Annotated in this window: 148 protein-coding genes, 2 pseudogenes and 1 riboswitch (1 of these 151 cut by a window edge); of the genes and pseudogenes, 81 read left to right on the top strand and 69 right to left on the bottom strand. The window is 62.4% G+C overall.

The window, feature by feature from the left end; genetic code table 11:
* From GSQ73_RS03905 to GSQ73_RS03875, 7 genes are all read right to left on the bottom strand, one after another.
* Nucleotides 1–226 (bottom strand): VIT1/CCC1 transporter family protein (locus tag GSQ73_RS03905; RefSeq protein WP_174236050.1); only part of this gene is annotated, 226 nt, incomplete at its 3' end.
* A 69-nt stretch (nucleotides 227–295) separates the two neighbouring features.
* Nucleotides 296–1948: a phosphoglucomutase (alpha-D-glucose-1,6-bisphosphate-dependent) gene (gene pgm, locus GSQ73_RS03900; RefSeq protein ID WP_158881164.1), complete on the bottom strand. Its 1653-nt coding sequence runs from the start codon at nucleotides 1946–1948 to the stop codon at nucleotides 296–298.
* Complete coding sequence (pgi, locus tag GSQ73_RS03895; RefSeq protein ID WP_158881162.1) at nucleotides 1945–3609, bottom strand: glucose-6-phosphate isomerase; 1665 nt, start codon at nucleotides 3607–3609, stop codon at nucleotides 1945–1947. Before pgi ends, pgm begins: the two co-directional genes overlap by 4 nt.
* Nucleotides 3606–4709, bottom strand: coding sequence for a transaldolase (tal, locus tag GSQ73_RS03890; RefSeq protein ID WP_158881160.1), 1104 nt, complete (start codon nucleotides 4707–4709; stop codon nucleotides 3606–3608). Before tal ends, pgi begins: the two co-directional genes overlap by 4 nt.
* Nucleotides 4710–4757: 48 nt before the next feature.
* Nucleotides 4758–5495, bottom strand: a complete 738-nt coding sequence (locus GSQ73_RS03885; RefSeq protein WP_158881158.1) for an HAD family hydrolase — start codon at nucleotides 5493–5495, stop codon at nucleotides 4758–4760.
* Entirely contained in the window at nucleotides 5489–6895 is a 1407-nt protein-coding gene (gene zwf, locus GSQ73_RS03880; protein ID WP_158881156.1) for a glucose-6-phosphate dehydrogenase, read from the bottom strand. Before zwf (GSQ73_RS03880) ends, GSQ73_RS03885 begins: the two co-directional genes overlap by 7 nt.
* Before the next feature lie 183 nt (nucleotides 6896–7078).
* Nucleotides 7079–7768, bottom strand: coding sequence for a hypothetical protein (locus GSQ73_RS03875; RefSeq protein WP_158881154.1), 690 nt, complete (start codon nucleotides 7766–7768; stop codon nucleotides 7079–7081).
* Between the two features lie 117 nt (nucleotides 7769–7885).
* Here GSQ73_RS03875 and GSQ73_RS03870 point away from each other — a divergent pair, with 117 nt between their 5' ends.
* The 7 genes from GSQ73_RS03870 (at nucleotide 7886) to GSQ73_RS03840 (ending at nucleotide 13456) form a co-directional block, all read left to right on the top strand.
* On the top strand, nucleotides 7886–8101 hold the full coding sequence (locus tag GSQ73_RS03870) for a lipoprotein (RefSeq protein WP_158881152.1): 216 nt from the start codon (nucleotides 7886–7888) through the stop codon (nucleotides 8099–8101).
* 13 nt (nucleotides 8102–8114) lie between these two features.
* Nucleotides 8115–9002: a diaminopimelate epimerase gene (dapF, locus tag GSQ73_RS03865; protein ID WP_158881730.1), complete on the top strand. Its 888-nt coding sequence runs from the start codon at nucleotides 8115–8117 to the stop codon at nucleotides 9000–9002.
* A gap of 69 nt (nucleotides 9003–9071) precedes the next feature.
* Entirely contained in the window at nucleotides 9072–9752 is a 681-nt protein-coding gene (locus tag GSQ73_RS03860) for a DUF484 family protein (protein ID WP_158881150.1), read from the top strand.
* Nucleotides 9742–10647, top strand: a complete 906-nt coding sequence (xerC, locus tag GSQ73_RS03855; RefSeq protein WP_174236049.1) for a tyrosine recombinase XerC — start codon at nucleotides 9742–9744, stop codon at nucleotides 10645–10647. Before GSQ73_RS03860 ends, xerC begins: the two co-directional genes overlap by 11 nt.
* A 181-nt stretch (nucleotides 10648–10828) precedes the next feature.
* Nucleotides 10829–11365 (top strand): ATP-dependent protease subunit HslV, encoded by a 537-nt coding sequence (gene hslV, locus GSQ73_RS03850; RefSeq protein WP_158881148.1) that lies wholly within the window; start codon nucleotides 10829–10831, stop codon nucleotides 11363–11365.
* Nucleotides 11366–11479: 114 nt separating this feature from the next.
* Nucleotides 11480–12817, top strand: a complete 1338-nt coding sequence (gene hslU / locus GSQ73_RS03845; RefSeq protein ID WP_158881146.1) for an ATP-dependent protease ATPase subunit HslU — start codon at nucleotides 11480–11482, stop codon at nucleotides 12815–12817.
* An 18-nt stretch (nucleotides 12818–12835) separates the two neighbouring features.
* Nucleotides 12836–13456, top strand: coding sequence for a hypothetical protein (locus GSQ73_RS03840; protein WP_174236048.1), 621 nt, complete (start codon nucleotides 12836–12838; stop codon nucleotides 13454–13456).
* 69 nt (nucleotides 13457–13525) lie between these two features.
* Here GSQ73_RS03840 and GSQ73_RS03835 read toward each other — a convergent pair whose 3' ends face one another.
* From GSQ73_RS03835 to rpmH, 5 genes are all read right to left on the bottom strand, one after another.
* The gene (locus GSQ73_RS03835; protein WP_158881142.1) at nucleotides 13526–14227 is read right to left on the bottom strand and encodes a glutathione binding-like protein; all 702 of its coding nucleotides are present in this window, start codon (nucleotides 14225–14227) and stop codon (nucleotides 13526–13528) included.
* Between the two features lie 130 nt (nucleotides 14228–14357).
* Nucleotides 14358–15710, bottom strand: coding sequence for a tRNA uridine-5-carboxymethylaminomethyl(34) synthesis GTPase MnmE (gene mnmE, locus GSQ73_RS03830; RefSeq protein WP_158881140.1), 1353 nt, complete (start codon nucleotides 15708–15710; stop codon nucleotides 14358–14360).
* A 73-nt stretch (nucleotides 15711–15783) separates the two neighbouring features.
* Nucleotides 15784–17508 carry a membrane protein insertase YidC gene (yidC, locus tag GSQ73_RS03825; RefSeq protein ID WP_158881138.1) on the bottom strand — a complete coding sequence of 575 codons (1725 nt, stop codon included), beginning with the start codon at nucleotides 17506–17508 and terminating at the stop codon, nucleotides 15784–15786.
* Between the two features lie 129 nt (nucleotides 17509–17637).
* Complete coding sequence (rnpA, locus tag GSQ73_RS03820; protein ID WP_158881136.1) at nucleotides 17638–17985, bottom strand: ribonuclease P protein component; 348 nt, start codon at nucleotides 17983–17985, stop codon at nucleotides 17638–17640.
* Between the two features lie 14 nt (nucleotides 17986–17999).
* Nucleotides 18000–18134, bottom strand: coding sequence for a 50S ribosomal protein L34 (gene rpmH, locus GSQ73_RS03815; protein ID WP_008211413.1), 135 nt, complete (start codon nucleotides 18132–18134; stop codon nucleotides 18000–18002).
* A 181-nt stretch (nucleotides 18135–18315) separates the two neighbouring features.
* On the opposite strand from rpmH, the gene dnaA reads away from it, so the two are divergent.
* The 9 genes from dnaA (at nucleotide 18316) to GSQ73_RS03770 (ending at nucleotide 28717) form a co-directional block, all read left to right on the top strand.
* Nucleotides 18316–19650: a chromosomal replication initiator protein DnaA gene (gene dnaA, locus GSQ73_RS03810; RefSeq protein WP_158881134.1), complete on the top strand. Its 1335-nt coding sequence runs from the start codon at nucleotides 18316–18318 to the stop codon at nucleotides 19648–19650.
* Between the two features lie 249 nt (nucleotides 19651–19899).
* Nucleotides 19900–21000, top strand: coding sequence for a DNA polymerase III subunit beta (dnaN, locus tag GSQ73_RS03805; RefSeq protein ID WP_158881132.1), 1101 nt, complete (start codon nucleotides 19900–19902; stop codon nucleotides 20998–21000).
* An 82-nt stretch (nucleotides 21001–21082) separates the two neighbouring features.
* On the top strand, nucleotides 21083–22162 hold the full coding sequence (gene recF / locus GSQ73_RS03800; RefSeq protein WP_158881130.1) for a DNA replication/repair protein RecF: 1080 nt from the start codon (nucleotides 21083–21085) through the stop codon (nucleotides 22160–22162).
* A gap of 93 nt (nucleotides 22163–22255) precedes the next feature.
* Entirely contained in the window at nucleotides 22256–24676 is a 2421-nt protein-coding gene (gene gyrB / locus GSQ73_RS03795; protein ID WP_158881128.1) for a DNA topoisomerase (ATP-hydrolyzing) subunit B, read from the top strand.
* Between the two features lie 140 nt (nucleotides 24677–24816).
* Complete coding sequence (locus GSQ73_RS03790; RefSeq protein ID WP_343160821.1) at nucleotides 24817–26142, top strand: tetratricopeptide repeat protein; 1326 nt, start codon at nucleotides 24817–24819, stop codon at nucleotides 26140–26142.
* Between the two features lie 213 nt (nucleotides 26143–26355).
* Nucleotides 26356–27015 (top strand): energy transducer TonB, encoded by a 660-nt coding sequence (locus tag GSQ73_RS03785; RefSeq protein WP_158881126.1) that lies wholly within the window; start codon nucleotides 26356–26358, stop codon nucleotides 27013–27015.
* Between the two features lie 112 nt (nucleotides 27016–27127).
* Nucleotides 27128–27868: a MotA/TolQ/ExbB proton channel family protein gene (locus tag GSQ73_RS03780; RefSeq protein ID WP_158881724.1), complete on the top strand. Its 741-nt coding sequence runs from the start codon at nucleotides 27128–27130 to the stop codon at nucleotides 27866–27868.
* An 11-nt stretch (nucleotides 27869–27879) separates the two neighbouring features.
* Nucleotides 27880–28302, top strand: coding sequence for a biopolymer transporter ExbD (locus tag GSQ73_RS03775; protein WP_158881124.1), 423 nt, complete (start codon nucleotides 27880–27882; stop codon nucleotides 28300–28302).
* A gap of 4 nt (nucleotides 28303–28306) precedes the next feature.
* Nucleotides 28307–28717 carry a biopolymer transporter ExbD gene (locus GSQ73_RS03770; RefSeq protein ID WP_158881122.1) on the top strand — a complete coding sequence of 137 codons (411 nt, stop codon included), beginning with the start codon at nucleotides 28307–28309 and terminating at the stop codon, nucleotides 28715–28717.
* A gap of 112 nt (nucleotides 28718–28829) precedes the next feature.
* Here GSQ73_RS03770 and GSQ73_RS03765 read toward each other — a convergent pair whose 3' ends face one another.
* From GSQ73_RS03765 to GSQ73_RS03745, 5 genes are all read right to left on the bottom strand, one after another.
* Entirely contained in the window at nucleotides 28830–29573 is a 744-nt protein-coding gene (locus GSQ73_RS03765; RefSeq protein ID WP_158881120.1) for a pyridoxine 5'-phosphate synthase, read from the bottom strand.
* An 81-nt stretch (nucleotides 29574–29654) separates the two neighbouring features.
* Nucleotides 29655–30431, bottom strand: coding sequence for a 4'-phosphopantetheinyl transferase superfamily protein (locus tag GSQ73_RS03760; protein WP_254063256.1), 777 nt, complete (start codon nucleotides 30429–30431; stop codon nucleotides 29655–29657).
* A gap of 19 nt (nucleotides 30432–30450) precedes the next feature.
* Complete coding sequence (acs, locus tag GSQ73_RS03755; RefSeq protein ID WP_158881116.1) at nucleotides 30451–32391, bottom strand: acetate--CoA ligase; 1941 nt, start codon at nucleotides 32389–32391, stop codon at nucleotides 30451–30453.
* 220 nt (nucleotides 32392–32611) lie between these two features.
* Entirely contained in the window at nucleotides 32612–32857 is a 246-nt protein-coding gene (locus tag GSQ73_RS03750; RefSeq protein WP_254063255.1) for a GlsB/YeaQ/YmgE family stress response membrane protein, read from the bottom strand.
* Between the two features lie 109 nt (nucleotides 32858–32966).
* Nucleotides 32967–33182, bottom strand: coding sequence for a hypothetical protein (locus GSQ73_RS03745; RefSeq protein WP_158881112.1), 216 nt, complete (start codon nucleotides 33180–33182; stop codon nucleotides 32967–32969).
* A gap of 127 nt (nucleotides 33183–33309) precedes the next feature.
* Between GSQ73_RS03745 and GSQ73_RS03740 the strand changes: the two genes are divergently transcribed.
* Nucleotides 33310–34419 (top strand): PA0069 family radical SAM protein, encoded by a 1110-nt coding sequence (locus GSQ73_RS03740; protein WP_158881110.1) that lies wholly within the window; start codon nucleotides 33310–33312, stop codon nucleotides 34417–34419.
* A 27-nt stretch (nucleotides 34420–34446) separates the two neighbouring features.
* Here GSQ73_RS03740 and GSQ73_RS03735 read toward each other — a convergent pair whose 3' ends face one another.
* The 6 genes from GSQ73_RS03735 to GSQ73_RS03710 form a co-directional block, all read right to left on the bottom strand.
* The gene (locus GSQ73_RS03735) at nucleotides 34447–34791 is read right to left on the bottom strand and encodes a hypothetical protein (RefSeq protein ID WP_158881108.1); all 345 of its coding nucleotides are present in this window, start codon (nucleotides 34789–34791) and stop codon (nucleotides 34447–34449) included.
* Nucleotides 34788–35156, bottom strand: coding sequence for an ATP-binding cassette domain-containing protein (locus GSQ73_RS03730; protein WP_343160820.1), 369 nt, complete (start codon nucleotides 35154–35156; stop codon nucleotides 34788–34790). Before GSQ73_RS03730 ends, GSQ73_RS03735 begins: the two co-directional genes overlap by 4 nt.
* A 131-nt stretch (nucleotides 35157–35287) precedes the next feature.
* Complete coding sequence (locus GSQ73_RS03725) at nucleotides 35288–35674, bottom strand: GntR family transcriptional regulator (RefSeq protein ID WP_158881106.1); 387 nt, start codon at nucleotides 35672–35674, stop codon at nucleotides 35288–35290.
* 104 nt (nucleotides 35675–35778) lie between these two features.
* Entirely contained in the window at nucleotides 35779–37827 is a 2049-nt protein-coding gene (locus GSQ73_RS03720; RefSeq protein ID WP_158881104.1) for a S9 family peptidase, read from the bottom strand.
* Between the two features lie 91 nt (nucleotides 37828–37918).
* The gene (locus GSQ73_RS03715) at nucleotides 37919–38845 is read right to left on the bottom strand and encodes a patatin-like phospholipase family protein (protein WP_158881102.1); all 927 of its coding nucleotides are present in this window, start codon (nucleotides 38843–38845) and stop codon (nucleotides 37919–37921) included.
* A gap of 137 nt (nucleotides 38846–38982) precedes the next feature.
* The gene (locus GSQ73_RS03710) at nucleotides 38983–40011 is read right to left on the bottom strand and encodes a class 1 fructose-bisphosphatase (RefSeq protein ID WP_158881100.1); all 1029 of its coding nucleotides are present in this window, start codon (nucleotides 40009–40011) and stop codon (nucleotides 38983–38985) included.
* 168 nt (nucleotides 40012–40179) lie between these two features.
* Here GSQ73_RS03710 and GSQ73_RS03705 point away from each other — a divergent pair, with 168 nt between their 5' ends.
* The 10 genes from GSQ73_RS03705 to GSQ73_RS03660 all read left to right on the top strand — a co-directional run bounded on the left by GSQ73_RS03705 (nucleotide 40180) and on the right by GSQ73_RS03660 (nucleotide 48637).
* Nucleotides 40180–40788 carry a DJ-1/PfpI family protein gene (locus GSQ73_RS03705; protein ID WP_158881098.1) on the top strand — a complete coding sequence of 203 codons (609 nt, stop codon included), beginning with the start codon at nucleotides 40180–40182 and terminating at the stop codon, nucleotides 40786–40788.
* A 10-nt stretch (nucleotides 40789–40798) separates the two neighbouring features.
* The gene (locus GSQ73_RS03700) at nucleotides 40799–41008 is read left to right on the top strand and encodes a hypothetical protein (RefSeq protein WP_158881096.1); all 210 of its coding nucleotides are present in this window, start codon (nucleotides 40799–40801) and stop codon (nucleotides 41006–41008) included.
* A 39-nt stretch (nucleotides 41009–41047) separates the two neighbouring features.
* The gene (locus GSQ73_RS03695) at nucleotides 41048–41677 is read left to right on the top strand and encodes a glutathione S-transferase C-terminal domain-containing protein (protein WP_158881094.1); all 630 of its coding nucleotides are present in this window, start codon (nucleotides 41048–41050) and stop codon (nucleotides 41675–41677) included.
* A gap of 74 nt (nucleotides 41678–41751) precedes the next feature.
* Entirely contained in the window at nucleotides 41752–42456 is a 705-nt protein-coding gene (locus GSQ73_RS03690; RefSeq protein ID WP_158881092.1) for a YafY family protein, read from the top strand.
* Nucleotides 42457–42587: 131 nt separating this feature from the next.
* Nucleotides 42588–44339: a DUF885 family protein gene (locus tag GSQ73_RS03685; protein ID WP_254063283.1), complete on the top strand. Its 1752-nt coding sequence runs from the start codon at nucleotides 42588–42590 to the stop codon at nucleotides 44337–44339.
* Nucleotides 44340–44381: 42 nt separating this feature from the next.
* Nucleotides 44382–45617 (top strand): hypothetical protein, encoded by a 1236-nt coding sequence (locus GSQ73_RS03680; RefSeq protein ID WP_158881090.1) that lies wholly within the window; start codon nucleotides 44382–44384, stop codon nucleotides 45615–45617.
* Between the two features lie 125 nt (nucleotides 45618–45742).
* A complete protein-coding gene (locus tag GSQ73_RS03675) occupies nucleotides 45743–46162 on the top strand; it encodes an MbcA/ParS/Xre antitoxin family protein (protein ID WP_158881088.1) in 420 nt (139 codons plus the stop codon).
* 100 nt (nucleotides 46163–46262) lie between these two features.
* Nucleotides 46263–46967 carry an RES family NAD+ phosphorylase gene (locus GSQ73_RS03670; RefSeq protein WP_158881086.1) on the top strand — a complete coding sequence of 235 codons (705 nt, stop codon included), beginning with the start codon at nucleotides 46263–46265 and terminating at the stop codon, nucleotides 46965–46967.
* A 37-nt stretch (nucleotides 46968–47004) separates the two neighbouring features.
* The gene (locus tag GSQ73_RS03665; RefSeq protein WP_158881084.1) at nucleotides 47005–47685 is read left to right on the top strand and encodes an SGNH/GDSL hydrolase family protein; all 681 of its coding nucleotides are present in this window, start codon (nucleotides 47005–47007) and stop codon (nucleotides 47683–47685) included.
* 100 nt (nucleotides 47686–47785) lie between these two features.
* Nucleotides 47786–48637 carry a CPBP family glutamic-type intramembrane protease gene (locus GSQ73_RS03660; protein ID WP_158881082.1) on the top strand — a complete coding sequence of 284 codons (852 nt, stop codon included), beginning with the start codon at nucleotides 47786–47788 and terminating at the stop codon, nucleotides 48635–48637.
* A gap of 12 nt (nucleotides 48638–48649) precedes the next feature.
* On the opposite strand, the gene phhA is transcribed toward GSQ73_RS03660, so the two are convergent.
* The gene (gene phhA / locus GSQ73_RS03655; RefSeq protein WP_158881080.1) at nucleotides 48650–49540 is read right to left on the bottom strand and encodes a phenylalanine 4-monooxygenase; all 891 of its coding nucleotides are present in this window, start codon (nucleotides 49538–49540) and stop codon (nucleotides 48650–48652) included.
* A 133-nt stretch (nucleotides 49541–49673) separates the two neighbouring features.
* Here phhA and GSQ73_RS03650 point away from each other — a divergent pair, with 133 nt between their 5' ends.
* Genes GSQ73_RS03650 through GSQ73_RS03640 form a run of 3 tightly spaced genes read left to right on the top strand, consistent with a single transcriptional unit; the run spans nucleotide 49674 to nucleotide 52021 of the window.
* A complete protein-coding gene (locus GSQ73_RS03650; RefSeq protein ID WP_158881078.1) occupies nucleotides 49674–50165 on the top strand; it encodes an Lrp/AsnC family transcriptional regulator in 492 nt (163 codons plus the stop codon).
* An 18-nt stretch (nucleotides 50166–50183) separates the two neighbouring features.
* Nucleotides 50184–50999 (top strand): lysophospholipid acyltransferase family protein, encoded by an 816-nt coding sequence (locus tag GSQ73_RS03645; protein ID WP_158881076.1) that lies wholly within the window; start codon nucleotides 50184–50186, stop codon nucleotides 50997–50999.
* The gene (locus GSQ73_RS03640) at nucleotides 50996–52021 is read left to right on the top strand and encodes an alpha/beta fold hydrolase (protein WP_158881074.1); all 1026 of its coding nucleotides are present in this window, start codon (nucleotides 50996–50998) and stop codon (nucleotides 52019–52021) included. The genes GSQ73_RS03645 and GSQ73_RS03640 overlap by 4 nt, the downstream gene beginning before the upstream one ends.
* Here the strand turns inward: GSQ73_RS03640 and GSQ73_RS03635 are convergent.
* The 3 genes from GSQ73_RS03635 to GSQ73_RS03625 are packed head-to-tail and all read right to left on the bottom strand — an operon-like array spanning nucleotide 51997 to nucleotide 53307.
* Nucleotides 51997–52608 (bottom strand): 2OG-Fe(II) oxygenase, encoded by a 612-nt coding sequence (locus GSQ73_RS03635; RefSeq protein ID WP_158881072.1) that lies wholly within the window; start codon nucleotides 52606–52608, stop codon nucleotides 51997–51999. The two genes, GSQ73_RS03640 and GSQ73_RS03635, sit on opposite strands and share 25 nt — an antisense overlap.
* A gap of 60 nt (nucleotides 52609–52668) precedes the next feature.
* Nucleotides 52669–52881, bottom strand: coding sequence for a DUF3820 family protein (locus GSQ73_RS03630; RefSeq protein WP_158881070.1), 213 nt, complete (start codon nucleotides 52879–52881; stop codon nucleotides 52669–52671).
* Between the two features lie 3 nt (nucleotides 52882–52884).
* Nucleotides 52885–53307, bottom strand: coding sequence for a VOC family protein (locus GSQ73_RS03625; RefSeq protein ID WP_174236047.1), 423 nt, complete (start codon nucleotides 53305–53307; stop codon nucleotides 52885–52887).
* 111 nt (nucleotides 53308–53418) lie between these two features.
* On the opposite strand from GSQ73_RS03625, the gene GSQ73_RS03620 reads away from it, so the two are divergent.
* Complete coding sequence (locus tag GSQ73_RS03620) at nucleotides 53419–54708, top strand: glycosyltransferase (protein ID WP_158881068.1); 1290 nt, start codon at nucleotides 53419–53421, stop codon at nucleotides 54706–54708.
* A gap of 74 nt (nucleotides 54709–54782) precedes the next feature.
* Here GSQ73_RS03620 and GSQ73_RS03615 read toward each other — a convergent pair whose 3' ends face one another.
* The 7 genes from GSQ73_RS03615 to GSQ73_RS03585 form a co-directional block, all read right to left on the bottom strand.
* Nucleotides 54783–55658: an alpha/beta hydrolase gene (locus tag GSQ73_RS03615; RefSeq protein WP_158881066.1), complete on the bottom strand. Its 876-nt coding sequence runs from the start codon at nucleotides 55656–55658 to the stop codon at nucleotides 54783–54785.
* Between the two features lie 114 nt (nucleotides 55659–55772).
* Nucleotides 55773–56654, bottom strand: coding sequence for a tetratricopeptide repeat protein (locus GSQ73_RS03610; protein ID WP_158881064.1), 882 nt, complete (start codon nucleotides 56652–56654; stop codon nucleotides 55773–55775).
* A gap of 233 nt (nucleotides 56655–56887) precedes the next feature.
* Nucleotides 56888–57268: a VOC family protein gene (locus tag GSQ73_RS03605; RefSeq protein ID WP_158881062.1), complete on the bottom strand. Its 381-nt coding sequence runs from the start codon at nucleotides 57266–57268 to the stop codon at nucleotides 56888–56890.
* A gap of 1049 nt (nucleotides 57269–58317) precedes the next feature.
* Nucleotides 58318–58872 (bottom strand): CPBP family intramembrane glutamic endopeptidase, encoded by a 555-nt coding sequence (locus GSQ73_RS03600; protein WP_158881060.1) that lies wholly within the window; start codon nucleotides 58870–58872, stop codon nucleotides 58318–58320.
* Nucleotides 58873–58985: 113 nt separating this feature from the next.
* Nucleotides 58986–59678, bottom strand: coding sequence for a hypothetical protein (locus GSQ73_RS03595; RefSeq protein WP_158881057.1), 693 nt, complete (start codon nucleotides 59676–59678; stop codon nucleotides 58986–58988).
* A gap of 251 nt (nucleotides 59679–59929) precedes the next feature.
* Nucleotides 59930–60142, bottom strand: coding sequence for a hypothetical protein (locus GSQ73_RS03590; protein WP_158881055.1), 213 nt, complete (start codon nucleotides 60140–60142; stop codon nucleotides 59930–59932).
* Between the two features lie 113 nt (nucleotides 60143–60255).
* Nucleotides 60256–60849, bottom strand: coding sequence for an NAD(P)H-dependent oxidoreductase (locus GSQ73_RS03585; protein ID WP_158881053.1), 594 nt, complete (start codon nucleotides 60847–60849; stop codon nucleotides 60256–60258).
* A 52-nt stretch (nucleotides 60850–60901) separates the two neighbouring features.
* On the opposite strand from GSQ73_RS03585, the gene GSQ73_RS03580 reads away from it, so the two are divergent.
* Complete coding sequence (locus GSQ73_RS03580; protein ID WP_216844711.1) at nucleotides 60902–61294, top strand: helix-turn-helix domain-containing protein; 393 nt, start codon at nucleotides 60902–60904, stop codon at nucleotides 61292–61294.
* A gap of 252 nt (nucleotides 61295–61546) precedes the next feature.
* Here the strand turns inward: GSQ73_RS03580 and GSQ73_RS03575 are convergent, their stop codons facing one another.
* Nucleotides 61547–63019 (bottom strand): AAA family ATPase, encoded by a 1473-nt coding sequence (locus tag GSQ73_RS03575; protein ID WP_158881051.1) that lies wholly within the window; start codon nucleotides 63017–63019, stop codon nucleotides 61547–61549.
* Between the two features lie 133 nt (nucleotides 63020–63152).
* Here GSQ73_RS03575 and GSQ73_RS03570 point away from each other — a divergent pair, with 133 nt between their 5' ends.
* From GSQ73_RS03570 to GSQ73_RS03540, 7 genes are all read left to right on the top strand, one after another.
* A complete protein-coding gene (locus tag GSQ73_RS03570) occupies nucleotides 63153–64724 on the top strand; it encodes a hypothetical protein (protein ID WP_158881049.1) in 1572 nt (523 codons plus the stop codon).
* 403 nt (nucleotides 64725–65127) lie between these two features.
* A complete protein-coding gene (locus GSQ73_RS03565; RefSeq protein WP_158881047.1) occupies nucleotides 65128–65751 on the top strand; it encodes a YbhB/YbcL family Raf kinase inhibitor-like protein in 624 nt (207 codons plus the stop codon).
* A gap of 125 nt (nucleotides 65752–65876) precedes the next feature.
* The gene (locus GSQ73_RS03560; protein ID WP_158881045.1) at nucleotides 65877–66032 is read left to right on the top strand and encodes a DUF1328 domain-containing protein; all 156 of its coding nucleotides are present in this window, start codon (nucleotides 65877–65879) and stop codon (nucleotides 66030–66032) included.
* A 65-nt stretch (nucleotides 66033–66097) separates the two neighbouring features.
* The gene (locus GSQ73_RS03555) at nucleotides 66098–66460 is read left to right on the top strand and encodes a DUF883 family protein (RefSeq protein WP_158881042.1); all 363 of its coding nucleotides are present in this window, start codon (nucleotides 66098–66100) and stop codon (nucleotides 66458–66460) included.
* 23 nt (nucleotides 66461–66483) lie between these two features.
* Nucleotides 66484–66963 (top strand): ABC transporter ATP-binding protein, encoded by a 480-nt coding sequence (locus GSQ73_RS03550; protein WP_254063254.1) that lies wholly within the window; start codon nucleotides 66484–66486, stop codon nucleotides 66961–66963.
* Nucleotides 66960–67319, top strand: coding sequence for a hypothetical protein (locus GSQ73_RS03545; RefSeq protein WP_254063253.1), 360 nt, complete (start codon nucleotides 66960–66962; stop codon nucleotides 67317–67319). Before GSQ73_RS03550 ends, GSQ73_RS03545 begins: the two co-directional genes overlap by 4 nt.
* 143 nt (nucleotides 67320–67462) lie before the next feature.
* Nucleotides 67463–68542, top strand: a complete 1080-nt coding sequence (locus GSQ73_RS03540) for an AI-2E family transporter (RefSeq protein WP_254063282.1) — start codon at nucleotides 67463–67465, stop codon at nucleotides 68540–68542.
* Nucleotides 68543–68644: 102 nt separating this feature from the next.
* Here GSQ73_RS03540 and GSQ73_RS03535 read toward each other — a convergent pair whose 3' ends face one another.
* The 4 genes from GSQ73_RS03535 to GSQ73_RS03520 all read right to left on the bottom strand — a co-directional run bounded on the left by GSQ73_RS03535 (nucleotide 68645) and on the right by GSQ73_RS03520 (nucleotide 75415).
* On the bottom strand, nucleotides 68645–69409 hold the full coding sequence (locus GSQ73_RS03535) for an SDR family NAD(P)-dependent oxidoreductase (RefSeq protein ID WP_158881040.1): 765 nt from the start codon (nucleotides 69407–69409) through the stop codon (nucleotides 68645–68647).
* The gene (locus GSQ73_RS03530; protein ID WP_158881038.1) at nucleotides 69406–70839 is read right to left on the bottom strand and encodes a TolC family protein; all 1434 of its coding nucleotides are present in this window, start codon (nucleotides 70837–70839) and stop codon (nucleotides 69406–69408) included. The genes GSQ73_RS03535 and GSQ73_RS03530 overlap by 4 nt, the downstream gene beginning before the upstream one ends.
* On the bottom strand, nucleotides 70839–74030 hold the full coding sequence (locus GSQ73_RS03525; RefSeq protein WP_158881036.1) for an efflux RND transporter permease subunit: 3192 nt from the start codon (nucleotides 74028–74030) through the stop codon (nucleotides 70839–70841). The genes GSQ73_RS03530 and GSQ73_RS03525 overlap by 1 nt, the downstream gene beginning before the upstream one ends.
* Nucleotides 74031–74170: 140 nt before the next feature.
* The gene (locus GSQ73_RS03520; RefSeq protein WP_158881034.1) at nucleotides 74171–75415 is read right to left on the bottom strand and encodes an efflux RND transporter periplasmic adaptor subunit; all 1245 of its coding nucleotides are present in this window, start codon (nucleotides 75413–75415) and stop codon (nucleotides 74171–74173) included.
* Nucleotides 75416–75557: 142 nt separating this feature from the next.
* Here GSQ73_RS03520 and GSQ73_RS03515 point away from each other — a divergent pair, with 142 nt between their 5' ends.
* Nucleotides 75558–76562 (top strand): LysR family transcriptional regulator, encoded by a 1005-nt coding sequence (locus GSQ73_RS03515; RefSeq protein WP_158881032.1) that lies wholly within the window; start codon nucleotides 75558–75560, stop codon nucleotides 76560–76562.
* Between the two features lie 52 nt (nucleotides 76563–76614).
* Here GSQ73_RS03515 and GSQ73_RS03510 read toward each other — a convergent pair whose 3' ends face one another.
* The gene (locus GSQ73_RS03510) at nucleotides 76615–77412 is read right to left on the bottom strand and encodes an undecaprenyl-diphosphate phosphatase (RefSeq protein WP_158881030.1); all 798 of its coding nucleotides are present in this window, start codon (nucleotides 77410–77412) and stop codon (nucleotides 76615–76617) included.
* Between the two features lie 731 nt (nucleotides 77413–78143).
* Here GSQ73_RS03510 and GSQ73_RS03505 point away from each other — a divergent pair.
* From GSQ73_RS03505 to GSQ73_RS03465, 9 genes and pseudogenes are all read left to right on the top strand, one after another.
* Entirely contained in the window at nucleotides 78144–78899 is a 756-nt protein-coding gene (locus GSQ73_RS03505; protein WP_158881028.1) for a TorF family putative porin, read from the top strand.
* Nucleotides 78900–78954: 55 nt separating this feature from the next.
* Entirely contained in the window at nucleotides 78955–79293 is a 339-nt protein-coding gene (locus GSQ73_RS03500) for a P-II family nitrogen regulator (protein ID WP_158881026.1), read from the top strand.
* 148 nt (nucleotides 79294–79441) lie between these two features.
* A pseudogene (locus GSQ73_RS03495) lies at nucleotides 79442–80677 on the top strand (ammonium transporter); the annotation flags it as partial.
* 202 nt (nucleotides 80678–80879) lie between these two features.
* The gene (gene glnA, locus GSQ73_RS03490) at nucleotides 80880–82289 is read left to right on the top strand and encodes a type I glutamate--ammonia ligase (RefSeq protein ID WP_158881022.1); all 1410 of its coding nucleotides are present in this window, start codon (nucleotides 80880–80882) and stop codon (nucleotides 82287–82289) included.
* Nucleotides 82290–82518: 229 nt separating this feature from the next.
* The gene (gene kaiC, locus GSQ73_RS03485) at nucleotides 82519–84237 is read left to right on the top strand and encodes a circadian clock protein KaiC (protein ID WP_158881020.1); all 1719 of its coding nucleotides are present in this window, start codon (nucleotides 82519–82521) and stop codon (nucleotides 84235–84237) included.
* The gene (locus tag GSQ73_RS03480; RefSeq protein ID WP_158881018.1) at nucleotides 84234–84578 is read left to right on the top strand and encodes a circadian clock KaiB family protein; all 345 of its coding nucleotides are present in this window, start codon (nucleotides 84234–84236) and stop codon (nucleotides 84576–84578) included. The genes kaiC and GSQ73_RS03480 overlap by 4 nt, the downstream gene beginning before the upstream one ends.
* Nucleotides 84575–84916, top strand: a complete 342-nt coding sequence (locus tag GSQ73_RS03475; RefSeq protein WP_158881016.1) for a circadian clock KaiB family protein — start codon at nucleotides 84575–84577, stop codon at nucleotides 84914–84916. The genes GSQ73_RS03480 and GSQ73_RS03475 overlap by 4 nt, the downstream gene beginning before the upstream one ends.
* Nucleotides 84913–86997, top strand: a complete 2085-nt coding sequence (locus GSQ73_RS03470) for a PAS domain-containing sensor histidine kinase (protein ID WP_158881014.1) — start codon at nucleotides 84913–84915, stop codon at nucleotides 86995–86997. The genes GSQ73_RS03475 and GSQ73_RS03470 overlap by 4 nt, the downstream gene beginning before the upstream one ends.
* Before the next feature lie 126 nt (nucleotides 86998–87123).
* Nucleotides 87124–87486, top strand: coding sequence for a response regulator (locus tag GSQ73_RS03465; protein WP_158881012.1), 363 nt, complete (start codon nucleotides 87124–87126; stop codon nucleotides 87484–87486).
* A 48-nt stretch (nucleotides 87487–87534) separates the two neighbouring features.
* Here GSQ73_RS03465 and GSQ73_RS03460 read toward each other — a convergent pair whose 3' ends face one another.
* Complete coding sequence (locus GSQ73_RS03460) at nucleotides 87535–89487, bottom strand: alpha/beta fold hydrolase (RefSeq protein WP_158881010.1); 1953 nt, start codon at nucleotides 89485–89487, stop codon at nucleotides 87535–87537.
* 114 nt (nucleotides 89488–89601) lie between these two features.
* On the opposite strand from GSQ73_RS03460, the gene GSQ73_RS03455 reads away from it, so the two are divergent.
* The 3 genes from GSQ73_RS03455 to GSQ73_RS03445 all read left to right on the top strand — a co-directional run bounded on the left by GSQ73_RS03455 (nucleotide 89602) and on the right by GSQ73_RS03445 (nucleotide 93122).
* Nucleotides 89602–90609: an ATP-binding protein gene (locus GSQ73_RS03455; RefSeq protein ID WP_158881008.1), complete on the top strand. Its 1008-nt coding sequence runs from the start codon at nucleotides 89602–89604 to the stop codon at nucleotides 90607–90609.
* Entirely contained in the window at nucleotides 90602–92008 is a 1407-nt protein-coding gene (gene ntrC, locus GSQ73_RS03450; RefSeq protein WP_158881006.1) for a nitrogen regulation protein NR(I), read from the top strand. The genes GSQ73_RS03455 and ntrC overlap by 8 nt, the downstream gene beginning before the upstream one ends.
* A 196-nt stretch (nucleotides 92009–92204) precedes the next feature.
* Nucleotides 92205–93122: an alpha/beta hydrolase gene (locus tag GSQ73_RS03445; protein WP_158881004.1), complete on the top strand. Its 918-nt coding sequence runs from the start codon at nucleotides 92205–92207 to the stop codon at nucleotides 93120–93122.
* 184 nt (nucleotides 93123–93306) lie between these two features.
* Here the strand turns inward: GSQ73_RS03445 and gnd are convergent.
* From gnd to GSQ73_RS03430, 3 genes and pseudogenes are all read right to left on the bottom strand, one after another.
* Nucleotides 93307–94224 (bottom strand): annotated as a pseudogene (gnd, locus tag GSQ73_RS03440) (phosphogluconate dehydrogenase (NAD(+)-dependent, decarboxylating)); the annotation flags it as partial.
* A 78-nt stretch (nucleotides 94225–94302) separates the two neighbouring features.
* Nucleotides 94303–95826 carry a mercuric reductase gene (locus GSQ73_RS03435; protein ID WP_158881000.1) on the bottom strand — a complete coding sequence of 508 codons (1524 nt, stop codon included), beginning with the start codon at nucleotides 95824–95826 and terminating at the stop codon, nucleotides 94303–94305.
* Nucleotides 95826–97142, bottom strand: coding sequence for a glucoamylase family protein (locus GSQ73_RS03430; protein WP_158880998.1), 1317 nt, complete (start codon nucleotides 97140–97142; stop codon nucleotides 95826–95828). Before GSQ73_RS03430 ends, GSQ73_RS03435 begins: the two co-directional genes overlap by 1 nt.
* Before the next feature lie 322 nt (nucleotides 97143–97464).
* On the opposite strand from GSQ73_RS03430, the gene GSQ73_RS03425 reads away from it, so the two are divergent.
* A complete protein-coding gene (locus GSQ73_RS03425) occupies nucleotides 97465–101340 on the top strand; it encodes a glycosyl transferase family 36 (RefSeq protein WP_158880996.1) in 3876 nt (1291 codons plus the stop codon).
* A 258-nt stretch (nucleotides 101341–101598) separates the two neighbouring features.
* On the opposite strand, the gene GSQ73_RS03420 is transcribed toward GSQ73_RS03425, so the two are convergent.
* The 4 genes from GSQ73_RS03420 to GSQ73_RS03405 form a co-directional block, all read right to left on the bottom strand.
* Nucleotides 101599–102303: a LytTR family DNA-binding domain-containing protein gene (locus GSQ73_RS03420; protein WP_158881711.1), complete on the bottom strand. Its 705-nt coding sequence runs from the start codon at nucleotides 102301–102303 to the stop codon at nucleotides 101599–101601.
* On the bottom strand, nucleotides 102303–103334 hold the full coding sequence (locus GSQ73_RS03415; RefSeq protein WP_158880994.1) for a histidine kinase: 1032 nt from the start codon (nucleotides 103332–103334) through the stop codon (nucleotides 102303–102305). Before GSQ73_RS03415 ends, GSQ73_RS03420 begins: the two co-directional genes overlap by 1 nt.
* A 30-nt stretch (nucleotides 103335–103364) precedes the next feature.
* On the bottom strand, nucleotides 103365–104027 hold the full coding sequence (locus GSQ73_RS03410; protein ID WP_158880992.1) for a dienelactone hydrolase family protein: 663 nt from the start codon (nucleotides 104025–104027) through the stop codon (nucleotides 103365–103367).
* A gap of 77 nt (nucleotides 104028–104104) precedes the next feature.
* Nucleotides 104105–104944 (bottom strand): energy transducer TonB, encoded by an 840-nt coding sequence (locus GSQ73_RS03405; protein WP_158880990.1) that lies wholly within the window; start codon nucleotides 104942–104944, stop codon nucleotides 104105–104107.
* Between the two features lie 180 nt (nucleotides 104945–105124).
* Between GSQ73_RS03405 and GSQ73_RS03400 the strand changes: the two genes are divergently transcribed.
* Together GSQ73_RS03400 and GSQ73_RS03395 are read left to right on the top strand one after the other, a co-directional pair.
* Complete coding sequence (locus tag GSQ73_RS03400) at nucleotides 105125–107551, top strand: prolyl oligopeptidase family serine peptidase (protein WP_158880988.1); 2427 nt, start codon at nucleotides 105125–105127, stop codon at nucleotides 107549–107551.
* 9 nt (nucleotides 107552–107560) lie between these two features.
* Nucleotides 107561–108055 (top strand): shikimate kinase, encoded by a 495-nt coding sequence (locus GSQ73_RS03395; RefSeq protein ID WP_158880986.1) that lies wholly within the window; start codon nucleotides 107561–107563, stop codon nucleotides 108053–108055.
* A 40-nt stretch (nucleotides 108056–108095) separates the two neighbouring features.
* Here the strand turns inward: GSQ73_RS03395 and GSQ73_RS03390 are convergent, their stop codons facing one another.
* Complete coding sequence (locus tag GSQ73_RS03390) at nucleotides 108096–109058, bottom strand: winged helix-turn-helix domain-containing protein (RefSeq protein WP_254063252.1); 963 nt, start codon at nucleotides 109056–109058, stop codon at nucleotides 108096–108098.
* Nucleotides 109059–109309: 251 nt separating this feature from the next.
* Here GSQ73_RS03390 and GSQ73_RS03385 point away from each other — a divergent pair, with 251 nt between their 5' ends.
* Together GSQ73_RS03385 and GSQ73_RS03380 are read left to right on the top strand one after the other, a co-directional pair.
* Complete coding sequence (locus GSQ73_RS03385) at nucleotides 109310–109942, top strand: YceI family protein (RefSeq protein WP_158880984.1); 633 nt, start codon at nucleotides 109310–109312, stop codon at nucleotides 109940–109942.
* A 138-nt stretch (nucleotides 109943–110080) separates the two neighbouring features.
* Nucleotides 110081–110782 carry a hypothetical protein gene (locus GSQ73_RS03380; RefSeq protein WP_158880982.1) on the top strand — a complete coding sequence of 234 codons (702 nt, stop codon included), beginning with the start codon at nucleotides 110081–110083 and terminating at the stop codon, nucleotides 110780–110782.
* 35 nt (nucleotides 110783–110817) lie between these two features.
* On the opposite strand, the gene GSQ73_RS03375 is transcribed toward GSQ73_RS03380, so the two are convergent.
* The 5 genes from GSQ73_RS03375 to zwf (GSQ73_RS03355) all read right to left on the bottom strand — a co-directional run bounded on the left by GSQ73_RS03375 (nucleotide 110818) and on the right by zwf (GSQ73_RS03355) (nucleotide 116544).
* Nucleotides 110818–111372 (bottom strand): NADPH-dependent FMN reductase, encoded by a 555-nt coding sequence (locus GSQ73_RS03375; RefSeq protein ID WP_158880980.1) that lies wholly within the window; start codon nucleotides 111370–111372, stop codon nucleotides 110818–110820.
* A gap of 241 nt (nucleotides 111373–111613) precedes the next feature.
* A complete protein-coding gene (gene eda / locus GSQ73_RS03370; protein ID WP_158880978.1) occupies nucleotides 111614–112267 on the bottom strand; it encodes a bifunctional 4-hydroxy-2-oxoglutarate aldolase/2-dehydro-3-deoxy-phosphogluconate aldolase in 654 nt (217 codons plus the stop codon).
* A gap of 105 nt (nucleotides 112268–112372) precedes the next feature.
* The gene (edd, locus tag GSQ73_RS03365) at nucleotides 112373–114190 is read right to left on the bottom strand and encodes a phosphogluconate dehydratase (RefSeq protein ID WP_158880976.1); all 1818 of its coding nucleotides are present in this window, start codon (nucleotides 114188–114190) and stop codon (nucleotides 112373–112375) included.
* Between the two features lie 64 nt (nucleotides 114191–114254).
* Entirely contained in the window at nucleotides 114255–114968 is a 714-nt protein-coding gene (pgl, locus tag GSQ73_RS03360) for a 6-phosphogluconolactonase (protein ID WP_158880974.1), read from the bottom strand.
* A gap of 112 nt (nucleotides 114969–115080) precedes the next feature.
* The gene (gene zwf, locus GSQ73_RS03355; RefSeq protein WP_158880972.1) at nucleotides 115081–116544 is read right to left on the bottom strand and encodes a glucose-6-phosphate dehydrogenase; all 1464 of its coding nucleotides are present in this window, start codon (nucleotides 116542–116544) and stop codon (nucleotides 115081–115083) included.
* A gap of 224 nt (nucleotides 116545–116768) precedes the next feature.
* Here zwf (GSQ73_RS03355) and GSQ73_RS03350 point away from each other — a divergent pair, with 224 nt between their 5' ends.
* From GSQ73_RS03350 to GSQ73_RS03325, 6 genes are all read left to right on the top strand, one after another.
* Nucleotides 116769–117521, top strand: a complete 753-nt coding sequence (locus GSQ73_RS03350) for a GntR family transcriptional regulator (RefSeq protein ID WP_158880970.1) — start codon at nucleotides 116769–116771, stop codon at nucleotides 117519–117521.
* Nucleotides 117522–117579: 58 nt separating this feature from the next.
* Nucleotides 117580–118590 (top strand): SIS domain-containing protein, encoded by a 1011-nt coding sequence (locus GSQ73_RS03345; RefSeq protein WP_158881707.1) that lies wholly within the window; start codon nucleotides 117580–117582, stop codon nucleotides 118588–118590.
* Nucleotides 118591–118596: 6 nt separating this feature from the next.
* A complete protein-coding gene (gene nagA, locus GSQ73_RS03340) occupies nucleotides 118597–119736 on the top strand; it encodes an N-acetylglucosamine-6-phosphate deacetylase (protein ID WP_158880968.1) in 1140 nt (379 codons plus the stop codon).
* Between the two features lie 39 nt (nucleotides 119737–119775).
* Nucleotides 119776–120007: riboswitch (cobalamin riboswitch) on the top strand.
* A gap of 126 nt (nucleotides 120008–120133) precedes the next feature.
* Complete coding sequence (gene btuB / locus GSQ73_RS03335; RefSeq protein WP_158880966.1) at nucleotides 120134–121984, top strand: TonB-dependent vitamin B12 receptor; 1851 nt, start codon at nucleotides 120134–120136, stop codon at nucleotides 121982–121984.
* 183 nt (nucleotides 121985–122167) lie between these two features.
* On the top strand, nucleotides 122168–125347 hold the full coding sequence (locus GSQ73_RS03330) for an efflux RND transporter permease subunit (RefSeq protein WP_158880964.1): 3180 nt from the start codon (nucleotides 122168–122170) through the stop codon (nucleotides 125345–125347).
* A gap of 232 nt (nucleotides 125348–125579) precedes the next feature.
* Nucleotides 125580–128744, top strand: a complete 3165-nt coding sequence (locus tag GSQ73_RS03325) for an efflux RND transporter permease subunit (protein WP_158880962.1) — start codon at nucleotides 125580–125582, stop codon at nucleotides 128742–128744.
* 44 nt (nucleotides 128745–128788) lie between these two features.
* On the opposite strand, the gene GSQ73_RS03320 is transcribed toward GSQ73_RS03325, so the two are convergent.
* Nucleotides 128789–130258 carry an MATE family efflux transporter gene (locus tag GSQ73_RS03320; protein WP_158880960.1) on the bottom strand — a complete coding sequence of 490 codons (1470 nt, stop codon included), beginning with the start codon at nucleotides 130256–130258 and terminating at the stop codon, nucleotides 128789–128791.
* A 75-nt stretch (nucleotides 130259–130333) separates the two neighbouring features.
* On the bottom strand, nucleotides 130334–130924 hold the full coding sequence (locus GSQ73_RS03315) for a DUF2239 family protein (RefSeq protein ID WP_158880958.1): 591 nt from the start codon (nucleotides 130922–130924) through the stop codon (nucleotides 130334–130336).
* Between the two features lie 221 nt (nucleotides 130925–131145).
* On the opposite strand from GSQ73_RS03315, the gene GSQ73_RS03310 reads away from it, so the two are divergent.
* Nucleotides 131146–131673, top strand: a complete 528-nt coding sequence (locus tag GSQ73_RS03310) for an acyloxyacyl hydrolase (RefSeq protein ID WP_254063251.1) — start codon at nucleotides 131146–131148, stop codon at nucleotides 131671–131673.
* 69 nt (nucleotides 131674–131742) lie between these two features.
* Here the strand turns inward: GSQ73_RS03310 and GSQ73_RS03305 are convergent, their stop codons facing one another.
* The 5 genes from GSQ73_RS03305 to GSQ73_RS03285 all read right to left on the bottom strand — a co-directional run bounded on the left by GSQ73_RS03305 (nucleotide 131743) and on the right by GSQ73_RS03285 (nucleotide 136838).
* A complete protein-coding gene (locus GSQ73_RS03305; protein WP_158880956.1) occupies nucleotides 131743–133266 on the bottom strand; it encodes a DHA2 family efflux MFS transporter permease subunit in 1524 nt (507 codons plus the stop codon).
* A 76-nt stretch (nucleotides 133267–133342) separates the two neighbouring features.
* Nucleotides 133343–134533, bottom strand: a complete 1191-nt coding sequence (locus GSQ73_RS03300) for an efflux RND transporter periplasmic adaptor subunit (RefSeq protein WP_158880954.1) — start codon at nucleotides 134531–134533, stop codon at nucleotides 133343–133345.
* Nucleotides 134534–134542: 9 nt separating this feature from the next.
* Nucleotides 134543–136000, bottom strand: a complete 1458-nt coding sequence (locus tag GSQ73_RS03295) for an efflux transporter outer membrane subunit (protein ID WP_158880952.1) — start codon at nucleotides 135998–136000, stop codon at nucleotides 134543–134545.
* Nucleotides 136001–136020: 20 nt separating this feature from the next.
* On the bottom strand, nucleotides 136021–136497 hold the full coding sequence (locus GSQ73_RS03290) for a MarR family transcriptional regulator (RefSeq protein ID WP_343160819.1): 477 nt from the start codon (nucleotides 136495–136497) through the stop codon (nucleotides 136021–136023).
* 53 nt (nucleotides 136498–136550) lie between these two features.
* Complete coding sequence (locus GSQ73_RS03285) at nucleotides 136551–136838, bottom strand: hypothetical protein (RefSeq protein WP_158880950.1); 288 nt, start codon at nucleotides 136836–136838, stop codon at nucleotides 136551–136553.
* Nucleotides 136839–137057: 219 nt separating this feature from the next.
* Here GSQ73_RS03285 and GSQ73_RS03280 point away from each other — a divergent pair, with 219 nt between their 5' ends.
* The 9 genes from GSQ73_RS03280 (at nucleotide 137058) to GSQ73_RS03240 (ending at nucleotide 144936) form a co-directional block, all read left to right on the top strand.
* Nucleotides 137058–137873 (top strand): helix-turn-helix transcriptional regulator, encoded by an 816-nt coding sequence (locus GSQ73_RS03280; protein WP_158880948.1) that lies wholly within the window; start codon nucleotides 137058–137060, stop codon nucleotides 137871–137873.
* Nucleotides 137874–137996: 123 nt separating this feature from the next.
* Nucleotides 137997–138548, top strand: a complete 552-nt coding sequence (locus GSQ73_RS03275; RefSeq protein WP_158880946.1) for a DsrE family protein — start codon at nucleotides 137997–137999, stop codon at nucleotides 138546–138548.
* Between the two features lie 11 nt (nucleotides 138549–138559).
* The gene (locus tag GSQ73_RS03270; protein ID WP_158880944.1) at nucleotides 138560–139489 is read left to right on the top strand and encodes a substrate-binding domain-containing protein; all 930 of its coding nucleotides are present in this window, start codon (nucleotides 138560–138562) and stop codon (nucleotides 139487–139489) included.
* A gap of 10 nt (nucleotides 139490–139499) precedes the next feature.
* Entirely contained in the window at nucleotides 139500–140159 is a 660-nt protein-coding gene (locus GSQ73_RS03265; protein WP_254063250.1) for a c-type cytochrome, read from the top strand.
* Nucleotides 140156–141100 carry a c-type cytochrome gene (locus tag GSQ73_RS03260; RefSeq protein ID WP_158880942.1) on the top strand — a complete coding sequence of 315 codons (945 nt, stop codon included), beginning with the start codon at nucleotides 140156–140158 and terminating at the stop codon, nucleotides 141098–141100. The genes GSQ73_RS03265 and GSQ73_RS03260 overlap by 4 nt, the downstream gene beginning before the upstream one ends.
* Nucleotides 141101–141116: 16 nt before the next feature.
* Entirely contained in the window at nucleotides 141117–141542 is a 426-nt protein-coding gene (locus tag GSQ73_RS03255) for a TIGR01244 family sulfur transferase (protein WP_158880940.1), read from the top strand.
* A 43-nt stretch (nucleotides 141543–141585) separates the two neighbouring features.
* Nucleotides 141586–142365, top strand: a complete 780-nt coding sequence (locus GSQ73_RS03250) for a sulfite exporter TauE/SafE family protein (protein WP_174236045.1) — start codon at nucleotides 141586–141588, stop codon at nucleotides 142363–142365.
* Nucleotides 142362–143234, top strand: a complete 873-nt coding sequence (locus tag GSQ73_RS03245) for an EamA family transporter (RefSeq protein WP_158880938.1) — start codon at nucleotides 142362–142364, stop codon at nucleotides 143232–143234. The genes GSQ73_RS03250 and GSQ73_RS03245 overlap by 4 nt, the downstream gene beginning before the upstream one ends.
* Nucleotides 143235–143334: 100 nt before the next feature.
* Entirely contained in the window at nucleotides 143335–144936 is a 1602-nt protein-coding gene (locus GSQ73_RS03240) for a peptidase S10 (RefSeq protein ID WP_158880936.1), read from the top strand.
* Nucleotides 144937–144955: 19 nt separating this feature from the next.
* Here the strand turns inward: GSQ73_RS03240 and GSQ73_RS03235 are convergent, their stop codons facing one another.
* Together GSQ73_RS03235 and GSQ73_RS03230 are read right to left on the bottom strand one after the other, a co-directional pair.
* Nucleotides 144956–146008, bottom strand: a complete 1053-nt coding sequence (locus GSQ73_RS03235; RefSeq protein WP_158880934.1) for a LacI family DNA-binding transcriptional regulator — start codon at nucleotides 146006–146008, stop codon at nucleotides 144956–144958.
* 114 nt (nucleotides 146009–146122) lie between these two features.
* A complete protein-coding gene (locus GSQ73_RS03230; RefSeq protein WP_158880932.1) occupies nucleotides 146123–147409 on the bottom strand; it encodes a sugar MFS transporter in 1287 nt (428 codons plus the stop codon).
* A gap of 432 nt (nucleotides 147410–147841) precedes the next feature.
* Here GSQ73_RS03230 and glk point away from each other — a divergent pair, with 432 nt between their 5' ends.
* The 4 genes from glk (at nucleotide 147842) to GSQ73_RS03210 (ending at nucleotide 155603) form a co-directional block, all read left to right on the top strand.
* Nucleotides 147842–148915, top strand: coding sequence for a glucokinase (gene glk, locus GSQ73_RS03225; RefSeq protein ID WP_158880930.1), 1074 nt, complete (start codon nucleotides 147842–147844; stop codon nucleotides 148913–148915).
* Between the two features lie 103 nt (nucleotides 148916–149018).
* Nucleotides 149019–151949 (top strand): TonB-dependent receptor, encoded by a 2931-nt coding sequence (locus tag GSQ73_RS03220; RefSeq protein WP_158880928.1) that lies wholly within the window; start codon nucleotides 149019–149021, stop codon nucleotides 151947–151949.
* A 253-nt stretch (nucleotides 151950–152202) separates the two neighbouring features.
* A complete protein-coding gene (locus GSQ73_RS03215) occupies nucleotides 152203–153234 on the top strand; it encodes a cupin-like domain-containing protein (RefSeq protein WP_158880926.1) in 1032 nt (343 codons plus the stop codon).
* Between the two features lie 71 nt (nucleotides 153235–153305).
* Nucleotides 153306–155603, top strand: a complete 2298-nt coding sequence (locus GSQ73_RS03210; RefSeq protein WP_158880924.1) for a family 20 glycosylhydrolase — start codon at nucleotides 153306–153308, stop codon at nucleotides 155601–155603.
* A 48-nt stretch (nucleotides 155604–155651) separates the two neighbouring features.
* On the opposite strand, the gene GSQ73_RS17840 is transcribed toward GSQ73_RS03210, so the two are convergent.
* Both GSQ73_RS17840 and GSQ73_RS03205 read right to left on the bottom strand, forming a co-directional pair.
* Entirely contained in the window at nucleotides 155652–155810 is a 159-nt protein-coding gene (locus GSQ73_RS17840; protein WP_174236043.1) for a hypothetical protein, read from the bottom strand.
* A 19-nt stretch (nucleotides 155811–155829) separates the two neighbouring features.
* Nucleotides 155830–160389 carry a DEAD/DEAH box helicase gene (locus tag GSQ73_RS03205; protein WP_158880923.1) on the bottom strand — a complete coding sequence of 1520 codons (4560 nt, stop codon included), beginning with the start codon at nucleotides 160387–160389 and terminating at the stop codon, nucleotides 155830–155832.
* Between the two features lie 194 nt (nucleotides 160390–160583).
* Between GSQ73_RS03205 and GSQ73_RS03200 the strand changes: the two genes are divergently transcribed.
* From GSQ73_RS03200 to GSQ73_RS03190, 3 genes are all read left to right on the top strand, one after another.
* Nucleotides 160584–162818, top strand: coding sequence for a glycoside hydrolase family 3 protein (locus GSQ73_RS03200; RefSeq protein ID WP_254063249.1), 2235 nt, complete (start codon nucleotides 160584–160586; stop codon nucleotides 162816–162818).
* Nucleotides 162819–162943: 125 nt separating this feature from the next.
* Entirely contained in the window at nucleotides 162944–164971 is a 2028-nt protein-coding gene (locus tag GSQ73_RS03195; RefSeq protein WP_254063248.1) for a trypsin-like peptidase domain-containing protein, read from the top strand.
* A 61-nt stretch (nucleotides 164972–165032) separates the two neighbouring features.
* Nucleotides 165033–165908 (top strand): lysophospholipase, encoded by an 876-nt coding sequence (locus GSQ73_RS03190; protein ID WP_343160818.1) that lies wholly within the window; start codon nucleotides 165033–165035, stop codon nucleotides 165906–165908.
* Between the two features lie 40 nt (nucleotides 165909–165948).
* Here the strand turns inward: GSQ73_RS03190 and GSQ73_RS03185 are convergent, their stop codons facing one another.
* Nucleotides 165949–166791, bottom strand: a complete 843-nt coding sequence (locus GSQ73_RS03185; protein ID WP_158880921.1) for a hypothetical protein — start codon at nucleotides 166789–166791, stop codon at nucleotides 165949–165951.
* A 268-nt stretch (nucleotides 166792–167059) separates the two neighbouring features.
* Here GSQ73_RS03185 and queD point away from each other — a divergent pair, with 268 nt between their 5' ends.
* Entirely contained in the window at nucleotides 167060–167416 is a 357-nt protein-coding gene (gene queD / locus GSQ73_RS03180; RefSeq protein ID WP_158880919.1) for a 6-carboxytetrahydropterin synthase QueD, read from the top strand.
* A 94-nt stretch (nucleotides 167417–167510) separates the two neighbouring features.
* Here queD and GSQ73_RS03175 read toward each other — a convergent pair whose 3' ends face one another.
* From GSQ73_RS03175 to GSQ73_RS03165, 3 genes are all read right to left on the bottom strand, one after another.
* The gene (locus GSQ73_RS03175; protein WP_158880917.1) at nucleotides 167511–168722 is read right to left on the bottom strand and encodes a CoA transferase; all 1212 of its coding nucleotides are present in this window, start codon (nucleotides 168720–168722) and stop codon (nucleotides 167511–167513) included.
* 125 nt (nucleotides 168723–168847) lie between these two features.
* Entirely contained in the window at nucleotides 168848–170686 is a 1839-nt protein-coding gene (locus GSQ73_RS03170; protein WP_158880915.1) for a beta-L-arabinofuranosidase domain-containing protein, read from the bottom strand.
* A protein-coding gene (locus GSQ73_RS03165) for a ThuA domain-containing protein (RefSeq protein ID WP_158880913.1) crosses the window boundary here: on the bottom strand, nucleotides 170683–171031 show its 3' end. Its footprint extends 2501 nt past the window's final position; only the last 349 of its 2850 coding nucleotides appear in the window; its start codon lies off the right edge, out of view; its stop codon occupies nucleotides 170683–170685. The genes GSQ73_RS03170 and GSQ73_RS03165 overlap by 4 nt, the downstream gene beginning before the upstream one ends.

Here is a 171031-nt window from a genome sequence, read left to right as displayed (position 1 = left end):
CCTGCGAATGCACGGACCCGTATTCGCCCGCGGCCATCGACATCGCCCCCGCCACCAGACCTGCCATGCCGGCGACCAGAATGCTGCCGCGCGTGGCATGCGCGGCAGCAACGCCTAGCACCAGACTCGCGGTGGAAACGATGCCGTCGTTGGCGCCGAGCACCGCCGCGCGCAACCAGGCGATGCGACCAGTGCGGTGGCGTTCCTTGTGGCGACGTGGGCGCATCGCTTTCCTCAGCGGGTGATGGCGACGAGCACCGGACGCTTCGTCACGGACAGCGAGAAGTGCGCGTCATCATGCACCGGAAAGCGCGGCGTCGACGATTTTCTGCGCTTCGGCGAGCAGCTCTTTCAGATGCGCTTCGTCCTTGAAGCTTTCGGCGTAAACCTTGTAGATCGCCTCGGTGCCCGACGGCCGCGCAGCGAACCAACCACTGGCCGATACCGCCTTGATGCCACCGATTGCCGCGCCATTGCCCGGCGCCTTGTCGAGCACCTGCTCGATCTTCTCGCCCGCTAGCTGATCGGTGTGCAACTGGTCCGGTGAAAGCTTCGCGAGCTTCGCCTGTTGCGCCGGTGTGGCCGCCGCATCGACACGACTCGCGAACGGCTTGCCGAGTTCGTCGGTCAACGCCTTGTAGACGTTGCCCGGATCCTTGCCGCTGCGCGCGGTGATTTCGGCGGAGAGCAACGCAGGCACGAGGCCATCCTTGTCGGTGGTCCACACCGAGCCGTCGCGACGCAGCAGCGAGGCACCGGCGCTTTCCTCACAACCGAAGCCGAGCGAACCATCGAACAGGCCATCGGCGAACCACTTGAAACCGACCGGCACTTCGTAGAGCTTGCGACCAAGCTTCTTCGCCACGCGGTCGATCAGTGCGGTGCTCACCACCGTCTTGCCGACCGCCGCCTTGTCACTCCACTGCGGCCGGTGCTGGAACAGGTAATCCACCAGCACCGACAGGTAATTGTTCGGCTCCATCAATCCGCTGCTGCGCGTGACCACGCCGTGGCGATCGTGGTCGGTGTCGCAAGCGAAGGCGACATCGTACGTGTCCTTCAATGCGATCAGCCGCTGCATCGCGTATTTCGACGACGGATCCATGCGGATCTTGCCGTCCCAGTCCACCGTCATGAAGGCGAACTGCGGATCGACAACGTCGCTAACCACCGTCAGGTCGAGCTTGTAGCGCTCGGCGATCGGCGCCCAGTAATGCACGCCCGCGCCGCCCAAAGGATCGACGCCCATGTGCACGCCGGCGCTGCGGATGATGTCGAAGTCGACGATGTTGCCGAGATCGGCCACGTAGGTGTTGAGGTAATCGTGCTCGTGCGTGGTCGCGGCCTTGCGCGCCTGCGCGAACGGCACGCGCTTCACGTCTTTCAGGCCATTCTGGATCAGCGCGTTGGCGCGATCCTGCACCCAGTTGGTGATGTCGGTATCGGCCGGGCCGCCATTGGTCGGGTTGTATTTGAAGCCGCCGTTGTCGGGCGGGTTGTGCGAGGGCGTAATCACGATGCCGTCGGCGAGACCTTTCGTGCGGCCCTTGTTGTACGTGAGGATCGCGTGCGAGATCACCGGCGTCGGCGTGAACTCGCCGCCGCTGGCGATCATCGTCTCCACACCGTTCGCGGCAAGCACTTCCAGCGCGCTTTCGAACGCCGGTTGCGACAGTGCGTGCGTATCGAAACCGATGAACAACGGACCATCGATGCCCTTGCTTTTGCGGTAGTCGCAGATTGCCTGGCTGATCGCCAGGATGTGCGCTTCGTTGAAGCTGCGATCGAACGAACTGCCGCGATGCCCTGAAGTACCGAACGCCACGCGCTGCGCCGCCACCGACGGATCGGGCTTCAGGTCCGCGTACGCGGCCAGCAGTTTCGGCACATCGACGAGGATCGACGCAGGTGCCGGCTTGCCGGCGAGCGGGCTGATTTTCTGACTCATGCTTTTCTCGATGTGGCGCCATCACGCAACTGGCGATAGCGAAGGATCAGCGCATTGGTCGAACTGTCGTGTGAAAGTTTCGGCGCGTCCTTCGCCGTCAGCTCGGCGATGGTGGTTTTCGCCAGCTGCTTGCCCAGCTCGACGCCCCACTGATCGAACGAATCGATGTTCCAGATCACGCCTTGCACGAACACGCTGTGCTCGTATAACGCGATCAGCGAACCGAGTACATGCGGCGTAAGTTTCGCGGCGAGGATCGTGCTGCTCGGGCGATTGCCTTCGAACGTGCGATGCGGAACCAGCGCCTCGGCCGTGCCTTCGGCGCGCACTTCGTCGGCGGTCTTGCCGAACGCGAGTGCTTCGCCCTGCGCGATCAGGTTGGCCATCAGCAGATCGTGCTGATCACCACCGCCTTGTGCGGGCAGCGGGTTGAGCGTCTGCCCGAAGCCGATGAAATCGCACGGCACGATGCGCGTGCCCTGATGGATCAACTGGTAGAACGAGTGCTGGCCGTTGGTGCCCGGCTCGCCCCAGTAGATCGGGCCGGTGTCGTAGTTCACCACCGTGCCATCGAGCGTGACGTGCTTGCCGTTGCTCTCCATCGTCAGCTGTTGCAGATACGCCGGGAAACGCTTGAGGTACTGCTCGTACGGCAGCACTGCGACGGTGGCCGCGCCGAGAAAATTGTTGTTCCACAGCGCGAGCAGGCCCATCAGCGCGGGCAGATTCTGGTCCAGCGGCGCGTGGCGGAAATGCTCATCCATCGCATGGAAGCCGGCGAGCATCTCGCGGAATCCGTCCGGCCCGATCGCCAGCATGGTCGACAGGCCGATCGATGCATCCATCGAGTAGCGCCCGCCGACCCAGTCCCAGAAACCGAACATGTTGGCGGTGTCGATGCCGAACTTTGATACACCCTCGTCATTGGTGGACACCGCGACGAAATGTTTGGCGACCGCGCTTTCGTCACCCAGGGCCTTGACGCTCCATGCGCGTGCTGCGTGCGCATTGGTCAGCGTCTCCAGCGTGGTGAAGGTTTTCGAACAGATGATGAAAAGCGTCTCGGCGGCGTCGAGGTCGCGCACCGCTTCGGCGAAGTCGGTGCCGTCCACATTGGACACGAAGCGAAACGTCATGTCGCGGCGGCTGTCATCGCGCAGTGCTTCATACGCCATCACCGGGCCGAGATCGGAGCCGCCGATGCCGATGCTGATCACGTTGCGAATGGTCTTGCCGGTGTGTCCCTTCCACGCGCCGCTGCGCACCTTGTCGGAGAACGTGGCCATGCGATCGAGCACGTCGTGCACGTCGGGCACCACGTCGTGGCCGTCGACCAGGATCTTCGCGCTGCTGGGTGCACGCAACGCGATGTGCAGCACGGCGCGGTCTTCGGTGGTGTTGATCTTCTCGCCGCTGAACATCGCCTCGATGCGCTTCGGCAGATCGCATGCCTCCGCCAGCTCGCGCAGCAGCTTCAGCGTTTCGGTGTTAACGCGCTGCTTGGAATAATCCAGATACAGGCCGACGTCTTCCAGCACGAGTTGCTCGCCGCGTTGCGGATCGGCAGCGAATAGTTCGCGCAGGTGCGTGTGGCCGACGTTGGCGAAGTGCTGCTGCAGTGCCTGCCACGCGGGCAGTGAGGTGAGATCGGGACGGCTCATGACAGGGCCGGTCCTTCCGATTTGCCGTGCAGTTGTTTCACCTTGTCGTCGAGTCCCTTGAGCAAATGGTTCCAGGATTTGACGAACGACTCGGCGCCATCCTTCTGCAGCTTGGCGGCCAGCGCGTCGATATCGACACCGGCCTTGGTGATCTTCGCCAGCGTGTCGTCGGCATCGCCGCCATCCGTGGCCATCACGCCGTGCAACTGACCGTGATCGGCGAACGCGTGCAAGGTTTTTTCCGGCATCGTGTCCACCGTATCGGGCGCGGCAAACGCCGTGATGTAGAGCGTGTCCGGCGCGGCGGGATCCTTCGTTCCGGTGCTGGCCCACAGCAGCCGTTGCGGCACCGCGCCGGCAGCGGCGAGTTTCTTCCAGCGATCCGATGCGAGCACGTCGCGATACGCACGATAGGTCTGCTGGCCGACCGCGATGCCGAGCTTGTTGTGCAGTTCGGGTGGGAGCTGATCATTGCTGGCGACATCCCAGCGACTGATGAACAACGATGCCACCGAGCCCACTGTCGGATCGAGCCCGGCGGCGATGCGGCGTTCGATGCCGCGCATGTACGCTTCGGCGACCGCCTGATAGTGCGCGCACGAAAACAGCAGCGTCACGTTGATCGGAATGCCCAGGAAAATCGCTTCCTCGATGGCCGGCAGCCCTTCGGGCGTGCCTGGAATCTTGACGAACAAGTTGTCGCGCTTCGCCAGTGCGTGAATCTGCTTCGCCGCATCGATCGAACCTTTGGTATCGGCCGCGAGCAGTGGCGACACTTCCATCGACACCCAGCCATCGATCGTGTGGGTGGACTTGAAGATGGGCTGGAACAGGTCCGCCGCGCGGCGCAGATCTTCCAGCGCCAGTTCGGTGAACAGTGCTTCGCCGGAAAGGCCGGTCAGCGATTTCGCATGGATGCCTGCGTCATACGCATCACCTTCGCCCATCGCCGCATCGAAGATGCTCGGGTTGGAAGTAAGCCCGGTCACCGACAGCTCGGCGATGTAGCGCGCCAGGGTTCCGTCGTCGAGCATGGTGCGGGTGATGTTGTCGAGCCACAGGCTCTGGCCGAGGTCGTGCAATTGCTGGGTCGCTTTCATGCTTGCTCCATGACGCTTCAGGTGAGGGAATTCATTGCATTGATCAGATCAGTGGGACGGCAGGCGAATGGCCAGTACCGTCGGCAGGAAGTCTTCGATTTTGAAGTTGCGCAGCTCGCCGATCGTGGCGATGCGCATGTCGGCCGCATCGCGCACTTCGGCCGGCGCTTGTGCGGCGTAGTGGCCTTGGTCGACAAACACGGTGGTGAGTTTGTCGCCGAGCACCTTCTTCATGTCGACGAGGATGTTCGGTTTGTCGTCGACCATCACGTAATGTGCGGCGGGATAGCGCTGCTGCATGCCGACCAGCATCTGCTGCTTGTGGACATAGATCAGCACGTCGCCGGCGAGTGCGTCCCAGAGGCCGGCGCGTTGCACCTTGCGCGGCTGGAACACCACGTCGCCATCGGAAAGAATGGCCACCGTGCCGAGCGTGCGCAGGTGCGCAATGCTTTCCAGCGCGTGCGGATACAAGCGCTGGGCGAACGGATATTCCAGCAGGTAATTCGACATATGCAGCAGCGCGGGATCGTTGTCGAGCCCACTGCGAAAACGTTGCAGCGCGCCGATGTAATCGGCATAGCCGAGGCTGTCGCGCAACTCGTTGTAGATCGACCAGTAGCGATCGCGCTGCTCGTCGCCGAACGATTGCCCGAGCTTCGCGCCGAGGTCGGCCGCGAAGCGATCGTTGTCCAGCAATGTGTTGTCCACGTCGAGCAGAAACACCACGCGCGCCGCCGCCGACGCATCCAGCGGACTCGTGTCGCGTTGTTCGCTGCTCAGCATGGGTCGGTGGCCTCGGCCACGGGGTCGTGCCAACCCTCGGCGGTTTCCACGATTTTCGCCGCGGCATCCGGGCCCCAGCTGCCGGGCTCGTAGCTGCTGACCGGGCCTTCGTGATTCAGCACCTGATCGACCACGGCCCATGCCGCCTCGACGCATTCATCGCTGGAGAACAGCGAGTTGTCGCCGCGAATCGCGTCGCCGAGCAATCGCTCGTAGGGGGATTTCTCCGGCTCCGGATGATGACGCGCCACCAGTTCCACCGGCTCGCCATGCATTTTTTCGCCGTGCTGTTTCACGCGCGCGCCTTCGGCGATCACCACTTCGGGACTGAGCCGGAAGCGGAAATAATTCGACTCCTTCGGCCCGATGTCGTCGAACACCGGCATCGGCGGCGCTTTCATGTCGACCATCACTTCGGTGGTGGTGAGCGGCAGGTTCTTGCCCGCGCGGATATAGAACGGCACGCCGGCCCAGCGCCACGTATCGATGTGCAAGCGCAGGGCGACGAAAGTTTCCACGTTCGATCCTTTCGCCACGCCGTCGACATCGCGATAGCCGCTGTACTGGCCGCGTACCACGTCGGACGGATCGATCGGCCGCATCGCGCGGAACAACCGCAGCTTTTCCGCGTTGAGCGAACCCGGATCGTTGCCGACCGGCGCGTCCATCGCCAGCAGCGAGGTGACCTGAAGCAGATGGTTTTGCAGCACGTCGCGAATCGCGCCGACGTCATCGTAGAACGCGCCGCGCCCTTCGATGCCGAACTTCTCGGCCATCGTGATCTGCACGCTGTCGACGTAGTTGCGATTCCACACCGGCTCGAACACAGTGTTGGCAAAACGGAAATACAAAAGGTTCTGCACCGGCTCCTTGCCGAGGTAATGATCGATGCGGAAGATCGACGACTCGGGAAACACTTCATGCAGCGTGCGGTTGAGTTCCTGCGCGGAGGCGAGATCGCGCCCGAACGGTTTCTCCACCACGACCCGCGCATCGTCCGCGCAACCGGCCTGCTTCAGGCCTTTCGCCACGGTGCCGAACAGGCTCGGCGGAATCGCCAGGTAATGCAGCGGGCGCTTGGCCGAACCGAGCGCTTTCTTCAACTGATCGAACGTCGCCGAATCCTTGTAATCGCCATCGACGTATTGCAGCAACGCCGACAACTTCGCAAACCCCGCTTCGTCGACGCTGCCGTGCTCATCCTTCGCTGCCTGCGCGATGCTGTCGTGCGCGCGCTTGCGCAGCTGCTCCAGATCCCAGCCGGAATGCGCGATGCAGACGATCGGCAGATCCAGCCCGTCGCGCGTCACCATCGCCAGCAGCGCGGGGAAAATCTTCTTGTAGGCCAGGTCGCCAGTGGCGCCGAAAAACACCAGGGCATCCGAACGAGTTGTCGCCATAGCTGTCGTGCTCTCCATGTGGTCGTGCGGCGACTCAGTGATGCCGCGTTCGAAGTATCGTGTCGGTCCGGTATGGAACAAACCTGACCGCGGCAAGCGTGCACGCAACGAGGTTAATTCCATGCATAAGATCACGTCGCCCGGATGACACACGCAGGAACCTGCGCCGCGCGACGGTCATGATCAACTGCCGAGTGGCTGGCCGATCCGTTGCTGCGTCGCTTCGTCCGGTCGCGCTACCAACGCGCCGGTTCGCATCAGGCTGATGCTGTAGTGACCCTGGTCGACCAGCGGAAGGAATGCGGCGCTGCCGTAGACCGTGTCGACCTCGGGCAGGTATCGCGGATATTGCTTGCGCAGATTGAGCAGGTCGAACGTGCCGTTCTGGCTGAAGCTGACGACGGTGCGCGGGGCGCTCGCCTCTTGCGCCGGATCGTCATAACGACCGGACAGGCGATCGAGTCGGTATAGCGGCGGCAATCCGGCCAGCAACGCCGGAAGTTGCCACTTCAGTACCACCGCTTCGATGCGCCAGTCATCACCGTAGAGTTGCTCCTGCCTGGTCGTGCCGTCGGGCCAGTTGAGCGTGAGCATCCAGCGCTGCGGCGACAGGATGTGCGCATCGATGTCGACCACTGGCGATTCCTCGCTGAGCAGTCGATAACCGCGCAGTGCGTAACCGGTTCCGCCCAGCAGCAGCGCGAGCGCGAAGAACACCAGACACAATAATGCGCGCCAGCTCGCCGCCAGTCGCCGGCCGCTGTGCATGTGATGACGAAGCCTCACCAGATGCACCAGCGAAATCAGCAGGAAGATTGCTGCGAGGACCAGCAACACGGTCATCGGCATGCGCAGCAGAGTGCTCCAATCCATCATCCGTCCTCGTCGCCGTCGATGCGCGATCGTCCACGCATCATAACGGTCCCGCGTCACGGCGCTGCGACCACAACCTCGCCGTCGCTATACTCAGTCGTCACTATGGAACCCGCCATGCGCCGATCGAATCTGTTGCTGTCACTTTGTCTCGTTGCCGCGACGCTCGCCGGCTGCGGCCAGAAAGGTCCGCTGACCATGCCGCCAGCCAGACCCGTTTCGGCCAAGCCTGCTGCGGCTGCATCCGTGGCGCGGCCCGCTGAACCGGTATCTCCCACGACCGCGCCGACGACACCGACGCAGACCAATATTCCGGATGGTCAGCAGTACTGACGATCACGCCGTGATGCGTCTGACCTTTTCCAAGATGCACGGCATCGGCAATGACTTCGTCGTGCTCGATTGCCGTAACGACGCGTTCGCGCTGGATGAAACGCAGATCCGCGCACTCGCCGACCGGCACACCGGCGTGGGCTTCGATCAGTTGCTGAGCGTCGAACCCGCGCGTGATCGCTCCTGCGCTTTTTATTACGGCATCTGGAACGCGGATGGTTCGCCCTCAGGCCAATGCGGCAATGGCGTGCGCTGCGTGGCTGCGTGGCTTCATCGCGCCGGCGCGCTCGCCATCGGCGAAGACGTGCGGCTGGAAAGTCCGTCCGGTCCTGTCACGGTGCGCTTGCTGAGCGCGAACGAAGTGACGGTGGACATGGGCGAACCCGATTTTGAACCTGTCGCATCCGGCATGGCGTTCGTGCCGGCGGCGGATCGGTACATCTTCACCATGACGCCGGGAAGTCCACCGGGCCCGCTGGCGGGATCGGCGCCGGAAGCGGGCGTCGTGTCGATGGGCAATCCGCATGCCGTGGTGCTGATCGATGACCTGGCCGATCCGTCGCTCGCCGTCTTCGGCCCCGCGATGTCAACGCACGAGCATTTCGCGCATGGCGCCAATATCGGTTTCGTGCGGCAACGGGATCGTGCGCATCTGCAACTGCGCGTGCACGAACGCGGCGCAGGCTGGACACAGGCCTGCGGCACCGGCGCCTGCGCGGCGATGGCGGTATTGCATCGACGCGGAGACGTGGACAATCGCGTGCATGTGCAATTGCCCGGCGGCACGTTGCGGATCGACTGGGCCGGCCCCGGCCACACGCTGTGGATGACCGGACCGGCCGCCTTCGCATTCGAGGGCACGTGGCCGGTTCCCGCGTCATCGGATGAAACCGCAGGTTGAAGCGCGCCCACGTCCATCGCACACTCCGTCGATACTCTGCTGCCCTTACCGGTTCGAGGAACCATCCGCATGACCGCAACCCTGCTCGATGACGCCACCCAGGCCCGCGTGGTCGCGGCCTATCTGAAGCGCCATCCGGAGTTCCTCAGCGAATATCCCGAACTCGCGGCCAACCTGACCATGCCGCGAGAACAGGGCCCGGTGTCGTCGCTCGCGGTGTACCAGTTGCAGAGCCTGCGCGACAAGAATGCCGAGCTGGAACGCAAGCTCGCCGAATTGATCAGCATCGCTGCCGACAACGAGAAGCTGATGGAGCGCGTGCATGCGCTTACCGTCGCGCTGTTGCGTGCGAACACGATGGAAGTCACCGCGCGCAGCGTGGTGGCCAAGTTGAGCGCCGACTTCCATACCGAGCAGGTGCGACTCGTGTTGTTCGGCAGCGAAACACTGCCGCGCGCGGACTGGCTGCTGCAATTGCCTAGCCCCGAAGCACTGCCGGAATTCGCCGATTTCCTGCATCAGAACGAACCGGTCTCCGGGCGTCTTTCGGCTGAAAAACTTCAGCGTTTGTTTGGCCATGTCGATACGCCGATCCAGTCGGTCGCGATGATGCGATTGGGCGATTCCGGCATCCTGGCGATCGGCAGCAGCGACCCGGATCGTTTCCAGCCGGGCATGGGCACGCTCTTCCTCAAAATGATTTCCGCCACCATCACCGCTGCGCTGGCGCGTGCGCGGGATGTGGCGTGAGCGCGCATTGACGCCTGAGCAACAGGTCGAACAATGGCTCGAACGGCTTGCCGGCGAGCGACAGGCTTCCATGCATACAGTGTCGGCTTATCGGCGCGACCTGGCCAAGTTGTTGCGTCATATGCAGGCACGGAACTTCGCATCGTTCGACGCGCTTGATTCGAATGCGATGCGCGCGTTTGTCGCGGCCGAACATCGCGCAGGCCTCGCGCCAAAAAGCCTGCAACGATTGCTTTCTTCCTGCCGGAGCCTGTTCCGTCAGTTGAATCGCGAAGGCACGATGGCGGGCGATCCGATGCTCGGCGTGCGCGGACCGAAGGTGCGTCGCAAATTGCCGCAAGTGCTGGACGTGGACGAAGCCAGCGCACTGGTCGAAGCCGATAGCGGCGGCAAGCTGGCGGTGCGCGACCGCGCAATGCTTGAACTTTTCTATTCAAGTGGATTGCGCTTGTCCGAACTGGTGGGGCTGCGCTGGATCGATGTGGATATCGATGGCGGCGAAGTGCGCGTGCTCGGCAAGGGCAGCAAGACGCGCGTCGTGCCGGTCGGCCGACATGCCATCACCGCACTGCGCGCACTCGGTGCGGAAGAAGGCATGCAGGCGGACAGCGCGATTTTTCGCGGCCGCGGTGGCGCGCCGATCAATCCGCGCACCGTGCAATTGCGCATGAAAACGCTGGCCTTGCAGCAGGGTCTTGCCAAGCACATCCATCCCCATCTGCTGCGCCACACATTCGCCAGCCACATGCTGGAATCTTCCGGCGACCTGCGCGCCGTGCAGGAGCTGCTCGGTCACGCCGACATCGCCACCACGCAGATCTACACGCACCTCGATTTCCAGCACTTGGCAAAGGTGTACGACGCGGCGCATCCGCGCGCGCGCCGCAAGCCGTAAAAAGCATTCTCCTTCCGCTGCCTGCAGGGAGGGTCAGTTCCTGATCTGGGAATTCGACCAGCCCAGGCAACCTTCCCGGCCGCGTCCTGCAGTCAGGGGAAGGAGTAAACAGCTCGTACATTGAAGCCAATCCGCCGTGACCCCATCTCACACGCTCAAGCCCAGTCATTGCGGAGCGCTCATGGAATCGTTTCACGCCACCACCATCGTCTGTGTCCGCCGCGAGGGCCGCGTCGTGATCGGCAGCGACGGCCAGGTCACGCTGGGCAACACGGTGATGAAGGGCAACGCGCGCAAGGTGCGGCGTCTCGGCAAGACCGGCGAAGTGGTGGCAGGTTTTGCCGGCGCCACCGCCGACGCATTCACGCTGTTCGAGCTGTTCGAACAGAAACTCGAAAAGCACAACAACAACCTCACCCGCGCCGCGGTGGAGATGGCCAAGGAATGGCGCACCGATCGCCGGTTCGGCCGACTCGAAGCGATGCTCGCGGTAGCCGACAAGGACGCATCGCTACTGATCTCCGGCAACGGCGACGTGGTGGAACCGGAACACGGATTGATCGCCATTGGTTCCGGCGGCCCGTTCGCGCAGTCCGCCGCGATGGCATTGCTCGAGAACACCGATCTCGATGCACGAACCATCGTCGAGAAGGCGCTGAAGATCGCTGGCGACATCTGCATCTACACGAATCACAACGTCAGCGTGGAAGAGCTCTAGAGACGAAGGGTGAGTAACGCGGGCGCAAGTCCGGCGCTTTTCCGCCCCCAATCACTTGATACTCGAAGCACAACGTCGCGTCCTCGCTACTCGCCCCTTATCCCTGGTCCCGCCATGTCCGAACTCACTCCGCGCGAAATCGTCAACGAACTCGACCGCTACATCATCGGCCAGCAGGACGCCAAACGCGCTGTGGCAGTAGCGCTGCGCAGCCGCTGGCGGCGCATGCAGCTGGAACCTGGCATGCGCAATGAAGTCACGCCGAAAAACATCCTGATGATCGGGCCGACGGGCGTCGGCAAGACCGAGATCGCCCGCCGCCTGGCGACGCTGGCGAACGCGCCGTTCGTGAAAGTCGAGGCAACCAAGTTCACCGAGGTCGGTTATGTCGGCAAGGATGTCGAATCGATCATCCGCGACCTGGCCGATGTCGCGTACAAGCTGACGCGCGAGCAGGCGGTGAAGCGCGTGCGCACACAGGCGGAAGATCGCGCGGAAGATCGCATCCTCGACGCGCTGTTGCCGCGTCGTCAGACACCGACCGACTGGAGCCACGACGCGCCGGCGCCCGCGCTCGAAAACGATACGCGACAAAAACTCCGCAAGCAGCTGCGCGAAGGCGCACTGGACGAGCGCGAGATCGAACTGGATTTCGCCATGAACGTGGGTGTGGAAATCATGTCGCCGCCGGGCATGGAGGAGATGGGTGCGCAGCTGCGCCAGATGTTCCAGAACATCGGCGGCGCGAAGACGCAGCAGCGCAAGCTCGCGATCAAGGTCGCGCGTCCGTTGTTGATCGATGAAGAAGCCGGCAAGCTGCTCAATGACGAAGAGATCCGCACGCAGGCGATGGAAGCGGCCGAGCAGAACGGCATCGTGTTCATCGACGAAATCGACAAGGTCGCGCAACGGGGCGACCACGGCCATGCGGGTGTCAGCCGCGAAGGCGTGCAACGCGATCTGCTGCCACTGGTCGAGGGCTCCACCGTGTCGACCAAGTACGGCCCGATCAAGACCGACCACATGCTGTTCATCGCATCGGGCGCGTTCTCGCTGGCGAAGCCTTCGGACCTGATTCCGGAGCTGCAAGGCCGCTTGCCGATTCGCGTGGAATTGAATGCGCTCAGCGTCGATGATTTCAAGCGCATCCTGCGCGAACCGCACAACGCACTGACCAAGCAGTACGTGGCGTTATTGGGCACCGAAGGCGTCGGCCTGGAATTCACCGATAGCGGCATCGACCGTCTCGCCGAGGTTGCGTTTCAGGTCAACGAGCGCACCGAAAACATCGGTGCACGGCGACTGCACACCGTGATGGAACGCCTTCTCGAAAAAATTTCGTACGAGGCTGCGGACAAGTCCGGCGAAACCTATCGTATCGACGCCGAACACGTGGACAACAGCCTGGGCAGCCTGGTGCAAAACGAAGATCTCAGCCGCTACATCCTGTAAACAACCTGGTCTGTTAAAATGCCCGTCGTGAGCAACATCATCGAATTGAAAACCACCGGCCAGCGCGCCCAGTTGCGCGAAGCGCAGCAGAACCGGACGCTGGTGCGGCTGTGGCGCGAAGAACTCGAACACGGCAGTTTCTGCGGTTACGTGGGCGGTGTCGGTCAGGAGTTCTTCCTGATATGGGTGGTTGGCGACGGCATCACCTATGACGGCATGTATGTGATGCGCCATCGCGATGTGTCGGAACTCGAAGCGCCGGACAAGCATCATGTCTTCTTCGAGAAGGCACTCGCACTGAAGCATCTGCTGCCGCGTCCGCCGCAGGGATTTCCGCTCGACAACATCCGCGAAGTGGTCAAAGCGGCCGGCGCGCAGGCGCCAGTGATCGGCGTACATGTCGATAGCGAAGACGAAGCCGAGGTCTGCTACATCGGCCGGCTTGTCAGCACCGACGACGACGGTTTCTACATGCAGGAACTGAGCCCCGACGCGGAATGGATGCGCGAGGCATCATTCTTCGGCTGGGACGAGGTTTCCACCGTGAGCATCGAGGACAGCTACGCACAGTCGCTGATGGCGGTTGCCGGGTCGGCGCCTCCACTTGAGCATGGTGACTCGGGCGTCAGCCGCGGTTGATGTGATAGACGTTTGGAATAGAAAGCCCGCCTCTCGGCGGGCTTTTTTGTTATCGGAAGGATGCTGAAATCAGTGCTTCGGCGCGCCTTGTCCAAACAGCAGCTTGCGCGCTTCTTCGTCCTTGGTGATGTCGACCTGATCCTTGATCGAGTCGCCCACGGCATAGGCGCGCCGAGTCGCTTCGCGGCCATGGATGTGATCGAACCAGCGCTTCAGATTCGAAAATTGTTCGAGCTCCATGCCCTGCGCCTGGTGCGGCACGATCCACGGATAGGCCGCCATGTCGGCAATGGTGTAGTCGTCCCCGGCGATAAAGTGGCGACCTTCGAGGCGATGATCGAGCACGCCATACAGGCGGCGTGTTTCATTGACGTAGCGATCGATCGCATAGGAAATCTTGTCCGGCGCGTAGCGACCGAAATGATGATTCTGTCCGGCCATCGGACCGAGCCCGCCCACTTGCCAGAACAGCCATTCGAGCACTACGAACCGATCCCGCAACGTGGCCGGCAGAAACTTGCCGGTTTTCTCCGCGAGGTATTGCAGGATCGCACCTGATTCGAAAATGCCCAGCGGTTCGCCGCCATCCAGCGGGTCGGTGTCGACGATGGCCGGCATCCGGTTGTTAGGTGAGATCTTCAGGAACTCAGGCTTGAACTGATCGCCTTTGCCGATGTTCACCGGGATGACCTGGTAAGGAATACCCGACTCCTCGAGGAACAGCGTGATCTTGTGCCCGTTCGGCGTGGGCCAGTAATGCAGCTGGATCATCGCGATTTCCTCGACGTTGTGGATCTTAAAGAGGTCGGGGCACTCACTGCGGTTTCAAGCAAGCGCACCGTTATAGCGATGTCGATCGAACCGTGACTCGCGGAGCACGGTTGAATTGTGCAGCTCGCGACTATTTGCCGATGCAGAACGATCCGAAGATGGCGCCCAACAAATCATCACTGCTGTAGGCGCCAGTGATTTCGCCCAGGGTTTGCTGCGCATGGCGCAGTTCTTCAGCGGCCAGCTCGCCTGCATACAGTGTATCGAGCGCGTGTGCTGCGGCGTTGAGATGCTGCTCGACGCGTTGTAATGCGAAGACATGTCGACGACGCGCGCTGAACGCACCTTCGCCGCTGCCTGCGCCCGCCAGGCGTCGGAGTTCCTCGCGCAGCGCATCGAGGCCAGCACCTGTCTTTGCGGATGCCCACAGCCATCGGCAACCGTCACGTTGTTCGCCATGCGCAGCGTCGCCATCCAGATCGATCTTGTTGATCAGCACCAGTCGTTCGACAGGATGATCCAGTCCGTAGAAAAGTATTTGATCGGCGCGTGCATGCAGCGTGTCCGTGACGAGCAACGCGACGTCGGCGCGATGCAACTCCACGTGTGCCCGACGCACGCCTTCGCGTTCGACATCGTCGTCGGTATCGCGAAGGCCGGCGGTATCCGCCAACTCCAACGACACTCCATCGAGCACGAGATTTTCGCGCAGGACGTCGCGCGTGGTCCCGGCAGCCGCATTGACGATGGCGCGATCGCTGCCGGCCAGTGCGTTGAGCAGGCTGGATTTGCCGACGTTCGGTCGACCGATGATCGCCACGCGCAAACCGTCATTGAGGCGAACGCCGCGCTGCGCTTCGTGCAGCAGAGCGGCAAGGTCCGAGCGTACCGATGCGAGTTGTTGCGCGAGCTTCGGGTCGGCAAGGAAATCGATCTCTTCCTCGGGAAAATCGATCGCCGCCTCGATGTGTACACGCAAGGCGATCAACGACTGCAGCAAACCTTCGACCTTGCGAGAAAACACGCCTTCCATCGACTGAAGCGCTGCGCGCGCGCCGGCTTGCGAACGCGCAGCGATGAGATCGGCGACCGCTTCGGCTTGCGCAAGATCGACCTTGCCATTGAGGAATGCGCGCTCGGTGAATTCACCCGGCCGCGCCAGACGCGCACCGAGCTCGCAGACACGTTGCAGTAACGCGTCGAGCAGCATCGCGCTGCCATGACCCTGCAGTTCGAGGACGTGTTCGCCGGTGTAGGAGGCAGGCGATGGAAAGTGCAACAGCAGTCCGCGATCGATGAGCTCGCTGTTTGCACCACGAAATGCAGCGAAGTGTGCGTGGCGGATTTTCGGCGGCTTGCCCAGAAGCGCGCTCGCGATGCGCGGCACGTCGGGGCCGGAAACGCGTACCACACCTATGCCCGCCGCGCCGGGTGCGCTGGCAATCGCGGCGATGGTGTCGGTCGTGTAATCGTCATCGGTCATGAAGCGACTCTAAAACGAATCAGCCGCGACGGTTAACCGATCGCGGCTGATGTGGCGGCGTGATGATGCTCGATCAGGCAGCTTTCGGCGCTGCCTCGCGTTCGATGTGATGCGTGACCCACCATTGCTGGCCCAGGCCGACCAGACCGTTGACGGCGTAATAGAGACACAGGCCCGCGGGGAAGAACGCAAACATCACGGTGAAAAGCAGCGGCATGATTTTCATCATGCGCGCCTGCGCCGGATCCATGCCGGCAGCTGCAGGGTTGAGCCACTGCGTGCCGAGCATCACCAACGCATAGATGATCGGCAGGATGTAGAGCGGATCGGGCGCGCTCAGATCCGGAATCCACAGGAACGGCGCGTGCCGCAACTCAAGGCTGTAGGTCAGCACGTAATACAGGCCGTAAAACACCGGCATCGTGATGAGCACCGGAAGGCAACCGCCCATCGGGTTGACCTTCTCCTTCTTGTACAGCTCCATGGTCGCCTGCTGCATCTTGACCTTGTCGTCGCCGTAACGCTCCTTGAGCTGCGCGATGCGCGGCTGCAATTTGCGCATCTTGGCGCTGGAGCGGTACTGCACGGCCGTCAGCTTCCACGTCACGCCCTTGATCAGCAACACGAGCAGGATGATCGCCAGACCCCAGTTGAGGGTGATCGCATGCAACTGCGACAACACCCAGTGCATCGGCACGGCGATGAGCTTGAGCATGCCGTAGTCGATGGTGAGGTCCAGACCCGGCGCGATCGAATCGAGCGTGCCTTGCACGTTGGGGCCGAGATAGAGACGCGCCTGACTGGTCGCGCTCTGCCCGACAGCCACGTTCAACGTCGGGCCGAAAGCGCGGATCAGATAGTGCGGTTGCGCGCTGTCGGGGTTGAGCGTTTCGGTGGCGTAATGAACGGTCTGGTCGCCGGGCGGAATCCAGGCGGCGAAGAAATACAGCCGCAACATGGCGGCCCAACCGCCTTTGAGATCGGCGTCGAGGCGATCCTTCTTCTCGGTGAAATCCTTGAACTGCAGCTTCTCGAATTTCTCGCCGGTGTACCAGGCGGCGCCCTGGAAGCTGCGGGATTCCGGATCGGTGTAATGACTGAACCAGCTGGCAGGCTTGGGTGGCGCGATGCGCTGCAGTTGTTGGTAGGCATTGCCGGTCCAGGTCTTGCTGCCGCTGTTGTCGATGCGCTGGCTCACGTTGATGACATAGCTGCCGCGCTTGAAGCTGTAGGTCTTGGTGACCTTGATACCCGCAGCGTCCTGCCAGGTGAAGTCGACATTCAGTTCGTTCTGACCGTTGGCCAGCGCGTAAGAAGTGTTCGCACTCTGAAAGATGGCCTGATGGCTGGGCTGATCCTGTGGTGCTGTATCGCTGCTGCTGACTAGGCCGCTCTGGGCGACAAAATAGTGATCGTCATCGCTGTCCAGCAGCACGGTCGCCGGAGGATTGGGCGCCTTGCGAGTCAGCGGCGCAGACGGGTATCCGGGCAAGTCCGCGTGAACCACGCTGCCACCTCGGGTATCTACCACCAGATGTAACACGTCGGTGTTGATCGAGATCAACTTCGATGGCTGAGTGTTTGAAGTGGCGCTGGCGACGCCACCCGTGTTCGGCACCGCCGGAACACCAGCGGTTGCTGAAACCGCACTTGGCACACTGCCATCCGAAGAGACGCTGGCGCTGCTGGTTGTCGCAACGGGTTGTGGTGCCGGCGCGTAATCCTTGTCCCACGCCAGGTACAGGAAGTAGGCCACGGCCATCAAGGCAAACAAGAGGAAGGTGCGCGTCTGGTTCATCGCGTAGCAAATCCGGTGATGCCGCCGCGCTGGACACGACGAAAGAGTATGAAAGGGCGGGCCAACACGGAATTGTGGAGGTCGCGGTGTCCGGCTTCAATGGTGCGGAAAGTCACGGGCACCCGCCGATCAACTTGCCGACAGCTTTTTCCACAGCTGGTCGAGTTCGATGAGCAACTCGGAACCGGGAATACCCGCCGCCTGTTCGCGCGCCATCACCATCACGTCCACCGCTGGGAGTTGATGCTGGATGCGTCGAAAGGATTCGCGCAGCAATCGTTTGATGCGATTTCGTTCGACGGCGCGCTTGGAAACACGTTTGGATATGGCCAGGCCGAGCCTCGCATGCCCAAGCTCATTGCTTCTATAGCGCACATGAAAACAGCGGCCGCCTGCGCGTCCGCTGCTTAGCCGCAATGCGGCGAATTCGCTGGGCCTGCGTAGCCGTGCCTCGCGCGGGAGACCGGCGGCGGGCATGTCCTGATCCTGTATTACGGAATCAGGCGCTTGCGGCCCTTGGCGCGACGGGCATTGAGAATCTTGCGACCGTCGGCTGTTGCCATGCGGGCACGGAAACCGTGCGTGCGTGCGCGCTTGAGCTTGCTGGGCTGGAAGGTCCGCTTCATGGCTTACTCCGAAGGGAATGTGGATAAAAAGGTTGGAAAGTGTGTGGGTTTTATTCGTTGTTGTCAACGATGCGCAGCCTTTCGCGCTACTGCATGGACACCGGAAGCGCATGACCAACTGCTAGACTTCCGCGTTCACCCCGCGCGCATGCGCTTCAAACGTTGTGGCTGACAATTATCCATGAGTGATCTGTGGCGGCGCTGCCTTGAGCGCCTTGAAGGCGATCTGAGCGCCGAGGACTTACACACCTGGCTCATGCCCCTGCAAGCGCGCGACGGGAGCGATGGCCTGCAGTTGTTCGCCCCCAATTCCTACACTCTGGATACCGTGCGCGATCGTTACTTGGCGCTCATTGAAACCGTTGTGCAGCAGCTGGCTGGCAAGCCGTGGCCAATACGACTTGATGTCGGCTCCAATTCCGCCCGACCGCCAGCTCCGTCCAGACCGGTCATCGTGCGAAGCAATGCGGTCGTGCCGTCAAACGTGGCTGCGCATCCCCACAACCTGGATCCGCACTACACATTCGAGACCTTTGTCGAAGGCAAATCCAATCAACTGGGAAAGGCGGCGGCCATGCAGGTCGCGACCAACCCGGGACGGGCGTACAACCCGCTTCTGCTTTACGGCGGCACCGGACTCGGCAAGACGCATCTCATGCATGCCGCTGGCAACCTGATGCGCGAGCGCAATCCGGATTTCAAGGTGCTCTACCTGCGTTCCGAGCAATTTGTCGGGTCGATGATTGAGGCACTGCGCGCCAAGAGCATGGACGAATTCAAGCGGCGTTTCCGATCGGTGGATGCGCTGCTGATCGACGACATCCAGTTTTTCGCGGGTAAGGATACGACGCAGGAGGAGTTTTTCCATACCTTCAATGCGTTGTTCGAGTCAAAGCAGCAGATCATCTTGACCTGCGATCGCTATCCGAAGGAAGTCGACAAGCTCGAACCGCGGCTCAAGTCTCGTCTGGGCTGGGGCCTGAGCGTTGCCATCGAGCCTCCGGACTTCGAGACACGAGCGGCGATTCTGCTGGCCAAAGCTCATGAGAAGGGCGTGGCGGTCGATGAAAATGTCGCCATGCTGCTGGCCAAGCGTATTCGCTCGAACGTGCGTGATTTGGAAGGCGCCCTGAACACTCTGGCTGCGCGCGCCAATTTCTATGGCAAGCCAATTACCGCCGATTTCGCCGAAGAAACACTACGCGATCTGCTGGCAACGCATGCGCAGGCGATCAACATACCCAATATCCAGAAAATCACTGCTGAATATTTCAACGTGCGGCTGCAGGATTTGTTATCCAAGCGTCGGGTGCGTTCTCTCGCTCGGCCAAGGCAAATTGCCATGGCCTTGTCAAAGGAGCTGACGGAACACAGCCTGCCGGAAATCGGCGAAGCATTCGGTGGCAGAGACCACACCACGGTCATGCATGCATGCAAGACGATAAAAAAGTTCGTCGAAACCGATCCGAGGATGCGTCAAGATTGGGAACAACTGATTCGAACACTGACTGGCTAGCGTAGGGCCCTGCTCTGTTCAAGGATGGAACATCCGGGGTTCAAGCTGTGGATAATGTGTGGATAGAATGGCCTCAAAAGTTATGCACAAATGGTCCACAGCGCCTGTTGCCTTTTGAGCACAAGCCAATAAACAAGTAACTATTTGATTTTCAAAGCTTTAGATCAATTTAAAAGTTATCCACGACACCTACTACAACAACTATCTTCTTTTAAAAGACAGAACAGCAGGTAGAGGAAAGCGAAACTCATGCAATTCAGCATCCAAAGAGAAGCATTGCTCAAACCGCTGCAGCAGGTCATTGGCGTTGTTGAACGTCGTCAGACGCTTCCGGTGCTGGCTAACCTGTTGGTCAAAGTCGCCAACGGTTCACTATCGTTGACCGGTACGGATCTTGAAGTGGAGATGGTTGCCACAACGCTGGCCGACAAGCTGGTTGATGGCGAAATCACGATTCCTGCTAGAAAGCTCTTCGATATCGTCCGCGCTCTGCCGGATGGGGCAAAGATCGAACTCAAGCTAAACAATGATCGGGTCTCGCTCAGCGCGGGCCGTAGCCGTTTTACGTTGACGACGCTTCCAGCCAGCGAATTTCCCACAGTCGATGAAATCGAGCTGGTGGAAAAGGTCAGTCTTCCCGAAGAAGTACTGCGTGACCTGATGGAGCGAACGGCATTCGCCATGGCGAATCAGGACGTTCGCTATTACCTCAACGGCATGCTGCTCGATTTGCAGGAACATACTTTGCGCTGCGTCGCTACCGATGGCCATCGTCTTGCCATGAAGCAAACGGAATTGCAGAGTTCCGTGACGACGCGGCGACAGATCATCATTCCGCGGAAAGGTGTCAATGAGCTGGTGGGGCTGCTCGAAACAGGTGATGGCCAAGTCGAACTTGAATTCGGGCGCAATCATCTTCGCGTTCGGCGGGGCGACGTAATGTTCACGTCCAAGTTGATCGATGGTCGGTTTCCCGATTACGAGGCGGTTATTCCACTGGGTGCAGACAAGTCAGCGACCTTGGATCGCGAAGTTCTACGCGGTGCGTTACAGCGAGCTGCCATTCTTTCCAACGAAAAATACCGAGGTGTTCGACTTGAGTTTTCGCCGGGCAAATTGAGAATCGTCGCTCACAATCCGGAGCAGGAAGAAGCCGTTGAAGAGGTTGAAGCTGAAACGCATGTCTCGGATCTAGCTGTTGGTTTCAATGTGGGATATCTGCTTGATGCGTTGGCGGCGCTGCGCGGGGACAAGGCGCGACTCAGCCTGCGAGATGCGCAATCGAGCTGCTTGGTGCAAGAACACGATAACGAACAAGCGCGCCACGTGATCATGCCGTTGCGGCTCTGACGCTTGATCGTCGCGTGTATTGACAACAGACGCCGGGAATCTTCGCAGGATTTCCGGCGTCGCTGCGTTCGGGGTTCAATCAATGCGGATTGAGGAGTTGCGCATCCGTGGCCTTCGATGCTTGACGAACGTCGATATCAAGCTGGAGGACGGAATCAATCTCTTTGTCGGCGCGAACGGAGCTGGAAAAACCAGCGTGTTGGAGGCAGCCTTTCTGCTCTCTCATGCCCGTTCGTTTCGCTCCAGCGCCAAGGAGGCGCTGGTCCAGCGTGATTCCACGCACGTATCTGTCTTTGCCGAATTAATCCGGCTTGATGGCAGCAAAACACGCGTGGGGCTCGGGCGAGCAGGCTCACGGTGGGAAGCAAGGGCCGATGATGCGCAGATGACGTTGGGGCAGCTAGTGGGCCAGTGCGCAGTCGTTTGTTTTGAGCCAGGTTCCCATGCATTGATCGCGGGGCCGGCTGACGAGCGCCGCCGTTATCTGGATTGGGGGGTGTTCCACGTGGAACATGAGTTCCTTTTGCTCTGGAGACGCTATCAACGTGCGGTAAAACAGAGAAATAGCCTTCTTCGAACAAGCCAGTCGCCAGAGGACGATCTCTTTGCGCCATGGGAAATTGAGCTCGACATGTGCGCCACCGCGATCGATGCATACAGGAAAGCTTATCTAGCCCAACTGCTACCTTGGCTACAAACGATGGCTGGTGAACTGTTGCCAGAGTTGGGCCATGCAACGCTCAGCTATCGACGTGGGTGGCCACCCGAGACGAATTTGCTGGAAGAACTTCGTTCAACCCGGGGCAGGGATTTTGCGAGGGGTCACACCACCGTAGGTTGTCACCGTGCAGATTGGGCTCTAACTTACACTCATGCCCCAATCAAGGAACATCTCTCCCGCGGCCAAGAGAAACTGACGGCACTGGCCTGTGTGATGGCTCAAGCTCATGTGTTTTTTGAAAGCCATGGAGAGTGGCCTGTCGTATGCCTGGATGATCTGGCTTCCGAGCTGGACGAACAACATCAACAAGCAGTTGTGGCCTATCTTGAGAATGCTCATGCTCAAGTGCTCGTGACGGGCACTGAGCCGCCCAAAGCGTTACTCGCCGCACCAAAAGCGATGTTCCACGTGGAACAGGGCGAAATCACACGCCTGCTATAATCGTTCGGTTGCAATTGACCCTTTGCATGACTCCCGCCCAGCCATTACGGCGCCCTGTTGGGTGGGTTGACGGCGCCAGGATATGGCCGACGCATGAACGAATCCAATTACGATTCAAGCAATATCAAAGTACTTAAAGGCCTCGAGGCAGTACGCAAACGCCCAGGGATGTACATCGGCGACACCGACGATGGTACGGGCCTCCACCACATGGTTTTCGAGGTTGTCGACAACGCCATCGATGAAGCCTTGGCCGGCTATTGCGACAAGGTCCTTGTCACCATTCTCGAAGATGGTTCGGTAAGCGTCTTCGACAATGGACGCGGCATCCCGGTCGATATGCATCCCGAGGAGGGCCGTTCTACCGCGGAAGTCGTGATGACGGTTCTGCATGCCGGTGGCAAGTTCGACGCGAATTCGTACAAGGTTTCCGGCGGCCTGCATGGCGTTGGCGTGTCGGTTGTCAACGCATTGAGCGATCACTTGTGGCTGACTATCTATCGCGAGGGCCTGGAGCACATCCAGGAGTACGCTCTGGGGGAGCCACTTTACCCGTTGAAGATCGTGGGGCCGTCGATCAAGCGCGGAACTTTGGTGCAGTTTCTGCCTAGCCCAGCAACGTTTACAAGCAACATCGAGTTTCACTACGACATTCTGGCGAAGCGCCTGCGTGAACTGGCGTTTTTGAATTCAGGCGTCACCATCGATCTGAAAGATGAGCGCGGTGAAGGGCGCCAAGACACCTTTGCCTACGAAGGCGGCATTCGTTCGTTTGTGCAACATCTCGCGCAATTGAAAACGGCGCTGCATCCGAACGTCATCAGCCTGACTGCGGAGCAGGGCGGCATCGTGGTGGAAGTAGCAATGCAGTGGACTGATTCGTATCAGGAATCGATGTACTGCTTTACCAACAACATTCCACAGCGCGATGGCGGCACGCATCTGACGGGTTTTCGCGCCGCGCTGACGCGCTCATTGCAGGGATATATCGAGAAATCCGGGTTGGCGAAAAACGCCAAGGTGACCTTGTCCGGTGACGACATGCGCGAGGGCATGATCGCCGTCCTTTCGGTCAAGGTTCCGGATCCGAAATTCTCGTCGCAGACCAAGGACAAGCTGGTCTCCTCCGAGGTCAAGACTGTCGTTGAGCAAGTGGTCAACGAGAAGCTCGGCGAATTCCTGCTGGAACATCCCAACGAAGCCAAGGCAATCGCTTCCAAGGTCGTCGATGCCGCGCGAGCGCGGGAAGCGGCGCGCAAGGCCCGCGAAATGACTCGCCGCAAGGGTGCTTTGGATATCGCGGGTTTGCCGGGAAAGCTCGCCGACTGCCAGGAGAAAGACCCTGCACTCTGCGAGCTGTTCTTAGTCGAGGGAGATTCTGCAGGTGGCTCCGCCAAGCAGGGACGGAACCGCAAGACACAGGCTGTTCTGCCGCTCAAGGGCAAGATTCTGAACGTCGAAAAAGCGCGTTTCGACCGGATGCTGGCTTCGGCAGAAGTGGGAACGTTGATCACGGCGTTAGGAACGGGAATCGGCAAGGACGAGTACAACCCCGACAAACTGCGCTACCACCGCATCATCCTCATGACCGATGCGGACGTCGATGGATCGCACATCCGCACGCTGCTGTTGACGTTCTTCTATCGGCAGATGCCTGAGCTTATCGAGCGCGGCCATATTTATATCGGTCTTCCGCCGCTTTACAAGGTAAAGCAGGGCAAACAGGAGTTGTACATCAAGGACGACACCGCCTTGAATGACTATCTGATTTCCAGCGCCGTCGACAACGCAGCATTGATTTACAGCCCGGATGCGCCGCCCATCAGTGGCGAGGCACTGGAGAAATTGCTGCGCGGCTATCAACAGGCACTGGACCAGATTGCCAAACTTTCGCATCGCTTCGACGCAGCGATGCTCACGGCCCTGCTGGAACACACGCCGATCGACGTTGCGATGTGGGACGACTCCTCAGCGATGCAAACATGGCTGCAGCAGGCACAACTGCGACTCGCGGCAAGTGGTCTGGGCAAGCCCTCCTACAAGCTGTCGTTGCGTGCAGCGCAAAGTGAGCAACCCGCTGCCATCGAAGTCATTCGTGAGCAACATGGGCTTAGCCACACATGGTTTCTGCCTCAGCCATTCTTCACCAGCAACGAGTTCCGGCCGGTTCTCGCCGTCAGCCAGCAGGTTGCAGGCATGATTCAACCGGATGCCGTGGTTCGCAGGGGCAATGCATCGCGAGGCGTTCTCAGCTTTGTGGAAGCCCGCAACTGGTTGCTTGATGAAGCCAAGAAGGGGCGCAGCATTCAGCGCTTCAAAGGCTTGGGTGAAATGAATCCCGAGCAGCTGTGGGAAACCACCGTCAATCCGGAAACACGTCGCATGCTTCAGGTTGGCGTAGAAGATGCGATTGCAGCTGACCAGATGTTTTCCATGCTGATGGGCGAGGCGGTGGAGCCCAGGCGCGATTTCATCGAGGCGAATGCGCTCAAAGTGGCCAATCTGGACATTTGACGTCTAGTCCGGCGGAAAACAGGACGGGACTATGCCCCGTGATGACCCTGTGAACACAGGGTCATCCAAGTAATTGATTTTTAACAATCTTTGATGCGGCACTGCGACTTGTCCTTCCCGGTTGCGTCGGGTTACCCTCCATGATTCCCGCGTATTCCATGCGCAGAACCAAGAGGACGAACATGAAGCACGCCCGAGGATTATCGATGTTGGCGAGCGCCGTATTGCTGCTTGGTGCGGCGAGCGGCCAAGCGTTGGCAAAAGACGCTGCGAAGGACAAACCCGCCGCGTTGTATCCCAACAGCACCCGGGCAGAACCTAAGCTTGATCTGAAGAGCGAGGCCGATCAGAAAAGCCTCAATGCCGGACTCGATGCGGTCAACAGCGGTGACAACGCGAAGGCGCAACAGATTCTTCAACCCCTTGCAGATAGCAGCAAGAGCAAATACGCGCAAGCGCTGGCGTTGCAAGGGCTGGCCAATATCAAATACAAGCAAAACGATGCCAAGGGCGCCATTGCGCTGCTCCAGCAGTCCCTGACCAATGGCATCCTGCCGAACGACACCTATTTCCAGCTCGAATATGAGTTGGCGCAGATTCAACTTGCCGACGAGCAGTACCAGCCAGCTTTGGAAACGCTCACCAAGTGGCGCGCCGAGGGCAAGAAGGAAACCGCCGAGTCGTATGCTCTTGAAGGAAACGCCGACTATCGCCTCCAGAAATATCCCGAGGCCATTGTCGCGATCAAGAAAGCGCAGTCCATGACGGACAAACCCGATGCAAGCTGGAATCAGATACTGATGGCCAGCTATTCCGAATCGGGACAGGGCGATCAGGCTGCAAAACTTGCATCCGACGAACTAGCAAAAAATCCAGGCGACACAGGCGCGCTGCATAACGCCAGCGCCTTGCTGCTTCAGCAACAAAAATATCCGGAAGCGATCAAGTTGCTTGAACAAGGCCGCAGCGCCGGTTCGCTCAAAGACGAAGGCGACTGGATCAATCTCATCAAAGCCTATCTGCTGGTTGCTCAGGAAGGCACCGATACAGTCGCCAACAGTAGCAAAGCACTACAGGTTTTCGACGACGGTGTGTCGAAAGGCATCATCAAGTCCAGCGCCGAAAACTACAAACTGGCGGGTGACGCAGCCGTCATCGGCGAGAGCGACAGTCGCGCGATGAGTTACTACCAGAAGGGAACGACGGTAGCCACAGATGGCGATATTTATGTCGCACTGGGCAGCGTGCAGCTGCAGGGCCAGAAATACAGTGAAGCGAAAAAATCGCTGCAAACCGGCATCGACAAAGGCGTCAAGCACAAGGGCAACGCGTACATGTTGTTGGCCGAAGCCGAGCGTGGTTTGAAGAACAAACCTGCAGCCATCGCGGCAATGAAACTGGCGGCGCAACAACCGGAAACAGCGGACAAAGCCAATGCCTGGCTCAAAAAGGCGGGCAATAAGTAATCGCGTAATTGTTCCCATGGCAACTTGTTTCGGGAGGCAGATGGACGTCCATTTATCTGCCTCTCAGGTGCTATACAAATGCCATGTGCTGTTGTACCGTTGAAAACCTTTCCCTGCGTCTCCCCAGCGGTGAGTGCCGTCAAAACATTCGACGGTTTCGGTCTCGCCCTGCGGCAACGTTCTCTCCGACTGATCAGCTTCAGATAGTGAAAGATGGCCTCTAGTAACGAAGAAATCGGGCGCGAGCCGTTTAGCTGGAAACGCACCTGGGCACTGACTGTTGCCATCGGGCTGCATGCGTTTGCGTTCCTTTTGCTCGTGGCGCCGATGGCGCCGCCGCATCAGGATCACAAGGAAAAAGAGCGCATCGTCCAGGTGAACTTCATCGAGCCGCCGCCGCCGCCGCCGCCGCCGCCGCCACCGCCACCGGAGCCGCCAAAGCAGCCGCCGCCGAAAATTATCCAGCTTGCCAAGCCACCACCGACACCGCCGCCGCCGACACCGCCGCCGCCAGTCGAAGAGGTTTCGCAGAATGCGACCCCGGCAGCTCCGCCGGCGCCACCGGCACCGCCGGCACCGCCGCCGGATATCGCGGCCGGTTCGGATTTGAGTTATGGCAGCAGGCCCATGCCGCACTACCCGCCGCAAGCTATTCGGCAGCGTCACGAAGGTGTGGTTACCCTGTTGATCTTGGTCGGTCTGGATGGTTCACCGAAATCCGTGACGGTGGAGAAATCCAGTGGATTCCGCGAACTCGATCGTGCAGCTGTGGAAGCAGCACAACGGTGGCGGTTCAATCCAGAAGTAAAAGGTGGCAAGAAAGTTGAGGGTTACGCCCGCGTTCCAGTCAACTTCAATCTCAACCAGTCGTAATTCTCCAGCCGTAATCCAGTTTCAGTCGATTACAGTTACAGTTCACGCTTGACTTCCCTAGGGTAGCGCTATGTTCCTACAGACTCCTGCAACAACCGACGCCGCACAATCCATGGGCGGCAATGCCAACGCTGAAGCCATGAAGCAAATGGGTTTTGGCAACCTCGTCCAGAATCTCGACTGGCTGGGCTGGGTCGTTCTAGTGACCTTGGTCGTGATGTCGTTCCTTTCCTGGTACTTCATCATTGCCAACGCCATTCGTAACGCGATGGTCCGCGGTCGCGCTGACAAAGTCATCGACGGTTTCTGGGGCAACGGCTCCACCCAGGATGCCATCCGCGAACTTGAGGCGCAGCCCAAGGGCGAACCGTTCTCGAAGATTGCGTTGGATGCTGCCTCGGCGGTGGCCCATCATCAGCAAACTGCTGCTGCCGGTACCACGGGTCGTCTGGCCGAGTCGCTCAGCCGTTCGGAGTTCATCGATCGCGCGCTGCGTCAGGCTGTTTCCCGCGAGAGCCTTCGACTGGAAGGCGGCATGACCCTGCTCGCCACGGTGGGTTCCGCTGCGCCGTTCGTCGGCCTGCTCGGTACGGTGTGGGGCATCTATAACGCTCTTATCCGCATCTCGGCTTCCGGCAACGCATCGATGACCGCTGTGGCCGGCCCCGTCGGTGAAGCGCTGATCATGACCGCGTTCGGTCTGTTCACCGCGATCCCGGCGCTGTTCGCCTACAACTTCTACACCCGCTCGAATCGCCTGACTTACGCCCGCTTCGACGAGTTCGCGCACGACCTGCACGACTTCTTCGCTACCGGTTCGCGTGTCGAAGGCGCTGCTCCGACCAGCAAGTGAGGGATTGACCCATGTCCATGAGTACTGGGGGCAGTTCCGGCGGACCGATGTCGGAAATCAATGTCACGCCGCTCGTCGACGTGATGTTGGTTCTGCTGATCATCTTCATGATCACCGCTCCGCTGATGTCCCATTCCGTCACGATCACGCTGCCCAACGCCAATCCGAAAACCAAGGAAGACCAACTGGTGACTCCACCGATGGATCTCGCGGTCAAGGAAGACGGCAGCATGTTCCTCAACGACCATCCAGCAACAGATGCAGAGTTGCGCTCGCAGTTTCTGGTCAATGCTCAGAAGGTGCCGCAACCCGAGTTGCAGATTCGTGCGGACAAGGGACTTGAGTTCAAGGTCGTGAAGAAGATCATCGCGGATGCCAAGGAGTCCGGCATGGTGCATGTTGGCTTCATGACTACCGCCGAGCGGAAGGAGTGACCTGATGGCTTTTGCTGCCAAAACCACCGGGCCAATGTCCGAAATCAACGTCACGCCGCTGGTGGACGTGATGTTGGTGTTGCTGATCATCTTCATGATTACCGCGCCGATCCCTGCGCTCAAGATCAAGGTCGACCTGCCGCAGCCTAATCCGAATCCACAGCCACCCACCAATCCTGTGGATCCGATTCGCCTGAAGATCGATCAGGCTGGAGCGTTCTATTGGAATGACACGCCCGTCGACGAACTGGGCCTCAAAGCTCAGTTGGCCGTGATCGGACAACAGCCGTTGGGCAATCAGCCAGAAATCCAGATTTCAGCGGACGACGCGGTTGCCTATCAGTATGTTGCACGGGTGCTGGCCGATGCGAAGAGCTACAACCTGGTCAAGATAGGTTTCAACGAAGCGCAGTAATCGATTGACGCGCTGGTGAGTTATGAAAAAAGCCCCGCAGTGCGGGGCTTTTTTTCAGGCTAGTTGGCGAGGCAAAACCCTGATGCACCAATCGATCAGGTTCTCAAGAACGTCATCGCAATATCTGCAAATAGTTGCGCACCGTCATCGACAGACCATCGTAGAGCGCTTCGCCAATCAGCGCATGTCCGATGGAGACTTCTGCGAGACCAGGAATGGCAGCCTTGAACGTTCCGAGATTGGCTTGACTCAAGTCGTGCCCGGCGTTGACCGCAAGGCCCGCGTGTTGCGCCCTTCGTGCGGTTTCCAGGCAAGCAGCGAGGGCAGGTTCCGCGCGGCCATCGGCAAAGGCCTCCGCATAAGGCCCGGTGTAAATTTCGATGCGTTGCACACCAATGGCGGCGACAGAATCGAAAGCGGTTGCTCCAGCATCCACGAACAGGCTGACCCGACAACCTAGTGCGAGCAGCTCATCAACGAGCGGTCGCAATTTCACGATGTCGTGCTCCAAGTCGAAGCCGTGATCCGAAGTGATCTGACCATCGCCGTCCGGTACCAGCGTCATCTGCGTCGGGCGCACTTCCCTGGCGAGAGCGATCAGTCCGGGATAGTCGCCTCGAGGACCGGCGAACGGATTGCCTTCGATATTGAATTCCACGCGCCCACGCAGCATGCCGGCAATGGTTCGAACGTCGTCAGGACGGACATGCCGCAAATCGGGACGCGGGTGCACCGTGATTCCGCCGCATCCGGCTTCGATGCAGGTTTCGACAGCGGTGCGGATATCCGGGTCTTTGCCGCCGCGCGAGTTGCGCAGGACGGCGATCTTGTTGACGTTGACGCTGAGCAAGGTCATGGCGGTACAGAAGTCTCGTGCGATGGATTGGTTAGCAAATGCGCGCGTCGTCGCTGGATCAGGCCGCAAACGTTGCGCTGATCAACCGGCGTTGGCAAGCGAGAAAATCCGGCAGCGTCGCATTGCGCCGCGCCAGGCGAGCGTCGTGACGCTCCCGATTTCCACCGGAATTCGCTGCAAGTTCCAGTCTGCGACATCTTCGCCTTCGAGGCGACGCAGCCTCGGCTGTCCGTCATCGACGGATATGTCCAGGCGATGAAGCCCGAACGCGATGCCGCGTCCCAATGCTTTCAGCACGGCCTCTTTGGCCGTCCAGATGTCCAGGAACGCTGCGCTTCGTTGCTCCGGCGGAACCGATTTCAGCGCAGCAAATTCAGTGTGGCTGAAATAACGCTCCGCAATTTCCAACGCACGAGGCCGCGCACGAACGTGCTCGATATCGATACCGAGCGAAACCCCATGACCCATGGCGGCCACTGCGCGGTCACCGCTGTGCGACCAGTTGAAATCGACGGAGGAACCATGGCCGGCCGCCAGCGCAGGTCGACCGTGCTCTCCTTCGATCAATGTGACGTCGCCAACTTCAACACCCATGTACGCAGCCAGCAGTGCAAGCAGCGGCGCCCGTCGCGTCGCCGGGTCGTAGACGAGCTTCCATATATGAATTTCGTCTTTGCCCAGTCCGCCTGCGATCGCCGCGGGATCTGCGACAGTCGTTGTAATGGCTGGCCATTCCTCATGGCTCATGTGTACGCGCTCACCACTCGCGCAAGCACGACTCGCCGCGCCCATCGATACATCGCATTCGAACTCGCAACCCAAATAAAAACAGGTGTATCGATCAACCGCGGCCGCCACGGTTTGGACGTCGATATCGTCACTTGATCAGCCGCTCATCCACCAGACTTTTGACAACGCTCGGGTCCGCCAGCGTGCTGATATCGCCCAGCTGATCGGGCTGGTTTTCGCCGATCTTGCGCAAGATGCGCCGCATGATTTTTCCTGAGCGTGTCTTTGGAAGGCCGGGTGCCCACTGCAGATAATCGGGCGTGGCGATCGGCCCGATTTCCTTGCGCACCCAGGCGACCAGTTCCTTGCGCAGCTGCTCGCTGCCGGTTTCGCCGGCCACCAGCGTGACATACGCGTAGATGCCCTGGCCCTTGATCTCGTGCGGACATCCGACCACCGCCGCCTCGGCGACTTTCGGATGCGACACGAGTGCGCTTTCGACTTCGGCGGTGCCGAGACGATGGCCGCTGACGTTGATCACGTCGTCGACGCGACCGGTGATCCAGTAGTAACCATCCTCGTCGCGACGCGCGCCGTCGCCGGTGAAATAGTTGCCGGGATAGGCGCTGAAATACGTGTCGATGAAACGTTGATGATCGCCGTATACCGTGCGCATCTGGCCAGGCCAGGAATCAGTGATGAGCAAATTTCCTTCGGCGGCACCTTCGAGCACTTCGCCTTGTGCATCGACGATCGCGGGCGTGATCCCGAAGAACGGCAGCGTCGCCGAACCGGGCTTGGCGTCGATCGCGCCAGCCAGCGGCGTGATCAGGATGCCGCCGGTTTCGGTCTGCCACCAGGTATCAACGATCGGGCAGCGCTCGTCGCCGACCACGCGGTAATACCATTCCCATGCTTCGGGATTGATCGGTTCGCCCACCGAGCCGAGCAAGCGCAGCGATGCGCGTGACGTCTTTTTTACCGGATCCTCGCCTTCGCGCATCAGTGCACGAATGGCCGTAGGCGCGGTGTAGAACAGGCTCACCTGGTGCTTGTCCACGACCTGCCAGAAGCGGCTGCTGTCCGGGTAATTCGGTACGCCCTCGAACATCACGGTTGTCGCGCCGTTGGCGAGCGGGCCGTACACCACGTAGCTGTGTCCGGTGACCCAGCCGACATCAGCGGTGCACCAATAGATATCGTCCTCGTGCACGTCAAAAATCAGCTCGTGGGTGTAACTCGCGTAGACGAGATAGCCGCCTGACGTGTGCAGCACGCCCTTGGGTTTGCCGGTGGAGCCGGAGGTGTAGAGCACGAACAACGGGTGCTCCGCTTCGACCGACGTGGGCGCGCAATCGGGCGACTGGCCTTCCATTAGAACGTGATACCAGCGGTCGCGGGGCGACTGCATCGGTATTGCGCTGCCCGTGCGGCGAACAACGATCACCGTTTCCACGCTGTTGGTGCCAGGCCGATCAAGCGCGGCATCGACGTTTGTCTTGAGCGGAATGCGCTTGCCCGCACGCACACCTTCGTCTGCGGTTACCACGACCTTGGCGGTGGAATCAGCGATGCGCCCGGCCAGCGAATCCGGCGAAAAACCACCGAACACCACCGAGTGAATCGCGCCGAGTCGCGCGCACGCGAGCATCGCCACGGCGGCCTCGGGAATCATCGGCATGTAGATCGCCACGCGATCGCCTTTCACCACGCCGAGGTGCTTCAGCGTGTTGGCGAACTTGCATACTTCGCCGTGCAGTTCGCGATAGCTGATATGGCGCGACTCGTTCGGATCGTCGCCTTCGAAAATGATCGCCGTCTTGTCGCCGCGTTCAGCGAGGTGGCGATCGAGGCAGTTGGCCGACACGTTGAGTTCGCCGTCGTGGTACCAGCGAATGTGCAGATCCTTCACGTCGAACGAAACGTCCTTGATCTGTGTCGGCTTGCGCGTCCATGTCACGCGTTCGCCGATGCGGCTCCAGAATTTTTCCGGATCGCTGATCGACTCGGCGTACCCGCGCGCGTAGTCGTCCTTCTGCACGAGCGCTGTCTTGGCGAAGGCGGGGTTGACCGGATAGAGCTTGGACATGGCGTACTCCTGCAGGCTCGAAGGGAGATCCAGTCGCGGCAGGCATCGATGCCCGGCGATCGGGAAACTTCGAGTTTAGCGTGATCGCAATGCCTCGTCTTAGCGCATCGGCGCGCGCGTCGGTAGATGATTTTCCGCGCGTCACGCTTCAAACGCGTCGCTCGTCGAGCACAAAAAAACGCAGCGGCATCACGCCGCTGCGTTCGTGTGTCGCGACAACTCAGGCGCGTTTTATCAGGCCGATAATCACCAGCAGGACGATCGCGCCGATCATGGCGTAGACGATTTCGGTAACGATGGGGCTGCCCAGACTGAAGCTAACGCCGAGCATCGGCAGCAACCATCCGGCGAGGAACGCGCCGATGATGCCGACCACGATGTTGCCGAGCAGGCCAAAGCCAAAGCCTCGCACGATCAGTCCGGCAAGCCAGCCGGCAATCGCACCAATAAGCAGAAAAATGATCAAGCCGGTAGCAGTCATCACGAACTCCTCTGAGGGCGAGGCGATAACCAGCAGCGCGTGCCCCGAACCGCGCCCTTCGTAGAGTCGGCATTCTGATGTAAAACGGTTGTGATCAAGGTTCTTTGCCTTCGCGCAGGCGCATCAATTCATAATCCGAAAGATTTTTCTCACGCGAGCCGGCCTCGATCCGCGCCTGTGCGAAAGCGACCCCGGTGACGATCGCTCCGGTCATGCCGACAAACAGCCACCCTGCCATCGCGCCACCGGTGTGCCGGGTAAACGCCAGCAGCAAGGCAAACAGGGTCAGGATCAGCAGAAGCCAACGCATGATGGACCTCGATTCGCGGCGCTGCCGCCACCCCCGTGGCGCCAGTCGAAAGCATCATAGCGCCGTGCCAACGGGCCGGCACAAGCATGTCGCTGCGGCTGAGACGTCGCCCCGTCAAACTTCGCCGATGGATGACGATCTTCCGCCCACTGCGACTGTTGAACCGGCGCGACCCATCAGGGGACGCGGCGCCGCGTCCAATCCCGAAGGTCGTTTCGAAAGCATTCGTCATCATGCCGAAGACGATGGCTGGTCGTCGCAACTGCTCGATCAAGAAAGGCCGCGCCCCCGTACCGAAGTTACCGAGGAACGCGCGCGCAGCGTGATCAGCCGCAACGACTCGCCGGACATCGCCTTCAGCGCGGCGATCAATCCGTACCGCGGATGCGAGCACGGTTGCATCTACTGCTATGCGCGCCCGTCGCACGGTTATCTCAATCTCTCGCCGGGACTGGATTTCGAAACCCGCCTGCGCGCGAAATCCAATCTCGCCGAGGTGCTGCGTGCGGAACTCGCCAAGCCGAATTACGTGGTCAGTGCGATCAACATCGGCAGCAACACCGATCCGTACCAGCCGGTGGAAAAGCAGTGGCGTCTGACGCGCGCCGCGCTCGAGCTGCTCGCCGAATGCGATCACCCGTGCACCATCGTCACCAAGAACGCTCTGGTTGAACGCGACCTCGATCTGCTGGTGCCGATGGCGCGCAAGAAACTCGTGCAGGTGTTCATCTCGATCAACTCGCTCGACAACCACCTCGCCGCGAAACTCGAACCACGCGCGAGCGCGCCGCATCGACGCATCAAGGCGCTTCGCACGCTGGCTGATGCCGGCGTGCCGGTTGGCGTGCTGGTGGCGCCGATCATTCCCGCCTTGAACGATCGCGACATGGAAGCCGTGCTCGAGCAGGCCGCCGATGCCGGCGCGCGCTGCGCCGGATACACCACCTTGCGACTGCCTCACGAGCTGAAGCAACTGTTCCGCGAATGGCTGGCATTGCACGCGCCGCAGCGCGCCGCGCACGTCATGAGTCTGGTGCAACAGATGAACGGCGGTCTCGACTACGACAGCAACTTTGCCACACGCATGCGCGGGCAGGGCGTGTTCGCCGATCTGCTGCGTCGCCGCTTCGATGTCGCCAGCCGCAGGCACGGCTTCGGCTGGGCGCGTGATCTGCGACTCGACACATCATGCTTCGTGCCGCCGCGCAAGCCCTCGCCGCAAGGCGAGTTGTTCTGAAGCAGGTAATACAGGCAGACGCCGCGGTTATGGAGCGTTCGCGCCGCCTGCGCGTTCGCTGGCCAGGGCGGCTGCCGCTGTGCGGATGGCATGTGCAGCGGCCAGCCGTGGCCATACGAAAAGGGCGCAACAGTAGATCAGCCAACCCGGCAATTCGAGCAATAGAAGCCGCCAGCCATGGGTAGAAGTGACCATCGATTTTGCGCCGATGATCATCCAGTAAAACCCGAGCATGGCAACGCAGAAAAGCAGCGCGTTCCGCCAGTGCCAACCGAGGGACATCTGTTTGGTCTGCTCAGTGATGACGCCTGTCGCCTGTACCCGCGTCAACCCGAATTCGCGCTGCAGCGCACTGGTCGAAATCCATTTCATGCGTTGTCCCAGCGTGGATAGAAACGCCCGACGTAATCGAGCATTTGTTGCGCAGTGAGCCACGCCAGCGCCTCGGGTTGCTGAGGCACATAGGCGATGCGCGCCTTGGCGTTGTCGTCAAGTTTGAGCGCAGGCTCGCCGAATACGCGCGCCTCGCCACTCAACGGTTTCAAAAGTCCGAGCATGGCGCGGATCAACGTGGACTTGCCGGCGCCGTTGCGGCCGATCAAGCCGAGCACACTACCCGGCTCCAGCGTCAGGTCGACGCCGGTGAGCACGTTACTGCCTTCGTAGCAGTGGACCAGACCTCGCACCGCGAGCGGCGCGACATCGGCATCGACGATTCTTTCAAGCACGGCGTTCATGGAGTTTCTCCTTCAGGGAAGACCGTTTTCGGTCATTCCGAATGTCTGGCGACGCAAAGCGATCGCCTGCACCGCGCGATGGATGGTCGATCGGCATGCACGGCACTGAGGCGCGAAGTTCGATCAACATCTCAACGCTCCCCGAGCAATTTGCCGAGACGTCGCAGTACCGACGTGGCGGGCAGTTCGAGTTCGCGCGTCTGTCGCGCCAGTGCCTGCATCGAGGATTCGAGCAGCGCCATGCGTTGGCTTTCGCTTTGCACGGTCTTGCGTGTCGCACCGACCACCATGCCCTTGCCGCGCTGGCGTTCGAGCAGGCCTTCGGCTTCGGCAATGCCGTACGCGCGCGACACCGTCATCGGGTTGATCGCGTGGAACCCCGCGACTTCGCGCACGGAGGGCAGCGGTTCGCCGGTGGCGATCTGGCCGCTGGCGATCATGCGCCGCAGCTGCTCGACGATCCGCCGGTAGATCGGCTCGGCGGAAGCCGGGTGAATGGTCAACGAGGATGCGTCCATGTGTATCAGTACATCAATACACTTGGACGATGTCAAGCATGACCTGTGGCAGGCATGAAAAAACCGCCGACGCGAACGCCGGCGGTTTGCGAAAACTCAGGCGATCAGTTCGACGCGGGCAGGTAGCGGCCGAACCAGGCCAATGCGCGCGTCAACACATCGCGCTCGTGCCCCGGATCGGCAAAGTGATGTCCTTCGTTCGGGTACACCACCAGCGACGTGGTCGCGCCCTGCGCACGCAGCGCGTGCCACATCTCGAACGATTGCGGCGCAGGACATTCGGCGTCGCGGTCGCCGACCACGATCAGCATGGGTGCCTTCACCTTCTTGATGAAGTTGATCGCCGAACTCTTCGCATACACCGCCGGGTCGTCGTACACGGTGGCGCCGAAGAACGGCGGCATCCACTGGTCGATCAGGTTCTCACCGTAGTAACTCTGCCAGTTGGAAATGCCCGCACCCGCCACCACCGCGCGAAAGCGCTGCGTCTGCGTCGGCGCGAACATGCTCATGAAACCGCCGTAACTCCAACCGGTGAGGCCGAGCCGCTTGTCGTCCACCGGCACTTTCTTCTCCACCGCGTCGATGCCGGCGAGCACATCGCGCAGGTCGCCGTAACCGAAATCCTTGCGATTGGCCTGCACGAATTTCTCGCCCTGGCCGAAGCTGCCGCGCGGGTTGGGCATGAACACGAAATAGCCCATCGCCGAGAGCGGCGCGCTGCCGTAACCCGCGCTCGGCCAGCTGGGAATCACCGCGCTCGACGGACCGCCATGCACGGCCACGATCATCGGATACGATTTTTTTGCGTCGTAGTCCGCCGGATACAACAACCAGCCCTGCACGTGGAAACCTTCGTTGTTCCACTCCACCGATTCGGCCTTGCCCCAGGCCGGTTTCAGTGCGGTGTTGAAATGGGTGACGGCTGGCGGCGGCAGATTGCCAAGCACGCCGGCATGGACTTCCGGCGCGTCGGCATACGACTTCTGCACAAAAGCGACGCGCTGGTGATCGGCGGAGAGCGACAAGGCCATTTCGGCGGTGCCGTCATCCATCTCCGCAGGCACGGTGAACAGCGCGCGTTCCGGCGTTGCCTTCGCGTCATCAACGCGATAGAACGCGGCCTGACTCTGTCCGTTCGCGACCTGCATCACCAGCATCTGCTGCGCGCCGGTCCACTGGAACCACGCCGGCGTGACATGCGTGCCGGGCGTGAGATGGGTTGGCGCGCCACCTTGCGTCGACACCGCATACAAGTCACCGCCGGTGGCGCCCTGATCGCTCATCAGTCCACCGATAAAGGCGATCCGCGATGCATCCGGCGACCAGCGTGGCAGTGCGATCTGCAGGCCGCGCATCGAACCGCTGCCAGCCTTTGTCGGATCGACCAGCACCGCGGATGCCGCATCCGACATTGCCGGCTGCACGTAGAGTTTGGCGATCCACCAGTTGTTGTCGCCTGGTGGTTGCGCCGCGGTGTACGTGATGCGCGAACCGTCCGGTGACCAGGCGAATTCATAGGCGTAGAGGTTCGCTGGCGTGAGCACGTGCAGCGTGCCGCCGGCCACGTCGATGCTCGCCACCCGCTGGATCTCAAGGCCGGCCACGCCCACTTCGCCGGCTGCGGGTTTGGCCGCGGCCGTCGCGCTGGCACGACGGGTAGCGCCGGGTACATAGAGAAAGCCGATCGACTGGCCGTCGTTCGTCCATTGCAGCGAGCGCACGTAACCTTTCAGTTGCGCCAGTCGCGTCGGTGCGTCATGTCCGCTCGCATCGGCCAGCACGATGTCGTTCTGCATCGCCTTGGTGCTGGTGACGTCGGTGTCGCAGCTCGCGACCATCGCGATGTGTTTCGAATCGGGCGACCACGTCGCGCCGAACTGGCGACAACTCGTCCCGCTTTCCGCGTTGCCCAGTGTGTGCACATGGCTGCCATCGATGTCGGCAACCTCGATGACAACCTTGTCGTCACGTCGCGTTTCCCAAGCGAGGTGCTGGCCGTCGGGAGAGATCGCGACACTTTCGACCGGTTGCGTTTTGCTCAGCTGCGTCAGGAGTTGTTCGATGCGCGGATCGCCAGTGGGCGATGCGGCGAACGCGCAAGGCGCGACGGCCAACAGCAGCAGAAAAGGCATGCGCGAGCGCTTCGACATGAGGAACTCCAAGGCAGGGAATCCCCCACGCTACAACCATGGCCCGGGCCGGCCAAGTGCAGGACGGCACGACGCGCGAACCGCCGCTTGATCAGTGCGCGACTGTTGCCGGTGTAGTCGATGATTGATGTGCCGCGGCCATCGCCGCGAGCTTGGCGCGAATCGCCGGTATCGCCGCGAGCGTGGCTTTCTCGCCTTCGAGGATCGCCTGGTTTTTCTGCTCGAAATCCGCCGGGCCGATGCCGCTGATATCCGGACGGATCACCACGTCGGCGCGCGCCATTTCCTGCCGGCCGAGTTGCTGGCCCATGATCGCGATGGTCTGTCCGACGATGTTCACCATGCCCCGCGGATTGCTGCCGCTGGGCCGGGTCGAGATGTCCACGGCGATCACGAAATCCGCGCCAAGCTGGCGCGCCGCGTCCACGGGCACCGGGCTGACCACGCCGCCATCGACATAGTGGCGGCCGCTCACATCGGCAGGCTCGAACACGCCGGGGATGCTGCTCGACGCGCGCACCGCCTGCCCGGTATTGCCACGCACGAACACCGTGCGCGTGCCGGTTTCCAGTTCGGTTGACACCGCCGCGAACGGCATCTTCAACTGCTCGATCGACTGGTGATGCACGAGTTCGTTGATGTAATCCTGCAGCGCCTGCCCTTGCACGAGCCCGCCGGAAAAAATCCGAACGTCGCGGATCTTCGACTCGTCCAGCCCGAACGCGGTTTCCTGCAGCTGGAACGCATCCATGCCACTGGCGTACAGCGCGCCCACCACGCTGCCGGCGCTGGTGCCGGCCACCACATCCGGATGGATGCCGCTGGCCTCCAGCATCTTGATCACGCCAATATGCGCAAAGCCCTTCGCCGCGCCGCCACCCAGTGCGAGACCGATCTTCAACTTCACCGGGACCCGCGGCGGAATCACCGGGTCGGGCATGACGGGTCTGGTATGGCCGAAGCAGCCGCTCAACGCGAGCGTGGCGAGCAAGGGCAGCAGGTGACGGCGGAAGGTCATGGATGGCATCGCGCTGAAAAAAAGAAGGGTGATGTGCTGAAAGTTTATGGCGGACTTGAGGCGTAGTCGCGGCCACGAAGAGCCCAAGCTGTTGCTGATGCCCCTCCCACCGCTCGCAGGGGGAGAAGCAAATCAATTCAGCCTTGCGCGGCATCCGCATCGAGGTGATAGCGCGTCACTACTTCCACCTCGCTCCTCGAACCGAGGAACACCGGCACGCGCTGATGAAGTGCGGTCGGCTGCAGCGCCATGATGCGTTCGCGTCCGGTGGTTGCCGCGCCGCCGGCCTGTTCGATGATGAAGGCCATCGGGTTGGCCTCGTACATCAATCGCAGCTTGCCGCCCTGCTGCAGGATTTTTGCATCGAGCGGGTAATAGAACACGCCGCCGCGAGTCACGATGCGATGCACGTCCGCCACCATCGACGCGACCCAGCGCATGTTGAAATCGCGCCCACGCGGACCTTCCGTGCCGGCCAGCAGCTCGCCGATGTAGCGCTGCATCGGCGCCTGCCAATGGCGCTGGTTGGACATGTTGACCGCGAATTCGGACGTCTCTTCCGGAATGCGGATGTTGCGCCGGCTCAGCATGAAACTGCCGACCTCGCGCTCCAGCGTGAACTCGTGCGTGCCATGGCCGAAGGTCAGCACCAGCACGGTGGCCGGCCCGTACACCACATAACCGGCGGCGAGTTGCGTCGTTCCCGGTTGCAGGAAATCCGCGGCCTTTGCTTCGGTGACGCCATCGGGACAACGCAACACCGAGAAGATGGTGCCCACCGACACGTTGACGTCGATGTTCGACGAACCATCCAGCGGATCGAACAGCAGCAAATGATTGCCTTTCGGATAGCCGTCCGGAATCTGCTGCGGATCTTCCATCTCTTCCGATGCGCAGGCCGCGAGGTGGCCGCCCCACGCGTTGGCTTCGAGCAGGATCTCGTTGGAAATGACATCCAGCTTCTTCTGTGCCTCGCCCTGCACGTTCATGCTCAGCGCGCCGTCGCCGGCCATGCCCAGCACGCCACCAAGCGCGCCCTTGTTGGTGGCCACGGCAATGCGCTTGCATGCGCGTGCGACCACTTCGATCAGCAGCGAGAGCTCGGCGTTGATATGACCGGCGCGGCGTTCCTCGATCAGGAACTGGATCAGCGAAATGGGCTTCATGACGAGGTCCTGGCGGAGGAAAGCGCATTGTCCGGGCTGCGCATGAACTGCGCCACCACGTTGCCGCGCCATCGTTGGGCTGGATTTTTTCAATGTGCCGGCGGGCTGCTGACACGACGTTGGCAGCAGGGGCTGCGCATGATGGACCTCCAAAGCGGAGGAACAGACATGCGCGATACGGTTTACTTCCTGGTGTTCGATGGCTTCGCCGACTGGCAGGCTGCGCTGGCCTTATGTGAAGTCCGCCGGCCCGGCGACTGGCGCGTGCAGACGGTGGGTTTCTCGATGGAGCCGGTGATGTCGATGGGCGGCCTCGGTGTCGTGCCCGATGCGACGCTCGCGCAGATCGACGCGACACGCGCCGCATTGCTGATCGTTCCCGGCGGTCATCTCTGGCAGCGCGGCGAAGGCGAGCTGGCAGTCGCAGCGATACGCCGAATTCATGATGCCGGTGCACCGGTCGCGGGCATCGACAGCGGCGTGCTCGCGCTGGCTCGCGCACAGTTGCTCGATCATTGTCGTCATACCGGCAACTGGCCCGGGCAGATCGCCAGCCAGGTTTGTGTTTACGCCGGCGCCGCGCAATACGACAGTGAAGTGCTCGCGGTCAGCGACGGCGGCACCATCACCGCCAGTCACCTCGGCAGCGTGGAATTCGCGCGCGAAGTGATCCGCACGCTGGACCTCTACAGCCCGAACGATCGCGAACACTGGTATCGCCTGTTCAAGCACGCCCAGCTGCCGCCGTGGTGCGTGGGTGAAGCCGTGACGGCGTGAGGAGTTGCCCATGAGCCCAGCGTTGAATGACCTGATCCAAGCCTATCGGCCGCTCTATCTGCACGGTCTGCGGATGGACGGCCATTCCCGCCCTCCATCCATCGGCTCGCCATTCGATTCCCCGCCGCGGGTTACCGGATCGACGTCACGCAAGCGCATGCTTCTGGTTGCACTGACTGGATTGCGGCACATCATGCCGAACCATCGCGGTTCGCCATGATCTACATCCATGCATCCACAAACCCATAAGGACATTGCCATGAGCTCATCGGACATCACGTTTTTTCATGCGCCCAACAGTCGCTCGGGCGGCACGCGTGCCCTGCTGGAGGAACTCGGCGCCAGCTATCGATTGCACGTACTCAACCTGACGAAAAACGACCAGCGCCAGCCCGAATACCTTGCGATCAACCCCATGGGCAAGGTGCCGGCGATTCTTTACGGCAAGGCGTTGATCACCGAGCAGCCGGCGGTTTTCATGTTTCTCGCCGATCACTTCGCCAACGCGAAACTGGCGCCGACGCTCGACGATCCGCTACGCGGCCCGTATCTGCGATGGATGGTTTATTACGGTTCGTGTTTCGAACCGGCATTGATCGACAAGGCGATGAAACGCGAGCCGGCTGCGTCGTCGACATCGCCGTATGGCGACTACGACACCATGCTCAACACCTTGACCGACCAGCTCGCGAAAGGACCGTGGTTGCTCGGCGATACCTTCACCGCCGCCGACGTGCTGTGGGGCACGGCGCTCCACTGGACCACGCAGTTCCAGCTGGTCCCGGACACGCCGCTGATCCGCGCGTACATCGACCGCGTGCAGGCGCGGCCGGCGATGCAGCGCGCCGCGGCGATGGACGCCAAACTGGCGGCCGCGCAGTCGTCGTGACGCGTGAACCGCAATATTTCGAGGCGTGACCTCCGACGCTGGTCGTCACCGCCAGCCTCGGCGATGATGTGCCGATGCGCCGCGCCGATCGACTCTTTCTCATTATCAACGCCCTGCGCGGTCGTCGCACCGCGCTGCAGGCGCGCCAGCTCGCGCAGACGCTCGGCGTGTCGCTGCGCACCGTCTATCGCGACGTGGCCGACCTGCAATTGTCCGGCGTACCGATCGAAGGCGAGGCCGGCGTCGGCTACGTGTTGCGCAAGGGATCGGACATCCCGCCGCTGATGTTCACCGCCAACGAACTCGAAGCGCTGGTGGTCGGTTCGCGGTTCGTGCGTGCGTTCGCGGGCACGCGCCTGGCCGAAAGCGCGCAGACCGCGCTGCTGAAAATCGAAGCGGTGTTGCCGCCCGAGCTGCGCGAGCGTTCCACGCGCACGCGCATCTTCGCGCCGGTGTGGCGCGATCCGCATCGCGAGGATTTCGCCGCACTGATCGATCGCCTGCATGCCGCCATCGTCGGCAATCAGGTGTTGCGGCTGGACTATCGCGACGAAGGCGGCGCCATCAGCGCGCGCGAAATCGAACCGCTGTGCCTGTCGTTCTGGGGCGGCGCGTGGACCCTCGGCGCGTGGTGCCGGCTGCGCGAGGACTTCCGCAATTTCCGGCCGGATCGCATCGATGCCAGCGCGCCGAGCGGCGAAATCTTTGCGGAGCTGCCCGAGCGCAGCCTGTCCGGCTACCTGCGCGCCGTCGGCGTGGACAAGCTCGATCTGCGCTAGCGCGACTCGCGTGGAAGGTCGACCTGCCGGCGTGTTCAATCGTGCGCCCGCGCAGTACGCTCACGGCTTACTTCACTCAAGGACTTCGCGTGAACAAGACGCTGATCGCAGGCATCGTCATGGCTTTCTCGATGGCTGCACTGCCGCTCCGCGCGCATTCCGATCCGGGCTCCAGTGCCGACGCGCACTTCAGGGACATCTATACGGCCGAGTGGTCATGGCGCAACGGGCAGGCCGGCGTCAGCGCGTCGGGGGAATCGCAGCCGAACAATGGTCGCCTCGACGACGTGGATGCGACCAGCCAGAAGCAGCGGCTCGATTACTGGCAGGGCGTGCTCAAGCAACTCGACGGCATCGACACGAAACAGCTGTCGCCCGCCAGTCGCGTCGACTATGCGGTGTATCGCGAACAGATCGGCAACTTCATCGCCGACCAGCGTTTCATGAACTGGCAGATGCCGTTCAACAGCGACTCGGCGTTCTGGTCCGACATCGGCTATGAACTCGGTGGCGACCACCTGCGCACGATGGACGATTACCAGAAATATCTAGACAAGCTCGGGCAGATTCCGGCGTACGTCGATCAGCAGATCGACAACATGCGGCTGGGCCTGCAACGCGGTTTCAGCGTGCCGCGCGACGTGCTCAAGGGCCGCGATGTTTCGATCGCCGCCGTCGCCGAATTGCAGGACCCGACCCAGGCCAGCTTCTACGAACCGTTCAAGCAGATGCCCGTGTCGATTCCCGACGACCAGGCGCAAGAGCTTCAAGGCCAGGCCGTACGGCGCATCCGCGATGGCGTGATTCCGGCCTATGCCAAGCTGCTGGCGTTCTTTCGCGACGAATACGTGCCACACGCGCGCACCACGCTGGCGGCCGAAGCGTTGCCCGACGGCCAGGCGTTTTATCGCCAGCAGATCCACGAATACACCACGCTGGATTTGAGCCCCGATGCGATCCATCAGATCGGCTTGCAGCAAGTGGAAAAGATCCACGCGCAGATGCTCGACGCGATGCGCGACAGCGGCTTCAAGGGCAGCTTTCCCGAGTTCCTGCAGTTTCTGCGCAGCGACGAGCAGTTCCACGCGAAGACGCCGGAAGACTTGCTGATGCGCAGCGCGTGGGTCGCCAAGGAAGTGGACGGCCAGATGTCGCGCTACTTCGGCCACCTGCCGCGCGAACGTTTCACCATCGAACCGGTGCCTGCGGATATCGCGCCGTACTACACGTCCGGTCGCGGCGGTCCGGACGTCTATCTCGTCAACACCTACGACCTGCCATCGCGGCCGCTCTACAACATGCCCGCGCTGACCTTGCACGAATCGTATCCGGGCCATGCGTTGCAACTGGAACTGGCCGACGAGGATCAATCGCAACCGGATTTCCGTCGCAACAGCTACATCTCCGCTTATGGCGAGGGCTGGGGCCTGTATTCGGAATACCTCGGCAACGAGATGGGCATCTACAAGACGCCCTACCAGCGTTTCGGTTTTCTCAGCTATCAGATGTGGCGCGCGTGCCGGCTGGTGGTCGATACCGGCATCCATCATCTGGGTTGGACACGCCAGCGCGCGATCGATTTCCTGACCAGCAATGCGGCCTTGTCCGATCGCGAAATCGCCAACGAAATCGACCGCTATATCAGCTGGCCTGGGCAGGCGCTGTCGTACGAACTGGGTTATCTGAAAATTCTCGAGTTGCGCGCGAAGGCAGAAAAAGCGCTCGGCGCGAGGTTCGACATCCGGCATTTCCACGACACCGTGCTGTCGACCGGCTCGGTGCCGTTGCCGGTGCTGGAACAACGCATCGATCGCTTCATTGCCGAAGGCGGGCCCGAGCCGGATTTCGGTTGCGATTGCGCGAAGAAAGCCGCGGCACCGTAACGGCAAGATACGGACTCGACGTTTCATCAGGGGGAACGAACAGTGAGTGACAACCAGAGCGCATCGGCGCTGGACGGCTACGAGCAGCCGATCCGTTATCCGCTGGTCTACCGGCTGAGCACAGCGTCGCAGATAGCGGCATGGCTGCTCGGGTTGGTATCGGCAGTAGGCGGCGTGTTTTTTCTCATGGGGATGATGCAGCGAGTCGCGGATTTTTCCGCCGCCGCGGCGTTTGCTGCCTGTGCATTGGGCGCGCTGGCGTTATCGGCCTACTGCATCGCCTCTGCGCTGCACAGCACGCTCGCTCTCGACGCGCAGGGCATCGAATTGCGCAACGCCTTCAGCACGCGGCGGCTCGAGCGTTCCAACATCCTCGGTCGACGCGTCATCAAAACGCGCAATGGCAGCTATCCCGTACTCGTGGCGAAAACAGGCCGATCGCTCACTCTCCAGGCATCGATGTTCAAACTGGACGGTCGTTTCAATGCCTGGCTGGAAAGCCTCCCCGATCTCGATGCCCAGGATCGCGCCGACACACTGGCCATGGTCGAGCGCGATACCTCGCTGGGCACCAACGCGAGGGAACGTCTCGCGACACTGGACAAGGCCACGCGCCTGGCCAAAGTGCTGAACGTGCTGCCGATGGGCCTGATCTTCTGGAGTTTCCTCTATCCCAGACCCTATATGGCCGTCGTGGCCTGCGCGGCATTGCTGCCCTGGATCGCCGTGCTGCTGGTGTGGACCAAGCCGGGTGTGTTTCGTTTCGATGGCAAGAACAGCGATGTTCGTCCGAACCTCACCATGCTGTTGATCATGCCGCCGATGGTGTTGGCCATGCGCGCGTTGTTCGATGTCACGCTGGTCGATCTCGGCCAGCTTTTTCTGTGGGGTGTTGTGGTCGGCCTGCCGTTGTGCGCGGCGATTTTCGCAGCGCCGAAAACGCCATCGTCGACAGCGGCAAAACCCTGGGTGCTGCCACTGGTCATGTTGCCTTTCATGGCGGCCTACGGCACCGGCCTGCTGGCACTCACCGACTCGATGTGGGACGACGCCAGGCCACAGGTGTTCCAGACCGCGGTGACCGGCAAGGACGTCACCCGCGGCAAGAGCACCACGTATTACCTCGAGCTCGCGCCGTGGAACCCGGCCATCGACAAGGATCGGATCGCGGTACCGCGCAGCTACTACGACATGGTCGACCGTGGCGACACCGTCTGCGTGCGGCTGCACCCCGGCCGGTTCGGGCTGCGCTGGATACAGGTCGGTGGATGCAACTGACTGCCGACCCCGGAACGACTTCGATATGGCATGAGCAATCAGAATTCTGAGTCGCGCGATGTCGACTGGCGCAGACTTTCGATATAAAGTAAAGTATCAATATACTTTACCGAGAGAGTATCGCCATGATCACTCGCCCGACCCGCATCGTGGAAACCGTACCTCGCTATACGGAGTCCGCGGATACGCTCGCCGGCCCTGCGTTGCGCGCGTTCTTCAACATGGCCGAACAGTGGAACCTGCGCATGGCCGATCAGCGCAAGCTGCTCGGCGATCCTCCGGAGTCGACTTTCTACAAGTGGAAGCGCCAGCAGGGCGGCGCAACGGGACGCGACGTGGTCGAGCGGATCAGTTACCTGCTCGGCATCTGGAAAGCGCTGCAGATTCTGTTCCCCGATCCGGCACAGGCGGATGCGTGGCTGCACAAGCCGAACCAGTCGCCGCTGTTCGGCGGCCACTCGGCGCTGGAACGCATGCTCTCGGGCAACGTTGCCGACTTGTTCGTGGTGCGCCAGTACCTGGACGCACAGCGTGGCTGGAACTGAAGCTGCCACAGGCGTCGCAATCGGCGATATCGCGCCATCGCATCATCGAAATCCGCGTTCGCTGCCCGCAGCGCGAGTCGCATGACACGCCGGAACGCCGATGCCCGCTGAACTGCCTCCATCAAAATCGCCACCGCTGAAACGCATCCGCTGGAACCAGGCGTACCGGATCGTGCCGAGCCGATTCCCGCCGAGCGGCCTGTTCGATCGCATTGCCAACCCGGCCGATCTCGACGCCGTGTTCGCGATCGAGGCGCTGACCAATCCACGCCTGCGCGAGGAGGCAGGCATGCTGAAATTGATTCCACCAGATCGGCGTATCAGCGGCCCGGGCAGTACGCCGGTGATGGCGGCATTCACCCATCTCAATCCCGAAGGCAGCCGTTTTTCCGATGGCAGCTGGGGCGTGTTCTACGCAGCGCACAGCGTCGCCACCGCGGTGGAAGAAACCGCGTATCACCGCGAGCAGTTTCTTGCGGCGACTGCCGAACCATCCTGCGATCTGGAAATGCGCTGCTATCGCACCAGCATCGATTGCAAGCTGCACGACCTGCGCGGCGGCTGGCCCGACGCGCAGTTGCCGAACACTTATGTCGCCAGCGTCGCGCTCGCGGAACGCCTGCGTGCCGGTGGCTCGAACGGCGTGGTCTACGAAAGTGCACGTCACGAAGGCGGCGAATGCGTGGCGTTGTTCTATCCCGACCTCGTTGCGCCGTGCGTGCAGTCCGAACACCTGATCTATCGATGGGACGGGCGGCGCATCGCCATGGTCTTCAAGGTGTCGGAACTGCCGCGTCCGCAGTAGCCTTGGCGCTTCGCCGTTTGCAACCACGAGGTCCACGATGATCAGGTCACGCTTGCTTCCATTGCTTCTCGTTCTTCTGCCCGTGTTGGCTCAGGCGAAGAACAATCAGCCTTACAACCACGCGCAGTGGAATCCGGACATCGCCGCATTCGAGGCCGCCGATCGCGCGAATCCACCGCCGCAAGGCGCGGCGTTGTTCATCGGCAGCTCGTCGATCCACGCCTGGAAAACCGTGGCGACGGATTTCCCGGAAGTGCGCACCATCAATCGCGGTTTCGGCGGCTCGGAACTCGACGACTCCACGTTTTTCGCCGACCGCATCGTCGCGCCGTATCACCCGCGCGCCATCGTGCTGTATGCCGGCGACAACGACTTGCAGGATGGCGACAGCCCGGCCCACGTGCGCGACGACTTCGCCGCGTTCGTCCAGAAGGTGCGCTCGCTGGATCCGAACGTGCCGATCGCCTTCATTGCGATCAAGCCGAGCATGGCGCGCAAGGTGCTGCTGCCGCAGATTCGCGAAACCAACAAGCTCGTTCGCGCTTACGCCGCGACACAGAAAGGGGTGACCTACCTCGACGTGTTCACGCCAATGCTCGGCAGCGATGGCCAGCCGAAGCCCGACTGGTTCGTTGCCGATGGCCTGCATATGAATCGCAGCGGCTACGTGCTGTGGACCGGCATCGTGCGCCCGTGGCTCGACAAAGCCATGCAATGACACGCGGCACGGTGCATCCGGGCGGCGGCGTGATCAGATACGTCGCCGCGCGGAAATTTCGGGACCGACATACCGATGTGCGAACGAGACCGATCCATCCATGCCCATGAAAATGCCCGCCGCGTTCTCGCCGAAGATGCCGCTGCTGCTGTTCTTCGTGCTGACGTTCGTGATCGCCTGGGGTTTCTGGCTGTTGCCGCTGCTGGCGACGCGCGGCGCGATGCAGCTGTCGAGCGGTGAACAGACGGCGTGTCTAATCGCCGGATCGTATGCGCCTTTCATCGCGGTGCTCATTTCGTTGTATCGCGATGGCGGCTGGCCGACCGTGTGCGATTTCGCGCATCGCTGCCTGCGCTTTCGCATCGGTCCGGATTACGTCATTGCCGCGCTGCTGCTGGTGCCATTGCTCGGACTCGCCGCCGCATGGATCTACGCGCGGATGGGCGGGCCGCCGCTGGCGCTGGCCGTTTCCGTGGGACAGATTCCGCTGCTGTTCCTGCTGATGCTTTTCATGGGCGGTGCGGTGAACGAGGAATTCGGCTGGGCTTATGCAATCGACCGACTGCAGCGCGGGCGCCGCCTGCTCTCGGCGACGATCCTGCTCGGCGTGATCTGGGCATGCTGGCATCTGCCGTTGTTCTTCATCGCCGGCGTGACGCAATCGTTCCTGCCGTTCTGGGCGTTCGTGATCTTTGCGGTCGCGCTGCGGCTGCTTTACGTGTGGGGCTACGAGAGCAATGGCAAGAGCCTGCTGGTGCCGCTGGCCTTCCACACCACGACGAATCTCACGCTCAACCTGTTCGTGCTGGTGGATCGATCCGCACAGCGCAACGAGCGCGGCTTCATCGTGTTCGCGTTGCTGGCGATGATCGTGGCCGGCATGGTGGCACTCACCGCGCGCCGCTATCGAAGCACCATCGCGTTGCCTGCCGAGGCGTCGGGCAAAACCTGACGACTTTGTCGCTCAGGTATCCGCACCGGTTGCCCAGCCTTCGCGCGTGCCGCGGGTGAATACACGATCACCGTCATCCAGCACGTCGCCCGCCGCATGCGCGGGTTGTTCGCGCAGCTTTGAATAGATCGCCGTGAAATCCGGCCCGGTCGCATCGAACAACTCCTCGAAGCTGTCGATCACGAAATAGGTTTGCTGATAGGTATCGATGCGGTAGCGCGTACTCATCACGCGTTCGAGATCGAAGCCGATGCGATTCGGCGCCGCCGAATCGAGCGAATAGATCGACTCGCCTTTCGAACTCACGATGCCCGCCCCGTAGATGCGCAGGCCGTCGCCGGTATTGATCAGGCCGAACTCCACCGTGTACCAATACAGCCGCGTCAGGTTCATCAGTGCTTCGGGGCCGATCGCGAACGCTTTCATGCCGCCGCGGCCGTACGCCTGCATGTAATCGGCGAAGACGGGGTTAAGCAGCAGAGGCACATGGCCGAACAGGTCGTGGAACAGATCCGGCTCGCTCAGGTAATCAAGCTGGTCGGGTTTGCGAATCCACCAGCTCACCGGAAAACGGCGGTTCGCCAGGTGATCAAAGAACACTTCATCCGGCAGCAGGCCTTCCACCGCCACCACTTCCCAGCCGGTCGCCGCGCCGAGCACCTTGTTGAGCTCGGCGAATTTGGGAATACCACCGTCGCCAAGTCCGAAACGTTCGACGCCCTCCATGAATTCCGCGCACGCGCGACCCGGCAGCAAGTCCCGCTGGCGCTTGAACAGGGTGTCCCAGACTTCGTGGTCGGTGCGGCTGTAGCTGTCCCATGGCTGGTCCACCACGCCGGTGGCATATACCGGAATGTAGCCGCGGTCGGTTTGCTGATGTTCGATCTTGCGGGGCGTGTCCATGCGAATTCCAGGCGAAATGGCTTCAACGATTCTACGGCGCCATGTCCGGCGGAAGGTTGCTTTATTGCCTGAATATGCGGCCTTTATGCATTATCCTTGCGTCTGAGTCCGAAAGAACGCGTGGAAGTTGCGCATGTCCAACCTCGACCGCACTGATCTTCGAATCCTCGCCGTGCTGCAAGGCGAGGGTCGCATCACCAATGCCGACCTCGCCGAACGGGTGAGTCTGTCACCGTCGGCTTGCCTGCGGCGGCTGCAGCGGCTGGAGTCGGACAAGGTCATCACCGGCTACGCCGCGCAGATCGATCCGGAAGCGATCGGCCTCGGGCTGCAGGCGTTCGTGCGTGTGCAACTGAGCAAGCACGAGAGCGCGGCGATCGAGGATTTTGTCGCCCGCGTCAACGACTGGGACGAAGTGGTCGCCTGCCACGCCCTGACCGGTGACATGGACTATCTGCTCCACGTGCATGTGGCCGACCTCAAGGATTTTTCCCGCTTCCTGCTCGATCACCTGCTCAATGCCGCCGGCGTCGCCGACGTCAATTCCAGTTTCGTGTTGCGCACGGTGAAACGATTGCCGTCGCTGCCGCTGACGCAGTTGAGCGTCCGCGCCGGTGTCGACTGACGCTAAACTAATCGACTGATGAGTACCGACACCGCGACTGCCCACGAACCCGACCTGATGCGCCCGCTGCGTTACCTGGTGCGCGTGCCGCTGCTGCTGCTGCACATTGTGCTGGGCATTCTGCTGTGCTCTCTGATCCTCAGCTGGAACCAGGACGCGGTGATGAAGAACGGCCGCGAGCCGTTCGTGCACAAGATGATCCGCTGGTGGTCGTACTACCTGTTGCGCATTTTCGGCTTGCGTTCGGTGCGCGTCGGCGAGCCGCTGCCCGATCCCGTACTGTTCGTCGCCAACCACACCTCGTGGACGGATATCGAACTGCTGCACAGCCAGCGCGCCGCCTGCTTCGTGGCCAAGGCGGAAATCGCGCGCTGGCCGCTGGTCGGCTGGATGGCCGCCACCGGTGGCACCATTTTCCACCGCCGCGGCAATAACCATTCGCTGTCCGCGGTCATGCAGACAATGGTCGAACGGCTGCGCGGCGGTCGCTCGGTCGGCGTGTTTCCCGAAGGTGGCACCGGGTACAACGGCGTACTGAAAACCTTTCACGCGCGCATCTTCCAGGCCGCGCTCGACGCACCGGTGCCGGTGCAGCCGGTGGCGCTGCGGTTCGCGCGCCAGGGCCAGCGCATCGTGGATGGCGGATTCCGCGAGAACGAGACTTTCGTGTCCAACATCCTGCGTCTGCTCGGTGGCCCGTCGATGGATGCCGAAGTGCATTTCCTCGAACCCGTGCCGGCCAGCCCGGATGCGCGCCGTCGCATGGCCGAGCTTTCGCGCGAACGCATCGCTGTCGCGCTCGGCGATCAAATGACCGGCGACGCCGTCGCATGAGCCTTCCGCGCGGCGCAGATTTCCGCCCGCCCTGGCCGCTGCGCAGCGGTCACATCCAGACCATGCTGTCTTCCAGCGGTGTGCGCCGCATGTTGCTGCCGCGCGCCGCGCAAACGGTGATGCACGACGCGGAGCCGGTGGTGGTCGACGGCGGTGGCGGCGTGCGGCTCACCGGTGCGTATACCGTGCAGAAAAAACTGCCGGCAGCGCGTGGCCTGGCCGTGCTTTTCCATGGCTGGGAAGGCAGCGTCGATTCCACCTACGTGTTGCAGACCGGTAGCCGCCTGCTCGCCGATGGCTGGGATATTTTCCGGCTCAACTTCCGTGACCACGGCGATAGCCACTCGCTCAACGAAGCGCTGTTCCACTCCTGCCGCATCGACGAAGTCGTACACGCTCTCGGCGACATTGCAGAACGCTGGCCGGCAAGGCCCATTGCGCTGGCCGGTTTCTCGCTCGGCGGAAATTTCGCACTGCGCGCCGCACTGCAAACCTCACGCGTGGGCATCCCCCTTTCGTACGTGCTCGCGGTGTGCCCGATCATCGATCCGGGCGAAGGCCTGTTTTCGCTGGAGGAATCGGCGCCCTGGTTCTACCAGGCCTATTTCATGCACAAGTGGCGACGTTCGCTGCAGGCGAAACAGGCGGCGTTTCCGCAGCACCAGTATTTCGAGCTGTCCGAGCTCAACCAGAACCTGCGCGGGCTCACCGAGGCGATGGTGCTGCGGCACACCGACTTCAAAACCCTGCAACAGTATCTGGACGGCTATTCGGTCGCCGAGGATGCGCTGCTCGGCATGCAGATCCCCGCCACTATCCTCACCTCGCGCGACGATCCGGTCATTCCGGTCGATGCCTTCGAAAAACTCAAGCTGCCGCCGAATGTCGAACTGGATATCGCCGAACACGGCGGCCACTGCGGTTTCATTCGTGGCTACGGCATGACCAGCTTCACCGACGACTACATCGCCGCGCGTTTCAACGCGATCGCCGAGGGTCAGTCACCCATCATCGGTCGCTGACGCAACCAGCAGGCAACGCTCATTCTGTTGCGCGTCGCGGGCAACACTTCGTGTTCGAACTGCGCGGAAAGAAACAGCAGCAAGGTGCCAGAGCGCGGATAGATATCCCGATGCGACAGGTCGGCCAGGTGCAGCCGCAACGCGCCACCCTCGGCATCCAGCCACGCGTCGTTGAGATAGAACACCGCCGAAATCACGCGCGCGTCGTTGCCGTGCAATCGATCGAGGTGGCGCGCATAGTCGGCGCCCGGCGTGTACATCGCATAGTGCGATTCCTCGTCGACCAGCCCGAGCAACAGGTTCTGGTTGAGCGCGATGCGCAGGACATCGATGCGATCGGAAAACACCTGCTGCGCGTCGCTCAAGGCATCCGGCTCGAACCACAATGTACTGTCGCCGCGCAGCAGCGAACGAACGCGTCCGCTGCCGACATGCGCGGGCGTCAGTCGTTGCGCGTCGTGCAACGCATGGCATTCGTCGGCCAGCGCCAGGGTCTGCATCGGCGAAAGCAGATGGTCGATCAGGCACCAGCCATCCGCCGCGAGCGTCGCCGACGCGGTGTCGAATTCATCGGATCGGGGAGTCATCGGCGCACCGCCAGCAAGGACTGGCAGCATACGCGGTATCGACGCGCCGGCCGCGGCGGTTCAGCGCTGGCGCAGCGGATCAAGCAGCGAAGACAGCCCGTTGTGATCCAGCTCCAGCATCAGCGCAAGCAACCGCCCAAGCTCACCGGCGGGAAAACCCTTGCGCGCAAACCAGGCGAGATACGCGCCGGGGAGGTCGGCAATCAGCCGGCCCTGGTATTTGCCATACGGCATGCGCACCAGCAACAGCTTCTGCAGATCCTGTGCTTCCATCGCTTATTTCGCGAAGAGTTTCGACGGATCGGCGAACGCCTTGAACTCCAGCGCATTGCCGCAGGGATCGAGCAGAAACATCGTTGCCTGCTCGCCCGGTTGTCCCTTGAAACGGATGTGCGGCTCGATCACGAATCGCGTACCGGCCGCCTGCAGCTTTGCGGCCAGCGCCGTCCAAGCATCCATCGACAGCACCAGCCCGAAATGTCGCACCGGCACGTCGTCGCCATCCACGTCATGCGCCTGTGTCGGTCGTGCTTCGTCCGGCGCGACATGCGCCACGATCTGATGACCATGGAAATCGAAATCGACCCAGTCGTCGCTCGAACGGCCTTCCGGACAACCAAGCAACTGGCCGTAAAACGCGCGGGCATTCGCCAGCGAAGTGACCGGAAAGGCAAGGTGGAACGGTGGCATGTTCGGCATGACGTTCTCAGGCGATGCAAATCAACGGACGCGTAGCATTGCCGTCCCTGCACATGCGGTCAATGTCGAGGGCGATAAGCTCGACGCTTTCTCCACCTGTCGAATCCACCCATGCGCAGCGCTCACATCGTCATCGCCACGGTCGGTTCGCTCGGTGATCTGTTTCCGTTTCTTGCGATCGGGCAGGTGCTGCTTGCCCGTGGGCATCGCGTCACCGTCGCCACGCACGCGGTGCATCGCGTGGCGGTCGAACAGGCGGGGCTGGCTTTCGCCGATGCGAGCGGCATGGCCGAGCCGGAAGATCGCGTCGCGTTTACCGCGCGCGCGTTTCATCCGTGGCGCGGGCCGCGCTTCGTGGTGCATGACTTTGCCGCGCTCGATGTGCGCAGCAGTTACGAAAAACTGCAGGCGGTATGTGCCGACGCCGATGTGTTGATCACTACCACCCTCGCGTTCGGCGCGCAGGTCATCGGCGAACAACGCAGCGCGGCAGGCGCGTTGCATTGGTGGTCCGCGATCCTCGCGCCGGCCGGTTTCCTTTCCGCGAGCGATCCGCCCGCTACCGGCGTAGCGCTGGTGGATCTTTTCACGCGCGGTTCGTCGCGACGTGGACGCTGGATGCAATGGACGGCCAAACGCATCACGCATGGATGGACCGCGCCGGTGCGCGCGTTTCGTCGCGAACTCGGTTTGTCTGCGGTGTCGCCGCTCGGCGATCCGTTTCATCGCGGCCAGCATTCTCCGCACGGCGTGCTCGCGTTGTTCTCGCCGCTGCTCGCGCAAGCGCAAGCGGACTGGCCGGCAAACGTGCACATCACCGGTTTCGCGCGCTACGCGCAGCCCGCCGCGCACGACCCCGCGCTTGCCGCGTTTCTCGATGCCGGTCCGCCGCCGCTGGTTTTCACTCTCGGTTCCGCAGCGGTGCATGCCGGTGCCGATTTCCTGCGCGAAAGCGCGAAGGCTGCAATGCAACTCAAACAGCGCGCCGTGTTGCTGACCGGCTCACCCGAAATGCGCGCGCGGTTGTCGATGGATTTGCCATCCACCATCCACGCCGTCGACTACGCTGCGCACGCGACACTGTTTCCGCGCGCATCGGTGATCGTGCATCACGGCGGCATCGGCACCAGCAGCGAAGCCTTGCGTGCCGGCAAACCGATGCTGGTGGTGCCGCACGGATTCGATCAACCGGACAACGCCGCACGCCTGCAACGCCTCGGCGTGGGGCAGGTGCTGCCGGCCACGCGCTATCGCGCCGATCGCGCCGCGAATCGGTTGCACGATTTGCTGCAGCGATTCGAATACAAGGTACGTGCCGAACTATGCGCCGCCGCGTTGCGAAACGAAAACGGGGCACGAAACGCTGCCGATCTCATCGAGACCGCGCTGATGCGCCGTTGATGCTTCGTGTTGCGTGGCGCGCCGATCGGCACTCCGCAGGCACAACTTGCCTTGATTCATCCGGCGCCCAGAGCTCACTGTCCGCTCACCAAGGTTTCGACGATTTCCTCGAAGTGGTTGCAAAGGGTGGACAGGTGGCCCTCCTGCGGAAACACGGTCAGGCTCGCGCCATCGAGCTTCGACACCATCGAGCGAACCAGGGCGAGCGGCACGTTCATGTCCTGCTCGCCGTGGAAAAACCGGATGGGGATGGTTATCTCCTCGGGCGAAAATCCGAACGGCCTGACGTAGAGCCTCGCATCCCAGGCCGCACCCTTGGTCCCTCGGCTCAGGCATTCGCGGGTGATGGCCTGCAAGATTGAGAACCGGTCGCCCTCCGACATGGCAGCAAGGTCAGGCGCGACCAGAAAGCGTTCCATCTTGCGAAGTTCTTCTGCCTGCGAGGCTTTGCCCTCTTTCTGCATGGTCTTCAGCAGGCCGCGCAAACCCAGCGAAAATCGTTCGGCCAACAGCCAGAAAATCCGGTTGGCAAAAGGCAGGTTGCCGGTGACTTCCGGCGCGTTCATCGGCCCCGCTCCGGAGACAACAACGACGGAGGTGATTCTGTCAGCCAGCCGCGACGCGCACACGGCGGCGTAGACGCCCCCACCGGAATTCCCGAACACGCCGAAGCGCTCGATCCCCAGCGCATCGGCGACGAAGGCAACGTCGTTCGGCCACTCGGTGAAAGTTCTTTCCCGTAAAAAGTCCGACTGCCCCATGCCGGGGCGATCGATCGCAATGAAACGCAGACCCGTCGCACGAAGACGGTCTTCGCCGATCAACGAAGGTTCCAGCCGGCACGATGGCGAACCGTGAAAGTAGAACACCGGCGATCCGTCCGTCTGGCCGAATTCCGAATAAGCGAGTACGCGAGAATCCGGCAGCACGAGTTTCGTGGTCAGCGTCATGTCGGTCTCGCACGGATGGCACATGCCATCGTGCCGATTGTCGGCCACGGCCGCGTCGGCATCCAGTCGATGGCCCCATGCACAATCCGGAACCGCAGGATCGTTCGCGGTGTTTCAGTGCGCCGGCGCAGGCGGCGGCGGTGCGGGTGTCTGCGCTGCCGCCGCGGCGTTGATCGCCTTGAGTTGCAGCGTTGCCTCGCGATCGCCCAGTGCGGCGGACCGCTTGAACTGCTCCGCGGCCTCCTGCGTTTTTCCCTGCGCGACATAGGTGTAACCGAGCCCTTTGTATGCCGCCGCTTTCTCCGGCTGCATCGCCGACGCATCGAGCGCGACCTGCTGAAACTTGCGCTGCGCACCCGCAATGTCGCCGCGTGCGAACGGGGCCCAGCCGCACTCCGCGCCGCCGTCTTTCGTGCAAGCCTTGTCCGCTGCCGCCGCGACAGGGTTGCCGGCGGCGGACGACGAAGACGCGGGCACGCCCACCTGGCCCAGTCGTGCCGCGGCAATCGCCGACGACGTGCCGCGCTCCACATCGGCAAGCTGGCTGATCAAACCATTCTGCTGTTTCCGCGCCGCATCGTACGCAAGCAGGATGCCGGTGATATCCACCTTGACGTAATCGGCGTCCTGCACCAGCACCATGTCGTGATCGGGTTTGTCGGACAGCTTGCTGCGGATTTCCGGCAGCGGCAGTTTCATGTCGCTGGGGTTCGGATCCACCATCACTTCCACATGCACCTGCGGGTTGTGCGTGGTCAGGTACGTGCCGAACAGCCCGCCGACGATCAGAAAGCCCAGCCCGAAACCGAGCAGCAATTTCAATACCGGCGTCGGGTCGTTGCCCTTCTTCCACACCACGCCCAGCACGATCGCCGCGAAAAAAATGCCCAGCGCCAGTCCGGGCAAGCCGTACTTCAGCAGGCTGCCGAGCGCATCGATCTGGTCGGTCGCGCAACTCACGCTCGTGGCAGCCGGCGTGGTCTGAAAAAGCATCATGTCGTTTCCCCGCGTCCGTGAATCCGGCGGGAGTGCCGCTCCCGTCATCGCACTTCAGCGTACTCCCGCGTCGCCGCCGCACAATGCGTGCGAAAGCGCTATGCAACTCGACATAGGCGTGACCTGCGCCGCATGAAACTGCGAGGCGCGCGCATGAACATCGCGGCATGTCGAGCAAAAAGCCGGGCCGCCGATGCGTTGCCGGTCTTCGCGACTTTCATGCAACAGCGCGTTTACCGCATGGAATGCAACCCGATCAGATTGCCCTCGGTATCGTTCACCAGCGCGATGTAACCGTAGGGACCGATGCCGAATTTCGGTTTCATTACGGCACCGCCCGCGTCGACGACCCGGCCGAGTTCCATTGCGCAGTCCCCGCAGCTGAAATAGACCAGCGTGCCGCCCATGCCGGTCGGGCCGTCAGCCATCTTCACCAGTGCACCGGACGCGCCGTCACCGCGATCCATCGAACCGGGAAACACCCACATCTCGATGTCTGGCGCGGGCGTATCGAGCTTCTCCAGCGAGATGGCGAATACCTGTTCGTAAAACGCCTTGGCGCGCTGCAAATCCTTCACGTAAATCTCGAACCAGCCAACCGGTTTCATGGACATGCTGTTTTCTCCACAGGCGAAAGCTGCGCGGGATGACGCAACTCTCCATGAAGACGAACGACGGCGTCGTCAATCGACATGCCGGCTTGTGGTGCGGCTCTCCGAGTGCCACGCGCGACACTAAAAGACCCGGCGTTGGAACTCCGAGAGCCAACGGCCGCCGAAAAAGACCCGGCGTTGACACTCGGAGAGCCACGCGCGACTCAAAAAGACCCAACGTTGGCACTCGGAGAGCCGGGCGCCGCCGAAAAAGACCCAGCCGTGGCACTCCGAGAGCCACCCGCCGCCGAAAAAGACCTGGCGTTGGCACTCAGAGTCCCAAGCGCGGCACTCCGAGAGCCGCGCGCCACTCAAAAAGACCCAACGCCGGCTCTCGGAGAGCCAGGCGCCGCCGGAATAGAGCCGACGTTGGCGTTGGGGTGTTGCGCGTGGGTCTTTTTGCCCTGGCGCTCAAACAGACCAGGGCACGACCTAAGTCGTCATGTGATTCTTAAGCAGAGCTTTCGTGCGCCTGCGGCGCCCGAGTCACTTTCTCTTTGTGTGGCCAAAGAGAAAGTAACCCAAGAGAAAGGCCACCCCACTTGGCGCTTGCCGGGCATCGGGCCACCGCTCCTGCGTTGCCTCAACTCCGGCATCCATGCCGTCGCCTTGTGCTGGCGAAAAGGAGTCGACCTCCTGTCGACTCCCGCTGCGCGGCCTGTCGTCCCGGACTCACCGCCGCACAGGGGTCCCGGGTAAAGCGACGGGCCCTCCTGGCCCGCACTCGACGTTGCAATCCAGAGCTTCTTTCTGGTCTCCCGCTCCCCTTGGGGAGAGGGCTGGGGTGAGGGGCGGGTGCTCGCCGCAAACCTCGGTTGATCGTCATTCCAGTGGAGGCCGGCATCGCACGCATCGAAGTCAGAGAGTCCGCGTCGAAAACAGACCGGCACAACCATGTTCAATGCTTCTTCTTCTAGGCTTGAACGACCATAACGGTGTCGTCCAGCAGAGCTTGCTCGAAGTATCGAATGCATGCATGTCGTCAACGCATTTCTGGCGATTCGTCCTCGTTATGCCCATGGATGCAATGCTTGATACACCGCGAAAAAATTGCCACCGATGTGCATCAGTATCGGAACCCAGAGTGAGCGTGTATTGACGCGAGCTGCACCTAGCGCGATGCCGTCGATGAAGACTTGGGCAAGCAGCCATCCGTCATATTGGAAGTGAAAGCCGGCCCATATGGCTGCGGTTGCGACGACGCCACCGTAGTTCCCAAGTCTTGTTCGACGAAGCCAGGTGAGGACCAGGCCACGGAAGACAAACTCTTCGGCAATCGGCCCGAAGATCGCGATCGCGACGATTCGAGCGATCAGGACGGGCAGCGAAAACGCATGCCATGGCGTCGAGCTGGGGATGCCAAGGAGTCGGTAGGCATTTTCCTCCGCTGCGCTCAGCACCGCGAACGCCAGCAGCCAAACCAATAATTGCCAAGGCTTGGGCACGCGAAGGCCCAAGTCGTCTTGCCACGAGAGGTCGCGTTTGCGTGAGGCAAAAAGCACCACGCCAACGGCGACCAACGGGAACAAGAGTTTCGGTAACACTGCCGCGAGCCCGGGTGACATGCGTGGTCCTGACAAAAACAGGGGTCAGAGTCGACTTTCTACTGGACTCGCGCGGTCAAAGTGCACTCTGACCCCCGTTTGTTCACCTGTTTGATTCGGCAAGTCATCGGACGTTAGTGGAAAGGCAACTCTTCTTGAGCATATTTGCCTTTCCATGAGTCGAGGGCTCGCGCTGCGTCACGCATGAGACTCCCACCAGTATGTTCGCCTTTAAATGTCCCCTGCAGGCGGCCATCACCGGAAAGAAACAGCACTAATTCGCTACGTCCACGCTGAAACAAAAAGCCGACGTTTGCAGATTCCTTGCCGCTCCCAAATCGATTGTCGAAGCCATGGAGCCAATGTTCCTCATGACCAAGTAGTCGCACCAAATCGCGACGTCCTTCCGGTCCCAATTGACGTGAACGTTTATCGTCACGGTGTGGATCTAACGGCGTAATGTTGGGAAAAACATACACGACATCTGCAGCACTGATGAATTCGAAAATTCCCGGTATGCCTGGGATACCCAATCCATCGGACTCCCATTCGCGATGCTTGCTGCCATCCGGCTCATTGACCTCGGTGTAGCGCACCCGACGCCAGCCAAGATCCCGCGATGCATAGACGTGCACCTCGGTGCTGCTGACGACCTCAACGGCAACGGGACTCTGAAATCCCGAAGCAATAATCGCCTCGTGAGTTTCATTGGCAGACAGCTCTTTCACCTTGCCATAGACCAAGGCGCCTTCGACATGAGTCGATTTCGCCACGATGGCCAGACCAAATATGGCAACTCCGACGTAAGTGGCGATGAGCATGCGCATATATTTGATGCTCTCGTTGAGTGGGCAATTACCGCTCTAGTGAATCAGATCAAGTAAAACTCTGGTGTCCGCTATGGGTCTAAAGCGAACGTTCTCAGCATACGCGACGAAGTTGATTGCTCAGCCTTTCGGAAAACACGGTCAGAGCCGACTTTCTACCAGCCTCGCGCGATCAAAGTGCACTGACCCCTGTTTATACCGCTGTTTATATAGACGTCGCGGGATGCGTTCTTACATCGTCAACTTGATCGTCACCCTGACGTTGGAATCACGGGTGCGTCGTAGCGGATGCGATAGGTGTGTTCCGGGAAACCACCATAGTCATAGAACATCGGCGGCTGGGCCGACGACGACAACAAAAAGCGGTCTGCTTCCCAGTGCCCGGAGATCATCAGCACCGCACGAGGTGCATGGCCGAGTTCACGCCGCACATCGAGCAGCGAGGCCTCAAGCTGGTCGTACATGGCACCGCGTTCGGCTTTCAGCCACGGCCAAGGTCCGCCCCCGTGAGAGAGGAAATAAGTCGGGAGCCGCGATAGCGTCATCACATGGTCCTTGAGCGCAGAAAGACGAGGAGTCAGGCCGTTGCCGCGCGCGCGGCCATCGTCGCCTTGGCCCACCAGACCAGGTCGTCAAGCGCGGCGATGGCCGAAGGCAACAAGCCCGCTTCGATATCTTCGATCGGCTTGTTGCCAACCATGGGGAATACAGCCATGAAGTCGCTGCCGCCAATATGGACGGCACCGCGGGTCGGCACCATCTGCAATTCCACACCGATGCCGCGCAGGTGCTCGATGGCGCGTCCTGCGCCCACGCTGCCATAACCGATCGCGGTGAAAGGCTTCCGGTTCCATTCTTTATAAGCTTGATCCAGCGCGTTTTTGAGGACGCCTGTAATCGAGTGATTGTATTCAGCCACGACAAAGATATAGCCGTCGTACTGCGCGATGGTTTGCTGCCATCGGATGGCTTCAGGATCCTTGCTCGGCACGCGGAGATTCGACGCGACCTCAGCGAAAAAAGGCAGCGGATGATCGCGCAGATCGACGACCTCGACGTCCATGTCCTGGCGTGCCTGCGCCTGTTTCAGCATCCATTGGGCGGGTTTGTCAGCGAACCTCGTCGGCCGGGTGGAGCCGATGATGAGGGCAATGCGGGGCTTAGCAGTCATGGTTTCGTCCTGTATGGTAGTCACTAATCGAAACCAGACTAGGAAGATTGCCGTGTCAGCACAAGAAGGCACCATTTCGAAACCAGGTGAACAAAAAGATCCCGCTACGTGCGAACACATCAGCCGAATGCTCTCGCGGATCTGCGATAAGTGGACCGTGCTCGTCGTACGAACGCTGGGGCACGGGCCGCGCCGATTCAATGCGCTACGCAGAGACGTTGGGGAGATCAGCCAGAAGATGCTGACGCAGACGTTGAAGGAGCTGGAAGAAAATGGCTTCGTGACCCGAACCGTCACACCCGTCAAGCCACCGCAGGTCGAATACGCGCTTACCGCGCTTGGCGAAGATTTCCTGCGTCCGGTTCGCGGTCTCGCCAAATGGGTCGCGACAAACTCCGAGCGCATAACGGCGGCGCGAAGGGCATACGCACCCCATCTCAAGTGAGCGGCAAAGTGGACGTGTCATAGGCTCGGGACAGAACCTCAACACAGGTCGATTCGCCACTCCAAACCACTGCTCTGAGAGAGCGACGCATACGCGATCGCCGGCCTGGTTCGACATTCAAAGGTCCGCTTGAATCATTCAAGAGACGTTCCACGAGCTCGTGATCGCTATACGGGAAAGGACGACTTCTTCGGGCTACTTCGAGGTGATAACGGACATCGCCGTCACCAAAAAGGACCGTTCGCTCGCAACTCAATCCGCCCCCACACACCGCCCCTGCGCCCACGTCCGCAACGCCTCCACCTTCTCCCGCATCAGCACCGACAACGGTCGCGTTTGTTTCAGCGCGGCGATGAGCGTCGCCTGATCGAGTGGCGTGTTGTTGCCGGCGGCATCGTAGAGAGCACTCACGATGGCTTGTTCGATTTCGGCGCCGGAGAAACCGTCGGCGGTTTGTGCGAGTGCAGGTAGATCGAAGGTGGTCGGGTCGAGTTTGCGGCGGGTGAGGTGCATGGCGAAGATGTCGGCGCGCACGGGTTCGGTGGGCAGGTCGACGAAGAAGATTTCGTCGAAGCGGCCTTTGCGAAGGAGTTCGGCGGGCAGTTCGTCGACGGCGTTGGCGGTGGCGACGACGAACACTTTCGCTTTGCGTTCGGCCATCCATGTGAGCAGGTAGCCGAGCACGCGACGCGATACGCCGCCGTCGTCGCCACCACCGGCGAGGCCTTTCTCTATCTCGTCGATCCACAGCACGCACGGCGCGAGCAGCTCGGTACTCGCCAGTGCTTCGCGCAGGTTCTTTTCGGTTTCGCCCTGGTACTTGTCGTAGAGCGTGCCGAAGTCCAGCCGCACCAGCGGCACGCCGAAGCCACCGGCGATGGCTTTCGACGCGAGGCTTTTGCCGCAGCCCTGCACGCCGAGCAACAGCACGCCTTTCGGCGGATCGAGTGTCGGCGTGGTCGATGGATCGAGGAACACCGCGCGTCGTCGCTGCACCCATTCGCGCACGCGACGCACGCCGGCGACATCGGCGAAACTCGCGGTGGCGTATTCGTAATGCAGCAGGCCGGAGCGATTGAGCAGGTCGAACTTCGCCTGCATCAACTCGGGCAGGTCGGCCTGATTGAGTGCGCCGTCGTTGTAGATGAGCTTGCGCACGATGCGTCGCGCATCCGGCGCGGACAGCCCGAGCAGGTTGCGCACGATGGTGCGCGCAGCATCGTTGTCCACGTCGACATTACGGCCCTGTTCGCGCTGCCACGCTGCGGCTTCACCGCGCAGGATGCCGGCGAGTTCCTTGATGTCCGGTAGTGACAGCGGCACGCGCAACGCGAGCGCTTCAAGTTCGTCGGGCAGTTCGACCTTGGCGCCGACCAGCACGATGGTGTGTGCGGCGGAGCGCTGCCGCTGCACGATTTCCCGGAACTGGCGCAGGCTCATCGCGTAGCCGAGCAGACCGTCAAAATCGAACAACAAAAAAATACCGCGCTCGTTTTGCGCGCGAATCGCATCGAGCGTGGCGGTGACGTCGGGCGGCACCTTTATTTCTTGCGCAAAATCGAGCCGCGTGAGTCCGTCGGTCAGCGTCCAGCGCCACAACGGATGCAAAGCTTGCGCGATCACGTGCCGGAAGCACTCGATCACGCGCTGCTCGTCCACTGTTTCGATCACCAGCAGCGGCGTCGATGCACGCACCAGCGTGGTGAGATCCTGCAATTCGTTCATGGGTTCCCCGTGCTTGCGCGCGCACCTTAGCAGAGTGACGCGGGCATGACTTTCCGCAGGGCATGACTTCTCTCATGCGGCGCTGCACAGCGGACCGCCTAGGCTGCGTGCTCCCCCCGCTCAGTGAGATGTCATGAACAAGCGCGCGCGTTGGTGTGGCACTTTTTCGATCGCGATGCTCGCCACGCTCGGCGCGACCGCTGCGCTCGCAACACCACGACCTGTTGCGGGCGCGGATGGTTCGAGTATGGGCAGCACGACACATCCGGGGTGCGAAGGCATCGATGCGCACGCGTGCCTCGACCTCGCACTTCAGGCGATGGGCGGTCGCGAAAAACTGGCCGGCATCCACGACGTGCAACTCGACGTGATCGGCCACACCGCGCTCACCGAACAGTCGTATCGACAGGCGCCTTTCATCACCAGCTACGAACGCGATCAGCTCACGGTGGATTTCGACAAGGGCCGCTTGCTCGAACACAACCACGCGGTGTGGCCGGAATCCGATCCGCATCAGGCCGAAGGCGACGTCACCTTGATCGCCACGAGCCAGGGCGGCGTGTATCACGGCAAACAGGGCGATGCGCCGTGTTCGGCATCCGATCTCGACGACCTGCGCGCCACGCTGTCGCTCGCACCCGAACGCTTGTTGCTCACCGCGGCGGCAGCGCCGGATCTGCACTACGCGAACGACGGATGGCTGCGCTCCACGCCGCACAGTGCGCTGGAATTTCGCTGGAACGGACAACCGGTGCGCGTGCTGATCAACGCCTTCAATCACCTGCCCGACGCGCTGGAACGGACTGCGGCATTTCGTGATTTCTGGTTCGCGTGGGGTGACGTCGATCAGCGTGTGTATTTCGACAACTGGCATCTGTTCCATGGCGTGGTGTATCCGACCAATCAGGTCGAAGTGCGCAATGGCGTGGCGTGGAAATCCAGCCAGGTGCTCGACGCGATTTTCAACGCGCCGCTGGACGACAAGAATTTCGCGATGGATGAAAAGGCGGCGCACGCGAGCATGCAATCGCCGGGCTGGGATCGCCCGTTCAACGGCAAGAAGAAAATCGAACTGGCGCCGGGCGTCGAGTTGTATCGCGGTGCATGGAACGCCACGCTGATCCGTCAGCAGAATGGCGTGCTGGTGCTGGAAGCGCCGATCGCACCGTCGTACGCCAAGGCGGTGTTCGACAAGGCGCGCAGCGAATTTCCCGGCGCGCCCTTGCTCGGCGTGCTCACTACATCGGATTCATGGCCGCACATCGCCGGCGTGCGCGAGGCCGTCGCCGAAGGCGTCACCGTCTATGCACTCGACCTCAACCGGCCGTTGCTGGCGAAGCTGATTGCCGCACCGCACCGGCTGCATCCGGATGCGCTGCAGATCAGTCCGATGCCGGCGCAATGGCGCACGGTATCGGGTCGGCTGGAAATGGGACGTGGGGCAAATCGCGTGGTCGCGTATCCGCTGCGCGGCGCATCCACCGAGCGGCAGTACATGGTTTATTTCCCGCAGCACCGGCTGTTGTATGCGAGCGACACGCTGGCGATCAATCCCGATCACACGCTGTACGACCTGCAGCTGATGCACGAAGTCGTGCAGGCGGTGCAACGCGAACATTTGAAAGTGGACACGGTGTTCGCGATGCACGAAGGCCCGACGCCTTGGAGCGAGGTGGAGAAGCTGGTGGCCGCGGCGGGGAAGTAGTTCGAGAGACGAGCGGTTGCTGTGAGCGGGTGTCATGTCGATGGGGTTGGCATCGGCAATCCGGCTTTCGAAATATTCCGTCATTCCGGCGAAAGCCGGAATCCACCCACGCGTTGGAACGCGGCTACGACTCGGCGTCAGCTCGTGTTTACTTTCTCGCAAGTGAGCGCAGTTTCGTTGTCAAACTGGATGACCAGCTTCGCCGTCGAGACGCTTCTCCGGCTTGCGGGGAATGGCCGCTTGGAGATATGGGTAACGAGTTGAGGTGACGGAACGCGTCTTTGCTCGTCATTCCGGCGAAGGCCGGAATGCATTTCGGCAACGAAGCTGGTCACTTGGCGACAGTCAGCCACAGTAGCGACGTAGTGCGCGACACTCATCCGATCACCATCAGGGAACCACCATGCAACTACGCAGCGACAGTTTCGAGAATGATCAGTCCATTCCGGCAGAGTTTGCGTTCGGGAAGAAAGCCGAGCCGTTTGCGTTGTCGGATAACCGCAGTCCGCACTTGGCATGGAGCAACGCGCCGTCGGTAACGCGGTCGTTTGCGCTCACGTGCATCGATAACGACGTGCCGAGCGTGGGTGACGACGTCAACCAGCCCGGTCGCACGGTGCCGGCGGATTTACCGAGGGTGGAGTTTTCGCATTGGCTGATGGCGAATATTCCGCTCGAGTGTGTGGAGTTGTCGGCCGGCGCGTGCAGCGATGAAGTCACGCCGCGCGGCAAGCGCGATCCGTTCGGCCCGCCCGGCAGCGTGCAGGGCGTCAACAGCTTCACCGGCTGGTTCGCCGGCGACAAGGACATGAGTGGCGAGTACCTCGGCTACGACGGTCCATGTCCGCCGTGGAACGATGCGCGCATGCATCATTATCACTTCAAGGTGTACGCGCTCGATGTGGAGTCGCTGCCGTTGGTGAAAGGTTTTTCACTAGCCGAGCTGCGAGCAGCGATGGTCGGGCACGTGTTGGCCGAAGCTGAACTCGTCGGTCGGTATAGCCTCAATCCGGTGGTTAAAAGCTGAACAAGTGGGCACCGCGTGCAGAACTGCGCGGGCGATCTTCACATGCGCATGGCGGGCGCTATGGATGAATGACGGCACGGCCCTTGTCGGGCCGACAGCTTACTTCCATTCATGAGGACATCGTCATGCTGCATTACGCGCTGGTTTTTCTGGTCATCGCCATCATCGCTGCCGTGCTGGGTTTCGGCGGCATCGCCGGCGCCGCCGCAGGCATCGCGAAGATTCTTTTCGTCATCTTCCTGATCCTGGCCGTGATTGCGTTCTTCCGTCGCGCCAGATAAGTCGGTCAGGATAAGAAGCGGAACTCGCGACAACACGACCCACTACGTTTCCACGGAGCATTGCAATGAACAAGCAGGTACAACACCCCGAGTCGGTCAATGGCAACCGCATTGACGAGAGTGCCGAGCGCGTCAAGCAGGCAACGTCAAACGTGGTGTCGAGCACCAAGGACGCGGTGGAACGCGCCGCGGATCAGGTCGAATCCACCCTGCATAGCGCGACCGACAAGGCAGCCGACACCGCCAATCGCGCTGCCGACAAAGCAGCCGAATTGAGTGATCGCGGACGCGAGGTGTATGACGAAACGATGGATCGCGCCGATGCATGGCTCGAGACGGCACGTGAATACGTGCGCGAAAAGCCGGTGCAATCGGTCGCCATCGCGCTCGGTGCTGGCTGGTTGATCGGTCGTATCCTTCGTCGTTGAATCGTTCGACGGCGGGGGATGCAATGGACAACCAGGACGTACCACCCCAGACGACAACGGCGCCGGATCCGGCGCCGTTGTCGTCTGGGCTGCTGGACGACATCGCGCGATTCGGACGCGCATTCAAGCAATTGTTCGGTGCGCAGCTGCATCTGCTCGCTGCGGAAATGGGCCTCGCGCGCAGCGCGGTTTCGTGGATGCTGCTGGCCGGCCTTGCTGCCACTGTGGCCGGCGTCGGACTCGGGCTGAGCGTGCTCGCGTTGATCGGCATGCTGCTCGCGAAGTGGCTCGGTTCGTGGCTGCTGGCGCTGCTGGCACTGTGCGTGTTGCAGATACTTTTTCTGCTTGGCGCGATTCTTTTGTTCCGTCGCTGTATGCACTGGATGAGCTTGCCGGCGACGCGTGGCGAATGGAGTGCGATGATGCGCGACACGGTGCGAAAGGCTGATCGCAACATTGCCATCAGCCGCGCCGTCGACGACGTGGAGCGGAGAACGCCATGAGCATTTTCGATCGCATCGGCAAGGTAAAGGCGGCGCAGGCACGCATGGCGCTCGCGCGGCATGAACTGAGCACCCCGACCGCGGCGTTGCTGGCACGGGGCCACGCGCATCCGCTCACCACCGTGGGTGCGGCGGCGGGCGCCGGGTTCGTTCTTGGCAAACTCAACGTGCATCCACTGCGCATCCCGGGCCTGGGTTCACTGCTCGGCGGCGGTCTGGCGGAAGCGGTGGCTTACGGCACCAAGCTGGTTGCCGAGCTCGGCCCAAGTGTGTTCGCCGGACGCGAATTCGAACGTCGCGCGGAAGCGGATGATTTGGGCAGAACCGATCCACTCGCCGATATCGACGCGCCGTGAGCGCCGAGGGCGAAACACGCGCGATTCCGCCGAGCGAGATGCTCGATCCCGACGAATCGACGCGCGAGGACGACGTCGATGTCGAAGTTGAAATAGAAATAGAAAGCAATACCAACGCCACGCATTCGACCCAGCGCAAGACGATGCGCGCGTTCCACACCACGCGCGGGATGCGCCGTCATCTGCGCGCGGTGCGCGTGCTGTTGAACGTGCTGTTGTTTCTGGCGCTGATGTATACCGTCACGCTGACCAAGTCATTGCTGATTCCGCTGGTGCTGGCCGCGTTTCTCGGGCTCGCGCTGAACCCGGTGGTTGCTGCCGGCGCGCGATTGCATTTGCCGCGATGGTTGAGCGCCAGTGTGCTGATGATCGCGTTGATCGTCGGCATCGCCGGCGGCATCAGCGCGCTGGCGCAGCCGGCGATTGGCTGGTTCCATGGCGCACCCGCGGCGATCAAGACGCTGGTGCCGAAACTGAAAAGCATGACCAAGCCGCTCGAAGCGGCCAACCGCGCAACGCAGAGTCTGGTGAACGCGCAAAGCAATGGCCACAGCGCCGTTGTCGCACCCGCGCCGACGAGCATGGCGATCAGTGCGTGGGACATCGTTTCCACTGCGCCGAAAATTCTCGCCGGCATTCTCAGCGTGATGCTGCTGGTGTTTTTCTTCCTGATGTTCGGCGACTCGATGTTGCGACGACTGGTCGAGATCACGCCGGGGTTTGCGTACAAGCGGCATGCGGTGGCGATCGTGCGCGGCATCCAGACCGAAGTGTCGCGCTACCTGCTGACCGCGTTGCTGATCAACGCGAGCCTGGGCGCGCTCACCGCAGGCATGCTGTGGCTTTACCACATGCCCGATGCATTGCTCTGGGGCACCGTGGCGATGTTCGCCAATTTCATTCCGTATGTCGGTGCGATCAGTACCGCGATCATCCTCGCGCTGGTCGGCATGCTCTACGCGAATGACGCGTCGCTGCATGCGTTCCTGCCGGCAATCACGTTCTCCGCCATCACCGTGCTGGAAGGCAACCTGATCACGCCGATGATCCAGGGTCGCAGCATGCGGCTCAGTCCGATCGCAATCCTGCTGTGGCTGCTGGTGTGGGGCTGGTTGTGGGGTGTGCCGGGTGCGCTGCTCGCGGTACCGATGCTCACCTGCACCAAGCTGATTGCCGAGCGCGTGCGTGGCTGGACCTGGTTCGCGGTGATCGTGGCGCGTTGAGTGGCTCTGCGGCAAAGGTCGGCATGTTGCGGCCGCGTGATGCTGGATGCTGGCCTTCGCCAGCATGACGGAATAAAACGCAGGCCTGATCCTTGGTGACGTCTACCAGGCGATGCGTTCGCCATCGCGAAAAAATCCGCCGTTCGTCGCAACGTGTTCGGGCAGGCACGCGGCCCACACGATACCTGCCGCGCCTTCGCTCACCGGGCGCCCGCCCGGACCGCCCATGTCGGTCGCGACCCAGCCGGGGCACACCGCGTTGACCAGAATGCCGCTGCCGGCGAGTTCCGCGGCGAGCGAACGGGTGTACGTGTTCAGCGCCGCCTTGGACACGCGATAGGCCGGGCATTGCTCGGTTTGCACGGCGGTCGAGCCGCAGCCGCTGGAAACATTTACCACGCGGCCGTAACCGTGGCGGCGCATGAGCGGCAACATCGCCTCGCTCAATCGCCATGCGCCGAGCAGGTTGGTGTCCAGCGCGGACTGCACCGATTCAATCGATGCCGATGACGGGCGATCGCGCACGTCGTAGTTGGCGCCGGCGTTGTTGACGAGGACGTCCAGACGTCCATAGTTGCGATCGACCAACGACGACAGCGCGTCGATATCGGCTTGCACGGTAACGTCGAGTTTCACCGCCACTACGTCCACGCCGTCGCGACGAAACTGCTTGGCCAACTTCTCTCCAGCCGCGAATTCGCGCGCGCCGAGCAGCACGGTCATGCCGGTGGCGGAAAGCTGGCGCACCACTTCCAGCCCCAACCCGCGATTCGCGCCGCTGACCAGCGCGATCTGTTGCGCGAGCGGCGGCGCAACGACCAGCGAGCGGCCACCACGTCGCCGGATGGTCGTGATCGCCGCGCTCATGGCGTCGCGGCCAACTGGCTGCAATGCTCGTCGCCGCAAGCCTGCCAGCCGCCGCCGAGTGCCTTGTACAACGCCACGGCGCGCGTGTTGATGCCCGCTTCGGCCTGCGCCAGATCGTCTTCGGCGGAGAGCTGCGTGCGCTCGGCATCGAGCAGTTCGAGAAAGCCTGTCTCGCCTTCCTGGTAGCGCACGCGCGCGAGATCCGCCGCGCGCTGACTCTGCGTGCTCTGGTCGATCAGGTGATCGACGCGCACGCGCTGCTGGTTGAAGCCGGTGACTGCGTTGTCGATGTCCTCGATCGCCAGCAATACGGTTTGCTGATAATTCGCCTGCGCTGCATCCGTGCGCGCTTCGCTCGCGTGCAGGTTGGCGCGTACGCGCTGGATGTTCAGGCCGCTCCAGCTGATGCCTGGCGTAAGCGACCACGCACGCGTGGATGCACCGCCGAAATCATTCGCGCGCCCAGCGAGAAAACCGAGGAAGCCGCCGAGCGAAATGTGCGGAAAGAAATCCGCCTTGGCCACGCCGATTCGCGCGTTCGCCGCGGCGTATTCACGCTCGGCGACGCGGATGTCCGGACGGCGCGCGAGCACATCGCCGGCATCACCGATCGGCAGGTTCACCGCGATCGGCTGGAAACTCTTCGGCGACAGGTCGATGTCGAGTTCGCCCGGACGCTGACCCAGCAGCACCGCGAGCCGGAACGTGCTGGCGCTCACCTGTGTTTGCAGCACCGGCAGTTGCGCCTGCACCGAACTCAGTTGCGCTTTCGCGCTGGCGACATCCTGTTCGGAACCGGCGCCAAGTTGCATGCGCACTTCGGCGAGGTGCACGGTCTGGCGCTGGTTGTCGATGTTGCGATTGGCGATATCCAGCCGCAACTGGCTGCCGCGCAGTTCGAAATAATTGCGCGCGACTTCCGCCAGCAAACTCACCTGGGCGTTGTGCAGCGATGCCTCGCTGGCGCCGAGATCGGCGCCGGCCGCTTCCACCGAACGACGCACGCCGCCGAACACATCGAGCTCCCATGACGCATCGAAACCGGCCTGGTAACTGGTGACCGTGGTGCGCTGCGTGGTGAAACCCGGTTGCTGTTCGCGGCTGCGCGCGTAGTTGATGTCGGTGTCGATGGTCGGCAGCTGGTCGGATTTCGCATCGCTGAGCATCGCGCGCGATTCGTGCAGGCGCGCGACGGCGATGCGCAGGTCGAGATTGTTCGCAGAGGCGCGCTGGATCAGCGCATTCAACGTCGGATCGTTGAACTGCTTCCACCACGTGGCCTGGAACGGCGCGTGATTTTCCTGCGCGTTGTCGAGGCCCTGCAGTTGCGGCGCGGCGAGTTTCGTCGCGTGATAGTCGGGGCCGACGCTGGCACAGCCGGCGAGGGCCAGGGCCGCACTGATCGCGGCCACTTTCAAGAAGGTTTTCATCAGTGGTTCTCCAGTGCCGGGTGCGCGTGGGCGGCGGCGCGTTCGAGTGCGCGCGCCTCGCGACGTTCGACCAGCGAGCGAATGAGTACGTAGAACAGCGGCGTGTAAATGAGGCCGAAGATGGTGACGCCCAGCATGCCGGCGAACACCGCCACGCCCATTGCGTGACGCATTTCGGCACCCGCACCGTGCGACGTCACCAGCGGCACCACGCCCATGATGAAAGCGAACGAGGTCATCAGGATCGGGCGCAGTCGCAGCTTGGCTGCCTCGAGCACCGCGTCGTAACGCGACATGCCTTCGAGCTGGCGTTCGCGGGCGAACTCGACGATCAGGATCGCGTTCTTGCACGCCAGGCCGACCAGCACGATCAAGCCGATCTGAGTGAAGATGTTGTTGTCGCCGCCGCTCAGCCACACGCCGGCAATCGCGGACAGCAGCACCATCGGCACGATCAGAATCACCGCCAGCGGCAGCGACCAGCTTTCGTACAGCGACGACAGCACCAGGAACACCAGCAGCACGCACAAAGGGAACACCAGGATCGCGGTGTTGCCGGCGAGGATCTGCTGGTAGGTCAGCTCGGTCCACTCGAAGCTCACGCCATTGGGCAAATTGTTTTTCGCCAGCTTTTCCATCGCCGCCTGCGCCTGGCCCGAGCTGAAGCCCGGCGCCGGACCGCCATTGATTTCAGCTGTGGGGTATCCGTTGTAATGCTGCACTCGATCCGGGCCGGCCCCTTGCTGCACGGTGACGAACGAACCCAGCGGCACCATTTGGCCCTGCGCGTTGCGCGTCTTCAGGCCGAGGATGTCTTCGGGCGAATGGCGGAACGCGGGATCCGCGGAAACATTCACCTGATACGTGCGACCGAAGCGGTTGAAGTCGTTGACGTAGAGCGAGCCGAGATACGCCTGCATCGTCTCGTAGACATCGGACAGGTTCACGCCTTCGGCCTTCGCTTTTTCGCGATCGACGTTGGCATCCACCTGCGGCACGCTCACCTGGAAACTGGAGAACAACCCGGCCAGCGCCGGCTCCTTGCGACTCGCGGTAATCAGCGTCTGCGTCTGCTTGAACAGCTCTTCGAAACCGCGGTCGCTGCGATCCTCGATCTGCAGACGGAAACCACCGATCGTGCCCAGGCCCATCACCGGCGGCGGCGGGAATACCGCGATGTACGCGTCCTGGATCGCCGCGAATTTCTGGTTGAGTGCGGCGGCAATCGCGCCCGACGACAAGTCGGCGCTGCGACGTTCCTCGAACGGTTTCAGCGTGACGAACACGATGCCGGAGTTGGTGCTGTTGGTGAAGCCGTTGATCGACAGGCCGGGGAACGCCACCGCGTGTTCGACGCCCGGCTGCTTGAGTGCGATGGCGCTCATGCGCTGGATCACGTCTTCCGAGCGATCGAGCGATGCGGCGTCCGGCAGTTGCGCGAACGACACCAGGTACTGCTTGTCTTGCTGCGGCACGAATCCGGTTGGCACGTGCGAGAAACCGAGCCAGGTCAGGCCGATCAAACCGGCGTACACCACCAGCGCGATCGGGCCCTTGCCGAGCACGCGCTTCACGCCGCCGACGTAGCGATCCGAGCCACGATGGAACATGCGATTGAACGGATGAAATAGCCATCCAAACGCGCGATCGATGCCGCGGGTCAGGCGATCCTTCGGTGCGTCATGCGCTTTCAGCAACACCGCGGCGAGCGCCGGGCTCAAGGTGAGCGAGTTGAACGCGGAGATCACCGTGGAGATCGCGATGGTCAACGCGAACTGGCGATAGAACTGTCCGGTGAGGCCGCTGACGAACGCGGTCGGAATGAACACCGCGCACAACACAAGTGCGGTCGCGACGATCGGTCCGGTGACTTCGTGCATCGCCTTGCGTGTGGCTTCGCGCGGCGTTTGCCCGAGTTCGATATGCCGCTCGACGTTTTCCACCACCACGATGGCGTCATCCACCACGATGCCGATCGCCAGCACCAGTCCGAACAATGAAAGTGCGTTGAGCGAGAAACCCGCGAGATACATGATCGCGAACGTGCCGACCAGCGACACCGGCACCGCCACCAGCGGAATGATCGATGCGCGCCAGGTCTGCAGGAACAGGATCACCACCAGCACGACCAGCAGGATCGCTTCGAGCAGTGTGTGCGCTACGGCCTCGATCGAGCCACGCACGAACACGGTCGGGTCGTAGACGATCGAGTAGTCGACACCTTGCGGGAATTCCGTTTTCAGCTGCGCCATGGTGTTGCGCACTTCGTCGGAAATCTGGATCGCGTTGGAACCGGGGCGCGCGAAGATCGGCAGCGCGACCGCCGGCTTGTTGTCGAGCAGGCTGCGCAGCGCGTAGTTGTTGGAGCCGAGATCGACGCTGCCGACATCGCGCAGATGCGTCACGCCGCCGTTGGCGTCGGTGCGCACGATGATGTCGCGAAAGTCGTCTTCGCTGACCAGCCGTCCGCGCGTGTTGATGTTGAGCTGAAACGCATTGTTGTTCGGTCCGGGCGGCGCATTCAGCGCGCCGGCAGCGACCTGCACGTTCTGTTCGCGGATCGCGTTGATCACGTCGCCGGTGGTGAGCGAACGCTGCGCAAGGCGTTGCGGATCGAGCCACACGCGCATCGAGTATTCGCCGGCGCCGAAGATCTGCACATCACCGACGCCGTCGAGGCGGCCGAGCACATCTTTCACGTGCAGTCGCGCGTAGTTCGACAGGTAAAGCATGTCGTAGCGCTGATCGGGCGAGGTGAGATGCACCACCATCGTGAGGTCGGGCGAACTCTTCTGCGTGGTGACGCCGAGCCGCTGGGTTTCTTCCGGCAGTTTCGGCAGTGCCTGCGCGACGCGATTCTGCACATCGACCTGTGCGGTGTTGAGGTCGGTGCCGAGCGCAAACGTCACGGTGAGCGTCATCGCGCCATCGCTGGTCGCCTGCGACGAGGTGTAGAGCATGCCTTCGACGCCGTTGATCTGTTCCTCCAGCGGTGTGGCGACGGTTTCTGCGATGACCTTGGGATTGGCGCCGGGGTAGCTGGCCTTCACCACGACCGTCGGTGGGACCACTTCGGGGTATTCGCTGATCGGCAGTTTGAACACCGCGATGGAGCCAGTGATCAGGAACAGCAGCGATAGGACCGCCGCCATGATCGGCCGGTCGACAAAGAACTGGGCAACGTTTTTCATGCAATGAATCCTCGTCGAAGCCGTTTCCGGCTTCGGTTTTTTTCTTTGCCCCTCTTCCTGCAAGGCAGGAGGAGGTTGGGAGGGGATAGAGCTTTTGGCTGTTTACGGGCCGCGATGAACGTCGCTCGCCCGGAGAGTCATCAGCCTTCAGGTGTCTTCGCAGTCGCGGTGTTGGCCTCAGCGGTGCGCTCGCCGTTCTCGACGCCTGTCTTGGCATCGACAAAAGCCTTGTCGCCCGCGTCGAGTCGATACTGCATCGCGACTTTCTGCGGGTTCACCTGGGCGCCGGGATGCACGTGCTGCAGGCCGTTGACGACAATGACGTCGTTTGCGCTCAGTCCATCGTCGATCACGCGCAATCCATGGAACAACGGCCCCGTGCTGACCTTGCGGTATTGCACCTTGTGCTCGCTGTCGACCACGTAGACGAACTGGTTGCCGAGGTCGGTGCCGATCGCGCGGTCGTCCACCAGCAGGCGCGGACGGGCCTGGCCGCTCTGCAACTGCACGCGTGCATAAAGGCCCGGCGTGTAAAGGCCGTCCTGGTTTTCAAACACGGCGCGCAAGCGCATCGTGCCGGAGCCGATGTGCAACTGGTTGTCGACGAAATCGAGGCGGCCATCGTGCGGATAACCCGACTCGTCGGCGAGGCCCATCGTCGCTTCGATGCGCGCGCCATGACCGGATTGCGCGGCGCTGGCGCGCAGGTGGTCGAGTTTCAGCCAGGTCTGCTCATCCACGTCGAAATACACGTAGACCGGATTGACCGACACGACGCTGGTCAGCACGTCGCTGCTGGTGACCAGATTGCCCTGGGTGACGCGTGCATTGCTCACGCGGCCGTCGATCGGCGAACGTACCTGGGTGAATTCGAGGTTCAATCGGGCGGCGGTGAGTGCAGCGCCGCTGGCGGCGAGTTGCGCACGCGCGCTTTGCTCGGCGGTGTCCTGTCGATCGGCTTCCTGTTGCGCGACCGCGTGCTGGGCCAGCAACATGCCCGCGCGATGCTGGTTGGTTTCGGCCAGCGTGAGTTCGGCTTTCGCCTGCGCCTGATTCGCACTGAGTCGGTCGACCTCGGCCTGGTACGGGCGCGGATCGAGCTGGAACAGCACGTCGCCCTTGTGCACCAGCGCGCCTTCCTGGAAATGCACCGCGTCGATGAACCCACCGACGCGCGGCTGCACCTGCACGGTGTTCACCGCTTCCAGCCGGCCGGTGAATTCGGCGCTGTCGCTGACTTGGCGAGTCAGCGCCTGGGCTACGGTCACATCCGGCGCGGGTGCGGCGGCGGGGGTCTGCGCCTGGCTGTTGCTGCCGTGAAGCAGCGCCCAACCACCGATCAGACCAGCGGCAGCGAGGGTGGACAGCATCAGTTGTTTTTTCATCTTGCGCTCCGGAACCATGTAGTCGGACGCAACAAGTCCGACGAAGGGTCGAGAGAATAGGTGTACTTTGCGGTATAGAAAATCCGCTTCTTGCGCATTACACTCGTGACTCGCAATCACGAATCACCCGGGAATCGAGGCAATGGAAGACTTTTCAGCAATTTCGACCTTCGTTCGCGTGGTCGAAGCCAAAAGCTTCGCGGCCGCCGCCAGCCAGCTGGGCATGACTCCGTCCGGCGTCAGTCGCGCCGTGGCCCGGCTGGAAACCCAGCTCGGCACCCGCCTGCTGTTCCGTTCCACCCGCTCGTTACGGCTGACCGATGACGGTGCTTCGTTCCATGCGCGTTGCAAGGAAATCCTCGCCGACCTGACCGAAGCCACCGAAGCGATCGGCCATGCGCGCAGCCATCCCGTCGGCAAGTTGCGGGTGGCGACGCATTCGGCGATGGGCCGCGCCGCGTTGATCCCCAACCTGGCCGAGTTCGAGCAGCGCTACCCCGACATCCGGCTCGAATTGACGATGTGCGATTACCACTTCGACCTCAATGAAGAAGGCTACGACTGTGCCATCCGCATGGGCGAACTGCAGGATTCCAACCTCATCGCGCGCAAGCTCGGCTATTTCAATTACGTGCTGTGCGCGTCGCCCGAGTACATCCGCAAGCACGGCGCGCCACGCAGCATCGGAGACCTGAAGCAGCATCGCGCTATCAACTACGTCTATCCGAGCACCGGCAAGCCGTATCAGTGGCAGTTCGATACACCCAGCGGCCGCGTCGCGCTGGATATCGAAGCGCACATGCTGATCAACGATGGCGAGTCGGTGATCCAGGCGGCAGTCGCCGGCCTCGGCATCATCCAGATCGCGCACTGCCTCGCCGCCAGTGCTCTGGCGAAAGGTCAGCTGGAAATCGTCATGACCGACACGATCTCCACCGGCTCGCCGGTCTGGATCGTCTATCCGCAGAAGCGCCATCTGTCGGCGCGGGTGCAGGCATTCATCGAGTGGACCAACGAGTTGTTTCAGCGCACCAGCGAACCGCAATGCCTGATCGCCGCGCGGGCGCAGGCGGAGAAGGCCGCGCAGATGGCGCATGTCGAGCCGATCGACATCGAAGCCGACGATACGCTGGAAGTCGCAGCGTAATCGCCACGTCGCCGTTCCGTTCTTGCCGGAACGACGACAATGCAAAGCGCGCTCAGCCGCCGGCGGGAATCAGCGCCAGCAACGCTGCGCCGAACGCGATGCGGTAGATCGCGAACGGCGTGAAGCGATGGCTGCGGATATAACCCAGCAGCCACTTCACCGCGATGAAGGCGACGATGGCCGAGACCACGAAACCGACGACCAGCGCCGTCCAGTCTTCGTGCGCGGCACCGCCGCCTTTCAATACTTTCAGCAATTCGTAGCCGGTGGCTGCATACATCGTCGGAATGCCGACGAGGAACGAGAACTCGGTAGCCGCGGCGCGATTGCTGGTGCCGCTCAACATCGCGGTGAAGATCGATGCCGCCGAGCGCGACGTGCCTGGCAGCAACCCGGCAATCACCTGTGCGATACCGACCAGGATAGCGACGGTCCAGGTCACCTCGCGCCGATCCGGCTGGCGCGCTGCAACCGCTTCGGCGCCCAGGATCCAGAAGCCGCCGATCACCAGCGCCCATGCGATCGGCGTAATGGTCTCCGGCAACTTGAAACCCATTTTGACCGCGATGAATCCGAGCACTGCCGTGACCAGAAAACACACCACGATCTTGAGCAGATAGTCGCGATTGACCGGATCGCGCCACTGCGTCAGCAACTGCCAGATGCGCTTCCGGTAGATCAGCGTGACCGCGAGGATTGCGCCGGCCTGGATGCCGACATTGAACAACTCCGAGCGCGCGCCCAGCCCGAATTTCTCGGCGATCAGCAAATGACCGGTGCTCGAGATCGGGAGGAATTCGGTGATGCCTTCGATGATGCCGAGCAGGATGACGTGGAACAGATCGATCACGGGCGTTACCAAAGATTTTGAAAGAGCGCAGAGCGTATCTGTCGGCCGGCTGGCAAGCCATACCCGCGCCGCCTCGGAAGCGATCGACAGGAATATCAGGCGACTGATGAGCTGCAAATGCATTGGCGAGCGCGGCTGTCGCGCATGTAGCGAGGGCGAAATCCGCAACAGCGATGCCTGAGGCATTCAGCCGCGCGGTGTTCGCCATGGCGAGGCTGTAGTTTTCAATCTGTGTTGCACATGCGCAAATTCCACAACCTCACCCCGTAAAAACATGACGCAATTTCCTATTGCATCGCAACAATAATTGCGGCAGGATCGAGGTGAAGGGAAAAGACAATCCAGCGGACGCGGCAGCGGATTCATCGCGCCCACCGCGCAGGCGATACATCGTTTTCTAGTCGTTTCTTCTTCAGCACGCGTCGCCTCGCAGGCGCGCCCGAACGTCCCAGGCCGATCGGCACTCGATCGGTTTGCATCCTCCTGCAGCCTGAAATCCACGCCTGATCGTTTCACGGTCGGGACAGGGAACGCCGCGCAAAAAAACACGCAGCACCCGAACGACGATGGTTTGCGCTCAAGCGCCGCCGTTTTGGCGAAGTGCGCCCGCAACGTTGAGCGATGTGGTCGTCGCGAACAAATTCTGCCTTTCCAGCACGCCTCACCTGCACGAATAACGATGGACGTCCATACGTCCAAACGAATCGTGCCACCGAAGAAGGGAAAAGCCGATGAAACGATGTACGCAGTGGATTACGGTGATGGCGATGGCGTGGGTCTTCTCGACGCCATGCCAGGCCGACGATGCGCCCGCCAGCAAGGTGATAGGCAGCGTGAGCATCGTCAACGACTATCTGTTTCGGGGCCTATCGCAAACCAACCAGAAACCGGCCGTGCAGCCGGGCATCGAGTACGACCACGCAAGCGGCTGGTATGTGGGCGCGTGGGGCAGCAACGTCAGCTGGCTGTCGGACGTATCGACCAGTGAAGTGCCGGTTTCCAGCAGTGTCGAGCTGGATTTCTACACCGGCTACCGCGGCAGCTTCAACGCCGACTGGAGTTACGACGTCGGCCTCTACGAGTACTACTACCCGGGTTCGTATCCGGCCGGCTTTACCCGTCCCTACACCACCGAGGCTTATGCATCGCTGGGCTTCAAGGGCATCACGCTGAAGTATTCGCACGCGTTCTCCAACCTATTCGGTTTTGCCGACAGCAAGAACAGCGACTACCTCGATCTCTCGTACAACTACGAGTTCAGCCCGAGCTGGACACTCAACGCGCACGTCGGTCACCAGGACGTGTCGAACAACCCCGGCTTCGCGTACTACGACTGGAAGCTCGGCGTGACGAAGGCTTTCGCCAGCGGCTACAGCATCGCGCTCGGCTACTACGACACCAACGCGGCACGCAGCGGCTACACCAATCGCTTCGACCATTACGTCGGTCGCGCGACGGGCGTGCTCAGCCTCGCCAAATCGTTTTGAACACACCACCACGATGGCGGCGCACGCCGTCGCAATCACCAACCGGGAGACATGCATGAAATTGATCAGTTGCATCATCCGGCCCTACAAGCTGGACGAAGTGCGCGATGCGCTCACCGCCGCGGGAGTCAGCGGCATCACGGTGAGCGAAGTGCGCGGTTTCGGCCGGCAGAAAGGCCACACCGAGCTTTATCGCGGCGCGGAATACGTCGTCGATTTCCTGCCCAAGCTGAAACTTGAAGTGGTCATCGACGACGCTCAGCTCGACAGCGTTCTCGAAGCGGTGCAGCAGTCCGCCAAGACCGGCAACGTGGGTGATGGAAAGATTTTCGTCAGCACGGTGGACCAGGTCATCCGCATTCGCACCGGCGAACTCGACGCCGATGCCCTTTAACTCATTCCATTGCGAGGTTCCCATGAAAGACATGGCTGTAATGCGCCGTTCGTTTGATCTGCCCGCGTGGCTGCCGGTACTGCTGCTGATATGTCTGCTGTTTATCGCGCCCGGCGCTCATGCCGCGGCGGCAACGCCCGTTCCCACGGTGGACAAGGGCGATGTGGCGTGGATGCTTACGTCCACCTTGCTGGTGCTGTTGATGACCGTGCCGGGCTTGGCACTTTTCTACGGCGGGCTGGTGCGCTCGAAGAACGTGTTGTCGGTGCTCATGCAGGTCATGACGGTGTTCTCGATGATCCTGGTGCTGTGGGTGATCTACGGCTACAGCCTGGCGTTCAACGGCGGCAACGCCTTCATCGGCAACCTGGACAAGCTGTTTCTGCGCGGGGTGACCAAGGATTCGCTGGCTGCCACGTTCACCAGTGGCGTGGCGCTGCCCGAGTACGTGTTCGTGGTGTTCCAGTCCACTTTCGCAGGCATCACCGGTGCGTTGATCGTCGGCTCGTTCGCCGAACGCATGCGCTTTCGCGCGGTGCTGGCGTTCACTGCGTTGTGGTTCACCTTCGCCTACCTGCCGATCGCGCACATGGTCTGGTACGGGCCGGACGGTTTCATGTTCGCCCGCGGCGCGCTGGATTTCGCCGGCGGCACGGTGGTGCATATCAATGCGGGCATCGCCGGCCTGGTCGGCGCGTACATGATCGGGCCGCGCCTCGGGCTTGGGCGCGAGCCGATGAAACCGCACAACGTGACCTTCACGATGGTCGGCGCGGCGCTGCTGTGGGTCGGCTGGTTTGGCTTCAACGCAGGCTCCAATCTCGAAGCCAACAGTGGTGCGGCGCTCGCCTTCATCAATACGTTGCTGGCGACTGCGGCAGCGGTGCTGTCGTGGCTCGTGGTCGAGGCGGTCACCAAAGGCAAGCCCTCGATGCTGGGCGGTGCGTCGGGTGCGGTGGCCGGGCTGGTGGCGATCACGCCGGCATGCGGCACGGTGGGTCCGATGGGTTCGCTGGTCATCGGCGCGCTGGCCAGCATCTTCTGCGTCTGGGGTGTCACCGGGCTGAAGAAGATCCTGCGCGCGGACGACGCGCTCGATGTGTTCGGCGTGCACGGCATCGGCGGCATTGTCGGCGCCCTGCTCACCGGCGTGTTCAGTGCGGTGTCGCTGGGCGGCACCGGCTTCGGTGCGGGCAACACGACCATGGCGCAGCAGGTCGGCGTGCAGGCGCTCGGCGTGGGCATCACCCTGGTGTGGAGCGGCGTGGTTTCGGCCATCGTCTATACGGTAGTGAAGCTGGTCTTCGGCTTGCGAGTGAGTGCGGAAGCCGAGCGCGAGGGCCTGGACATCACCTCGCACGGCGAGAGCGCATACGAGGCATAAACTAGGTGAGATTCGCCCGGATCGCCCGGCCTTGCTTGCCGTATGTTGGTGCAAACGAGGGTGCAAGTTGCGCGTGTATGATGCGCGTGATCAGGGCGACGGCGCTCTCGTCGCGCGCGAAAGGCCGGTGCCATGCGGTTTCGCTGCGTGGCATCGGTCTTGCTAAAACTATCCATCAATCAATCACCACTGAGGCTTCGCCATGTCCGCCAATAAAGTGCTCGACCTGATCCAGGAACACGAGGTCGAGTTCGTCGACTTCCGTTTCGCCGACATGCTTGGCGTGCACCACCACGTGACCTTTCCGGCACACGCGATCGACGAGTCGACCTTCGAGGACGGCAAGATGTTCGACGGTTCGTCGATCACCGGCTGGAAGGGCATCAACGAATCGGACATGGTGCTGATGCCCGATCCGGACACCGCGCACCTCGACCCGTTCAGCGCGCACGTGCAGCTGATCATCCATTGCGATGTGCTCGAGCCGTCGACCATGCAGGCCTATGGCCGCGACCCGCGCTCGATCGCCAAGCGCGGCGAGGCGTATCTCAAATCCACCGGCATCGCCGATACCGCGTTCTTCGGCCCGGAGCCGGAATTCTTCATCTTCGACTCGGTGCGCTGGCAGAACGACATGGGTCGCGTGTTCTACGAGATCGGCTCGCAGGAAGCCGCGTGGAGTTCGCGCTACAAGTACGACGGCGACAACACCGGCCATCGTCCGGGCATCAAGGGCGGCTATTTCCCGGTCAGCCCGGTCGATTCGCTGGCCGACCTGCGCGCGGACATGTGCAAGGTGCTGGAGTCGCTGGGCCAGACCGTCGAGGTGCACCACCATGAGGTGGCCAACGCCGGCCAGTGCGAGATCGGCGTCAAGTTCAATACGCTGGTGAAGAAGGCCGACGAACTGATCACCATGAAGTACGTGGTCAAGAACGTCGCGCACCAGAACGGCAAGACGGTCACCTTCATGCCCAAGCCGATCGTCGGCGACAACGGCAGCGGCATGCACGTGCATCAGTCGCTGTCGAAGGACGGCACTAACCTGTTCGCCGGGGATCTTTATGGCGGCCTGAGCCAGACCGCGCTGTGGTACATCGGCGGCATCTTCAAGCACGCGCGTGCGATCAACGCGTTCGCCAACTCCACCACCAACAGCTACAAGCGCCTGGTGCCGGGCTTCGAAGCGCCGGTGATGCTGGCGTACTCCGCGCGCAACCGTTCGGCAAGCTGCCGCATTCCGTACGTGGCCAGCCCGAAAGGCCGCCGCATCGAAGTGCGTTTCCCCGATCCGATGCAGTCGGGCTACCTCACTTTCACCGCGCTGATGATGGCCGGCCTCGACGGCATCATCAACAAGATCGACCCGGGCGCGCCGGCCGACAAGGATCTGTACGACCTGCCGCCGGAAGAAGAGAAGAACATTCCGCAGGTGTGTTCCAGCCTCGATGCCGCGCTCGAAGCGCTGGACAAGGATCGCGAGTTCCTCAAGGCCGGCGGTGTATTCACCGATGACTTCATCGACGCGTACATCGAAGTGAAGATGAAGGAAGTGACCCGCTATCGCGCCAGCACGCATCCGCTGGAATTCCAGATGTACTACACGCTGTAACCACTGCACGTTGTGACTTTGAAGCGGCAGCGATCGCCGCGAACTTCCTGAAGCAAACAAGAACGGACGCCCTCGTGGCGTCCGTTTTTTGTTGCGGCATCACGTCGGCCTAACGAGCCGTAGATTTGAATCTGCGCCTAGTCCGCGCTTCGACCGCAGCCCGGCCGAGCGCATGTGACGCCGGCCCGTGGATGAAGCGCGATTCAAATCCAACGCAACGGAGCACCACGTGGCAAGCAAGCGCAACAAAGCCAATGACGTCGAAGGCACCGGCCATCTTGCGCCGCTGCCGAAATCGCCTACCGGTATTGAAGGTCTGGATGCGTTGACCCTCGGCGGCCTGCCGACCGGCCGCCCAACTTTGCTGTGTGGCGCCGCCGGCTGCGGCAAGACGCTTTTCGCGATGACCTTTTTGATCAAGGGTGTCACCGAGTTCGGCGAGCACGGCGTGCTGATGAGTTTCGAGGAACGCGAACGCGATCTGGAAACCAACGTCGCATCGCTGGGCTACGACGTGGCCGATCTGATCGAGCGCAAGCAGATGGTCATCGACCACGTCTATATCGAACGTGCCGAGATCGAGGAAAGCGGCGACTACGATCTGGAAGGTCTGTTCGTGCGGCTCGGCCACGCCATCGATTCGATCGGCGCCAAGCGCGTCGTGCTCGATACCATCGAGGCGTTGTTCTCCGGCCTCGACGACACCGCGATCCTGCGCGCGGAATTGCGCCGGCTGTTCGCCTGGCTCAAGGACAAGGGCGTCACCGCGATCATCACGGCCGAACGCGGCGAAGGTCAGCTCACGCGCTACGGCATCGAGGAATATGTTTCCGATTGCGTGATCCTGCTCGACAACCGCGTGGAAGAGCAGGTCACCACGCGGCGCCTGCGTGTCGTCAAGTACCGCGGCTCGTCGCATGGCACCAACGAATATCCGTTCCTCATCGACGAGCACGGCATCAGCGTGCTGCCGATCACCTCGGCCGAACTCGGTCATCGCATCTCGCATGAAGCGCTGTCCACCGGCGTGCCGGGGCTGGACGAAATGCTCGGCAAGAACGGTTACTTCCGCGGCTCCAGCGTGCTCATCTCGGGCCTCGCGGGTACTGGCAAATCGACCTTCGGCGCCGCCTTCGTCAACGCCGCGTGCGAGCGTGGCGAACGCTGCCTGTTCTTCGCCTTTGAGGAATCCCCCGACCAGATCGTGCGCAACATGAAGTCGGTCGGCTTCGATCTTCAGCGCCACATCGATAGCGGCCTGCTGTGTTTCCAGGCCGCGCGGCCGAGCCTCTACGGTTTCGAAATGCATCTGGCGCGAATGAATCGTGACATCGAACATTTCGAGCCCAACGTCATCGTGGTCGATCCGATCTCCGCCTTCCGCGGGCCGTCGTTCGAAATCCACGCCACGCTGGTTCGGCTCGCCGACATCTGCAAGAGCAAGGGCATCACCGCGCTATTCACCAGCCTGTCGTCGTCTGGCGAGCAGATGACCGAGAGCGAGCGCAGCGTGTCGTCGTTAATGGATACGTGGATCTCGCTGAAGGACATGGAAGCCAATGGCGAGCGCAACCGCGTGCTGTACCTGCTCAAATCGCGCGGCATGAATCACTCCAAGCAGTTGCGCGAATACCAGTTGTCGGATCACGGCATCCACATGGTCGATGCGTATATCGGCCCGGACGGCGTGCTCACCGGCACGGCGCGCGTGGCGCAGGAAGCGCGCGAACGGCAAGCCGATCTGGCGCGGCAGCAGGCCACCGAGCGTCGCCGTCGCGACCTCGCGCGCAAGCGTGCGGCGGTCGAGCGGCAGATCGCGGAAATGCGCGCGGCACTGGAAACCGAAGAAATCGAAGTCACCACCCAGATCGAACAGGAGGAAGCGCGCGAAACCGCGCAAGGCAGCGAGCGCTCCCAGATGGCGATCCTGCGAGGAGCTCAACGATGAATGACGCGAACCGATCCGTAGCCGCCGCGGAAGACAGTGAAGAGCCGACCACCGGCGAATACAACCTGCGCCTGTACGTCGCCGGGCAGACCCCGAAATCGCTGGCCGCCATCGCCAACCTGAAGAACCTCTGCGAGAAGCATCTTTCCGGCCGCTATACGATCGAAGTGGTCGATCTGCTGGTTACGCCGCAACTCGCTGCCGGCGACCAGATCGTCGCGTTGCCGACGCTGGTGCGTCGCTTGCCGCCACCGCTGAAACGCGTGATCGGCGATCTTTCCAATACCGAACGCGTCTTGGTCGGCCTCGACATCCGTCCGAAACTTGCGAGCACGACATGAACGAGCGCGACGGCGATGGGGGTGATGGCGTTCCAAGCGCAGGGCAATACAAGCTGCGGCTGTTCATCACCGGATCGACGCCGCGTTCGACCCGCGCGATCGAAAACATGCGTCGCATCTGCGAGGAAAACCTGGACGGCCGTTACGACCTCGAAGTCGTCGACGTCTATCAGGACCCGGAAGCCACCAGGGAGTTGCAGATCATCGCCACGCCCACACTGGTGAAGATTCTTCCCGAACCGTTGCGGCGGATCATTGGTGACCTGTCCGATCGCGAGCGTGTGCTTGCGGGCCTCGACATCGCGCCGCTCGACCAGGCCAAACGCAAAGACGCATGAATCGCCAGCCCGACTTCGCCGCCGCCGACCACGCCCAGCTCGTCGAGTTGCGGGATCGCCTGCGCGAAGCGGAAGAAACGCTTGAAGCGATTCGCAACGGCGAGGTGGATGCGGTGGTGGTCGGTGGCCCGGCCGGCCAGCAGGTGTACACGCTGGAAAACGCCGATCGTCCGTATCGCGTGCTGATCGAGCAGATGCAGGAAGGCGCAGTCACGCTGAGCGAGCACGGCCTCATGCTGTATTGCAATCAACGCTTCGCCACGCTGGTCGGCGCGGAGCGCGAATCGCTGATCGGCGAACCGATCGAACGTTTCGTCGTGAGCACGGAAACATCGGCCTTCCATCGGCTGATGGACAGCGGCCGCGGCGCCAGGCGCTCGGCGGAATTCATGCTGCAGGCAGCGGACGGATCGCGCGTTCCGGTCAATGTTTCCATCGCCGATCTGAAGGTCGACGCGCAGATGCCGCGCGTGTTGTGCGGCGTGGTTACCGACCTCACGCACAGCCGCGAGCGCAGCCACGAACTGGCCGCGGCCAACATGCAGCTGGCCAGCGAGATCGACGAGCGCCGTCGCGCGGAAGATGGCCTGCAACTCGCGCTCGATGCCGCCGACATGGGCAACTGGGAACTCAACCTGGTCAACGATGTGGTGACGCGTTCGGCACGTTATGACCAGATCTTCGGCTACACCGCAGGTGAGCGAACCTGGGAATGGCCGACCATGCTGTCGCAATTCCTGCCGGACGATCGCGAGGCGGTGGACGTGGAGTTTGCGCGCGCCAAACGCACCGGTTTCATCGATTTCGAGCGACGCATCCGCCGCGTCAGCGACGAGGCGATCCGCTGGGTACAGATCAAGGGCCGCACGTATTACCAGGATGGCAAACCGGTGCGCATCGCCGGCGTCATTTCCGACGTCACCGACCGACGGCACGTGGAAGAACAGCTGCGCCAGGCGCAGAAAATGGAAGCCATCGGCCAGCTCACCGGCGGCATCGCGCACGATTTCAACAACCTGCTGATGGTTGTCGGCGGGAGCCTCGACATGCTCGACCAGCGCATCGAGAAAGACGAAAAAACCGCGCGTTATCTCGCCGCTGCGCGCCAGGGCGTGGAACGCGGCGCGCGGCTCAACCAGCAGTTGCTGGCGTTCTCACGCCGACAGGATTTGCGCGTCGAAGCGGTGTGCATCGAAGACCTGATCGGCACGTTCGAGAACCTGCTCGATCGCGCCGTCGGCGAAACGATCACCGTGCATATCGAGCGCGCGCCTGAACTCTGGTATTGCCGCACGGACCCGCACCAGCTGGAAACCGCGATCCTCAATCTCGCCATCAACGCGCGCGACGCGATGCCCCAGGGCGGCGCGATCACACTACGAACCCGCATCCTGCAACTGGACGCGCAAGGCGCGGCGACCAGCGGCGCTGCCGCGGGCGATTACGTCGTGGTGTCGTTGAGCGACACCGGCATGGGCATGCCACCGGATGTGGTTGATCGCGTGTTCGAACCGTTCTTCACCACCAAGGACGTCGGCAAGGGCACCGGGCTCGGGCTCAGTCAGGTCTACGGTTTCGCACGCCAATCCGGTGGCTTCGTCAACATCGAAAGCCAGCCCGGGAGTGGCACGACAGTGTTCATCCATCTGCCGCGCACGGCGCGACCTGTCGCGGTTGAAACCGCCACGCATTCGACCGCGGAGATCAAGGGAAAAGGCGTCGTGCTGGTGGTCGAGGACGACAATGACGTGCGCGCGGTGGCCAGCAGCCTGCTCGAAAATCTCGGCTACTCCGTGCTCGAAGCGGAAACCGGCAGCGATGCGATGCGGTTGATCGAGCGCGGCGGGCGCATCGACCTGATCTTCACCGACGTGATCATGCCCGGCGACATGAACGGCATCGATCTCGTGCGCGAATTGAAGGCGCGTCATGCAACCATCCCGGTGTTGCTCACGTCGGGTTACACCGCGCAACGCATCGCATCCGAAGAGCTGGTCAAGGATCTGCAATTGCTGCGCAAGCCGTACAACCAGGTCGAGCTTTCGCTGGCAGTCAGGATGGTGATGAACGATCGCGCATGATCGTCGCGCATCTTTAACCGCGATCACGGCCTACTGGTCGCAACTTCTGGAGCGATCGCGCTCCCCGTTTCTTCAACAAGCCGTCGTGCCCGGTGCATCAGCACTGGCCAGGCCGAGGACTGACTGATGAGTACCAATGAAAAACCCTGTGTGCTCGTTGCCGAAGACGAGCCGATGGTCTCCATGCTGCTGGAAGACCTGCTCGACTCCGCCGGCTATCGCGTCCTGCTGGCAGATCGATTGAGTGCCGGGCTCGCGCTCACATCCAGCGAAAATATCGACGTCGCCATTCTGGATGTGACGCTGGGTCGCGAAGACAGCTTTCCCATCGCGGATGCGCTCAGTGCACGCAATGTGCCGTTCCTGTTCGCCTCCGGCTACGGGCTGGACGGCATACCCGAGCGCTACCGCAACGCCACCGTGTTGCAAAAACCGTACGACATGAAAAGCATTCGGCTGGCGCTGGAAAAACTGCTCGTGAAGTCCTGATCCTGACGATGCTTCATTTTTCTTCATTGTCGGAACAATGAATTTGTCTCAATGAACGACAGTGGCTGACGTACGCGACGCAGAATTCCGCCCGCAGTCACCGACGCAAGCGGTTCGCGCCTTCAGATGAGTGTCAAAGAATTGCAGCAGGTGGGTATAGAAGTCCGCAAGGTGTTCCGGTGCAGCCAGGCCGTGCCCCTCGTACTGATATTCGAGGTACTCGGGAGGATGGCCGGCCTTGGCCAGTGCGTTGCTCATTTCCTTGGCATGCTTGATATCCACGCGGCCATCCAGGGTGCCGTGCGCCAGCAAGATCGGTACGGTGATCTGCGCCGCATGCGCACTGGGCGAGCGATTCGCGAGCTGCAGCGGATCCTGGCCGATAACGCGTCGCAGGTAGTCAAGGCCGCGATCGCTTCGACGAATATCGCCCCACTTGTATTGCTTGCTCAAGTCGTAAACGCCCGCCAGACCTGCAGCGCATCGATAGAGCGCGGGTTCACGCACGACTCCCATCAGTGCGGCGTAGCCGCCGTAGCTGCCACCGTAGATGCAGATGCGATCGGGATCGGCGATTCCCTGCCGGATCGCCCAGCGTGTGGCGTCGGTAACGTCATCCTGCATCGCGGCGCCCCACTGCATGTAGCCCTTTTCCTGAAATGGACGGCCAAACCCGGATGAGCCGCGAAAGTTCACCCGCAACACGGCGAAGCCATGCTGCGCAAGCATTTGGGTTTCCGCATCGAAGTCCCAGTCGTCGCGAACATAATAAGGGCCGCCATGCACCATCACGATCATGGGTGCGGACTTTGCGCCGCCAGCGGGCAGCGTCATGAAACCGAATAACGGAAGGCCGTCGCGAGCCTTCAATTCGAACGGCTCGCTGGACAATTGCTGGGTCGGATCAATCCACGGTTTGCTGCGGAAGAGCAAATCCGCTTTGCGATGTTCGCGATCAAGCAGATAGAACGATCCCGGATCGCGATCGCTTTGTGTCCACACGATCTGCAGCTTGCCGTCGCTGCTCGCACTGGTGACGTTGTTGGTGGAATTCGGAAAGGCCTTGTCGATGGCCATTCGCCAGATCGAATCCGGGTCCTGTGCATTCCAGAAGCGCGCCAGCGGACGTCCTGTACCGATCATCGCGCCCAGCGGTTCCACCAGATCAGGCGTATAGATGATGCTCAGGGGGTCGGACACGCCATCGCGCAGTAGCGGCGTGCGTGCCCCTGTCGCGAAGTCGAAGCGCTCGATACTGTCGGGGCCATCCTTGTGCTGCACCTCCAGAAAGCCGGAGAGGTTGTTGCGCGCAACGCCTATGGGAAACGCGTCGATGCCACTGGCATCGCTGTCGTTGACGAGCTTCCAGCTCTTGTCTTTTTCCCTGACGTAGAGCCGGCTGCGTTCCTTCTCGTCCGCACCCCAGGCGAAGCGGACTTCACCGGCGTGATCGATCATGAATTGCGCACCGCCCATCGGTGCAAGAGCCATCACTTCATCGATGCGATTCATGTGATTCGTGTCGACGCGTCTCGCTTCGAAAATGCATGCGTTCTTTTCGAAGGTCTTGCAGTAGCTGACAACAAGATGGTGGTCGTCATTTTCTATCGTGCCGATGAAATTGGCCGGCAGGGTCGTTCCATGCGTCTTGTGGATATCGAGCAGATACAGCGTGGGATCATCGATGGGCGCGGCGAACGGCCCGATGCTGCGATTGACTCCGATGATGAGCTGGCCGGATCCCAGCCAGGCCAGATCGGAAACTTCGCCACGGCGGCCGGTTTTGATGTCTTTGACCAAGGTGAGAAAGCGACGGTCGAGAATCTTGACCGTGGTGCCACCTTCATCGTGTTGGGCAATCGCCAACATCGTTCCGTCAGGCGATATGACGACCTGCTCATATTCCGGTCTGCGCAAAAGCGTCTGCGCATGCGCGTCCAGCCCCGGATCGACCTGCGGCGACACCGCCAGCGCTGCCGCCAGCCATAAATTCCCCAGCATGTCCTTTTCCCCTGTCGAGACAGCTGCACTCTGCGACAGCCAGCCGGTTTCTGTAAATGGACGCAGCTCGGCACCTGGATTGCACCAATCCAACGCATTGACCATCATGGTGCAATGAGCGATGCGGCATGGCGTGCTTGGGCGGAACAACTGGCGACCGGCCTGGCCTTGGTCGATGCGCAACTGCGCCTGCGATGGATGAATCCTACGCTGGCCGAAAGGCTGGAAATGGGGCCGCGTAGCGCGGTCGGTCTGCCTCTGGAGGTGCTGCTCGCCGATCCGGACGCCTCGTCGCAAGCCATGCGCGTCGTGCAGGAACAACGACCGTTGCAGTGGCGCGGTGTGGCGCTGATGACTGCGAGCGGCAGCGAAGTGCTGGCGGACATCGCCTTGCAGCCGTTCGAAGATGGCCTGTTGCTCGAAGTGCATGTGCTGGTCGAACGGCTGCAGACCAGCTCGCCGCTGTCGGCCACGCTGCGCGGCTTTGCGCATGAAGTGAAGAACCCGCTGGCCGGCCTGCGCGGCGCGGCGCAACTGCTGCAACGTCGACTGGACAACGAGGATCTGCAGTCGCTCGCCGGCATGATCATCGACGAGGCCGATCGCCTCGGCGCGCTCGCGAATCGGCTGTTGCATCACGGTGGCGTGCCGCAGCTTGGGCCGGTCAACGTGCATCAGCTGCTCGAACGATTCAACGATCTGCTGCAGGCCGAGCCGTCGCCGCTGCAACTGCGTCACGACTACGACCCGAGCGTGCCGGATCTGCACGGTGACGCGCATCGCCTGCAACAGGTGCTGCTCAATCTTGCACGCAACGCGCGCGAAGCCGGCGCGCAGACACTCACCTTCCGCACGCGCGTCGAACACGGCCTGCGTTTGGGCGAACGCATGTGGCGCATGGCGCTGCGTCTCGATGTGATCGACGACGGCGCCGGCGTGCCGGCCGCGTTGCGCGACACGTTGTTCCAGCCGCTGGTATCGGGTCGCGCCGACGGCAGCGGGCTCGGGCTTGCCCTCTCGCGCGAGATCGCGCACGAACACGGCGGCGAGTTGCGCTGCGCGAGCCGGCCGGGCGAGACCGTGTTCTCGCTTTACCTTCCCCTGGAGCGCACGCATGACTGACCGCATCCACGCGACGACGATCGCGGGAGACATCTGGATCGTTGACGATGATCGCGGCGTGCGTTTCGTGCTGGCGGAAGCCTTGCGCGATGCCGGCCTGAAGGTGCGCGAGTTCAGCGACGTCGGCGCGGCGCGCGATGCGTTGCGCGACACACGTCCGGCCCTGCTGCTCACCGACGTGCGCATGCCCGGCGAAGATGGCCTCAGTTTTCTAGGCGACCTGCAGGCGCAGGGCATTGGCCCGGTGATCGTGATGAGCGCCTATACCGACGTGGCGACAACGGCTGCGGCCTATCGCGCAGGTGCCGTGGATTACCTGGCCAAGCCGTTCGATCTCGATCACGCAGTGACGGTAGTGCAGCGCGCGCTGGACAGCGCTTCGTCGCCCCCTGCGCAGGTCGAGACAATCACTGCGTCGAACCATGCGCTGCTCGGCGACAGCGCGCCGATGCGCGAAGTGTTCCGGCTGATCGGCCGCGTCGCCGCGAGCGATCTCAATGTTCTCATCACGGGCGAAACCGGCACCGGCAAGGAGCTGGTGGCGCGCGCGCTGCACGAAGAAAGCGCGCGTAGCGGCAAACCGTTCGTCGCGCTGAACACCGCGGCCATCCCCAGCGAATTGCTGGAAAGCGAACTGTTCGGCCACGAGGCCGGCGCCTTCACCGGCGCCACGCGACGCCATGCCGGCCGCTTCGAACAGGCCGAAGGCGGCACGCTGTTTCTCGATGAAATCGGCGACATGCCACTCGCCCTGCAGACGCGCCTGCTGCGCGTGCTCGCGGGCGGCGAGTTCTATCGCGTTGGCGGACGCGAACTCATTCGCGGCAACGTGCGCATCGTCGCGGCCACCCATCAGGATCTCGCGTTGCGCGTGGCCGCGGGCCAGTTTCGCGCCGACCTGATGCATCGCCTTGATGTGGTCCGCATCGAACTGCCGCCGTTGCGCACGCGCCGCACCGACATCCCGTTGCTGGCGCAACATTTCCTCGCTGCCACCGCGCAGGAACTGAAATTGCCACCAAAGCGTTTCTCGCGCGCCGCGCTCAAGTTGATCGCGCAGCGCGATTTTCCCGGCAACGTGCGCGAGCTGGAAAACCTGTGCCGACGCCTTGCCGTCATCGCGCCGGGCAACGAAATCCTGCCCGCTGATCTCGGCAGCAGCAGCGCCAGCCACGCCAGCGGCGAATGGACCGATGCTTTGCGCGATTGGGCGGTTGCTGCGCTGGCCGGTGGCGAGGTGGATATCCATTCTCGGGCGCGCGACGCGCTGGATCAAACCCTGCTGCAAGCCGCGCTCCAAGCCAGCGAAGGACATCGCCAGAATGCGGCGCAGGCACTCGGCGTGGGGCGCAATACCTTGACGAGAAAGTTGGGCGCATCGAGGACGCGGAAGCGCTGATCGTTGTTCTGTCACTCATATGCGATGCGACAACCGTTGTCTTGAGCTGTCCGAAATATTCACCGACGCCTGCCCGAAAAAATCCTCACCAGCGACCGCTATGAGTCCGAGCGCGCATGCAGAATTGAAAAGGTCCAGCGAATGTCTCACCGACCAGGTCGCTCTGGTCCAGCCAAAATCCGAATGGAGAAATGCCATGAAGTTGTGGACTTCTGCGCTGTGTCTGCTGATCGCATGCGCGGCCGCGCATGCGAAGACGGTTGTCTGGCAACCCACCGAAGGACACGTGCAGGTGCCGGTCTGGCCCGCAACGCCGCCTGATGCCACGCCCGTACCGGGGCCGGAAGTGGAAAAACTTCCGGGCATGGGCATAACCAACGTGACGCGTCCGACGATGACGGTCTACAAGCCGACTGGGCACAACACCGGCGCTGCAGTGGTGGTATTTCCCGGCGGCGGTTTCCAGGTGCTGGCAATCGGCCTCGAAGGCACCGAGATCTGCGACTGGCTCACGTCGAAAGGCATCACGTGCATCCTGTTGAAGTATCGCGTTCCGAGTGTGCCGTACGTCTGGCAATGCGATTGCCGTCCGCACAACCTGACGCTGTCGATTCCGTCGCTCGAAGATGCACAGAGAACGATGAGGCTGGTGCGCCATCACGCCGCGGAGTGGCAGATCGATCCGCACAAAATCGGCGTGATCGGATTTTCGGCCGGTGGCTATCTGGTGGCGGAAATCAGCACCAATTTCGATCGTCATCTGTATGCACCCGTCGATGATGCCGACAAGGAAAGTGCGCGACCGGATTTCGCCATGCCCATTTATCCCGGGCATCTCACGACGGGCGACGACAACAAGTTGAACGCCAACATACGTATTTCCGACAGGACGCCGCCCACGTTTCTGGTGCAGGCCGAAGACGACAACGTGGATGGCGTTGACCAGTCGCTGGTCTATTTCACCGCGCTGAAGAAGGCGAACGTGCCGACCGAAATGCATCTCTACGCGCATGGTGGCCACGCGTTCGGCTTGCGGCGGACGGGGGATCCGATTACGGCTTGGCCGTTGTTGGCTGAGGCATGGATGCGGACGATCGGGGTGTTGTCGAATTAGCGGACGCTGTTTTGGCAGCCTTTCGCCTTTCGCCTTTCACCTTTCGCCCTTTGATTCTTGGCGAAGGGCGGAATCTTCACCTTCGTCGTTTCGGTGACGGCTGGAATTTCCACCTTCGTCATTTCGGCCTTCGCCGGAATGACGAACGGTAGATGGTTTGCCCGGCAGCACGGCCGCGCAACGGTCACTCCTTCTTGATCGCATGCCCACCAAATTCATTGCGCATCGACGCCAGCAATTTGTCGGCGAAGGAATCGTCGTCGCGAGAGCGGTAGCGTTCCATCAGCGACAGGGTGATGACCGGAATCGGCACACTCAATTCCATCGCCGCGTCGACGGTCCAGCGGCCTTCGCCGGAGTCGACGACGTAGGGTGCGATGCCGGCCATTTCCGGATTCTTGCTCAAGGCATCGGTGGTGAGATCGAGCAGCCACGAGCGGACCACGCTGCCGTAGCGCCAGATTTCGCCGACCTGATGCAGGTCGAGGTTGAAATCGGTCTTGTGCTTGAGCAGGGAGAACCCTTCGGCGTATGCCTGCATCATTCCGTATTCGATGCCGTTGTGGACCATCTTGGTGAAGTGGCCGGCACCGACCGGGCCCACGCGGCCCCAGCCGGTGTCTTTGGTCGGCGCGAGTGTCTGGAAGATCGGCTTGAGCGTGTCGACGGTTTTTTCGTCGCCGCCGATCATCATGCTGTAGCCCTCGGCCAGGCCCCAGATGCCGCCGCTGGTGCCGCAGTCGACGTACTGCAGTTTCTTGTCGGCATAAGTCGCGGCGCGACGCAGCGTGTCCTTGTAGTTGGAGTTGCCGCCGTCGATCACGATGTCGCCCGGATCGAGCAGGCCGAGCAAGGTCTCGACGGTGTCGTCGGTGATCTTGCCGGACGGCACCATCAGCCACACCACGCGCGGTGTCGGCAATGCCTTGACCAGTGCCTGCAACGAATCGGCGGATGTCGCACCGTTCGCTTCGAGCGCCTTGCGCGCATCGGCGTTCGGATCGAAACCCGCAACCTTGTGTCCGCCGCGCAACAGACGTTCGGCCATGTTCGCGCCCATGCGGCCCAGACCCACCATGCCAAGTTCCATACGTTGTCCTTGAGTGAAGTGTTGTTCGAATCGATCGTCGAGTTTACGCGCGCACGCCGACGGCCGGTGTGAGCGTTGTTTGTTGAGGCTTCAGCGATGCAGCCATCGGCGCAGCCGTTCCCTGATTCGCGGGCTGATCCGCGATCGGTTGTATGCGTTGGCTGCCTGGCGGATCGCTTCGGCCTGCGTGGGATACGCGTGGATCACCTTGGACAGCGTGCGCAGCCCGATGCCCGCGACCATCGCCAGGGTGATTTCGTTGATCATGTCGCCGGCGTGACGCGCCACGATGGTGGCGCCCAGAATGGTATCGGTGCCTTCGCGGATGTGGACCTTGACGAAACCGTCTTCCTCGCTGTCGGTGACTGCGCGATCGATCTGGTGCATCGGTACGGTGTACGTCTTTATCGGGATGCCCTTGCGATTGGCATCGCGCACATACAGGCCGACATGCGCGATTTCGGGATCGGTGAACGTGCACCACGGAATCACCACTTCGCTCAGCCGCATCCTGCCGCGCAGCAACGCATTGCGCACCACGATGCGTGCGGACGCAGCGGCGATATCGGTGTACTGCTCCTGCAAACACACATCGCCGGCGGCATAGATGCGCGGATTGGCGGTACGCAGGAAATCATCGACGCGGATGCCGTTGACGACGTCGTATTCGACGCCGGCTTTTTCCAGATCCAGTCCGTTGACGTTGGGCAGGCGGCCCACGCCGGTCAGGATGGCGTCCACGGCCACGCTGCTGTGGTAATCGTCGCTGACCAGGTCGACTATTTTTTCACCGTTCTCGACGCGCACGCCGACCGCGCGCGTGTTGAGCCGCACCTCGATGCCGTCGCGGGTAAAGGCATCAGAGAGAATCTGTGCTGCGTCGCGTTCTTCGCGCTCGAGGAACAGCGGCATGTCCTGCACGATGGTCACTTTCGAACCAAGCCGGCGGAACGCCTGCGCCAGTTCGCAACCGAGCGGGCCGCCGCCGATCACCAGCAATCGCTTGGGCAACTCGGTGAGGTTGAACACGTTGGCGTTGGTAAGGAAGCCGGCCTGCTTCAACCCGGGGATGTCCGGAATGTGCGGCCGCGCGCCGGTGGCGATCATCGCCTTGTCGAAACGCAGCGGCTGGTCATTGACGCTGAGCGTGTCCTTGCTGGTAAAACGCACGTTGCCGAAAAACACGTCGATGCCTTTCGCCGCCAGTCGCCGCACCGACGAACTGCCGGTGAGATGGCTGCGGATGCGCCGCACGCGCGCCATCACCGCGGCGAAATCGACCACGATGTTTTCCGGCACGGTGGCGCCGTAGCGATCCGCATCGCGCATTTCCGCGTACGCGTGCGATGTGCGGATCAACGCCTTTGACGGAACACAGCCGGTGTTGAGGCAGGTGCCGCCAATGAAGTGTCGTTCGATCAACGCCACCTTGCCGCCCAGCGCGGCAGCCAGTTCCGCCGCCGCCAGTCCAGCCGGGCCGGCGCCGATGATCACCAGCGCGTAGCGATCGGCCGTTTTCGGATTGACCCACGCTTCGGGATGCACGTCGGCGAGGCGGCGGGACTCGTAATCGTCCTGCGGCACGGTGTTCGAACCATCGAATGGCAGCGACATCAGCGTGCTCCGTCCGCGATGGCGTCACGCAGCCAGCCACCTTCGAACCCGGCGCATTTCAGGCCTTCGCGCAGATAACTGCAGCCGTGCATCAGGTTCCAGATGCGGTCGCTGCGATAGTTCTCGATCATCATGAAGACAATGCCCTGGTCGAGCCCGTAATGGCCGTCCGAAACCCACGGCTTATCGCCGATGCCCACGGTGGGATTGAAGCCGCCGGCGAGGCGGTCGTCGACGAGCATCTGCGGATAGCGTCGCAGCATGCTGCGCATCGCCTCGAGCACGTACTCCGGCGCGAACGGCAAGGCCGCCAGCACGGCCGGCGCCGAAAGCGTTCCATCATCCGGTCCATACGGAACGCCGCGTCCGGCATAACCGAACAACCGGCGGTTTTCGTTCTCCACGCCGGGCTGCTCGTCGCTGGGTCCGTCGCCGGCGGAAAGCCCCCAGCAGTTTTCGTCGTAGCCCACGGCGTCATGCGGATTGATCTGCGCGTACTTGCGCTGAATCAGCACCGCGTGCCGGCTGTTTTCGAAATAGTCGAAATTCTTTTCGCGCATGAACGGATCGCGGATGCCGCGCAGGTCGATCCACGCGTGCGAGAACTGATGCACGAACAGCGGCCCGGCATACAGATAGTCATAGCCGTAGAGATTTTCCCACTGATAAGTGGACGTCCATGCCTGGTAGCAGTCGCCGCTCACCGGATGCGTGGGTGAACCCATCGCCAGCACGTACAGAACGATCGCCTCGCTGTAACCCTCCCATCCGTAATGCAGAAATCCGCATTCGGGTTTCCAGCCCTGCTTGATGGTGTCGCCGCCGTCCTGCGACCAGCGCCAGTCGATGCGTCGGTAAAGCTGGTCGGCGATCGTGCGCAGTTCGTCTTCGTCCGGCGTATCCGCGTCGAAATACATCGCGGCGGTGAGCACGCCGACGATCAGCAGCGCGGTATCGATCATCGACAGCTCCGATTGCCACACGCGCACGCCGGTGTGGATGTCGAGGAAGTGATAGTAGAAACCCTTGTAGCCGGTCGCGCCCGGCGCGCCGCTCTGGTCGCTGTCGCGGAAAAATCGCAATGCTGCCAGCGTGCGCGCCACCGCTTCGCTGCGTTCCATCCATCCGCGCGCTACCGCCACCGGATAAACCGACAGCGCGAATCCGACCACCGCGATGCTCACCGGCGAATTCTCGCGCGAGGTATCCGGCACCAGACCGTTGGCGGGGTTCGCCGTCTGCACAAAGTATGCGAAGGCAGCGCGCTGCAGCCGTTCGAGAAAATCCTGGTCGTCCAGCGCAGTCACATCGTTCATCGAAAATTTCCCGGCATCGTGGCCCACCGTTTCGCAGGTAATTGCGAGAGCTCGATGTGCATGCTTGTCGAAACCATCTTGGCATTCCAGTCATTCATTGCATGTTTGCCCAAGGGCTCGGGCCATCAGATGATGAAAGGCTGCCGGGCAGCGTGCATGGATCATGTGTACGCGCGTCACGTCATGGGACAGCAATCAAACCCGACCATTCCCCATCCCGCAGCGCGCCGGCATTTCACACCGGTTTACCCCGCTGCGGTCGTACGCTTCGACATTGTGTCGCGACGATTCGCGGCCGCCGCCCGCAGGAGTTCATCGCCCCATGTCCAAGCCTCCATCACCGCAACGGTCGGCGCGCACGCTGCTATCCAACGGGCGCTACACCGTGATGCTCGGCGCCAACGGTTCGGGCTTCAGCCAGTGGAACGACTTGGCAGTGACACGTTGGCGCGAGGATCGCACCGTCGATGGCTGGGGCAGTTATCTCCTGCTGCGCGACGAGGAAAGCGGCACGGTGTGGTCGGCGACGCCGCAACCCATCGGCATCGAAGCGAATGACGAAGCGACGTTCGATGCCGGCCGCGCGACATTCCGTCGCGAACATGATGGCGTGCACAGCACGCTGGATATCGCGGTCGCTCACGATGCAGATATCGAACTGCGCCGACTGACGCTGAGAAACAAGGGCGATCGTACGCGCATGCTCTCGATCACGTCGTATGCGGAACTGGTGATCGGATCGATCGGTGGCGACAACGCGCATCCGGCATTTTCGAAAATGTTCGTGCAGACCGAATGGGATGCGGAGAGCGATCTCTTGCTGGCGACGCGTCGACAGCGCGCAGACAGCGAACCGAAGATATGGGCGGCGCATGCGCTGCAGGTCGTTGGCGAGACCGGCGGCACGGTCGAACATGATACGGATCGGGCGAGCTTCCTCGGTCGCGATCGCAGCTTGCGCAACGCGCAGGCGATGCAGGCCGACGTCGTGCTGGCCGGAAACACCGGCTGCGTACTTGATCCGGTATTCAGCCTGCGCCGCTTCGTGACGCTCGAACCTGGTGCCAGCGCGTGCGTGTTGTCGTGGATGTGTCTGGCCGATTCGCGCGAAGCGGCCATGAAGCTCACCACGCGATTGGCAAATGCCGACAGAGGCGAAGCACTGATCAACGGCGCGATGCAGTACGCGCAAACCGTATCTCAGGCATCTGGCATCGACGCTGCACATGCCGGGCAACTGTCGCAACGTCTCGCCGCACTGCTGGTCAGCGATCCATCGCAGCGCGCGCCTGCCCATGTGCTGGCGCGTGGCCGTGGTGGTGCGCCCACGTTGTGGGCTGCCGGCATTTCCGGCGATCGGCCGATCCTGCTGATTCGACTCGACACCGTCGATGCGATGGCGCAGGTGCGCGATGCCGTGGCGGAGCAAAATCAGCTGCGCAGCCAGCGGCTGGCGTTCGACATCGTGATATTGAACGCGGCGCGCGGCCCCGATGGCGACGCGGTGCAGGCCGCACTGGATGACGTGGTCAAGTCACAACAGCAACGTCTGAAAAGCGATGATCATCTGCCCAAGGTCGAGCTGTTCGTGCTGCGCGACGACGCGATCAGCGATGCGTTGCGCGATGGCCTGTTGACCGTGGCGCGCGTGGTGGTCGGTGTAGCGCAGGATGCTTCCGCCGATGCGGTGCCGGAAGAATCCGCAAGCGTGGCCGAACCGATTCGCGCCACGACGGCCGCATCCGCGCCGGATGCGCCAACGCTCAGCGAGCTGGAATTCGCCAACGGCAGCGGCGGCTTCAGCGACGATGGACGCGAATACCGCATCGAACTCGACGACGAACGTCGTACACCCGCGCCGTGGGTGAACGTGATCGCCAACCCGGCATTCGGCTTTCTCGTCTCCGCCGAAGGCGGCGGTTACACGTGGTCGCTCAACAGCCAGCAGAATGCGCTCACGCCATGGCCGAACGATCCGGTCAGCGACAGTCCGCACGACGTGTTCTACCTGCGCGACGAAGATAACGGCGACGTGTGGAGCGCTACCGCGCTACCGGTCCGTGTGACCGGCGCCAGTTATGTCGCCACGCACGGAAAAGGCTGGAGCCGATTCACCACCGATGCGCACGGCATCGGACTGGAACTGACGCAATGCGTGCCGGTAGCCGATTCGGTGAAGCTGTCGCGGCTCTGCGTCGTCAATCGATCCGATCGCACGCGGCACCTTTCCGTCACCGGTTATGTCGGATGGATGCTCGGCGGAAACGGCAGCACGCCGGCGCCCTTCGTGGTGACGTCCCGCGACGAAGCCACCGCTGCGCTGTTCGCGGTGAATCACTGGCGGCCCGACTTCGGTGATCGCGTCGCGTTCTTCGATATGGGTGGCGTGCAGCAGTCGATGTGCGGCGATCGCGGCGAATTTCTCGGCGCGCTCGGTCACGTGGCCGATCCCGCAGCGCTGCGCGACAACACGCCGCTCTCCGGATCGCTCGGCGCCGGGATGGATCCGTGCGGCGCATTGCAGGCGCGCATCACCCTGCCGCCGCACACGCAGATCGAAGTGACCTTCGCGCTCGGCGATGCCGCCAGCGAAGCGGATGCGCAGGCGTTGATCGCGCGCTATCGCGACACCGACATGGACAGCGTGCTTGCCGACGTCGCCGCGCAGTGGATCGGCGTGCTCGACGCGGTGCAGGTGCAGACGCCCGATCGCGCGATGGATGTGCTGATCAATGACTGGCTGCTCTATCAGGTGCTGGCTTGCCGCGTGTGGGCGCGCACGGCGTACTACCAGGCCAGCGGCGCGTACGGATTCCGCGATCAATTGCAGGACGTGATGGCGCTGTGCGTGAGTCGCCCCGATCTCGCGCGCGAACATCTGCTGCGTGCCGCCGGCCGACAGTTTGCCGAAGGCGATGTGCAGCACTGGTGGTTGCCGCCCGGCGGCCAGGGTATCCGCACGAAGATCCGCGACGACCGCATCTGGCTCGCCTACGTTGCCATGCATTACGCCAGCACCAGTGGCGATCATCAGGTTCTGGAGGAAGCGTTGCCGTTTCTCGTCGGCCAGGCGATACCGGACAACGCCAGCGATGCGTTCTTCCAGCCGTCGCTGTCCGATCAATCGGTGTCGCTCTACGAACACTGTGCGCGCGCGCTGGACTCGAGCCTCACGCGTGGTGCGCACGGATTGCCATTGATCGGCACCGGCGACTGGAACGACGGCATGAATGCGGTGGGCGAAAAAGGCCGCGGCGAAAGCGTCTGGCTTGGCTGGTTCCTCCTCGACACGATCAGCCGCTTTGCGCCCCACGCGACCGAGCGCGGCGAGAACGAACGCGCGGGCCGCTGGCTCGATTACGCCGACGATCTACGCGGCGCGCTGGAAGAGTCGTGGGATGGCGAGTGGTATCGCCGCGGCTATTACGACGACGGCACGCCACTCGGCTCGAAGGACAACGACGAGTGCCGCATCGACGTGATCGCGCAATCGTGGAGCGTGCTGGCCGGCACAAACAACCAACAGCACGCCAGCGCAGCAATGGCGTCGGTCGACCGACTACTCGTCGATCACGACAACGGCATCGCCGAGCTGTTCACGCCACCGTTTGATCACAGTGCGCAGAACCCCGGCTACATCAAGGGCTACCCGCCCGGCGTGCGCGAAAACGGCGGGCAGTACACGCATGGCGCGACATGGTCGATCTTTGCCTGGGCGAAACTCGGCGATGGCGATCGCGCCGCGGCACTGTTCGACCTGCTCAATCCGATCCGCCACAGCGACAGCGCGGAGGCCGTCGAGCGTTACAAGGTGGAACCGTACGTGGTCAGCGCGGACGTCTATTCGGTTGCGCCGCACGTCGGTCGCGGCGGCTGGACCTGGTACACCGGCTCGGCCGCATGGCTCTATCGCGCAGGTCTGGAAGCCGTGCTCGGCTTTCATTTGCTCGGCGATCGATTGCGCATCGATCCATGCATACCCAAGGCGTGGCCGGGCTTCGGCATCACGTTCCAGTACCGCGTGGGCGGGCGCATGACACGGTATGAGATTGGCGTGGAGAATCCGGATGGCGTTTGTCGCGGTGTCGCGTTCATCGAAATGGACGGCCAGATGGTTTCCGGCGACGGGGGCGTGAATCTCGTTGATGATGGCGGAGCGCATGTGTTGCGAGTGGTGCTCGGGAGCATTGTGGTCTGAGCCATCAGGTTTCGCGATTCACTGGAGCGCGTCATCTGTGTAACCAGATTGGCGTGAATGGCCTACTTCGCGCCATTCCGGCGAAGGCCGGAACCTATCCTCATGCCGTCGTCGAAAAGGAAGGCAACGTCCTTTCGATCCCCCTGCGGGCGAGTCGTCCACGTCTCACCGCCTGCACAGAGAATTGAAGGTCAAGAGCGCAGTTCAGAAGCAGAGCACATCGAGGCCCACAGGCACGCATGACCAAACTATTGCCACTCAACCCAGTCGCAGCAGCTTTCTCACCGTCGGCAGATTGCGTCGGCTGATTTCGGGGGCGAGGTCGGTGCCATCCAGCCTCGCAAGCACACGGCCGTCGGCCAGTGTGCGGATGCCGAGCAGGCGCGCTGGCGGCACCAGGCAGTTGCGGTGCAGTCGGATGAATTGATCGGGATGGGTTTCTTCCAGTTGCCGCAGTGATTCCTCGATCAGCAGTTCGCCGCGGCGGTGTTGCACGGTGACGTATTTTTCGTCGGCGACGAGGCTGATTACCTCCTCAAGCGAGATGCGCACCTGTTCTCCGCGCATGCGTCCGTGGAGATACGCGACCGGCTCGCGCGGCATGTCGTTGAGTCGTCGTTGCGCACGTTGCAGTGCTTCGCGAAGGCGATCCAGTCGCACGGGCTTGAGCAGGTAATCGACGGCACCGAGGTCGAAGGCTTTCAGCGCATGTGCTTCGTAGGCCGTGCAGAAAATCACCAGCGGTCGTGGTCGGCCGGAGAGTCGCTGCGCGACGGTGGTGCCGTCGATGCCAGGCATGTTGATGTCGAGCAGCAGGACATCCGGGCGCAGATCGCTCAACGATGCGAGTGCGGCGTCGCCATCGCCGAGGCTGCCGATGACTTCGATGTCGTCGCAATCGCCCAGCAACGCGGCGAGGCGTGCACGCGCCAGCGGTTCGTCGTCGACGACAAGCACGCGTATCACGGCGTTGCCATTGGCAGTTGCAGTTGCACGATGAAGCGATCGCCTTGCGGGCCGGCCTGCACTTTCGCCTGAGGGCCGTAGCGATAGGCGACGCGCTGCATCACGCTGTTCAAGCCGTGACCATGGCCGGATACAGCCGGCGTGCCGGGCAGCGGGTTGGTGATTTCGATATGCAGGGTGTGTCCCTCGCGCCGACCGCGCAGCGTGACATCGCCGCCGTCACGCAACGGCTGGATGCCGTGGCGCACGGCGTTTTCCACCAGCGGTTGCAGCAACAGTCGCGGCAGCGGGAAATCGGCCGGCAGATCGTCGAGCTCGCGATGCACGCGCAGGCGTGCGCCGAGTCGCAGTTGCTCGATTGCGAGATAGCGTTCCACCAGTGCGAGCTCGTCACCGAGCGTGCCATCGCCGATATCATGCTGGCCGAGCGCGGCGCGAAACAGTTCGGAGAGATCCTCCACCGTGCGTTCGGCGGCATCGGGATCGACACGGATCAGTGCGGCCACCGTGTTCATGCTGTTGAAGAGAAAATGCGGGCGGATACGCGCCTGCAATGCGTCGACCTGCGCGCGCGTGACAGCTGCAAGCCGCGCCTGCCACTGCGCCAGCACATAGAAATAGCGCAGCATCGCCGCGCCGAGCAGGGCGGCAATCAACAAGTCGTCGCGCACGAACGCGAACATGCCGCTGCTGATCAGGTTGATCTGCAGCGAGCTGTCGAGCCAGCGCACCAATGCACTGGCGGTGCCCACGATCGCCATGATCAGCAGCCACACGGCCAGATACGGCATGTGTTTCGGCAACCGTTGCAGCAGCGCACGCAACTTGCACAATGTCACCGCGATCACCAGCGCCAGCCACGTCACGAACAACATGCTGACGCTGTAGGCCGGCCATTCGCGCTGCTGATCGCGCGCCAGCCACATGATCGTCACAGTCAACGCGCCGACGACGAAAAGCGCGAACAGTGCCGGTAATTGGCAGAAGTCGGGCAGCGGACTGTGTTCGACGGGAGCGCGCTCGGGCATGCGGACAAGTATGCCCGAGCGCGGGCAGAGCTACGCGAGTCGCAGGCGCATCCACTGGCGCAGGTCCGCGACTTCCTCGGCGCACACCGAATGCGCCATCGGATAGCTATGCCATTCCACCGTGTAACCCAGCGATGTCAGTACATCGCGCGAGTCGAGCCCGCGTTGTTGCACCACCACCGGATCGGCACTGCCGTGGCCCCAGAAAATCGGCACCGTCGCGTTCGCGGCACTGCGTTCCTCCGGCAACGCCGCATAGGTTGGCAGGTAGGTCGACAGCGCGATGATGCCGGCCAGTTTCTCCGCATGATGCAAACCGGCCGCCAGCGCGATCGCGCCGCCTTGGGAAAACCCCGCCAGCAGAATCCGTTCGCTCGGCACGCCGCGCTGATGTTCGCGCGCGATCAACGTTTCCACTTCATTGACCGACGACCGCATGCCGGACACATCCTGCCGCGCATTGAGATCGAAAGCCGCGATGTCGTACCACGCGCGCATCGACATGCCGTTGTTGATCGTCACCGGTCGCACCGGTGCGTGCGGAAACACGAAACGCAACGGCGGCAACGACGCATCCGACAGTTCCGGCACGACCGGCGCAAAGTCATGCCCATCGGCACCAAGGCCATGCAGCCAGATCACGCTGAAGCGCGCGGCGGAAGAGGGTTCGTGTTCTACGGCGGGAAGGGTCATGTGTGGCTCGTTGAATGAAGGGGCGCTGGCGACAAGTTCGGATACGGCGGTCGTCCATCACGCTTCTGTGCGTGGATTCAAAGATGCATCGCTATCGGATTGACTGCACGTGGTCGAAGCACGCTGGACATGCCGGAGCGCCAGCCGCGATCTGCATGGATGCCGACCTCGAAACCTGTGCTCGCCATGAAACGGCGAGTAGCTTCATTCGGCATTTCCAGAGCATCGTCGCTGGTGGTTTGCTTCTCGACTCCGCAATAGCCTCTCGAGGTCGACCGTCCCATACGCCGTCGATCCAAGGTGGCACCAACGGAATTCAGACGAGAACTGGCCCCATTCAGACTGAAGCTGACGAGTATGCGCAGGCGAGCGGGAACCGGTTTTCCGTCAACCAGTTCGGGGATGAATTTGTTTTTCAGGATCAGGTTTTTGACCTCTTGAAGAAGGGACGCGCCATCGCCTTTTCCAACATTCATTTGCGAATCACTGATTGTCGTTTTTCCGTCACTCTGCATTTCTCCGATCACCGCGACATCACCTTCGACTCGATCGCGCATCGCATCGCGAGGGTAGTGCGGGAGCTTGTAGTCCCACTTCGGTCCCTGGCTGACATACCGGATGGTGACCGTGTATTTTCCGGAAGCGTCGGTTGTTGCTTCGAACTTGATCTTGATGAAGGTGTGCGCGGGCAGCGCCTTTCCTTCTTGTTGAGCAGGTACGAAGGTCCAATGCTTGAGCGCGAGATCAATCACGCCGGCAATGGGTTTGGAAACGCCCGCATCGACTTGCGTCTGCGTCACGACGCCTTGCGCGTCCACGTCAGCGCCAACCACGAAGCTTGCTTTTCGCGTGTCATCGGCCTGTGCCGGCAAAGCGCAAACCAAAAGAAGCACAAGCAACCAACGCATGCTTTTCATTGTTGATCCCCTGCCAGCCTGAAGTCCTTAGCCAAGCCCTCATCATGCCGCAGCCAATGTTTGCAGGCTACCGGGACCATGGACAAACCCGCGCTCTCCTGCACCGTAGCGTCTGACTTCCGGCAGTGATGGGCGCTGCCGCCCTCGGTTATCCTGATTCTTTGCCCGGGGACAACTTCCATGCGCCGACTGCTGCTTTCAGCTCTGATTGCCTCGTGCACGTTGCCGACGGTGGCGGCGGCAGCCCCGGCGACCGCGCCGCTCGACATGGAAACCATCATGGCGAATCCCGACTGGATCGGGCCCGCGGTGGAGTCGCCGTACTGGAGCGTGGACGGGCGCAGTCTGTATTACTCGCTGAAGCGCGATGGCAGTCCGGTGCGCGATTTGTACAAGGTCGATCCGGCGGGCGGTCAATCACGAAAGCTCGATGCCGTCGCGATGTCGCAGGCGGAAGGTCCGGCGGTGTTCGATCGCACGCATCGACACGCGGCGTTCGTGTTGCACGGCGATGTATTTCTGGTGGATGTGACAAGCGGCCGTCGCACGCAGGTTACGCGCACGCCGCAGCAGGAACTGACGCCGCAGTTTTCAGCCACGGGTGATGCGCTGCAGTTTCGTGATGGCAACGACTGGTACAGCTATGAACTCGCCAGCGGTGTGACGTCTCCGGCCGCGGTGCTGAAATTCGCTGACGATCCGCAGGCAAAAAAAACCGACGCGCTGGGCGAGCAGCAGCTGGCGTTGTTCAAGACCCTGCGCGAAATCAAGGCCGACAAGGATGCGCAGCGCGATGAGCAGCAGGTGCTGGATGCGGCTGATGCAGGCCGCGTGTCACAGCCGTTCTGGCTGGGTGGCAAGCTGGCGCCGGTCGATACCGAACTGTCGCCCGACGGTCGCTGGATGCTGGTGATCACCACGCCGAAGGATGTCGATAGCGGCAAGGCGCCGCAGATAAGCCACTACGTTACCGACAGCGGTTACATGGAGCCGGAGGACGCACGCACGTACGTCGGTCGTGCCGATCCTGCGCCGCAATCGCTGATGCTGCTCGACTTGGTTCATCACCAGCAATACGCGCTGAAAACCGACGCGCTGCCGGGCATCAAGGATGATCCGCTGGCGGACATTCGCAATCGCACCCTTGCCGCTTTGAAGAAAGCTGGCAAGGACGACGAGGCCAGCGCGTTGAAAGCGCCGGACGTGCGTCCGCTCACGGTGCTCAGCGCGGACAACGGCGGCGGCATCGTGTGGAGCGATGACGGCCGCAACGCCGCGGTCCAGCTGCGCACCATCGACAACAAGGATCGATGGATCGCCAGCGTCGACTTCACCCATCACGCACTCGTCAGCCAGCATCGATTGCGCGACAGCGCGTGGATCAACTGGAACTTCAACGATTTCGGCTGGCTCAAGGACGGCCGCACGCTGTGGTACCTGAGCGAGCAGTCGGGTTATTCGCAGCTCTTCAGCAAGACGATCGACGGCAAGGTCACGGCGCTGACGCCCGCCGGCAAATTCGAGGTCAGCCATCCGCTACTCAGCGACGATGGCAAGTGGTTCTACGTGCGCACCAACCAGGTCGCGCCGTACAGCTATGACGTCTATCGGGTGCGGGCAACCGGCGGAGCGCTCACGCGCGTCACGAACTATCAGGGCATGGACGATTTCAAGCTTTCGCCCGATGGAACGCAGCTCGCCGTGCTGCATTCGTCGCCTTATGTGTTCGCGCAATTGGCCGTCCAAACCAGTGCAGGCGGCGACGCACGAGAACTGACCAACACGATGAAGCCGGCATACACGGCGCATGCGTGGATCGCGCCGAAAATCGTGCAGATTCCGTCCAGTCACGGCGCGGGCGTGATCTACGCGAAGTACTACGGGCCGGCCGATGAAAGCGAGGCGGCGAAGCGGCCGGCGGTGTTCTTCGTGCACGGTGCGGGTTATTTGCAGAACGTCACGCTGTCATCCACGTATTACTTCCGCGAGCAGATGTTCAACAACCTGCTGGTGCAGAAAGGTTACGTGGTACTCGACATGGATTACCGCGCATCCGATGGCTACGGTCGCGCATGGCGCACGGCCATCTATCGGCAGATGGGTCATCCGGAACTGGAGGATCTGCTCGACGGCAAGGCGTGGCTGGTGAAGAACCACGGCGTCGATCCGCAACGCGTCGGCGTGTACGGCGGCAGCTATGGCGGCTTCATGACCGAGATCGCGTTGCTGCGCGCACCCGGCGAATTCGCCGCCGGCGCCGCACTGCGCGCGCCGTCCGACTGGACCAGCTACAACGACGAATACACCTCGGACATCCTCAACGATCCGCAGCTCGATCCGGAGGCGTACAAGGCCAGCTCGCCGATCGAATACGCCGCCAATTTGCGCGACCCGCTGCTGATCGAACACGGCCTGATCGACGACAACGTGATGGCCAGTGATTCCATCCGCATCTACCAGCGCTTCGTCGAACTGCACAAGCAGAATTTCTGGATCTCGCTGTATCCGCTAGAGCGCCACGGGTTCGAACATGCCGACGACTGGTACGACGAATATCGGCGCATCGGCGAGCTGTTCGACACCTATCTCAAGCCGACCAGAAACTGACCGGATCGCATGCGAGTTCTTGTGTTCGGAAATTCGGGATCGGGTAAAAGCACCCATGCGAAGGCGTTGGTCGTCGGGCATGGCGTGGCACACCTCGATCTCGATGCGATCGTGTGGGAACCCGGAAAGGTTGCCGTCCAGCGACAGCCCGAATCGATCCGCGCATCACTCGATGATTTTCTTTCGACGCACAGTGAATGGGTGATCGAAGGTTGCTATGGCGATCTCGTGGAGCATGCCTGCGCGAGCTGCACCGAACTGGTTTTTCTCAACCCGGGGATTCAAACCTGCCAGGCGAACAATCGCCGACGTCCCTGGGAGCCGCACAAGTACGCATCGTCGGCAGAGCAGAACGCGATGCTGGATGCGCTGCAAGCGTGGGTGGCCGGTTACTGCAGCCGTGACGATGCGTGGTCGTACGCCGCGCATCGAAAAATCTTTGATGCGCATCCCGGTCGCAAGACCGAGTACGTCGACGCGTTGTCAATCGCTTTGCGGCGCTGATCAAATCACAGTGGCGCAAACGGCCGCCGCGACGCGTTGCTCAATGTGATCCCAGTGATGCCTTGGCGATCGCGGCATGCACCGAACCGGACATTTCGGCTGCAATGTCTTTCTGGATTTTCAGGATGTCGCCTTCCGGCCGATCGTAGGTTTCGGTCCACGCCACATAGCCGTCTTGCGCCCGAATCAATCTCGCAGCAACGCGAACCGTGCCGTCCGACTTGCGGATGCTGCCGTCGAGCACGTAGACGACCCCGAGTTTTTTCGCGATCTCCGCCACCGGTGTGGGCTTGTCCTTGAAATAGAACGACGAGGTAGGCCCCGGAACCCGAAAGTCCGGCAGCTTGCTCAGGTCGCCGATCAGTTCTTCGGTCATGCCATCGGCGACGTATTCCTCGTTCATGGCCTGCGTGGTCAGGTCGAGGAAGGGCAGCACGGCAATCGACGGTGCTGGTGGTTGCGCGGCATCGATTGCGGGCGCAGCACGTTTTCCGTAGATCAAAACGGCGGCGGACAGCACGAGGATCAGCGCGACGCCGATGCGAGGTGCGGTGGATGATCGGCCCGGCGTCACTGCAGCGATGCGTGGCGTGGCGACTGCCTGCGCTACCGGTGTCGTGGCGGCTGATGGCAGCGATTCGTCGCCCCATGGACTGACCGCGGCCACCATGCGATAGCCCAGTCGCGGCACGGTCGCGATGTAGGTCGGCCGTTTGGGATCGTCGCCGAGCTGGCGGCGCAACGAGGTGATCGCCTGATAGACCGAGTCCGGCGTGACGATCACGCCGGACCACACGTGATCCAGCAGTTCGTCGATGCTGACGACGGAACCGGCGCGTGTCGCCAAGCACAACAGCAGCCGCATGCCGCGCGCTTCCACCCGCACGGTTTCGCCCGCTCGCGAGATCTGGCCGGCGCGTGGATCGACACACCAGTCGCCGATCCGCAACCGCATCAGTGTCGGGTCGTCCATGTCGTTCGGTGGCGAAGACGGGTTGGGCATGAAAGGGCTGGTCTCGAATGACAACGGATGAGCCGGTCGGCGTCGATGAGAAAGGAAAATTTCAGAACTATTCGGAGCGTTTCAGGCCGGTTTCAGGACTTCCCGAATCCCGGGCGCAGATATTAACCCGGCACTCGCTAGGCCATTCGCCGCGGTGCATTCCCCGAGTCCAGCCATGTCCTGCCATGTCGCTGCCGGCGTCGTGGCGATGGCTTGGCCTGATCTCGCAGACCACCACAGGAAACCATCCGATGACTTGCCGTCTTGTTCTACTCGCTGCGCTCGCTTTCGCCGCTGCCCCGCTCGGCGCCACCACGTATACGTTTGAACCCAACTACACGCAGGGCGTGTTTCGATGGGATCACCTCGGGTTTTCGCATCCGTCCGCACAGTTCAGCCAGGCGCAGGGCACGCTGAATTTCGATTCGGCGCAACCCGCGCGGTCGTCCGTGTCGGTCAGCATTCCGCTGGCCAGCCTTGCCACCGGCGTGGCCGACCTCGATGAGGATTTCCGTTCTACGGATTTCTTCGACCTGCCACGGTTTCCGGCCGCGACATTCAAGAGCAGCAAAGTCGAACCACTGGAAATGCCCAACCATCTCAGGGTCACGGGCGAATTGAGCCTGCATGGCGTGACCCATCCCGTCGTGCTCGATGTCTCGCTGATCAAGGTTGGTGTCAATCCGCGCAACACGCTGCCGACCATCGGTTTCGAGGCCACCGCGACGCTGCGTCGCTCCGAGTTTGGCCTGGGCAAATACATACCGGATGTCGGCGACACGATCCGCGTGCAGATCAACAGTCAGGCGGTCGAGGCGAAAGCCTATGCGGATTACCTGAAAGAGAAAGCGGCAGAGCGGGCCGCTGCGGCATCGAAGAAATAGGTCGGACCGCGCCCCGCCATCCAACGGTCACCGCAATAAAAAAAGCCTGGCCGACGGATCGCAGATGAGAAACGCATGCCGACATCGTCGCTCTGCGAATGCTGTCGATTCAAAAATCGATCAACGAATGGAACCCGCATGAACCCATGGCTCGGCAACGCCATCAACCGCTACTTCTACTTCGCCATGTCATTGGTGATCGCCATGATCGTGATCGCCGGTTTCGGCCACACGATCGGTCCACGACTGCTCCACTCACCTGTTCCGCGCCCTTTGATCCTGCACATCCACGTCGCCATCTTTTGCGCCTGGGTCATCTTCTTCATGCTCCAGACCGCGCTGGTCGGCTGGCGCAACGTGTGGCTGCATCGCAGGCTCGGAGTGTTCGGCGCATTGCTTGGTTGCGCGATTCCGCTCGTCGGCACGGCCACTGCCATCGTCATCGATCGGGCCGAAGGTCATCATGGCGATGGCGCAGCAGCATTTCTCGCCGTGTCGCTCTACGACATGGCGGCGTTCGCCATCACGTTCGGACTGGCGGTCAGCTGGCGCAAAAAAACCGAGCGACATCGGCGGTTGATGCTGATTGCAACCTGCGGGCTGATGTCCGCGGCCATCGCCCGCATCATCGCCGGCGCTGTGCCGTTCGAATGGATTTATGCGGGCGTCGATGGGCTGATCCTGTTGGGCGCACTGCGCGACCTGCTGATCATGCGGCGCGTGCATCTGGTGTACCTGGTTGCACTACCGCTGCTCGTGTTCGGGCAAGGCGTCGCCATTTGCCTCGCGCTGGCGCGTCCATTCTTCTGGCTGCATGTCGCGCATCAAATCATTGGATGACCGGCGCGATTCGGTAGCGGACAAAGGGATACGGCCTATCGCGCCATTTCCACCCATTTCGCAAATGCCTTCATGAATTTGTCCAGAAACTTTGCGGTTTCATCGGATGTCAGCTTGCCGTTGTCGTCGAACAGATCCGCCACACCGCCGATGTACGCCTCCGGTTGCTGCATCACCGGCATGTTGAGAAACACGAATGTCTGCCGCAGCGCGTGGTTCGCGCCGAACGCGCCTAGCTTGTACGGCGTGACGCTGACCACGCCGGCCGGCATGCCGTCGAAGACGCTCTTTCCTGAAGGCCGTGAGCCGACGTCGATCGCATTCTTGAGACCGCCCGGAACGGAACGGTTGTACTCGGGGGTTACGAACAGCACGGCCTTCGCGGCCTGCATTTCTTCGCGGAAACGCGACCAGCTTGCGGGTGGTTTGTCGTCGAGGTCTTCGTTGTAGAGCGGCAGGTCGCCAATTTCGACGATGTTGCAACTCAGCGATTTAGGCGAGTGTTCCATGAGCGCTCGCGCCATCTTGCGACTGAAAGACGCAGCCCGCAGGCTACCCACGATGATGGCGACGGATGTCGACTCGGTCATGCCAATTCTCCTTTGACGGATTCACGTCGCTCGAAGCTTGGCCGCCGCAGAGTTAGAACCATGTGCATGCCGCGTGTGGTTGGGCTTGATCGTGCGCATGCGTGTATTCGGCGGGATGCATGGTGTGCATCGAGGCACGGCGGCCAAGTAGATGCGCGCATTCCGATATTTCACCGACGATGGTTGATCGATAGCGAATGGCTTTTCGCTGGCGATCGGTTTGCGCTTGCGTCAGGCCAGACTATGCGGGCTTGCGCAGCCCTGCCGCTTCACGCGCCAGCAATTCAATGCCGAGCCAGTCACCGCTCGCGAGTTTGTCCGCGGGCGTCAGCCATGAGCCGCCGACGCACAGCACGTTGGGCAGGGAGAGGAAGTCGCTCGCGTTGGCGAGACTGATGCCACCGGTGGGACAGAAGCGGATCTGCGGCAGCGGGCTGGCCCATGCGCCGATGAGTTTGTGTCCGCCAGCGGGAACGGCGGGAAAGAATTTCAGAAACCGATAACCGCGTTCGAGCATCGCCATCACTTCACTCGCGGTGGCGGTGCCGGGAAGCAATGGCAATTCGCAATCGTCGGCTGCGTCCAGCAGTCTCGGTGATACGCCGGGCGACACGGCGAAGCGCGCGCCGGCGTCCTGCGCGGCTTTCAGATCGCGCGCGGTAAGCGCGGTGCCGCAACCTACGATCGCGCCTTCCACTTCGGCGGCGATCGCGCGGATTGCGTCGAGCGCGGCCGGCGTGCGCAAGGTGACTTCGATGGTCGGTATGCCGCCGGCGACCAACGCGCGCGCCATCGGCACCGCGGCCTTCGCGTCGTCGATGATCACCACGGGGATCACCGGCGCGAGGCGCATGAGGGTTTCGACCTGTTGCTGCTTTTGTTCGATAGTGCTCATGGAATCACTCGTATGGATGATTTTGCAGGAGCGCACTCTGTGCGCGAATCATGTTGTTACAGGGCCGGGGTGTTCGCGCACAGGGCGCGCTCCTACATGTTCGTGTTACAGCACGCCGGCGCCGAGATCCGCGGTGGTGGCGGCCTGGCGGAACAGACCGAACAGTTCGCGGCCCATGCCGTGGTGCTCCGCCGAGAGATCGGCGGTCACAGGCAAACGCGCGGCCAGTTCGCTTTCTTCCATCAGGACGTCCAGACGTCCATTTGCCGCGTCCAGCCGAATCATGTCGCCGTTCCGAATCTTGGCGATCGGCCCGCTGGCCACGGCTTCCGGCGTGACATGGATCGCCGCCGGCACGCGGCCGGAGGCGCCGGACATGCGGCCATCGGTGAGCAGTGCGATGCGATGGCCGCGATCCTGCAGCAGCGCGAGCGTCGGCGTGAGCTTGTGCAGTTCCGGCATGCCGTTGGCTTGTGGTCCCTGAAAGCGAACCACCGCGATGAAATCGCGATTCAGTTCGCCACGCTTGAACGCATCGGCGACTTCGTTCTGGTCGTGGAACACGATGGCGGGCGCTTCAATCAGCAAACGATCGTCCGGCACCGAAGACACCTTGATCACCGCGCGACCGAGATTGCCGGTGAGCATGCGCAAACCGCCATCGGCGCGGAACGGTTCGTCGGCGCCGCGCAGCACGCCGCGATTGCCACTCTGTTTCGGTACCGCGTTCCAGCGCAGCACGCCGCGATCATCGAGTTCGGGCAACTGCGCATAGCCTTCCATGCCGGTGCCGAAAATCGTGCTGACGTCGGCATGCAGCAAGCCGGCGCCGAGCAATTGATCGATCAGGAACGCCATGCCGCCAGCCTGATGAAACTGGTTCACGTCGGCGTAGCCGTTCGGATAGACGCGCGCGAGCAGCGGAATCACTCTGGACAGTGCGTCGAAATCATCCCAGCGCAACTGGATGCCGGCCGCGTGCGCAATCGCCACCAGATGCAGCAGGTGATTGGTGGAACCGCCGGTGGCGTGCAAACCGATCACGCCGTTGATGATTGCGCGCTCGTCGATGATGTGGCCGACCGGCAGCAGGTTTTCACCCGGCGCGCTGAAGGCGCCGATGCGACGCACGACGTCGGCGGTCAGCGCATCGCGCAGTGGCGTATCCGGCGGTTCGAAACTGGCGCCGGGCAGATGAAGACCCATGATCTCCATCAGCATCTGGTTGGAGTTGGCGGTGCCGTAAAACGTGCAGGTGCCGGCGGTGTGATACGACGCGGCTTCGACTTCCAGCAGTTCCTCGCGCGTCGCCTTGCCGTCAGCCCAGGCCTGGCGCACTTTCGATTTCTGTTCGTTGGGAATGCCGCTGGGCATCGGGCCGGATGGCACGAAGGCGCCGGGCAAATGGCCGAAACTCAGCGCGCCGATCAGCAGCCCCGGCACGATCTTGTCGCAGATGCCGAGGTACAACGCGCCATCGAACATGTCGTGCGACAGCGCAATCGCCGTGGCCATCGCAACGAGGTCACGTGAGAACAGCGACAGCTGCATGCCGGGTTGACCCTGTGTGACGCCGTCGCACATCGCCGGCACGCCGCCGGCCACCTGCGCGGTGAAGCCGGCGTCGCGCGCGATCTGTCGGATCAAGGTCGGGTAACGCTCGTACGGCTGATGCGCCGAGAGCATGTCGTTGTACGAGGTGACGATGGCGAGGTTCGCGCGACGACCGTTGCGCAACGCGTCCTTGTCGTCGGCGCCGCACGCAGCGAAGCCGTGCGCGAGGTTGCCGCAGGAAAGATGTTCGCGTTGCGGACCGTTGCGATCGATCGCATCAATGCGACGAAGATAGGCCGAGCGCGTCTCGCGACTGCGTTCGCGCAGACGTTCGGTGACTTCGGCGATGACGGGGTGCAGCGTGCTCATGCGGAAAACTCCAGGTCGGCGTCGACATCCTGCGACGCGTCCAGATCAATCGATCGATGCCGCCTCAGGGGCACCAGTACACAGCGACCGGCACGCGCTGCTGAGTCAGCACCGCGCGCACCGGATAATCCTTTGCTTCGCCAAGACCTAGCCGGGCATCGGCGAGCATGTCGCGTTTTTTCTCGCCGGTGATCAGCAGATACAGCGAATGTGTGTCGAGCAACGTCGACAGACTCAGCGTGATGCGCGATTCGCCGGCGCCGGGCGCGCGCATCGTCAGCACGCTGGCGCGTCCATCCGGATTCAGCGCTGCAGCGAGGTGATCGCCGCCGGGAAAGAACGAAGCGGTGTGGCCGTCGTCACCCATGCCGAGCACCACGGCATCGAATGGTCGCGCGAGCGCATCGACGCTTGCGGTGGTGGCGGCGAGACCTTCTTCAGGCGTCGACGCGCCGTTGAATAGCGGTACGAAGGTGGCCTCGCTCGCTGCATGCTGCAGCAAGGTCGTCTTCACCAGACGCGCATTGGAGCGATCGTCGCTGTCCGGCACCCAGCGTTCGTCGACGAGGGTGATCGTGACCTTCGCCCAATCGAGCGTTTGCTGCGAAAGCCGGGCGAAGAAATCCTTCGGGGTGCTGCCGCCGGATACGGCGAGCAGCGCTTTGCCGCGATCGGCGATGGCGTTGCGCAGTTGCGCCGCGACGCGTTCTGCCAATGCAGTGGCTTGCGCGTTGCAGTCGGTAAAACTGTGAGTGGTGACGTTCAATTCGCTGGACATGTTGTTCGGTCGTCAGAGCCATGAGGCGCCGACGTGCCGCTCGTCGGGAAGGAAAGCAAAGCCTGCCGCAACGGCCGACATGGGCCGGTGAAGCTGCGGTAAAACGGATGCGTCACTCGCTGTCCTCGTTCCAGGTGCGGCCATCGCGCTCGATCAATGCGACCGCGGCGCTCGGTCCCCAGCTGCCGGCCGAATACGGACGCGGCGCTTCGCCGCTGGCCGACCATGCGGCCAGGATCGGGCCGGCCCAATGCCATGCCGCTTCGACTTCATCGCGACGCATGAACAGCGTCGGGTTGCCGCGTACCACATCCAGCAGCAGACGCTCGTACGCATCCGGCTGCGAGACGCCAAACGCTTCGGCGAAGCTCATGTCGAGCGGCACGTGGCGCAGGCGCAAACCGCCGGGGCCGGGATGCTTGATGGTCAGCCACAGCTTCACACCTTCGTCCGGCTGCAGGCGCAACACGAGCCGGTTTTGCGCCAGCGTGCCTGCGGAAGCGTCGAAGATCGAATGCGGTACCGGCTTGAACGCGACCACGATTTCCGACACGCGATCGGGCAGGCGCTTGCCGGTACGCAGGTAGAAAGGCACGCCGGCCCAGCGCCAGTTGGCGATCTCCGCCTTCAGCGCCACGAAGGTTTCGGTACCGGATTTCTGATTGCCCAGTTCGTCGAGGTAACCGGGCACTTTCGCGCCTTCGGCCACGCCGGCGCGATACTGGCCGCGCACGCTGAGCTGCGCGGCATTGCTGTCGTCGATGGGTTTCAGCGAATGCAGCACTTTCAGTTTTTCGTCGCGCACCGCGTCTGGCGCGAGTGACGACGGCGGCTCCATCGCCACCATGCACAGCAGCTGCAGGATGTGGTTCTGCACCATGTCGCGCAATGCGCCGGAGCGGTCGTAGTACGCGCTGCGATTACCGGTGCCGAGCGTTTCCGCGACGGTGATCTGCACGTGATCGATATGCGCGTTGTTCCACAGCGGCTCGAACAGCGCATTGCCGAAGCGCAGCGCCAGCAGGTTCTGCACGGTTTCCTTGCCGAGGTAGTGATCGATGCGGAACGTCTGCGATTCGTCGAACACCTTGCCGACGGCGTCGTTGATCTGGTTGGCGCTGTCGAGGTCGCGGCCGATCGGTTTCTCCAGCACCACGCGCGACTTGCCTTCGTTGAGCTTGTAGTTGCCCAGGCGTCCGCAGATGTCGACGAAGAGTTCGGGCGAGGTGGACAGATAGAACACGCGCACATGGTCGGCGTACTCACCGATCAGCGTCGCGAAATCGGACCAGCCTTCATCCTTGCGCGCATCGAGCGAGCGGTAGAACACCTGCTGCAGAAAGGTGTCGAGTTTCGCCGCATCGCCGGCATCCGCCAGCGAGGTGCGCAGTTGCGAGCGATACCCATCGTCGTCCAGCGCTTCGCGGGCGATGCCGATGATCCGGCTGGTGGCCGGCAGTTGGCCGTCGACAAACCGGTGAAACATGGCGGGGAGCAGCTTGCGCAGGGCGAGGTCGCCGGTGCCGCCGAAAATGACCAGGTCGAACGCTTCGACCGTTTGGGAAGTAGCAGTCACGCATGCACCTCAAGACGATGCCAAATGGGCGGGCAAATGCCGGATGGCGAGGTTGCCCGGGGGTGTTGCGCATAGTACCAGTGAAATACCAGATCATCCACCGTTGCACACGAATTCAATCGGAAGATTTGGTTTCAATGGTAACCAGCTCTGTTCAGGGCCATGAACATCGGATAATCGTGCCGGGCTTGCGGTAAGTGGTTTGCCATTGGTATCTTTGGAGAATGGAAACCGCTCTGGCCAACGAATACCGCCGCATCTGCCACGATCCGGCCACGCATCAACCGCTGGCGTACCTGAGGCTGCGGCGCGCGATCCGCAATGTGGTCGAGCATCGCGACATCGAGCCGGGCCAGGCGCTGCCGAGCGAACGCGATCTGTCGCAGGCACTGAAGCTGTCGCGGGTCACGGTGCGCAAGGCGATCGCCGGCCTGGTCGAAGAAGGCATCCTCACGCAGCGGCACGGCGCTGGCACCTTCATCGCCGAGCGCATCGTGAAGCCGATGTCGCGGCTCACCAGCTTCACTGAAGATCTGCGCGAACGCGGGCTGTCACCGCGTTCGGAATTCTTCGAGCGCGGCATCGGCGAAGTGACGCCCGAGGAATCCATGGCGCTGAACCTGTCGCCCGGTTCGCTGGTGGTGCGGCTGCATCGCGTGCGCTACGGACAGGACGAACCGCTGGCGATCGAACGCAGCGTGGTGCCTGCCAATCTGCTGCCCGATCCGATGCTGGTGCACGACTCGTTATACGAGGCGCTCGAGAAACTCGGCTGTCGCCCGCGTCGCGCGCTGCAGCGATTGCGCGCGGTATCGCTCAATGCGCAACAGGCGCGGTTGCTGCACGTCAACGCCGGCAGTGCCGGACTCAACATCGAACGGCGCAGCTTTCTGGACGACGGCCGCGTGGTTGAGTTCACCAGCTCGTGGTATCGCGGCGATATCTACGACTTCGTCGCCGAGCTGCAGACCGACTGAAAAACATCCACCGGGAATTTCATTGAACACACCGACCACGCAAGCCCGCGACACCCTGATGTTCCGCGAAGCGCACGAAGCGGCTGACGTCGTGGCGCGCCAGTTCGAAGCCAACGAAGCCATCGTCACGGCGCTGGCTCAGTCGCTGCGCGCGCACCCGCCGCGCTTCATCGTCACCTGCGCGCGCGGCAGCTCCGATCACGCCGCGGCGTACGCCAAATATGTTTTCGAAACCCAGCTCGGCATCGTGGTGGCATCGGCGTCGCCGTCAGTCACTTCAGTCTATGCGGCCGAGCAGCAGTGGGACGGCGCGTTGTTCATCGCGATCTCGCAGTCCGGCAAGAGTCCGGATCTGGTGCGCAATGCGCAAGCGGCCAAGCTCGCTGGCGCACGCGTGGTGGCGATGGTGAACGTGGAAGATTCACCGCTTGCAGCGATTGCCGACACGGTGATCCCGCTGCACGCCGGTCCGGAGCGCAGCGTGGCGGCGACCAAGAGTTACATCGCCGCGCTCGCTGCGGTGCTGCATCTTTGCGCGCGCTGGCACGGCGATGCCGCGCTCGGTGATGCGTTGAAAAAATTACCGGATGCCCTGCGCGCAGGCTGGGATGCGGACTGGTCGTCGCTGAGCAAAGGGCTGGTCGATGCGCATAATTTGTTTGTCGTCGGTCGTGGTTTTGGTTTCGGCATCGCGCTGGAAGCGGCGCTGAAATTCAAGGAAACCTGCGGACTGCATGCCGAAGCGTTCAGTGCGGCGGAAGTGAAACACGGGCCGATGGCCTTGGTCGGGCCGCACTTTCCGGTGCTGTGCTTTGCGCAGGACGACGACACGCTGGAAAGCACGCTCGCCATCGCCGACGAATTCCGTCGTCGCGGTGCGCAGGTGTTTGTCGCCGCGCCCGGCGTCGATGGCGAAGGCAGTTTGCCGGTGGGCGGTGGATTGCCGGCGCTGTGCACGCCGCTGCTCATCATCCAGAGCTTCTATCGCGCCACCAGCGAACTGGCGTTGCGCCGCGGATTCAATCCCGACGTGCCGCCGCATCTCAACAAAGTCACCGAGACGGTTTGATCGCGCATGACACTCGCCATCACCAACGCCCGCGTACTCACCGTCGACGGCTGGCGCGACGATCTCGCCGTGCTGATCGAAGGCGAGCGGATTGTCGACCTGTTGTCGCCTTCCGATCCGCGCGTGTGCAAGTCGACCCAGCGCGATCTGCACGGCGCGATGCTGTTGCCGGGTTTCATCGACGTGCAGGTCAACGGCGGCGGTGGCGTGCTGTTCAACGAGGCGCCGACGGTGGAAACGTTGCGCACGATGGGTGCGGCGCATCGGCGCTTCGGCACCACCGGTTTTCTGCCGACGCTGATCAGCGACGACGTCAGCGTCATGCGCGCGGCGATTGCCGCAGTCGACCAGGCACTCACCGAACGCGTGCCTGGCGTGCTCGGCATCCATCTTGAAGGCCCGTATCTCGCGCCCGCGCGCAAGGGCGTGCACGACCCGAAATATTTCCACGAGCCCGGCAAGGACGAACTCGCGCTGTTGTGCGCGCCGCGTCAGGGAGTGCGACTGCTCACACTGGCGCCTGAGCGGATGCCGCTCGGCACGCTGCGCGCACTGGCGGAAGCGGGGCTGGTGATCTGCGCCGGCCACACGGCCGCCGACTACGAAACCACGCGTGCAGCGCTGGACGCCGGCGTGCGCGGCTTCACGCATCTGTTCAACGCCATGACGCCGCTGGGCAGTCGCGAACCGGGTGTCGTCGGCGCCGCACTGGAAGACGCGAGCAGCTGGTGCGGGCTGATTGTCGACGGTCACCACGTGCATCCGGCCACGCTGCGTGTGGCGATCGCCGCCAAGGCGCGCGGCAAGATGCTGCTGGTCACCGATGCGATGCCGCCGGTCGGCGCGGAGCACCCTGACTTCGTGCTCAACGGCGAAACCATCACCGCGAAAGACGGCATCTGCCAGACCGCGCAAGGTGTGCTCGCCGGCTCCGCGCTCGACATGGCAGCCGCCGTGCGCAACAGCGTGCAGATGCTCGGGCTGCCATTGGACGAAGCCGTGCGTATGGCCAGCACGTATCCCGCCGACTTCCTCGGCCAGGGCAAAGTTCGCGGTCGCATCGCGGCCGGGCAGGCCGCCGATCTGGTGGTGATGGGCAACGATCTGCACGTGCGCGAAAGCTGGATCGGTGGCATGTCGGCGTAGATTCCGCCGATTTCGCATTGCTCAAATAGCCGTCCGAAGCTACAGTGGCGCGGTTCAGGTGTCCCGAAGGCGTTCGCTGGAGGGATGAAACGGGAAGCCGGTGCGTGGTGCGTCATCGCACTGCAAGGCCGGCGCTGCCCCCGCAACGGTAAGCGAGATGTTCGTTCGGCGAACGCCACTGTGCTAGGCACGGGAAGGCGCCGTTCGAGGCACGCGTTCCCACGCATGCCGCTCGTGAGCCCGGAGACCGGCCTGGACGATTCCTGGTGGCTCGCGGTGGGCGAGGCCGAACCACGTGTGTGGCGATGCCGCCTGCCCGTCGTTCCGTCTTCCCCACGTTCGCTCCCAGCTCATTGAACGATGGCGCCGTGCGCGGGTGCGCGGCCAAGGAACGAACATGAAAAAGTCTTTGCTGGCAGCGGCGCTGCTCGGTTGCACGTTGACGGCCCACGCCGCCGATCAGGGCGCGGCGGAAAATCTCGATCCGGTGATCGTCACCGCCACGCGCACCGCGATCACCGCCGACGAAGCACTGTCGTCGGTCACCGTGATCACACGCGCGGACATCGAACGTTTGCAGCCGCTGTCGGTGCAGGATCTGCTCACCGGTTTGCCGGGCGTGAGCTTCGCCAATTCCGGCGGCATCGGGCAGCAGACGTCGCTGTTCATGCGCGGCACCAACTCGTCGCACACCCTGGTGTTGGTCGATGGCGTGCGCATCGGTTCGGTCGGCAACGGGCTGGCCGCGTTCGAGCAGATTCCGGTCGAACAGATCGAGCGCATCGAGATCGTGCGCGGTCCGCGTTCGAGCCTTTACGGCGCCGACGCGATCGGTGGCGTGATCCAGATCTTCACCCGGCACGGCTCGCGCGACGGCGGACTCACGCCCTCTTTCAGTGTGACCACCGGCAGCGAAAACCTGTTGCGCGGGCAGGCCGGTTTGTCTGGCGGCGACGATCACGCCTGGTACAACGTCAGCATCGGTGCGCAGCACACGCGCGGCATCAACGCCTGCAAGATCGGTGCGGGTGAAGTGTTCGCCGGCTGCTTCACCGACGAGCCGGACAACGATGCGTTCCGCAACGAGAACCTCGCGGCGAGCGGCGGCTATCGCTGGGACGACGGCGCGCAATTGACCGGCAACTGGCTGCGCAGTCTGGGCGACATCGATTTCGACGGCAGCTTCGAAAACCGCAGCCGCACCGTGCAGCAAGTGGCCGGCACGACCTTCAGCATCAATCCGCTGGAAGCGTGGAAAACCACGTTGAGCGTCGGCCAGAACCTGGATCGTTACGACAACTACGAGAATCAGGATTTCGTCGGCTACATCTACTCGCGCCGCAACGAAGCGTCGTGGCAGAACGACATCAGTCTGACTGCCACCCAACTGCTGACGGTGGGCGTTGACTGGGCGCAGGAACACATCGACAGCGACACCGGATTCCTCGCCAGTCGGCGCGACAACACCGGCGGCTTTGCGCAATACCAGGGCACGTTCGGCAACAACGAAGTGCAGCTTTCCGCACGGCGCGACCACAACGGCCAGTTCGGCAACCACAACACCGGCGCCGCGGCATGGGGTTATCGCTTCGACGATGGTCTGCGCGTATCGGCAAGCTACGGCACAGCGTTCCATGCGCCGACTTTCAACGATCTCTACTATCCGTTCGGCAGCGGCAATCCGGATCTGAAGCCCGAGAAATCGCGCAGCGCCGAGCTGGGCGTGAACCAGCAGGTGAGCAACTGGAACTGGGGACTCAACGTCTACCAGACGCGCATCGACGACCTGATCACGCTGGACGAGAATTTCGTGCCGCAGAACATCAGCAAGGCGCGCATCCGAGGCGTCGAAGGGCAGCTGGGCGTCAACTTCGATGGCTGGCAGTTGCAGGGCTACCTGACCTGGCTGCAGCCGCGCGATCAGGACGGCACCGCCAACAATGGCAATGTGCTGCCGCGCCGACCGGAACACACCGCGCGCGTCGATCTCGATCGTCGCTTCGGCGCGTTCGGCATCGGCGCCACGGTATATGCCGCCGGCCGCAGTTACGACGATGCCGCCAACGTGCATGCGCTGGGCGGTTACGCCACGACCGATCTGCGTGTGAGCTGGCACTTCACGCAGGACTGGCAAGTGGAAGCACGCCTGGCCAACGTGTTCGATCGCGATTACGAAACCGTGTACTACTTCAACCAGCCCGGCCGCACCGCATTCCTGACCTTGCGTTACAGCCCCGCGGCGCACTGAGCAGCATCAACTCGACGCCATCCACCCCTGTCTTCCGACAGGGTGTGGACTTCAGGCACATACAACGCGCGCCGGGAGCCGGCATAAGATACGCATGATCGGGATTCATGCGTTCGCCTTTCCGTTGCCTCCGACGGCGTCGCCGCATGGTCTTTCTCCCAGTAATCGGGCCAGGGAGGCCATTTGAATATCTTTGCACCGTTCATCCGTCGCCCCGTGGGCACGTCGCTGCTCGGCATCGGCTTGCTGATAGCCGGTATCTGGGCATACACGCTGCTGGGCGTGGCCGCCTTGCCGAAGCTGGAATTTCCCGGCGTGGTGGTGGCTGCGGGTCTGCCCGGCGCCAATGCGCAGACCATGGCCAATACCGTGATGGCGCCGCTGGAGCGGCATCTGGGCCGCATACCCGGCATCAAGCAGATCACTGGCAGCGCCAACGAAGGCAGTGCGCAAGTCTTCGTGATGTTCAACTTCGGTGTCGACGTGGACGCGGCGGCACGCGAGGCACAGGCGGCGATCAACGCCGCTGCGACGGATCTGCCGCAAATGCCGAGTCCGCCCCAGTATTTCAGGTTCGACACCACACAGATTCCGGTGTTGCTGGTGTCGTTGACGTCCACCAGCCTGCCACCGGACAAATTGTTCGATCTCACCGATACGCTGCTCAATCCGGCGGTAGCGCAGATCAGTGGCGTGTCGCGGGTTCAGGTGTTCGGCGCGTCGGCGCACGCGGTGCGCATCGAGCTGGATACGATGGCCTTGGCGGCCAAGGACATCACCGCCAACGACGTCAGCAATGCGCTCGTCGCCGCCAATGTCACGTCGCCCCAAGGCACCTTGAGCGACGGTCGCACGCAGATGACGGTGACCGCCAGCGACAGCCTGCAAACGGCAGATCAATTCGCGCAGTTGATCATTGCCACAAACAAGGGCGTGCCGGTACGCCTGTCCGATGTAGCCAAGGTCAGCAGCGGGCAGGAGGACGCGTATCAAGCCGCGTGGTTCAACGGTCAGCGCTCGGTGACCATGCAGATCAGCAAGCGGCCCGAAGCGAACGCGGTGGCCGTCGCCGAATCGATTCGCGCCAAGCTGCCGATGCTGCGCGCGATGTTACCGGCTGATGTCGTGGTGACGCCCATCTTCGATCTCACCCAGACCACCAAATCCGCACTGCACGAGGTCGAAGTGGCGTTGCTTCTCAGCATCGCGATGGTGGCGCTGGTGATGCTGGCGTTTTTGCGACGGCTCAGGCCCACCCTGATCGCCATGCTCAGCGTGCCGCTGTCGCTGGCCGGCGCGTTCGTGGTGATGTGGACGCTGGACTATTCGCTCAACACGCTGTCGCTGATCGCACTGGTGCTGTGCATCGGCTTCGTGGTGGATGACGCGATCGTGGTGATCGAGAACATCGTGCGGCACATGGAGCAAGGCACACCGCCGTTGCCGGCGGCGCTCACCGGCGTCAGCGAAATCGGTTTCACGGTGATCTCGATCACGCTGTCATTGATCGCCGTGTTTGCGCCGATGCTGTTCGGCAACAACACCTTCACCACGATCATGCGCGAGTTCTCGGTGACGCTGACCGCGGCGGTGGTGATTTCCGCGCTGGTCTCGCTCACGTTGACGCCGGCTTTGTGCGGGCGTTATCTCACGCTTGAGCATTCGGCACAGAGCAAACCCAATCGATTGCAGCTGACACTGGAGCGTCTCGATCGCGGCTTGCATCAACGCTACGAGCGCGCGCTGGATTGGGCCATGAAGCATCGACGCGTGATGCGCTGGCAACCGATCATCCTGCTGGCTCTGACCGCCGGGCTGGCGGTGGCGGTGGCGTTCACGGCTGGCGGCGCGATCATGCCCGATCAGGACATGGGCATGATGCAGGGCAACCTCAGCTACGACGCCAACATCTCTCCCGATTTGCTGGCTCGTCGCGTGCAGTCGGTCGCGGCGACCGTGCAGGCAGACCCGGCCGTGCAGGACATCACCATGGTACTGGGTGGCAACAACAGCGGTGGCGCGGTCGGCAACGGCGCTTTCATGTTCATCGATCTCAAACCGTTCGGCCATGGGACAGGCGATCGGCGCGAGCACGTCAAGGACGTGATCGCGCGGCTCGACAAGCAATTCAAGGTGCTGTCCGACGTCGTGGTATCGATGACTCCGGTGCAGTTTTTCGGTGGCGGCGGCGGTGGCGGTGGCGGTGCGCCGCAGGGCCAGTATCAATTCCAGTTGAGCAGCACCAGCGGCATCGCGTTGCAGGAGCCGACGGTCAAGCTCGCGCGGATGATGCGCAGCATGAAAGAGTTCCGCGACGTCACCACCAGCTTCGACAGCATCGGCAAACAGCAGATGCTGATCGTCGACCGCGAGGCTGCCGGTCGCCTGCATGTAGGCATGAGCCTGGTCGATGACGCGCTGTACAACGCATTCGGCCAGCGTCCGGTATCCACCATCTACTCGGACATCAACCAGTACCGCGTGGTGTTGACGTCGTCTGGTGAAAGTTCGCTCAGCCCGGCCACGCTGCTGAACACTTTCGTGCGCAACACCGACGGCAAGATGATTCCGCTATCCGCCCTGGCGCGCATCCATCCGAACACCGCGCCGACCGAAATCGATCACTACAACCAGCAGGAGTCTGCGTCGATCAGCTACAACCTGGCCAAGGATCTGAACCAGGTGCAGGGCATGAAGGCGGTGGATCAGGCAATCGCCTATGCGCAACTCCCGGACGGCGTGCAGAAGCAGTACACCGGCGACAACCAGCAGTTGATGGAAGCGTTGACCAACGTCATCTTCATGCTGATCGCGGTGATCCTGGTGATGTACATCGTGCTTGGCATCCTCTACGAAAGCATGATCCATCCGCTCACCATTCTTTCCACACTGCCGGCTGCGGGCATGGGCGCGTATCTGGCGATGCTGGTGACGCACACGCAGCTCACGCTGATGTCGGTGATCGCGATCCTGATGCTGATCGGCATCGTCAAGAAAAACGCGATCCTGATGGTCGATTTTGCACTGGTCGCCGAGCGCGAGCGCGGCATGTCACCGCCCGAGGCGATCCGCGAAGCGGCGCTGGTACGCTTCCGCCCGATCACCATGACGACGCTGGTGGCGATGGGCGCGGCATTGCCACTGGCGATCGGTTTCGGCGTCGGTTCGGAAATGCGCCAGCCGCTGGGCATCGCGATTTTCGGCGGCCTGCTCGTATCGCAATTGCTCACGCTGCTGAGCACGCCGGCCATCTATCTGTGGCAACACGATCACCGGCAACGCAAGGCGAAACGCCAGCAACTGCGCGCCGAAATCAGGCGCCAGCGCGAGCTTCAGCAACAGGTGCCGGCCTTGCCGAAATAATCGCGTCGAGTACCATGCGCGACCCGGACCGGTGAGTCGCACGCGCGCCATCTGTCTGTATCCATCCACACGACCCCTGTCTTCCGACAGGGTGTGGACTTAAGGCACATACGCGCCGTCACCGGCGCTGGCATAACATCGACATGAACGGAACTCTCTCCCCGCGGACGCTGCGCGCGCCCGCTTTTCATTGCATGTGCGTGGCGCCACCGGCCGCATCGCGGAGCGCACGATGAATATCTTCGCGCCGATGATTCGCCGGCCGGTGGGTACGTCGCTGCTCGCTCTCGGGCTGGTGCTGGCAGGCGTGTGGGCGTACCTGCTGCTCGGTGTGGCGGCGTTGCCATCGCTGGATTTCCCCGGCGTCTATGTCGTTGCGCAGCAGCCCGGCGCCAGCGCGCAGACGATGGCGAACACCGTGCTCGCGCCGCTGGAACGTCATCTCGGCCGTATTGCCGGCGTCGATGAAATGTACGGCAACGCCAACGAAGGATCAGCCTCGGTGCAGGTGCGCTTCACCATGAGCCGCACTGCCGATAGTGCGGCGCGCGACGTGCAGGCGGCGATCAACGCGGCGGCGGTCGACCTGCCGACTGACATGCCTTCGCCGCCGCAGTTCTTCAAGTTCGATACGTCGCAGATCCCGATTCTTTTCATCACGCTGACCTCCACCGGGTTGCCGCAAGACAAACTGTTCGATCTCACCGATACGCTGCTCAAGCCGGCGGTGGCGCAGATCGATGGCGTGGCACAGGTGCAGGTATTCGGCGGCACGCCGCACGCGGTGCGCATCGAGCTGGACAACAACGCACTGGCGGCAAAAGGCCTCACCGCGAATGACGTCGCCAACGCACTGCGCGCCGCCAACGTCACCTCGCCGCAGGGCGTGTTGAGCAACGGCCGCACGCAGATGACCGTCACGGCGACCGACAGCATGCAGGATCCGGACGAGTTCGCACGGCTGTTGATCGCCATGCACAACGGCACGCCGGTGCGCTTGTCCGATGTGGCGAAAGTCTATGGCGGCCAGCAGGATCAATATCAGGCCGCTTGGTTCGGCAACGCGCTCACCGTCGGCATGCAGATCAGCAAGCGACCGGAAGCGAATGCGGTTGCAACGGTGGAAGCGATTCGCGCCAAGCTGCCGCAGCTGCGCGCATCGCTGCCGTCCAACGTGACGATGACGCCGGTGTTCGATCTCACCCAGACCACCAAGTCGGCGCTGCACGAAGTGCAGGTTGCCTTGCTGATTTCCATCGCGATGGTCGTGCTGGTCATGCTGGTGTTTCTGCGCCGGCTGCGGCCGACGTTGATCGCCACGCTCAGTGTGCCGTTGTCGCTGGCCGGCGCGTTCGTGGTGATGTGGACGTTGGGTTACACGCTCAACACGTTGTCGCTGGTGGCGCTGGTGCTGTGCATCGGCTTCGTGGTCGATGATGCGATCGTGGTGATCGAAAACATCGTGCGCCACATGGAACAAGGCCAGACGCCGATGCAGGCCGCACTCACCGGCGTGCGCGAGATCGGCTTCACGGTGGTCTCGATCACGCTGTCGCTGGTGGCGGTATTCGCACCGCTGCTGTTCGGCAACAACGAGCTGGTGATGCTGCTGCGCGAATTTTCGGTAACGCTCACGTCGGCCGTGGTGATCTCCGCGTTGGTGTCGCTCACGCTCACGCCGGCGCTATGCGCTTACTTGCTGGAACACGAACCGGAGCGACGCGAGCCCGGCCGGCTTGAGCGTGCAGTGGAGCGATTCGATCACGCGTTGTTGCGCAGCTATGAACGCGCACTCGACTGGGCGTTGCATCACCGGCGCATCATGCGCTGGCAACCGCTGACTTTGTTGATACTCACCGGCGTGCTCGGCTGGGCCGTGGTGCAAACCGCCGGCGGCACGTTCATGCCGGACGAAGATACCGGCCAGCTGCAGGTCGACATTCGCGCCGACGCGAATATTTCGCCGACCGAACTGAGCCAGCGCACGCTCGCCGTGTCGAAGATCATGGCAGCCGATCCGGCAGTGCTCGACCAGTTGACGATGCTGGGCGAAGACGGCGGCGGCGAAGGCGCAGTGGGCAACAACGCGCAGATGTTCGTCGACCTGAAAACCCACGGCAGCAGACCGGGACAGCGGCGCGAAGGCATCAAGCAGATCGTCGAGCGGCTTTCCAAACAGTACGACCGGCTGCCGGGCGTGAAGGTATCGGTGAGTGCGGCGCAATTCCTCGGCGGTGGCGGCAGCGGCGACAACGGCGGCCAGTACGAATTCCAGCTGGTCAGTACCGATGGTCGCGACCTGCAGCCATGGGCGCTGAAAATGGTTCGGCAGATGCGTACGGTGAAGGAGTTTCGCGACGTCGGCAGCAACTTTGATCAGGTCGGCAAGCAGCAGTTGCTGAAAATTGATCGTGAAGCCGCGGGCCGCACGCACGTCGGCATCGGCACGATCGACTCGGCGTTGTACGACTCGTTCGGGCAGCGGCAGGTGTCGGAAATCTATTCCGACATCAACCAGTACGCGGTAGTGCTGACGTCCAGCGCGGCGATGACGGTGAGCCCCGAGTCGCTGCTGAATGTGCGCGTGCGCAGCGACAATGGCGTGATGGTGCCGCTGTCTGCGCTCGCAAGCATCGCGCCCGACATCAGCCCGGTGCGCGTGCGTCACCACAATCAACTTCAGGCCGCGACGATCACCTACAACCTCGCCAAGGACGTACCGCAGGATCGCGGCGTCGCGCTGGTGGACCAGACGGCGTATGCGGTCGGTCTACCGGCGGGCGTCAAGGTCGATTACACCGGTGCCAACCAACGCCTGCAGCAGTTCAAGTCGAACGGCATGGTGCTGCTGCTCGGTTCGATCCTGGCGATGTACATCGTGCTCGGCATTCTTTACGAAAGCCTCGGCCATCCGTTGACGATTCTCTCCACGTTGCCCGCCGCGGGCGCCGGCGCGTTTCTCGCGATGCTGGTGACGCACACGCAGATTTCGATGATGGCGATCATCGCGATCCTCATGCTGATCGGCATCGTGAAAAAGAACGCGATTCTGATGGTGGATTTCGCACTCGTCGCCGAACGCGAACGTGGACTGCCTGCGCCCGACGCGATCCGCGAAGCGGCGCTGGTACGTTTTCGTCCGATCACCATGACCACGCTGGTCGCGATGGGCGCGGCGCTGCCGTTGGCGATCGGCTTCGGCATCGGTTCGGAAATGCGCCAGCCCTTGGGCATCGCGATCGTCGGCGGCCTGCTGGTTTCGCAGCTGCTCACGTTGCTGAGTACGCCAGCGATTTATCTGTGGAACTACGACCGCAAGATTCGCAAGGCCGTGCGCGTGGAGCGCCGCGCGGAGAAGCGTCGTCGGCGTGCCATCGGAAAAATGCAGACAACCTGATGTGGCGAAGGTCGTCCGGCGTTCGCGCCGGATCGACCGATCGCTCAGAGCGCGTGCTCGGACAAGTCCGTCGGCGACGGCATCACCGAAGTCGCCGGTACACCGGCGCCGGTGGTCGGCGCGTCGCCCTGCGTTGCAGGTTCAACCAGCAGATGCGCTTTGCGCCATCCGCCCCAGCGGTAATACGCGGCGGCCAACACCACAGACACCAGCGAGCCGAGCGGAAAACTCCACCACACCGCATCGGCGCCCATGCGTTCGCGCAGCATCCACGCAAAGGGGATGCGCACGAGCAGCAACGCAATCGTCAGGATGATCAGCGGCGGTATCACCGCGCCGGTGGAGCGCACCACGCCGGACAACACGAAGGTCAAACCGAAAAACAGGAACGACCACACCACAATCGCGTTGAGATGCTGCGCAATGGCGATGGCCGCACCGTCGCCCGGCAGAAACAGGCTCAGCGCACCGCGATTGAACAGGTAGACGATCGCCACCAGCACGCCGGTCAGCAGCAGGTTGTAGCCAAGCCCGGCCATGGTGATGCGGAAGATGCGATCCCAGCGCCGCGCGCCCACGTTCTGCGCCGCCATCGCGGAAACCGCCATGCCGATCGCCAGCGACGGCATCTGGATGTACGTCCACAACTGCTGCGCGGCACCGTACGCAGCGGTGGTCTGCGATCCGTAGGTGTTGACCATTCCAATCATCACCAGCGCGGACGATGAGATCACCACCATCTGCAAACCCATCGGCAAGCCCTTCAATACCAGCGCGCGCAGGATCGCGAAATCCGGTTTCAGGTAATGCAGCTCGTTGCGATGCAGGCACAGGAAATGTTTTTTTCGGTACAGATAAATGATCAACGCCAGCAATGCGGTGCTCTGTGCGATCAGCGTGGCAGTGGCCGAGCCGGCGATGCCCATTTGCGGCAATGGACCGACGCCGAAGATCAGCAACGGATTGAGCGCGATATCCAGCCCGACCGACAGCAGCATGAAGAGAAACGGCGTGCGCGAATCGCCAGCGCCGCGCAGCGTCATCATCAGAAAGCCGTAGAAGTACATCGACGGCAGCGCCAGGAAGATGATCCGCATGTAGGCGATCGCGAACGGCTGCGCATCCAGCGGCGTGCGCATCGCGGCAAGGATCTGCGGCGTGAACAGATAGCCCAGCCCGGTCACCAGCAACGACAGCACGATGTAGAAGCCGATGCTGGTGCCGATCACGCGCTTGGCCTGATCGACGTTCTTCGCGCCGATCGCCTGCCCGACCAGCAGCGTGTTCGCCATGCTGATGCCGAATACCAGCCCGAGCAGGAAGAACAACATCAGGTTGGCGTTGGAGCTGGCGGTCAGCGCCGCCTCGCCGAGGTAGTGGCCGATCCAGATCATGTTGATCGACGCGTTCAACGACTGCAGCACATTGGCGCCGAGAATCGGCAGCGAGAACAGCAGCAGCGTGCGGGCAATCGGCCCTTCGATCAGCGAAGGACCGCGTTGGGGAGGAGGCATGGTGTGATCCGGTTCTGAAGTTTGCCGATGGACGGCGCATATATTTTCGACGCGCAAGCTTACGTGGTGGCGCGCCTAGTCCGCATCGGCACGCTCATCCCAGGCGATGGCGGCCAGTTGCTTCAGATGCGCACGCACGTCCTGCGGCCACGCGTCGATCAGTTCGGCGAAGGACAGGCGATCGCCGCGATAGAACGCTCGTGATGCTTCTTCGTAACCGGCAAGATCGCCGGCCATGACGCGCATGAAACGATCGACGGATTCGGTGGACTGCGCCGCGCGTTCCTTCGCACCACTGTTGCGCAGGGCATGTTCGACCAGACGGCGAATTACTGCCGAGGCGCCGCCCGGTTGCTGGCCGAGCCAGTCCCAGTGACGCGGCATCAGCGTGACCTCGCGTGGTACCACGCCGAGTCGCGGTCGGCCCCGGCTGCGCGAGGACGGCTCGACGTCGGGCGTGTCGGGCGTCAATCGCGCCAGCACCTCCGCCGTCGTGCCGCGAAAATCCACCTCGAGCTGACGGCTGCTGCGGTCGTCGAAGATCAGCAACGGCCCGATTGTTCCGGTGTCCAGCGCGTGCTTGGCCACGCGCACCACATCCGGCAGCGGCCCGCTGGCGATCAGGCGTTCGCGCTCGAACGCGGTGCAGGTGTCGTGCGACGACATGGTTTTAATCCGGGTAGAAAGAACGCGCATTCTACCCGGGTCAAATAGTCCGTCAACCGGCTGAAGGATCGCAGCCCAAGCGGAATCGCGGGCCGCTTCCTGGACGAATATGCAGTGCACCATAGGCCGAACATCGAGTTGGCAGGCGGGTTGCAGGATTCACTTCAACACGACACATTTTATAAAACCATTGGGTACACAAATAGCCTTGAAGGATTTTCATGCGTGTCCCCGCCGCCTTGCTCCCTGCCATTCTTGGTCTTTCCCTCGCCGTATTCGCCTCGCCAACCTCGGCGACCCACCTGGAAATCCAGGGCGGGCGAAGCTACATGGACAGCTACGGCACCAACGCCGTTTTCGTCGAGGGCATCTTCGACGAACACATGATCGGCGACAGTCGTTTCAGCTGGTCGCCGGATGTCTCGGCGGGTTTCATCAACGGGCGTGATGTGCCGCGTTACCGGCTCTCGAAATACACCACCAGCGACGACGTGTATCTGCTCGCCGCCGGCGCGCGCCTGCATTACGGCGACACGGATAGCTGGTACCACCCGCTTTTCCTGAGCTTCCAGCCGGCCGCGCAGAGTGGCCGTACGCAGGCACTCAGCACCGGCTATGAATTCGTCAGCACGCTGGGCTGGCAGGGCAAGCACTTCAGCGTACAGATACGGCATGTTTCCAACGCTAGCCTGCACGAACCCAATCGCGGCGAGACGATGGCCTTGGTCGGCGTGGGTTTTGACCTCTGATCGTTTGGGCGTCCAATCCGGAAAAAAAACCGGCGTGACTGCCGGTTTTTTTATTGCATGAGAGTTGCCTCAGTGGCCGCCCGCCGCGGGTCCGGCCTTGGCGCTGAACGGCGGCCGCGCCAGCCATATCACGAAGATCAGTCCCACGAAAATCCAGCCGAGCGCATGGAACACTTCGTTGAAAGAAATCTGATAACCCTGCTGCGTGATCATCTCGTTGATCATGTTGCCGCCGAACTGCGTATCGCCGTGCCCGAGCTGGCTTATTGCGGCCTGCGTAGTGGGGCTGTACGGGGTGATGGTTTCGGCCAATTGCGCGTGATGATCCACCGCGCGCCGTTCCCACAACAAGGTGGTGAGCGATGCAGAGAAGCTGCCGCCCAGCGTACGCAGGAAGGTGGCAAGGCCCGAGCCTGCCGCGATCTCGTTCTGTTGCAGGTCGGACAGCAGGATGGTCAGGATCGGCATGAAGAACAACGCCACGCCCAGGCCCTGAATAAGCTGCACGATGGCCACGTGGTAGAAGTCGATGCCGATGAAGAAATCCGAGCGCATGAAGCAGGTGACGCCCATCACCGCGAACGCGAACGACGCGAGCACCCGCAAGTCGATGCGCGCGGCGTACTTGCCGACGATGAAGGTCAGCAGCACAGGGATGATGCCCAATGGCGCAGTGGCGTACCCCGCCCAGGTGGAGGTGTAGCCCAGGTAGCGCTGCAGCCACAATGGCACCATCAAACCGATGGCGAAGAACGCTGCATAGGCGAGTACCAGTGCGATGGTTCCGGCGGTGAAGTTGCGGTGCCGGAACAGCTTGAGGTTGACGATCGGATCCTTGTCGGTCAGTTCCCATATCAGGAAGATCGTGATGGCAATCGCCGACACGACGCTGGTGATGATGATGAAACTCGAGTTGAACCAGTCTTCGTCGTTGCCCTTGTCGAGCACGATTTGCAACGCGCCGACGCCGATGATCAGCGTGATCAGACCGACGTAATCAACCTTCGGGCGCTCGGTTTTCTCGACGCGACCTTTCATCTGGTTCGCCACCACCATGCTGGCGAAAATGCCGATCGGCACGTTGATGAAGAAGATCCATGGCCAGGAATAATTGTCGGTGATCAGGCCGCCGAGAATCGGGCCGGCGATGGGCGCCACCACCGTCACCATGGCCAGCAAAGCCAGCGCCATACCACGTTTTTCCGGTGGATAGATGCCGATCAGCATGCTCTGCGTGATTGGATACATCGGCCCTGCCACCGCGCCCTGCAGTGCGCGGAACACGATCAGCATGCCCATGCTCTGCGAGATGCCGCACATGAACGAGGTCAGCGCGAACAACAGCGTGGACCACACGAACAGTTTCACTTCGCCGAAGCGACGCGTGAGAAAGCCGGTGAGCGGCAGCGAGATCGCCATGCTCACCGCGAACGAGGTGATCACCCACGTGCTCTGGTTGTTGCTGACGCCGAGGTTGCCGGCGATGGTCGGCAACGACACGTTGGCGATGGTTGTGTCGAGCACCTGCATGAAGGTGGCCAGCGACAGACCGATCGTGCTGAGTGCCAGATTGGGTGGACGAAATTGAGCCATGAAAGTCTGTCGGTAGTCGAACGATTGGCGAGAAATCCGCATCGCCTCCGCGAACGGAGGCGATGTGGTGTTTCTCTTATTTGCCAGCAGGCATGTTGGCGTGAATGATCTCGGTGATCGCCACGTCGGCCTTGGCCAGTTGCTGCTTGTACACGTCGGTGCTGAAAGCCGGCTGCGTGGGCGACTGTTGCGCCAGTGTGTGGCCACTCTGGTCGTGCAGGTTCACGTCGACGTCCAACGACATGCCCAGGCGCAACGGATTCTTGTCCAGCTCGTTCGGATCGGTGAACACGATGCGCACCGGAATGCGCTGCACGATCTTGATCCAGTTGCCGGTGGCGTTCTGCGCCGGCAACAGCGAGAACGCACTGCCGGTGCCGACACCCAGGCTCTGCACCTTGCCCTTGTACTTCACCGAGCCGCCATACACGTCGGAGCTGATTTCCACCGGCTGGCCGAGGCGCATCTTGGTGAGCTGGGTCTCCTTGAAGTTGGCGTCGATCCACACGCCATGCAGCGGCACCACCGCCATCAACGCCGCACCCGGCATCACGCGCTGGCCGACCTGCACCGAGCGTTTGGCCACATAGCCGTCCACCGGTGCGACCAGTGTGGCGCGCGCATCATCGAGGAATGCGGCGCGCAATTGCGCGGCAGCGGCCTGCACATCCGGATGCGATGCGACCACCGTGTCGTCCACCAGCACCTTGCTGGTCTGATACTGCTGTTGTGCCGCGATCAAGCCGCTCTCGGCGGTGGTAAGCGCGTCGCTGGCATGCGACAGCTCTTCCGAGGAAATCGCGCCGGACTTGGCCAGTGCACGGCGACGGTTGAAGTCCGCGCGTGCCTTGTCGACCGCGGTCTTGCGCGCGGCGACATCGGCCTGTGCGCCATTGACGTTGCTGTAGAGGCCACGCACCTTGCGCACGGTGTTGGCAAGGTTCGCTTTCGCCTGGGCCAACGAGACTTCGGCATCGCTCGGGTCGAGCTGTACCAGCACGTCGCCGGCGTGCACGAGGTCGCCGTCATCGGCGCCGATGCTGACCACGGTACCGGGAACCTGCGGCGTGATCTGCACCACGTTGCCGTTGACGTAGGCGTCGTCGGTGCCTTCGTACCAGCGGCCTTCAAAGAAGTACCAAAGCGCCCATCCAATGATGGCGACGACCACGACCACGACGAGCAGCCGCAGCAGGAAACCGCGCGAGCTTTTTTTCGGCGGCGGGACGACCGGGGTTTCGGTCGCAGTGGGATTCTGGCTGGACATGGTGCTGCCTCAGGAACGTGAAGGGTTGGAAGACGGGGAAGGCGTGGCCTGCGGCTGGAAACCACCGCCGAGGGCCTGGATCAACTGCACCGACAGATCGATCTGCTGCGCGTGGAGCGAGGCCATGGCTTGACGCGCGACGAGCAACTGCTGGCGCACGCTGAGTGCTTCGAGGTAGCTGCCGATGCCGGCCTGATAACGCTGCAGCGCCAGCTGCCACGCCTGGTCGGCGGCGTCCTCCGCGCGTTGCTGCGCGTCGATCTGCACCTGCAACGAACGCAGGGCCGAAAGATCGTCGGACACCTGGTTGATCGCGGACACCAGCGTCTGGTTGTACTGCGCCACGGCCACGTCGTACTCGGCGTCCTTGCCCGACAGGTTGGCGCGCAGGCGGCCGCCATCGAAGATCGGCAGGCTCAGCGAAGGACCGACCTGGAAAAATCGCGCCGGCGCTTCGAACAGGTTGTTGCCGCCCAGCGTGATCAGGCCCGCCATCGCGCCGATGCTGACGTTGGGCAGGAATTCCGTTTTCGCCACCTTGATGTTCTGGCTGGCCGCCTCGACGCGCCAGCGTGCGGCGACCAGGTCGGCGCGATGGCCGATGAGTTTGACCGACAGATTTGCGGGCACCGCGAGCGTCGCCGGTTTCAGCGCCTGCGGCTTGGCGATATCCAGACCGCGATCCGGACCTTTGCCGAGCAAGACCGACAACGACGAGCGTGCCGAATCGATCGCGCGATCGCCGAGCGCGACATGCTGCTCCGCGCTGGCCACTTCGCCTTCGGCCTGTTTCAGCTGGATCCGGTTGTCGATGCCGGCGGCCACGCGCTGGCGAGTGAGGTCGCGCGCCTGCGTCGCGCGCTTCAGTTCGCCGGTCGCCAGATCCTGCTGGGCGTAGGCGTAATTCAGCTGCGCATAGGCACGTGCGACGTTGCCGGACAACTCGATGCGCGCCGCATGCTGATCGATCTCCGCTGCGCGCGATGCACCCACGGCGGCCTGCCAGGCGGCACGCTTGCCGCCCCACAGATCGAGGCCCCATTTGAAGCTGGCATAGCCGTACTTGGCCCATTCGAAATGGCCGCCGCCATCGTCCGCCGGCAGCAGCGTGGTGGGAATGCGCGCGCCGGAAATGCTCGCGCCACCGTTGACGGTAGGGCCGCGTTCGGCATCGGCAATGCCGGCTTGCGCCTGCGCCTGACGGGCGCGCGCGTCGGAGATGCCCAGGCCGGGGTTGTCCCGCAGCGCTTCACTCATCAACGCGTCGAGTTGCGTATCGCCCAGGCCGGTCCACCAGTCGGTGGTGGGCCAGGCGGCGGGCGAGGCATTGAAATCGGCCAGGCTGCGATCGGCCTTCAACGACGAGGGATCCGTCGCTGTGCCGTCCGGATGCAGGCCGCCGCTGCTGGCGCAACCGGCCAGCGCGAGGGTCAATGCAGTAGCTGCCGCAAGGAGGTGCAGACGCATGAGTCGTGGTCCAGAAAAAGTCAGTTCTTGTCACGGAGCGCGCGCAACACGCGATCCAGGTAATCGTGCAATTGCGCCTGCTCGGTCTTGCTCATCGAAGCCTGCGCGGCATCCATGACGCGCTGGCTGCAAACCGACGCGGTGTTCTGCCAGACCGTGCTGCCCGCATTGGTCAATTCGATGCGCAGCGCGCGGCGATCCTGTTCGTGCGGCGAGCGGCGCAGATAGCCTTTGCGTTCCAGCTGGTCGAGCTGCCGCGTCATCGCGCCGCCGTCCAGTTCCACCGCGCGCGCCAGTTCCGTGGCCGACACCGCGCCGAGCTGCTGCGACTTCTTGAGGATCAGGTACTGCGTGAAACTCAACTCAAGTCCCTGGCTCGCAAGTTCCGTTTCAATCGCGCGGACCATTTCGGAACGCACCATGGTCACCAGCATGCCCAGGCTCGGGGCATGGGGATCGTCAATGGCGGAAGGTTGGGATGGCGGATGGGGCTTCATGGCCGGTCATTCTATTGCCGATAATATATTTGTCAAGGCAAATATATGCCCGTTTATGTTTGTTTCAGCAAAAACAGCGGCCGCGTCTGGCGCATGCGAAGTTCTAGGCTCTCCATTTCATCGGCCAGCCAGGTGCGCAAAGCCGGATCGCGTAGCTCGAAAAGATCGAACGCGCCGAGCGCCCGCAGTGTCGGCAACTGGGCCAGCAAGCGCGGCTCCATCGCACGGCGCACGGCTTCGGGCGTGCTCGGATCGAGCATCTGGTGAGCGCAGGCGATGAAGGTTTCAACGGGAGATGCCGCAGTTTCGGCTTTCCTGGAAAGTATTTCGGTGATTGACATGAGGTCGTCCTGTCTGAATGTGGCGACTTGAAAACGGGTGCATCACGGACGCGCGAACGGCATGCAACGTGACCGGCGGAGCTGTCGCCTGGATGCTTGAAAGGCCGCGAGCGATGGCAGCGGCAACGGATTTCCAGCCGTGGCCGGATAGATCACAGCTTAGGCAAGCTTCCGGCGATCTGTTACCGTTATTTGGTCAACTTCTATCGAGAACTGGCCATGACGGCTTCCCATCAGAAAACCCACGAGCTGATCGAACAGGTCGGCGGCCCCGCGTTGATCGCCTACTGCATCGACAGGGAAGCGGCCAGCGAGTACGGCGAGGACACGCACACTTACGACTGGCATCGCCATCTGCGCGGGCAGTTTTTCTGTGTCGAAAGCGGGCTCGTCCACGTGCACACGGAACACGGCTCGTGGATGCTGCCGCCACACCGCGCCGGCTGGATGCCGCCGGGCGAACTGCACACAATCAGCATCAGCGGACCGATGAGCGGCTGGGGCGTGTTCATCACACCGGACATCGACCACGGCCTGCCCGAGCGTCCTTGCGTGATCGGCGTCAGCGAGCTGATGCGCGCGCTGGTGCGCCGTGCCAGTTCGTGGACCTGGGACGAGCAACTGGATGTGGAACAGGAACGCGTGATGTCCGTGCTGCTTGATGAGATGCGCCGCGCGCCGCACGAATCGTTGTACTTGCCGATGCCGAACGATCGTCGGTTGCTGCGGATCGCGCAGGCGGTGCTCGCGCATCCGCACGACAACCGCAGCCTGGAAGAATGGGCGACCTGGGCCGGCTTGTCCGCCCGCAGTGTCAGTCGCGTTTTCCGTGCGGAAACCGCCATGAGTTTTGCGCAGTGGCGGCAGCAGGCGCGCCTGAGTCGCGGACTCGAGCAACTGGCCGAAGGCGTGCCGGTCGCGACAGTGGCCGATGCGCTGGGCTATGTGAGCGTCAGCGCTTTCGTGGCGATGTTCCGGCGCAACTTCGGCCAGCCGCCGGCGCGTTACTTCGCGCATCGTCCGTCGCTCGCATAGCGCCTCGCCCTTACATAAGCCCGCGTTATCGCCACGATCACAAAAAACGCATTGGCTTATCGGATGAGCCGGGCATAGCATGCGTCGACGCGAATCCGCGTTCATCCATTCTGCGAGGTCGCCATGTTCCGTCGTCCGCTGCTGCCTGTCGTGCTTGCGCTTTTCCTGCTTCCCGCCGCGGCGTTCGCTGCCGCCGACGGTTTCTGGCAGACGCCCACCATCCACGGCGCAGGCAAGATTCACCCGCTGCCGCAGGCTGCATACCAGCCGGATCGCCACGCCATCTACAAACTGGTTTTCAGCCTGACCAAGGCAGCCGACAAACCCGACGAGGTGAATCCGTCGCTCGATCACGTGGCGCGAGCGGTGAACCTCTATGTGCAGTCCGGTGTGCCGCTTAGCCATCTGAAATTCGTCGCCGTTGCTGCCGGCCCCGCCACGGCGCTGGCATTGAACGACGAGCAATATCGCAAGCTGTACAGCGTCGCCAATCCGAACCTGCCGTTGATCGCGCAGCTGCGCAAGGCCGGTGTCGATGTCGCCGTGTGTGGTCAGGCCATGGCCGAGCACAAATACGAATACAGCTGGATGGATTCGCACGTCACACTGGCGCTTTCCGCGCTGACGACCTTGGCGGACTTGCAGCAGCAGGGCTATTCCCTGCTGCCGTTCTGATGGGTTTTCGCATGAAACGAGGGATTGTTTCCGGCGCGTTGCTATTCGCCGTTTTTACTGTCAACGCCGCCGCGGCAAAACAGGAAAATTATCTCCCGCCGTGGAACCCGCCTCCGGCAGGGATGCAATTCAATGTACCGCCGGTGGATGCTATTGCCGACTTGCACGGCGACATCGTCGATCCGCAACTTGTCGTGTTTTTCGCCGGCAATCAGTTCATGGTGGTGCACGACCTGCTTGCGGCATTCACCCGGGCGCATCCGCAATACCAGCGCATCTATGCTGAAACACTGCCGCCTGGCATCCTCGCCAGCCAGATCGAAGGCGGCGTGCTGGTGATGGGCAACCTGCGCATCACGCTGAAACCGGACGTCTATACGGCCGGAAAGGACGCGATCGCACAGAACCAGCAGAAGCATGGATGGTTCGCCGATACGTACGACTACGCACGCAATCCGCTTGCCATCATGGTGGCGAAAGGTAATCCGAAACACATCCGCGGCCTGCAGGATCTTGGACGTCCAGACGTCCGCGTGAGCATGCCCAATCCGCAGTGGGAAGGCGTGTCCAAACAGATCGAGGCAAGCTATCGCAAGGCCGGTGGCGAAGCGCTCGATCGCATGATCATGGACACCAAGGTCAAGGACGGCAGCACGTTCCTCACCCAGATTCATCATCGCCAGTCGCCGTTGCGCGTGCTGCAGGGCGAGTCCGATGCGGCGCCGCTGTGGTCGACCGAGGCTTATTTCCAGCAGCAGGTTCTTCATCGTCCGATCGAGACGATTGATATTCCTGCGGCGCAGAACGCCGTTGGCACCTATACGGCTGCACGCATGAAGAATGCACCGCACGAGCAGGCCGCGAAGGACTTCCTGGCCTTCATGCAAAGCCCTGCGGCGCAGGCCATCTATCGCAAATACGGCTTCATGCCGCCGCATTGAGGACGCCGCGATGATCAGCACCGCACGCGTAATTGGCATGGGCATGGTCGCCATCGTTGCGTTGCTGGTCATGGTGCAAGCACGAGCAAGCGACGCGGACAGCATCGTCCATCAAGGCAATGGCAAGGGCGCGCCGCCGTGCCTTGCCTGTCATGGTGCCAATGGCGAAGGTCAGGCCGCATCGGGCAATCCGCGACTAGCGGGGCTGGACGCCGCGTATCTTCGCAAGCAGCTGGAAGATTTCACCAACAGCAGCCGAACGAGTCCGGTCATGCAGTCGACTGCCAGCGCTTTGACCGCCGACGAGCGCAATGCCTTGGCCGTCTATTACAGCAAGCTGCCGATTCCTTCGTCGTCGACGGTGCCGCCAACGGACCAAGATGCCGGCGGTGAACTCGCCACACGCGGACATTGGAGTCAGCAAATTCCCGGCTGTGTGCAGTGTCATGGTCCCGCGGGCACTGGCGTCGGCGCGAATTTTCCGCCGCTGGCCGGACAACCAGCGATCTACATTGAAGCGCAACTGAAGGCGTGGCAGCACGGAACGCGGCACAACGATCCGCTGCAACTCATGCAGCATTTGTCCGCATCACTGAGCGAGCAAGATATCCACGACGTCGCGTCGTGGTTTGCCGCGCAATCGGCCGTTGCCAAAGGTGCCACGCCATGAACCGTCGTATCGCTGTGGCTGCATTGATCATCGCGATCTGCGGATTGAATGGCTGCGCGAATAAATCGCCCGCAGCGCCAATGGCGTCAGTGGTGCCGGCCGCATCGATAGCGAAAACCGATGCCGCGCCCGCCTTCGCTCCGCCTTCCGAAAAGAAAATCCCCGATGGTCCGCTCGGCGACGTGATTCGTCGCGGCCGCGACATTTTCATCGATACGCCCGCACGCGCTAAAGCCTACGTCGGCAACGGATTGAGCTGCAGCAATTGTCACCTCGACGCCGGGCGTCTGGCGAAGTCGGCGCCACTGTGGGGCGCGTACGGCATGTATCCGCAGTACCGCAAAAAAACCGGCGAAGTGAACACATTCGGCGAACGCCTGCAGGGCTGCTTTCTCTACAGCATGAATGGCAAGGCGCCCGCGCTGGACAGCGCCGAACTGGTCGCGCTGGAAACGTATGCGTGGTGGATGAGCCAGGGCGCGCCGGTGGGCGTGAAGCTCGCAGGAGCGGGCTATCCGAAGCTCGCCGATCCGGCGCTCAAGATCGATTACTCGCGCGGTCAAACGGTCTACGAAAAAAACTGCGCGCTATGCCACGGCAGCGACGGGCAGGGCCAGCAGGTTGCCGGTCGCAACGTGTTTCCGCCGCTGTGGGGGCCGCAATCTTTCAACTGGGGCGCCGGCATGCATCAGGTGGGCAATGCGGCTGGATTCATCAAGGCGAACATGCCGCTGAGTCGCGGCGGCACGCTCAACGATCGGGACGCGTGGGACGTGGCGATGTTCATGGACGCGCACGAACGCCCGCAGGATCCGCGTTTCACAGGCAACGTGGCGGACACGCGGCATAAATTTCACGACACGCCCGATTCGCTTTACGGCGTGTCGATCAACGGCCATCTGCTCGGTGAGCCGACGGCGCAAAAGTCGGCGTATCGATGATCGCGAGGAATGCCGCATGCAGTTGAAGCCGCTCACCGGCACGCTCAGCGTCGCGCCGCAGATCGCCGCGGACGATCTCGCCGCACTGGCTGCTCTCGGTTTTCGCAGCATCGTCAACAATCGTCCCGATGGCGAAGCGGCTGACCAACCGGCGCACGCTTTGATCGCCGAAGAGGCAACGCGTCTCGGCCTTGCATGCCGTCACGTGCCGGTGATTCCGGGGCTACTGCAGGATGCCGACGTGACATCGTTCGCGGCGGCGCTCGATGACATGCCAACGCCGATGCTCGCGTTCTGTCGCACCGGTACGCGCTCCACGATGTTGTGGGCCTTGGTTGCCGCACGAACCCGGCCGGTGGACGACGTGGTGCGCATGGCGGCCGATGCAGGCTACGACCTCGAACCAATGCGCACACGACTGCAACAGGCAGCGACGCCTTGATCGATCGATTCACATCGCGCCGCGACAACGGCATCGCGCATTGATGCTGTCTCCGCACACCTTGTCCGCGCTGCTCGCCATCGCGTGCGGTTCGCTGGTCGGGTTTTCGCTCGCGCTGATCGGTGGCGGCGGCTCGATACTCGCCGTGCCGTTGCTGCTGTACGTGGTCGGCGTGCGTGACCCGCACCTGGCGATTGGCACCAGCGCGGTCGCGGTCGCGGTGAATGCATTCGCCAACCTGATCCCACACGCGCGTGCGGGCCACGTGCGCTGGAAAGCGGCTTTCACGTTCGCAGCCGCCGGCGTCGTCGGTGCGTTCTGTGGGTCGACTGTCGGCAAGCTGGTCGATGGTCATCGGCTGCTGGTGTTGTTCGCCGTGCTGATGCTGGTGGTCGCTGCGTTGATGTTGCGTGGACGGCGCGGCGGTGGCGTGAACGCTTACCCGCACGCGCACATGTTTCCGCGCCTGGGCGCCGTCGGTTTCGCTGCGGGCGGGTTATCCGGTTTCTTCGGCATCGGTGGCGGTTTTCTGATCGTGCCGGGCCTGATGTTCGCCAGCGGCATGGAAATCATCGCGGCGATCGGCACGTCGCTGTTTTCGGTCGGCGCGTTCGCCACCACCACGGCAGTCAATTACGCGGCATCGGGATTGATCGACTGGCCGGTCGCGGCGGAGTTCATCGGCGGCGGCATTCTCGGTGGCTGGCTGGGCGCGATGGGCGCGCATCGATTGGCAAAAACACGTGGCACGTTGCACGTGCTGTTTGCGCTGGCGATCATCGCAGTCGCCGTGTTCATGCTGTTCGAGAATCTGCGCCGATGATCTACGTTTTTCTCAGCGTGGTATGCAGCGTGCTGGTGTCGGTGCTGCTGAAAGTGGCACGTCGCAGCGACATCGATGTAGGCCAGGCGGTGGCGTGGAATTACGTGGTGGCAGGCGTGCTCACCGCGTCGATTCTGCAACCATCGCTGGCGACGTTGCGCGTGCCGGGTGCGCCGTGGCTTTCACTGGTGGGACTGGGGATTCTGTTGCCGACGATCTTTCTTGCGCTGGGTGCATCGGTACGGCATGCGGGCATCGTGCGCAGCGACGCGGCGCAACGATTGTCGCTAATGATTTCCCTGCTGGCAGCCTTCGTGTTGTTCGGCGAAAAACTCACGCTTTTGAACGGCATTGGCATTGCACTCGGTTTACTCGCACTGCTGTGCATGGTGTGGCGCGGTCGTCCGATCGATTCGGGCGAAGGCCAGACGAGTGAAGCTCGGGCGAGCTGGTTGTATCCGCTGCTCGTGCTGTCCGGTTTCGGCGTGATCGATATTCTGTTCAAGCGCGTGGCGCTGGCCGGCGTGCCGCTGGGCGCGTCGTTGCAGGCGATGTTTACGTTGTCGTTGCCGATCGCCTTTGGGTGGCAACTATGGCGACGCGTGCACGAGGGCGTTCGCTTTACCGCACGCAGCGCACTCGGTGGCGTTGCGCTCGGCCTGGCGAATTTCGGCAACATCCTTTTCTATCTGCGCGGACATCGGGCGCTGCCGCAACACCCTGCACTGGTCTTTACCAGCGTGAGTATCGGCGTCGTGGCACTCGGTGCGTTGGTCGGCACGCTGGTATTTCGTGAGCGGCTCAGTGCGTTGAACTTCGGTGGCGTGGCGCTGGCTTTGGCCGCGATCGTGTTGATCGCGGCTACGTAGATATGCTCGGTGTGACTTTCGGTAGATGAAAGCGGTGCCGATCGGTGCCTAAGCTGCGATCTGCGGGCGCATTGGCGGCGCCGTCACCCAGGATTTATCCATGCACAAACTTTCTCTCGCCGCTGCACTCGCCGCGTTGCTGTTCGGCAGCGTTGCTGTCGCTGCCGACAAGCATGACGACAAGGCAAAAAGTGACGACAAGCCGGATGCGTCGCTGGTGCAGCCGCAGACCTCGAGCAGCGATGGATCAGTGTCGGTCGGCGGTCATCGCGTCGACTACAAGGCGATGGCCGGCACGTTGATACTGCACGGCAGCGGCGACAAGGAAGACGAGCCACAGGTCAGCATGTTCTATGCCGCGTATTTCAAGAAAGGCGTGCCGGCCGGCAAGCGCCCGATCACTTTCATCTACAACGGCGGGCCCGGTTCGGCCACGGTGTGGCTGCACATGGGCGCATTCGGTCCGCGCCGCGTCGTCACGTCGGACGACAGCCACACGCCGGCCGCGCCGTACGGCCTGGTCAACAACGATTACAGCCTGCTCGATGTCTCCGACGTGGTGTTCATCGATGCGCCGGGCGCGGGCTTCAGCCGACTGATCGCCAGCGACGACGACAAGGGCAAGCGCGACGAGCAGATGAAGGATCGCCGCAAGGCGATCTTCGGGGTCGATGGCGACGGCCACGCCTTCGCGCAATTCATTACGCAGTTCCTGTCGAAATACCAGCGCTGGAACTCGCCCAAATACCTGTTCGGCGAAAGCTACGGCACGACGCGATCGGCGGTGCTCGCAAACATTCTGGAGAACGAGGACAGCGTCGATCTCAACGGCGTGATCCTGCTGTCGCAGATCCTCAATTTCGACACCAGCATCGACGGCCCGGAGTTCAATCCCGGCGTCGATCTGCCGTACGAGCTGGCGTTGCCGACGTTTGCCGCCACGGCGTTCTATCACCACAAATTGCCGCAAGCGCCCGCATCACTGGAACCGTTTCTCGACGAAGTAAAGCAGTACGCGTTGGGCGATTACGCGCAGGCATTGATGGTCGGCTCGCGGCTCGGTGACGCGCAAAGACAGGCGGTTGCGGAGAAACTGCATCAGTACACCGGCCTGCCGGTCGCGTATTTGTTGAAAGCCAACCTGCGCGTCAGCGGCGGCATGTTCGAGCAGCAATTGCAGGCCGATGGCGACAACACGACCGGCCGCCTGGACAGCCGTTTTTCCGGTCCGGCGATCGATCCACTGAACAAGTCATCCGATTACGATCCGCAATCTTCGGCGATCAGCTCGGCGTATGTCGCAGCGTTCAACGACTATGTGCGGCGCGACCTCAAATTCGGCGAAGGTCGTCAGTATCGGTTGTATGCCGACATCGATCATTGGGATTTCTCACACAAGGCGCCCGGCGTGCAGGGCGAGGCGTTGCAGTCATCGACCAACGTGATGCCCGATCTCGCCACCGCGATGAAGACCAACCCGAATCTCAAGGTCTACTTGAATGGTGGTTACTACGACCTGGCCACGCCGTTCTTCGCCGCCGACTACGAGATGCATCACCTGCCGATACCGACCAGCCTCGAAGGCAATATCAGTTATTCGTGGTATCCGTCGGGACACATGGTGTACGCGCATGAGGCGTCGCTGAAACAGCTGCATGACAACGTCGCGCACTTCATCGAGCAGACCGACAACGTCAAATGATGTTCGGCGCGGTTTCGACTCAGCGCGATTTCGGCAGCGACGTCTGTCGCGGTGCGGTTGAACCGCGCACCACGAGTTCCGGGCTGAAACCTTCGTTGATGCTGATCACCGCTTCGCCATTCGCGTCGCGTTGCAGATCGGTGATCAAACGCTGCGCCGCATGTCGCGCGATTTCCTCGGTGGCCTGGCGTGCGGTGGTCAACGCGGGCCAGGATTGCTTGGAGAACGGGCTGTCTTCGAAACCGGCGATCGACAACTCATAAGGCACGTTGATGCCATCCGAATGCGCGGCCGCCAGGACGCCAGCGGCAATCTCGTCGTTGGAGCCGAAGATCGCCGTGGGTCGATCCTTCAGCGCGAGCAACTTGCGTGCGCCGCGAAAGCCATCGTCGAAAGTGTAGTCGCCCGGCAGGACCAGCTTGCGATCGAGCGCGATGCCGTAATCCTTCAACGCATCCTCGTAACCCTGGTAGCGCTCGGGGCTCGAACGATGATCCTGACCGCCCCACAGAAAACCAATGCGCGAATGACCGAGCTGGATCAGGTGTTCGGTGATTGCATACGCGGCATCGCGATCGTCGACGTAGACGCACGGATAGCCGTCCTGCGGATCCTTGCGCGCGGAAATGATCCGCATGAAGGGAATTTTCGCGTCGCTCAGCGTCTGGATGAGTTCGGCCTGTTCCGACATCGGCGGCGCCAGCACGAGGCCGGCAAGGCGCGAGCGCCGCACCAGTTCGCACAGTTCAGTGGCCAGTGTCGGCGACGACGAATCGCACGGATGAATCTGCAAACCGAAACCGCTGGTGCGGCACACCGACAACACGCCACGCTGCATGTTGATCACGTAGTGCGCGTTCGGGTTGTCGTACACGAGGCCCAACGCATAGGCGCGCGTACTGCGCAGGCTGCGTGCGGAAGGGTCGGGCTGGTAACCGAGCGCATCGATTTCGCGCTGCACCTTCTCGCGCGTGCGGGCGTGCACGGAAGGCTCGTTGTTGATCACGCGGGAGACCGTCTTCAGCGAAACGCCGGCTCTCTCCGCGACATCCTTGATGGTGGTACTGCGCAACAGCCCGGCCTTATGCGTCGTGATGGGGAATATCGATTTGCGTGGCGGCAACCGCGCGTGGTGCGCGATCGCCGCCGCATCGTAGCGTATGGCTCATGGCCGGCGCGAACCGGATCAGCGCGCGACGCCCTGGCCGACCCGGTGGCCGGCCATGCCGTAGTAGAGGATATACAGGTAGCACGGCACCATCAGGACGAGAAACGCCAGCTGGAAATCGATGTGCACCTTCAGGTGCACAAACACCTGCGGGATCAGCGCACCACCCACGATGCCCATGATCAGCAGCGCCGATCCAACCTCGGTATGACTGCCGAGACCCTTGATCGCCAGCGGGAAGATCGCTGGCCACATCATGGCGTTGGCGAAACCAAGCGCGGCGACGAAAGCCACCGATACGCCGCCATGCGTCAGGTAAGCGCCGATCGCGAGCAGCACGCCGAGCACGGCCGAGGCGGCGAGATAGCGCTGCTGTGTAATCACGCGCGGGATCAGCGCCGAACCCACCAGGTAACCCACCAGCATCGCCACCATCGTGTAGAAAGTGAAATGCGAGGTGACTTCCAATCGCAAGCCGAAACCCTGGCCGTAGGTGTTGATAGCGTCGCCCGCCATGACTTCCACACCGACGTAAACGAACAGGCAAAGCACGCCCAGCCACAGGTGCGGAAAACTGAAGATGCTGCTCTTGGCGTGGCCAACCGAACTTTCACTGTTGGCGCCGGCCGGTTTGATTTCCGGCAACGAGGAGAACGAGATGACGATCGCGATCACTACGAGCAAACCCGCGACGGCCATGTAGGGCCAGAACACGCGTGCGGCGAAATCGTTGAGCAGTGTTTCGCGCTCCGGTCCGGTGGGCATTGCGGTGACCCGATTCAGAAACGCATCGACGCCCTTCATCACCAGCGCGCCGAACGCGAGCGGAGCGAGTGCGCCTGCCACTTTGTTGCAGATGCCCATGATGCCGATGCGCCGCGCCGCGCTTTCGATCGGGCCGACGACGCTGATGTACGGATTGGACGCGGTCTGCAACAACGACAGCCCCGCGCCGATGACGAACAGTCCCGACAGCGCGCCGGGATAGATGCGGATGCGCACGAACTCGCCGAACAGCGCCGCGCCGATGGCCATGACAAACAGGCCGAGCACCATGCCTTTTTTCATGCCGGTGCGCTTGAGCACGGCGCCGGCGGGCAGCGCGAGCACGAAGTAGGAAATGTAGAACGCAGCCGGCACCAGGAACGCGTTGATGTCATCGAGCGTGAAAGCCACTTTGACGAACGAGATCAGCGGCCCGTTGAGCCAGGTGAAAAACCCCATGATGAAAAACAGCACGCCGATGATGATCATCGGCCCGATGTTCGTGCGCGCGGACGGCGGCGCCGTCATCGTTGTGGCCATGCTCTTGCTCTCCCCGGAATGCAGCGTCGCCACCGGCCGAATGACCGGGACAACCGAATGTCTCTTTATTCGCCAAAAAGTGCAACGTTGTCAATTTGAATCTCGGCCCAGTCGCTTGCATGACCGCTTGGACTGGCCTCGAATGTCCTATCGGCCACAACTGTTGCGGCGCTGCCGCACGCACGTGACGAGCATGTGTGGTCTGGCACATGCGAAGCCACAGCAAGCCGTTCAGTGAAATTGGTCCGGTGCGATGGAAAACTTCCACGACAGCTATGGCGCGCCGCCACATCGATTCTTCGAACGCTTGTCGACTGCCCTATTGACAACGTTGTCATTGCGAATCCAGACTCCGCCGGAATCGAGGTGAATCATCCGGCCATCGATCTTTTCAGGGTCGAGTGTTTGGCGATGCTGCCAAAGGGGGTACGAGTGGGGGAAGTTGCCAACCAGCGTCATGCAGCGAATCCGTCGGCGACGTCGATCGCCAACGCGTCGCGCACGGGCCAGCCATTCCTGGCGGCCGATGTCGGCGGCACGCATGCACGCATTGGCCTGGTGATTCGCAACGACGACGGCGCACGACCTGTCAGTGTCTTGCACTACCACCGCTACAGCTGCGCCGACTGGTCCAGCCTCACGGAGATGCTGCAGGATTTCGTCGCGCAACTCGCAGGCACGCCGCACGCGATGGCACAACAAGGCATTGAACGCTGCGCGATTGCTTGCGCGGGCTACGTGCTCGACGACGCCATCGTCAACGACAACCTGCCGTGGAACGTGTCGATCCGCGAGATCCGCGAGAGCCTCGGCATCAAGCGGCTCGATGTGATCAACGATTTCGAGGCGCTGGCTTTCGCCACGCAATTCGTCGAAGCCGGCGAAGTGCGCTTCATCATCGAGAACGCGCAGCCTGCATCCGCAGGCCCGGTGCTGGTGATGGGCCCGGGCACCGGCCTGGGCTCGGCAGTGTTGTTGCCGGGTCATCCGCATGCGCAGGTACTGGCCACCGAAGCAGGACAGATTTCACTGGCGCCAGGTACCGAACGCGAAATAGAAATCCTGCGCGTGCTGGCGCGCGATCGCGCGTACGTATCGTTCGAGGATGCACTTTCCGGTCCCGGCTTGCGCAAGGTCTATCGCGCGCTGTGCGAGCTGCGCAAAAGCACGCCGAAATTGTTGACGCCGGCAGAGATCACCGGTGCCGCGCTCGCCGGCAGCGACGCCGCCGCAGTGGAAACGCTGGAAGTCTTCTGCGGCCTGCTCGGCAGCTTCGTCGGCGATCTGGTGTTGCTTTACGGCGCGCGCGGCGGCGCCTATCTCGCCGGCGGCATCCTGCCGCAGATCCATACGTTCCTGCTCGCGAGCACGTTCAAGGAACGCTTCTTCAACAAGGGCGTCATGCGCGCGTATCTGCAGCAGATTCCCGTACGACTGATCGAGCACGGCCAGCTTGGTGTCATTGGTGCCGCAGGCTGGTTTCTGGATGAAGGGCACGGAGAGTGAGATGACCAAAGTTCAGTAACGAGGCACCAAGCCAGCCATCACAACAGTCCACGACCGCGTCATGCGGTTTTGATTCGAGCCAGCCTCTGAGGGGAGGAACACCATGAATTACCGCAAGACACTACTTGCCGCGAGCATCGTCACCAGCCTGTGTATGTCCGGTGCGATCAGCGCCCAGGACAGTACTCAGCCCACCAGTCAGACGCAGCAGAATGACGGCAAGCCCAAGACCAAGGACGCGACGACGCTTAATACCGTCACCGTCCACGGCATCCGCGAAAGTCAGCAGCTGTCGCTCGACACCAAGCAGTCATCCGTCTCGCACATCGAGGTGGTTTCCGCCGAAGACATCGGCAAGCTGCCAGCCAAGAACGTGGCCGATACCATCGCGCAGCTGCCGGGTGTGAATATCTCCGACGCGGCCGGCGCCGAAGGTGGCTTCGACGAAGCCGATCGCGCCAGCATTCGCGGCAGTGCGCCCTCGCTCACCCTGACCACGCTCAACGGTCATACGGTCGCCTCGGGCGACTGGTTCATCACCGGTGGCGGCGGCAGCCGCAGCGTCAGCTACGCCATGTTCCCATCGGAAATCGTGAGCCAGGTCGTGGTGCACAAGGGTTCCGAAGCCAGCTTGCTGGAAGGCGGCGCTGCGGGCTCGATCGACATCATCACGCGCAAGCCGCTGGAATTCGCCAAGCCTTTTTCGGCTGAAGCCAGCGTGGGCGGCGTGTATTCCGACCTGCCGAAGGACGCCAAGCCGCAGTTCAACGGGCTGGTCAACTGGAAGAACAGCGACAGTACCTTCGGCGTGATGCTGCAGGGGTTCTACGAAGAACGCAGCCTGCAGCGCGATGGCCAGGAAATGCTTGGCTATTCGTACATCCCGACCGGTTCGGCCGTAGCCACGCAGCTGGGCCTCGGCCCGGCCCGGCCCGGCAGCGCCAGCACCGGCGTGTTCTACCCCAACCTGCCCGGCGCGGCGCTGTTCACCCAGGAGCGCAAGCGCAAGGGTGCATCGATTGACCTCGAGTGGAAGGCGCTGGACAACCTGACGTTCAACCTTGATGGCTTCTATTCCAAGATGGACGCCACCGACTACAACCGCAACTACATGCTGCGCCTGCGTGACAAGCTGCCGGGCGACGTGCTCACCAGCTACACCCGGGACGGCAACGTGCTGACCAGCGCGACAGAGGCAGCACAGCCCGGCGTGTCGCAGGGCATCTACGACATGATCTCGCGTCCGGGCGAGAGCGAGTCCAGCGCGTACGTCACGCTGGACGCGGACTGGAAAGCCACCCAGAACCTCGACTTCAAGTTTCAGGGCGGCTACACCCGCGGCACCGGCAACACGCCGACCCAGGACGTCATGGAGATGGACACCGGCTACGGCCAGGGCGCCAGCTATTCGATGAATGGTCTGGGTAAGCCGCTGAACTGGACGCTGGGCGGCAACAACAGCGTCTACAACCCCGCCACCGTCGGCCTCGACTGGATCTTCGGTGACCAGGGCGTCCACGTGATCGACAAGGAACACTGGTTCCAGGCCGACGGCGAGTTCGATTTCGATGATGCCGGCCCGCTGTCCTCGCTGCAGTTCGGCGGACGCTATGCCAAGCACACGCACGACAGCCCGACGGCTGTGGCGCAGGGTCCGAACTTTGCCACCGACATCTCGACTGCTCCGAACGCCACCATCTGGCCCACCAGCAGCAACAACTATCCCGGTGGCTTCGCCGGCGACCTCAACGTGGGCCAGATGCCGGGCGGTATCTGGTACTGGACGCCTGCCCAGCTGGCACAGTTGAACGACAAGTATGCGAACCGGGTGGTAACCAACGATCCGGGTACCTCGCGTTTCTATCCGAATGACATTTATGCCATGTCGGAGAAGAACGACGCCCTCTACATGCAGGTGAATTTTGCCGGTGATCGCTGGAGCGGCAACGCCGGCCTGCGCTATATCAGCACCACCGAGGACATCGGCTATACCGCGCCATCGCAACAGGAAGCCAAGACGGCCCCGGGCACGCCGCCTTCGGCGTTCTATCCGGGCGGCTGGTACTGGAACTACTACAACCATCACTACGGCAAGGTGCTGCCGAGCTTCAACCTCAAGTTCAACTTGAACGATGACGGCAGCCTGATCTCGCGCTTCGCCGCCTCGCAGACGCTCACCCGTCAGGACTATGGTCAGCTGGCCGGCTTCCTGTCTCTGAGCGACCCGCAGTCGGCCGGTGGCGTGGGCTCCGGCACCGGTCCGAATCCGCGCCTGAAGCCGATTCTCTCGACCAACTTCGACGCGTCGCTGGAGTGGTACTACTCCGAGCGTGGCCTGTTGTCGGCCAGCGTCTACGCGATGGATCTGAACAACTACTACGACTACGGCACCACCACGGGGACGTATCTCAACAGCTACCTGACCGAGAACGGCAACAAGGACAACCCCAATCACACGCCGGTCTACAACAGCTACCTCGTCAGCATTCCGGTCAACGTCAACGGCAACCTGAAAGGCGTGGAGTTGAACTGGGTGCAGCCGATCGGCGAGCACTTCGGCACGTCGGTCAACTACACCTACAGCAACGGCCACTCGCAAGGCGGCACGTACCTCTACAACGCCGATGGCACGCAGGGCTCGCAGCAGTCCGCAGGCAATCGTCCGCTGTTCGGTACCTCGAGGAACACGGCCAACGTGTCGGCGTTCTACGAAGACAAGCAGTGGAACGCACGCATCAATTACACGTACCGCTCCTCGTTCTACGACGGCATGATGCCGGTGACCACCGGCGGACTCGGCAACACCATGCCGCTGCTGCCTTACTACCAGGCAGGCGCAGGCTACCTGTCGCTCTCGCTCGGCTACACGGTCAACGAGCATTTGAGCTTCTCGTTCGACGCGATGAACCTCAACAACCCGACGCTGCGCTACTACGTCTCCGGTTCACAGGCCGGCCTCGGTTTCGGCAAGGTGCCGGAAGCGTTCTACACGAACGGTCGCCAGTACTACCTGACCGCGAACTTCAAGTTCTGAGTCATGCTCTCCCCAAGGACCTGGCATCTTGCCAGGTCCGTTTTTTTCCGGTGGAAAGTGCCGGAAATAACGTGGGGATGTCGCACGGCTTGCTATCCACTGCGATGTCGGCTCCGCCGACATCGCAGTTTTTGCTTGAATGCCCGCAAGCGCTGTCTGATGGAAGCGGATTGGCGCACCATCGGCAACGGGTCGACGCAGCGAACGTGCCATTCATTGCCGTGCGGCCGTGGACAGAAGCGGAGAAAAGATCATGAGTGAACCAGCCGGCGCAACGTCCGCGCCTGCCGCGATCGAGGAATACCGTCCCGCCGATGGACGTCCATTCAGTCTGAATGACGTGGTCGGTCATGATCGACCGCTCGTGATTCGTGGCCTTGTGCGCGACTGGCCGATCGTGAAACTGGGTATGGAATCGGATACGGCTTTTGCGCAACGCCTGGCGCAGCTGGACAACGGCACCGACGTCAGCACGCTGATGGTGGACTCAAGCGCCGACGGCATCATCGGCTACGCACCCGAGCTCGACGGTTTCAGCTACCAGCATTTCAAGGTACCGGTAACGCTGGGCCTGCAACGGCTGGCCAAGTACAGCCGACTCGACAACGCGCGCGGCGTGGTGATCCAGAGCGCGCGCATCCGCGAATGCCTGCCGGGATTCCTTGCAGAAAACGAATTGTCGTTGCTGCCCGGCGTGGAGCCGCGCATATGGATTGGCAACCGCGTCACCACGCCCACGCATTTCGATTCCATGCACAACATTGCCTGCGTGGTGTGTGGATCGCGGCGCTTCACGTTGTTTCCGCCGGAGCAATTGCAGAACCTCTACATCGGTCCACTCGATTACGCGCCGACCGGTGCGGCAATCAGCATGGCACGGCTCGATCAGCCGGACGATCCGCGCTATCCACGCCTGCGTAGGGCGCTTGCGGCCGCGCAAGTTGCCGAGCTGCATCCGGGCGATGCGCTCTACATGCCACCGCTGTGGTGGCACAACGTCGAGTCACTCGGGCCACTCAATGCGCTGGTGAATTACTGGTGGAGTCCGGTGGATGTCGACGGCTATCACACCGGTCATGCCAAGGCCGCGCTATATCACTGCCTGCTCGCGTTTCGTGCGCTGCCGCCGGCGGAGCGCGCTCATTGGCGCAACCTGATGGACTACTACGCGTTCGGCGACGACGAGTCGCTCGCGCACATTCCCGAACAACGCCGCGGCGTGCTCGGTCCGTTGACCGCGGAACTCGTCGAACAGCTCAAGCAGGGCGCGCGGAACCACCTATGACATCGCGTTCGCCAGAGATGATCGCGTGATCGAACCCTTTTTTCCAACGCATACTTCAATCCGGAGTCTTCATGAAATTTGCCGGTATCGCTTTCAGCATGCTCGCCCTGGCGGGCGCGGCTCATGCAGCCACGCCACCGCTGTTGCCGATGCCGGCGCAGATCCAGTTCGCCACTGGCAGTTTGTCAGTCGCCGACGGCGCGTCGATCGTGATTCCCGCGCACGATGCCGCCACGCGAGACACCGCTCAATATCTCGTCGATTTGCTGGCTCGCACGCGTGGGCTGCATCTGAAAATCAAGACGGGCCCGGCGTCGCGCGGCGCCATCGTGCTGTCGCGTGAGGCCGATGCGCCGGTTGCGCAAATGGAAGGCTATACGCTGGACGTCACGCCTGCCGGCATCCGCATCAACGCACGCGACGCCGCCGGTCTTTTCTATGGCGCCATCACGTTGTCGCAGTTGCTGACGCCGGATGCGAAACACGGCGCGGTGTCGTTGGCCGCGATGCACATCAGCGACCAGCCACGATTCGCCTGGCGTGGATTGATGCTCGATTCCGCGCGGCATTTCCAGTCGGTGGCCGACGTCGAGCGACTGCTCGACCAGATGGCGCAGCACAAGCTCAACGTGTTTCATTGGCATCTCACCGACGACCAGGGCTGGCGCATCCAGATCAAGCGCTACCCGGAACTCACGCGCATCGGTGCGTGGCGCACGCTGCCCGGCGCGGGGCGCGATGGCGAGCCGATGCGCTACGGCGGTTTCTACACGCAGGACGACATTCGCAAGGTGGTCGCCTTTGCCAGCGTGCGGCACATCACGGTGGTGCCCGAGCTCGACATGCCCGGCCACGCGCAGGCCGCGGTCGCTTCGTATCCCCAGCTCGGTGTCACCGGCAAGCGTCCGCCGGTGTCGGTCGACTGGGGCGTGAATCCGTATCTCTACAACGTGGACGATGCCACGCTCGTTTTCATCCACAACGTGCTCGATGAAGTAATGGCGCTGTTTCCGTCGCACGACATCCACGTCGGCGGCGACGAGGCGGTCAAGGATCAATGGCAGGCGTCCGCAACGGTGCAGGCAAAAATGCATGCGCTCGGCATCCACGACGAGGACGCGATGCAGGGCTGGCTGATCGATCGCATCGGCGAATATCTGGCGAAGCATGGGCGACGACTGGTCGGCTGGGATGAAATTCTCGAAGGCGGCCATGTGCAGCCCGATGCCATCGTGATGTCGTGGCGCGGCACCAAGGGCGCCATCGATGCGGCGAAGAGCGGTCACGACGTCGTGCTGTCGCCCGCGCCGACTTTGTATTTCGATCAGTTGCAAAGTGCACGTCTGGACGAAACCACCGGACGCATGCCGGTGCAGGATCTCGCCAGCATCTATGCATTCGATCCCGTGCCGAAGGAGCTCGATGCGGCCCAGTCGAAACACGTGCTCGGTGCACAGGCCAACGTGTGGACCGAACACATGCCGAGCATGCAGCATGTCGAACACGCCGTGTTTCCGCGCATCGACGCACTGAGCGAAGTCGACTGGTCGCCGGCGTCCACGCATGACTGGAAGAATTTCCTGTCGCGCCTGCCGACGCAGCTCGCACGCTATCGTGCACAGGGCATCGGCTATGCCGATAGCGCGTTCGCCGTCGACATCGCGATGGATGCGATTGTCGGACAGGCAAGTGATGACACGCACGTGACCTTGTCGAATCTCGCCGACTTGGGTGCGATCCACTACACCACTGATGGCAGTACGCCAACGTTGCACTCGCCGTTGTACAAGGCCCCTTTCGACACGCACATGCCGACGACCGTGCGTGCGGCAAGCTTTACTGAAGATGGCGATGCGCTGGCCGCGCCGCGTACACGCCTGCTGGATCGCGCAAGCCTGCTCGACTTCGACGGCAACGCGCTGGCCAATTGCCCGGACAGCAGTTTCCGCATCCGCGTGCAGCCGACGCCGGATGCCACCAGCATGTCGCCGGTGTACAGCATCGACCTGTTCGACACCTGCCAGATGCTGCCATCGACGCGCATGGATGGATTGCAGGCGATCCATTTCGACGTCGCAAGGCTGGAACGCAATTACGCTTTGGCGCACGAGCAGGTGAAGGTCATCGCGCATCCGCACGCCACGCCTTACGGCGAAATCGTCGTGCACGACATGCAGTGCAACGGCGCGGTGCTCGCCACGCTGCCGTTGCCCGATCCGCAGCACAGCGCACGTCGCTTCCGTCTCGATGCGTCGCTGCCCAAGCTCACCGGTGATCACGCGCTATGTCTGCAATTCACCGCGCCGATCGACGGCCCGCTGTATGCAACGGGTCACGTCACGCTGGTGCCGGCGAAGGGCCAGCCGTGAATGCGCCGTGCGATTTTGTTCGTGCGATGCGTGCGACTCCGAGTGAACTCAGCGTCGATCACGCATCGCCTTGATGAACACGCCCGTCAAGGCGATGCCGGCCACCAGTCCGATGCCCGCGCCCCATAACGCGCCGATCGGCCCGGCGATCAGATAACCGACGCCGGCCCCAAGCGGAAACAGCAGCAAGATCGGCAGGCATCCCATCGTCGTCGTCTCCGTGAGATCAGCTCGCCGCCCGGAAACCTTCCGGGGGTGCGGCATGTCGCAGCAACGCATGCCGCACCGTTTGCGTGTCACTCGTCGATAGCTCGACCAGCGGCACAACCTTGCTCGCGATCAACGCCGCGATGGGTGCACCATCGCGATAGAGCACGCGCGAACTGGTCAGCGCCGGCACCTTGTCGCCAACCAGCACGGTGCCGACCAGGTTCAGCGGATCGCTGCCGCTCAGGCACACCAGCTCGCCGTCATCCGCGCGCTGACGCACGGCACGAAGCGGCCCAATTGCCTCGGGCAGCGCGAACTGCTCGCCGACCAGGCCTTCGACAAAGCGTCCGCCGCGGATTTCGCCACGCGCTTCCAGTCGATGGTAAACGCGCAACAGCTCGCGCCACGAAGGCAACCATGGTGCTTCCCGCTCCAGCAATTTCCAGAACACTACGCCGTAGCGGTGGAGCAAGCTGCGCGCGATGTGTTCCAGCGCGTCAGGATCGCCGGATGTTTTCGCTTCGGTCGATGGCAGCGCACCACGCGTGAACGACCAGCGTCCCGCATCCTCGATGCCGTTGAGCATGTGCTTGCGCAGGCGGCGCTGGCGACTGGCATCACGCTTGGCAGCCGGCAGCAGCAGTGCACGCAGGCCAGCGAAGCTGTCGGCGTTCACCTGGCCGGCGGCAACCAGTTCGCCGAGTGCATCTTCAAGCTCGGTGCGCAGCAGATGCGTGATCTGCAGCAACTCGTCGAAGAACAGCGCACCTTGCTCGCGCAACGCATCCGCCACCATCTGCGCGCGCGATGAAATCAGTGGCGGCTGGTTGTCGTCGCTATTGGAAACGGACGTCCAGATGGCCAGATGACGACGCGGCATCAGCACGATCGGCGTGCTGCGCACCGGTCCGCCACCACCGCCGCCGGCGCGCAGGCGGTTCCAGCTGATGCGGCCGGCGCGACACAGACTGTCGAGCCAGCTGTTGGAGTAATCCGTGATGCGGGCCGGCAGGATTTCCGATTCCCACGCACCGGCGGCGGCTTCGAAACCTTCCAGCTGCGCCAGCGTGTTGGCCAGCGCGTCGGGTCCCTGCAGTTTCGTCGTGGACGATACGTGCTGCCAGTCGAACAGGAAACGCATGAGCTGGCGACGGCTGACCGGCTCGATTTCGCGACGCAGACGGCCGATCGTGTAGCGATGGATGCGCGCCAGCAAATGGCGCTCGCACCATTCCGTTTCGCCGCCCTCCGCGGTGAAACGGCCTTGCATCACATAGCCTTCGGATTGCAGCCGGACCAAGGCGAGTTCGACATCGCCGGGATCGACGGCCAGCGTTCGCGTCAGTGCGGCAACCGTCACCGGGCCGAGTCCGCACAAGCGATGACGCACCAGTTCGAGCAAGGCGTCTTCGCGGCTCCAGTTGCGGCTGGCGTATGCCGTTGGCGCATCGATGGCGGGATGCATGGAGGTGTTCGCGTGCACCGCGCGCCATATCGGTAATTGCTCGGCAGATGTCCAGATCGCGAAGGGTGTAGGAGCGCACCCTGTGCGCGACGGCGCTTCGTCATCCGGCAGAAGGCGATCGCGCACGACACAAGGAACTCCCTCGCGCACAGGGTGCGCTCCTACAACAAGCAAGGTGGCGCGACTGGCCTTCGCCAGTGTCTGCAGGCGTTCGTTCCAGCCGAGGTTGGCTTCGACTTCGCCCGCGGTGACAAACCCAAGCACGGTCAGCGCTTCGTGCATCTCGTCGGCATCACGCACTTGCGGCCAGGCCTCGTCACGCACGGCGGCGATCGCTTCGGGATCCAGCCGGCCGAGGTCGTCAGCGCTGTCGCCATCGCCCCAGCGTCGTGTCTGCACCGCATGCGTGCGGCGTTCTTCCAGCGGCGCGTCATCGAGGAAAGCGTACGGCGCGGCGTTGAGCACTTCGGCGGCAAGCGGACTCGGCGCGGTGAGATCGCGCGCTATGACATCGATGCTGCCGCTTTCGAGACCACGCAGGATGTCGAGCAGGCCGTCGATGTCCATCGCCTCGCGCAGGCAATCGTGCATGGTCTGGTTGACCAGCGGATGATCGGGCACCTCGCGTTCGCCGACGATGTTCTCCAGACACGCGACCTGATCGGGGAACACCGCGGCGAGCAGATCCTCGCTCTTCATCCGCTGCAGCGGCGGCGGCGTTTTCTTGCCACCCATGAAACGTGGCAGCGCCAGCGCGGTCACCGCATTCCAGCGCCAGCGCGCGGGAAACAGCGGCGCATCCAGCAGCGCCTGGATCAGTACATGTTCGGCGGTGTTGGAATGCAGATAACCGGCCACTTCGATCAGCGGAAAACTGTGGCTGGTCGACAGCGAAAGCACGATCGCGTCTTCCGTCGCCGCGGCCTGCAATTCGAAATTGAACTGGCGACAAAAACGCTTGCGCAGCGCGAGACCCCACGCGCGATTGATGCGGCTGCCCCACGGCGTATGCACCACCAGTTGGGTGCCGCCGGATTCGTCGAAGAAGCGTTCCAGCACCAGCGTATGTTGCGTCGGCAACACGCCAAGCGCGGCCTTCGCGCGTGCGAGGTAATCGACGAGTTGCTGCGCCGCCGCCTCGCACAACCCGAGTTCGTTGGTCAGCCAGGCTTGTGCGGCTGGAATGCCACCGGCGTCGAGTCGCGCGGAAATGTCATCGCGCAGTCGCGACACGCCGAATGACAATTCCTTGCTGCGTCCCGGCGCTTCACCCAGCCAGAACGGAATGCTCGGCGGCGCGCCGTGCGCGTCTTCCACGCGCAGTCGATCGCGCTCGACGCGCTGGATGCGATAGCTGGTGTTGCCGAGCTGGAAGATGTCGCCGGCCATGCTCTCGACCGCAAAATCCTCGTTCACCGTGCCGACAATAATCGCCTGCGGCTCCAGCACGACCTTGTAGTCGGCGGTGTCGGGGATGGTGCCGCCGGACATCAACGCGGTGAGCCGCGCGGCGCGTTTGGGACGCAACTGGCGATGAACCGCGTCGTGATGGATGTAGGCGGATTTCGCGCCTTGCCGCGTGGTGAATCCTTCGGCGAGCATGCGCACCACCGCGTCGAATTCCGCGCGTTGCAGGTTGCGATACGGATGCGCTCGACGCACCAGCGCATACAACGCATCCTCGTCCCATTCGAGGCAGGAGATTTCCGCGACGATCTGTTGCGCGAGAACATCGAGCGGTTGTGGCGGCAGGATCAACGCATCCAGTTCACCGCGTCGCACGCAGTCGAGCAGTGCGGTGCATTCGGCGAGATCGTCGCGCGTGGCAGGAAACAGCCGCGCTTTCGGCGTGCCGTCGATACTATGGCCGGAACGTCCCGCGCGCTGCAGGAACGCGGCGATCGATCGCGGCGAACCAAGTTGGCAGACCAGGTCGACATCGCCGATGTCGATACCGAGTTCGAGCGACGCGGTAGCGACCAGCACCGACAGTTCGCCGCGCTTGAGCCGTTGTTCGGCGTCCAGCCGCAATTCTTTCGACAGGCTGCCGTGATGCGCGGCGACCACTTCGCGGCCGAGCCGTTCGGACAAATGCCGCGCCGCGCGCTCGGCCATGCGCCGCGTGTTGACGAAGATCAGCGTGGTGCTGTGTGTCTGCACCAGTTGCGCGAGCCGGTTGTAGACGAGCTCCCAGCAATCGTTGGACATCACCGATTCGAGCGGCACCGGCGGCACTTCGATGGCCAGGTCGCGCGAACGCGTGTGGCCGACATCGATGATCGTGCAGGCTTCTTTTTCAGCGTCGCTGAGCAGGTGATCCGCCGGCTTCGCGCAAATCGTCGGTCGCGCAAACAGGTCGTGCGTGCGTGGCGCGGACTGTTCGACAGCATGCCGCGCAGCGAGCTGTGCCTCGTGGGAAAGAACAGGCAAGGCCGACTGGCCGCCGACCAGAAAACGCGCGACTTCATCGATGGGTTTCTGCGTGGCGGAAAGGCCGATTCGCAGCAGGCGGCGACGGCAGAGCGACTCCAGTCGCTCCAGCGACAACGCCAGATGCGAGCCGCGCTTGCTGTTGGCGATCGCGTGGATTTCGTCGACGATGACCGAGCGTGCACCGGCAAGCATCGTGCGGCCGGATGCCGAACTGAGCAGCACGTACAGCGATTCCGGCGTGGTCACCAGGATGTGCGGCGGCTGCTTGCGCAGCAGCGTGCGTTCCGCTTGCGGCGTGTCGCCGGTGCGCACGGCGGTGCGAATCGCCACGTCGGGCAGGCCGAGTTTTTCGAGCTCCGCGCGGATGCCTTCCAGCGGCGCTTCGAGGTTGATGTGGATGTCGTTCGACAACGCCTTCAACGGCGAGATGTAAATCACCGAAGTGGTGCTCGGCAGCACGCCACCGTTCGCCACGCCCTCGCACACCAGTTCGTCGATGGCCGCGAGAAACGCGGTCAGCGTCTTGCCCGAACCAGTCGGCGCCGCCACCAGCGTGTGCCGGCCGGCGCGTATCGACGGCCACGCCTGCATTTGCGCCGAGGTGGGCGCAGCAAAACTGCCGCGGAACCAGGCAGCAACGGCGGGGTGGAAATCGGCGAGCACATCGTGGGCCGGCATCGGCGGATTCCCGCATGGGGCGAGTGGGGAAGTCACCCCCAAGGATATAAGGTCGATGCGCAAGCGTGGCAAGCCGTTGTCTCAGCACATGAGACGCGCCGCAACGGCGAACGGGTTACAGACAGCGCCGACACGGCTTGTGTTCGCCGGCCTGGTTGCACATGCTGGCCGACAGTCATTGGAGGAGTCGAACGATGCTTGTGAACCTGCGCCCCATGTTCTGGATCGTCGCCCTCGGCGTCGGCTTGCTGTGCGTAACGGTGAAAGCAGCCGATGCGCCCTCGCGGCCATGGATGAACACTGCGCTGTCCGCCGATCAACGCGCCGCGTTGGTGGTGAAGGCGATGACGCAGGACGAGAAATTCCGCCTGATCCGCGTCGATTTCGGCGACGACGAAAACGGCTGGCCGTTGCCCGTCGGCGCGTTGCACTCGGCAGGCTTCCTGCCCGCTTTTTCGCGGCTCGGCCTGCCGGCCTTGCAGGAAAGCGATGCCGGGCTGGGCGTGGCGAAACCGCGCAGCGTTGGCGCCACCGCGCTGCCGTCCGCGCTCGCCACGGCGGCGAGTTTCGATCCGCAAGTTGCCTATGCGGGGGCCGCGATGATCGCCAGCGAGGCGCATCGCAAGGGCTTCAACATCATGCTGGCCGGCGGCATCGACCTGCAGCGTGACCCGCGCACCGGACGCAATTTCGAATATGCCGGCGAAGATCCGCTGCTGGCCGGCACGATGGTGGGTCAGGCCATCCGCGGCATCCAGAGCCAGCACGTGCTTTCCACCATCAAGCATTACGCCATCAACGATCTGGAAACCGCGCGCACGACGGTCAGTTCGCAAATCGACCCCACCGCCGCGCGCGAATCGGATCTGCTCGCCTTCGAGATCGCCATCGAGACCGGCCATCCCGGCTCGGTGATGTGTTCGTACAACCTCGTCAACACCGTCTATGCCTGCGAGAACGACTGGCTGCTCAACCAGGTGCTGAAACGTGATTGGGCGTATCCGGGTTTCGTGATGTCCGACTGGGGCGCGGTGCATAGCGCGGGCAAGGCAGCGCTGGCCGGGCTGGATCAGGAATCCGCCGGTGACAAGTTCGACAAGCAGGTCTTTTTCGACAAGCCGCTGCGCGCCGCGGTGGCGTCCGGTGAAGTGCCGCAGGCGCGCATTGACGACATGGCGCAGCGCATCCTGCGCAGCGTGTTCGCCGCTGGCGTGATCGATCATCCCGCCATGGTCACGCCGATCGACTACGAAACCAGTCGCGCCGTGTCGCAGCGCGCCGAGGAAGCGGGCGCGGTGCTACTGCGCAATCAGCAATCGCTGCTGCCGTTGTCGCCTGCGTTGAAGTCGATCGCGGTGATCGGCGCCCACGCGGACAAGGGCGTGCTGACCGGCGGCGGTTCGTCCGTCGTGGTGCCGCCGGGCGGTAGCGCGGTGAACGGGTCGCTGCCGTATAACTGGCCGGGACCGCTGGTTTATCAGCGTTCGTCCCCGCTCGACGCATTCAACCGCCGCGTCCATGGCAGGGCGCAATACAGCGACGGGCTGGATGTCGCGGCGGCGGCGAAACTCGCCGCGCAGTCCGAGGCGGCGGTGGTGTTCGTCGAACAATGGACGGCCGAATCGATGGACGTGCCCGACATGACTTTGCCCAATCATCAGGACGCGCTGGTGGCTGCCGTGGTCAGGGCCAACCCGCGCACCATCGTCGTGCTGGAAACCAATGGCCCGGTGAAAATGCCGTGGCTGGATCACAGCGCGGCGGTGCTCGAGGCGTGGTATCCCGGCGCGGCCGGCGGCGAAGCGATCGCGCGATTGCTGTTCGGCGAGGTCGCGCCATCGGGTCGTCTGCCGGTGACGTGGCCGCGTGATGAATCACAATTGCCGCGGCCGGTGATTCCCGGTGCCGGACTCGATGCCATCGGCTTGCACCCGCAGGGCCAGCCGGCGGACACGGTGGACTATCGCATCGAAGGCGCGGACGTCGGCTATCGCTGGTTTCAGCGTCGCGGTTTCCAGCCGTTGTTCCCGTTCGGCCATGGGCTGACCTACACGCAATTCGCTTATGCGCATCTGCAATCGCATGTCGCACACGACCGGCTCACGGTGACTTTCGATGTGGTCAATCGCGGCAAGCGCGCGGGCGTCGACGTGCCGCAACTTTACGTGACGCTACCCGGCGGCAGGCATACACGCCGGCTGGCTGGCTGGAGCCATGTCGCGTTGAAAGCCGGTGAAACGCGCCACGTCGAGATCACGGCCGATTGGCGCCTGCTGTCCGACTACGACGAGGCGAAGCGGCAGTGGCAGCAGCCGGCCGGAAACTACCGACTGCAACTCGGCCATTCGGCTTCGTCGTTCGAGGGCGACACGACGGTCGAACTAGCCGCAAGAAATTGCCCGGACAGCGGCTGTGCCGCACCGCGCTGAGTGACGGAATCGTCGCGCCTGCACGATGCAAATCGGCGGTGCGACATGTCAATATTCGCGCTCGGCCATCGCAGGTCAGGGGCCCCGCTGGGGAATCCGGCGAGGCCTTCATGCGAAGGATGCCCATGCACGCTCTGCAAGTGATGTCGCGACACGTCCGCTCCACGCGCAGGATGTTCCATCGGTTGGCATGGGTCGCAGGCGTCGCCCTGTGCAGCAGCGCGACTGTTCACGCCGCCAGCCTCGATGCGAGTGTGCTGCCGAAAATCCAGTCCGCCACGTTCGAAGTGGTGGCGGCCAAGCCGGTCAACGATCCGCTTACCTACGAAAAACCATTGCCGCTGGAACTGCTGCCGTTCCAGGAACGCACCGACAAGTACTACTCGATCGGCACCGCATTCGCGATCGGCAACAACCGCTTCGTCACAGCGGCGCACGTGCTGCAGATCGGGAGCAAGAGCCTGTGGGGCGAGCCCGCGTTGCGCGATGCCAGCGGCCATGTGTACGCGATCGGCAAGATCGAGAAATTTTCGCTGCAGCAGGATTTCGTGGTGTTCTCGCTGGCCGAGCAACCGGCAACGGCGACCGCGCTGGAAGTGAACCTCAAGCCGGCGTTGAACGAAGTCGTTTTCGCCGTCGGCAACGCGCTCGGCACCGGCGTGGTGATTCGCGACGGGCTCTACACTTCCGACACGCCCGAAGACCAGGACGGCCGCTGGAAATGGATGCGCTTTTCGGCGGCCGCTTCGCCCGGCAACAGCGGCGGCCCGCTGCTGGACAAGGACGGCAAGCTGATCGGTATCGTGCTGATGAAATCGGCCAACGAGAATCTCAACTTCGCGCTGCCGATCAGCGCGGTACTGAATGCGCCGGATCACCAGGCGACGATGGATACGCGCGTCGCTTATCAGCTCGATATTTTCGACACGATCGAGAACGGCACGTTCAAGACGCAGTTTGCGTTGCCGCTGACGTTCGCGGCCTTCTACGCCGAATACAACAAGCGCTTTGACAGCTTCAGCGATACGCAGCTGAAAGCGCTGCTGGCGAAAGATCCCTCCAGCCTGTTTCCGAATGGCGCGGGCTCTGCGCGACTGCTGTCCGAGCAGACACGCCTCGATAATTTCCCCACCATCATCGCGCGTGGCAGCAACGGCGAATGGGGACGCACCGGCAGCGCCTCGCAGCATTTCACGCTCGACGCCAACGGCTATATCGACATCGGTGAAGTGGCGCGCAACGGCCTCATGCATCTGCGCCGCCCGGACAGCCTGGACGCGGCGAAATTCTATGGCGACGCGGTCACGCGCATGGATCTGGTGCTCAAGACCGGACTGTTCCAGCGCGAGGTCGCCGGCGAAAAAATCAAGATCACCTCGCTGGGCACGCCGACACTCGAATCGGTGCACACGGATCGCTGGCAGCGTCCGTGGCAGGTCGACGCATGGCCGCTGCCGTACATGAATGGCTGGATCGTGATGTATTCGCTGCCGGTGCCGGACGGCACCGTGGCGTTCACGCGGCTGGTGTCGATAAGCCAGCAATACGACACGCGCCTGGACATGGACGAGATCAGCAACTACATCTACGCCACGTACGAAGGCACGCTGGCGCAGTGGAAGGATTACCTCAGGATGCGCACGCTGCTGCCGGATGCATTCAAGAGCATCCATGTCGATTTCGATATCGGCAAGCGCTTCAGCTACACGTCGAAGCGGGTGGCCTTTTCCTATACGTCCGACGTGCAGTCGATCACGCCGGATAATCTGCTCTGGCTTGGTTTCCGTTTCCTCAAGGACGGCGACCAGCCGATCTGGGACGTGGGCGACGTGAACATCTGGAAGACCACCGCCTCCGACGATCACGACAACGTCAACATCCAGCGTTTCGCCGTGCCGCCGCAAGGACTGGACAACGACATCAGCAGCCACTGGCAGAAATTGTCGGCACGCGCATATCCCTATAACGCGGTCGCTCGTTACGAGAACGACCTGATGAAGATCGACGCCGTGATCGCACCGGCCAACGCGGCCAGCCAGCCGCCGGCGGTGCTGTACACCGCGTTCTACGGTGTCGCCGGCACGCAGCCGCAGGCCGACATGAAGCGCAAGCTCGACCTGTTGACGAAAGACATGCAGATCAGGGAACACTGAGCGAACATCGTCCCGCGAACATTCGCGGGACGCGGCACACATCACGAGGGCAGACGCAGGCGTGCAGGAACGAGCGCAATCGAAACAGCAGCAAGCCGTCGCCGGTCGTGCAGCGGATGAGTCATGGCTGAGCATGCCCGATGGCCAGCGCCTGTTCCTGCATGACTGGCCGGTGGAGAATTCGCGCGGATCGGTGTTGATCGTGCACGGACTGGGCGAGCACGGCGCGCGCTACCGCGACGTCGCACAGTGGTTCAATCAGCGCGGTTATTCCGCGCGCAGTTACGACCAGCGCGGGCACGGTCGATCGCCTGGTCAGCGCGGCGCGATCCGGCATTCGGACGATCTGTTGTCGGATCTCACGATGGTTTTTCGCGACTGCGAAAGTCGCGCATCGACGCCGCCGTTGCTGCTTGGTCACAGCATGGGTGGGTTGGTGGCGTTGCGCGCCGTGCTGGACGAACGCATCGCGCCACGGGGGTTGGTGCTGTCGTCGCCGGCGCTGCGCAGCTGGGAAACCGGCGGCATGATCAAGCTGGCGTGGCTGCTCGCGCACGTCGCGCCACGTTTGCCGCTGCGCAACGGCCTGCCTTACAAATATCTCTCGCACGACACCGCGCTGGTCGAGAGTTACCGCAATGATCCGCTGCGCACGGCGATGATTACGCCGCGGCTGGCCAACTTCATATTCAGCGCCGGCGCATCGTGCATTGCGGACGCACACCGACTCGCCGTGCCGACGATGCTGCTGGTCGCCGACAGCGATCATCTGGTCGATCCGGGCGGCAGTCGCGACTTCGCTCGCGCGGCCGCGTCGACCGAACAACTCACCACGCGCTTCTTCTCGACGCTGTACCACGAGCTGTTCAACGAATCGGAACCCGGTCGTGGACAGGTACGCATGCAGCTGGCGGACTGGATGGCCAAGCGACTCTGATCGAGCCGCATGGCTTCCGCAGTATCCGATCGAATGTTGATCAGAAACGCAAACGAACGAACAGCGACGGACCGGTTAGTTTCATGTCGAGGTCCGCGTTGTAATCGGTCCGGCGCTGGTTGAGGCGAATCTTGGTGTAGCCGTATTCCGCGCCGAGGCCGAGGTTTTTCCAGGGGAAATACTCGACGCCCAGTGCGCCGTTGTAGATGTGCCCGTTGAGCGGGCCGCCATTTTTCTTGACGCCCGATGCATCGAAGTACATGCGCCACTGATCGTTGAACGAATGCCGCCAGCCGAGCTGCAGCAAGGGTGCCCAGGCGCTTTCGTTGCTGGTGGTGGACGCTTCGCCGATAGACTCGCCGTTGACGCTGGCTTCTCCGCCGATGCCGGCGCGCACGCGGTAATAGGCACCACCGAGGCCGACGCCGAACACGTCGTTTTCGTGACCGAACCACCAGCGATACGCCGCGCTGCCGAAATCGAAATCGAGCTTTCCGTGCACGGAAGCAGACGCGCTGTAGTCGTTGCCGCCGTAGCTGATCGCATCGGACAGCGTCTTCGTGCGCGACTTGTTGACGCTGTAGTAATCAAACGAAAAGCCCTGGCTGTCGCCGACCAGGAAATCCAGGCGCACGCGCGGCACCGTCTTGTGATCCTGAAATCCAAGGTCGTGCTCGAGGTTCACGTTGCCCTTGAGCTGGCCGGTGCTGTCGCTCGCGCCGATGTTGGTATCGGTGTGGGCGTAATAGCCGCCCAGCCACACGCTGACACGATCCAGCGCAGGCGATTGCTGTGCAAACGTGGCGCTGCTGGCGAGCGCCAGCGAGACCGCCGCGATCGCGCCACCAGCACGTCGCAACAGACGGGATGAAGAGTGGTTCATTTCTATTTTCTCCGGATTTCGTTGCAAACGAGACGCGGGATTTTTCTCGCGGCATCGTGGGGATTTGCGGCGCAATGGTACGAAGCCGGGGTGTGCACATGATGTGGAGATGGAGCACGCAAGGATGATCGCAGTGAGGCAGCGATCACATATGCGCGAGAGGTTTCATTGTCGGGTGACATGCGTGCGCTGGATGCGATCACTGCTTGGCGCAGCGGATTCCATGCCGGCGTCGGCTCATCGGCAATGGCCGCTGTAGAATGTCGGCATGGATATTTTCAAGAGCTTTACCATCGAGGCCGCGCATCGCCTGCCGAATGTTCCTGCAGGCCACAAGTGTTCGCGCCTGCACGGCCATTCGTTTCGCGTCGAGATTCATCTGTGCGGCGAGATCGGCAGCGACACCGGATGGGTGATGGATTTTTCCGACGTCAAGGCCGCGTTCCAGCCGCTGTACGACCAGCTCGATCACCACTATCTCAACGACATCGAAGGCCTGGACAACCCGACCAGCGAACGCCTGTCGGTGTGGATCTGGGAACGGCTGAAGCCGTCACTACCGCTGCTGTCGAAAGTCGTCGTGCATGAGACATGCACTTCGGGTTGCAGTTATTCGGGAATTTGAGTGCACGCATTTGAGCGTGCATCTGAGCGCCCCGCTCAAATGCAAATAAGTACCGAGCTCTTGACCTTGATCCAAAAGTGGTCGCCGCCTCACATCACTTCTTCAAATCACCCCTGACCGCAAACGCCGACTCCAAATCCTCTTCCACCGCGGCAATCACGCTCTCCGTATGTTCCCCAAGCACCGGCGCCGCAAATGGTGCCGGCCCCGGCGTACGCCCGAAGCTGATCGATTGCGCAACACCGCGGTAACGCCCCACCACCGGATGTTCGAAGTTGCCGACGATGCCCTGCGCCAGCACCTGCGGGTGATCGAACATGTCTTCGATCTGGCGCGCGGCCGCGCAAGGCACGTCGTCACCGAACAGCGTTTCCCATTCAAGCGCGGTTCGCGCGGTCAGCGCTGCATGCAGTCGCGGCACGATCTCCGCCACGTGTTGCGCACGCTTGCGCACAGTGTCGTAACGCGCGTCGTCGGCGAGCACATGCAGGCCGGTTTTTGCGCATAGCGCTTTCCAGAAGCGTGGCGTGTTGGCGGAGATGTAGATGTAGCCCTCGCGCGCGGGGTGAATGCCGGTAACGCCGCCCGAGCGCATGTCGCGACCGATGTCGAGTGATTCGCCTTCGGCCCAGATCATCCGCGCCGACTGCATGGTCAGCGCGCTGCGCAACAGCGACACGCCGACGAACTGGCCCACGCCGCTGCGCTCGCGTTCGTACAACGCCGACGACACGCCGGCTGCGAGCAACGCGGCGGCGTAGTAGTCCACCACCGAGCCATAGATGATTTCCGGCGCACCGCCACGCTTGCCCTGCAGCATGCACATGCCGGTCATGGTCTGCAGCACCTGGTCGTAGCCGGCCTTGTCCTTCATCGGGCCGGTTTCGCCATAGCCCGTGATCGCGCAGTAAATCAGCCGGGGATTGATCAGGTTGAGCTGCTCGTGATCGATGCCGAGCCGCGTCGGCACGCTCGGGCGAAAGTTGTGCACCAGCACGTCGGCATCGCGCACCAGCTTCAGCAGGACGGCGTGATCCTTCGGCTGTTTCAGATCAAGCACGATGCCGCGCTTGCTGCGATTCACGCCGAGAAACGCGCGGCTTTCGCTGGGCAGCGTCGACGGATACTGGCGCAGGTTGTCGCCGTCGGGCGGTTCGACCTTGATCACGTCCGCGCCCTGGTCGGCCAGCAGCGAACAGGCGTACGGACCGGCGATGTAAGCGCTCAGGTCGAGCACGCGCACCCCGTCCAGCGGACCGGACGAACCGTTGCGGGCTGCTTTCGACTCAGGCGTAAAGGTGTCCATGCACTGCGCGTCCACGAAGGTTCATCCCATTGCGCGAGCCACTTTGCACCATGGCCCGGGCGGGAAACAGGCGCAGTGGATATGTTCTGGCGCCACAAAATCTTGTGTGACGAATGATGCCGGTGTCACGGGGACGATTCCGGCGCAAGTTGCAGCCAGGTCAGTCGCCATGCGCCATCCACACGTCCCCCGGTGCCGAAATACGGCGTGAAGATCAACGGCTCGCGATAGCCGGGCGAGAGCGCGATGCGCGGAACGCCATCTTCGAGCGGCGGCACCATCGTCAGCCACGTGTCCTGCGCCTTTGTCGGCAGCCGCAGTGTTTCCTCGATCTTGAAACCGTCGATCAGGCCGGTGGCGTAGACGAGTGGCCCGCAGGTGACCGCGGCATAGTCGAAGCGCAGTACCTGCTGGCGCACGTCGCTGCCGTCGGGCGCCAGCGATTCCTGCACGTTGCGATTCACTGCGCGATGCAGCATCGGACGCATCGGAAAGTGCGCCACGACCTCGTCGACGTCATGCCATTCGCGTTCGATCAACGCGTATTGCCCGGGTGTCGCTTCGACGCCGGCATCCTCGTCATGGATGCAAAGCGTCGCGCCTTCGGCCCAGCTCGGGATGCGCAGCTTCAACGCGAAACGTGCCGTGCGTTCGACCGCGAAGCGCATGTGGATGTGGCCGGGATACGGATACGCCGTGCGCTGTTCGATACGCACCTCACCTGCATCGGGCAACCAGAAAATCGCTTCGCCCGGGCCGTGGACATGCACGGCGATCGTGTTGTCGCCATCGAGCGCGCAGGCGATCGTCGGCAGTTCTTCCAGCGCCATCGCGCCGCTGGATTTGCAGCAGCGCCAGTAGGTGGTGTGCACGCGCCGGCCATTCGGGAAAACGTAGTAGCACCAATCCTCGCCATTCGGCGCCTGTGCGCCGAGTAGGTCGTTGTACGCGCTGCGTTCGATCTCCTCGGCGTACATCGCGTCGCCGCTGATCGCGAGCAACTCGCGGTTTAACTGGATCCACGACAGCGTCGAGCAGGTTTCCACATAGCCGTAAGGACTGAACACGCCGGGCGGATTGAACACCTCGCGCGAGCGATGCGCCACGCCGCCCCACGGACCGCCACCGAGCGTGAGGTGGTGTTCGCGGATGCTGCGCCACAGGTGTTCCACCGCGAGTCGATAGTCCGCGTTGCCGGTCGCCTTGTGCAGCTTGGCCAAGCCGACCAGGTTCCACTCCAGCTGATACGCCTTGCCGGTGGCGATGCCCGCCGCGTCGATGCCTGCGAGTGCGCGCGGCAGCAACGCGAGTTCGCGATGGTCGTTCGCCTGTTGCAGCACGCACAATGCGAGATCGAGGTAGCGCTTCTCGCCGGTGGCGAAATAGAGCTCGACCGCCGGATCCATCAGCACCGTGGCAGACATGCCGTGATGGTTGCCCAGTTCGGTGATGTCGATGCCGCCTTCATACAGCGTGCGCCAGCACAGGTCGCCGATCCTGCGTGCCGCATCGAGATAGCGTGGCTCGGGAAAATGCCGATGCACTTCGAGCAGGCCGAGGATCAGGTACGCGTGCGTCCAGATGTCCCACGTGCGCACGCTGGGCGCACCGTCCCAACTCGTCGGCTTGGGCAGTTGCGGCCGCATGAAGCGACGATCCGGCGCGTACGTGCCGAGATAACCATCGGCCTCTTGCTGGGACACGAGAAAATCCGCGACTTGTCGCAGCTGCGCGAGCAAGGTCTCGTCGTCGCTGCGCGCGGCAGCCTTCGCAGTGGCGTACAGCCACTTGCCGGCATGCTCGCCGTACCAGTCTCCCTCGCGATTCTGCTCACGTCGCGGCGGCGCAAAAATGTCGATGGCCGGGCTGTGCTCGTCGACGATGAAGTGCGACAGACGGCCATGCCGGTTGGCATCCAGCGCGTCGCCGAGCAGGCCGCCAAGTCGGACGATGGGTGCAGTCATTTCAATGCTCCGGCAATGGCGTCGATATCATGCGGGCCGAGTCCCGCGGCTTGTGCGCGCATCACGCCGCGCGTCAATGCCTCGACGATTTCTGCGCGCGGGCGTGTAGCAATCCACGCGCGCGGCGGGATATTTCCCTGCGGGTGGTCGTGGCACATCGCGCAGCGCTGTCGATAGAGTGTCGCGCCATCAAGGCCCGACGGTGCAACCGGCGTCGCTGATGCGTGCGTAGCTTTTCGCTGCGTCGCGTGAACGAGGTGATCCTTGCCCAGGCCGAACGCCTGGATGCGATCGGTGCCGACGATGGCCTGGCCGCCTTCGATCAACGGTTCGTTGTACTTGCCG

Origin of the sequence: Rhodanobacter sp. L36 (assembly GCF_009765755.1) — a bacterium.
Classification (GTDB): domain Bacteria; phylum Pseudomonadota; class Gammaproteobacteria; order Xanthomonadales; family Rhodanobacteraceae; genus Rhodanobacter.
This window is presented reverse-complemented; position numbering and strand designations above follow the sequence as displayed.

Bases quoted from the DNA above. Each gene is read 5' to 3' on its own strand.
- acs (WP_158881116.1), bottom strand. From the start codon at position 32,391: ATGTCCAAGCTCTATCCGGTCAACCCCGCCTTCGCCAAGACAGCGCTC.
- yidC (WP_158881138.1), bottom strand. From the start codon at position 17,508: ATGAACCAGACGCGCACCTTCCTCTTGTTTGCCTTGATGGCCGTGGCC.
- mnmE (WP_158881140.1), bottom strand. From the start codon at position 15,710: ATGACCGATGACGATTACACGACCGACACCATCGCCGCGATTGCCAGC.
- hslU (WP_158881146.1), top strand. From the start codon at position 11,480: ATGTCCGAACTCACTCCGCGCGAAATCGTCAACGAACTCGACCGCTAC.
- GSQ73_RS03630 (WP_158881070.1), bottom strand. From the start codon at position 52,881: ATGGAAGCACAGGATCTGCAGAAGCTGTTGCTGGTGCGCATGCCGTAT.
- GSQ73_RS03505 (WP_158881028.1), top strand. From the start codon at position 78,144: ATGAAACGATGTACGCAGTGGATTACGGTGATGGCGATGGCGTGGGTC.
- GSQ73_RS03835 (WP_158881142.1), bottom strand. From the start codon at position 14,227: ATGATCCAGCTGCATTACTGGCCCACGCCGAACGGGCACAAGATCACG.
- GSQ73_RS03380 (WP_158880982.1), top strand. From the start codon at position 110,081: ATGAACCCATGGCTCGGCAACGCCATCAACCGCTACTTCTACTTCGCC.
- GSQ73_RS03700 (WP_158881096.1), top strand. From the start codon at position 40,799: ATGAGCCCAGCGTTGAATGACCTGATCCAAGCCTATCGGCCGCTCTAT.
- GSQ73_RS03245 (WP_158880938.1), top strand. From the start codon at position 142,362: ATGATCTACGTTTTTCTCAGCGTGGTATGCAGCGTGCTGGTGTCGGTG.
- GSQ73_RS03715 (WP_158881102.1), bottom strand. From the start codon at position 38,845: ATGACCTTCCGCCGTCACCTGCTGCCCTTGCTCGCCACGCTCGCGTTG.
- GSQ73_RS03540 (WP_254063282.1), top strand. From the start codon at position 67,463: ATGCGCGCGTTCCACACCACGCGCGGGATGCGCCGTCATCTGCGCGCG.
- GSQ73_RS03635 (WP_158881072.1), bottom strand. From the start codon at position 52,608: ATGACTCCCCGATCCGATGAATTCGACACCGCGTCGGCGACGCTCGCG.
- GSQ73_RS03675 (WP_158881088.1), top strand. From the start codon at position 45,743: ATGATCACTCGCCCGACCCGCATCGTGGAAACCGTACCTCGCTATACG.
- GSQ73_RS03720 (WP_158881104.1), bottom strand. From the start codon at position 37,827: ATGTCGAAGCGCTCGCGCATGCCTTTTCTGCTGCTGTTGGCCGTCGCG.
- GSQ73_RS03250 (WP_174236045.1), top strand. From the start codon at position 141,586: ATGCTGTCTCCGCACACCTTGTCCGCGCTGCTCGCCATCGCGTGCGGT.
- GSQ73_RS03575 (WP_158881051.1), bottom strand. From the start codon at position 63,019: ATGAACGAATTGCAGGATCTCACCACGCTGGTGCGTGCATCGACGCCG.
- GSQ73_RS03255 (WP_158880940.1), top strand. From the start codon at position 141,117: ATGCAGTTGAAGCCGCTCACCGGCACGCTCAGCGTCGCGCCGCAGATC.
- GSQ73_RS03455 (WP_158881008.1), top strand. From the start codon at position 89,602: ATGAGCGATGCGGCATGGCGTGCTTGGGCGGAACAACTGGCGACCGGC.
- GSQ73_RS03395 (WP_158880986.1), top strand. From the start codon at position 107,561: ATGCGAGTTCTTGTGTTCGGAAATTCGGGATCGGGTAAAAGCACCCAT.
- pgm (WP_158881164.1), bottom strand. From the start codon at position 1,948: ATGAGTCAGAAAATCAGCCCGCTCGCCGGCAAGCCGGCACCTGCGTCG.
- GSQ73_RS03175 (WP_158880917.1), bottom strand. From the start codon at position 168,722: ATGGACACCTTTACGCCTGAGTCGAAAGCAGCCCGCAACGGTTCGTCC.
- GSQ73_RS03200 (WP_254063249.1), top strand. From the start codon at position 160,584: ATGCTTGTGAACCTGCGCCCCATGTTCTGGATCGTCGCCCTCGGCGTC.
- dapF (WP_158881730.1), top strand. From the start codon at position 8,115: ATGCGTCTGACCTTTTCCAAGATGCACGGCATCGGCAATGACTTCGTC.
- GSQ73_RS03315 (WP_158880958.1), bottom strand. From the start codon at position 130,924: ATGTCGTCGCACGACACCTGCACCGCGTTCGAGCGCGAACGCCTGATC.
- GSQ73_RS03195 (WP_254063248.1), top strand. From the start codon at position 162,944: ATGCACGCTCTGCAAGTGATGTCGCGACACGTCCGCTCCACGCGCAGG.
- GSQ73_RS03285 (WP_158880950.1), bottom strand. From the start codon at position 136,838: ATGTCAATCACCGAAATACTTTCCAGGAAAGCCGAAACTGCGGCATCT.
- GSQ73_RS03650 (WP_158881078.1), top strand. From the start codon at position 49,674: ATGTCCAACCTCGACCGCACTGATCTTCGAATCCTCGCCGTGCTGCAA.
- GSQ73_RS03430 (WP_158880998.1), bottom strand. From the start codon at position 97,142: ATGAACGATGTGACTGCGCTGGACGACCAGGATTTTCTCGAACGGCTG.
- GSQ73_RS03405 (WP_158880990.1), bottom strand. From the start codon at position 104,944: ATGAAAAGCATGCGTTGGTTGCTTGTGCTTCTTTTGGTTTGCGCTTTG.
- GSQ73_RS03605 (WP_158881062.1), bottom strand. From the start codon at position 57,268: ATGTCCATGAAACCGGTTGGCTGGTTCGAGATTTACGTGAAGGATTTG.
- pgi (WP_158881162.1), bottom strand. From the start codon at position 3,609: ATGAGCCGTCCCGATCTCACCTCACTGCCCGCGTGGCAGGCACTGCAG.
- GSQ73_RS03415 (WP_158880994.1), bottom strand. From the start codon at position 103,334: ATGCCCGAGCGCGCTCCCGTCGAACACAGTCCGCTGCCCGACTTCTGC.
- GSQ73_RS03870 (WP_158881152.1), top strand. From the start codon at position 7,886: ATGCGCCGATCGAATCTGTTGCTGTCACTTTGTCTCGTTGCCGCGACG.
- GSQ73_RS03550 (WP_254063254.1), top strand. From the start codon at position 66,484: ATGGACAACCAGGACGTACCACCCCAGACGACAACGGCGCCGGATCCG.
- GSQ73_RS03740 (WP_158881110.1), top strand. From the start codon at position 33,310: ATGGATGACGATCTTCCGCCCACTGCGACTGTTGAACCGGCGCGACCC.
- tal (WP_158881160.1), bottom strand. From the start codon at position 4,709: ATGAAAGCGACCCAGCAATTGCACGACCTCGGCCAGAGCCTGTGGCTC.
- GSQ73_RS03425 (WP_158880996.1), top strand. From the start codon at position 97,465: ATGTCCAAGCCTCCATCACCGCAACGGTCGGCGCGCACGCTGCTATCC.
- GSQ73_RS03690 (WP_158881092.1), top strand. From the start codon at position 41,752: ATGCGCCGCGCCGATCGACTCTTTCTCATTATCAACGCCCTGCGCGGT.
- GSQ73_RS03595 (WP_158881057.1), bottom strand. From the start codon at position 59,678: ATGCGCATGCTCATCGCCACTTACGTCGGAGTTGCCATATTTGGTCTG.
- GSQ73_RS03520 (WP_158881034.1), bottom strand. From the start codon at position 75,415: ATGAAAAAACAACTGATGCTGTCCACCCTCGCTGCCGCTGGTCTGATC.
- GSQ73_RS03410 (WP_158880992.1), bottom strand. From the start codon at position 104,027: ATGACCCTTCCCGCCGTAGAACACGAACCCTCTTCCGCCGCGCGCTTC.
- GSQ73_RS03305 (WP_158880956.1), bottom strand. From the start codon at position 133,266: ATGGCTCAATTTCGTCCACCCAATCTGGCACTCAGCACGATCGGTCTG.
- GSQ73_RS03545 (WP_254063253.1), top strand. From the start codon at position 66,960: ATGAGCATTTTCGATCGCATCGGCAAGGTAAAGGCGGCGCAGGCACGC.
- GSQ73_RS03695 (WP_158881094.1), top strand. From the start codon at position 41,048: ATGAGCTCATCGGACATCACGTTTTTTCATGCGCCCAACAGTCGCTCG.
- pgl (WP_158880974.1), bottom strand. From the start codon at position 114,968: ATGTCCAGCGAATTGAACGTCACCACTCACAGTTTTACCGACTGCAAC.
- GSQ73_RS03585 (WP_158881053.1), bottom strand. From the start codon at position 60,849: ATGACTGCTAAGCCCCGCATTGCCCTCATCATCGGCTCCACCCGGCCG.
- GSQ73_RS03260 (WP_158880942.1), top strand. From the start codon at position 140,156: ATGAACCGTCGTATCGCTGTGGCTGCATTGATCATCGCGATCTGCGGA.
- GSQ73_RS17840 (WP_174236043.1), bottom strand. From the start codon at position 155,810: ATGGGATGCCTGCCGATCTTGCTGCTGTTTCCGCTTGGGGCCGGCGTC.
- GSQ73_RS03435 (WP_158881000.1), bottom strand. From the start codon at position 95,826: ATGTCGCTGCCATTCGATGGTTCGAACACCGTGCCGCAGGACGATTAC.
- GSQ73_RS03625 (WP_174236047.1), bottom strand. From the start codon at position 53,307: ATGCCGAACATGCCACCGTTCCACCTTGCCTTTCCGGTCACTTCGCTG.
- GSQ73_RS03390 (WP_254063252.1), bottom strand. From the start codon at position 109,058: ATGCCCAACCCGTCTTCGCCACCGAACGACATGGACGACCCGACACTG.
- GSQ73_RS03735 (WP_158881108.1), bottom strand. From the start codon at position 34,791: ATGAAATGGATTTCGACCAGTGCGCTGCAGCGCGAATTCGGGTTGACG.
- dnaN (WP_158881132.1), top strand. From the start codon at position 19,900: ATGCAATTCAGCATCCAAAGAGAAGCATTGCTCAAACCGCTGCAGCAG.
- GSQ73_RS03570 (WP_158881049.1), top strand. From the start codon at position 63,153: ATGAACAAGCGCGCGCGTTGGTGTGGCACTTTTTCGATCGCGATGCTC.
- edd (WP_158880976.1), bottom strand. From the start codon at position 114,190: ATGAGCACGCTGCACCCCGTCATCGCCGAAGTCACCGAACGTCTGCGC.
- GSQ73_RS03295 (WP_158880952.1), bottom strand. From the start codon at position 136,000: ATGCGTCTGCACCTCCTTGCGGCAGCTACTGCATTGACCCTCGCGCTG.
- GSQ73_RS03560 (WP_158881045.1), top strand. From the start codon at position 65,877: ATGCTGCATTACGCGCTGGTTTTTCTGGTCATCGCCATCATCGCTGCC.
- GSQ73_RS03290 (WP_343160819.1), bottom strand. From the start codon at position 136,497: ATGAAGCCCCATCCGCCATCCCAACCTTCCGCCATTGACGATCCCCAT.
- dnaA (WP_158881134.1), top strand. From the start codon at position 18,316: ATGAGTGATCTGTGGCGGCGCTGCCTTGAGCGCCTTGAAGGCGATCTG.
- GSQ73_RS03780 (WP_158881724.1), top strand. From the start codon at position 27,128: ATGGGCGGCAATGCCAACGCTGAAGCCATGAAGCAAATGGGTTTTGGC.
- eda (WP_158880978.1), bottom strand. From the start codon at position 112,267: ATGAGCACTATCGAACAAAAGCAGCAACAGGTCGAAACCCTCATGCGC.
- GSQ73_RS03610 (WP_158881064.1), bottom strand. From the start codon at position 56,654: ATGATGCTTTTTCAGACCACGCCGGCTGCCACGAGCGTGAGTTGCGCG.
- GSQ73_RS03385 (WP_158880984.1), top strand. From the start codon at position 109,310: ATGACTTGCCGTCTTGTTCTACTCGCTGCGCTCGCTTTCGCCGCTGCC.
- GSQ73_RS03645 (WP_158881076.1), top strand. From the start codon at position 50,184: ATGAGTACCGACACCGCGACTGCCCACGAACCCGACCTGATGCGCCCG.
- GSQ73_RS03310 (WP_254063251.1), top strand. From the start codon at position 131,146: ATGCGTGTCCCCGCCGCCTTGCTCCCTGCCATTCTTGGTCTTTCCCTC.
- GSQ73_RS03775 (WP_158881124.1), top strand. From the start codon at position 27,880: ATGTCCATGAGTACTGGGGGCAGTTCCGGCGGACCGATGTCGGAAATC.
- GSQ73_RS03785 (WP_158881126.1), top strand. From the start codon at position 26,356: ATGGCCTCTAGTAACGAAGAAATCGGGCGCGAGCCGTTTAGCTGGAAA.
- rnpA (WP_158881136.1), bottom strand. From the start codon at position 17,985: ATGCCCGCCGCCGGTCTCCCGCGCGAGGCACGGCTACGCAGGCCCAGC.
- GSQ73_RS03745 (WP_158881112.1), bottom strand. From the start codon at position 33,182: ATGCGTTGGCTTCTGCTGATCCTGACCCTGTTTGCCTTGCTGCTGGCG.
- GSQ73_RS03215 (WP_158880926.1), top strand. From the start codon at position 152,203: ATGAGTGAACCAGCCGGCGCAACGTCCGCGCCTGCCGCGATCGAGGAA.
- GSQ73_RS03660 (WP_158881082.1), top strand. From the start codon at position 47,786: ATGCCCATGAAAATGCCCGCCGCGTTCTCGCCGAAGATGCCGCTGCTG.
- GSQ73_RS03470 (WP_158881014.1), top strand. From the start codon at position 84,913: ATGAATCGCCAGCCCGACTTCGCCGCCGCCGACCACGCCCAGCTCGTC.
- GSQ73_RS03730 (WP_343160820.1), bottom strand. From the start codon at position 35,156: ATGAACGCCGTGCTTGAAAGAATCGTCGATGCCGATGTCGCGCCGCTC.
- GSQ73_RS03530 (WP_158881038.1), bottom strand. From the start codon at position 70,839: ATGAAAACCTTCTTGAAAGTGGCCGCGATCAGTGCGGCCCTGGCCCTC.
- GSQ73_RS03275 (WP_158880946.1), top strand. From the start codon at position 137,997: ATGTTCCGTCGTCCGCTGCTGCCTGTCGTGCTTGCGCTTTTCCTGCTT.
- GSQ73_RS03500 (WP_158881026.1), top strand. From the start codon at position 78,955: ATGAAATTGATCAGTTGCATCATCCGGCCCTACAAGCTGGACGAAGTG.
- gyrB (WP_158881128.1), top strand. From the start codon at position 22,256: ATGAACGAATCCAATTACGATTCAAGCAATATCAAAGTACTTAAAGGC.
- rpmH (WP_008211413.1), bottom strand. From the start codon at position 18,134: ATGAAGCGGACCTTCCAGCCCAGCAAGCTCAAGCGCGCACGCACGCAC.
- GSQ73_RS03875 (WP_158881154.1), bottom strand. From the start codon at position 7,768: ATGGATTGGAGCACTCTGCTGCGCATGCCGATGACCGTGTTGCTGGTC.
- queD (WP_158880919.1), top strand. From the start codon at position 167,060: ATGGATATTTTCAAGAGCTTTACCATCGAGGCCGCGCATCGCCTGCCG.
- GSQ73_RS03350 (WP_158880970.1), top strand. From the start codon at position 116,769: ATGGAAACCGCTCTGGCCAACGAATACCGCCGCATCTGCCACGATCCG.
- GSQ73_RS03185 (WP_158880921.1), bottom strand. From the start codon at position 166,791: ATGAACCACTCTTCATCCCGTCTGTTGCGACGTGCTGGTGGCGCGATC.
- GSQ73_RS03280 (WP_158880948.1), top strand. From the start codon at position 137,058: ATGACGGCTTCCCATCAGAAAACCCACGAGCTGATCGAACAGGTCGGC.
- GSQ73_RS03885 (WP_158881158.1), bottom strand. From the start codon at position 5,495: ATGCTGAGCAGCGAACAACGCGACACGAGTCCGCTGGATGCGTCGGCG.
- GSQ73_RS03615 (WP_158881066.1), bottom strand. From the start codon at position 55,658: ATGACGCTGACCACGAAACTCGTGCTGCCGGATTCTCGCGTACTCGCT.
- btuB (WP_158880966.1), top strand. From the start codon at position 120,134: ATGAAAAAGTCTTTGCTGGCAGCGGCGCTGCTCGGTTGCACGTTGACG.
- GSQ73_RS03725 (WP_158881106.1), bottom strand. From the start codon at position 35,674: ATGGACGCATCCTCGTTGACCATTCACCCGGCTTCCGCCGAGCCGATC.
- GSQ73_RS03535 (WP_158881040.1), bottom strand. From the start codon at position 69,409: ATGAGCGCGGCGATCACGACCATCCGGCGACGTGGTGGCCGCTCGCTG.
- GSQ73_RS03375 (WP_158880980.1), bottom strand. From the start codon at position 111,372: ATGACCGAGTCGACATCCGTCGCCATCATCGTGGGTAGCCTGCGGGCT.
- glnA (WP_158881022.1), top strand. From the start codon at position 80,880: ATGTCCGCCAATAAAGTGCTCGACCTGATCCAGGAACACGAGGTCGAG.
- GSQ73_RS03770 (WP_158881122.1), top strand. From the start codon at position 28,307: ATGGCTTTTGCTGCCAAAACCACCGGGCCAATGTCCGAAATCAACGTC.
- GSQ73_RS03465 (WP_158881012.1), top strand. From the start codon at position 87,124: ATGAGTACCAATGAAAAACCCTGTGTGCTCGTTGCCGAAGACGAGCCG.
- recF (WP_158881130.1), top strand. From the start codon at position 21,083: ATGCGGATTGAGGAGTTGCGCATCCGTGGCCTTCGATGCTTGACGAAC.
- GSQ73_RS03270 (WP_158880944.1), top strand. From the start codon at position 138,560: ATGAAACGAGGGATTGTTTCCGGCGCGTTGCTATTCGCCGTTTTTACT.
- GSQ73_RS03300 (WP_158880954.1), bottom strand. From the start codon at position 134,533: ATGTCCAGCCAGAATCCCACTGCGACCGAAACCCCGGTCGTCCCGCCG.
- GSQ73_RS03600 (WP_158881060.1), bottom strand. From the start codon at position 58,872: ATGTCACCCGGGCTCGCGGCAGTGTTACCGAAACTCTTGTTCCCGTTG.
- GSQ73_RS03640 (WP_158881074.1), top strand. From the start codon at position 50,996: ATGAGCCTTCCGCGCGGCGCAGATTTCCGCCCGCCCTGGCCGCTGCGC.
- GSQ73_RS03475 (WP_158881016.1), top strand. From the start codon at position 84,575: ATGAACGAGCGCGACGGCGATGGGGGTGATGGCGTTCCAAGCGCAGGG.
- GSQ73_RS03345 (WP_158881707.1), top strand. From the start codon at position 117,580: ATGTTCCGCGAAGCGCACGAAGCGGCTGACGTCGTGGCGCGCCAGTTC.
- GSQ73_RS03515 (WP_158881032.1), top strand. From the start codon at position 75,558: ATGGAAGACTTTTCAGCAATTTCGACCTTCGTTCGCGTGGTCGAAGCC.
- GSQ73_RS03325 (WP_158880962.1), top strand. From the start codon at position 125,580: ATGAATATCTTCGCGCCGATGATTCGCCGGCCGGTGGGTACGTCGCTG.
- GSQ73_RS03685 (WP_254063283.1), top strand. From the start codon at position 42,588: ATGGCTGCACTGCCGCTCCGCGCGCATTCCGATCCGGGCTCCAGTGCC.
- GSQ73_RS03665 (WP_158881084.1), top strand. From the start codon at position 47,005: ATGATCAGGTCACGCTTGCTTCCATTGCTTCTCGTTCTTCTGCCCGTG.
- GSQ73_RS03445 (WP_158881004.1), top strand. From the start codon at position 92,205: ATGAAGTTGTGGACTTCTGCGCTGTGTCTGCTGATCGCATGCGCGGCC.
- GSQ73_RS03705 (WP_158881098.1), top strand. From the start codon at position 40,180: ATGCGCGATACGGTTTACTTCCTGGTGTTCGATGGCTTCGCCGACTGG.
- GSQ73_RS03205 (WP_158880923.1), bottom strand. From the start codon at position 160,389: ATGCCGGCCCACGATGTGCTCGCCGATTTCCACCCCGCCGTTGCTGCC.
- GSQ73_RS03555 (WP_158881042.1), top strand. From the start codon at position 66,098: ATGAACAAGCAGGTACAACACCCCGAGTCGGTCAATGGCAACCGCATT.
- GSQ73_RS03710 (WP_158881100.1), bottom strand. From the start codon at position 40,011: ATGAAGCCCATTTCGCTGATCCAGTTCCTGATCGAGGAACGCCGCGCC.
- GSQ73_RS03480 (WP_158881018.1), top strand. From the start codon at position 84,234: ATGAATGACGCGAACCGATCCGTAGCCGCCGCGGAAGACAGTGAAGAG.
- GSQ73_RS03320 (WP_158880960.1), bottom strand. From the start codon at position 130,258: ATGCCTCCTCCCCAACGCGGTCCTTCGCTGATCGAAGGGCCGATTGCC.
- GSQ73_RS03230 (WP_158880932.1), bottom strand. From the start codon at position 147,409: ATGGCCACAACGATGACGGCGCCGCCGTCCGCGCGCACGAACATCGGG.
- GSQ73_RS03170 (WP_158880915.1), bottom strand. From the start codon at position 170,686: ATGACTGCACCCATCGTCCGACTTGGCGGCCTGCTCGGCGACGCGCTG.
- hslV (WP_158881148.1), top strand. From the start codon at position 10,829: ATGGAATCGTTTCACGCCACCACCATCGTCTGTGTCCGCCGCGAGGGC.
- GSQ73_RS03765 (WP_158881120.1), bottom strand. From the start codon at position 29,573: ATGACCTTGCTCAGCGTCAACGTCAACAAGATCGCCGTCCTGCGCAAC.
- GSQ73_RS03840 (WP_174236048.1), top strand. From the start codon at position 12,836: ATGCCCGTCGTGAGCAACATCATCGAATTGAAAACCACCGGCCAGCGC.
- GSQ73_RS03590 (WP_158881055.1), bottom strand. From the start codon at position 60,142: ATGTACGACCAGCTTGAGGCCTCGCTGCTCGATGTGCGGCGTGAACTC.
- GSQ73_RS03400 (WP_158880988.1), top strand. From the start codon at position 105,125: ATGCGCCGACTGCTGCTTTCAGCTCTGATTGCCTCGTGCACGTTGCCG.
- nagA (WP_158880968.1), top strand. From the start codon at position 118,597: ATGACACTCGCCATCACCAACGCCCGCGTACTCACCGTCGACGGCTGG.
- GSQ73_RS03620 (WP_158881068.1), top strand. From the start codon at position 53,419: ATGCGCAGCGCTCACATCGTCATCGCCACGGTCGGTTCGCTCGGTGAT.
- GSQ73_RS03265 (WP_254063250.1), top strand. From the start codon at position 139,500: ATGATCAGCACCGCACGCGTAATTGGCATGGGCATGGTCGCCATCGTT.
- GSQ73_RS03860 (WP_158881150.1), top strand. From the start codon at position 9,072: ATGACCGCAACCCTGCTCGATGACGCCACCCAGGCCCGCGTGGTCGCG.
- GSQ73_RS03565 (WP_158881047.1), top strand. From the start codon at position 65,128: ATGCAACTACGCAGCGACAGTTTCGAGAATGATCAGTCCATTCCGGCA.
- GSQ73_RS03210 (WP_158880924.1), top strand. From the start codon at position 153,306: ATGAAATTTGCCGGTATCGCTTTCAGCATGCTCGCCCTGGCGGGCGCG.
- xerC (WP_174236049.1), top strand. From the start codon at position 9,742: ATGTGGCGTGAGCGCGCATTGACGCCTGAGCAACAGGTCGAACAATGG.
- GSQ73_RS03670 (WP_158881086.1), top strand. From the start codon at position 46,263: ATGCCCGCTGAACTGCCTCCATCAAAATCGCCACCGCTGAAACGCATC.
- GSQ73_RS03525 (WP_158881036.1), bottom strand. From the start codon at position 74,030: ATGAAAAACGTTGCCCAGTTCTTTGTCGACCGGCCGATCATGGCGGCG.
- GSQ73_RS03240 (WP_158880936.1), top strand. From the start codon at position 143,335: ATGCACAAACTTTCTCTCGCCGCTGCACTCGCCGCGTTGCTGTTCGGC.
- zwf (WP_158881156.1), bottom strand. From the start codon at position 6,895: ATGGCGACAACTCGTTCGGATGCCCTGGTGTTTTTCGGCGCCACTGGC.
- phhA (WP_158881080.1), bottom strand. From the start codon at position 49,540: ATGGACACGCCCCGCAAGATCGAACATCAGCAAACCGACCGCGGCTAC.
- GSQ73_RS03790 (WP_343160821.1), top strand. From the start codon at position 24,817: ATGATTCCCGCGTATTCCATGCGCAGAACCAAGAGGACGAACATGAAG.
- GSQ73_RS03460 (WP_158881010.1), bottom strand. From the start codon at position 89,487: ATGCTGGGGAATTTATGGCTGGCGGCAGCGCTGGCGGTGTCGCCGCAG.
- ntrC (WP_158881006.1), top strand. From the start codon at position 90,602: ATGACTGACCGCATCCACGCGACGACGATCGCGGGAGACATCTGGATC.
- GSQ73_RS03220 (WP_158880928.1), top strand. From the start codon at position 149,019: ATGAATTACCGCAAGACACTACTTGCCGCGAGCATCGTCACCAGCCTG.